General features: G+C 70.1%; 153 protein-coding genes and 2 pseudogenes (1 of these 155 cut by a window edge). 85 read left to right on the forward strand and 70 right to left on the reverse strand.

Annotated elements, in window-relative coordinates; translation table 11 throughout:
• Positions 1–72 carry the 5' portion of a hypothetical protein gene (locus tag ACWD0F_RS14245; protein ID WP_449875300.1) on the reverse strand. 54 nt of this gene lie to the left of the window's left edge, so the window shows 72 of its 126 coding nt (coding positions 1–72); it begins with the start codon at positions 70–72; its stop codon lies off the left edge, out of view.
• Between the two features lie 139 nt (positions 73–211).
• Here ACWD0F_RS14245 and ACWD0F_RS14250 point away from each other — a divergent pair, with 139 nt between their 5' ends.
• The 3 genes from ACWD0F_RS14250 to ACWD0F_RS14260 all read left to right on the forward strand — a co-directional run bounded on the left by ACWD0F_RS14250 (position 212) and on the right by ACWD0F_RS14260 (position 2,298).
• Complete coding sequence (locus ACWD0F_RS14250; RefSeq protein WP_449875302.1) at positions 212–637, forward strand: DUF6292 family protein; 426 nt, start codon at positions 212–214, stop codon at positions 635–637.
• Positions 638–973: 336 nt separating this feature from the next.
• A complete protein-coding gene (locus ACWD0F_RS14255; RefSeq protein ID WP_449875304.1) occupies positions 974–1,117 on the forward strand; it encodes a hypothetical protein in 144 nt (47 codons plus the stop codon).
• Positions 1,117–2,298: a methyltransferase domain-containing protein gene (locus ACWD0F_RS14260; RefSeq protein ID WP_449875306.1), complete on the forward strand. Its 1,182-nt coding sequence runs from the start codon at positions 1,117–1,119 to the stop codon at positions 2,296–2,298. The genes ACWD0F_RS14255 and ACWD0F_RS14260 overlap by 1 nt, the downstream gene beginning before the upstream one ends.
• Positions 2,299–2,342: 44 nt before the next feature.
• On the opposite strand, the gene ACWD0F_RS14265 is transcribed toward ACWD0F_RS14260, so the two are convergent.
• From ACWD0F_RS14265 to ACWD0F_RS14280, 4 genes are all read right to left on the reverse strand, one after another.
• Positions 2,343–2,807 carry a GNAT family N-acetyltransferase gene (locus tag ACWD0F_RS14265; RefSeq protein ID WP_449875307.1) on the reverse strand — a complete coding sequence of 155 codons (465 nt, stop codon included), beginning with the start codon at positions 2,805–2,807 and terminating at the stop codon, positions 2,343–2,345.
• Positions 2,808–2,840: 33 nt separating this feature from the next.
• Positions 2,841–4,844, reverse strand: coding sequence for a vWA domain-containing protein (locus tag ACWD0F_RS14270; RefSeq protein ID WP_449875727.1), 2,004 nt, complete (start codon positions 4,842–4,844; stop codon positions 2,841–2,843).
• Positions 4,845–4,874: 30 nt separating this feature from the next.
• The gene (locus tag ACWD0F_RS14275; protein ID WP_449875309.1) at positions 4,875–5,621 is read right to left on the reverse strand and encodes a hypothetical protein; all 747 of its coding nucleotides are present in this window, start codon (positions 5,619–5,621) and stop codon (positions 4,875–4,877) included.
• Between the two features lie 64 nt (positions 5,622–5,685).
• Complete coding sequence (locus tag ACWD0F_RS14280; RefSeq protein ID WP_449875311.1) at positions 5,686–7,077, reverse strand: sigma 54-interacting transcriptional regulator; 1,392 nt, start codon at positions 7,075–7,077, stop codon at positions 5,686–5,688.
• Between the two features lie 170 nt (positions 7,078–7,247).
• Here ACWD0F_RS14280 and ACWD0F_RS14285 point away from each other — a divergent pair, with 170 nt between their 5' ends.
• Positions 7,248–8,423 carry an FIST signal transduction protein gene (locus tag ACWD0F_RS14285; protein WP_449875729.1) on the forward strand — a complete coding sequence of 392 codons (1,176 nt, stop codon included), beginning with the start codon at positions 7,248–7,250 and terminating at the stop codon, positions 8,421–8,423.
• A 156-nt stretch (positions 8,424–8,579) separates the two neighbouring features.
• Here the strand turns inward: ACWD0F_RS14285 and ACWD0F_RS14290 are convergent, their stop codons facing one another.
• From ACWD0F_RS14290 to hppD, 5 genes are all read right to left on the reverse strand, one after another.
• Positions 8,580–9,293, reverse strand: a complete 714-nt coding sequence (locus tag ACWD0F_RS14290; RefSeq protein WP_449875313.1) for a hypothetical protein — start codon at positions 9,291–9,293, stop codon at positions 8,580–8,582.
• Positions 9,290–9,835 (reverse strand): RNA polymerase sigma factor, encoded by a 546-nt coding sequence (locus ACWD0F_RS14295; RefSeq protein WP_449875315.1) that lies wholly within the window; start codon positions 9,833–9,835, stop codon positions 9,290–9,292. The genes ACWD0F_RS14290 and ACWD0F_RS14295 overlap by 4 nt, the downstream gene beginning before the upstream one ends.
• A 73-nt stretch (positions 9,836–9,908) precedes the next feature.
• Positions 9,909–11,303, reverse strand: coding sequence for a M1 family metallopeptidase (locus ACWD0F_RS14300; RefSeq protein ID WP_449875317.1), 1,395 nt, complete (start codon positions 11,301–11,303; stop codon positions 9,909–9,911).
• 46 nt (positions 11,304–11,349) lie between these two features.
• Positions 11,350–11,790 carry an RDD family protein gene (locus ACWD0F_RS14305; protein ID WP_449875318.1) on the reverse strand — a complete coding sequence of 147 codons (441 nt, stop codon included), beginning with the start codon at positions 11,788–11,790 and terminating at the stop codon, positions 11,350–11,352.
• A gap of 34 nt (positions 11,791–11,824) precedes the next feature.
• A complete protein-coding gene (gene hppD / locus ACWD0F_RS14310) occupies positions 11,825–12,934 on the reverse strand; it encodes a 4-hydroxyphenylpyruvate dioxygenase (RefSeq protein ID WP_449875320.1) in 1,110 nt (369 codons plus the stop codon).
• Positions 12,935–13,036: 102 nt separating this feature from the next.
• Here hppD and ACWD0F_RS14315 point away from each other — a divergent pair, with 102 nt between their 5' ends.
• A complete protein-coding gene (locus ACWD0F_RS14315) occupies positions 13,037–13,522 on the forward strand; it encodes an Lrp/AsnC family transcriptional regulator (RefSeq protein ID WP_449875322.1) in 486 nt (161 codons plus the stop codon).
• Between the two features lie 176 nt (positions 13,523–13,698).
• A complete protein-coding gene (locus tag ACWD0F_RS14320) occupies positions 13,699–15,747 on the forward strand; it encodes a transglycosylase domain-containing protein (RefSeq protein WP_449875324.1) in 2,049 nt (682 codons plus the stop codon).
• Positions 15,748–15,837: 90 nt separating this feature from the next.
• On the opposite strand, the gene ACWD0F_RS14325 is transcribed toward ACWD0F_RS14320, so the two are convergent.
• On the reverse strand, positions 15,838–17,832 hold the full coding sequence (locus ACWD0F_RS14325; protein ID WP_449875326.1) for a thioredoxin domain-containing protein: 1,995 nt from the start codon (positions 17,830–17,832) through the stop codon (positions 15,838–15,840).
• Between the two features lie 88 nt (positions 17,833–17,920).
• Here ACWD0F_RS14325 and ACWD0F_RS14330 point away from each other — a divergent pair, with 88 nt between their 5' ends.
• On the forward strand, positions 17,921–19,069 hold the full coding sequence (locus tag ACWD0F_RS14330) for a hypothetical protein (RefSeq protein ID WP_449875730.1): 1,149 nt from the start codon (positions 17,921–17,923) through the stop codon (positions 19,067–19,069).
• Between the two features lie 8 nt (positions 19,070–19,077).
• Here the strand turns inward: ACWD0F_RS14330 and ACWD0F_RS14335 are convergent, their stop codons facing one another.
• Genes ACWD0F_RS14335 through mca form a run of 3 tightly spaced genes read right to left on the reverse strand, consistent with a single transcriptional unit; the run spans position 19,078 to position 20,485 of the window.
• Positions 19,078–19,374, reverse strand: a complete 297-nt coding sequence (locus tag ACWD0F_RS14335; RefSeq protein ID WP_449875328.1) for a GNAT family N-acetyltransferase — start codon at positions 19,372–19,374, stop codon at positions 19,078–19,080.
• Positions 19,375–19,566: a hypothetical protein gene (locus ACWD0F_RS14340; protein WP_449875330.1), complete on the reverse strand. Its 192-nt coding sequence runs from the start codon at positions 19,564–19,566 to the stop codon at positions 19,375–19,377.
• 34 nt (positions 19,567–19,600) lie between these two features.
• A complete protein-coding gene (mca, locus tag ACWD0F_RS14345; protein WP_449875332.1) occupies positions 19,601–20,485 on the reverse strand; it encodes a mycothiol conjugate amidase Mca in 885 nt (294 codons plus the stop codon).
• Between the two features lie 136 nt (positions 20,486–20,621).
• Here mca and ACWD0F_RS14350 point away from each other — a divergent pair, with 136 nt between their 5' ends.
• The 12 genes from ACWD0F_RS14350 (at position 20,622) to ACWD0F_RS14405 (ending at position 31,861) form a co-directional block, all read left to right on the forward strand.
• Positions 20,622–21,041 (forward strand): DUF4307 domain-containing protein, encoded by a 420-nt coding sequence (locus ACWD0F_RS14350; RefSeq protein ID WP_449875334.1) that lies wholly within the window; start codon positions 20,622–20,624, stop codon positions 21,039–21,041.
• Positions 21,042–21,149: 108 nt separating this feature from the next.
• Positions 21,150–21,650, forward strand: a complete 501-nt coding sequence (gene greA / locus ACWD0F_RS14355; protein WP_449875336.1) for a transcription elongation factor GreA — start codon at positions 21,150–21,152, stop codon at positions 21,648–21,650.
• A gap of 122 nt (positions 21,651–21,772) precedes the next feature.
• On the forward strand, positions 21,773–22,930 hold the full coding sequence (locus ACWD0F_RS14360; protein WP_449875337.1) for a C40 family peptidase: 1,158 nt from the start codon (positions 21,773–21,775) through the stop codon (positions 22,928–22,930).
• 130 nt (positions 22,931–23,060) lie between these two features.
• Complete coding sequence (locus tag ACWD0F_RS14365; protein WP_449875338.1) at positions 23,061–23,582, forward strand: hypothetical protein; 522 nt, start codon at positions 23,061–23,063, stop codon at positions 23,580–23,582.
• 249 nt (positions 23,583–23,831) lie between these two features.
• Positions 23,832–25,625, forward strand: a complete 1,794-nt coding sequence (locus tag ACWD0F_RS14370) for a phosphoenolpyruvate carboxykinase (GTP) (protein ID WP_449875340.1) — start codon at positions 23,832–23,834, stop codon at positions 25,623–25,625.
• Between the two features lie 73 nt (positions 25,626–25,698).
• Positions 25,699–26,709, forward strand: coding sequence for a TIGR04222 domain-containing membrane protein (locus ACWD0F_RS14375; protein WP_449875342.1), 1,011 nt, complete (start codon positions 25,699–25,701; stop codon positions 26,707–26,709).
• Between the two features lie 123 nt (positions 26,710–26,832).
• Positions 26,833–27,648 (forward strand): DUF692 domain-containing protein, encoded by an 816-nt coding sequence (locus ACWD0F_RS14380; protein ID WP_449875344.1) that lies wholly within the window; start codon positions 26,833–26,835, stop codon positions 27,646–27,648.
• Complete coding sequence (locus ACWD0F_RS14385) at positions 27,645–28,037, forward strand: hypothetical protein (RefSeq protein WP_449875346.1); 393 nt, start codon at positions 27,645–27,647, stop codon at positions 28,035–28,037. Before ACWD0F_RS14380 ends, ACWD0F_RS14385 begins: the two co-directional genes overlap by 4 nt.
• 15 nt (positions 28,038–28,052) lie before the next feature.
• Positions 28,053–28,928 carry a DUF7064 domain-containing protein gene (locus ACWD0F_RS14390; protein ID WP_449875348.1) on the forward strand — a complete coding sequence of 292 codons (876 nt, stop codon included), beginning with the start codon at positions 28,053–28,055 and terminating at the stop codon, positions 28,926–28,928.
• 37 nt (positions 28,929–28,965) lie between these two features.
• On the forward strand, positions 28,966–29,514 hold the full coding sequence (locus tag ACWD0F_RS14395) for a hypothetical protein (protein WP_449875350.1): 549 nt from the start codon (positions 28,966–28,968) through the stop codon (positions 29,512–29,514).
• Between the two features lie 59 nt (positions 29,515–29,573).
• Entirely contained in the window at positions 29,574–30,335 is a 762-nt protein-coding gene (locus tag ACWD0F_RS14400; protein ID WP_449875352.1) for an isoprenyl transferase, read from the forward strand.
• A 206-nt stretch (positions 30,336–30,541) separates the two neighbouring features.
• Positions 30,542–31,861 (forward strand): PhoH family protein, encoded by a 1,320-nt coding sequence (locus ACWD0F_RS14405; RefSeq protein WP_449875354.1) that lies wholly within the window; start codon positions 30,542–30,544, stop codon positions 31,859–31,861.
• On the opposite strand, the gene ACWD0F_RS14410 is transcribed toward ACWD0F_RS14405, so the two are convergent.
• From ACWD0F_RS14410 to ACWD0F_RS14420, 3 genes are read right to left on the reverse strand one after another with little or no spacing between them, the layout of a single operon-like run.
• Positions 31,862–32,359 carry a hypothetical protein gene (locus ACWD0F_RS14410; protein WP_449875356.1) on the reverse strand — a complete coding sequence of 166 codons (498 nt, stop codon included), beginning with the start codon at positions 32,357–32,359 and terminating at the stop codon, positions 31,862–31,864.
• Complete coding sequence (locus tag ACWD0F_RS14415; protein ID WP_449875358.1) at positions 32,356–33,768, reverse strand: sensor histidine kinase; 1,413 nt, start codon at positions 33,766–33,768, stop codon at positions 32,356–32,358. The genes ACWD0F_RS14410 and ACWD0F_RS14415 overlap by 4 nt, the downstream gene beginning before the upstream one ends.
• Complete coding sequence (locus ACWD0F_RS14420) at positions 33,765–34,439, reverse strand: response regulator (protein WP_449875359.1); 675 nt, start codon at positions 34,437–34,439, stop codon at positions 33,765–33,767. Before ACWD0F_RS14420 ends, ACWD0F_RS14415 begins: the two co-directional genes overlap by 4 nt.
• A gap of 267 nt (positions 34,440–34,706) precedes the next feature.
• Here ACWD0F_RS14420 and ACWD0F_RS14425 point away from each other — a divergent pair, with 267 nt between their 5' ends.
• Together ACWD0F_RS14425 and ACWD0F_RS14430 are read left to right on the forward strand one after the other, a co-directional pair.
• Complete coding sequence (locus ACWD0F_RS14425) at positions 34,707–35,423, forward strand: aggregation-promoting factor C-terminal-like domain-containing protein (RefSeq protein ID WP_449875361.1); 717 nt, start codon at positions 34,707–34,709, stop codon at positions 35,421–35,423.
• Positions 35,424–35,493: 70 nt separating this feature from the next.
• Positions 35,494–37,491: a glycosyltransferase family 2 protein gene (locus ACWD0F_RS14430; protein WP_449875363.1), complete on the forward strand. Its 1,998-nt coding sequence runs from the start codon at positions 35,494–35,496 to the stop codon at positions 37,489–37,491.
• On the opposite strand, the gene ACWD0F_RS14435 is transcribed toward ACWD0F_RS14430, so the two are convergent.
• From ACWD0F_RS14435 to ACWD0F_RS14455, 5 genes are all read right to left on the reverse strand, one after another.
• The gene (locus ACWD0F_RS14435) at positions 37,481–38,650 is read right to left on the reverse strand and encodes a tannase/feruloyl esterase family alpha/beta hydrolase (RefSeq protein WP_449875365.1); all 1,170 of its coding nucleotides are present in this window, start codon (positions 38,648–38,650) and stop codon (positions 37,481–37,483) included. The genes ACWD0F_RS14430 and ACWD0F_RS14435 overlap by 11 nt on opposite strands.
• Entirely contained in the window at positions 38,651–39,658 is a 1,008-nt protein-coding gene (locus ACWD0F_RS14440) for an alpha/beta fold hydrolase (RefSeq protein WP_449875367.1), read from the reverse strand.
• On the reverse strand, positions 39,655–40,929 hold the full coding sequence (locus ACWD0F_RS14445) for an MFS transporter (protein WP_449875369.1): 1,275 nt from the start codon (positions 40,927–40,929) through the stop codon (positions 39,655–39,657). The genes ACWD0F_RS14440 and ACWD0F_RS14445 overlap by 4 nt, the downstream gene beginning before the upstream one ends.
• Positions 40,930–40,960: 31 nt before the next feature.
• Positions 40,961–42,886, reverse strand: coding sequence for a helix-turn-helix domain-containing protein (locus tag ACWD0F_RS14450; RefSeq protein ID WP_449875371.1), 1,926 nt, complete (start codon positions 42,884–42,886; stop codon positions 40,961–40,963).
• Positions 42,887–42,997: 111 nt separating this feature from the next.
• A complete protein-coding gene (locus ACWD0F_RS14455) occupies positions 42,998–43,750 on the reverse strand; it encodes a 3-hydroxybutyrate dehydrogenase (protein WP_449875373.1) in 753 nt (250 codons plus the stop codon).
• 242 nt (positions 43,751–43,992) lie between these two features.
• On the opposite strand from ACWD0F_RS14455, the gene trpD reads away from it, so the two are divergent.
• Entirely contained in the window at positions 43,993–45,036 is a 1,044-nt protein-coding gene (gene trpD, locus ACWD0F_RS14460; protein WP_449875375.1) for an anthranilate phosphoribosyltransferase, read from the forward strand.
• Between the two features lie 48 nt (positions 45,037–45,084).
• Here trpD and ACWD0F_RS14465 read toward each other — a convergent pair whose 3' ends face one another.
• From ACWD0F_RS14465 to ACWD0F_RS14475, 3 genes are all read right to left on the reverse strand, one after another.
• The gene (locus ACWD0F_RS14465) at positions 45,085–46,470 is read right to left on the reverse strand and encodes a class II fumarate hydratase (RefSeq protein WP_449875377.1); all 1,386 of its coding nucleotides are present in this window, start codon (positions 46,468–46,470) and stop codon (positions 45,085–45,087) included.
• Between the two features lie 173 nt (positions 46,471–46,643).
• Complete coding sequence (locus ACWD0F_RS14470) at positions 46,644–48,569, reverse strand: serine/threonine-protein kinase (RefSeq protein WP_449875379.1); 1,926 nt, start codon at positions 48,567–48,569, stop codon at positions 46,644–46,646.
• Positions 48,570–48,604: 35 nt separating this feature from the next.
• Complete coding sequence (locus tag ACWD0F_RS14475; RefSeq protein ID WP_449875381.1) at positions 48,605–49,711, reverse strand: serine/threonine-protein kinase; 1,107 nt, start codon at positions 49,709–49,711, stop codon at positions 48,605–48,607.
• Between the two features lie 831 nt (positions 49,712–50,542).
• Here ACWD0F_RS14475 and ACWD0F_RS14480 point away from each other — a divergent pair.
• Positions 50,543–50,731 carry a DUF5999 family protein gene (locus ACWD0F_RS14480; RefSeq protein WP_449875383.1) on the forward strand — a complete coding sequence of 63 codons (189 nt, stop codon included), beginning with the start codon at positions 50,543–50,545 and terminating at the stop codon, positions 50,729–50,731.
• On the forward strand, positions 50,728–51,234 hold the full coding sequence (locus ACWD0F_RS14485; protein ID WP_449875385.1) for a GNAT family N-acetyltransferase: 507 nt from the start codon (positions 50,728–50,730) through the stop codon (positions 51,232–51,234). The genes ACWD0F_RS14480 and ACWD0F_RS14485 overlap by 4 nt, the downstream gene beginning before the upstream one ends.
• Before the next feature lie 62 nt (positions 51,235–51,296).
• On the opposite strand, the gene ACWD0F_RS14490 is transcribed toward ACWD0F_RS14485, so the two are convergent.
• Both ACWD0F_RS14490 and ACWD0F_RS14495 read right to left on the reverse strand, forming a co-directional pair.
• Complete coding sequence (locus ACWD0F_RS14490) at positions 51,297–52,949, reverse strand: fumarate hydratase (protein WP_449875387.1); 1,653 nt, start codon at positions 52,947–52,949, stop codon at positions 51,297–51,299.
• Between the two features lie 66 nt (positions 52,950–53,015).
• Complete coding sequence (locus ACWD0F_RS14495) at positions 53,016–53,888, reverse strand: DMT family transporter (RefSeq protein ID WP_449875389.1); 873 nt, start codon at positions 53,886–53,888, stop codon at positions 53,016–53,018.
• A gap of 68 nt (positions 53,889–53,956) precedes the next feature.
• Here ACWD0F_RS14495 and pdxR point away from each other — a divergent pair, with 68 nt between their 5' ends.
• Both pdxR and ACWD0F_RS14505 read left to right on the forward strand, forming a co-directional pair.
• Positions 53,957–55,360, forward strand: a complete 1,404-nt coding sequence (gene pdxR / locus ACWD0F_RS14500; RefSeq protein ID WP_449875391.1) for a MocR-like pyridoxine biosynthesis transcription factor PdxR — start codon at positions 53,957–53,959, stop codon at positions 55,358–55,360.
• A 48-nt stretch (positions 55,361–55,408) separates the two neighbouring features.
• On the forward strand, positions 55,409–56,356 hold the full coding sequence (locus ACWD0F_RS14505) for a Gfo/Idh/MocA family protein (protein WP_449875393.1): 948 nt from the start codon (positions 55,409–55,411) through the stop codon (positions 56,354–56,356).
• 55 nt (positions 56,357–56,411) lie between these two features.
• On the opposite strand, the gene ACWD0F_RS14510 is transcribed toward ACWD0F_RS14505, so the two are convergent.
• The 3 genes from ACWD0F_RS14510 to ACWD0F_RS14520 all read right to left on the reverse strand — a co-directional run bounded on the left by ACWD0F_RS14510 (position 56,412) and on the right by ACWD0F_RS14520 (position 59,352).
• Complete coding sequence (locus ACWD0F_RS14510) at positions 56,412–57,578, reverse strand: MFS transporter (RefSeq protein WP_449875395.1); 1,167 nt, start codon at positions 57,576–57,578, stop codon at positions 56,412–56,414.
• Between the two features lie 79 nt (positions 57,579–57,657).
• The gene (locus ACWD0F_RS14515; protein ID WP_449875397.1) at positions 57,658–58,413 is read right to left on the reverse strand and encodes a DUF998 domain-containing protein; all 756 of its coding nucleotides are present in this window, start codon (positions 58,411–58,413) and stop codon (positions 57,658–57,660) included.
• Between the two features lie 231 nt (positions 58,414–58,644).
• Positions 58,645–59,352, reverse strand: coding sequence for an SDR family oxidoreductase (locus tag ACWD0F_RS14520; RefSeq protein WP_449875399.1), 708 nt, complete (start codon positions 59,350–59,352; stop codon positions 58,645–58,647).
• A gap of 73 nt (positions 59,353–59,425) precedes the next feature.
• Here ACWD0F_RS14520 and ACWD0F_RS14525 point away from each other — a divergent pair, with 73 nt between their 5' ends.
• Positions 59,426–59,977, forward strand: a complete 552-nt coding sequence (locus ACWD0F_RS14525; RefSeq protein ID WP_449875401.1) for a TetR/AcrR family transcriptional regulator — start codon at positions 59,426–59,428, stop codon at positions 59,975–59,977.
• Between the two features lie 53 nt (positions 59,978–60,030).
• Positions 60,031–60,681, forward strand: coding sequence for a DUF1707 SHOCT-like domain-containing protein (locus ACWD0F_RS14530; protein WP_449875403.1), 651 nt, complete (start codon positions 60,031–60,033; stop codon positions 60,679–60,681).
• A 60-nt stretch (positions 60,682–60,741) separates the two neighbouring features.
• Here ACWD0F_RS14530 and glpX read toward each other — a convergent pair whose 3' ends face one another.
• Positions 60,742–61,773: a class II fructose-bisphosphatase gene (glpX, locus tag ACWD0F_RS14535; protein ID WP_449875405.1), complete on the reverse strand. Its 1,032-nt coding sequence runs from the start codon at positions 61,771–61,773 to the stop codon at positions 60,742–60,744.
• Positions 61,774–62,008: 235 nt separating this feature from the next.
• Between glpX and ACWD0F_RS14540 the strand changes: the two genes are divergently transcribed.
• The 3 genes from ACWD0F_RS14540 to ACWD0F_RS14550 are packed head-to-tail and all read left to right on the forward strand — an operon-like array spanning position 62,009 to position 63,443.
• The gene (locus tag ACWD0F_RS14540; RefSeq protein WP_449875407.1) at positions 62,009–62,617 is read left to right on the forward strand and encodes a TetR/AcrR family transcriptional regulator; all 609 of its coding nucleotides are present in this window, start codon (positions 62,009–62,011) and stop codon (positions 62,615–62,617) included.
• Between the two features lie 11 nt (positions 62,618–62,628).
• The gene (locus tag ACWD0F_RS14545; RefSeq protein WP_449875409.1) at positions 62,629–63,159 is read left to right on the forward strand and encodes a DUF4245 domain-containing protein; all 531 of its coding nucleotides are present in this window, start codon (positions 62,629–62,631) and stop codon (positions 63,157–63,159) included.
• Between the two features lie 11 nt (positions 63,160–63,170).
• Positions 63,171–63,443 (forward strand): exodeoxyribonuclease VII small subunit, encoded by a 273-nt coding sequence (locus tag ACWD0F_RS14550; RefSeq protein WP_449875411.1) that lies wholly within the window; start codon positions 63,171–63,173, stop codon positions 63,441–63,443.
• Positions 63,444–63,515: 72 nt separating this feature from the next.
• On the opposite strand, the gene ACWD0F_RS14555 is transcribed toward ACWD0F_RS14550, so the two are convergent.
• The gene (locus ACWD0F_RS14555) at positions 63,516–63,938 is read right to left on the reverse strand and encodes a nitroreductase family deazaflavin-dependent oxidoreductase (protein WP_449875413.1); all 423 of its coding nucleotides are present in this window, start codon (positions 63,936–63,938) and stop codon (positions 63,516–63,518) included.
• Between the two features lie 78 nt (positions 63,939–64,016).
• Between ACWD0F_RS14555 and ACWD0F_RS14560 the strand changes: the two genes are divergently transcribed.
• Entirely contained in the window at positions 64,017–64,625 is a 609-nt protein-coding gene (locus ACWD0F_RS14560) for a TetR/AcrR family transcriptional regulator (RefSeq protein WP_449875415.1), read from the forward strand.
• Between the two features lie 80 nt (positions 64,626–64,705).
• Here ACWD0F_RS14560 and xseA read toward each other — a convergent pair whose 3' ends face one another.
• Together xseA and ACWD0F_RS14570 are read right to left on the reverse strand one after the other, a co-directional pair.
• Positions 64,706–65,929 carry an exodeoxyribonuclease VII large subunit gene (gene xseA / locus ACWD0F_RS14565; protein ID WP_449875417.1) on the reverse strand — a complete coding sequence of 408 codons (1,224 nt, stop codon included), beginning with the start codon at positions 65,927–65,929 and terminating at the stop codon, positions 64,706–64,708.
• Positions 65,930–65,955: 26 nt separating this feature from the next.
• On the reverse strand, positions 65,956–66,990 hold the full coding sequence (locus ACWD0F_RS14570) for a hypothetical protein (protein WP_449875419.1): 1,035 nt from the start codon (positions 66,988–66,990) through the stop codon (positions 65,956–65,958).
• 100 nt (positions 66,991–67,090) lie between these two features.
• Here ACWD0F_RS14570 and ACWD0F_RS14575 point away from each other — a divergent pair, with 100 nt between their 5' ends.
• Positions 67,091–68,056 (forward strand): 4-hydroxy-3-methylbut-2-enyl diphosphate reductase, encoded by a 966-nt coding sequence (locus tag ACWD0F_RS14575; protein WP_449875421.1) that lies wholly within the window; start codon positions 67,091–67,093, stop codon positions 68,054–68,056.
• Between the two features lie 164 nt (positions 68,057–68,220).
• On the opposite strand, the gene ACWD0F_RS14580 is transcribed toward ACWD0F_RS14575, so the two are convergent.
• Both ACWD0F_RS14580 and ACWD0F_RS14585 read right to left on the reverse strand, forming a co-directional pair.
• Positions 68,221–68,730 (reverse strand): DUF6542 domain-containing protein, encoded by a 510-nt coding sequence (locus tag ACWD0F_RS14580; protein WP_449875423.1) that lies wholly within the window; start codon positions 68,728–68,730, stop codon positions 68,221–68,223.
• Positions 68,731–68,745: 15 nt separating this feature from the next.
• Positions 68,746–70,014, reverse strand: a complete 1,269-nt coding sequence (locus tag ACWD0F_RS14585) for a DNA recombination protein RmuC (protein WP_449875425.1) — start codon at positions 70,012–70,014, stop codon at positions 68,746–68,748.
• A 103-nt stretch (positions 70,015–70,117) separates the two neighbouring features.
• On the opposite strand from ACWD0F_RS14585, the gene ychF reads away from it, so the two are divergent.
• Complete coding sequence (ychF, locus tag ACWD0F_RS14590) at positions 70,118–71,194, forward strand: redox-regulated ATPase YchF (RefSeq protein WP_449875427.1); 1,077 nt, start codon at positions 70,118–70,120, stop codon at positions 71,192–71,194.
• Here the strand turns inward: ychF and ACWD0F_RS14595 are convergent.
• Positions 71,184–71,486, reverse strand: coding sequence for a hypothetical protein (locus tag ACWD0F_RS14595; RefSeq protein WP_449875429.1), 303 nt, complete (start codon positions 71,484–71,486; stop codon positions 71,184–71,186). The two genes, ychF and ACWD0F_RS14595, sit on opposite strands and share 11 nt — an antisense overlap.
• A 196-nt stretch (positions 71,487–71,682) precedes the next feature.
• Here ACWD0F_RS14595 and ACWD0F_RS14600 point away from each other — a divergent pair, with 196 nt between their 5' ends.
• The 11 genes from ACWD0F_RS14600 to ACWD0F_RS14650 all read left to right on the forward strand — a co-directional run bounded on the left by ACWD0F_RS14600 (position 71,683) and on the right by ACWD0F_RS14650 (position 86,519).
• Positions 71,683–71,982, forward strand: coding sequence for a hypothetical protein (locus tag ACWD0F_RS14600; protein WP_449875431.1), 300 nt, complete (start codon positions 71,683–71,685; stop codon positions 71,980–71,982).
• A gap of 636 nt (positions 71,983–72,618) precedes the next feature.
• A complete protein-coding gene (locus ACWD0F_RS14605; RefSeq protein WP_449875433.1) occupies positions 72,619–73,338 on the forward strand; it encodes a conjugal transfer protein in 720 nt (239 codons plus the stop codon).
• Positions 73,339–73,418: 80 nt separating this feature from the next.
• Complete coding sequence (locus ACWD0F_RS14610; protein WP_223167281.1) at positions 73,419–73,664, forward strand: hypothetical protein; 246 nt, start codon at positions 73,419–73,421, stop codon at positions 73,662–73,664.
• A 54-nt stretch (positions 73,665–73,718) separates the two neighbouring features.
• Entirely contained in the window at positions 73,719–76,508 is a 2,790-nt protein-coding gene (locus ACWD0F_RS14615; protein WP_449875436.1) for a TcpE family conjugal transfer membrane protein, read from the forward strand.
• Between the two features lie 47 nt (positions 76,509–76,555).
• Positions 76,556–79,036 (forward strand): ATP-binding protein, encoded by a 2,481-nt coding sequence (locus ACWD0F_RS14620; protein ID WP_449875438.1) that lies wholly within the window; start codon positions 76,556–76,558, stop codon positions 79,034–79,036.
• A complete protein-coding gene (locus ACWD0F_RS14625) occupies positions 79,033–81,402 on the forward strand; it encodes a type IV secretion system protein (RefSeq protein WP_449875440.1) in 2,370 nt (789 codons plus the stop codon). Before ACWD0F_RS14620 ends, ACWD0F_RS14625 begins: the two co-directional genes overlap by 4 nt.
• 2 nt (positions 81,403–81,404) lie before the next feature.
• Positions 81,405–82,028 (forward strand): hypothetical protein, encoded by a 624-nt coding sequence (locus ACWD0F_RS14630; protein WP_449875442.1) that lies wholly within the window; start codon positions 81,405–81,407, stop codon positions 82,026–82,028.
• A gap of 2 nt (positions 82,029–82,030) precedes the next feature.
• Positions 82,031–83,119, forward strand: a complete 1,089-nt coding sequence (locus ACWD0F_RS14635) for a C40 family peptidase (RefSeq protein ID WP_449875732.1) — start codon at positions 82,031–82,033, stop codon at positions 83,117–83,119.
• 13 nt (positions 83,120–83,132) lie between these two features.
• On the forward strand, positions 83,133–83,528 hold the full coding sequence (locus ACWD0F_RS14640) for a (deoxy)nucleoside triphosphate pyrophosphohydrolase (RefSeq protein ID WP_449875443.1): 396 nt from the start codon (positions 83,133–83,135) through the stop codon (positions 83,526–83,528).
• 703 nt (positions 83,529–84,231) lie between these two features.
• Positions 84,232–85,152 carry a hypothetical protein gene (locus tag ACWD0F_RS14645; RefSeq protein WP_449875445.1) on the forward strand — a complete coding sequence of 307 codons (921 nt, stop codon included), beginning with the start codon at positions 84,232–84,234 and terminating at the stop codon, positions 85,150–85,152.
• A 98-nt stretch (positions 85,153–85,250) separates the two neighbouring features.
• A complete protein-coding gene (locus tag ACWD0F_RS14650; RefSeq protein ID WP_449875447.1) occupies positions 85,251–86,519 on the forward strand; it encodes a hypothetical protein in 1,269 nt (422 codons plus the stop codon).
• A 54-nt stretch (positions 86,520–86,573) separates the two neighbouring features.
• Here the strand turns inward: ACWD0F_RS14650 and ACWD0F_RS14655 are convergent, their stop codons facing one another.
• From ACWD0F_RS14655 to ACWD0F_RS14685, 7 genes are all read right to left on the reverse strand, one after another.
• The gene (locus tag ACWD0F_RS14655) at positions 86,574–87,326 is read right to left on the reverse strand and encodes a succinate dehydrogenase/fumarate reductase iron-sulfur subunit (protein WP_449875449.1); all 753 of its coding nucleotides are present in this window, start codon (positions 87,324–87,326) and stop codon (positions 86,574–86,576) included.
• Positions 87,323–89,224, reverse strand: a complete 1,902-nt coding sequence (locus ACWD0F_RS14660) for a fumarate reductase/succinate dehydrogenase flavoprotein subunit (protein WP_449875451.1) — start codon at positions 89,222–89,224, stop codon at positions 87,323–87,325. The genes ACWD0F_RS14655 and ACWD0F_RS14660 overlap by 4 nt, the downstream gene beginning before the upstream one ends.
• Before the next feature lie 12 nt (positions 89,225–89,236).
• Positions 89,237–90,022 (reverse strand): hypothetical protein, encoded by a 786-nt coding sequence (locus ACWD0F_RS14665; protein WP_449875453.1) that lies wholly within the window; start codon positions 90,020–90,022, stop codon positions 89,237–89,239.
• Between the two features lie 193 nt (positions 90,023–90,215).
• A complete protein-coding gene (locus ACWD0F_RS14670; protein ID WP_449875455.1) occupies positions 90,216–90,665 on the reverse strand; it encodes a response regulator in 450 nt (149 codons plus the stop codon).
• Positions 90,658–91,803: a sensor histidine kinase gene (locus tag ACWD0F_RS14675; protein ID WP_449875457.1), complete on the reverse strand. Its 1,146-nt coding sequence runs from the start codon at positions 91,801–91,803 to the stop codon at positions 90,658–90,660. Before ACWD0F_RS14675 ends, ACWD0F_RS14670 begins: the two co-directional genes overlap by 8 nt.
• The gene (locus tag ACWD0F_RS14680; RefSeq protein WP_449875458.1) at positions 91,800–92,933 is read right to left on the reverse strand and encodes a PP2C family protein-serine/threonine phosphatase; all 1,134 of its coding nucleotides are present in this window, start codon (positions 92,931–92,933) and stop codon (positions 91,800–91,802) included. The genes ACWD0F_RS14675 and ACWD0F_RS14680 overlap by 4 nt, the downstream gene beginning before the upstream one ends.
• A gap of 33 nt (positions 92,934–92,966) precedes the next feature.
• Positions 92,967–93,896: a LysR family transcriptional regulator gene (locus ACWD0F_RS14685; RefSeq protein ID WP_449875460.1), complete on the reverse strand. Its 930-nt coding sequence runs from the start codon at positions 93,894–93,896 to the stop codon at positions 92,967–92,969.
• A gap of 244 nt (positions 93,897–94,140) precedes the next feature.
• Here ACWD0F_RS14685 and ACWD0F_RS14690 point away from each other — a divergent pair, with 244 nt between their 5' ends.
• From ACWD0F_RS14690 to ACWD0F_RS14715, 6 genes are all read left to right on the forward strand, one after another.
• Positions 94,141–94,773 carry a succinate dehydrogenase cytochrome b subunit gene (locus ACWD0F_RS14690; protein WP_449875462.1) on the forward strand — a complete coding sequence of 211 codons (633 nt, stop codon included), beginning with the start codon at positions 94,141–94,143 and terminating at the stop codon, positions 94,771–94,773.
• Entirely contained in the window at positions 94,770–96,695 is a 1,926-nt protein-coding gene (locus ACWD0F_RS14695) for a fumarate reductase/succinate dehydrogenase flavoprotein subunit (protein WP_449875464.1), read from the forward strand. The genes ACWD0F_RS14690 and ACWD0F_RS14695 overlap by 4 nt, the downstream gene beginning before the upstream one ends.
• The gene (locus ACWD0F_RS14700) at positions 96,692–97,432 is read left to right on the forward strand and encodes a succinate dehydrogenase/fumarate reductase iron-sulfur subunit (RefSeq protein WP_449875466.1); all 741 of its coding nucleotides are present in this window, start codon (positions 96,692–96,694) and stop codon (positions 97,430–97,432) included. The genes ACWD0F_RS14695 and ACWD0F_RS14700 overlap by 4 nt, the downstream gene beginning before the upstream one ends.
• A 184-nt stretch (positions 97,433–97,616) precedes the next feature.
• Positions 97,617–99,086 (forward strand): AAA family ATPase, encoded by a 1,470-nt coding sequence (locus ACWD0F_RS14705; protein ID WP_449875468.1) that lies wholly within the window; start codon positions 97,617–97,619, stop codon positions 99,084–99,086.
• 222 nt (positions 99,087–99,308) lie between these two features.
• Entirely contained in the window at positions 99,309–99,860 is a 552-nt protein-coding gene (locus ACWD0F_RS14710; protein WP_449875470.1) for an RNA polymerase sigma factor, read from the forward strand.
• Entirely contained in the window at positions 99,857–101,008 is a 1,152-nt protein-coding gene (locus tag ACWD0F_RS14715) for a CU044_5270 family protein (RefSeq protein ID WP_449875472.1), read from the forward strand. Before ACWD0F_RS14710 ends, ACWD0F_RS14715 begins: the two co-directional genes overlap by 4 nt.
• A gap of 24 nt (positions 101,009–101,032) precedes the next feature.
• Here the strand turns inward: ACWD0F_RS14715 and ACWD0F_RS14720 are convergent, their stop codons facing one another.
• Genes ACWD0F_RS14720 through ACWD0F_RS14730 form a run of 3 tightly spaced genes read right to left on the reverse strand, consistent with a single transcriptional unit; the run spans position 101,033 to position 102,172 of the window.
• Positions 101,033–101,440 (reverse strand): hypothetical protein, encoded by a 408-nt coding sequence (locus tag ACWD0F_RS14720; protein WP_449875474.1) that lies wholly within the window; start codon positions 101,438–101,440, stop codon positions 101,033–101,035.
• A complete protein-coding gene (locus ACWD0F_RS14725) occupies positions 101,437–101,685 on the reverse strand; it encodes a hypothetical protein (protein WP_449875476.1) in 249 nt (82 codons plus the stop codon). The genes ACWD0F_RS14720 and ACWD0F_RS14725 overlap by 4 nt, the downstream gene beginning before the upstream one ends.
• A gap of 58 nt (positions 101,686–101,743) precedes the next feature.
• Positions 101,744–102,172 (reverse strand): TetR/AcrR family transcriptional regulator C-terminal domain-containing protein, encoded by a 429-nt coding sequence (locus ACWD0F_RS14730; RefSeq protein ID WP_449875478.1) that lies wholly within the window; start codon positions 102,170–102,172, stop codon positions 101,744–101,746.
• Here ACWD0F_RS14730 and ACWD0F_RS14735 point away from each other — a divergent pair.
• Both ACWD0F_RS14735 and ACWD0F_RS14740 read left to right on the forward strand, forming a co-directional pair.
• A complete protein-coding gene (locus ACWD0F_RS14735) occupies positions 102,071–103,489 on the forward strand; it encodes a DHA2 family efflux MFS transporter permease subunit (protein WP_449875480.1) in 1,419 nt (472 codons plus the stop codon). The genes ACWD0F_RS14730 and ACWD0F_RS14735 overlap by 102 nt on opposite strands.
• Before the next feature lie 77 nt (positions 103,490–103,566).
• Positions 103,567–105,654, forward strand: a complete 2,088-nt coding sequence (locus tag ACWD0F_RS14740) for an NACHT domain-containing protein (protein ID WP_449875482.1) — start codon at positions 103,567–103,569, stop codon at positions 105,652–105,654.
• 7 nt (positions 105,655–105,661) lie between these two features.
• Here the strand turns inward: ACWD0F_RS14740 and ACWD0F_RS14745 are convergent, their stop codons facing one another.
• Positions 105,662–106,816 (reverse strand): RtcB family protein, encoded by a 1,155-nt coding sequence (locus ACWD0F_RS14745; protein ID WP_449875484.1) that lies wholly within the window; start codon positions 106,814–106,816, stop codon positions 105,662–105,664.
• A gap of 137 nt (positions 106,817–106,953) precedes the next feature.
• Between ACWD0F_RS14745 and ACWD0F_RS14750 the strand changes: the two genes are divergently transcribed.
• From ACWD0F_RS14750 to ACWD0F_RS14780, 7 genes and pseudogenes are all read left to right on the forward strand, one after another.
• The gene (locus tag ACWD0F_RS14750; RefSeq protein ID WP_449875485.1) at positions 106,954–107,148 is read left to right on the forward strand and encodes a hypothetical protein; all 195 of its coding nucleotides are present in this window, start codon (positions 106,954–106,956) and stop codon (positions 107,146–107,148) included.
• Between the two features lie 37 nt (positions 107,149–107,185).
• Positions 107,186–107,410, forward strand: a pseudogene (locus ACWD0F_RS14755) (RtcB family protein); the annotation flags it as partial.
• 184 nt (positions 107,411–107,594) lie between these two features.
• Positions 107,595–108,896 carry an AAA family ATPase gene (locus tag ACWD0F_RS14760; protein ID WP_449875487.1) on the forward strand — a complete coding sequence of 434 codons (1,302 nt, stop codon included), beginning with the start codon at positions 107,595–107,597 and terminating at the stop codon, positions 108,894–108,896.
• Positions 108,893–109,603 (forward strand): HNH endonuclease, encoded by a 711-nt coding sequence (locus ACWD0F_RS14765; protein WP_449875489.1) that lies wholly within the window; start codon positions 108,893–108,895, stop codon positions 109,601–109,603. Before ACWD0F_RS14760 ends, ACWD0F_RS14765 begins: the two co-directional genes overlap by 4 nt.
• A 388-nt stretch (positions 109,604–109,991) precedes the next feature.
• Positions 109,992–111,707 (forward strand): discoidin domain-containing protein, encoded by a 1,716-nt coding sequence (locus ACWD0F_RS14770; protein ID WP_449875491.1) that lies wholly within the window; start codon positions 109,992–109,994, stop codon positions 111,705–111,707.
• 17 nt (positions 111,708–111,724) lie between these two features.
• The gene (locus ACWD0F_RS14775) at positions 111,725–112,567 is read left to right on the forward strand and encodes a DUF1996 domain-containing protein (protein ID WP_449875493.1); all 843 of its coding nucleotides are present in this window, start codon (positions 111,725–111,727) and stop codon (positions 112,565–112,567) included.
• A 60-nt stretch (positions 112,568–112,627) separates the two neighbouring features.
• Positions 112,628–113,230, forward strand: coding sequence for a DUF305 domain-containing protein (locus ACWD0F_RS14780; protein WP_449875495.1), 603 nt, complete (start codon positions 112,628–112,630; stop codon positions 113,228–113,230).
• A gap of 28 nt (positions 113,231–113,258) precedes the next feature.
• On the opposite strand, the gene ACWD0F_RS14785 is transcribed toward ACWD0F_RS14780, so the two are convergent.
• From ACWD0F_RS14785 to ACWD0F_RS14805, 5 genes are read right to left on the reverse strand one after another with little or no spacing between them, the layout of a single operon-like run.
• Positions 113,259–113,879 carry a phosphotransferase gene (locus ACWD0F_RS14785; RefSeq protein WP_449875497.1) on the reverse strand — a complete coding sequence of 207 codons (621 nt, stop codon included), beginning with the start codon at positions 113,877–113,879 and terminating at the stop codon, positions 113,259–113,261.
• Positions 113,880–113,927: 48 nt separating this feature from the next.
• Positions 113,928–114,608: a respiratory nitrate reductase subunit gamma gene (narI, locus tag ACWD0F_RS14790; protein WP_449875499.1), complete on the reverse strand. Its 681-nt coding sequence runs from the start codon at positions 114,606–114,608 to the stop codon at positions 113,928–113,930.
• A complete protein-coding gene (narJ, locus tag ACWD0F_RS14795; RefSeq protein WP_449875501.1) occupies positions 114,605–115,162 on the reverse strand; it encodes a nitrate reductase molybdenum cofactor assembly chaperone in 558 nt (185 codons plus the stop codon). Before narJ ends, narI begins: the two co-directional genes overlap by 4 nt.
• A complete protein-coding gene (gene narH, locus ACWD0F_RS14800; protein WP_449875503.1) occupies positions 115,159–116,760 on the reverse strand; it encodes a nitrate reductase subunit beta in 1,602 nt (533 codons plus the stop codon). Before narH ends, narJ begins: the two co-directional genes overlap by 4 nt.
• Positions 116,760–120,251, reverse strand: a complete 3,492-nt coding sequence (locus ACWD0F_RS14805; RefSeq protein ID WP_449875505.1) for a nitrate reductase subunit alpha — start codon at positions 120,249–120,251, stop codon at positions 116,760–116,762. The genes narH and ACWD0F_RS14805 overlap by 1 nt, the downstream gene beginning before the upstream one ends.
• Before the next feature lie 45 nt (positions 120,252–120,296).
• Between ACWD0F_RS14805 and ACWD0F_RS14810 the strand changes: the two genes are divergently transcribed.
• From ACWD0F_RS14810 to ACWD0F_RS14830, 5 genes are all read left to right on the forward strand, one after another.
• A complete protein-coding gene (locus ACWD0F_RS14810; RefSeq protein ID WP_449875507.1) occupies positions 120,297–121,463 on the forward strand; it encodes an MFS transporter in 1,167 nt (388 codons plus the stop codon).
• 52 nt (positions 121,464–121,515) lie between these two features.
• Complete coding sequence (locus tag ACWD0F_RS14815) at positions 121,516–123,204, forward strand: ABC transporter ATP-binding protein (RefSeq protein ID WP_449875509.1); 1,689 nt, start codon at positions 121,516–121,518, stop codon at positions 123,202–123,204.
• 3 nt (positions 123,205–123,207) lie between these two features.
• Positions 123,208–123,384, forward strand: a complete 177-nt coding sequence (locus tag ACWD0F_RS14820; protein WP_449875511.1) for a hypothetical protein — start codon at positions 123,208–123,210, stop codon at positions 123,382–123,384.
• Positions 123,384–125,141, forward strand: coding sequence for an ABC transporter ATP-binding protein (locus ACWD0F_RS14825; RefSeq protein WP_449875513.1), 1,758 nt, complete (start codon positions 123,384–123,386; stop codon positions 125,139–125,141). The genes ACWD0F_RS14820 and ACWD0F_RS14825 overlap by 1 nt, the downstream gene beginning before the upstream one ends.
• A 175-nt stretch (positions 125,142–125,316) precedes the next feature.
• Complete coding sequence (locus tag ACWD0F_RS14830) at positions 125,317–126,279, forward strand: DUF5937 family protein (RefSeq protein ID WP_449875515.1); 963 nt, start codon at positions 125,317–125,319, stop codon at positions 126,277–126,279.
• 665 nt (positions 126,280–126,944) lie between these two features.
• Here ACWD0F_RS14830 and ACWD0F_RS14835 read toward each other — a convergent pair.
• Positions 126,945–127,385, reverse strand: a complete 441-nt coding sequence (locus tag ACWD0F_RS14835) for a hypothetical protein (protein WP_449875517.1) — start codon at positions 127,383–127,385, stop codon at positions 126,945–126,947.
• A 214-nt stretch (positions 127,386–127,599) separates the two neighbouring features.
• Between ACWD0F_RS14835 and ACWD0F_RS14840 the strand changes: the two genes are divergently transcribed.
• The gene (locus ACWD0F_RS14840; protein ID WP_449875519.1) at positions 127,600–129,000 is read left to right on the forward strand and encodes a sensor histidine kinase; all 1,401 of its coding nucleotides are present in this window, start codon (positions 127,600–127,602) and stop codon (positions 128,998–129,000) included.
• On the forward strand, positions 128,985–129,632 hold the full coding sequence (locus tag ACWD0F_RS14845) for a response regulator transcription factor (RefSeq protein ID WP_449875521.1): 648 nt from the start codon (positions 128,985–128,987) through the stop codon (positions 129,630–129,632). Before ACWD0F_RS14840 ends, ACWD0F_RS14845 begins: the two co-directional genes overlap by 16 nt.
• A 222-nt stretch (positions 129,633–129,854) precedes the next feature.
• Here ACWD0F_RS14845 and ACWD0F_RS14850 read toward each other — a convergent pair whose 3' ends face one another.
• Together ACWD0F_RS14850 and ACWD0F_RS14855 are read right to left on the reverse strand one after the other, a co-directional pair.
• Positions 129,855–131,234, reverse strand: coding sequence for an alpha/beta fold hydrolase (locus tag ACWD0F_RS14850; protein WP_449875523.1), 1,380 nt, complete (start codon positions 131,232–131,234; stop codon positions 129,855–129,857).
• Positions 131,235–131,427: 193 nt separating this feature from the next.
• A complete protein-coding gene (locus ACWD0F_RS14855; RefSeq protein ID WP_449875525.1) occupies positions 131,428–133,494 on the reverse strand; it encodes a prolyl oligopeptidase family serine peptidase in 2,067 nt (688 codons plus the stop codon).
• A 44-nt stretch (positions 133,495–133,538) separates the two neighbouring features.
• On the opposite strand from ACWD0F_RS14855, the gene mshB reads away from it, so the two are divergent.
• From mshB to ACWD0F_RS14870, 3 genes are read left to right on the forward strand one after another with little or no spacing between them, the layout of a single operon-like run.
• A complete protein-coding gene (gene mshB / locus ACWD0F_RS14860; RefSeq protein WP_449875527.1) occupies positions 133,539–134,444 on the forward strand; it encodes an N-acetyl-1-D-myo-inositol-2-amino-2-deoxy-alpha-D-glucopyranoside deacetylase in 906 nt (301 codons plus the stop codon).
• 11 nt (positions 134,445–134,455) lie between these two features.
• Positions 134,456–134,872 carry a DUF6113 family protein gene (locus ACWD0F_RS14865; protein WP_449875529.1) on the forward strand — a complete coding sequence of 139 codons (417 nt, stop codon included), beginning with the start codon at positions 134,456–134,458 and terminating at the stop codon, positions 134,870–134,872.
• Positions 134,873–134,889: 17 nt separating this feature from the next.
• Positions 134,890–135,384 (forward strand): flavin reductase family protein, encoded by a 495-nt coding sequence (locus tag ACWD0F_RS14870; protein WP_449875530.1) that lies wholly within the window; start codon positions 134,890–134,892, stop codon positions 135,382–135,384.
• A 101-nt stretch (positions 135,385–135,485) separates the two neighbouring features.
• Here ACWD0F_RS14870 and ACWD0F_RS14875 read toward each other — a convergent pair whose 3' ends face one another.
• The gene (locus ACWD0F_RS14875) at positions 135,486–136,151 is read right to left on the reverse strand and encodes a hypothetical protein (protein WP_449875532.1); all 666 of its coding nucleotides are present in this window, start codon (positions 136,149–136,151) and stop codon (positions 135,486–135,488) included.
• Between the two features lie 306 nt (positions 136,152–136,457).
• On the opposite strand from ACWD0F_RS14875, the gene ACWD0F_RS14880 reads away from it, so the two are divergent.
• Complete coding sequence (locus ACWD0F_RS14880) at positions 136,458–136,877, forward strand: hypothetical protein (RefSeq protein WP_449875534.1); 420 nt, start codon at positions 136,458–136,460, stop codon at positions 136,875–136,877.
• Positions 136,878–136,879: 2 nt separating this feature from the next.
• Here the strand turns inward: ACWD0F_RS14880 and ACWD0F_RS14885 are convergent, their stop codons facing one another.
• From ACWD0F_RS14885 to ACWD0F_RS14920, 8 genes are all read right to left on the reverse strand, one after another.
• Positions 136,880–139,372, reverse strand: coding sequence for a penicillin acylase family protein (locus ACWD0F_RS14885; protein ID WP_449875733.1), 2,493 nt, complete (start codon positions 139,370–139,372; stop codon positions 136,880–136,882).
• 182 nt (positions 139,373–139,554) lie between these two features.
• Positions 139,555–140,952, reverse strand: coding sequence for a cysteine--tRNA ligase (cysS, locus tag ACWD0F_RS14890; RefSeq protein ID WP_449875536.1), 1,398 nt, complete (start codon positions 140,950–140,952; stop codon positions 139,555–139,557).
• A 118-nt stretch (positions 140,953–141,070) separates the two neighbouring features.
• On the reverse strand, positions 141,071–142,915 hold the full coding sequence (locus tag ACWD0F_RS14895; protein ID WP_449875538.1) for a sigma factor-like helix-turn-helix DNA-binding protein: 1,845 nt from the start codon (positions 142,913–142,915) through the stop codon (positions 141,071–141,073).
• A 48-nt stretch (positions 142,916–142,963) separates the two neighbouring features.
• Entirely contained in the window at positions 142,964–144,796 is a 1,833-nt protein-coding gene (locus tag ACWD0F_RS14900) for a UvrD-helicase domain-containing protein (protein WP_449875540.1), read from the reverse strand.
• A 4-nt stretch (positions 144,797–144,800) separates the two neighbouring features.
• Positions 144,801–146,816 carry a hypothetical protein gene (locus ACWD0F_RS14905; protein ID WP_449875542.1) on the reverse strand — a complete coding sequence of 672 codons (2,016 nt, stop codon included), beginning with the start codon at positions 146,814–146,816 and terminating at the stop codon, positions 144,801–144,803.
• A gap of 112 nt (positions 146,817–146,928) precedes the next feature.
• Complete coding sequence (locus ACWD0F_RS14910; protein WP_449875544.1) at positions 146,929–147,705, reverse strand: class I SAM-dependent methyltransferase; 777 nt, start codon at positions 147,703–147,705, stop codon at positions 146,929–146,931.
• A gap of 101 nt (positions 147,706–147,806) precedes the next feature.
• Positions 147,807–148,877 carry an ABC transporter substrate-binding protein gene (locus tag ACWD0F_RS14915; protein ID WP_449875546.1) on the reverse strand — a complete coding sequence of 357 codons (1,071 nt, stop codon included), beginning with the start codon at positions 148,875–148,877 and terminating at the stop codon, positions 147,807–147,809.
• Positions 148,878–148,894: 17 nt separating this feature from the next.
• Positions 148,895–149,125: a putative acetyltransferase gene (locus ACWD0F_RS14920; protein WP_449875548.1), complete on the reverse strand. Its 231-nt coding sequence runs from the start codon at positions 149,123–149,125 to the stop codon at positions 148,895–148,897.
• A gap of 105 nt (positions 149,126–149,230) precedes the next feature.
• Between ACWD0F_RS14920 and fdxA the strand changes: the two genes are divergently transcribed.
• The 3 genes from fdxA (at position 149,231) to ACWD0F_RS14935 (ending at position 151,483) form a co-directional block, all read left to right on the forward strand.
• Positions 149,231–149,557, forward strand: a complete 327-nt coding sequence (gene fdxA / locus ACWD0F_RS14925) for a ferredoxin (RefSeq protein ID WP_449875550.1) — start codon at positions 149,231–149,233, stop codon at positions 149,555–149,557.
• A 103-nt stretch (positions 149,558–149,660) separates the two neighbouring features.
• On the forward strand, positions 149,661–150,731 hold the full coding sequence (gene dapC / locus ACWD0F_RS14930) for a succinyldiaminopimelate transaminase (RefSeq protein WP_449875552.1): 1,071 nt from the start codon (positions 149,661–149,663) through the stop codon (positions 150,729–150,731).
• 92 nt (positions 150,732–150,823) lie between these two features.
• On the forward strand, positions 150,824–151,483 hold the full coding sequence (locus ACWD0F_RS14935) for a DUF4178 domain-containing protein (RefSeq protein WP_449875554.1): 660 nt from the start codon (positions 150,824–150,826) through the stop codon (positions 151,481–151,483).
• A gap of 4 nt (positions 151,484–151,487) precedes the next feature.
• Here the strand turns inward: ACWD0F_RS14935 and ACWD0F_RS14940 are convergent, their stop codons facing one another.
• A complete protein-coding gene (locus ACWD0F_RS14940) occupies positions 151,488–152,306 on the reverse strand; it encodes a hypothetical protein (protein WP_449875556.1) in 819 nt (272 codons plus the stop codon).
• A 37-nt stretch (positions 152,307–152,343) separates the two neighbouring features.
• Between ACWD0F_RS14940 and ACWD0F_RS14945 the strand changes: the two genes are divergently transcribed.
• The 6 genes from ACWD0F_RS14945 (at position 152,344) to ACWD0F_RS14970 (ending at position 157,314) form a co-directional block, all read left to right on the forward strand.
• A complete protein-coding gene (locus ACWD0F_RS14945; protein ID WP_449875558.1) occupies positions 152,344–153,177 on the forward strand; it encodes a 2,3,4,5-tetrahydropyridine-2,6-dicarboxylate N-succinyltransferase in 834 nt (277 codons plus the stop codon).
• Positions 153,177–154,232 carry a succinyl-diaminopimelate desuccinylase gene (gene dapE / locus ACWD0F_RS14950; protein ID WP_449875560.1) on the forward strand — a complete coding sequence of 352 codons (1,056 nt, stop codon included), beginning with the start codon at positions 153,177–153,179 and terminating at the stop codon, positions 154,230–154,232. Before ACWD0F_RS14945 ends, dapE begins: the two co-directional genes overlap by 1 nt.
• Positions 154,233–154,460: 228 nt before the next feature.
• Positions 154,461–155,258 (forward strand): LOG family protein, encoded by a 798-nt coding sequence (locus tag ACWD0F_RS14955; RefSeq protein ID WP_449875562.1) that lies wholly within the window; start codon positions 154,461–154,463, stop codon positions 155,256–155,258.
• 11 nt (positions 155,259–155,269) lie between these two features.
• A complete protein-coding gene (locus tag ACWD0F_RS14960) occupies positions 155,270–155,854 on the forward strand; it encodes an LOG family protein (protein ID WP_449875564.1) in 585 nt (194 codons plus the stop codon).
• 114 nt (positions 155,855–155,968) lie between these two features.
• A complete protein-coding gene (locus ACWD0F_RS14965) occupies positions 155,969–156,763 on the forward strand; it encodes a hypothetical protein (RefSeq protein ID WP_449875566.1) in 795 nt (264 codons plus the stop codon).
• A gap of 32 nt (positions 156,764–156,795) precedes the next feature.
• Positions 156,796–157,314: a DNA-3-methyladenine glycosylase I gene (locus tag ACWD0F_RS14970; RefSeq protein ID WP_449875568.1), complete on the forward strand. Its 519-nt coding sequence runs from the start codon at positions 156,796–156,798 to the stop codon at positions 157,312–157,314.
• On the opposite strand, the gene ACWD0F_RS14975 is transcribed toward ACWD0F_RS14970, so the two are convergent.
• The 3 genes from ACWD0F_RS14975 to ACWD0F_RS14985 are packed head-to-tail and all read right to left on the reverse strand — an operon-like array spanning position 157,274 to position 161,145.
• A complete protein-coding gene (locus ACWD0F_RS14975; RefSeq protein WP_449875569.1) occupies positions 157,274–159,568 on the reverse strand; it encodes a polysaccharide lyase 8 family protein in 2,295 nt (764 codons plus the stop codon). The two genes, ACWD0F_RS14970 and ACWD0F_RS14975, sit on opposite strands and share 41 nt — an antisense overlap.
• Before the next feature lie 27 nt (positions 159,569–159,595).
• A complete protein-coding gene (locus tag ACWD0F_RS14980; RefSeq protein ID WP_449875571.1) occupies positions 159,596–160,372 on the reverse strand; it encodes an enoyl-CoA hydratase-related protein in 777 nt (258 codons plus the stop codon).
• Entirely contained in the window at positions 160,369–161,145 is a 777-nt protein-coding gene (locus ACWD0F_RS14985) for a PaaX family transcriptional regulator (RefSeq protein WP_449875572.1), read from the reverse strand. The genes ACWD0F_RS14980 and ACWD0F_RS14985 overlap by 4 nt, the downstream gene beginning before the upstream one ends.
• A gap of 178 nt (positions 161,146–161,323) precedes the next feature.
• Between ACWD0F_RS14985 and ACWD0F_RS14990 the strand changes: the two genes are divergently transcribed.
• On the forward strand, positions 161,324–161,491 hold the full coding sequence (locus ACWD0F_RS14990; RefSeq protein ID WP_020545024.1) for a DUF3117 domain-containing protein: 168 nt from the start codon (positions 161,324–161,326) through the stop codon (positions 161,489–161,491).
• A 79-nt stretch (positions 161,492–161,570) separates the two neighbouring features.
• Entirely contained in the window at positions 161,571–162,980 is a 1,410-nt protein-coding gene (locus tag ACWD0F_RS14995) for a leucyl aminopeptidase (RefSeq protein WP_449875574.1), read from the forward strand.
• Between the two features lie 121 nt (positions 162,981–163,101).
• Here the strand turns inward: ACWD0F_RS14995 and ACWD0F_RS15000 are convergent, their stop codons facing one another.
• Positions 163,102–163,740: an O-methyltransferase gene (locus ACWD0F_RS15000; protein WP_449875576.1), complete on the reverse strand. Its 639-nt coding sequence runs from the start codon at positions 163,738–163,740 to the stop codon at positions 163,102–163,104.
• 185 nt (positions 163,741–163,925) lie between these two features.
• On the opposite strand from ACWD0F_RS15000, the gene sigE reads away from it, so the two are divergent.
• The 3 genes and pseudogenes from sigE to ACWD0F_RS15015 all read left to right on the forward strand — a co-directional run.
• On the forward strand, positions 163,926–164,558 hold the full coding sequence (gene sigE / locus ACWD0F_RS15005; protein WP_449875578.1) for an RNA polymerase sigma factor SigE: 633 nt from the start codon (positions 163,926–163,928) through the stop codon (positions 164,556–164,558).
• Position 164,559: 1 nt separating this feature from the next.
• On the forward strand, positions 164,560–165,081 hold the full coding sequence (locus ACWD0F_RS15010; RefSeq protein WP_449875580.1) for an anti-sigma factor family protein: 522 nt from the start codon (positions 164,560–164,562) through the stop codon (positions 165,079–165,081).
• A 167-nt stretch (positions 165,082–165,248) separates the two neighbouring features.
• Positions 165,249–165,797: pseudogene (locus ACWD0F_RS15015) on the forward strand (hypothetical protein); the annotation flags it as partial.

Genomic DNA, 165,797 nt, shown 5'->3' on the forward strand with positions numbered 1-165,797 from the left:
ACAGCGCATGATCATCTCGGTGGTCGCGACGGCGACGACCATCAGGACGATGAGGAGAACCGTGGCTATCATGGCTGCCCCTCCTTCCCCGTGTCGGACGTAAATATCGTCCGTAATGAGTAGACGGTTGTGCAACGGAATAAGTTCGTCGCGGGTAAGGTTGGTAACCGTTCCAATTGCCTTACCGTTAGGGCACAAGGGGGTGCCATCCGTGGCCATCAGGCATGTCGAGCCGTATACCGACGAGTGGCTGCAGCAGCCGGTCAGCTACGTGCGCCAAGTCGTCGACCTGCTCGGAGCCGAGGTGGCGGACTGGTGGGAAGGCCCCTGCGATCCGCGCGACGCCACGCTCAAGCTGGCCGACGAGAGCGCGCTGGTGTGGGACGAGGAGAGCGGCTGGCGTTTGGGCCGGTTCGTTGCCGGCAGCCGGGGAAGTCACACGGAGCTGGCGGCCGGGGTCCGTTATCTGGGTCATGGGCTGCTGCCCCGGCCCGAGCGGGTGCCGACGGCGCTGAGCGATGCCCGGGCAGGGGTCGGAGCCAGCTCGGCCTGGCGGCCTTGCTACCGGTCACACCGCAACTGCCGCGACGGGTTCGACGTCGCCCTCGACTTCTACTCACGCTTCATCGACGCCTGACGTCTCGGCCTGACGTCTCAGCCTGACGTCTCAGCCCGACGTCTTGGCCTGGCCGCTTGGCTCGACGTCTCGGCCCGGCCTCCCGGGCTTCCTCTTACGGACACGGTCGAGCGCCTTCTTGCCGCGCCGGCCGATCAGGCATTCCCCTGCTCGATCATGGGGTGGCCGTTGATGGTGCTGTGGCGCCGGGCAGTGCCCAGGCCGGTTCTGACACGCGCTCAACGGCGAGATTCGCGTGCCTATCAGGTGATGGCCGTCGACTTACCGAATCCCTTGCAGCGCGCATTGCGTGCCCATACGGTTACCGTAAGCAACCGCCTGGCAGGAGGAGGATCCATGAGCGGTAGGCATGCCGGAAAAGGGCCGACCGACCGGCCCTACAACAGCCGTGAGGACGGCGAGCAGTCGGGGAGCACGAACGACCAGTCACCGGAGAGCCTGGGCGGCGAGCACACCAAGGACGAGGACAAGGACAAATAGTGGGGACACCCGCTGACCACATGGAGCGGCTCATCGCCGCCCTGGACCCCCACGGAGGCGGGGACATCGCCTCGTTCGTCGAGAACGCCGTGCGCGCGGTGCCCCGACATCTCTTCGTCCCGGACGTGGGTTTGATCCACCCTCGTGACAGTGAGCCGTATCTGATCGACCGCACCGCCGACCCCGGCGCCTGGTGGGACGCCGTCGGCTCGACGCAGCCCATCGTCACGCAGCTCGACGACGGCGCGACCCCGTTGACCGCGCTCGCGGGCTACTACAGCTCGTCGTCGTCCTCACCCGCCACCGTCGCCGACCTGCTCAATCACCTGCGGCCCGAACCGGGCATGCGGGTGCTGGAGATCGGCACCGGCACCGGGTGGACCGCCGGGCTGCTGTCCCACGTGGCCGGGGCGGAGAACGTCGTCTCGATCGACATCGACCAGGGTGTGTCCGACCAGGCCGCCAAGAACCTCGCCGCGGCCGGTCACCAACCCCACCTCCTGGTCGGGGACGGCGCGCTCGGCTGCCCGGACTGGGCGCCGTACGACCGCGTGCACGTCACCTGCGGCATCCGCGACATCCCGTACGCGTGGGTGGCGCAGTGCCGGCCGGGCGCGGTCATCGTCATGCCGTGGCACCCCGGCTTCGGAGCCAGCCACGCTCTGCGTCTGGAGGTGCAGGCGGACGGCACCGCGCAGGGCCGTGTCGTCGGCGACGCGGCGTACATGATGATGCGGTCCCAGCGGCTGCGGCCGAAGGTGAAGCCGCCGCGGGACGAGGACCGGCGGCGGTACTGGTCGGCGCTCGACCCCCGCGCGCTGGACGCCCTGTCCGTGGGTGCGGACCTGGCCATCTCCGCGCTGACGGGCCTTCACTCACACACTGAGCCGGATGTCGATGATGACGGCGAACGGGTGTGCATGTGGGTGTCGGACCCGGACGACGCGCGCCAGTGGGCCACCGTCGTCTGGCGGCCGGGCCTCCCCAGGCATGGCGTCCAGCAGGCCGGTGACCGGCCTGTGTGGGACGAGGTCCTCCAGGCGTACGCCCGATGGGTGGCCTGGGGTGAGCCGCACTGGAGCGATTACGGCATCACCGTCGCCCCGGAAGGGACGACCATGTGGCTGCATTCGCCCGACAACGTGATCGGACCCGGTCTGAGCGTTTCGCCCGGAGAGTGAGACGGCCTTCAGCGATCATGTGTGCTGCTGATCACTGAAGGTGGTCAGGGTGATGGGTCGTGGAGCACCAGCAGGATGTGCTCGTTGTCCCCGTGCATGATCGTCTCCTCCCGTTGGAAGCCGTGTTTTTCCAGGAGTCGCACCGAGGCCGTGTTGGCGTGGAAGGGGTCGGCATAGAGCGGGCGGGCCTTCTCCTGCGCCAGGAAGAGCTCCAGCGCCCGGGTGCCCACACCCCGGCCCCAGAAGTCACGGCCCAGCCAGTAGCCGATGAAGCGCCGCTCCTCCTCCCACCAGGCCACGAAGTTGCCCGCCAGCTCGTCGTCGACGATGACCGCCTGCACGTGGTTGGTCGGGTCGCCGAGGACGCGCGTGCGCCAGTGGTGCAGGAACGCCTCCCGCTCCCGTGGCGGGAACTTGGATCGCCGGCCGGCCTCCGGATCGTGCTCCTGCGCCAGGAACACCTCCAGATCGCTCTCCACGACATCGCGCAACCATATGTTCTCGCTCATGGGAAGGGAGTCTGCCAGCCGGCACCGACAGATTCAGCGGGCGCGGCGGAGGCGGAGGAAGTCGCTGACCACGTACTCGCCCAGCCGATCGGCACTGGGTGAGAACACCCGGCCGCCGTTCCTGCGGGCCACCTCGTCCACGAACTCCTTCAGCCGGTCGTCGCCGGCCAGCATGAAGATGTTGATCGTGGCCCGGCGCCGCGTCATCTTGTCGACCTCGGCCAGCGTGAGCTCCAGTGTCTCGTGCGACGGCGGCCACTCGAACGCCGACCTGCCGTTGCGCATGAGGTGTGCCGTGGGCTCGCCGTCCGTGACCACCAGCACCACCGGCTCGAAGTCGGGATGGCGGTCGAGGTGGCGGCCGGCGATCAGGAGGGCGTGGTGCAGGTTGGTGCCCTGGACCATGTCCCAGTCGAGGCCCGCCAGCTCGTCGGGCTGCAACACCCTGGCGTAGTTGGAGAAGCCGATGATCTGGACCGCGTCCTGCGGGAACTTGGAGGCGACCAGAGCCTGGAGGGCCAGAGCCGTCTGCTTGGCCGCCGCCCAGGTGCCGCGCAGCGCCATCGAGTAGGACAGGTCCACGAGGAGGCAGACGGCCGCGGCGGTACGGCGCTCGGTCTCGGCGACCTCGAAGTCGTCCACCGAGAGACGGACCTTGACCCGGCCCCTGGAGGCGGCCGTGGCCGGGCCGGCCCCTGGAGGTGGCGGGCGGTCCAGGGTGACGCCGCCCGCGCGTACGCCGTTGACCAGGGTGCGGACCACGTCGAGCGGCTGCTCGTCACCGAAGCGCCACGGCCGGGACGAACCCGTCAGCTCCCCGGCCGAGCCCGCGTCGTGCTGGTCGTGGTCACCGCGCCGGCCCGCGTCGAGCGAGGCGAACACCCGGCGCAGCGCCGTCTCGCCCAGCCGGCGCACCGCCTTGGGCGTGAGCTCCAGCTTGCCGCGCCGGCGCAGCAGGTAGCCCTGGTCCTCCAGCTCCCGCTCGATCCGCTTCAGCGCCTCCAGGTCGTCGACCGCCGAACGGCCGAGCGCGCGGCGGATGGCGGACTCGTCGATGTCGTCGAGCCTCGCCCCCGGATAGTCCTGCCGCAGCGCGGTCTCCAACTGGGTGAGGTCGGCCAGCTCCTCCAGGGCGGTGACGGCGTCGCCCATGCCCAGGGGCTCTTCGCCGGTGAGGCGTTCGGGGGCGTTCCAGGCCAGGTCGGGGCGGCGGGCGTGCAGGGACTCGCCGAGGCGGCGCATCTGCTCGGTCAGGCCCGCTTGGTCGAGGGTCTGGTTGATGAGGCCGGCCAGCTCCTCGCGCTGGCGCGGGGTCATCGAGGCGAGCATGCGCTGCGTGGCGGCGGCGCGGCGGGCCAGGATGTCGATGAGCTCTTCCAGGTTCCGCGGCTTTTCGGGGAAAAGATCGCCATATTTCGCCATGAAGGCGTCAAAGTCGTCCTGGGTGTGTTCGCCACGGGCGTCCCGGTCCAGCATGTCGTTCAGGTCCGACATCATCTGGCGGACGCGCTCCATCGCCTCCGGGTCCGGGTTGGCGAGCGCGTCCCGCAGACCTCTGAACTGGCTGTCGAGCACTTCCCGCCGCAGCAGGTCGCGCAGCTCCTCGAAGGTCTGGCGGGCCGCCGCGGAGCGCCACTCGTACGTGCTCAGCTCCTGGATGGCGCCGGCCGTGTCCTCGGGCAGCCCGTCGAGCTCGGTCTCCCGCAGCCGCGCGTCGTCGGACGGATCGGGGAACAACTCGGCCCGCTCCTGCCCGATGGCCTTGTCGAGCAGTGCCCGCGCCCGCTCCAGCGTGCCGTCGAGCCGCCCGCGCTCGCGCAGGTCACGGCGGCGCCGGCGGACTTCGCGGAGCATGTCGTCGAGCCCACGGCGATCCTGGGCGCCGGGCAGGCCACGCTTGAGCAGGTCGCGCAGGGCGTGGACCGGGGTGGACCCCGACAGGATGGCGTCGCCCATCTCGTCGAGAGCCGCCCGGACGTCATAGGGGGGCGCCAGGGGATCGGGGCCGTCGTGGAATTCGCCATAGCGGAAGGCCATCACGAACCCACGCTAACCCCATCGGCCCGGCTACGCGTCCCCGAAAATCTCCCACACCTCGTCCAGGGAGCCGATCCCCGGTGTGTAGCCGGCCTGCACCAGAACGGGGTGCCGCACCGTCTTGAGAGCCGCGGTGAGGTCGCTCCAGGCGCACGGCAGCTTGCCCAGGCCGTTCTGGGCCGCGTTGACCGGTTTGCCGGTCAGCCAGCCGTCCGCGCAGCGGGCCGTGGTGCGGTGGAAGACCGTGGTGTAGGCGTAGCCGAGCTTGATCTTCTTTCCGCCGGTCGTGAACAGGACCGTGGTGTCGTTGATCCGCTGGAGCGTGCCACGCGCCGTGCGCGGGTCCGGCCAGTCGGTGACCAGGAACTCGCTGACCTTGACGGCCTCGCCGCCGCGATATTCGATCCGCAGCGGCGCGGCGCCACGCCGCAGCGTGAGGTCCAGGTCGGCGGGCTTGCAGGCGGTCCGCCCGAGGCCCTTGGCGTCGATGGCGAGCCGGCCCTCGGTCTCCTTCAGGTCGCAGGCCACCGTGAGGCGCCGATAGGCCGCCTTCGTGTGGTCGAGCCGCAACTCCTTGGCGCCGGTGAGCGCTTTGAGGCGGTAACTCAGGAAATTTCGCTGCTTGACGAACGTCGCCGACCTGGGCAGGACACGCAGGTGGCCCTTGCCGTCGCTCCAGGCGTACCCATAGGCGATCTTGGTCGTCGCGGCCTCGGCGGGCGCGGCGGCGAGAGCGCCGCACAGAGCGATGGCGGCGGCACAGGCAAGCAGGCGCATGGACGGTCTCCCCCGACAGCGTGAACAGCAGCTATCCATATGACGCGAGAGACCGTCCGGATGTTCACGTCCGGTAGACGGTCACTCCGTCAAGATCTTCCTTGGACAGGCGTCGCATCAGGTAAAGCCCTTCCAGGGCGAACTCCAGCGCCGCCGCCGCGTGCCCGGGCGACTCCTCGCCCGCGCCCATGCCCAGCCTGGACATGACCTTGGCCAGCCCGGTGACGGGACCGATCCGGTGCAGCAGGTCTCCGGCGGAGACCAGATCCCCGGACTCCACCTGGTTGCCCTCGGCGAACTTGTCGGTGATCGGCGACAGGTCCATGCCCCCCAGCCGGGTCCTGAACGTCTCCGCCGTCGCCCGGCGCAGCAGGTGGGCGAGGATCTCGGTCTCCCTGCCCTCCTCGCTGACCTCGAACTCCACCTTGCCCCGCAGGCTGTGGACCACGCAGGCCAGGTCGACCACGCGCGCCACGGCCTGCTCCTCGCCCTTGAGCGCGGCCCTGCGCACCGCCGAGGCGGAGGCGGTCTCGGCGGCCGCGATCGAGAAGCGCGCCGACACGCCGGAACGGGCGTCCACGGCGGTGGATTCGCGCACGAGCCGGGTGAACCGGGCGATCACCTCGATGAGGTGCTCGGGAATGTCGGCCCCGATGTCGGGCACGGACTCCTGCCGGATGAGGATCAGCTCGTCCTCGACGGTCAGCGGGTAGTGGGTGCGGATCTCGGCGCCGAACCGGTCCTTCAGCGGCGTGATGATCCGGCCCCTGTTGGTGTAGTCCTCGGGGTTGGCGCTGGCGATGAGCAGGATGTCGAGCGGCAGCCGCAGGTTGTAGCCGCGTACCTGGATGTCGCGCTCCTCCAGCACGTTGAGCAGCGACACCTGGATGCGCTCGGCCAGGTCGGGCAGCTCGTTGACGGAGAAGACGCCGCGGTTGGTGCGCGGGACCAGGCCGAAGTGCACGGTCTCCGGGTCGCCCAGCCGCCGCCCCTCCGCGATCTTGATCGGGTCGACGTCCCCGATCAGGTCGCCCACGGAGGTGTCGGGTGTGGCGAGCTTCTCGCCGTAACGCTCGTCGCGGTGCTTCCACGCCACCGGCAGCTCGTCGCCCAGCTCCCGCGCCAGCGCCAGGCAGCGCGTGCAGACCGGCGCGTACGGATGGTCGTTGATCTCGCACCCCTCGACGACCGGGGTCCACTCGTCGAGCAGCCCGGTCACGGTGCGGATGAGCCGGGTCTTGCCCTGGCCGCGCTCACCGAGGAGGACCAGGTCGTGCCCGGCTAGTAACGCCCGCTCAAGGTGCGGCAGGACGGAGTCGTCGAAGCCGACGATGCCTGGGAAGCGGGGCTCACCCGCCCGCAGCCTGGCCAGCAAGTTTTCCCTGACCTCGGCTTTGACGGTGCGATGAACGTGGCCGCTCTCTCGCAACTCGCGGAGAATACGTGGCTGTTGCACGGGATCGAGACTACGTCCCCTGAGGGGAATGCGGCAGAGAGTTTCGCATCTGGGGGAGATTTCGGATCTTGACTATTGCGTGACGGTTCGTGCGCGTGCTTGTCCCTTTAGTGGGGAGAATCGGGCCTAGGGAACTTGGACATGTCGAGGAGGCGAGATCCGTGGCCGTGATGACAAGCCGCTTCGCCGATGGCCTCGCCGTGGGTTCCGACCTGGTGGAGACCGCGGAGAACGCCGTCGGTCAGGCACTGTCGAGGCTCAGCGGCCCAGCCGACTTGGTCTGCTTCTTCATCTGCGGCGACGATCCCGAGGACGTCGCCCGAGCCGGCCAGGCCGCGATGAAGCTCGCACCCGAGGCACGCGTGATCGGATGCAGCGCCACAGGCGTGATCGGGGACGGACAGGGGGTGGAGCTGACGCCGGCCGTGAGCGCGTGGGCGGCCACCTTGGAGGGGGCCAGGCTGACGACGTTCGCGCTGGAGACGCTGACGACCGAGGACAGGTTCGTGGTGGTGGGGGTGCCCGAGCGGGGCGGGGACGACCACGTGGCCATCCTGCTCGCCGACCCGTACACCTTTCCGACCGACGCCTTCGTCGAGCGCTCGGACGACGTGCTCGGGGACCTGCCGCTGATCGGCGGGCTGGCCAACGGGCTGCAGGGGCGGGGCTCCGTCCGGTTGTTCGCCGACGGAGAGATCTACACCGAGGGCGCGATCGGCGTCCTGCTCAGCGGCCCGATCAGGGTCAGCACCGTGGTCAGCCAGGGCTGCCGCCCGATCGGCCCCAGCATGGTGGTGACCGCTTCGGAGGAGAACCTGCTGCTGGAGCTGGCCGGCCAGCCCGCGCTGGCCCGGCTGGAGGACATCGTCAGCGAGCTCGACGAGGACGACCGCGAGCTGGTCGCCTCGGGGCTGCAGATCGGCCTGGCCATGGACGAGTACGCCGAACGCCACGAACGCGGCGACTTCCTCATCAGGGGGGTCATCGGCATCGATCCGGAACGTGAGGCCGTGGCCATCGGCGACATCGTGGAGATCGGCAGAACCGTGCGCTTCCAGGTCCGCGACGCGGCCACGGCGGACGAGGACCTGTACGACCTTCTCGACGCCCACCGGGAGGAGCTCGGCCGGGTGGACGGGGCGCTGCTGTTCTCCTGCAACGGGCGGGGCTCGGCCATGTTCGGCACGGCCGACCACGATCCGGTCGCGCTGCGTGACACGCTCGGGCCGATCGGGGTGGCCGGCTTCTTCGCGGCCGGCGAGGTCGGCCCGGTCGCCGGGCACAACCACGTGCACGGGTTCACGGCCTCGGTCCTGGTGTTCTCCAGCGCCGCGGGCGGCCCATGACCCCTGCGGGTCTGGCAGGCGAGAGCTACCGGAGCCGGCGGAGAAGGCCCGGCGGCCCCGTCTGCTCGGGAGGGCCGCCGGGCCTGGCGCGGGGGTGCGTCACTCGGTTGGACTCGACCCCTGATCCGTGCGGCCGGTCTTGGACGGCAAAGCGGGTCAGCCGTCCGTGTCGTCGGTCTTGGACGTCGAGCCGGGCCCGCCGTCCGTGTTGTCGGTCTTGGACGTCAGGCTGGGCCCGTCGTCCGTGCCGCCGGTCTTGGACGTCAGGCCGGGCCCGCTGTCCGTGCCGCCGGTGCCGGGAGCCGGCACCGTGGTCGCCTCGCAGCCGGAGACCTCTCCCTTGACGATCTCCAGAGAGGTCGCGAACGGCGCCTGGTCGTCGCCGTCCTTGCTCTTGGAGATGGCCAGGACCAGCGTCTCTCCCACGGGCACCTGTCCCTTCTCGATCGTGAACGAGATCCCGTCGCCGTCCTTTCCGACACTCGACCTGAACTGCCCGGCGCCACTGCCATGCGCACCACGCGGTCCCTTGCAGATCTGCCCCTCGGGCAGGTAGTCGACGACGGCCTTGACACCCGCGCCGGCCAGCTCGGCCTCCAGCCCCTCGGGGTCGCGGAACGTGCTGATGTGCACGCTCACCACCCCGTCGGCCGCCTTGGTCACCGCGAAAGCCGGGCTCCCGGTGATCCCGGTCAGGGCCACCACCGCGATCGTGGCCGCCGCGACCCCCGCCACCGCGGCGGACAGCCCCGCGAGGCGCCGCCCGGAGCCGCGCCGTACCGGTGTCACCGTTGTCATGTCGTCCTCCGCCGTCCTCGTCGCGATCTCTTCCTTGAGTGCGGCGAGAAGGCGCTGCTCGAACGTGCTCATGCCTTTCCCTCCACGTAAACAGCAGTCGGCGAAGCGACGGATTCGAGGGCACGCCTGGCCCGATGCAGTCGGACTCGTGCGGTCACCTGCCTGATGCCGAGGGCCTGGGCGGCTTCGGAGACGGCGAGCTGGTCGATCGCCACGAGCTCCAGCACGGCGCGCTCGCCCTCCGGCAGGCCGTTCATGGCCTCCAGGGCGCCGCGCATCTGGCGCTCGGCGTCGATCCGCTCCTCCATCCGTACGAGATCGTCGTCCTCCATCAGCCGGCGACCGGCGACGCGGCCGTTGGCCCGCGCCTCCCTGGTCGTCCTGCGATGCTGGGCCGACACGACGTTGCGCGCGACGCCGTACAGCCAGCCGATCTCGCTGCCCCTGCCCGGCACGTAGGTGTGCGCCGAGTCCAGTACCGCCATGAAGATGTCGGCTGTCAGATCGGCGGCCAGATGCGGGTCGCTCACCCGCCGGACCACGAACCTCATGACGGCATCGACATGGCGGCGATAGAAGGCCTCAAAGGCCGCAGGGTCTTCGTTGAGGCGCACGGCCTCGCTCCCTTCCTCGTTCGCCTTACATCCTTTACTTGGACCGGGCGACGAGAAGCGTTTCCGCGCGGGATCAGGCGGGGCGGCGGGGCTGGAAGAGCCAGGCGTCGAAGAGCGGGTCGAGCTCCTGGCCGGACAGCCGCTCGGCGAGGTCGACGAACTGCCGCGTCGTGACGTGGCCGTAGCGGTGCTCGGCGGTCCACGTCTTGAGCAGGTTGAAGAAGACCGGGTCGCCCACGGCCTTGCGCAGGGCGTGCAGCGTCATGCCGCCGCGCGAGTAGACGGACTCGTTGAACAGGTCGCCGGCCCTGGCCCGCCCGGGCGGATATTTCCAGATGGCGTCGGTGGCCGGGCGGTCGTGGAAGGCCTTGAAGATCTCCGCGGCGCTCCGCTTGCCCTGGTGCTCCGACCAGAGCCACTCGGCGTAGGTGGCGAAGCCCTCGTTGAGCCAGAGGTCGCGCCAGCGCTTGATGGTCAGGCTGTTGCCGAACCACTGGTGCGCCAGCTCGTGCGCGATGATGCCCTCTTGGGGGCTGAAGCCGCCGTAGAGCGGTTTCGTCTGGTTTTCCAGGGCGTAGCCGGCCGGGTAGTCGTCGACGATGCCGCCGGTCGAGGAGAACGGATAGGGGCCGAAGACTGTGGACCAGTAGTCGGTGATCTCGCCGGTGGTGGTGTAGAGCTTGCCGAGCGTGCTGTCGTACTTCGGGTCGGTGGCGGCGAGGTTGGGGATGCCGCCGGGCGTGTTGCCCCGGCGGAGCTGGAACTTGCCGAGCGTGGCCGTCGCCAGATAGGTCGCCATCGGATGGCGCTCGTGCCAGCGGTAGGTGGTCTTGCCGCCCGCGGTCGTGGGCGGCGTGGTGAGCTCGCCGTTGGCCAGGGCCGTCACCCCGGCGGGCACGGTGATCGTGAAGTCGAAGGTGGCCTTGTCGGCGGGGTGGTCGTTGCTGGGGAACCAGGTCTTGGAGCCGTTGGGCTCGGAGGCCACGAACGCGCCGTCGGCCGTCGGGATGAAGCCGTAGGAGCCCAGGTTGGCGCTGTCCTTGGCCGGCTGCGGCACGCCCGCGTAGCTCACCTTGACGGTGAACCCGTCGTGGTCGTCGATCGGCCCCGCGGGTGTCACGGTGAGCTCGCTCGCCTGGTGCTTGAACGCCGCGGCCGAGCCGTCGACGGTCACCTCGCGCACCTGCAGCCCGGTCAGGTCGAGGTTGAAGCTCGACAGCGGCTGGGTGGCCTTGGCCCGGATGGTGGCCACGCCGTCGAGCCGCTTGGTCGTAGGGGAGTAGTCGACGGCCAGGTCGTAGTGGGAGACGTCGTAGCCCCCGTTGCCGTCCTGGGGGAAGTCGGTGTCGCCGATGCCCGGCGCGCCCGCGCGATGCCGGGCCTGCGGTGGTGGCTCGTCGGCGGGCGAACAGGCGAGCACGCTGACCAGCGCCGCCAGCAGTGCCACTCCGCGCCTGTTGAAACGCATAGGCGACGAGCCCCCCTTCGGTTCGTGACCATAATATTACGCTCAGTCAGGCATTCACGACGACCGTTCTGGCGGCCTTGTCATGGAGGGCTTGTTTGCGGGGGTCGAAGAGGATCCAGGCGAGATCCACCAGGAGGCCGATGCAGCACAACCATTCGAGCACGGTCGCCACGATCTGGCGGACCGCTGCCTGCCCCACGCCGAGTTTGCCGCCGTTGTCCTGCACCACCCGCATGCCGAACAACTTCTTGCCCAGCGTCTGACCGTTCCAGAAGGCCTGCAGCAGCCAGAAGTAGAGGAAGGCCACGAGTCCGGCCAGGAAGGTGTGCTCCACCGGATAGCGGTCCCAGATGCCCCTGCTGCCGTCCCAGGCATAGTCCCAGCTCGCCCAGCTGAAGGGCACGGAGAGCATGTTGATGATGATCCAGTCGAGGACGCCGGCGAACAGTCGCCGCCAGCGTCCCGCCAGCCCCGGTGGCGATCCCATGATTTCGTCATGACCGCCACTAAGTCGGGACAAACTAAAGGTTGCCCCTGCGTTCCTGCTCCCGCTCGATCGCCTCGAACAGCGCCTTGAAGTTGCCCTTGCCGAAGCCCAGCGAGCCGTGCCGCTCGATCAGCTCGAAGAAGACCGTGGGCCGGTCCTGCACCGGCTGGGTGAAGATCTGCAGCAGGTAGCCGTCCTCGTCGCGGTCCACCAGGATCTTCCGCTTCTTCAGCTCCTCGATCGGCGCCCGCACGTCGCCGATGCGCGCCCGCAGCGCGGGGTCGTCGTAGTAGGAGTCCGGGGTCTCCAGGAACCGCACCCCGGCCGCCCGCATGTGGTCGACCGTGGTGATGATGTCGTTGGTGGCCAGCGCGATGTGCTGCACCCCGGGACCGCCGTAGAAGTCCAGATATTCGTCGATCTGCGACTTCTTGCGGCTGACGGCCGGCTCGTTGAGCGGGAACTTGACCTTGCGCGAGCCGTCGGCCACCACCTTGGACATCAGCGCGGAGTACTCGGTGGCGATGTCGTCGCCCACGAACTCCGCCATGTTCGTGAAGCCCATGACGTCGCGGTAGAACTGCACCCACTCGTCCATCTTGCCCAGCTCGACGTTGCCGACGCAGTGGTCGATCGCCTGGAAGAGCCGGCCGTTCCTGGTCGCGGGCGGCGCGACCAGCGGCTCCGCGGGCGCGTAGCCCGGCAAGTACGGGCCGCCGTAGTTGGACCTGTCGACCAGGGTGTGCCGCGTCTCGCCATAGGCGGCGATGGCCGCGAGCACCACCTTGCCGTGCTCGTCCTCCATCGTGTACGGCTCCGCCAGCCCCTCGGCCCCGTGCGCGACGGCATGGGCGTACCCCGCCTCCACGTCCGGCACCTCGATGGCCAGGTCGATCACCCCGTCACCGTGCTCGGCGACGTGCCGGGCCAGATCCGTGCCGGGCCGGGTCGGCCCCCTGAACTCGAACGTGGCGCCACCCGACCTGAGAACGTAGGCCGCCAGGTCGCGGCTGCCGTTCTCCGGCCCGCGGTAGGCCACGAGCCGCATGCCGAACGCGGTCGAGTAGTAGTGAGCCGCTTGCTTGGCGTTCCCCACGGCGAACACCACGGCGTCCATGCCGTTAACCGGAAAGACATCATTCATACCTCAACTCTCGAATTATCTAGACGACTTGCGCAACAGTTACCGCAGACAGTGCACAATCTGCCTAGCTAATCCGCCGAACGTCCGGTAAATCTGTACAGCATGACGATCGATGACCTGGACGCCCGGATCATGACCCTGCTGACGGACGAGCCACGCCTGGGCGTCCTGGAGAGCTCGCGCCGGCTCGGCGTCGCCCGTGGCACGGTCCAGGCCAGGCTCGACCGGCTGGTCGACCGGGGCGTCATCACCGGCTTCGGGCCGGAGGTGTCGCCGGCCGCGCTCGGCTACGGCGTCACCGCGTTCGTCAGCATGGAGATCAGGCAGGTGGCCGGGCACGACCCGGTGGCCGACCGGCTGGCCGCCATCCCCGAGGTGCTGGAGGTGCACACGATCACCGGCGGCAGCGACCTCCTGTGCCGCGTGGTCGCGCGGACGAACGCCGATCTGCAACGGGTCATCGATCAGATCGTGGACGTTCAGGGCGTGCTCCGGACTAATTCGATCATCGCACTGGACACCCCGGTTCCCTACCGAGTGATGCCCTTGGTCGCCGATGTTCCGCGGCGTGCGGTGTCCCCGCCGTAGTATCGCTGAGGGACGAGGCACCATTATCGAGCGTTTACCCTTGGCATTCGCCCAGCTTGCGGGGGTTGGGCGACGCTTGACGAGGGGGGTCCAGGGTGCGGATCGGTGGTGAGAACGGAATGCGGAAGCGGCGGGTGCTCCGGGTCGTTCTGATGTGTTTCGGCACAGGCGTCCTCGTGTTCGTCGGGCTTTTCGCGGTCGCGTGGGCCTTGACCCCCATTCCGGACAGCACACAGAAGCAGGCCACGGCGCAGGGTTCGGTGATCTACTACCGCGACGGCAAGAGCGTGCTGGCCCGGCAGGGCGTCGACCGCAAGAACGTCGAGCTGGCCAAGGTGCCCGACCACGTGCGCGCCGCGGTCATCGCCGCCGAGAACCGCTCGTTCTACGAGGACGGCGGCGTCTCGCTCAAGGGCACCGCGCGGGCCGTGTGGTCCACCGTCAGCGGTCAGCAGCTCCAGGGCGGCTCCACCATCACCCAGCAGCTCGTCCGCAACTACTACAGCGGCCTCAGCCAGGAACGTTCGGTCACCCGCAAGTTCAAAGAGATCCTCATCTCGATGAAGGTCGACCAGTCCAAGTCGAAGGACTGGGTGCTGGAGCAGTACCTCAACACGATCTACTTCGGCCGCGGCGCCAACGGCGTCCAGTCGGCCGCCCGCGCCTACTTCGGCAAGGACGTCGACAAGCTGAGCGTGTCCGAGGGCGCCTACCTCGCCTCCGTGATCCAGCAGCCCAGCCGCTTCGCCGACCCCAAGGGCTCCGACCTGGCGGCGGCCCAGGCCCGATGGCAGTCGGTGATCGACGCCATGCGGCAGACGGGGTCGCTGACCGCCGAGAAGGCCGCGGGCCAGAAGTTCCCCGAGCTGCGGGCGCCGAAGAAGCCGTTCGAGCTCAAGGGCCAGGCCCGCTACATGCTCGAACAGGTGACCGCCGAGCTCAACCGGCGCGGCTACACCGACGAGGACATCAACAGCGGCGGGCTCAAGATCGTCACCACGTTCGACAAGAAGCTCATGGCGGCGGCCGAGCAGGCGGTCAAGGACGTGCTGCCGGAGGGGACGCCGGCGAAGGTGCGCACGGGGCTGGCGGCCGTCGATCCCGCCACGGGTGAGGTCGTCGCCTTCTACGGCGGCCGTCCCTCGCAGTCGGCCTACTACGACAGCGCGTTCTCGGCCAAGGTGATGGCGGGGTCGACGTTCAAGCCGTACACGCTGGCGGCGGCGCTGAACAACGGCTTCGACCTGTCCACGAGAGTCGACGGCAACTCGCCGCTGCGGGTCGCGTCGGCCGCCAAGCCGATCCCCAACGACAGCGGGCGCTCCTACGGCGAGATCAACCTGGTGAGCGCCACCCAGAACTCCGTCAACACCGCCTTCGTGGACCTCGGCCAGAAGGTCGGCCTGGACAAGGTCGCCGAGACCGCCGAGGCGGCCGGCATCCCCGCCGCGCAGTTGACGCAGCATCAGAGCGCCGCCTCCTTCCCGCTCGGCGTGGCCTCGGTCAGCGCCGTGCAGAACGCCTCGGGCTTCTCCACGTTCGCCAACAAGGGCGTCCACAGCGAGGCCCACGTGGTCAAGTCGGTGACCGACGCCGACGGCGTGAAGGAGGTCGTCAAGGCCGCCACGACGCAGGTGGTCAGCGAGCAGGCCGCGGCCGACACCACGTACGCGATGCAGCAGGTCGTCAAGTACGGCACCGGCACCGCCGCCCGCCTCTACGACCGCCCGGTGGCCGGCAAGACGGGCACCACGGACGACTCGAAGTCGGTCTGGTTCAACGGCTTCACCCCGCAGCTCGCGGTGGCGGTCGACATGTTCCGCGACGACAACGCCACGGTCACCATCCCCGGGTACGGCACGCAGTTCGGCGGCCAGTTGCCCGCGCAGATCTGGCGGGCGTTCATGACCGAGGCCATGGCGGGCAAGCCGGTCGAGGAGTTCCCCGAGCCGTCCGAGTTCGGCTACTCCCCTGACGAGGACTACACCGCGCCCGACGACCAGGGCCGGGACCTGCCCGATCAGGAGTACACGCCGCCCGCGGACCCCGACGGCTGGGCCACGCCCGAGCCGGACGCCAGCGATCCGCCGCTCACCGATCCGCCCGTCACGCAGGAGCCGGACGTGATCGAGCGGCGTAACGACGAGCCCGAGCAGACCACGCCGCCGGAAACGCAGGCCCCGGCCCAGCAGACGGCCGACAGCGGCAGCGCGCCCGCCACCTAGGACCGCCCCCCGAACGGCTGACGCCCACCGAAGGCGCCGGCTCGGCCATGCCGACGCGGCCGTGCCGGCCGGCCGGCACGGCCGCGTCGGTCAGCGGGACAGCTCTTCCCGCAGTGCCTCGACCGTCGTCACCGGCATCCGGCAGGTGAAGCCCCGGCACACGTAGGCCGCGGGCGCCTCGTCGACCGGCCCGCGCCCTTCGAGCAGCGCCGGGAACACCTCGCCCCTGGGCACCAGCGGATCGCCCGACCCCCGGTCGCCGGAGTCGCCGGCTCCGAGGGCGACCACGAGCCCGGGCACGTCGGCGAGCAGCGCCGCCCGGTGCAGCGCCGCCGTCCGCGGATCGTCGGCGGGGCCGACGACGGCGACCTCGACCGGCCCGTCCAGCGCGGCGCGTGCCGTCGCCAGCCCCCACCCGGCGAACCTGGCGTGCCCGGTGGCCAGCACGGACACCGTGCCGAGCGCGGCGTGGGCGGCCTCGCGATGCCGGGTGGAGCCGGTCAGCGCCCCGTAGGAGAGCAGCGCGCCGGCGGCGGCGTACTGGCCGGAGGGGGTGGCGTTGTCGGTGGGGTCCTGCGGGCGCTGGAAGAGCCGCTCGGCGTCGTCCGCCGTGTCGTAGAAGCCGCCTGAGCCGTCGGCGAACCGGTCGAGCACGGTGTCGAGCAGCGAGCCGGCCAGCCGCAGCCATCTGGCCTCGCCGGTCGCGCCGTACAGGGAGATGAGCCCTTCCGCCAGGTTGGCGTAGTCCTCCAGGACGCCGGCGTTCGTGCCCGCCCGGCCGTCGCGTGAGGTGCGCAGCAGCCTGCCGCCGACGATGTGCGGGCCGGCCAGCAGCTCGGCCGCGTCCGTGGCGGCGGCCACGAGGCCGGGCCGCTCGAACACCATGCCGGTCTCCGCCAGCGCGGCGATGGCCAGGCCGTTCCAGGAGGCCACGACCTTGTCGTCGCGCCCGGGGCGGACGCGCCCCTCCCTGGCGGCGAGCAGCCGCTCGCGCACGCTCGCGTAGCGCGCCTGGTCCTCGGGGTCGCGCAGGAGCTGCAGCACGGACGTGCCGTGCTCGAACGTGCCGGTCACCTCGAAGAGCCCGGCCGCCCAGCGTCCGTCGTCCGCGCCGAGCACCTCGCGCAGCTCCTCGGGGGTCCAGACGTAGAACTTGCCCTCCTCGCCCTCGCTGTCGGCGTCGAGCGCCGAGGCGAAGCCGCCCTCGGGCGTGCGCAGCTCGCGCAGCAGCCAGCCGGCCGTCTCCAGCGCCACCCGCCGCGCGAGGTCGCCGCCGCCCGCCTTCCACCAGTGCGTGTAGACACGCAGCAGCAGGGCGTTGTCGTAGAGCATCTTCTCGAAGTGCGGCACCACCCACCGCGCGTCCACGCTGTAGCGCGCGAACCCGCCGCCGAGCTGGTCGTACAGGCCGCCGCGGGCCATGGCCGCCAGCGTCCTGCCGCTCATCTCGCGCTCGCCGGAGCGCAGCAGGAACTCCAGCACCATGGACGGCGGGAACTTGGGCGCCCCGCCGAACCCGCCGGTGTCCGCGTCGAACGAGGCCCGCAGGTTGGCCATGGCCCGCTCCAGCGTCTCCTCGTCCGGCAGGGGCCCGCCGGGCAGCGTGGTGCTCTCGTTGAGCGCCCGCACCACCTTCGCCCCCTGTGTCAGCACGGAGTCCCTGTCACTCGTCCACACGTTGTGGACCTCGGTGAGCAGGCGCTGGAAGTGCGGCCGGGGGAAGTAGGTGCCGCAGTAGAACGGGTGTCCCTCGGGCGTGGCGAAGACCGTCATCGGCCAGCCGCCCTGCTGGGTCATGGCCTGCGTGGCGCTCATGTAGACGGCGTCCACGTCGGGCCGCTCCTCGCGGTCGACCTTGATGTTGACGAAATGCTCGTTCATCAGCCGCGCGGTCGCGGCGTCCTCGAAGCTCTCATGGGCCATGACGTGGCACCAGTGGCAGGCGGAGTAGCCCACGCTGATGAGCAGCGGCACGTCGCGGTGGCGCGCCTGAGCGAACGCCTCCTCGCCCCACGGGTGCCAGTCCACGGGGTTGGCCGCGTGCTGCAGCAAGTAGGGGCTGGTGGCGTCTTTCAAGCGGTTCATCGGAGACCTCCCCGTTCACCCTAACCGGATCGCCGATCGCTCCGGCTGACTGGGGAGGCGGGTTCGGCGTAGGTTACGGGACGTGGATATGGACTTCGTCTGCGCTCACGCCGCACGCCCGGCCACCGCCGTCACGCGCAGGGACGTGGCCCGCGCCCTGCTCGCCGTGCCCTCGGGAGTGGCGCTGGTGGCGCTGCCGGACCTGCGGCGCGCCATGTTGTCGGCGGGCAATCCCCTCTCCCTCCCGTTCTGGGAATCCGCCAAGGCGACGCTCAGCTCGATCGAGTCCGGTGCGGCCACGGTCGGTGACGTGCAGCGCTGGGTCGAGTCGACCGGGACCGAGCCGATCCTGATGACGCCCAGCTACTTCGTCTGGCCGGAGGAGGACGAGCGCGGGCCGGTGGCCGCCGAGATGTTCGGCCGGCTGGTCGCCCATCTGGAGGCGCGGGTCGAGTCGGGGGAGATCGATCCGGACGCGCTGGCCGCCGGTGACCAGGAGGCCCGCGGGGCGTACGAGGAGTTGCAGGAGCGCTGGCTCAGCACGCCGCTGCCCGACGGCCGGGTGCCCGGCTTCGCGGTCAGCGACGAGCAGGACGAGGAGTTGTTCGCGGCCTGGGACGAGGAGGAGGCGTTCGCGCTGGCGGAGTTGCGGCGCATCGTCGGCGGGCTGGCCAAGCAGCCTGAGCTGCCCGCTGAGGCCCTGGAGACTGCCGCTGGGCGCCTGCGCGGGCTGCTCGCCCAGCCCGGCTACCCCGGCAACGTGTTGCGGGCCTGTGCGGGCTTCGACGAGCGTCCGCTGCCCGGCGACGACCAGGAGTTGTGGCTGGCGGTGGCGGCGGGCATCGCGGGGCCCGTCTCGGACCTGTCGGAGAACGGGGACGTGCTGGAGGAGTTCGCCGACATGGAGGGGGAGCTCAGCATGGAGGACGCGGCGCTGGCCAACCTCTGCGCGATCCAGCACGCCGACTGGCTGGCCGGGGTGGCGGCGCTGACCAGGATGGGGCCGGGGGTGCTGGCCTCGCCCGAGCGGATGGCGCGGCTCATCGCCGAGTCGGAGGACATCGACATCGACGACCAGGACGACGACGACCTCGACGCCACCGAGGGGTTGTTCATGTCGGTGGTCAGCCTGTGGAGCCATCTCGGCGTCGTCGACGCGGACGAGGTGCTGACCCCGCTGGGCTGGTGGGGGCTGCCGAAGGCGCTGGAGCGCGCCTGGTCACCGTCCGCCGACTGACGGCCTGGTCACTTCTCGTCGGATGAGGGGTCGACCAGGTCCTTGAACTCCGGATGGCGCTCGATGTATTTGGCCACGTAGGGGCAGCGGGGCACGACCCGCAGGCCGGTGTCGGCGCTCGCCTGGAGCCCGTATCCGACCAGCTTGCTCGCCAGCCCCTGCCCCTCATAGTCGGGCAGCACCTCGGTGTGCGTAAAGACGATCTTGGCGGCCAGCAGCCGGTAGTCGGCGAACCCGGCGACCTTGCCGTCCACGAGAACCTCGAACCGGCTCTCCGTCGTGTTGTCGACTACTTCGATCGGCATTTATTCCGCTTTCTTGTCGGTGCCGCCCGCATGCGAGTCTTTTTCGTCGGTGTCGCCCTCACGTGGCACCTTGATCTTCGTCAACTGCTTGTTCATCGACTTGATCAGCAAGTAGAGGGCGACCCCGATCAGGGCCACGACGATGAAGCCGAGCACGCCCGGACTGACATCGCCTGCTGCGAGAGCTATCACCCTTCCAGTTTGCCACCTGGGGGTGGTGCTCCGGTCAGTGGCAGGCGGGCTCGGCGTCCTCGGCGTGGATGCCGGTGAACAGGTCGTCCTCCGGCAGCCCGGTGTCCACGAGGGAGCGCGCCAGGTGGTAGTCCTCGGTGGGCCAGATCTCCTGCTGCAGCTCGCGCGGGCAGACGAACCAGAAGCCGTCGGGGTCGACCTGGGTGGCGTGCGCCAGCAGGGCCTCGTCGCGGATCTCGAAGTACTCGCCGCACGGCACGCGGGTGGTCACGGGCCACTTGGCCGGGCGGTCCTCCCAGCGCGAGATCCAGTCCGCGTACGGGGAGCCGAGGCCGCGCTCGGCCATGACCTCGTGCAGGGCCTCGAAGCGCTCCTTGGTGAAGCCCATCTGGTAGTAAAGCTTCAGCGGCTGCCACGGGTCGCCGGTGCCCGGATAGCGGTCGGGGTCGCCGGCCGCCTCGAAAGCCTCGACGGAGACCTTGTTGGTCATGATGTGGTCGGGGTGCGGGTAACCGCCGTCGTCGTCGTAGGTGATGATGACGTGCGGCTTGAACGCGCGTACGGCCGCCACCAGCGGCCTGGAGGCGTCCTCCAGCTTCTGCAGCGCGAAGCAGCCCTCGGGGAGCTCCTCCTCCTCGCTCTCCGGCAGGCCGGAGTCGATGAACCCCATGAACTCCTGGCGTACGCCCAGAATCTCGCGGGCCCGCGCCATCTCGGCCCTGCGGACCTCACCCATGTTGGCGACGATCTCGGGCAGATCCATCTTCGGATTGAGCACGGATCCCCGTTCACCGCCCGTGAGGGTACAGACCAGCACTTCCATGCCCTCACGCACGTAGCGCGCCATCGTGGCGGCACCCTTGCTCGACTCGTCGTCGGGGTGGGCATGGACGGCCATCAGCCTCAGCGGTGCACTCACGGGCTCGATGTCTCCTCAGTCACGGACGGATCAGTCGCCCAGAGAGGTTAGTTTCTGCTGGGCGGTCGCGAGGGCACGCCCCCCGCGGGCGACAATTGTCTCGGATAACGCTGAGGGAGTGCAGGGAGATTCCGCCATGGTCACCAGAGATGTCGAGAACGGACCGGTTCTCGGCACACCCGACGACTTTCCCGATCGTCCCAGACGTCGCGGGCGCCTCATCGTCCACGTGGTCATCGGCGTGCTGGTGGCCATCGTCGCCGGTGGCTGGGGCTATGTCATGTGGTCGATGACGGCGGGCGGGTCCGAGGCGCCGTCGCAGGTCGTGACGTTCGACGTGGTCGGCCCGGACCGGGCCGAGATCACCTTTGAGGTGTACAAGGCAGACGATAGGGTGGCCGTCTGCCGGATCAGGGCGCTGGACGTCAACCACGCGGAAGTGGGCAGCAAGGAAGTAAGAATCCCGGCTGGTGAGGGTAGTAAGCAGCTCAAGGAGAGCCTCGGCACGAGCGGCCAGGCCACTTCCGTCCACATCCAGTACTGCAATCTCGTATAGTGAGACATTTGGGGAAGCGTTGGAGCGGCTGACTTGTTAGCCTTTCGCAATTCAACCGTACGCGTCCTCAAGTGATCTCAGGGCCCCCTAGGCAAGCAAGGAGCACCCGTGGCCGACTCTCGCGATGAGAACGTCACCTGGCTGACGCAGGAGGCGTACGACCGCCTGAAGGCGGAGTACGAGCATCTCTCGGGTCCTGGTCGCGTCGACATCGCCAAGAAGATCGAGGCTGCCCGCGAAGAGGGTGACCTGAAGGAGAACGGTGGCTACCACGCCGCCAAGGACGAGCAGGGCAAGATGGAGGCCCGCATCTTCCACCTCCGCCAGATCATCGACAACGCCCAGGTCGGAGAGGCTCCTAAGGCCGAAGGGGTGGTGGGCCCCGGCATGACCGTGACCATCCGGTTCGTCGGCGACGACGATGAGGTGACCTTCCTGCTCGCCTCCCGCGAGGAGAGCGGCGCGCCGATCGACGTCTACTCGCCCAGGTCCCCACTCGGATCGGCGATCAACGGCAAGAAGATCGGGGAGAAGGCGACCTATTCCATGCCGAACGGGCGCCAGAACACCGTCGAGATCCTCGAGGCTGTGCCGTACATCGGCAACTGACCCCCCCGGACCACGACCGCCGGGCCCTCGTCGGCCCGGCGGCGTTTTCGCATCCGTCCGGAATTCGGCAGGACCTCAGTTTTCTGGTCAAGTCGCGTAAGCGGCGTAATACGCACAAGCTGGTGCCGTTCATCGTGGTGGCGCTGGTCGCGGTGCTGACCACCGACGTGCTGCTGCTCGTGCAGGCGAATCAGCCGGGCGGCGGCGGCGGCGCGGCGGGCGCCGCTGCCTCCCCCAGGCAGACGCCGATGGCGCAGCAGCGGGGGCGGCAGCAGGGGCAGCAGCAGCCGGTCGCGACGCTCCAGCCGGTGGCGCCGCTGAGCAAGCTGCGTAAGCCCAACCTCTTCGTGCTCACCCGCAAGCCCTTCACCAACGAGTTGTTACACAAGGTGGCCAAGCTCCGCGGGGTTCAGGCGCTGGAGCTGGCCGACGCGGCCTCCGTCATGCTCGACAACAAGCGGGTGCAGACGCTGGCGGTCAATCCGTCCACGTTCCGCGCCTACACGCCCAAGGTGACCGCTTCGTCCGATGCGCTGTGGCAGAACGTCGCGGCCGGGGACGTGGCGGTCTCGTTCGTGCTCGGCAACGACGGCGGGCTCGCGCTGCACAGCCGGGTGGTGGGGCCGACCGGGCAGTTGCGGATCGGCGCGTACGCCACCACCGGTTTCGGCGCCGTGGACGCCGTCGTGTCCAAGAACGTGGGCCGCGCGCTGGGGCTGCCGCACGACAACGCGCTCATCGTCAGCGCCCCCAAGACCAACTCCGACACGCTGCGCAAGGCCATACTCAAGGCGCTGCCCAAGGGCACGCAGGTGGCCATGGTCAATCCGGTGCTGCCCCAGCCGCAGGGCAGGGCGCGGAGCTGGCCGGCGGGCTCGTTCATGACGGGCGAGCAGCTCACCGTGGCGCTCAAGGCCGCCGTCTCCAAGCTCGGCCGGCCGTACGTGTGGGGCGCCGAGGGCCCGGAGACCTTCGACTGCTCCGGCCTGGTCCAGTGGGCCTACGGGCAGGCGGGGGTGCGGATGCCCCGGGTGACGCACCAGCAGTGGGTGACAGGCCCGCAGGTGGGACTCGCGCAGGCGCAGCCCGGCGACCTGCTCTTCTGGCGCAATGACCCGACGAATCCGGACTACATCTCGCATGTGGCGATTTATTGGGGCAACGGGAAAATGTTGCATGCCCCGCGCACCGGCGACGTGGTCAAGATCGCCCCGGTGAACACCCGCAACCTGGCCGGTGTCGTCAGGGTCAGCCCGATCGCCGCGGCGAAGGTCCGCTGACCTCGATCCGCTCTTCCCGCGTACGACCGCGCTCGTCGTCCCGCGCACCCCGCCACGCTCGTCTTTCTCACAGGCACCATCCGCTTGTCGCGTCCGTGCATTCCGCTCGCAACTATGTAATGTTGATTACATGTCAACAGATGATACGGCGGCACAGATCCATGGCTGGTTCACCGGGCGGTTGCCCGAGGGCTGGTTCACCGGCGCGCCCGAGATCGTCAGGGACCGCGAGGAGATCGCGGTGCTCGGCGCGCTGCCCGATCCTCCGGACGACGTGCCCGAGGCCGAGCGGGCGGCCCTGATCGACGGGCTGGCCCGCAGGTTCAGGGAGGAGACCCGCGAGCGGCGGATCGAGATCGCCCGCGAGGCCGAGCACAAGTTCCGCCAGAAGGTGTCCTGGGGCGTGGTCTGCGGCGGCGAGACTGTGATGTTCACCACACTGTCCGTCCCGGTGATGACGAGACTGCGCCAGTCGGAACGCCAGGTCCTCGACACCCTCGTGGCCGCGGGCGTGGCCAGAAGCAGGAGCGACGCGCTCGCCTGGTGCGTGCGCCTGGTGGGACGACACACCGACACCTGGCTCGCCGATCTCCGGGACGCTCTGCGACATGTCGACAGAGTTCGCTCCGAGGGGCCCGGCGTCAATTCCTGAGACTATGCAGCGGAAACGGCCGCGCGAATGGACTAAACCACTGCGGTAATTGGTTTAGACCAGCGTCAATGGACTGGACCACTGCCGGAAATCCATTCTTTTAAACTCGCTGAGCTTGGGTAGGCTCCCCCAATCGTCAGGGCCGCTGCCTGCGGCGACGGTCTCGCCAACAGGTCTATGCCAATTGGCTTTCGTGGCGCCTCGTCGTTAATGATGACTGGGCCCTGAGAGAGTGGAGGAGTCGCAGTCGTGTCCGTTTCCGTGGAAGTTCCCGCAGTGACCAGCAATAGCGAATTGGCCGCGTGGGTGAACGAGATCGCAGCCCTGACCCAGCCGGACCGGATCGAGTGGTGCGACGGCTCGGAGGAGGAGTGGACGCGCCTGACCAACCTTCTCGTCGAGCACGGCACGCTCACGCGCCTGGCGGCCCGGCCCAACAGCTTCTACGCCAAGTCCGACCCCAGCGACGTCGCCAGGGTCGAGGACCGCACCTTCATCTGCTCCGAGAGGGAGGAGGACGCGGGCCCCACGAACAACTGGATCGCGCCGGCGGAGATGCGCCAGACCTTCGGCACGCTGTTCAAGGGCTGCATGCGCGGCCGCACGATGTACGTCGTGCCGTTCTGCATGGGCCCGCTGGGCGGTGAGATCTCGCAGCTCGGCGTGGAGATCACCGACTCGCCGTACGTCGCCGTGTCCATGCGGATCATGACCAGGATGGGCGACAGGGCGCTGCGCCTCATCGAGGAGCGCGGCGACTTCGTCAAGGCCGTCCACTCCGTCGGGGCCCCGCTGAAGCCGGGCCAGGCGGACGTGCCCTGGCCGTGCAGCTCGACCAAGTACATCAGCCACTTCCCCGAGGACCGCGAGATCTGGTCCTACGGCTCCGGCTACGGCGGCAACGCCCTGCTGGGCAAGAAGTGCTACGCGCTGCGCATCGCCAGCGTCATGGCCCGCGACGAGGGCTGGCTGGCCGAGCACATGCTCATTCTCAAGCTCACGCCGCCGTCCGGCGAGACCCGTTACATCGCCGCCGCCTTCCCGAGCGCGTGCGGCAAGACCAACCTCGCCATGCTCCAGCCCACGATCCCCGGCTGGAAGGTCGAGACGATCGGCGACGACATCGCCTGGATGCGTTTCGGCGACGACGGCCGCCTCTACGCGATCAACCCGGAGGCCGGCTTCTTCGGCGTCGCGCCCGGCACCGGCGAGGTGACCAACGCCAACGCGGTCAAGACGCTCTGGGGCAACAGCATCTTCACCAACGTCGCGCTCACCGACGACGGCGACGTGTGGTGGGAGGGGCTCACCGACGAGCCGCCGGCGCACCTGACCGACTGGAAGGGCCGTTCCTGGACGCCGGGCGGCGACGAGCCGGCCGCCCACCCGAACGCCCGCTTCACCACTCCCGCCTCGCAGTGCCCGACCATCGCCCGCGAGTGGCAGGACCCCAAGGGCGTGCCCATCTCAGCGATCTTGTTCGGCGGTCGCCGCGCCACCGCCGTGCCTCTGGTGACGGAGTCGCTGAGCTGGGAGCACGGCGTCTTCCTCGGAGCCAACGTCGCCTCCGAGAAGACCGCCGCCGCCGAGGGCAAGGTCGGCGAGCTGCGCTACGACCCGTTCGCCATGTTGCCGTTCTGCGGCTACAACATGGGCGACTACTTCGGCCACTGGCTGAACGTCGGCCGCCGCGAGGGCGCCGAGCTGCCCCGGATCTTCTACGTCAACTGGTTCCGCAAGAACGCCGACGGCAGGTTCATCTGGCCGGGCTTCGGCGAGAACAGCCGCGTGCTCAAGTGGATCGTGGACCGGCTCAACGGCGAGGCCAAGGCCGTGCCGACCGCGATCGGCCTGCTGCCCGCCGACCTCGACACCGACGGCCTGGACCTGCCGGAAGAGGACCTGCGGACGTTGTTGTCGGTCGACCGTGACGTGTGGCGCGAGGAGGCGGCCCTGATCCCGGCCCACTTCGACACCTTCGGCGGGCACCTGCCCAAGGAGTTGTGGGACGAGTACAACGCCCTGCTCGACCGCCTCGGCTGAGCGCGAAACCCTCTTGTGCCGGTACGGCGGCGCCGTCTAGCTTGACGGACTGCCGTACCGCCAGGAGGCCGCCGTGGACTTGGTCCTGCTCATCGCCGCGATCGGCGTGATGTTGCTGGTCAAAACGGCCGAGCGGCGGATCGAACGCGCACGCCGCCGCGTCAGCGAGCCGGCGCCCGGCGACGGCGGGCACTCTCTCGACCCCTATGAGCTGGCCTACCTGTCCGGCGGGCCGCGACGGGCCGTCAACACGGCGCTGGCCGTCCTCGCGCGAGCCGGCGCCATCCGGGTGTCACGGGGCGCGCAGGTCACGCCGGTGCACGGCGCGCGGCCCTCGCCGGTGCCGATCGAGCAGGCCGTGCTCACCGTGCTGGCGGCCAGACCGGGCGGCTACCGCGCGAGCGAGCTACGCCGGGCGCTCGCGGCGCATCCGGCGCTCAGCGGCCTCGTCAGCGGCCTCGAAGGGCGTCGCCTGATCGTGCCGGAGCAGGCGTTCGGAACGGCCTGGCGGCGCATGGAGCAGCTCAAGATCGTGCTCGGTGTGGCGGCCGGCCACCTCGTCCTGCTGCTGGTGCTCGCCGGCGCGGGGCTGGCCGGCCAGGAGACCGCCTTCGCCGGCGCGCTGCTGGTCAGTGGGTTCGCCGTCATCTCCGGGATCGCCGCACTCAACCGGCAGCGGCGCGGGTTGCGCAGCGTCATCACCCGTGAGGGGCGCGAGGTCCTGAGATCCGCCCGCGACCACCATCCGAGGGGCGCCTACGCCGGCGGCTCGCCGGCCGTGGCGGTCGCGACGCCCGTCGCCCTGTACGGGCTGTCGGAGAGCGGCGATCCGGCCCTGTGCGACGAGTTGTCGGTCGGCGACCCGGGGGCCGACTGCGCCGGAGCCTGTGGCAGCCACAGCGGCGACGGCGGCACGACGTTCGGCGGCGACTCCTTCGGCCGCCTCAGCTTCGGCGGCGGTTCGTCGAGCTGCGGTGGCGGCGGGGCCTCAAGCTGCGGCGGGTCGTCAAGCTGTGGGAGCTCGTCAAGCTGTGGCAGCTCGTCGAGCTGCGGCGGCGGATCGAGTTGCGGCGGTGGCTCTTGACGGGCCGCCACCGGATCCACGCGGGCAGAACTTTCTCGATGCTCCGTTCGTCTTCCGGATACAGGTCGCGAGCCGGGGCGGGTCGCGGAGGTTGCGGGGGTCTTTGTGGGAGAGGGAGCTGAGATGTCGCACCTGGGAGTGGGCATCGGCTGGCGATCAGAGCTGGATCTGACGATCGAGCGCATGGACGGCGTCGACTTCGTGGAGGTGGTCGCCGAGAACATCCAGCCGGCCCACCTGCCCGAGTCCTTACGCCTGCTGCGCGCCAGGGGGCTGCCGGTCATCCCGCACGGGGTGTCGCTCGGCGTGGGCGGAGCCGAGCCGCCGTCCCCCGCCCGGCTGGCCCACCTGGCGGCCTGCGCCCAGACGCTGGACGCGCCGCTGGTCAGCGAGCACCTGGCGTTCGTCCGCGGCGGCGGGCTGGAGGCCGGGCACCTGCTGCCCGTCCCGCGCACCCGCGAGTCCCTCAGGATCGTCACCGAGAACGTGCGGCAGGCGCAGGACGCGCTGCCCGTCCCGCTGGCCCTGGAGAACGTCGCCGCCATCTTCGGCTGGCCCGACGACGAACTGACCGAGGGGCAGTTCCTCGCCGAGCTGGTGGAGCGGACCGGCGTCGGGCTGCTGATCGACGTCGCCAACCTCTACACCAACCAGGTCAACCTGGGTTCGCCGGCCGTGGCTGCGCTCGACGCGCTGCCGCTGGAGCACCTGTCCTACGTGCACGTGGCCGGCGGATACGAGCGCGACGGCATCTGGCACGACACGCACACCACGTCCGTGCCGGAGCCCGTGCTGGACCTGCTCGCCGAGCTGTGCGCGCGCGCCGCGCCGCCGGGCGTGCTGCTGGAGTGGGACGACCACTACCCGAGCGACGCGGCCCTGGCGGGCGAGCTGTCCAGGATCAGGTCCGCGATGTCACCGGCCAGGGAGACACGGTGACCGGTTCAAGCCCGCCGGACCCGCCGGCGGTGACCGATTCGGGCCCGCCCGGGCGGGAGCGGCTGGCCGAGGCGCAGGCCCGGGTGGTGGCGGCGCTTGTCGCGGGAGCCGAGCCGCCGGCGGGCTTCGACCAGGAGCGGATACGGGCGCAGGCGTCCAGCCTGATCGCCAAGCGGCGCGGCATCGTGGCCAGGATCCGCCCGGACGCGGCCGCCGCGGCGGGGCCCGACCTGGCCGCGGAGTTCGGGGCCTACGCGCGGGCCCGTGACACGCCCCCGCCCGGCTACCGCGCCGACGCCGACGACTTCGCCGCCTGGCTCCGCGAGCGGGGCAGACTGCCGGATGATCCGCCGCGCCGGGCCCGCTGGTGGTCGCGTCTCCTAAGCTAGCGCTTGGGAGGCGACATGCGGATCGTCAACATGGGTGGCTGGCCCCTGGGCCAGGAGGACGAGCAGGCGCACGAACCCGGCGGTGAGCCGCTGTGGAACGAGTCGTACTATTTCGACTTCGTCGCGGACGACGGCGAGCTGGGCGGCTACGTCCGGCTCGGCCTCTACCCCAACTGGAAACGCGCCTGGTACTGGGCCTGCCTGGTCACCAGGGACGGCCGCCGGGCCGCCCTGATCGACCACGAGGCCCCGCTGCCGGGCCAGGACCTGGTGGTCGGCGGCGCCGGCTACGAGGCGTCCCAGCGGGTCACCGAGCCCCTGCGCGCCGCCCGGCTGCGCCTCGACTCCGCCGAGCTGGCGCTCGACCTCGAATGGCGCACGACGGCCGGCGTCTACGGCTACGCGCTGACGCCCCGCTACGAGATCCCCTGCGAGGTCACCGGCACGGTAGACGGCGTGCCCTTCCACGGGTGGGGCGAGCGCGACCACAGCTGGGGCGTACGGGACTGGTGGTCGATCTCCTGGTTGTGGAGCAGCGGCCGGCTCCAGGACGGCACCCACCTGCACGGCATGCGGGCCAACCTGGGCCTGGACCTGCCCTGGCCCGCCTTCGTCGCGCCGCCGGGCGGCGAGCCGGCGCACGTGCCGGGCTTCTCGGCGGCCACGGAGTTCGAGGACGGCCGGCCCGCCGAGAGCCTGCTGCGCTTCCCCGGGCTCGCGACGACGGTGCGGCCGATCGCCTTCGCCCCCGTGACGCTGACGTCGCCCGAGGGGGAGGTCGCCGAGTTCCCCCGGGCGATGTGCACGTTCGAGACCGAGGACGGCCGTACGGGCCACGGCTGGACCGAGTGGCACCAGCCGCCGGGCTGGCGGGTACACGGCTGGGCATAGCCGGTTTAGCGGACGAACGGCCGGAAAAGGTGAGGAGGTGGGAGGACTACGCTGTGTCGATGGCAGCTATCTGACGGTGACGCCGATCGCGTGCACGGACAGCGTCGGCATGCCGTACGAGGTCACGCTGGAGCTGCATCGGGACGGCACGCCCTACGGCAGCGTGGGCGAGCGGTGCGGCTGGCTGCTCGCGCGCCTGTCACGCGGCGTCGACGAGGCCCGCCGGGGCAGGGGAGCGGCCAAGGAGTGGGCCGACCCCGACGACAGGTTCCCCGACCAGGAGCCGGACAGTGAGTTGTTCTCCTTCCGCTACCGCGCCAGGTCCAGTCTCGTGGGCGGCGGCGAGCTGCGCTGCCAGCTCAGGACCATCCCGCTGTGGCAGCCGGGACGCGGCGAGTGGCGGGTGACGAGGCGGGCCTATGTGGAGGCATGGGGCGCCGGGGGCGTGGGCATGCGGGCGGTGCTGACCTCGGCGGAGTTGTCGGCCTTCGTGCGCGATCTCGTGCAGGAAGCCGAGGGGTGTCTGGAAGGCAGAGACTTGGCCACGAATCCGGTGAAGGGAGCAGGCACGGGCGAATCGCGGTGATAATTGCCTGTTGGGTCATTCGACCGACCAAAGGCACAGCACCGCTGGGGAGGCACTCCGTGGGCCTGCGCGATCTGGTCTACCGGCTGTACGAGCACCGGCTGGAGGCCAAGCTGTCCAAGGACGGCGTCCCCCGGCACGTCGGGGTCATCATCGACGGCAACCGCCGCTGGGCGCGCGCCATGGGCATGCGCGACGTCGCCACCGGCCACCGCAAGGGCGCGGACAAGATCTCCGAGCTGCTGAGCTGGTGCCGCGAGACCGGCGTCGAGGTCGTCACGGTCTGGATGTTGTCCAACGACAACCTCAACCGGCCGAGGGAAGAGCTGGACCCGCTGCTGCGCATCATCGAGGACGTGACGCGGGAGCTGGTGGAGGAGGGCTGGCGGATCAGCCCGGTCGGCGCGCTCGATCTTCTTCCGGACCGAACAGCGAATGTCCTGAAAAACGCAAAAGAAGCTTCATCACACCGTCCCGGCCTGATTGTGAACGTTGCAGTTGGGTATGGAGGAAGACGTGAGATTGCCGATGCGGTGCGCTCACTGCTCCAGGAGCATGCGAGCAAGGGTGCCAGCATCGAGGACCTTGTCGAGGTCCTCGATGTCGAGCACATCGCGGAGCATCTTTACACTCGCGGCCAACCCGACCCGGATCTTCTCATCCGGACCTCGGGCGAGCAGCGCTTGTCCGGCTTCATGTTGTGGCAGAGCGCTCATTCGGAGTTCTACTTCCACGAGGCTTACTGGCCGGACTTCCGCAGGGTGGATTTCCTGCGAGCACTGCGCGATTACGCTGCGAGACACCGACGTTACGGTTCTTGACACGACATCTGGGTATCCAGGACGTAACGTTGGAAGTGTCCGGTCACAGGCCGGACACTCCGGAGAGGGCCCGCCTTTGCACCAACATCTGCCGAGGGGGCCGGAACCCGGCGCCGACGGCAGTTCGCGGTCGGGGACGCGGGTCCGGTCCAAATCCCGCCTCGTCTGCAGGGCGCCCGCACGTCGGGGCGCCCGGGGGAGAACGTGTGGCAGTGTCCTCGAGCAACCCTACTCACCAGTCGGCCAAGCGCACGTACGTGCTCGACACCTCGGTCCTGCTGGCCGACCCGGCGGCAATGACCCGCTTCGCCGAGCATGACGTCGTCCTTCCCATCGTGGTCATCACCGAGCTGGAGGGGAAGCGTCACCATCCCGAGCTCGGCTACTTCGCCAGGAAGGCCCTGCGCTACCTCGACGACCTGCGCGTACAGTACGGCAGGCTCGACGAGGCGATGCCTACGGGAGACGGCACGATCAGGGTTGAGCTCAATCACAGCGATCCGTCCATCTTGCCAGTGGGGTTCCGCCTGGGCGACAACGACACGCGCATCCTGACCGTGGCCCGCCACATGGCCGCCGAGGGTCGCGACGTCGTCCTGGTGTCCAAAGATTTGCCCATGCGGGTCAAGGCGGCCTCGATCGGTCTGACGGCCGAGGAATACCGTGCCGAGCTGGTGCACGAGTCCGGCTGGACGGGGATGGCCGAAATCCAGGTGACCGCCGAAGACGTGGAGACGCTCTTCGACAAGGGCACCGCCGAGCTGGAGGAGGCCAGAGAGCTGCCGGCGCACACGGGACTGCGGCTGTTGTCGGCCAAGGGCTCGGCGCTGGGGCGGGTGCAGCCCGACAAGTCGGTGCGGCTGGTGCGCGGCGACCGCGAGGTGTTCGGCCTGCACGGCCGCTCCGCCGAGCAGCGCATCGCGCTCGACCTGCTGATGGACCCGGAGATCGGCATCGTCTCGCTCGGTGGCCGGGCGGGCACGGGCAAGTCGGCGCTGGCGCTCTGCGCGGGCCTGGAGGCGGTCCTGGAGCGCCGGCAGCACCGCAAGGTGGTCGTCTTCCGCCCGCTGTACGCCGTCGGCGGCCAGGAGCTCGGTTACCTGCCGGGCTCCGAGGGCGAGAAGATGGGGCCGTGGGCGCAGGCGGTCTACGACACGCTGGGCGCGGTCACCTCGCCCGAGGTGATCGAGGAGGTGCTCGACAGGGGCATGCTGGAGGTGCTCCCGCTGACGCACATCCGCGGCCGGTCGCTGCACGACGCGTTCGTGATCGTGGACGAGGCCCAGTCGCTGGAGCGCGGGGTGCTGCTGACGGTGCTGAGCCGGATCGGCGCCAACTCGCGGGTCGTGCTCACCCACGACGTCGCCCAGCGCGACAACCTGCGCGTCGGCCGGCATGACGGCGTGGTGGCGGTGGTGGAGAAGCTGAAGGGCCATCCGCTCTTCGCCCACGTCACGCTGACGAGGTCCGAGCGCTCGCCGATCGCGGCCCTGGTCACGGAGATGCTCGAGGACATCACGATGTAGCTATTTCAGCTCGCCGCAGGTGAACTGCCCCTCCGACTTGGAGGGGCGGTTCTCATTCTCCCGGACTATCTTGACCTGCTCGTACGCGATCTCCTGCTGGACCGTGCACACGATCTGCGCCTTGCCGAGCTCGCTCAGCGTCCCCTCGCCGCTGATCAGGACCGACAACGTCGAGGTGCGCGGAAGCTGGATCTCATCGCGCCGTACGGGGTTGAGCGAGTCCTTGATCCCCCGGTACACGAACCCGCGCAGCCCCGTGTCCAGCTCGCCGAGCGGGTGGGTGGAGGCGTCGAAGAGGGCTCCGAGCAGGCTGTCGACCGTGTCGTCCTCGACGTCGGCCGGCTGCAGGCTGAGGTCGCCGTTCTTGACCAGGTAGATGGTCTTGGACGGCGGCGGGACCCTGATCGTGGGGGCGCTGCCCCGGTCCAGGGCGTCGGTCGGCGTGATGCCGCAGGCGGCCAGGGCGAGCAGCAGCACGAGGGCGGCGACGGCTCTCATGCGTGCGGCAGCCAGACCGTGAAGACCACGCCGGGGGTCTGGGCGCGTACGGAGACCGTGCCGCCGTGCAGGTGCACGTTGGCCCGGGTGATGGCCAGGCCGAGGCCGCTGCCCTGGCTGCGGGCGCGGCCGGTGCCCGCCTTGAAGAAGCGGTCGAAGACGTGGGGCTGCGCCTCCAGGGGGATGCCTCTGCCGTGGTCTCGCACCTTCACCTCCAGGCCGTTCTCCGTGCCTCTGGCGTTGACGTACACCGGGGGAGCCCCGTGCTTGAGCGCGTTGCCGACGAGGTTGGCCACGATGACGTCGAACCTCCTCGGATCCAGGTTGACGGTCAACCCCTGGGAGGCGGTGACCTTGACCTGGTCGCTCCAGCCGCGTACCTCCAGGCAGTCGTGGATGGCCTCGGCGACGTTCACCGGCTCCACGTTCAGGGTGGCCGTGCCGGCGTCGAAGCGGCTGATCTCGATGAGGTGCTCGACCAGCTCGCGCAGCCGTTCGATCTCCTTGAGCACCAGCCTGACGGCCTGTGCGGGCGCGTCCGGCAGCCGGCCGGCCTCCTCGGAGAGCATGTCGGCCACGGCCGTCATGGCGGTCAGCGGCGTGCGCAGCTCGTGGGAGACGTCGGCGACGAACCTGCGGGACATGGCCTCCAGCGCGCGCAGCTCCGACACGCTGAGCTCCAGCGCCGCCGCCGCGTCGTTGAACCTGGCGGTCAGCTCGGCCAGCTCGTCCTGCCCGTGCACCGGCAGCCGGGTGTCCAGCCGGCCCTGGCCGAGCGCCTGCGCCGCCGCGCTCAGCCGCCTGACGGGCAGCAGCACCTGCCTGGCCGACAGCAGCGCGACGACCAGCGCGATGAGCACGATGACCACGCCGGCCTGGGTGAGCGTGGTCCGCAGCGTGTCGAGCTGGCGCACGTCGTCGCGCATCGGGAAGAAGACGAACGCGCGCAGCCCCGTGGCCTCGGGCACGCCGTCGGCGTCGCGGTAGACCTCGGCGCCGACGATGAGCCAGAGCTCGTTACGGATGATCTTGCGCTGGCTGACGACGCTCTGCTTGGCCCGGCCGTAGAGCTCGTTGGGCACGTCGCCGGCGGTCATGGGGCCTTCGACGGCGTACAGGCCGCCGTACTCGACCAGCACGCCCCGGCCGGGACCGCTCAGCGCCTGGGACACGAGCTGCAGCTCTTTGATCGTCGGCGCGGCCTCGCCCGGCCTGAGCCTGCCGACGGGGAAGGTGATGCTGCTCAGCTCCCTGCTCACCAGGTCCAGGGAGGTGTTCTCGGCCCGGGTGACGAGCGCGGTCTTGGCCAGCTCGAAGCCGATCGTGGCGACCAGCAGCGAGGCGGCGACGGCGACGAGCGTGAACGTGATGACCAGGCGCGCCCGCAGCCCGGTGGGGAGCGGGATCACGGAGGGCTGAACCGGTAGCCGAACCCGCGCACGGTGTGGATGAACACCGGCTCGGCGGGCTTCGGCTCGATCTTGGCGCGGACCCGCTGCACGCAGGCGTCCACCAGCCGCGAGTCCGCGATGTGCGTGTGGTCCCAGACCACCCGCAGCAGGTAGCGGCGGTTGAGCACCTGGCCGGGATGGCGGACGAGCTCCAGCAGCAGCCGCAGCTCGGTCGGCGTCAGGTGGATCTCCTTGCCGGCCAGCGTGACCTTGAGCGCGCCGCGGTCGATCACGAGGTCGCCGAAGGTGATGCGGTCGGAGGCGGCGGACTCGGCCCGGCGCAGGATGGCGCGGATGCGCGCGTCCAGGACCCGGGGCTCGACCGGCTTGACCACGTAGTCGTCGGCGCCCGCCTCCAGGCCGACGACCACGTCCAGGTCGTCGCCGCGGGCGGTGAGCAGGATGACGGGGAGCTGGTCGAGCTTGCGGACCCGGCGGCACACCTCGACCCCGTCGATGCCGGGGAGCATGACGTCGAGGATCGCGATCTCGGGACGGCGGGCCCTGATGTGGTCGAGAGCCTCCTCGCCCGTCGCGTAGGACGTGACGGAGTGCCCCTGGCGGGTCAGCGCAAGCTCTAAGGCCATGCGGACCGAGGGGTCGTCTTCTACAAGGAGGATGCCTGCCACGTGGCACATTATTGTTCCATGTCACGGACACCCGCGTTGTGTCACCAAACTGAGACATGGTGGGGATGAGATCCCAAAGGACGCACGGAACCCTATAAGGGGCTTCCCTTCGGTTCGCGGGTGCTCGAAGGGGAGCCACCCATATGTGACCAATGTCACAGTATTCCGGAAATTACCCGCTAACCTGGTGATTAGCCAAGGCAGCGCCAAGCGATTACCTCGTTTCGGTTGCGGACCACCCCCCATGACAGGGCAAGCTCATGGTTCGTGAGCCGTAGCCCGCAGTTGAGTGAGCGCCGTCCGAAGGAAGATCTGCCCTCGGCGCGCCGGCCTGCGCGCTTCACGCCGAAGCGGGTCATCCTCATCGCCCTGACACTGGTGGTCGTCTTCGGGGGCGGCGGATACATCGCCAACCGCGCCATCCAGAACGCCAGTAAGCCGCCCGTCGACCCCTTCACCGCGCAGCAGCTCGGCGCGATCGCCGGCGGCGACCTGTCCGTCGAGGATCCCGAGACCGACGCGCGCAAGAACGCCGCCGAGCAGGCGTACCGGGCCGACCAGTTGAAGAAGGGCCGCACGGGAGCGGGCAAGGGCGACTTCGACGACTGGGTGGTGCCCAAGCGGGCCCCGTCCGGCGGCGGCTTCCCCGCCATCAACTTCCCGCCGGGCAGCGACCCCTCGCCCGGCAGCAACAAGGCCACCGCCAAGACCATGCTCGGCGCGCAGGGCTGGGGCGACGACCAGTGGGGCTGCCTGGAGCGGCTCTGGCAGAAGGAGAGCGGCTGGAACGAGCGGGCGATGAACCGCTACTCCGGCGCGTACGGCATCCCGCAGTCCCTGCCCGGCAGCAAGATGGCCAGCGCGGGCTCCGACTGGCAGACCAACGCGGCCACCCAGATCAAGTGGGGGCTCGGCTACATCAAGGGCCGCTACGGCACTCCGTGCGGCGCTTGGGGGCATTCTCAGTCGGTGGGCTGGTACTAACAGGTCAACTTTCCTTCTCCAATCGGCAAGCCGTCGCGCCCATAGGTGTATACGGGCGCACGCTGGCCGCATGGGTGTGAAGGTCAGTGTGATCGTCAATGTCCACAATCCAGGCGGCACCGCCGACGCGTGCATGCGCTCCACGCTGGAGCAGACGTTGCCGGCGGACGACTACGAAGTGATCTTCGTGGACGACGGGTCCACGGACGGCACCGGGGAGCGCCTCGACATCATCGCCGCGGCCCGCGGCAACGTCCGTGCGCTGCACCTGCCGCAGACCGGCTCGCCGATGCGCGGCCGCAACGTGGGCCTCGCGGCGGCGACCGGCGACTATGTCTACTTCCTCGACGAGGGCGACCGCCTGGAGAAGGACGCGCTGGCCCGCATGTACGAGCGCGCCGTGGAGACCGACGCGGACGTGCTGATCGGCCGCCTGGTGCGCGACTACGGGCCGCCGATGACCGCCTTCGAACGTGGCACGGCCCGCGCCGACATCCTGCGCGACCGCCTGCTCACGCTGCTCACCCCGCAGCAGCTCTACCGCCGCGCCTTCCTGGAGGAGCACGAGCTGGGCTTCGCGGTGCCCGGCGGCCGGATGGCCGAGCAGGCGTTCGTGATGCGGGCCTACCTGCACGCCAAGGTCATCGCCGTGCTGGCCGAGCATCTCTGCTGCCACCTGGGCGAGCCCTCCGGCACCGAGGAGGATCCGCGGGCGATCGCCAAGGACCTGCGCGCGCTGCTCGACGACGTCGACACCTACGTCGGCCCGAGCCGCCAGCGCGACCGCATGTACGCCTACTGGCTCCGCTACGCCCTCCTGCGCCCGCTGCTGACCAGCAGGTTCGCCGACTCCTCCGTCGATCGGGGCCTGCACTTCCGCGTCGTGCAGGAGCTCATGGCCGAGCGCTTCCCGCAGAGCCTGGACCGCTACCTGCCGGTCCAGCTCCGGGCCGTGGCCGCCTTCGTCCGGGCGGGCCGCCTGGACCAGATCGTGTTGTTGTCGTACTCGTCCAGGCGGGCCGGCCTGCGCGCCGACCTCACCGAGGTGCGCTGGGACGCCCACGTCCTGGTGCTCGGGCTGACCGTGGAGGTCCTGTCGGGCGACGGCACCCCCGACAGGTACCGCGTGGACGGCGACCGCCTGCACTGGGTGCCCCCGCGCTCGGTGGGCGGCCGGTCGCTGCCGGAGGGCGTCACCGACATCACCGACGCCGTCGACCGGGCCCGCGTCGATCTCTACGTGCGGCACGCGGAGACGGGCGTCGTGCACTTCCTGCCGCTCACCCAGCGCGTGGAGCGGATCAAGGACGGCCGCCGCCACGTCCGGGTGCGGATCAAGGCGGAGATCCGGCTCGACGTGACCAGCGCCGCCTTCGGCCGGCCGCTCCGGCCCGGCCAGTGGGAGCTGCACGTACGCATGTTCAGCGGCGCCAACCAGGCCAGGAGCCGCGTCGGCCGCCCTGCGGGCCCGCTCAACTGCCTGGGCGTGCTGGCCCAGCGGCCCAGGATGCGCCTGGTGGTGCCGTGCTGGAGCGACAACGGTGAGCTGGGGCTGGCCATCGAGCCGCGCTCGTTCAGCGAGTCGATCGCGCTCGTGTCGCCGGGTGTGGAGGTCAAGCAGCTCGACGGGCACGTCTACGTCGTGCTGCCGGTGCCGTACGTGCCGCCGAGCGGCGGGCCGCCGCTGGAGCTGGTGCTGCGCAGCACCGGGCGGCGCGGCCGGGAGGTGAGCGCGCCCGCGCTGGTCGAGGCCGGGGTGCCGGGCAGGCTCGCCGGCCAGCTCGTGGCCAAGGTGCCGGTCAAGCGGCTCATGCCGGGCCCCGACAGGCTCGGCCCCGGCGGCTGGTTGTCGTCGCTGCGCTCGCCGGAGGAGGAGATCGGGTTGCGGTTCGCGCTGGAGATGCGCAGGGGCCGGATCGAGTCACGTCCCGCCGCGGCGGTCGACCCCGGGCGGCGCTCGCCCATGGGCCGCGACACCGTGCTGCACCGGATCGGCCGGAGGCTGCCCGGCGCGCGGCACATGGTGCGCCTGGCGCGCGCGGGCAGGCATCGCTACCTCAGGGACTGACCCAGCCCTCCAGCTCCTCGAAGGCGCTCCTGAAGGCCGGGAGGATGGGCGTGAGCCGGTCGGGGTAGACGTCCACCAGACTGTCCAGGTGGTTGCCGCCCTCGATCCGGTGATAGCGGAAGGGCCGGTGCGGGCCGACCATCCGCGCGTAGACGTCGGAGTCGCGGGAGATCGGCAGCAGCGTGTCGAGCGTTCCGTGCAGGGTGATCAGCGGTTTGGTGATCCGGCCGGTGAGCGCGATCTTCGCCAGCGCCGCGTACGGCCTGCGCCGGTCGTAGTCGTAGTCGGCCGGGGCGCCCTCGTAGGAGGGGTCCAGCTCCTTCTGGTAGAGCTGCTGGGTGAGCTCCCAGTAATACTGCCGGTGGAACGGCCACAGGAACTCCGAGCCCGCCGCGAACCCGGCCGCGCGCACGCCCGCCTCGTCCGGGTAGGCCGTGAGCGCGGGCGGCAGGAAGTTCAGCAGGTTGTCGCCCTTGACCCGCCAGAGGGTGCCCTCCCAGTCGACGCCGCCGTCATAGAGCCAGCCACGGTTCTCCAGCTGCCACCTGACCAGGTAGCCGCCGTTGGAGATGCCGGCCGCGAACGTGCGGCGGGCCGGCCGGCCGTACCGCTGCCTGACGACGGCCTTGGCGGCCACGGTGAGCTGGGTGAGGCGGTCGTTCCACTCGGCCATGGCGTCGCCGGGGTGGCGGCCGTCCTCGTGGAAGTCCACGCCGACGTTGCCCTTGTCGGTCGAGGCGAACGCGTACCCCTTGGCCAGGACCCAGTCGGAGATCGTGTAGTCGTTGGCGTACTGCTCCCTGTTGCCGGGGGTGCCGCCGACGACCAGGCCGCCGTTCCAGTCGTCGGGGAGCCTGATCACGAACTGGGAGTCGTGGTTCCAGCCGTGGGTGGCGTTGGTGGTGGAGGTGTCGGGAAAGTAGCCGTCGATCTGGACGCCGGGCACGCCCGTCGGGTTGACCGTGGCGGCCGAGTGCAGGCCGGCCCAGTCCGCCGGGTCGGTGTGGCCGGTCTTCGCGGTGCCGGCGGTGGTGAGGTCGCCGAGCGTGGCGCTGACCGTGTGCTCGGCGCCCGGCACCGTGAGCCGTCCCGGTAACGGCGCGGGCTGTCCCGGCAACGGCGTGAGCAGGCTCGCCACCAGCGTGAGCGCGACGAACATCTAAGCCTCCCTCAGGTGATCGGCCAGCAGGCGCGCGAACGCGGCCGGGTGCTCGATGTGCGGGCTGTGGCCGCAGTCGTCCAGCACGGCCTCGCGGTAGGGGCCGTAGCGCTCCAGCACCGCCCTGGTCTGGGCGACCATGGGCTGGGCCGGGGTGCCGGGGGAGCCGGGCACGACGCCGAGCGCGCCGAGGTGGGCCAGGTCGAACAGGGAGGTGTCGGAGACGATCACGTCGTCCGCGCCCCTGATCCACAGGATGGGCGGCTTGGGGTCGATCTCGTGCAGGTCGTCCAGGCGGAAGTGGGTGGGGGCGATGGCGTTGAGCACGCCGTACTTGCCGGGGGCCACGCCCGGCCACGCGGGGGAGGTGACGGCGTCGCCCGGGTAGTGGGACTCGCCGACGCGGGTGGTGAGCATCGAGCGGACGTAGAAGTCCTCGTCGGGGACGCCGGGGTGCTTGACGTAGGCAGAGCGGAGGACGTTCCGCGGCGAGGTGGGGGACTCGTCCGACATGTCGCCCGCCTGCAGCCGGGTCACGAAGTCGGGATTGGCCGCTCCCGCGCCGGCGCCCGTGCCGTCGGGGTGCGTGAGCGTGCCGTCCACGTCGTGGGTGCCGCCGAAGCCGTACGGGGAGATGGGGTTGACCAGGGTGACGCTCCTGATCGCGGCCGGATGGTCGCGCAGGAGCCGCAGGACGACGCCGCCGCCGAGGCTCCAGCCGACCAGGTGGACACCGTCCAGGGCCAGTGCCTCGATGAGCTCGGCGAGGTCGTCGGAGTAGTCGCGCAGGCCGCGCGTGGCGTCGACGGGCGCGGGGTGGCTCTCGCCGAAGCCGCGCAGGTCGGGCGCGAGCGGGCGGTAGCCGGCCGGCAGCGCGGCCATGCTGTCGCGCCAGAACGCGCTGGAGGAGACGTTCCCGTGCACGAAGAGCACGGGTTCGCCGGTGCTCTCGCCGGTGCTCGCGCCGGTCAGGACGTGCTGGGTGAGCCGCGGGGTGGTGATCTTCATCGCGCGTGGATCCTTCCGGCCAGGTCGCGGCCCTGGGTCTCCTGTGCGGCGTAGACCGCGATGAGGGTGAGCACCGCCGCCAGACCAAGGTAGACCGAGATGGGCACGCTGCTCGAATACGCCTTCAGCAGGGAGACCGCGATGATCGGGGCCAGCGCTCCCGCCACGATCGCCGAGAGCTGCGCGCCGATCGAGACGCCGGTGTAGCGCATCCTCGTGCCGAACAACTCGGAGAAGAAGGCGGCCTGGGGGCCGTACATCATGCCGTGGAAGAGCAGGCCGACGGTGACCGCGAGGGTGATCGCCAGGAAGTTGCCCGTGTCGACGAGCGGGAAGAAGGCGAAGATCCACACCCCGATCCCGGCGGCGCCCGCCAGGTAGATCGGGCGGCGGCCGACGCGGTCGGACAGCGCGCCCCACATCGGGATCGTGGCGAAGTGGATGACCGAGGCGATCAGCACCGCGCCCAGCACGGTGGAGTTCTCGACCTCGATCTGCTTGGCGTACGTGATGACGAAGACGGTGAGCAGGTAGAAGGAGATGTTCTCCGCCAGGCGCGCGCCGATCGCGGTGATCACGTCCCTCCAGTGGTGGCGCAGCACGCCGACGATCGGCGCCCGCTCCTCCGGCTCGGCCTGCTGGAACACCGGCGACTCGGTGATCGTCAACCGGATCCAGAGACCGATCAGCACCAGGACGCCCGACAGCAGGAACGGCACCCGCCAGCCCCACGCCAGGAACGCCTCGTCCGACTGCCAGGCGGCCAGCGCCGCCAGCACGCCGGTGGCCAGCAGGTTCCCGCCGGGAGCGCCGGCCTGCGGCCACGAGGCCCAGAAGCCGCGCCGCGCGGTGTCGCCGTGCTCGGAGACGATCAGCACCGCGCCTCCCCACTCGCCGCCGAGCGCGAAGCCCTGCACCAGCCGCAGCGCGGTCAGCAGCAGCGCCGCGGACGGGCCCAGCGTCTCGTACGTCGGCAGGCAGCCGATCAGGAACGTCGCCGCGCCCATCAGCAGCAGGCTGACGACCAGCAGGGTCTTGCGGCCCAGCCGGTCGCCGAAGTGGCCGAAGATCAGGCCGCCGAGCGGGCGGGCGACGAATCCGACGGCGTAGGTGAGGAACGACAGCAGCGTGCCGGTCAGCGGATCGGAGTCGGGGAAGAAGAGCTTGTTGAACACGAGCGCGGCTGCCGAGCCGTACAGGAAGAAGTCGTACCACTCGATGGTGGTGCCGATCAGGCTCGCGGCGACGATCTTCTTGATGGAAGTGGCCATGCCGGTCACCGTAGGTTGTGACCGGCGTCACTCATATGGGGTCGGGACCCACAGTCTCCGGGGTGGATGTGTGGCCGAGCCGGTGCAAGCGGAGGGCGAGCTGGATCTCCAGCGCGCGCTCGGGGTCCATCCAGCCGTCGCCGAGCAGTTTGGCGATCCGGTCGAGCCGCTGCGTGACGGTGTTGACGTGGATGTGCATGGCCTCGGCCGTACGCGAGGGCGAGCCGCCGGCGGCGAAGTAGGCCGCCAGCGTGCCGGCCAGCGCGGTGCCCCGGCGGGCGTCATAGTCGATCACCGGGCCGAGCACCCGGCCGACGAAGCCACGCACGTCGCGGCCGTCGCCGACGAGCAGGCCCACGAAGCCCAGCTCGGCCGCGCTCGCGCCGTCACCCGCCCGCCCGAGCGCGATCAGCGCCTCGGCGCACCTGCGGGCCTCGTGATAGGCACGGGCGACGCCCTGCGCCGGGCGGGCGGCGTCTTGCGCCGGGCGGGCTTGGTGGCCGTGTGCCGGGTCGCCGTCCGGGACCGCCTTCGACGCGCCGGCCGTGGCCGGGACGTGCAGGGACGCGCTCAGCTCGGCGGCCACGCGCTGCGCGATCGCGCCCGCGTTCGTGCCGGGCAGCAGCAGCACCACCTCGTCACCGCGGCCGGCGGCCAGCCCGTGCCGGACGGCGGCCTGCGAGGAGGCCCAGAACGCGGCGCGTTCGCGCTGCCCGTCGTGCTTGACCACCACCACGACGTGCGGCGCGCCCAGATCGACCCCGAGCCGCCGCGCCCGGTCGGCCAGCCCGGGGGAGTCGGGCCGCGCGATCAGGTCGTCGAGCAGCTCACCCCTGACCCGGCCCTCGGCCTCGGCCACGCTTCTCCTGAACAGCAGCAACAGCGCGCACACCAGCGCCGCCCGCTCCAGGATCCGCTCGTCGGCGTCGTCGCTGCGCAGGATGAGCGTGCACAACGGCTCCCCGCCGACGTCCACGGAGGCGATCAGCAGGTCGCCCCGCCGCACGGTACGCCCCAGCGCCCTGGACGCCTGCGCCGCCTCGAACACCCCCGAGTCCAGCTCGCCCACGTCGCCCGTGATCGCCCGGCCCAGGTCGTCGAGCACGGCCAGCGACCCGCCGAGCACGTCGGTCACCACGGCGGCCACGTCCTCGATCCCGCCGCCCCGGAGCACCAGCGAGGTCATCCGGTCGTGGGCCAGCGCGGCCCGCTCGACGGCCTCCCCGTGCTGCCTGGCCGTCCGGTGCGCCCGGGAGAGCTCCTCCAGCGCGTCGCGGGTCTCCTGCAGGAGCCTGGCGTTGTCGATCGCGACGGCGGCGTGCGCGGCCAGGCTGGCCAGCAGCGACACCTCCTCCTGGTGGAACGGCCTGGCGCTGCGGTTGGCGGCCATGAGGACGCCGATCACCCGCTGCCCCAGCCGCAGCGGCACGCCGAGGATCGCGACCAGGCCCTCCTCGGTGACGGCGTCGTCGATGTCGGTCTTGTGGCGGAACCTGGCGTCGGCGAAGTAGTCGGCCGTCGAGTAGGGCGTCGCCGTCTGCGCCACCAGCCCGCCCAGCCCCGCGCCCATGGCCAGCCGCAACCGCCGGAACTTGGCCGAGATCGACCCGTCGGTGACCCGCATGTAGGTGTCGCCCCGCTCGGGGTCGTGCAGGGTCATGTACGCGATGTCGGTGGCGAGCAACTGCCTGGCCCGGTGCACGATGGCCTCCAGCACGGCGTCGAGGTCGCGCAGCGCGGCCAGGTCGCCGGCCGTGTCGTACAACGCCGACAGCTCGGCCTCGCGCCGGGCCCGCCGCCTGAGCAGCGCCCGCACCTTGAGCGCCTCGACCTTGGCCTGCTCCAGCTCCTCGATCGCGGCCGGATCGGCGCCGGCCGCCCTGGCCTGGATGATCGGCCCCTCGAACTCGACCGCCGACGCCTCCCTGGCCAGCAGTTCCAGGAAAGCCCTACTCATGGCCTCTGCTTCGCAGAGGCGGGCTCGGTCGCCTCGCGCCGCCGTCTTCCCCCGCTCCGGTCGCTTCGCTCCCTACGCTCCTCCAGACGACGGCACTCCCTCGCAAGCTCACTAGCGGGCCGTCCAGCCGCCGTCGACGGGCAGCGACACGCCGGTGATGAACGCGCCGGCGGGCCCGCACAGGTAGGCGACCAGCTCGGCCACCTCCTCGGGCTCGATCAGCCGCTTGATCGCGGCCGGCCGCAACATGATGTCCGCCACGACCTCGTCCGGCGCGATGCCGTGCACCTCGGCCTGGTCGGCGATCTGCGCCTCGACGAGGCCGGTCCGCACGTAGGCGGGGCACACGCACGTCGAGGTCACCCCGTGGGCCGCCCCTTCGAGCGCGACGACCTTGGAGAAGCCCTCCAGCGCGTGCTTGGCCGTCGTGTACGCCGACTTGTACGGCGAGGCGCGCAGCCCGTGCACGGAGGAGATGTTCACGAACCTGCCCCAGCCTCTGGCGTACATGCCGGGCAGCACCGCCCGCGCGACCAGGAACGGCGCCTCCACCATGACCTTGAGCATCGTGGCGAACACCTCGGGCGGGAACTCCTCGATCGGCGCGACGTGCTGGAACCCGGCGTTGTTCACCACGATGTCGATGGGTTCGTCCGGCAGGGACGCCACGAAGCCCGGGTCGCTCAGATCGGTCACCACTGCCGTGCCGCCGATCTCGGCGGCCACCTTCCCCGCGGGCCCGGCCCGCATGTCGACGACCACCACCCTGGCCCCCGCCGCGGCCAGCCGCCGGGCGCAGGCCGCTCCGATCCCGCCGCCGGCCCCGGTCACCAGCGCGGTCCGCCCCGTCAGCTCCTTCGCCATATCCCGCACCTTAGGCGCTCGCCGCGCCGCGCCGCATGGGTGCCGCCGACATAGATCGGTGTCGCGCTATGTGGAGCACCTGGTCTGATATGTTGATGAGATGATCGCGTATCCGCTCCAGTGGTGGCCCGCCTCCTAGGCGGTCCACCCAGCGCATACGCACTCCGGCCGCCTCGACGAGGTGGCCGGTGGCATGTCGCACGCGAGCCCCCGTCGAGCACTGACGAAAAAGGGGCGCCACCATGAACACGACCACCTGGCCGCAACTGCTCACCCTGCTGCTCGACGGCCGCTCGCTCACCGCGCGGCAGGCCGCCTGGGCGATGAACCAGATCATGTCGGGCATGGCGACGGACGCCCAGATCGCCGCGTTCGCCATCGCGCTGCGGGCCAAGGGCGAGAGCGTGGCGGAAGTGGCCGGGCTGGCCGACGGCATGCTCGCCCGATCGACCGCGATCAGGATCTCCGGCGACCCCGTGGACGTCGTCGGCACCGGCGGCGACCGGGCCAACACCGTCAACATCTCCACGATGGCCGCCATCGTGGCCGCCGCCGCGGGCGTGAAGGTGGTCAAGCACGGTGGCCGGGCGGCCTCGTCCATGGCGGGCGCGGCCGACGTGCTGGAAGAGCTCGGCGTCGCCGTCGACCTGTCGCCCGCCGCGGTGGTCAGGGTGGCGGACGAGGTCGGCATCACGTTCTGCTTCGCACCGGCCTTCAATCCGGCGCTGAGACGTACGTCGGGGCCGCGCCGCGAGCTGGGCGTCCCCACGGTCTTCAACTTCCTGGGCCCGCTCACCAACCCCGCCCTGCCGCCTTCCCAGGCGGTCGGCGTCTTCCATCCCGGGATGGCGCCGGTCATCGCCGGCGTGCTCGCCGAACGCGGCGGCTCCTCGCTGGTCTTCCGCGGCGACGACGGGCTCGACGAGCTCACCACCTCCGGGCCGTCCACCATCTGGGTCGTGCGCCGGGGCGTCGTGACACGCACAGCCTTCGACCCCGCCGAGTTGTCGATCCCGCGCGCCCACCCCCGTGACCTGCGGGGCGGCGACGCGCGGCACAACGCCGCCGTGGCGCGGGCGGTGCTCGCGGGTGAGCGGGGGCCGGTGCGCGACATCGTCCTGCTGAACGCGGCCGCCGCCGTGGTGGCCTGCGACGGCACGCCACCGGTGCCCGAGCTCACGGCCGCGATGGGGGCGGCGTACAAGCGGGCCGCGGACGCGGTGGACTCCGGGGCCGCCCTGTCGCTGCTCACCCGCTGGGGCCAGGCCACCCGCAAACCCGCTTAGCGGCGGTCAAGGCCCCGCTCAGGGGCGGGGTTATGGACACGACCTCGCTCAGGGGCGGGTCATGGACAACACGTCGAGCGCGGCGTCGAGCTGGTCCTCGGTCAGCGTGCCGTCGGCCACGTGGCCGCGCTCGATCACCACGTCCCTGATGGTCTTGCGCTCGGCCAGCGCCTGCTTGGCGATCTTGGCGGCCTCCTCGTAGCCGACGTACCTGTTCAGCGGCGTGACGATCGACGGGGACGACTCGGCGTACTCGCGCAGGCGCGCCACGTTCGCGGTGATGCCGGCCACGCAGCGGTCGGCGAGCAGCCGCGACACGTTGGCCAGCAGCCTGATCGACTCCAGGATGTTGCGGGCGATGATCGGGAGCTGCACGTTCAGCTCGAAAGCGCCGGACGCCCCCGCGAACGTGATCGCCGTGTCGTTGCCGATGACCTGCGCCACGACCATGGCGGTGGCCTCGGGGATCACCGGGTTCACCTTGCCCGGCATGATGGACGAGCCGGGCTGCAGATCCGGCAGGTTGATCTCGCCGAGCCCGGCGCGCGGCCCCGAGCCCATCCACCGGAGATCGTTGACGATCTTGTTCAGCGAGACCGCCACCACCTTGAGCTGCCCTGACAGCTCGACGATGGCGTCCTGCGCCCCCTGGGCCTCGAAGTGGTCCACGGCCTCGCGGAACTCGATGCTCGTGGCCTGGCGCAGCTTCTCGATGGCCTCCTGCGCGAAGCCGGGCGGGGTGTTGATGCCCGTGCCCACCGCCGTGCCGCCCAAGGGCAGCTCCAGCACGCTGTCGAGAGCCCTCGTCACGCGCAGGACCCCGTGCTCGATCTGCGTCGCGTACCCGCCGAACTCCTGGCCCAGCGTCACCGGCGTCGCGTCCATCAGGTGCGTGCGCCCGGACTTCACCACTCCGTCGAACTCGATGGCCTTCGCCCGCAACGTCTCCGCCAGATGCCTGAGCGAGGGCAGCAGGTGGTAGCTCACCTCGGTCGCCGCCGCCACGTGGATCGAGGTCGGGAAGACGTCGTTGGACGACTGGGAGGCGTTCACGTGGTCGTTCGGGTGCACGGGCCGGCCCAGTCGTTCCTCGGCCAGGGTCGCGATCACCTCGTTGGCGTTCATGTTGGAGGAGGTGCCCGAACCGGTCTGGAAGACGTCGATCGGGAAGTGGGCGTCGTGCTCGTTCTCCGCCACGTCCGCCGCCGCCTGCGCGATCGCCTCGGCCAGGTCCTTGTCGATCACGCCGAGCTCGCCGTTCACCTCGGCGGCGACCGCCTTGATCAGTCCGAGCGCGGCGATGTGGGAAGGCTCCAGCGGCCGGCCGGAAACAGGGAAGTTCTCCACCGCCCGCTGGGTCTGCGCGCGCCACTTCGCACCTGAGGGCACGCGGACTTCGCCCATCGAGTCGTGTTCGATTCTGAAGTCGCTCATATCTTCAGTCTGAACCACGGCGGGCCGATCGTACCGAAGGCCCTCCCGCTGATCGGCACGGCCCGAACCTCATCGCCCCGGCCGATCAGCGCTGCCGATCAGCGCTGCCGATCAGCGCTGCCGATCGGCCGGCCACGGCCTCGGGCGGTGGCGCGCCCGAGGCCGGATGACGATTACTTCGAGAGGAGCGCCACGATCAGCACGGCGATCACCACGGCCGCGGCGGCGGCGACCGCCATGAGGACCAGCATGCCGTTGCGGTTGCCCACCGGCGGCTTCTCCGGCTGGCCCGCGATGGCGAACAGATCCGTGCCCAGGCCGCCGCTCTGCCCCGGCACACCCTGCGGGTGTTGCTGGGGGTGCTGCGGACCACCCGGTGGCTGCTGTTGCTGGGGCATCATCTGCTGCTGCGGGGCGGGCACCGGATAGACCTGCTGGCCGGGTGAGCCGAGCTGCGGCGACTGGATGCGCGTGGTGACGATGGCGCCCTCGTCGCCTGGCTGCCGCGGGCGGCCCTGCTGCTCGGGAGCCGACGGGAAAGGACCCTTGGGCCTGGAGATGCTGACCGTCCGCTCGGGGTCGTAGTCCGGCTCGCCGGAGGGAGCCCCCGGCGCGTTCCCGCGCGGCCCGGCCGCGCCGGCCTGACGCACCGGCGCCGTGCCCGGCCCGCCCGGTCCCATCGGCCCGGTGCCCTGTCCTGGGCCGGTGTCCTGCCCCATCGGTCCGGTGCCCTGCTCTCGGCCGTTGTCCGGTCCCATCGGCCCGGTGCCCTGCCCCGAGTTGAAGGCGTTCGGCGCGCTGGGGCGTTGGGGGCCTGGCGCTTGTGAGGAGAACGCCTGGTTCTGAGGCGGCCGTGCGCTCTGCGGTACGGTCGGCGTGTTCGGCCCGCGCCCCGGCCCCTGCTGCGGCCCAGGTTGCGGACCGGAGTCGGGCTGGCCACCGGGTCGCCGGCCGCCCGGCGCACCGGGCGTCTGCCCGGCCCCGCCAGGCCCTTGCGCTCTCGGTCCGCCTGGTCCGCCTGGTCCGGCGCCCATCGGACCCCTCGCTCCTGTGGGCACCGGCGGCCCTGCGGGCACCGGCGCACCAGGCCGCTGGCGCCCGGCGCCTTGACCGCCAACCCCTGGACCGCCAACCCCTGGACCACCCGCCCCTGGACCGCCGGGTCCTTGACCGGTCGGTCCTTGGCCGGCGGGTGTCTTAGGTCGGGCGAACGGGTCGGGCAAAGCGGCCTCCTGCGCCATAAGAGCCTCGGCCGTGAGCACCGGCATCTCGCTCGTGGGGGTGTCGGCGACCATACGAAGCAGGGTCTCCGCCTTGGCAGCACTGAGCCGCTGCCGATAGTCCTTGCTCAGCAGCCCGTTCAGCACCGGTCGCAACTGCCCCGCCTGCGTGGGCGGATCAGCACTCTCGGTGAGCAGGGCCGCCAGCGTCTCGGCGATGGTGGAGCGCTCGTAGGCCGGCCGTCCCTCGACGGCGTAGTACAGGGTGGCTCCGAGGGACCAGATGTCCGACTCCGGCCCGGTGTACTCGCCCCTGGCACGTTCCGGGGCCGTGTAGCCGGGCGATCCGATCACCATGCCCGTCTTCGTGAGCCGCGAGTCTCCCTCGGCCTTGGCGATGCCGAAGTCGGTCAGCACCACCCGGCCGCTCTCGGTGATGAGTACGTTGCCCGGCTTGACGTCGCGGTGCGTGATGCCCTGGGCGTGCGCGGCCCGCAGCGCCCCGAGCAGGTCCACGCCGATCTCCGCCACGAGCCGTGGCGGAAGCGGCCCCTCTTCCTCGATCACCTGCTCCAGCGAGCGGGCTTCGATGAGCTCCATGATGATCCACGGACTGTTGTCCTGGATCAGCACGTCGTGGATGGAGGCGACGGACGGGTGGTTGATACGCGCGGCGATGCGGCCCTCGCGTACCATGCGTTCGCGCAGCTCGGACCGCTGTTCCTCGGTGAGTCCCGGGTCCTGGCGGATTTCCTTGACCGCCACCTCGCGCCCGAGCGCGCGGTCGCGGGCACGCCACACGGTGCCCATGGTCCCCCGACCGAGCGGTGCTATGAGCTCGTAGCGCTCCGCGAGCAGGCGTGTCTGCTGTTCCGGCATGAGAAGAAGATATCGATTCTCGCTTGGGAAGTGCTTTACCCTCGCTTGCGAAGTTCTCTTGGCCAGAACCGCCGAGGAAGGCACAACTTTATCATCGTAGCTTTGAAACGGGCATAAGCGGACGGAGCTGGTCGTGGTTCGACTCGCTTCCGATGAACCCCCTCACCTGGTTTGCGTTCCTGTCTGGGTGCGGGCACGGTGACGGGCGCGGGCGGCGGCTCCACCCGGTGCAGCCCGCGGTGTGCGGGCCTGCGCGAGAAGGAGGGCGAGCTCGCCGGCCCTGAGCGTACGGACCTGCGCGCGGCCAGCGGGTCCTCGGCCGAGCCGCCCGCGGCCACCCTGGCCAGCATCAGCGAGGCGCGCACGGAGTCGAGCCTGGTCGCCGGATCGATCCTGAGCAGCGCGTCCAGGATGGGGGCCAGCGGGCCCGCCTTCGTCATCGGGATCGGCTCGCCGCTGGTCAGGGCCGCGAGCGCGGCGGCCGCCGTACGCCGGCCGTGCAGGCCCCGGCCCTCGACGGCGGTGTAGAGGGTCGCGCCGAGCGACCACAGATCGCCGGCGGGGCTGGCCTTCGAGCCGAGCACCCGCTCGGGAGCGATGTAACCGGCGGACCCCAGAACGATGCCCGCCTGGGTGATGGAAACGTCACCTTCGAGCGCGGCCAGGCCGAAGTCGGTGAGCACGGCGCGGTCCTCGGTCACCAGCACGTTGCTCGGCTTGACGTCGCGATGCAGGATGCCCTTGGCGTGCACGGCGCGGAGCGCCCCGAGGATCTGCCGGCCGATCTCGGCGGCCCTGCGGGGGTGGAGCGGTCCGTGCTCCTGGATGAGCTGCTCAAGAGACTTGGCCCGAAGCAACTCCATGACGATCCACGGCCGGTCGTCCTCGGTGACGACGTCGAAGACGGTGATGACGGAGGGATGCGCGACCATCGCGGTGGCCCGGCCCTCGCGCTCGGTGCGCGCGCACAGTTCGGCACGCAGCTCCTCGTCGAGCACGGTGGGCAGGCGCACTTCCTTGACCGCCACGTCGCGGTCGAGCAACTCGTCATGCGCCCGCCAAACGGTGCCCATGCCGCCCCGACCGACCGGCTCCACGAGCCGATAGCGCGCGGCGAGTAGGTAACCGGAGGGCGCACGCATGCCTGGCAGCTTACCTATTTGTGTAAACCGACCAGTAGAGGCGGGGCCGATAATTTGTTGCGAACTTAAGTCAACCCGCCTGACTCGTCACGTCAGCGAACCTCCTGAGCGCATCCGTACCGGTTGAGGTGGCTTCGGCGCGGTGACGGGCCCGCACCCGGGCGACCTCGGGCCGGCCGCCCGAACCCGGAGCCCGGCGGGCGCGCCGAGCCTTCCGAGCCTACGCGAGCCCTGCGAGGCCGCCGGCCCGGCGGGCGTCCGGAGCCCTTCGAAGGCTTGCAAGCCAGAGAATCCGGGCGCAAGCGCGCCGCAAGTCGCCGGGCACGCGCTTTCTCGATCCGGCGGCGAGGGCCGGTTCGTCCCGCCGTGCGAACCGCCTTGCCGCCGCCCGGGCCACGTTTTCCCTCCCGGCTTTTTGCCGGATGTTTGCCCAGCTCGCGAGGGGTGTGTGCCGTCCGGCACACCCACGTCTCGAATAAATGTGCATGATGCCAAGTAGGGGACTTTCCGGGGATGCGGCAGGCCGCCTGACAGGAACGTCAGCGAGTTGTAAGGGTGCCGTAAGGGGACGGGGGCATGGTTACTCATGAGAGAAGACAAGCGCTCAGCGAGACGGCTGAAACTGTCGGTGCCGGTCGTCAGACTGAGGGTGTACGCCGAGGTCCAACCGCTAATGAGAGACCATTGAGGGACGTGATGAAGATGCGCCAGACCCAGATTCGCCGGCGGCCGAAGAGGCCGGCCAGATCCGCGCTGGACCTTCGCACGCCGTCGGGGCGACCGCTGCCCTTTTGAGATCACGAAACAGGAGCGCTATCTGAGAGGTGCGCCATGTGCAGTCACTACCCCGCTTGCCCGAGTGCCGATTCGCCCGACCGTGAGGCGTCACACGTGATCTCGGCCCACCCTGACCAGGGCTGGAGCCTGCTCTGCAACGGCGTCGTGCTGTTCGATGACACCGGTCTCCTGCTGCCCGACGGCAGGGTCGTGGCCCCGCACCGAGCCCCTGTCGCCGCGTGAAGCTCTCTTGGGTCGCCAGGCCGGAGGAGGAGCGGGACGTGCCGGCGGTCCGCGAGGTCAACCTCGCGGCGTTCGCCACCTCGCTCGAAGCCGACCTGGTCGACGCGCTCCGCAAGGATCCCGCCTGGGTGCCGGGCCTGTCCATCGTGGCCGAGCACGACGGGGTCGTGGCCGGGCACGCACTGCTCACCCGCTGCCACGTCGGCGGAGTGCCCGCCCTGGCTCTCGCCCCCTGCGCCGCGCTCCCCGCCTACCAGCGGCAGGGCGCCTGCTCGGCCGCCATCGCCGCCGGGCTGGCCAGGGCCCGCGAGCGGGGTGAGCATCTGGCGCTCGTGCTGGGGCACCCCAGTTACTATCCGCGCTTCGGCTTCGTGCGAGCCTCCGCCTATGGCATCCGAGCGCCCTTCGACGTTCCCGACGAGGCGATGATGGCGTTGGTGCTCGACAAGGCCAGGCCGGTGCCGAGCGGCACGATCACCTACCCGGCACCCTTCACCGCCTGACCGGCCGGCCAAACTGCCCGGCCACACTGCCCGGCCGGGGCCGGCCGGGCCGGCCGGATCGGTCAGCGGCGGCCGATGCTCAGGACGGGGCCGGTGCGATCGGTGAAGAAGTCGTCTCCCTTGTCATCGACCACGATGAACGCGGGAAAGTCCACCACCTCGATCTTCCACACCGCCTCCATCCCCAGCTCGGGATATTCGAGCACTTCCACCTTCTTGATGCAGTCCTGCGCCAGCCGGGCCGCCGGGCCGCCGATGGAGCCCAGGTAGAAGCCGCCGTGTTCCTGGCAGGCCTCCGTCACCTGCGCGGACCTGTTGCCCTTGGCCAGCATCACCATCGACCCGCCGGCCGCCTGGAAGCGCCCCACGTAGGAGTCCATCCGCCCGGCGGTCGTCGGCCCGAACGAGCCGGAGGCGTATCCCTCGGGGGTCTTGGCCGGTCCGGCGTAGTAGACGGCGTGGTCCTTGAGGTACTGCGGCATCTCGCCGCCGTTGTCGAGCAGCTCGGCGATCTTCGCGTGCGCGATGTCGCGGGCGACCACGAGCGGGCCGCTGAGGGAAAGCCGCGTTTTGACGGGATATTTCGTCAGCTGGGCGAGGATTTCCGGCATCGGCAGGTTGAGGTCTACTTCGACGACGTCCTCCGAGAGGTGCTCGTCGGTCGTCTCCGGCAGGAAACGGGCCGGATCGGTCTCCAGCTTCTCCAGGAACACGCCCTCCGGCGTGATCTTCGCCAGCGCCTGGCGGTCGGCCGAGCAGGAGACCGCGATGGCCACGGGGCAGGAGGCGCCGTGCCGGGGCAGGCGGATGACGCGTACGTCGTGGCAGAAGTACTTGCCGCCGAACTGCGCCCCGATGCCCAGCTTCTGCGTCAGCTCGAAGACCTTGGCCTCCAGCTCCACGTCCCGGAACCCGTGCCCCGACGCGGAGCCTTCGGTGGGGATCGAGTCGAGATAGCGCGCGCTGGCGTACTTGGCGGTCTTGAGCGCGAACTCGGCGGAGGTGCCGCCGACGACGATCGCCAGATGGTACGGAGGGCAGGCCGCGGTGCCCAGCGAGCGGATCTTCTCCTCCAGGAAGGCCAGCATGCGCTTCTCGTTGAGCACGGCCTTGGTCTCCTGGTACAGGAACGACTTGTTGGCCGAGCCGCCGCCCTTGGCCATGAAGAGCAGCTTGTACTCGTCGGCGTGGCCGTGCGGGTCCTCGGCGTAGAGCTCAATCTGGGCGGGCAGGTTGCTGCCGGTGTTCTTCTCCTCCCACATGGTCAGCGGGGCCATCTGGGAGTAACGCAGGTTGAGGCGCGTGTAGGCGTCGTACACGCCCCGCGAGATGTGCTCGGCGTCGAGCCCGTCGGTCAGCACGTGCCGGCCGCGCTTGCCCATCACGATCGCGGTGCCGGTGTCCTGGCACATGGGCAGCACGCCGCCGGCCGAGATCGAGGCGTTCTTCAGCAGGTCGAGGGCGACGAACCGGTCGTTGCCGCTGGACTCGGGATCGTCGACGATCTTCCTGAGCTGGGTGAGGTGCGAGGCGCGCAGGAAGTGGGAGATGTCGTGGATCGCCGCCTCGGTCAGCAGCCGCAACGCCTCGGGCTCGACCTCCAGGAACGTACGCCCAGCCGCCTCGACCTTCCGCACCCCCTCCGTCGTGATCAGCCGATATTCGGTCTCATCGGCTCCCAGCGGCAGCAGGTCGGTGTAGTCGAACTCGCCCATGTCCATCCCTTCGCTCTTCCTGAAGAGGTTAGTCCCTCCGTCGTGGAGCGCATTCCGGGGGCAAGTTCAGGCTTCGTTGGGGGCGACGGCGGGCGCCTGGGAGCGCTGGGCGGTGAGGCCGAGCAGGATGCCGGCGATCACGAGCCCGGCGCCCAGCAGGTCGTACGCCGTCGGCATCGCGATCCCGAGCACCGCCCCCGTGACGATCGCCCCCACCGGGATGAGCCCCGCGAACAGCCCCGCGAGGCCGGGGCCCAGCTTGGGCAGCGAGGTGTACCAGAGGAAGAACGCCACCACCGTCACCACGATCGCCAGGTAGGCGAAGCCGAGGAGCTCGGCGGTCGTCGGCACGCGGAGCATCCCGGCGCCCTTGTCGGCGAATCCGATCAGGGCGAGCAGGGGGACGGCCAGCGTCGTGGAGTAGGCCGACACCCGGATCGCCCCCAGCTTCGGCAACAAGGGGATGGCCAGCATGGAGAAGCACACCTCGCCGACGAGCGCGCCGAGGGCCCACAGGAGGCTTTCGAGGGTGCCGCTGCCGAGCCCGGTGGCGAGCGTCGCCCCGGCGACCACCACGGTCGCACCGATGATCAGGCGGGGCGCGGGGCGGCCGCCGGCCAGGGCGAGGGCCAGTGGCACGGTGCCGAGCACGGTGCCGACCAGGGCGGGGCCGGAGGCGCGGGCGGACTCGATCACGCAGACGTTGAAGAACACGAGCCCCAGCAGCGTGAGCCCGAGGAGGCACAGGACCTCGCGCCGGGACAGCCGCACGAACCGCAGGCCGAGCAGTCTCGTTATGACAAGCAGAATGACCGCTCCCACGAGATACCGCACAGCCTGGCCGCCGTATAGGGGGTAGTCGGCGATCAGTCCCGAGACCCCGGCCAGGGTCCCGACCAGGAACATGGCCGAGGCGGCGCCGACGATTCCGTTTCTCATGCGAAGGATGCTAGAGAGACAATGGTTCTCGAAAACAGTCCAATGTCCCGGCGAAAGACAGGACCAATATGGCCGACCTCCACATAGGGATAAATCGAGATAAGGGGGGAATCGCCGGGCAGATCGCCGCCGAGCTGCGCGACTCCATCCGCTGCGGCCGGCTCACCCCGGGCACCCGCCTGCCCGCCACCCGCGACCTGGCCACCGATCTCCAGGTGTCGAGGGGCGTGGTGGTGGAGGCGTACGAGCAGCTCGTCGCCGAAGGCTTCCTGGTCTCCAAGGTGGGCGTGGGCACTCAGGTGACGCCCAAGACGGCCGCCCGGGCCGTGCCCCGGCAGCCGCAGGCGCCCGCGCGCCCCAGGCCGGTGCGTCCCGACCCCCCCGTGTGCGCGCCGTTCTACGGACATCGCCCCACCTCCCCAGACCTCAGCCACTTCCCGCGCGAACGCTGGCTCGCAGCCGTCAGGCACGTCCTGACCACCGTACCTTCGGACGCCTTCGATTACGGGGACCCTGGCGGCGTGCCTGAGCTGCGCGAAGAGCTGGCCGGCTACCTGCGCAGGGTGCGGGCGGCGGACGTGCGCCCGGAGAACCTCGTCATCGTGGGCGGCGTGGCCCAGGGGCTGAGCCTCGTGCTGCACGTCCTGACCCAGCAGCGCCCGCTCAGGCTGGCGGTGGAGGATCCGACCAGCCATCGCCAGATTCCGCTGCTGCGGCGGGCCGGCGCGCACCTGGTGCCGGTCCCCGTGGACGAGGAGGGCCTGGACGTGCGGAAACTGAGCGGCGACGCGGTGCTGGTCACGCCCGCCCACCAGTACCCGACGGGTGTGGTGCTCTCGCCGTCCCGCCGGGCGGCCCTGATGGCGTGGGTCTACGCGGGCAACCGGGTGATCCTGGAGGACGACTACGACGCCGAGTTCCGCTTCGACCGCGATCCCGTCGGCTGCCTCCAGGGCCTGGCGCCCGACCGGGTGATCCTCTCGGGCAGCGTGAGCAAGGCGCTCGCCCCCGGGTTGCGGCTGGGCTGGGTGGCCGCGCCGGCCGAGATGGCCGAGGCGGTACGCCGGGCGCGGGGCGAGCTGGACCTGGGCTCGCCGGTCATCGAGCAGTACGCGCTGGCCCACTTCCTGCGGACCGGCGGCTACGACAAACACCTGCGCCGGATGCGCAGGGAATACCGCGTCCGCAGGGACGCCCTGGTCAGGGCGCTGGCCGAGGAGCTGCCCGAGATCCGGGTGCGGGGCATCGACGCGGGGCTGCACGTGTACCTGGAGTTGCCGGAGGACTGGGACGAGGCGCGGGTGGTGCGGCTCGGGCAGGAGCTCGGGCTGTCCATCGAGCCGGTGGGGCAGATGCGCGGGTCGCTGGGGCCGCCGGCCGTGGTCGTGGGGTTCGCGCGGTTGCCGGAGCACAAGGCGGCTGAGATCGTCCGAGGCTTAAAGGTCAGAATGTCAGGACAAAATGTTGACTGAGGGAGAAATCCTCGCTTAGAAAGAAATCATCACCCTGAGGGGGACGCCATGCGTGTCGGACTACTGGGCCTGGGCCGGATCGGAGCCTTCCACGCCGCCACCCTGGCCGCGCATCCGCTGGTGGACGAGCTGATCGTGGCCGACCCCGTACGCACGTCGCCGCACGGCCGGCCAGGAGACCCGTTCGCGTCGGACGCCGTGGTGATCGCCACCCCGACCGGCACCCACGCCGAGCTCATCGTCAAGGCCTGCGAGCGCGGCCTGCCCGTCTTCTGCGAGAAGCCCGTCGCGGGCACGGTGGCCGAGACCGTCAAGGTGCTGGAGGCGAGCGCGGGCAGCCGGGTGCAGATCGGGTTCCAGCGCAGGTTCGACCCGGGCTACCTGGCCGCGGCCGGCGCGCTGCGCCGCGGTGAGCTGGGCGAGTTGCACCGCGTCCACCTGGTCACCGCCGACCCGGCGCCTCCGCCCGCCGCCTACATCGCCACCTCCGGCGGCGTCTTCCGCGACTGCCACATCCACGACTTCGACATCCTGCGCTGGGCGACCGGCCGGGAGGTGGTCTCGGTCTACGCGACGGGGGCCAACCGCGGCGCGGCCTTCTTCGCGGAGGCGGGCGACGTGGACAACAGCGCCGCGCTGCTCACCCTGGACGACGGCACGCTGGCCACCCTGCAGGGCTCCCGCTACAACGGCGGCGGGTACGACGTGCGCATGGAGCTGGCCGGCACCCGGCGCACCCAGGTGGCGGGCCTCGGCCCGCGCGCGCCCCTGCACACGGACGACGGCGGGCCGGCCGATCCCTGGCCGGACTTCGTCACCCGCTTCGAGAACGCCTACCGCGGCGAGATCGACGCCTTCCTGACGGGCGCCTTCGTGACCGGCGACCCGAGCCCGTGCACGATCGAGGACGCGCTGGAGGCGCTCTACGTGGCCGAGGCCGCGGACCTGTCACTGCGCGAGCGCCGGCCGGTCGAGGTCGCGGAGGTACGGCCGTGAGGGCGGCCGTCGATCGGCGCCGCTGTCTTCTCCCGGACGTCTTCTCCCGGACTGATCAGGCCGCGGTGGTGGGTGCCTCTTTGGGCTGGAAGCCCGGCGCCAGGGCGATGATCACGGCGGCCAGTACGAGCGGCGCCACGAACGCCACCCGCATGTCCGCGGCGTCCGCGATCCCGCCCACCAGGGCCGCGCCCACGATGAAGCCGACGTAGTTGAAGAGGTTCACCCGGGCGATGGCCACGCCGGTGCCCGCCGGGTCCAGCCGGCCCGCCGCCGAGAACGACTGCGGCGCCACCACCGACAGCCCCACCCCGGTCAGCCCGAACGCGACGATGGCCAGCGGCTGGTTCGGGGCCAGGACCACGCCCAGGAATCCCAGCGTGGCGATCACGCCGCCGATCCGGACGATGGCGGCGGGACCGTACCGGCGGACGGCGAAGTCGCCGGCGAGGCGGACGGCCAGCGTGGTGGCCTGGTAGGCGACGTAGGCCAGCGGGATGACCTTCGGTCCCGCGGCGAGCACGTCCTTCATGAAGACGGTGTTGAAGTTGGAGACGGCGGCGTCGCCGATGTACAGGAAGCCCATGGCCAGGCAGAGCGGCATGATCGGGCGCCACGGGAGCCTGCCGGTCGGAGCGGTCGCGGCGGTGAGCTCGACCTTCTCCTCCTCGGGCGTGCACAGGTCGCGCCCCATGGCGAGCGAGCCGAGCACCGCGAACACCATCGGGATGCCCATGATGACCGGCAGTGGCAGGTCGGCGGCGCCCGCCGCCCACAGCGCGCCCACCATGCTGAACACGCTCCACACGCAGTGGAACCCGTTCAGCACCGGGATGCCGTACCGGCGCTCGACGGCCACGCCCTGCATGTTCATGCCCGCGTCCACGGCGCCGACGGCGACGCCGAAGACCAGCAGCACCGGCACCAGCGTCGGCACGCTGGGCGCGAGCCCGGCGAGCACCACGGCGACGGCCACCACCGGCTGGGCGACACGCAGCAGGAGCTTGCTGCCCAGCCTGGCCGCGAACGAGCCGGCGGCCACGCTCCCGACGCCCGCGAACACGGGGACGATCAGCAGCAACAACGTCAGTGTGCCCTCGTCCAGCCCGTGCTTGGCCTGGAGGTTCGCGACCTGGATGAGCAGGGACGCGAAGGACAGGCCCTGCACGGCGTAGACGACGTACGTGGCGAGGCGGGCACGGCGATCACGCGGGGACGGCACGACGGCCTCCTGATCGGGGGGTATCAAACGTGAGGCTGGGTCAGGTTAGCGGCTCGCCGCGCCACAGCGCCAGACGCTGCTACCGGACCTCTTCCACGACCGGCTCAACCGTCCCCGCCCCATCGAGCCGCACCGGTCCCGTCCCATCGAGCCGCACCGGCTCAGGCCCATCGAGCCGCGCCTGTCCTGGCTCGCCGAGCCGCACCGGCTCCGGCCCGCCGAGTTGTCCGGCCGCGGCCCAGACGCCCAGGGCGAGCAGCGCCGCCACCTCGGTGACCGCGAGGCCCCGCTCCACCAGCCCGAGCGGCATCACCCGCCACCACGCCAGCCCGTTGCCCGCGCCGATCAGCATCGCCGCGCCGATGCCCGCCACCCACACCACCGAGCAGATCCCGAACCCGAACGCCAGCACCGTGGCCCGCGACCGCTCGCCCTGCCGCCACGGCCTGGCGATGATCACGGCCGCCAGCGGCAAGCAGAGGAAGGCCACGAAACTGCCCGCCCGGTGCAGGCTCCCGCTCATGCTGGGCCCCACCGACCAGTCGTGCTTGTCGAACCAGGCCGTCACGAACAGCCCCGCGCTCCAGCCCATGAGCGCGATGGTGCCGAAGATCCCGGCCAGCCGCCTGCGCGCCAGCGACACTCCGATGGCCGCCGATCCGGCCGCCAGCAGGCCCACCCCGAGCGCGAAGATCCAGCCCTCAGGACGGAGGCCGTGCTCGCTGATGGTCCGCCTGAACATGTTCATGTCGTCGAGACTCGCCACCTCCAGGCCCACGATCAACGCCACGCCCGTGCCTGCCGCGGCAAGACCCCATCGCGCCGGTTGATGCACGCGCACCCCTCCCTTTGCCGGGATCAACGGCGGAAAGCGGCGGCAGATTCCGGGAACAGCCGTATTTCACGGCAGTGCGCGCCGGATGAGGCCGCCGCTCAGCTCGCGGACCCCGGTGACAGGCACGTCGTCACGGCTCTCGGTGATCAGGATCGTCCCCGCACCTTCAACCGGCCCCGGTGATCAGGATCGTCCTCACACCATCAACCGCCCCGGTGATCAGGACTGGCCTCACGCCTTCAACCGGCCCCCGCCGTCCACGGTCAGCACCGTGCCGGTCACGAACGCGTTGCCCACCACGAACGCGATCGTGGCCGCCACGTCGTCCGGCGTGCCGACGCGCCCGCCCGGCAGCCCCGCCGCGGTGCCTTCGAGGAAGGCGGACCGCGCCTCGCCGCCCAGCACCGACCACCATTCGGTGTCGATCACGCCGGGGGAGACCGCGTTGACCCGGATGGGCGCCAGCTCCACCGCCAGTCCGGGCACCGTGGCCTCGATCGCGCCGTTCACCGCCGCCAGCAGGGACGTGCCGGGGTAGGCCGCGCCCGCCGACGCCGCCGTCACGAAGGTGATCGAGCCCTGCGGGCTCAGCACCCCGAGCGCGGCCTGCGCGTTCAGCAGGTGGGGGATCAGCTTGCCCTCCGTCGCGGCGGCGATCCCCTCGCGGGTGTGCCCGCTCAGAGGTCCCGCGCCGCCGCGGCCGGTCACGGTGACGATCAGATGGTCGATCGTCCCGAGGCCCTCGAACGCCGCCCGCATCGCCTCGGTGTCGCGCGCGTCGACTGCCTGGCCGGTCGCCTGGTCGCCGAGCTGCTTCAACGCCGCCCGCAGGCGCTCCTCGGAACGCCCGGTGACGAAGACCTCCGCGCCGCCTTCGGCCAGCTTCTTGGCGGTGGCCAGACCGATGCCCGACGTGCCGCCCACGATCACAACTCGCATCTCTGCGTTCCTCCAATACGAGACATTGTGCCTCGAATATAAACGAGGCACAATGTCTTGTAAAGTGAGCGGCATGACCGGCAGACCCCGCAGCGAGGTGGCCAGGCAGGCGATCCTCCAGGCCGCGCTCGATCTGTGCGCCCGCGACGGTTATCAGGGCGTCACCATGAAGGGCATCGCCGAGGAGGCCGGCACCGGCAGGCAGACCGTCTACCGCTGGTGGCAGACCAAGGCGCAGGTCCTGATGGAGGGCATGACCGGGGTCATGGTCAGGGACCTGCCGCCGACGCCGGACAGCGGGGACGCGCAGGCCGATCTCGTGGCGTTCCTGGAGCAGACCTTCGAGCTGGCGCAGGGGGTGGCCGGGCAGGTCGTCATGGGGCTGATGGCCGACGCGCAGTCCGATCCCGAGCTGGCCGCCGCGCTGCGCGCGAAAATCATCGAGCCGCGACGCAGCTCCCTGCGCGCCGTGCTGGCCCGCGGCGCCGTGCCCGCCGACGTGGACCTGGAGCTCGCCGCCGACCTCATCTTCGGGGTGATGTGGTACCGCCTGCTGAACCGCCACGCCGAGGTGAACGCGGAACTGGCCGAGGACATCACCGCGCTTCTCGCACGTATCGGTTGATGGGAGTCATCTGGCACGAGCGAATCCGGCGAGCGCCAGATATCGTCAGAAGTGTGAACGAACGCGCGGGATCGTGGTTGCCGAAGCTGCAGCAGGTCGGAGAGCGGCTGGCCGAGGAGTTCGTCTCCGCGCGCCGTCCGCCGGCGTCGGGAGACGTGCCGCAGCCGCACGAGCTCCGCGCGTCCGACGCCGATCGCGAGCGGGTCGCCCAGGTCCTCCAGGACGCGCACGCCGACGGCCGGCTCGCCCTCGACGAGCTGGAGGAGCGGCTCGGCGTGCTCTACTCCGCCCGTACGCTCGGCGACCTGGCCGGGCTCACCACCGACCTGCTGCCCGCCGACGAGCAACCGCTCAACCTCGACGGCCGGCCGGTGTCGGCCATCTTCAAGAAGACGCAGCGGGGCGGGCGCTGGGTCGTGCCGGCCGAGCTGGAGGTCACCGCCATGTTCGGCACCACCAAGCTGGACTTCCGCGACGCCATCCTGCAGAACCGGCAGATCATCATCAACGCCACGCTCGTCTTCGGCGGCCTGGAGATCCACGTGCCGGAGGGCCTCGAAGTCGTCAGGGTCGCCAAGGACAAGACCGTCCGCCTCACCAAGCAGCCGACCGAGCCCGGCGGGCCCGTAGTCGAGGTCCGCACCACCAACTTCGCCGGCGAGGTCAAGGTCAAGGAGCCGCCCCGCCGCAAGCGCCGCCGCTGACGCGAGCGGCCCCTGGACGTCCGGCGCACTTTTCCGGCGCTGTCGAAATGTCCGGCGCGCTTATCCGGCGCTGTCGAAGTTGATCGCGCTGTACGCCCGCAACTTCCAGAGCTGGTGCTCACTCTCGATCTTGCGGATGGTGCCGGAACGGCCGCGCATCACCAGTGACTCGGTCACCGCCGAGCCGGAGCGGAACCGTACACCCTGCATGAGCTCCCCGTGCGTGATGCCGGAAGCGGCGAAGAACACGTCGTCGGAGCGGACGAGATCGTTCGTCGTGAGCACCTGGCCGAGGTCGTGACCCGCGTCGAGAGCCTTACGGCGCTCGGCGTCGTCGCGCGGCCAGAGTTTGCCCTGGATCACGCCGCCCAGGCACTTGAGCGCGCACGCGGCCACGATGCCCTCCGGCGTGCCGCCGATGCCCAGCATCAGGTCGATGCCGGTGCCCGAACGCGCGGCCATGATCGCGCCGGCCACGTCGCCGTCGGTGATGAACTTGATGCGCGCGCCCGTCTCCCTGATTTCCTGGACCAGCCGCTCGTGCCGGGGCCGGTCCAGCACGACCACCGTCACGTCGTGCGGCGAGCAGTGCTTGGCCTTGGCCACCGCCTGGATGTTCGCGGCCACGGGGGCCTCGATGTCCACCGCATCGGCCGCCTCGGGGCCCGTCACCAGCTTCTCCATGTAGAACACGGCCGACGGGTCGTACATCGAGCCGCGCTCGCTCACCGCGATCACCGAGACCGCGTCGGGCATGCCCAGCGCGGCCAGCCTGGTGCCGTCGATGGGGTCGACGGCCACGTCGCAGTCGGCGCCGCTGCCGTCGCCGACCTGCTCGCCGTTGAACAGCATGGGCGCGTGGTCCTTCTCGCCCTCGCCGATGACCACCACGCCGTTCATGGAGACGGTGTTGATGAGCTGGCGCATGGCGTTCACCGCCGCGCCGTCGGCGCCGTTCTTGTCGCCGCGGCCGACCCAGCGGGCCGCCGCCATGGCCGCCGCCTCCGTGACGCGGACGAGCTCCATGGCCAGGTTGCGATCGGGGGCGTGCTCGCCCGTGGCGAGTGCCGGCGGGACCGACGTGTCCGACATGATGAGTGGCCTCCTCGTGGGGTAACTATGTCGATCGTAGTTGCCCTCCTATTCCCGGTCGGAGGGGGATAATCTGCGGCGGGCCTCGGTACGGGCCGGACGAAGGCGGCACTTGTAAGCTTCGACATGGTTGCCCTGCAAACCGGAGAACGGGATTTTGCGCCATACGGTGTGCGCAACACGGATCTTGCCTCCACCATGGAGCATGGCTGCCCCCGCCGTGGAGGAGAACCGAATGAGCGATGTGGACCCCGTGGTGACCCAGCCGCGCACGTCCGAGCGTGGCGCCGCCACCCGGAGTTCGCTTCTCGCGGCGGCGAGGGAGGTCTTCGTCTCCAAGGGTTTCGCCGACGCGGGCGTGACCGACGTGGTGGCCAGGGCCGACGCCAGCGTGGGCAGCCTCTACCACCACTTCGCCGGCAAGGCCGACCTCTACCTCACGCTGTTCGAGGACTTCCAGGCCAGGCAGACGCAGCGCACCAAGAAGGCCGCGCGGCTGGCTCGCGGGGCCGGCGAGAGCGACCCGATGCGGGTGTTCATCAGCGCCGCCCGCGCCTACCTCGACGGCTGCCTGGAGGAGCGCGAGCTCGCCGCGCTGTTCCTGCGGGGTGACGGGCCGCCCGGGTTCGAGGTGGTCATGCGCGACCGGCTGCGCAAATGGGCGCAGCGCAACGCGGCGCTCTTCGAGGACGAGGGGGCACTCGTCGTGGTGATCACCGGCGCGCTGGCCGCGGGCCAGTCCGAGGTCGTCCGTACGGGTGACCGCGCCCTGGCCGAGGAAGTCCTCGCCATCATCGGCCGGATCCGCCCGGTCACTTCGGCGACCGCCTCCTCCAGCGGGTAACCTCGCCAAGTGTGCGACGGTTCACCCAAGGTTTCTACGGCTACGCGGTAGCCCTCTTCGTCTGCCTCGCGGGGGCTGGGCTCTTCCTGCTCATCACCCCGCAGAGCCGGGAGGAGCACATCCCGCGACTCGAATACTCCATCACCGTCGCCAACTTCGGCCACGCGGTGCCCTACGGCGTGTGGGCGCCGCAGAAGGACCCGGCGGGCTGGGTGCCCAACAGCAACAGGATCGCCAAGGGCGAGAACGGCGCGCAGGCCCTCTACCTCGGGTATGCCACGGCCAAGCGCGAGCACGCGATGTTCGTGCAGAGCAACGAGCAGCCGGCGGCCGCCTTCGCCAGCCGCATGGCCAACACCGCCACGCCCGCCGGCACGCGGCAGATCGGCGGGGTCGCCTGGGAGCAGCGCTTCCGCGAGGACAAGAAGCAGCGCTCGCTGATCCGCGTCCTGCCGGAGACCACCCTGGTCGTCACCGGCACGGCCGACTGGCCTGAGCTGGCCGAGCTGGCCGGGCTCCTCCAGCAACGCGCCCAGGGCTAGCCGGTCCCCGGATGTCGGTCACCACGTCTAGGGTGGTCACCGTGGCAGCAGCAGACGACAAGACGCCCTCGTACGAGCACGCCCGCGAGGAGCTGACCGAGGTGGTGCGCCGCCTGGAGACGGGTGGGCTCACGCTCGAGCAGTCGATCGAGCTCTGGGAGCGGGGGGAGAAGCTGGCGGCCGTCTGCGAGGAGTGGCTGCAGGGGGCGAGGGTCAAGCTCGCGGCGGCCATGGCGCGCCGTTCCGACCCCACTGCGGGGCAGTCCGACGACGCGCCCTTCTGACCGCCCGGCAAGGGTCATCCCGCCGGCGTTCCAGCCCGTCGAGCGTTCTCAAGGGCCGGGCGGCGCTGCGGCTCAGGCGGCGGCGGTCGTGCGGTTGAGGGCGATCACGGGGATACGCCGGCTGGTCTTGGCCGCGTACTCCGCGAAGCCGGGCGCCTGCGCCACCATCCGGGCGTAGAGCTGGTCGCGCTCCTCGCCCTCCACGAACTCCGCCTGCACCACGAACGCCTCCGTCCCGACCTCGGCCGTCGCCTCGGGGGTGGCGCGCAGGTTGTGATACCACGCCGGGTGGTGGTCCGCGCCGCCGTTGGAGGCGATGACGACGTAGCGGTCGCCGTCCGGCACGTACATGACCGGCGACGTCGTCTGCTTGCCGCTCCTGGCTCCGGTGGTGGTGAGCAGCACCAGCGGTGAGCCCTCGAACATGCCGCCGACGCGGCCCTCGTTGGCGCGGAACTCCTCGATGATCTGCTGGTTGAAGTCGTTGGGCATCATCAGCTCCTCTAATCGGAGGAATCTCCGCTTCGGAGACTAATCGGAGGGCTCTCCGTTTGCAAGCTGTATGCTCCACACGTGCGCGGACGTCCTCTTCTGCCCGTCATCGGGCAGCCTCAGCAGGAACGGGCCGATGCCGCGCGAAACCGGCAGAAGATCATCGAGGTCGCCGCCAGAATGATCGCCGAGCACGGCGCCGACGACCTTTCGCTGGACGAGGTGGCCCGCGCGGCGGGTGTCGGCGTGGGCACCGTCTACCGGCGCTTCGGCGACCGGGCCGGGCTGATCTACGCGTTGATCGACGAGCGGGAGCGGCAGTTCCAGGCCGGCTTCTTCGGCGGGCCGCCGCCACTCGGTCCGGGGGCCCCGGCGGCCGACCGGATCACGGCGTTCCTGTACGCGCTGGTCGATCGCATCGTGGCGCAGCAGGGGCTGTTCCTGCTGCTGGAGAAGGGCGGGAAGGGCGACAAGTACAACGGGCCGTACAAGGTGCATCACATCCACCTCGCCACACTGCTCGCGCAGGCCTGCCCGCGGGCGGACGCCGCGTATCTGGCCGACGCCCTCCTCGCACCGGTCAACGCCTGCCTGATCGCCTTCCAGCGGGAACAGCGCGGCATGACGGTCGACGACATCAAGTCCGGCTTGGCCCACCTCGCCGCGGGCGTCATCACGTCCGCAGCCTGAACGCGGAGCCCGACTTCGCTACGCGCCCGCCGTTTTCGGCCGGGCCCTCCACGGCAGCCTGAACGTAGAGGCCGATTCCGCTACGCGCCCGCCGTTTCGGCCGCGCCCTCCACGCGGACGCCGAGGCGGTCGTCGCTGAGGCGGATCGTCAGCTCGGCGCCGGGGGCGACGTCCTTGGCCAGCCGCACCACGTCGCCGGACGGGTGCTGGACGATGGCGTAGCCGCGCTCCAGGGTGGCCGCGGGGGACAGGGCGACCAGGCGCGCGCGCAGGTGGGTGAGGTCGTCGGTGGCCCGGTCGAGTGAGCCCGACAACGACCGCCTGGTCCGGTCGCGCAGCGCCTCGACCTGCTCGGCCCGGCGCTCCAGCTCGCGCACCGGATCGGCCAGCGAAGGGCGGGACCGGACCGACGTCAGCCAGGACATCTCCCGGTCGAGCCAGCCGCTCACCACCCTGCGGCCCCGGTCGCGGAGCTGGCGGACCAGCGTGAGCTGCTCGCCGACGTCGGGCACGATCTTCTTGGCGGCGTCGGTGGGCGTGGACGCCCGCACGTCGGCCACCAGGTCGAGCAGCGGGCTGTCCTGCTCGTGGCCGATCGCGCTCACCACGGGAGTGCGGCAGGCGGCCACGGAGCGCACGAGCGTCTCGTCGGAGAACGGCAGCAGATCCTCCAGGGAGCCGCCGCCCCGGGCGATGACGATCACGTCGACGTCGCCGTCGGCGTCGAGCTTGCGCAGCGCCTCGGTCACCTCGCCCACCGCGTAGGGCCCCTGGACGGCCACCGCCTCCACCTTGAACCGCACGGCGGGCCAGCGCCTGCGGGAGTTTTCCAGCACGTCGCGCTCGGCCGCTGAGTCACGGCCGCAGATGAGCCCGACCGTGCCGGGGAGGAACGGCAGCCGCCGCTTACGGTCCGCGTTGAACAGCCCCTCGGTGGCCAGCAGTTGCCTGAGCCGCTCCAGACGGGCCAGCAGCTCGCCCACGCCCACGGGGCGGATCTCCATCGCGGTGAAGGCGAACGAGCCCCTGTTGACCCAGAAGTCCGGCTTGACGTGCACCACGACCCTGGCGCCGTCGGCCGGCCGGGGCACGGCCGCCTCATAGACGCCACGCGGGGCGGTGACCCTGGCTGACACGTTGGCGACCGGGTCGCGCAGGGTCAGGAACACCGTGCCGCCACGAGCGCTCAGATCCGTGATCTGGCCTTCGACCCAGATCGTGCCGAGTCTGCCGATCCAGCCGCCCACCATCTGCAGGACCGTGCGGATCGGCAGGGGAGACTCGGGCGTGGTCTTCTCGGTCATGGCGGAAGACTACGGGCTCGGTGTGACTATTCCCCCGCCTGCAGCTTGGCCAGGCGGTTCTCGAACATGCGGATGACCTCCGCCCGGTCCGTCGTCGTCCGCTCGTAGGCGAGGAAGTCCGTGATCTGCTCGGCGGTCTTGCCCCGCATCCTGGCGCGCAGGGAGGCGACCGTGAGCTGGGAGTAGCCGGGGAGCGGCTCGATCAGGTTCACGGGGGTGCTCGCGACCGGCTCGGGCGCTGCCTTGGGCTCGGGCGCCTTCACGGGCTCGGGGGCGGGCTCGGGCTCGGGGGCGGCGACGGGCTCCTTCGCGACCGCGGGCTCGTCGGCCTTGGGGGCGGCGACGGGCTTCTCGGCGACGACGGGCTCGGCTGTGGCCTTGGCGGTCTTCTTGGGCGCGGCCTTGGCCCTGGCCTTCGGCGCCGCCTTCGGTACGGCCTTCGGCTCAGCGGTGGCCTCCGGCTCAACCACGACCGGCTCGGCGACGACCGGCTCAGCGGCCTTCGACTCGGCCACGACCGGCTCAGCGGCGACCGGCTGAGTGGCCTTCGGCTCGACGACGGTGGGCTCGGCGGCGGAAGGTCCGGCCGTGGCGGGCTTCTGCGCGGCGGGCTTGGTCTCCGGCTCGACTGCGGCCGGGGCTTCAGGCTCGGTGGTGGTGGTGGCGGCGGTCGCCGAGTCGGTCTTGCTCGCGGGAGTGAAGATGACCGGGTCCGGCTTGGACTTGGCGACGCCGTTAGGCTCGGCCGTACCGGGGCGCGGAGCGAAGATCACCGGCTCCTTGCGAGCGGGCTTCTCCTCCTCGTCCTTCTTCTCCGCAGCCGGCGGGACGGCCACCTGATCGGCGGCCGAGGGCCGCGAATCGTAGTCCTCTTCGCGCTCCTCCTTGGTGCCCATCCCCTTGATCGAGTTCTTCACCCGGTCCACGACGAGCAGCGCCTGTCCTGCGGCGTTGAGCGTGGTCTGGATGACGAAGAGCGGAAGGTCTTTGGCCTTCTCCTTCATCTCGTCCTTGTTGGTAACAGTTTTAGCGATGTTGCGTATCACGTCGCTAAGGGACATGACGTCTCCCTGGGAGGTCAGTATTGGACGGCCAGTCTGGCAAACCGCGGGCTACCACGCACGCGCGGGCCTGACGGCCGCTCCACGTAGCATAGAAAGTATGGAGCCCCAGACCCCCACTTCCCGCCGAGTCCTCGTAGCCAAGCCACGGGGCTACTGTGCCGGAGTCGATCGAGCCGTGGTAGCGGTCGAGAAGGCTCTGGAGCAGTACGGTGCGCCGATCTACGTACGAAAGCAGATCGTCCACAACACGCACGTCGTCAAGACACTCGAAGCCAGGGGCGCCATCTTCGTCGAGGAGACCGAGGAGGTGCCCGAGGGGGAGATCGTGGTGTTCTCCGCCCACGGAGTCTCTCCCGCCGTCCACGACGAGGCCCGTCAGCGCGGGTTGCGCACGATCGACGCTACCTGCCCGCTGGTCACCAAGGTGCACAATGAGGCGAAGAGGTTCGCCGGTCAAGACTACGACATCCTCCTGATCGGCCATGAAGGCCATGAGGAGGTCGAGGGCACCTCCGGTGAGGCGCCCGAGCACATCCAGCTCGTCGACGGGCTCGACTCGGTCGACAAGGTGGTGGTGAAGGACTCGGGCAAGCTGGTGTGGTTGTCGCAGACCACGCTCTCGGTCGACGAGACCACCGAGACGGTCGCCCGGCTCAAGGAACGTTTTCCCACGCTGATCGACCCGCCGAGCGACGACATCTGCTACGCCACCCAGAACCGGCAGGTGGCGGTCAAGGAGATCGCCGCCGAGTCCCAGCTCGTCATCGTGGTCGGCTCCGAGAACTCCTCCAACTCCAAGCGGCTGGTCGAGGTCGCCAAGGACTACGGCGCCCAGGCCTCCTACCTGGTCGACAGCGCCGACCACATCCAGGACGAGTGGCTGGAGGGCGTCACCACGGTGGGCTTGACCAGCGGCGCGTCGGTCCCGGAGGAGCTCGTCGAGGAGGTGCTGGCGCGGCTGGCCGGACACGGGTTCGGCGACGTGACGGAGGTCGAGTCGGTGCAGGAGAGCATGCGCTTCGCCCTGCCCCACGAGCTGCGCAAGAACCTGCGGGTGGTTTAGTCCGCGCCCTACGGGCTGCGCAAGAACCTGCGGGTGGTTTAGTCCGCGCCCTACGGGCTGCGCAAGAAGTTGCGGGCGGGTCAGTCCCCGCCCTACGGGCTGCGCAAGAAGTTGCGGGCGGGTCAGTGCCCGCCCCACGGGCTGCGCGAGCACCTGCGGGCGGGTCAGTCCTCGCTGCGCGGGGTGCCGTAGACCTTGGGCTCGAAGTAGCCCTCGGGCTCGGGCGCGAACGGCTGGCGCGGGCGCGGCACCTCCGCGCCCGCCTTCAGCTCCATCCGGAGCTCGCGTACGTTGTCGCGCAGCCCGCGCCGCCACGCCACCCCCAGCACGATGGCCGAGCCCGCGAACAACCACGGTGCCCCCTGCGTCAGCGACGTGTAGAGCCCCAGCGCCAGTGACTGCACGATCGACACCGAGCCGAACGCCCGCCCGAGCTCCACGAAGAGCGTGGCGCAGAAGAACACCAGCGGCGGCGTCACCACCAGCGACAGCAGCTCGCGCCGGTTGACCAGGAGCGCGCCGAGCAGGCTGGAGAGCACGAAGGCGGCCCCCACGACGAGCTGGACGTCGAGCAGGGCCGTCAGCACGTAGCCGGCCAGGGTGGCCACCAGGGCGAGCGCGATGGCGCCGCGAGCGGTCAGCCTGACGGCCGAGCGCCTGCCTTTCTCACCCACTGACCAACCCCCCGTTTACTGTGACCCGTTGGCCAACTTACCGTTCGCGTGCGAAATGAGAGATGTGGTTTCGAGGAGTTCAGGCGAGGCCAGGGGCCTGGGCAGCGTTTCGAGCATCTCCGGCGCGTCGAGCTCGCCGTCGACAACACCCAGATCGTTAAGTTTGCGTGCGGTGACCAGAACGCGGCTTTCGAGCGATCCGACCGACTTGTTGTACGCCTCCACCGACCGCGTCAGCGCCTTGCCCAGCGACTCGACGTTCCGGCCCAGGGACGACAGCCGCTCGTACAGCTCCTTGCCCAGCTCGAACACGGCCTGCGCGTTCTCGCTCAGCGCGGCCTGCTGCCAGGCGTAGTGCGCGGTGCGCAACATCGTGATCAGCGTCGTCGGCGTGGCGATGTGCACCCGCCGCGTCATGGCGTACTCCAGCATGCCCGGATCGCGTTCGAGGGCCGGCGCCAGGAACGCCTCACCGGGGATGAACAGCACCACGAACTCCGGCGACGGGTTGAACCCCTGCCAGTAGGCCTTGGCCGCGAGCCGGTCGACGTGCTCGCGCACGTGCCTGGCGTGCGCGTCGAGCCGGACCGTGGCCAGCGACTCGTCGGACGCCTCCGCGGCCTCCAGGTAGGCCGCCAGCGAGACCTTGGAGTCGACCACGATGTTCTTGCCGCCGGCCAGCCGCACCACCATGTCGGGGCGCATGGCGCCCTCGGTGACCTGCTCGTCGAAGTCGCAGTGACGCTGCATGCCGGCGATCTCGGCGACCCTGCGCAGTTGCAGCTCGCCCCACCGGCCGCGCGCCTCCGGCCGTTGCAGGGCCCGGACGAGGGCGGTGGTCTGGGCGCGGAGCTCCTGGTGGCTCTGCCGGACGAAGTCCATCTGCTGGGCCAGCTCCGCCCGCGCCGCGCGCTGGCCCGACTCGGTGTCGCGTAGTTGCGTCTCGACCCGCGTCAGCGCGTCCTTCAGCGGCTCCACCAGGTGCTCGACGGCCTGTCTGCGCTGGTCGAGATCTCCGGTGGCCTCCGCGCGGCTGGCCGCCAGCCTGGTCTCGGCCAGCTCCAGGAAACGCACGTTGTTGACGTCGAGCGCGCGGGTGGACAGCGCCTGGAAGCGCTCGGTGAGCTGCCCTTCGACGTAGACCAGCTTCTCGGCGGCCGATCTGGCCCTGGCGTCGGACTCGGCCACCCGCACCGCCGCCCGGGTCCTGGCCACCAGGAACCCGATGAGCAGCCCGATGGCGAGACCGATGAGAAGCGAGACGACGTCCACTCCATCGATCATTGCAGGACACCGGGCGCGCTTTCTCTCCGACACGCCTGGGTTCGCCGCCTGGGGCCCACACCGTGACCGGTCCGGACGTCCTCAGCAAGTAAACTCACTGTCCGTGAGTCTCTCCATTGGCATCGTCGGCCTGCCCAACGTCGGTAAGTCCACGCTTTTCAACGCGCTGACCAAGACGGGCAACGCGCTCGCGGCGAATTACCCGTTCGCCACCATCGAGCCCAACGTGGGCATCGTCGGCGTGCCGGACGACCGCCTGCCCAAGCTGGCCGAGATCTTCGACTCGGCCCGCATCCTGCCCGCCAAGGTCGAGTTCGTCGACATCGCCGGCCTGGTCAAGGGGGCGTCGGAGGGACAGGGCCGGGGCAACCAGTTCCTCGCCAACATCCGCGACACCGACGCGATCTGCCAGGTGATCCGGGTCTTCAACGACCCCGACGTCACGCACGTGGACGGCGAGATCTCGCCCAAGCGCGACATCGAGACCATCAACACCGAGTTGATCATGGCCGACCTGCAGACGGTCGAGAAGGCCGTGCCGCGCCTGCAGAAGGAGGCGCGCAACAACAAGGACAAGAAGGCCACCCTGGAGGCCGCGGAGGCCGCCCTGGCCGTCCTGGAGACCGGCAAGACGGTCTTCGAGAGCGGCCTCGACCGCGAGGGGCTGCGCGAGCTGCACCTGCTGACGGCCAAGCCGTTCCTGTACGTCTTCAACCTCGACTCCGACGAGCTGACCGACACCGCGCTCAGGGAGCAGCTCTCCGCGCTGGTCGCCCCCGCCGAGGCCGTCTTCCTCGACGCCAAGATCGAGTCCGAGCTCGTCGAGCTCGACGAGGAGGAGGCGCTGGAGCTGCTGCAGTCGGTCGGCCAGGAGGAGTCGGGCCTGCGTCAGCTCGCCAGGGTCGGTTTCGAGACGCTCGGCCTGCAGACCTACCTGACGGCCGGGCCGAAGGAGACCAGGGCCTGGACGATCCCCAAGGGCGCCACCGCGCCCGAGGCGGCCGGCGTGATCCACACCGACTTCCAGCGCGGCTTCATCAAGGCCGAGGTCGTCTCCTTCGAGGAGCTGGTCGAGATCGGCTCCATCGCCAAGGCGCGCTCGGTGGGCAAGGCCCGCATCGAGGGCAAGGACTACGTCATGCGCGACGGCGACGTGGTCGAGTTCCGCTTCAACGTGTGAGCTGCTCTATCAGTCCGCCGAACAACGACGTGGCGGGCGCCTGGCCGGCGGGTCGAGCCGGAGCATGAGTGAAGTGGATCAGCTTGCTGTCCCACGTGCCGCCCTCGCAGATCGCCTTCCCGTTGCCCACCGGGACGACCTTCCCGCCGTCTTCGGTGCATTCGTCGTCGGTGACCCAGGCGGGGACGGCGGCGGCGGGGACGGCGGCGGGGACGGCGGGCGCGGCGGCGGCCGGCTGGGTGCCGGCGAGCGTCCAGGCGGTGAGCAGGGCGGCCGACGCTAGTTGTCGCATGTCATAGATCCCATCACATAGAGCCAACTATGGTTACGCTAGGTTACCGATGGTGGACGGGGGCTTAGCCCGCTCGAAGCGCCGCAGGCCCCGGAATCGGTCGGACGTCTGATGCCGGGACAACTGATGCGTCAACCACTTTGGGCCCCCGCGCGTCGAATCGTCACGGCGTTCACGCTGACTCGGGAGGCCCCTCATGATCCGCCGCATCATCCGGAAACGACGCCCGGCGCCCACGCTCACGGGCATCAGCCTGGAGGAGGAGCTGGCTCTGATCAGGGTCGAGCTCATGTACGGCCTGCGCGTCAACCGCGAGGCGTACCTCCGCAGGAAGGTCGACGAGCGCGACGAGATGACGACGCGCATGGGGTCGAGAGAGCCCGCCGACATGCTGGCCGATCTGCGCGGGTCCCTGGAGCGCGCGGTGGAGCCGACGGTCGTGGATCTGCACAGCCGCCGCAAGGCGCGCACCGTCCAGGATCCGGAGCCCGCCTGACGAGACCCGCCGCCGCGCGCGACCCATGCCGAATGCGCAGGTCACGGGGGAGTCCATGCCTATTTTGGACAGGAATCCGTGGCCGCCACGCTATGCGATTTTAGGCGTTTGTCCTGGTCAAAAGGGTATTCCAACGGGCAATGACAAGAATCGGCACTGTCGCCAGTCATGCGCCCCCGGTTTGCCGTGGGGAACCGTCATGCCGCAGCATGGGCGTGGCTTTCCTAGAAGAATGGCGGAGACCGGATAGGGTGACTACTTCACCGCGGATGATGGGGATCGGGATCGGCAACGGACGACACCGCGCCGGCCGGGGGGATCGGCGCGAGCGGAGGCGTGATGGCTCGTAGGTCTACCGTCCAGCACGATCCTCGGATCACTGGCGAGCCCGAGCTTTCCGCACGCTTCGACACAGCGGACTTCGACGCGCCGCCGCCTCGCAGGCCCCGGCGCGGTGGCTGGTCGGGCGGCGGCGGACGGTGGCTGGTGTGGACCGGCCGCATCATTCTCTGGGCGCTTATTCTGGTTATCGTGGTGAATGGGGTTCGTGCGCCATTTGAGCGGTTTACCCAGCAAGATGCGGTTGTGCCCAACAGTGTCGCGCAGGTGAACAGCGGATTCCCGACTGAGCGGGGCATGGCTTTCGCCGCCCAGTTCGCCGGGGTCTATCTCAACTTCAACCCGCAGGACGCGGCCAGCAGGTCACGCAAGCTGGCCGCCTTCCTGCCCGACGACACCGACCCGCAGTGGGGCTGGGACGGCTACGGCCAACTGGCGGCGGTCGCCATCCAGCCGTACGACCTTCAGGCGGCCGACGCGCACAACGCGGTGATCAGCGTGGCCTTCCAGTCCGGCCCGCGCAGGCTGATGTTGTCGGTGCCGATCTACTACTCCGGCGACGACGCCGGCGGGAGGTTCGCCGTGGCGGGCCGTCCCGCGGTGCTGCCCGCCCCGGCGCCGGCCGAGCTGCCCCAGGTGGCCGGACCCGAGACCGACGACGTGGCGGCCGCCGAGCTCAAGTCCCAGCTGAAGGGGTTCTTCCAGGATTACGCGTCCGGCAACGCCTCCGGCCTCCAGCGCTACGTCGCCGCCGGCAAGAGCCTGCCGAGTTTCGGCGACGCCTTCACCTTTTCGGAGCTGAAAGATGTCGTGGTGCCTGTGGGGGGTACCACTCGAGAGATCCAGGCGGTCGTGGTGTGGTCCGTGCCCAACGGCGACGCCCCGCCCACTCCCAACGCCACCGATCCGGCGGCGGTGGGGGGAAAACTGGAACAGGCCTATCGCCTGACCGTCGAGAAGCAGGGCGACAAGTGGTTCGTCGCTGACATCCGCGGCGCCGGCCGGGTCGTTGGATAGACGCGCGGCCGCGCTGCTGATCGGACCCCCCGGGAGGACAAACAGTGACCTTGAAGACCGTAGTGCTCACCTTGATCGAAATGACGCCGACACCGACGTCCACCGGGATTGACACCGGAGGACTCGCGGACTTCCTGCGAGCCTTCTTCGCCCCGTTGTTCCTCGTTGTCGTCTCCGTGGTCGCGCTCTTCTTCCTCTTCACCCGGGAGATCACGCGATTCGTGCAGTTCCTGATCCTGGCCGTGGCCATCGGAGTGATCTTCTACGTTCCCAACATCATCGAGGTGACGGCGAAGGCGATCGCGGGCGCACTGGGCATCAAGTAAGGGTTGAGACCGTCGCGTGGCGGTGATGTACGAGCGGGTGGAGAGGAGGACCGCGTGGACCTGCCCACGTATACGAACATCTGGCGCATCGAGAAACGGCTCTACAAGCTGTACGACCTACGACTGCCGATGCCGCTGCCCATCGTCTGGATCGGCGTCTTCGTCGGGGTGTTCGTGCCGTGGTCACTCCTGCTGGTCCTGGTGGGCGTGCCGGTGGAGATGCCGTGGCACGTGCTGTTCCTGGTGCCGCCGGGCATCGTGACGTGGCTGTCGACCCGCCCCGTCATCGAGGGCAAGCGGCTCACCGAGCTACTGGAGTCACATCTTCGTTACCTGGGTCAGCCGAGAGCCTGGTATCGCCTCTCGCCGACGGCCGAGTCCGAGACGATCACGTTCTCCGGCCGTGTCTGGCGCACCACTCCTGCCCGGGCCAAGTCGAAGGCCCCGCGCAAGAGCCGCGAGCCGCAACGACGTCGCGAGGGCCAGCGGATCGCCGGGCCCCGGCAGGTGCGCCCCGCCGTGGCCGCCGCCGCGGCAGCCGCAGCGCAGGCTCCCGTCGCCGAGCCGGCGCCCGCGCGCTGGGGCACCCGCCGCGGCGCTGCGCCCGCTCTCAGGGCTCAGGTCCGCCAAGGAGCCCCCGTAGCCGGGGGTGGGCCTGTGCAGCGCGAGGAGACGCCCTCAGGCGGCTCAGGACGGCGTACGGGTGCGCCGGGAGCGCCTCTGACCCGCACGCCGCCGACAGAGCCTGCTGAGCCCGTCGCGCACGAGCAGAGCACGCCACAAGCCGCCACGCCACGAGCGGGTGGTGCCGCACGAGCGGGAAGCGCCCGTGTGCCCGCTGCTGCGGAATCCGCCACCCATGAGCCCGCCGAGATGCCGGGCCGGGGAGCCGCGGCCGTGGCGCCGGGTCGCGAGGCGGGGGAGCAGCCCGGCCGGAAGGATGCCGGACGGGTGCGAGACCGCGAGGTCGCCAGGTGGGCGCAGGACGTACCGGCGCCGGAGGGTGAACGCGAGGCGGCCGGTGGGGTCAAGCGTGAGCGCGAGGCGGCCGGTGGGGTCGCGGATGAGCGTGAGGCGGCCGGTGAGGCGGAGGCCGGGCGGGGCACGGTCGTGCCGATCAGGGCGGCGGAGGGTCGCAGGGCCGCCGCCGGCAAGCCGATCGACACCGAGGCGCTGCGGCGGCTGAGGAGGCTCGCGGCCAGTGCCGACGGGCCCGCTGACGCGCGAGACGACATGCCCGCGGACTCCACGACGGGCGCGGAAGCGGAAGGTCCGCGGCGGGAGGACGAGGTCGCCAGGAATCAGCACCGGAAGGGGCAGCCGCCGAGGCTGGGTCCCGCGCTGGTGCTGTCCGGCACACAACGGGTCTGGCCGCCGATCAACCCGGACGGCAAGCCCCTGCCCCGGGCCAGCGCCTCCAGCACCGACCGCCACGAGGCCGCGCGCCCCGACCGGCGCGGCGCCGCCGGCAACGATCGCCACGGCGCCTCCGGTGCCGACCGGCGTGGCGCGGCCGGGGTCGATCGGCACGGCGTGTCCGGTGCTGATCAGCGTGGCGCCGACGGTGTCGATCGGCATGACGCTGCCGGTGCTGAGCGGCAGGGTGTCGATGCCGCCGAACAGGCGGGCGCCGGTGGTGGCCGGAAGGGCGTTGCGGGTGCCGACCGGCACGACGCCGCGCCGGCCGCGCACAACACGACCGCGGACCCCGGTGACGCCGGCACACAGCCGCCCGCTCCGGCGGGCGACGTGCCCGGCAGGTCGCCCGCCGCGACTGACACACCAGACCGGCAAGGCGCGGCCGGCGGTGGTGCCCGGGTGGAGCCGGGTGAGGCCGGTGGGATGGTCACTCCCGTGCCCGTCCCCAGACCGGGCGAGGGCCGGGTACGCAGGGTCGAGTCCGTGGTCGGCCGGGACTCCGGCGGTTGGCGGCGGATCGCCCAGGTGGTGGTCGGCGGAGGCGGCGTCCGTACGGACGGGTCCGAGATCGACGAGGCCAGGGCGCGGGGCGTGTTCGGCGGCAGCCGCCGGATCGTCGTCCTCGGCTGCACCGGCGGCGCCGGTCAGAGCACCACCGCCCTCATGCTCGGCCACACCTTCGCCCAATACCGCGACGACAGGGTCGTGGCCGTCGACGCCAACAGCGGCGGCAGCACCCTGACGAGCAAGATCCAGCCGGAGACGCCCGAAACTCTCACCTCGCTGCTGTCCGGGCTGGACCGCGTCAGTGGGTACCTCACCATGCGTGGCTACACCACCCGCACGGCCTCGGGGCTGGAGGTGATCAGCGCGGACACGGACGCGGGCGCGGAGCAGCGGCTGGCGGACCGGTCGTTCTTCTCCGACCATCGCCTGGGCGAGTCCATGAGGCTGCTCGACCGCCACTACAAGCTGGCCGTCATCGACCCGGCCGCCGCGCTGGCCGCGCGGATCCTGCCGTACGCGGACCAGCTCGTGCTGGTGGTGCCGGCGAGTGAGGAGGCGTCAGAGGCGGTGGCGATGACGTACGAGTGGCTCGACGGGCACGGCTGCGCGGAGCTGCGCAGGCGGGCGGTCATGGTGGTCAACGGCGTGAGCAGGCGCTCGATGGCCGACGTCGAGCAGGCGGAGTCGGTGGCCAGCGGCAGGTGCCGGGCCATCGTCAGGGTCCCCTGGGAGGACGATCTGGCGCCCGACGGCGCGGAGGTCGTCGATCCGGGGCAGTTGCGCGCGGCCGGGCGGCGGGCCTATCTCGCCCTCGCCGGCGTCGTGGTCGCGGGTTTCGCGGCACAGGCACGGACCGTCCGACCGAGCGAAGAGGAGTTGGCGAGTGACCCCCCGGGCACGAGAATCGGTGAGCGCTAAGTGAGCAAGCGAGCAGGTCTGGCCCGTTCATGCGCCGAGGGGGCGGCATGAGCAGGGCGTCCCGAGCGCACCAGCGTCTCGCGGTCCGCTATTTCGACGACCGCATCCTGCTCACCGACACCTGCGCATGGGCGTACTTCCGCCTTCCGACGGTCAGCTACGAGTTCGTCACGCCTGAGGAACGCGAGGCGCTGGCCACCAACATCACGATCGCGCTGGCCGCGATCAGGATGCCCGACGCCGAGGTCCACCTGCGGGTCGCCCATCGCACCTACCCCGCAGCCGAGTGGGCCATGGCGCTGAACGCCACGTCCGACGAGGGGTCTGGCTGGCGCGACTACCTGGAGGAGATGTACCGCCACGTCTGGGCCAAGGACTTCTGGTCCAAGGAGGTCTACCTCGGCGTGCGGCTCGGCCCGCGCGGCAAGCAGCTCGGCAGCGGCGTGCTCGCCCAGCTCCTCGGCTTCTACCAGAAGACCGAGAAGGCGCTCGGGATGGACGACGACCACGTTCAGGACAGCGAGATCGGGCGGTGGACCGAGCAGGCCGAACGCCTGGGCCGGGCGCTCGCGTCGAGCGCCCTCTACGCCCGTCACGCCACCTCCGTCGAGGTGGCGTGGCTGTTCCAGCACGCGACCTCGGGCGCGCTCGGCGACCCGCCGCGCTCGGCCAGCTCCAAGCGGCGCTGGGGCAGGGGCGAGATCGAGTCGCTGGTCGAGGGGGAGATCCACAACGGCAGGTCGCTGTTGCGCATCGTGCAGCCGCAGGGTGACAGCTACGTCGCCCATCTGTCGTTCGCCCGTTTCCCGGACCTGATGCCGTTCCCCGACGGCGAGCCGTGGCTGCACTTCTCCGACCAGCTCCCGTTCCCGGTGGAGGTCTCCTCGCGCATGCGGCTGATCCCGCCGGTCAAGGCCTCCAAGGACGTCGCGCGCAAGCTGGCGCACGCCCGCGACATGGACCACCACATCCGCGAGGCCGGCGCGGAGGCGCCGCTGGCGCTGGCCGAGCAGATCGACGCGGCCCGGATGCTGGAGCACGGCATCACCAAGGAGCGGCTGCCCTTCGTGTACGGCTGGCACCGCCTCATCGTGTCGGCCCCCACCGAGGAGATCTGCGTGCAGCGTGTCGAGGCGGTCGTCGAGCACTACCGCGACATGGGCATCGACGTGGTCAACTCGACCGGCGACCAGTTCTCGTTGTTCTGCGAGGCGCTGCCGGGCGAGAAGGTACGCGTCAAGGCCTACGCCCAGCGCCAGCCGCTGCGGACGATCGCGGGCGGCATGGCCACGGCCACCGTCGACCTCGGTGACCGGCTGGACGACGGCAGCGAGGGCTGGCTCGGCCCGTACATCGGCGAGACCGTCGGCAGGGCCCGCAGCATCGTGCACTTCGACCCGCTGCTCGCGGCCTCCCGCAACCGGCCGACCGCCATCGCGATCACCGGCGAGCCCGGCGGGGGCAAGACCACGCTGGCGCTGCTGATGATCTATCAGATGGCGCTGCGCGGGGTGACGGTCGCGGTGATCGACCCGAAGGGCGACGCCGAGTCGCTCGTGCAGCTCCTGGAGAAGCGCGGGCGCAAGGCCAGGATCATCCCGCTCGGTTCGGCGGCGCCGGGGCTGCTGGACCCGTTCTCGTTCGGCGACGACATCGCCGCCAAGAAGACCATGGCCACCGAGACGCTGCGGTTGTTGCTGCCCCGCATGTCGGAGGAGCGCGAGTCGGCGATGATCCAGGCCGTCGCCGCGGTGTCCAACGCCTCCGACCCCTCGCTCGGCAAGGTCGTCGACTTCCTGGAGCGGGCCGACGACGCCGCCTCGAAGAACCTCGGCGCGGTGCTGCGCTCCATGTCGGAGATGCACCTGGCCACGCTCTGCTTCGACCCCTCGGGCGGCGACCAGATCGACAGCGAGGGCTGGACGACCGTGTTCACGCTGGGCGGGCTGACGCTGCCCGACGTGGCGACGACCAGGGACGACTACTCCTACGAGCAGCGGTTGTCGGTGGCGCTGCTCTACCTGGTCTCCCAGTTCGCGCGCAGGCTGATGAACGGCCTCGACCGGCGCGCGCCCAAGGCGATCTTCCTGGACGAGGCGTGGGCGATCACCTCCACGCCCGAGGGGGCCAAGCTGGTGCCTGAGGTCAGCAGGATGGGCCGCTCCCGCAACACCGCCCTCGTGCTGGTCTCGCAGAACGCGGGCGACCTCCTGAACGAGCAGGTGACCAACTGTTTGTCGTCGGTCTTCGCGTTCAGGTCCACCGAACGGGTGGAGGTGGACCACGTCATGTCGCTGCTCGGGGTGGAGCCGTCCGAAGAGCACAAGGCCGTGCTGCGCTCGCTGGGAAACGGCGAATGCGTATTCCGAGATCTGGATGGCAGAGCCGGGCGTATCGGAGTAGACCTGATCTCCGAGGAACTTCTCCGGTGGCTCGACACGAATCCGACACACGACAAACCGGATGGCGCCGGGCATGATGATCTTCAAGGGGGCGTGGGCCGAGCGCAGCAGGAGGTACGGTCATGAAGATCCGGCTATCTCGACGACTCGCGCTGTCTCTCGCGCTCGTCACCGGCATGCTCGTGGTGCCCATCGTGGTGGGCGGGTTGTCCACCCCGGTCGCCGCGGCCCCCTGTGACCTGTCGGGCGCCCTCGCGCCCGAGGTGATCGGCGGCGGCACCGACGGCATGATCCAGCCGCCGATCCCCGAGGGCGGCCCGCAGACCCCGAGCACCAACTACGGCCAGTTCGGCATGAGCGGCCAGTTCTGGCACACCCACGAGCTGGGCTGCTCCGACTACGTCGCCGTGCTCGGCAACATGTGGGCCAACGGCATCTTCACCGCGGCCAAGGCCGTCGACAGGCTGACGATCACCACCTACCAGGCCGCGGCGACCGAAGGACCGCTCCAGTCGATCAAAGACGTGGTCGACGACATCATCACGAACCTGTCCAACGCCATGTACTGGCCCTACCTGCGCCCGATCGTGATCCTCGGCGCGATCTGGCTGGCCTGGTACGGGCTGATCCGCAAGCGCGCCACCACGACCGCCGAAGGCGTCATCTGGATGGTCCTCGCGGTCACCGTGGCGGTGTGGTTCTTCAGCCGGCCGGGCGACTTCACCGGGCTGGGCAAGGTCGTGACGGACAAGACCGGCGAGGTCGTCAACTCCGCCTTCTCCGGCCTGCCCGGCGCCGGCGGCGCGTCCTGCCTGCCACCGCCGGGCGAGGCGAGCCCGCAGCTCAAGGCCGGCGGCTATGGCCAGGTCGGCACGCCGGGAGTCGAGCAGAACGCCGACGCGCTGTGGTCCACGCTGGTCTGCAAGCCGTGGCTGGTGGGCATGTTCGGCACCGCCGACCCGCAGCAGCCCATCGTGCGCGACTTCGGCCGCAAGATGCTGGAGATCCAGTCGATCCAACCGGCCGTGGCGGGGCAGCCGGCGCCCGACATCGGCGCCCACCAGTCGGAGTACGCCTCGCTGGCCGACAAGCTCAGGAACGACCCCCGCTACACCGTCTTCTCCGGCCGCGACTGGTCCAACCGGCTCGGCGTGGCGGTCGGCGCGTTCATCGCGGCCCTGGTGGCGGGCACGCTCATCTTCCTGGTGGCGGTCTCGCTGCTGGTGCTGAAGGTGGGCTTCCTGCTGCTGCTCATCCTCGGCCCGATCTTCCTGCTGATCGGCGTGCATCCGGGCAGCGGGCGGATCGTCGCCATGCGCTGGGTGGAGATGCTCATCGGCACCCTGCTCAGACAGGCCGTGCTGACGATCGTGCTCAGCGTTCTCGTGTACGGCTACGCGCTGATCATCTCCACGGCCATGCCATGGGGGCTGCAGGTGCTGTTCATGGCCCTGCTGACGATCGCGGTGTTCTTCTACCGCAGGCCGTTCCAGCATCTGTTCGCCTCGATGAGCGGCCACACGGTCGCCACCCGCATGCTGGGCGAGGCCGCGAGCTCGTCCGTGCTCGAACGGTCGGCGGGCGCGCTGCCGCCGGTCGCCTCGGCCCGGATCGGCCGGTGGGGCCTGCGCAAGGCCGAGCCGCTCATCAGGGCGGCCGGCGTGGCCAACCCGGCGGGCGCGGCGGCGACCGCGGCGGCCACCGGGCAGGCCCGGGTACGCGCCGAGGAAGGCGAGACCGGCTCGGCCGGCACCCGGGTCCCGGCCACGGCGGCACCCCTCGACACCGACCAGCAGGGCGGCAGGACCGGAAGCCGGGCGCCGCTCGAACCGCGCCGGGGCACCGCGCCGCCGCTCAACCTGAGCGGCGCGCCCACCCGCACGCGTGGCGCCGCGGGCGGCGCCAGGACCGCGGGCGCGGCGGGTGCTGCGGGCGCGGCCGGGGCGGCCGCGGCCGCAGCCGGTTCGTCCGGTTCCTCCGGTTCCTCCGGTGGGTCCGGTGGGTCCGGTGGCTGGTTCGGCGGCCGGTCCGGCGGTGGCTGGGCCTCGCGCGGCGGCACGCGGAGCGCCTCGGCCGGGCCGCGCGGATCGAGGTTCGGCGGCTCCCGATCGGGTGGCTCGCAGGCGCGCGGCTCCGGTGGCGGGCTGTTCGGCGGTGGCTCAGGCGGCTCGGGCGGTGGCTCGGGTGGCTCCGGCGGTGGGCTGTTCGGCGGCTCGGGCGGCGGGTCCAGATCCGGCTCGGGCTCCAGGTCCGGCGGCGGGTCGCGGTCGGGCGGCGGATCCGGTGGAAGGTCCGGCGGGTCCGGCGGCGGGTCGAGGCCCTCCGGCGGCGGCTCGTCGGGCCCCCGGATCTTCGGCTCCGACGACTCCTCCTCCCGCACCTCGGAGGCGCCACCGCTCTGGCTGCGCAGCAGCGGCAACGGCGGCGGCTCCGGAGGTGACAGCCCCTCTGTGCCGTTCTGGCTCAAGCCGAACAACCCCGACAAGGACTGAACATGGCCCAGCCAGGTGACAGGCGTGGGGTGGCGTTCGCCGCCATCGTCGTGGTCATCGCCGCGGTCGGCATCTACCTGACGATGTGGCCGGACTCCGAGGATCAGGCCGAGCCCCGGCCGGCGGTGACCCGGGCCGGCGGCGTGCCCGTGTCGAGCACGCCGCTGGCGACCGCGAGCGCCGCGCCGTTCGACGTCTACTCCTATCTGCCGATGAAGAAGGAGCAGCTCGCCGCGGCGGCCGACCTGGCCGAGCGCTTCACCTCCGTGTACGGCACGTTCCGGTTCGACGAGGATCCGGCGGTGTACGCGGGCCGGGTGAAGGCGTACACGACGGCGGACTTCGGCAACGTGCTGACCAGGACGCTCACCTCGGCGGGCACCGTCGAGCAGAACCGCAACGACGAGATCGTCTCCACGGCCACGGCCCGGCTGAAGGAGATCAGGCAGATCGAGAGGACCTCCATCGTCTTCGTGGTCACCGCGACCAGACAGGTCACCGCCAAGAGCGGTGCCAAGCAGCTCAGCGAGGAGTTGGCGGTCACGGTGAGCCAGTCGGGGGCCGATTGGCGGATCTTCGACGTCATGCCGGCGACCGAGGGCCAGGATGGGGACCCTCCCGGGTGAAGATGTCACGAGCGCGGCTCGCTCTGGTGATCGGCCTCGCGGGAGCGCTGCTCCTGGTGGCGGTCGTCGTGTCGCCGATGTTGCTGATCTCGATGCCGTCCTTCCTCAACGACGGCGGCTTCACCGCCGACTGCGAGGACACCACGCAGGTGGAGGAGGTGTCGGACTCCGGCGTCTCCGACATTCCGGTCGAGTACCTGGACCTGTACAAGGACTACGGCAAGAAGATCGGCGTCCAGTGGAACATCCTGGCCGCCGTGGGCAAGCGCGAGACCGACCACGGCCGCTCCGACCTGCCCGGCGTCAAGAGCGGCACCAACTCGGCCGGCGCGGCCGGGCCGATGCAGTTCCTGATCTCGACGTGGGGCGGCCAGGCCAGGGTGCCGGTGTCGTCGGCGGTCAACGGGTACGCCTCCGACGGCGACGGTGACGGCGTCGGCGACGTCTACAACCCGGCCGACGCGATCCTGGGCGCCGCGAAGATGCTCAAGCGCAACGGCGCGCCCGAGAACGTGCGGCAGGCGCTGTTCGTCTACAACCGCGCCTGGTGGTACGTCGACCAGGTCGAGGAGATCGCCAGGAAGTACGCCAAGTCGGGCGAGGTCGAGCTGCCCCCGCAGGCTTCGGAGGAGTGCGACGAGCCGCTGGTGGAGGCCGCGCCGAACGACCTCGTGGCCAAGATCCTGCAGTACGCGCTGGCGCAGCGCGGCAAGCCGTACCTGTGGGGCGGCACGGGGCCGGACGCGTTCGACTGCTCGGGGGTCATCTACGCGGCCTACCGGGCGGCGGGGTTGTCGATTCCGCGTACGACGTTCACGCAGTGGCCTTTCGGGGTGAAGGTGTTAGAGGGCGACGAGCAGCCGGGGGACCTGGTGTTCTTCAACGCGGGGCCGGGCACCTCCAGTGACAGCCCCGGGCACGTGGGGCTGGTCGTGTCGAAGGGCAAGATGCTGGAGGCGCGGTGCCGGCTGTGCGGGCCGATCAAGGTCACCAGCTACCAGGCCCGCACCACCCGGGTGGGCTTCACCCGTCCCCTGCAGAACCCCGATGTCCTCGAACAGCTCAAAAAGCTGCAGAATCCAGTCCTATGAGGAAATTCACCATATGAGCACGATCGTGGTCGTCGCCGCGGTGATCGTCGCCCCCGGCGGCCTGGTCCTCGCCGCCCAGCGCGCGGAGCCGCCCGCCCTGGCCGGCGGCTGGGAGTTCCCCGGCGGGAAGGTGGATCCCGGGGAAAGCGAGGCCGAGGCCCTGATCCGGGAGTGCCGCGAGGAGCTCGGCGTGGAGATCGCGGTGGGCAAGCAGGTGGGCGGCGACTGGCCGCTGTCCGAGGGGTACGTGATGCGCGTCTACCTGGCCACACTGGCCTCGGGCACGCCGGAGGCGAGAGAGCACCTGGCACTGCGGTGGCTCGAACCCTCCGCCTACTACGACGTGGAGTGGCTGGGGGCCGACCTGCCCATCATGAAGACCGTGGAGAATCTGCTGCTCCGTGATTGAAGCATTCCTCTCTGTGACAGAATGACTACTAGATGTTATTTGTCGCGGCGGGGGAGTGGGAGCGATGCGGCGTGGCTGGGTCATCGCCGGCGCACTGATCCTGGCGGCAGTTCCCTCCGTGCCGGTGGCGGCGGCTGGGGTGTCGCTGGTGCTGGAGCGGGTCAACGGTGGGTCCGGCGGGGCCGGGAAGTGGGTCAGGGCCGGGGACGTGCAACGGTTCAGGGTGCGGCTCAACGGGGTGGCCGAAGGCGTCAGGGTGGCGGTGGCGGCGAGCCCTGCGGCGGCGCTCTCCGGCGTGGTGTGCGCACCGACACCCGCGCCGGCTGCGCGACAGGCCGCCGCGTCTGCGGGCTACGCCGCAGCGGCTCTCAAGGGCGTCTCAGCGGCTGGAGAGGTGGCTCTGGCGGGTGCCCGGGGTTCGGCGAGCCGTGACGGCTCGGAGAGCGCCGGCGCTGTCGCGGCGGGAGCACTCGCAGTGCGGGCGCTAGGCGTCGCCCGGCTCTCCGGTAATTCGGGGTCCACCGGAGTGGCTGGCGGTGCGGGGTCCGCTGGTCTGGCTGGTGGTGCGGGGTCCGATGGAGTAGCTGGTGGTGTCGGGTCCGCTGGGGTGACCAGGGGGGTCGGGTCCGCTGGAAGTGCCGGTGGTGCGGTCCTGCCGGGAGTGCGGGTGTGTGTGCTGGGGGCGGTGTCCGGGGAGCGGATCATGGAGGCGACGCTCACCGTGCCGGCCGGGGTGAAGGAGGTGGCCCTCGCGGCGGTGGCCGGCCTGGGGTCCGCCACGGGCGACGGCCAGGCGGACGGCCGGGTGACCAAGGGCCTGGCGTCGGACGGGCTGATCACGATGAGCAAGACCGCCACTTTGCGGGTGGCGAGCACGATCACGGGTGGCGCGGCGACGTTCAGCGGTCAGGCGAAACGTGTGCGGCCGAAGAGGCAGCACGGCAAGGGGCGGCAGACCGGAAAAGGCGGCTACCCGGCCGGGGCCCAGCCGGGCACCCGCGCAGGGGCGGGGGCTGGCCCGGTGGCGGGCGATGCCGCGCGAAACCCAGCGAAGGATGTCGCCGCCCGAAGCCCGGTGAAGGACATCGCCGCGCGGAGTCCCGCGAAGGAGGTCGCCGAGCTGAGCTTTCCGCAGGTGGTGCCCCAGCAGGGCGCGCCCGCACCAGCGCGGGCACCCGTGGTCGTGCCCGGCCACGGGCAGACACCCGCGCCCGCAGTCGTGCCTGTTCCCGGGCAGGGAGCCGCGCCCGCGGCTGTGCCCGTCCCCGGACAGGCTGCCGCGCCTGCGCAGGCGGTCGTGCCTGGGCACGGGCAGGCCGCCGCGCCCGAGCAGGTGGTCGTGCCCGGCGGGATCGTGCCGTCGGTGTCTCCTCAAGCCCTGTCCGGCGCCCCGGCTGCCGGCGTTCAGCCGTCGCCGGCGAGCGGGCCCGACGAGTGGGGAGCGGCGCCGTTGCCGTGGGAGCTGGCCGCGCCGAAGAGGCGGATCGAGTCGGCCGGAGCGGCCGGCGGACTGGGCGGCCCCAAGGGAGTCCTGCTCGTCGTGGGGGGCATCGGCACCTTGATGGGAGCCCTGTGGCTCATTGGCACGGTACAACGGGGCAGCAAACGGAGAAAGGTGTTGTAATACCGTCTTTACTGTTACTTTTACCCGGCTAGTATTCCCTTGACCATGGTTCCGGGACCAGGCGGAGGACACAGGTGGCACGCACCAGAGCGACAGCCGTGTCCGCTATCGTGCTGGCGCTCGGCCTGGCCGGCGTCGGAGCGACCCCGTTCATCGTGCAGAGCGCGAGCGCCTCCGTGGCGGCGTACGACCCACCGGTCGAGCCCTGCGACGTGGGCGAGGTGTGCGATGCCACGCCCGAGACCACCGTCACGGTGACCACGACGCTGGACACGCCGACTCCCGAGGAGACTCCGGAGACGACGATCACCAAGACCGTCACCGCCAGTCCGTCGACGAAGAGCAAGAGCCCGACCCCGGCGAAGAGCACCACGGCGCCGGCGAGCAGCCCGGCGAGCGCTCCGGCCGAGAACCCGCAGCCGCTGACGTCCCAGAGCATCGAGGTGCCTCCGACCAGCGCCGCGCCCACGGTCGAGCCGTCCGTGGAGATGCCGGCCATCGCCCCGTCCGACACGGCGACCCCGCCGCCGGCGGCGAGCGAGACCCCGGCCGCCTCCACGGAGGAGATCCCGGTGGAGTTGCGCGGCGCGGCGCCGGAGTTCGACCAGCGGACGCTGACGCAGAAGCTCAGCATCCCGGCGCTGGTGCTGGTCCTGCTGGCGCTCTTCGCCGTGCTGATCTTCGAAGGCCGGCTGCGCCGCATGGCGCACGCGGCGGCGGTACGCAAGGCCGGCCCGCCGATGGGTCACCCCGAGGGCCCGCCGGGCGGCGGCTATCCCGCCGGTCCCGGTTACGCCACGGCCGGCTTCACGGCCCCCGGCTATCCGGGCGGCACGGCGTACGCGCCGATCATCAGCTTCGTGCCCGTGCAGACGTATCCGAGCGGCCAGGTCCAGTACGGCGCCGTCTACCAGGACCCGAACCACCCGTACCCGCCCCAGGGCTACACGCAGGAGCCGCCCGCGGCGGAGCCGATGGTGCTGCACCCGGACGAGTTCGACTCCTTCAGCCACGAGCCGCCCAGGACCAAGGAGTTCCGCGACCCGTTCGAGCCGCTGGTGGCCCCGGAGCCCGTGCCGGCGGACATCCCGCCGGGCGGCGCGAGCCCGTACGAGGACGACGCTCCTGAGCGCCCGCTGGGCGCGACCTCGTTCGCTGAGTCGGGTGACGCGGAGCCCTGGCAGGGGGAGGCCGGCGGGCTGTTCCAGCCGGCCAGGCCCTACGAGCCGCCGCCCTACCTCGCGCCCGACGAGGACGTGACCGCGGTACAGCCCCTGCCGCCGCAGCCGCAGGAGGAAGAAGCGCAGCCGGAGCCGACCAAGGAGATGCCGGACTCCAAGCGCAAGCGCTTCCGCCGCGCCAAGTAGACAACGAGACAGCACGAAGGGGGCCGGTCGCATGGCGACCGGCCCCCTTCGGCGTTACTTGGCGCGCTTGAAGATCTTGTTGCCCAGCCACACCAGCGGGTCGTACTTCCGGTCGGCCACGCGCTCCTTCATCGGGATCAGCGCGTTGTCAGTGATCTTGATGTGCTCGGGGCAGACCTCGGTACAACACTTGGTGATGTTGCAGTAGCCGAGCCCGTGCTCCTCCTGGGCCGCCTCCTGCCGGTCCGCCACGTCATACGGGTGCATGTCCAGCTCCGCGATCCGCATGAGGAAGCGGGGACCGGAGAAGGTGGCCTTGTTCTCCTCGTGGTCGCGGACGACGTGGCAGACGTTGTTGCACATGAAGCACTCGATGCACTTGCGGAACTCCTGGGACCGCTCGACGTCGACCTGCTTCATGCGGTATTCGCCGGGCCGCACCTCCGCCGGAGGCGTGAACGACGGGATTTCCCGGGCCTTCTGGTAGTTGTAGGACACGTCGGTGACGAGGTCCTTGATGACCGGGAACGTCCGCATCGGCGTGACCGTGATGGTCTCGTCCTCCTCGAAGGTGGACATGCGGGTCATGCAGCCCAGCCGCGGCTTGCCGTTGATCTCCATGCTGCACGAGCCGCACTTGCCGGCCTTGCAGTTCCAGCGCACGGCCAGGTCGGGGGCCTGGGTGGCCTGGAGCCTGTGGATGATGTCGAGGACGACCTCGCCCTCGTTCACCTCGACGGTGAAGTCCTCAAGACCTCCCTCGCCGCCCTCACCGCGCCAGACCTTGAACTTTGCCTTGTAGCTCATGACTTCGCTATCCCGTCGAACTCGGCCATCTCTTCGTCGGTGAGGTATTTCTGCAGCTCGTCCCGGTCGAACAGCTTGATCAGGTCCGCGCGCATGGACGGCTGCCTCTTCTCCTCGACCGTGACGCCGGAGCCGTCCTCGGTGCGGCAGACGAGCAACTTGCGGCGCCATTCCGGGTTCATGCCGGGGAAGTCGTCGCGGGTGTGCCCGCCACGGCTCTCCTGGCGCAGCAGCGCGGCCTTGGCCACGCACTGCGACACGAGCACCATGTTGCGCAGGTCGATCGCCAGGTGCCAGCCGGGGTTGTAGATGCGCGAGCCGGCCGCGCCGACGAGCTGGACCCGCTCGTTGAGCTTCTCCACGGCCTGCAGCGCCTCGGAGACCTCTTCGGCCTTGCGGATGATGCCGACCAGCTCGTTCATCGTGCGCTGCAGCTCGCTGTGCACCTCGTACGGGTTCTCGCCGCTGCGGCCCAGGGGCGCCAGCGCCTCCGCCCGCGCCTCCTCGACCTGCTCCGGCGACACCTTGGGCCTGGTGGCGAGCCCGTCGATGTAGGCCGCCGCGCCCGCGCCCGCCCGGCGCCCGAAGACCAGCAGGTCGGACAGCGAGTTGCCGCCCAGCCGGTTGGAGCCGTGCATGCCGCCCGAGACCTCGCCGGCCGCGAACAGACCGGGCACGTCCGCCGCGCCGGTGTCGGCGTCCACCTCGACGCCGCCCATGATGTAGTGGCAGGTCGGGCCCACCTGCATGGGCTCGGCGGTGATGTCGACGTCGGCCAGCTCCTTGAACTGGTGGTGCATCGACGGCAGCCGCTTCTTGATCTCCTCGGCGGGGAGCCGGGTGGAGACGTCGAGGAAGACACCGCCCTGGGGTGAGCCGCGGCCGGCCTTCACCTCGGCGTTGATGGCGCGGGCCACCTCGTCACGCGGCAGCAGCTCCGGCGGGCGCCGGTTGTTGGCCTGGTCGGTGTACCAGCGGTCGCCCTCCTCCTCGGTGGTGGCGTACTTGTCCTTGAACACCTCGGGGATGTAGTCGAACATGAAGCGCTTGCCCGCGGAGTTGCGCAACACGCCGCCGTCGCCGCGGACGGACTCGGTGACGAGGATGCCGCGCACCGACGGCGGCCAGACCATCCCGGTGGGATGGAACTGGATGAACTCCATGTTGATCAGCTTCGCGCCGGCGAGCAGGGCCAGGGCGTGGCCGTCGCCGGTGTACTCCCAGGAGTTGGAGGTGACGACGTACGACTTGCCGATGCCGCCGGTGGCGAGGACCACGGTGGGGGCGTCGAAGAGCACGAAGTTGCCGGTCTCGCGCCAGTAGCCGAACGCGCCGGAGATCGCGTCCCCGTCCTTCAGCAGCTGGGTGACGGTGCACTCGGCGAAGACCTTGATGTAGGCCTCGTAGTCGCCGTGCGTCTCGTAGTCCTCCTGCTGGAGCGCGACGACGCGCTGCTGCAGCGTGCGGATCAGCTCCAGTCCGGTACGGTCGCCCACGTGTGCGAGCCGTGGGTACTCGTGCCCGCCGAAGTTCCGCTGGCTGATCTTGCCGTCCTTGGTGCGGTCGAACAGCGCGCCCCAGGCCTCAAGCTCCCAGACGCGGTCCGGCGCCTCTTTGGCGTGCAGCTCCGCCATGCGCCAGTTGTTGAGGAACTTGCCGCCCCGCATGGTGTCACGGAAGTGCACCATCCAGTTGTCGTCGGAGTTGACGTTGCCCATCGCGGCGGCGGCGCCGCCCTCGGCCATGACCGTGTGCGCCTTGCCGAACAGCGACTTGCAGACGATCGCCGTCTTCTTGCCCTGCTGACGGGCCTCGATCGCGGCGCGAAGACCGGCGCCGCCGGCGCCGATGACGACGACGTCGTACTCGTGGCGCTCTGTGTTAAGGGAGTTTTCCACTGAAGCTGGTCCTTACGCGTACGGGAAGGCGATGATGCCCTTGGCCACCAGGCGGACATAGAGGTCGGCGCCCATGACCGAGAACATCGAGGCCCACGCGAGGGGCTGGTGCTTGGCGTTGAGCTTGGAGACGAACGTCCAGGCCCGGTAGCGCAGCGGGTGACGGGAGAAGTGGTTGAGCCTGCCCGCGGTGATGTGCCTGCAGGAGTGGCACGACAGCGTGTAGGCGTTGATCAGGACGGCGTTGAGTATCAGGATCCAGGTGCCCAGGCCGTTCGGCTTGTGGATGAGCGCCAGGACGGCGTCGTAGGCCAGGATGAGCCCGATCAGGATGGCCGCGTAGAAGAAGTAGCGGTGGACGTTCTGCAGGATGAGCGGGAAGCGGCGCTCACCGGTGTACTTGCCGTGCGGCTCCTGGACCGCGCACGCCGGGGGCGACAGCCAGAAGGAGCGATAGTACGACTTGCGGTAGTAATAGCAGGTCAGCCGGAATCCGCCGGGCAGGCCGAGGATCAGCAGGCCGGGCGGCAGGGTGTACCAGTCGCCGATCGGGGCCCACCCGAAGAGCCGCGCGCCCTCGGCACACGTCTCGGTCAGGCAGGGCGAGGAGAACGGCGCGATGTAGGGATCGACGAAGTAGCTGTTGTCGATGATCGCCCATACACCGTAGACGAGAAACGAGCTGAGCCCGAGGAACGTCAGGAGCGGGGCCAACCACCATCTGTCTGTGCGCAGGGTGCGCACCTTGATCTGCGCACGCTGCCTTCTGACCGGAGCGTCGGGCGTCGTCTGGGTCATCAGGGACCTCTCCACCTCCAGCGGATCCTTCGCGCAGGGGATCCGTGGTTCGTTTCGCTGGGCGCGCGTACACGGGCGGTATCCGCTCAGGCGCGCGTTGGTGGGGGATACGTTACGACGACAGCATCGACATTTGTGAGCGGGGTCACTCACTTTTTCGAGGACCAGATGTGATTCCTGTCACGTACGCCCGTCAGAGGCGTTGTTCCGGGGCCGGGAGCTTCACTACCGTCACGAAAAAATCATCTATTTGCTGGACAACACGGATAAATGCCGCGAAATCTACCGGTTTGGAGACATAAGCGTTGGCGTGCAGCCGGTAGCTGTGCAGGATGTCCTCCTCCGCCTCCGACGTCGTCAGGACCACCACCGGGATCGTCCGCAACGCCGGGTCGGCCTTGACCTCCTCCAGCACCTCCAGGCCGCTCATCCGGGGCAGATTGAGATCGAGCAGGATGAGGTCCGGGCGTGTCGCGCCGGCGTAGGAGTCAGTCCTGCGCAGGTACGCCATCGCCTGCTCGCCGTCGTTGACCACGTTGAGCGTGTTGCGCACCTTGTTGAGGTCGAACGCCTCCCGGGTGAGCAGGATGTCCCCTTGGTCGTCCTCCACCAGGAGCACGTCGATCGAACGCCAGTCAGCCATCGTCGTCTCCAGTCGCGGGCAACGTCCAGCGGAAGGTCGCGCCGGGGCCCTCGGCGTCGCCGTCGAGCCACAACTGTCCGCCGTGGTACTCGACGATCTTGCGGCACAGGGCCAGTCCGATGCCAGTCCCCGGATAGACGTCACGGGGGTGGAGGCGCTGGAAAATGAGGAAGATCCGGTCGGCGTACTTGGGCTCGACCCCGATGCCGTTGTCGGAGCAGGTGAACTCCCACAGGTCGCCGTCCCTGCGCACCCCGATGTGGACGCGCGGAGGCTCCTCGGAGCGGAACTTGACGGCGTTCTCGATCAGGTTCTGGAAGAGCTGGGTGAGCTGCAGCCGGTTGCCGGTGACCTCGGGCAGGTCGTCCCTGGTGACGGTGGCCCCGGTGTCCTCGATCGTGGCCGAGAGGTTGTCCAGGGCCCTGCTCAGCGCCGCGCCCGAGTCGACCACGGACTTCTCGCCGGTGACCCGGCCCACTCTGGAGAAGTCGAGCAGGTCGTTGATCAGGAGCTGCATGCGCTTGGCGCCGTCGACCGCGTAGTGGATGTACTGCCTGGCCCGGTCGTCGAGCTGCGGGCCGTAGCGCTGCTCCAGCATCTGGGTGAAGCTGGCGACCTTGCGCAGCGGCTCCTGCAGGTCGTGGCTGGCGACGTAGGCGAACTGCTCCAGGTCGCCGTTGGACCTGCGCAGCTCGCCGGCCTGGTCGTCGGCCGTGCGCCAGGCCGAGACGATCCTGGCGCGCATGGAGTCGATGTGGCTGGACAACTCGGCCAGCTCCGCCGGGCGGTCGACGTGCAGGGTGTGGTCGAAGTCGCCGGCGGCGACCGCACGGACCTGCTCGGCGAGCTGGTCGATGGGCTTCAGGACGGCGAAGCGGACGACGAAGCCCAGGCCGACGGCGCAGCCGAGCAGCACCGCGAACACCACGATCAGCGCCGCGTCCAGGCGTTCGAGCTGCGCGGTCACCTCGGGACGGGGGTTCAGCGCGAGCGCCTGCGACAGCAGCACCATGGGGACCAGGACCCCGGTCGCGAACGCGACGCCTGCCACCGCCCCGATGATCAGGAACCAGCGGGCGACGGGCAGCCGGCCGAGGCCGGTCGGCTTCCTGGCCGGCGGCAGCGGATGGATGGTCATGCTCTCCTCCTGCTCACCAGGACCACGGCGAGGTCGTCGCTCAGCGTTCCCACGTGCGTGAGAAGCCGGTCGAGGTCGATGGAGCCGTGCTCGCGGACGAGGTCGACCAGGCCGTCCACGCCGAGCAGCTCCGCGCGCTCGCCCGCCGCCGCCTCGATCAGGCCGTCGGTGTAGAGCATCATGGACCACTGCTCACCGAGCGGCACGTCGATCGGCGACCACTCGGCGTCGGGGAAGATGCCGAGCGGCGGGCCCGACGGCGCCTCACGGACCACCGCGACCTCGCCGTCGCGCACCAGCACCGGCGGCGGGTGGCCGACCACGTGCATCCTGGCATGCCGCAGGTCGGGGCTGATCGTGGCCGTGCAGAGCGTCGTGAAGATCTCGGGGGCCTTGCGCTCGGCCCGCAGCAGGGCGTCCATCGTGCGCAGCAGCGTGTCGTCGGCCTGTCCGGCCAGCACCAGCGTGCGCCAGGCGATGCGCAGCGCCACGCCGAGCGCGGCCTCGTCGGGGCCGTGCCCGCAGACGTCGCCGACCACCACGTGCACCGAGCCGTCGGGCGTCTGCACCGTGTCGAGGAAGTCGCCGGCCAGCGTCCCGCCGCTGCCGGGCAGGTAACGCGTCGTGTGCTCGATGGCGTTGGTGTGCAGCAGCTTGACGGGCAGCAGCCCGCTCTGCAGCCGGCTGTTCTCCTTGGCCGACAGCTCCGCCTGCACCAGTCTGAGCTGGGCCAGGTCGGCCCGTTTGCGTTCCATGGCGTATCTGATGGCCCTGGCCAGCAGCCGCGCGTCGGTGTCCTGCTTGACGAGGTAGTCCTGCGCCCCCGCCTGGACGGCGGCGACCCCGACGTGCACGTCTCTGAGCCCGGTGAGCACCAGGACGGCCGCGTGCGGCGCCAGAGCCAGCACCTCCTCCAGGGCCTCCAGCCGGCTGGCGTCGGGCAGCGACAGGTCGACGAGCACGCACTGGATCTTGGTCGTCAGCTTGCCCTTGGCCTCTTTCAGGCTCCGCGCCCGGAGGATGTGCGGCGGCGCGAGGGCCTGCTCCAGTAACTCCTCGACGAGGAAGGCGTCACCGTCGTCATCCTCGATGAGGAGCAGCGTCAGCGTTTCGGAGAGGTTGGCCGTCACACACGCCTCACGGGAGAGTCGGACTGTTCATGCTCATTCTGCGATGAGTTCAACCCCTTGCGGAAGCGTGCCCTCGTGCCCGGCTTCCGCGACGAAGGACAGCAGGGTCTCCCTGAACGCCTGCGCGGCCGTGGTCGGCTCGACGTCCTTGCGGTGGGCCAGCGCGATCGTCCGGTTGAGGCCCGGCGGCGCCAGCGGAGTCCCGGACAGACCCGGCCGCCCGTCGAGCACCATCGACGGCACCACGGCCACGCCCAGCCCCGCCTCCACGAACCGGAGCACCGCGTCCATCTCCCCGCCCTGCACCGCGAACCTCGGCTCGAACCCGGCCTGCCGGCACGCCGTCAGCGTCGCCTCCCGCAGGTCGTAGCCGCGCCTGAACATCACCATCTGCCGCCCCCGCAGGTCCTCGATCTCCAGGTACGGGCCTTTGGCGCGCTCGTGGGAGGGCGAGACCACCACGAGGTTCTCCCGCAGGATCTCCTGGGTCACCAGCGAGGGATCGTCGCTCTGCAGCGGCATGATGATCAGTGACAGGTCGAGCTGCCCCCGGGCCAGCGCCCTGACCAGGTCGCGCGAGCCGCCCTCCTCGACCAGCAACTCGATGCCCGGGTAGGCCCGGTGGAAGCGGGCCAGCGCGTCGGCCAGCAGCCCCGCGCAGAGCGAGGGCGTGGCCCCGAGCCGCACCCGGCCCCGGCGCAGCCCGGCGAGCTGGGCCACCTCCTGGCGCGCGTTGTCGGCGTCGGCCAGGATCCGGCGGGCGAGGGGCAGCAGCGCCTCGCCGGCCGCGGTCAGCGTGACGTTGCCGCGCGCCCGGGAGAAGAGCGGCGCGCCGAGATCGTGCTCCAGGGCCTTGATCTGCTTGCTGAGCGAGGGCTGGGCGACCCGCATGCGCTCGGCCGCCTGGGTGAAGTGCCTGGCCTCCGCCACCGCGACGAAGTAGGCGAGCTGCTGAAGTTGCATGTGACATTCCTCGCACCGGCCTGTCGGAAATCCGGGAAAAGGCCCCACACACCTGCATCATAGCCTGAAGCTATGGAAACCAGGCATGTGATGACTTGGACGGATCATCGCTGCGTACCTAGCCTCCGAAGACGTGACTGCCACGATAGAGCGCGGCGCCGCCACAGCGCCTGTTACCCCACCTTCCCGGACGCCCCGGAAGCCCGGCGGCTTCCTGGGCTCGTCTCACGGTAAGAAAGTCGTCATGGCCGTCACGGGCGCCGTGATGGTGCTCTTCCTTCTCGGCCACATGCTCGGGAACCTCAAGATCTTCCTTGGCCGGGAGTCGTTCAACGACTACGCCCACGCGCTGCGTACGCTCCTGGAGCCTCTCGCGCCGTACCGGACGCTGCTCACGCTCGTCGAGATCGTCCTCGTCGCCTCGGTCGTCCTGCACATGTGGGCCGCGATCTCGCTGGCGCGCCGCGCGCACAAGGCCAGGCCCGTGAAGTACGTGGCCAAGAAGTCGCAGGCCAACGGCTACGCCACGCACATCATGCGGTTCGGCGGCCTGACGATCCTGCTCTTCGTGATCTGGCACCTGCTCGACCTGACCTTCGGCGTCGTGAACCCCAAGGGCTTCGACGCCGCCCCCGCGGACCGGATGGTCGCCGGCTTCGAGCCGTCCAGGTGGTGGGTGACGCTGATCTACATCGTCGCCGTCGTCATGGTCGGCCTGCACCTGCGGCACGGCATCTGGAGCGCCTTCCAGACGCTCGGCTGGGCCAACCAGGCCCGCAACCAGGTCCTCCGCGTGTCGGCCGGCCTGGTCTCCGCGGTCCTGGTCATCGGCTTCCTCGCGCCGCCCCTCGCGATCACGTTCGGAGTTGTGAAGTGAATTACACCGAAGGCCCCGAGATCCGGGACGCCAAGGCGCCCGAGGGCCCCATCGAGGAGCGCTGGGAGAAGCGGAAGTTCGGCGCCAAGCTGGTCAACCCGGCCAACAAGCGCAAGCTCAACGTGATCGTGGTCGGCACCGGCCTCGCGGGCGGCTCGGCCGCGGCGACGCTGGGCGAGCTGGGCTACAACGTCACGTCGTTCTGCTACCAGGACACGCCGCGCCGCGCCCACTCCATCGCCGCCCAGGGCGGCATCAACGCCGCGAAGAACTACCGCGGCGACGGCGACTCGATCTACCGTCTCTTCTACGACACGGTCAAGGGCGGCGACTTCCGCGCCCGCGAGTCGAACGTCTACCGCCTCGCCCAGGTCTCGCTGAACATCATCGACCAGGCCGTGGCGCAGGGTGTGCCGTTCGCCCGCGAGTACGGCGGCCTGCTGGACACCCGCTCGTTCGGCGGCGCCCAGGTCTCCAGGACCTTCTACGCCAGGGGCCAGACGGGCCAGCAGCTGCTGCTGGGGGCGTACCAGGCGCTGGAGCGGCAGATCGCGGCCGGGACCGTGACCATGCACACCCGGCACGAGATGCTCGACGTGATCGTCGCCGACGGCCGGGCGCGCGGCGTCATCGTGCGCGACATGGTGACCGGCGAGATCGAGCGGCACCTGGCCGACGCCGTGGTGCTGGCCACGGGCGGCTACGGGAACGTGTTCTTCCTGTCCACGAACGCCAAGGGCTGCAACACCACGGCGATCTGGCGGGCGCACCAGCGGGGGGCGTACTTCGCCAACCCCTGCTACACGCAGATCCACCCGACCTGCATCCCCGTCTCCGGCGAGTACCAGTCGAAGCTCACGCTGATGTCGGAGTCGCTGCGCAACGACGGGCGCGTCTGGGTGCCGCTGCGCAAGAACGACACGCGGGCTCCCGGTGACATTCCGGACGAGGAGCGCGACTACTACCTGGAGCGGATTTATCCCGCTTTCGGGAACCTTGTCCCCCGGGACATCGCCTCCCGCGCCGCCAAGAACGTCTGCGACGAGGGCCGCGGTGTCGGCCCCGGCGGCCTGGGCGTCTACCTCGACTTCCGCGACGCCATCAACCGGCTCGGCCGCGACGCCGTGGAGAAGAAGTACGGCAACCTCTTCGAGATGTACGAGCGCATCACGGGCGAGAACCCGTACGACGTGCCGATGCGCATCTACCCGGCCGTCCACTACACGATGGGCGGGTTGTGGGTGGACTACGACCTGCAGTCGACCGTCCCCGGGCTCTTCGTCATCGGTGAGGCGAACTTCTCCGACCACGGCGCGAACCGCCTCGGCGCCTCGGCGCTGATGCAGGGCCTGGCCGACGGATATTTCGTCCTTCCGACCACCATCGGCGACTACCTGGCGAACGGCCCCTACGGCGAGGTCGACGAGGAGGCCGTGGCCGAGGCCGAGATCAAGGTGCGTGGCAAGATCGACCGGCTGCTGGCCGTCAACGGCACCCGCACGCCCGACTCCTTCCACCGCGAGCTCGGCAAGCTCATGTGGGAGTACTGCGGCATGGAGCGCACCGAGGAGTCGCTGCGCAAGGCGCTGGAGCGCATCCCCGAGCTGCGCGAGGAGTTCTGGCAGAACGTGAAGGTGTCCGGCGCCGCCGAGGAGCTGAACCAGACCCTGGAGAAGGCCGGGCGCGTCGCGGACTTCTTCGACCTGGCCGAGCTCATGTGCCTGGACGCGCTCGTCCGCACCGAGTCCTGCGGCGGCCACTTCCGGGCCGAGTCGCAGGACGCCGACGGTGAGGCGCTGCGCGACGACGAGCAGTTCGCGCACGTCTCGGCGTGGGAGTACACGCCGTCCGGCGAGCCGGTCCTGCACAAGGAAGCTCTTGAGTACGACTACGTCAAGATGACCCAGCGGAGCTACAAGTGAACCTGACCCTTAAGGTCTGGCGTCAGAGCGGTCCTGCCGATGGCGGACGCATGGTGACGTACCGGGTGGAGGACGTCTCTCCGGACATGTCCTTCCTGGAGATGCTGGACGTCCTGAACGAGCGTCTCATCCTGGAGGGCGACGACCCGATCGCCTTCGACCACGACTGCCGCGAGGGCATCTGTGGCATGTGCGGCATGGTCATCAACGGCGTCGCGCACGGCGAGCAGCGCGCGACGACGACCTGTCAGCTCCACATGCGCCACTTCGAGGACAACGCCGTCATCACCATCGAGCCGTGGCGCGCGGCGCCGTTCCCGGTGGTCAAGGACCTGGTGGTGGACCGCAGCGCGTTCGACCGGATCATCCAGGCGGGCGGCTTCGTCTCGGTCCCGGCCGGCTCGGCCCCCGACGCCCACAGCCTGCCCGTGCGCAAGGAGGACGCCGACGACGCCTTCGACGCGGCGACCTGCATCGGCTGCGGCGCCTGCGTGGCGGCCTGCCCGAACGGGTCGGCCTCCCTCTTCACCGCCGCCAAGATCACCCACCTGAGCCTCCTGCCCCAGGGCCAGCCGGAGCGGCTGACGCGGGCCAAGGCGATGGTGGACCAGATGGACGCCGAGGGCTTCGGCGGCTGCACGAACACCGGCGAGTGCACGGCCGTGTGCCCGAAGGGCATCCCGCTGGACACGATCGCGCAGATGAACAGCGACTACCTGAAGGCGAACGCCAAGTAGTCCCTTTTCCGGCAGCCTCCACTCGCGACGGGGTGAACCCGTCGAAGCGGGAGTCGCTGGAAGCGGTCGAGAAGTAGGCCCCGCACCTGCTGGCCGATCACTGAGGGCATGAGCCGCTACAACTATGATAGCTGCAGCTATCATAGTTGTAGCTATCATTCTCGTCGGACCTGCAGGGGGCGGCATGCTCGCCAAGCCGAAGCGTCTGTTCGGACGTGACACCGAATGGGAAGAGCTGGCCGACTTCGCCGCCTCTCCCGTCATGGGTGCGACCCTGGGGCTGGTGTACGGGCGTCGCCGCCAAGGCAAGACACTCATGCTCGAACTGCTGGCCCAGGAGACCGGCGGCATGCTCTTCGCGGCCACCCAGCAGAGCGAGGCGCAGAACCTCGCCGATCTGGGCGCTGCCTACGCGGCCCATCGAGGATTGCGGCAGGCGGTCTCGTTCGGCGACTGGCGGGAGGGGCTCGACGAGCTGCTCCGGCTGGGCGAAGAGCGGGCGACTCCAGTGATCATCGATGAGTTCCCGTATCTCGTTTCATCGACGCCGGCGCTGCCGTCCTACCTGCAGCATGCGCTCAGTCCGATGAGCCATGCGAAGGAGAGCACCCGTACCCGCATGATCCTCTGCGGGAGTGCCTTGACGACGATGGCCCAGTTGCTCGGCGGGGGAGCTCCGCTTCGGGGGCGGGCGGTGCTCGAACTGATCGTGCGTCCCTTCGGGTTCCGCGACGCCGCCGCCTTCTGGGGTTTGACCGAGGACCCGGAACTGGCTTTCCGGGTACACGCTCTCGTCGGTGGCACTCCTGCCTACCTGGAGATGTGCGGCGGCTCTGGGCCCGCGGACCTGGACGGGTTCGATCGATGGGTGCAGCGGCGGCTGCTGAATCCCGCTTCGGCGATGTTCCGCGAAGGAGGGTTGCTCCTCCGGGAGGAGCCGTCGATCTCCGATCCCACCTCGTACGCCGCCACGCTGACCGCGCTGAGCGCGGGCAACCACCGTCGTTCCGAGATCGCCGCTGCTCTGGGCCGTCCCACCAGTGGGATCGCTCACCTGCTCAGCGGGTTGCAGAGTATCGGGCTCGTCGAGCAGGTCGACGACGCGCTGCGTGACAAGCGGAGCGTATTCAAGATTGCTGAGCCGATCGTCCGGTTGCACCAGCTCATCACGCAGCGACGCGAGCCCGAGTTGGTCAGCGGGCAGGCGGCCCGGGTGTGGCGCACCACCGCCGACACCGTCGCGTCCAAGATCTACGGGCCCCATTTCGAGGATCTGGCGCGGGAGTGGTGCTTCCTGCACGCCTCCAGCGACACGCTCGGCGGGATCGCGAGTGCGGTGCGTCCGAGCGACGTCTCGTGCCGCGCGCACCGTCAGGGGCACGAACTGGACATCGTCGTGACGGAGACGAGCCCGTTCGCCACCGATCGGATCATCGCGATCGGCGAGGCCAAGGGCACCCTCGCGCCCATCGACGTTCCTCAGCTCCAGCGGTTGGAGCATCTGCGCGCGTTGCTGCCGGACGCCCGGCTCGATGGGCAGCCCAAGCTGCTGCTGTTCGCGCGCTCGGGATTCACCGATGACCTGGTGGAGCTGGCGCGTGGGCGCGCGGACGTGGAGCTGGTCGACCTGGCGCGGATGTATTCCGGCGATTGACGCTGACCGGTGCACCGAACGAGCCTGTCTCCTCATTTGCATGCTCAGCGACATACTAATCAGGTCATCTGAGGGCACTGCGGCCGCTGGTAGACCTGCCCGCGCTGCTCGGCGCCGAATGACCCGGTGGTCGTGCCCCGCTAGAACACGGGTGTAACAACGGGCGGCCCCGGACCACTACCTCGTGACAGAAGAAACACATCCGGAACGAAGGGCTGGACGGTGACGGATGATGCGCACCGGTTCACCGGCATGTACGACGAATGCCGGCAACGTGTGTGGGCCTACGTGGTCAGCCGGGCGGGCCGGCAGGTGGCGGACGAGGTGGTGAGTGAGACCTTCGCGATCGCCTGGCGGCGGCTGGACGATGTGCCGGAGCCGGCGCTGCCGTGGTTGCTCGGCGTCGCCAGGAACGTCCTGCGCGACAACGTGCGGGCGGAGGTGCGCAGGGAGGCGATGGCCGCGGAGTTGCGGGCCTGGACCGAGGGGGACGTGGCCGATGAGGTGACCGAGCGGATGGGGGTGCTGCGGGCGCTGGCCGCGCTGCCGGAGGACGATCGGGAGATCCTCGTCCTGGTCGCCTGGCACGGGCTGTCTCCCAAGGAGGCCGCGCGGGTCATCGGCTGCTCGTCGGCGGCTTACCGCGTACGGCTGCATCGTGCTCGTAAGCGGCTCAAGCAGGCCATGGACGCCGGCGAGACGCACGCCGCCGAGCGGTCCCATCCGTCACGGACCTCGCCCCACGTCCGGAACCTCAGCGAGGAGTGGTCATGAATCCCATGGACGAGCTTCGGGCGGCCCGGCCCGCGCACCTCGGCGACCGGCCGGTGGATGAGCGCACCAGGGCGGTGGAGATGTCCCGCGCCATGGCCGGCCCGCGCCGGGGGGAGCGCAGGAAGCGGCGCACGGTGGTGCGGCCGGCTTGGAGCCTGGGGCTGCTCGGAGCGGCCGCGGCCGTGACCGCGGCGGTGATCGTGGTGACCGGCGGGACCGGCGGGACGCCGACCCCACCGCTCGCCTCTGACGGCGGCTCGCTCGCGGTGCGTACGACGGCCGCGCCGAAGGTGCGGTTGTCCGCGCGCGACGTGCTGCTGGCCGCCGCCGAGAAGGCGGATCGCCAGGAGGAGAAGAGCGGCGGCTACTGGCACACCGTGTCGGTGAGCCGGATGTTGTTCACTGCGGCCAAGGGCGGCTACCAGGTCCTCAACCAGCAGCGGGAGGAGGGCTGGACGCCCAGCGCCACCGGTGGCGACCAGTGGAGCCGCAGCCGCACCCTCGGCGCGCGGCCCGCCACCGAGGCGGACCGCCAGGCGTGGGAGGCGGCCGGCTCTCCGGCGAAGATCTCCGTCGTGGTCCCGGGCAAGAAGGGGACGATAGAGCTGTCCACCTCTCCGGGCCGGGCGCAGACCGGTCATGCTCCGCTGGTGGACGGGGACAAGGTGTTCTGGCTGGGGCGCAACGTCTCCATGAAGGACCTGCGCGACCTGCCGGGCGAGCCGGGCGAGCTCAAGCAGTGGCTGCTGAAGTCCTATGAAGGCCACGGCACCGAGGGCGACAGTGAGCAGATGTCGGCCGACACCTGGTTGTTCAAGGTCAGCGCGGGACTCATCACCGACATGCCGGTGACGCCGCAGGTGCGCGGTGCCGCGTTCCGCATGCTGGCCGAGCTCGACACCGTCAAGGCCGCCGAGGGCGTCACGGACGCCGAGGGCCGTCAGGGCGCGGCCGTGAGCGTCGAGGAGACCGTGCGGGGCGGCACCGTCCTGGAGAACAGGCTGATCATCGACGAGGGGACCGGCCAGGCGCTGGCCAACGAGAACATCGTGGTGAAGGGGGCGGGCCCGCAGGCCGGACTTGAGCCGGGCGCGGTCTACAGCTCCAGCGCGGTGATCGAGGCGGGCTGGACCGACACCAAGCCCTGACCTCATCATGGGGGCCCGCCGGACCTATCCGGTCTGGCGGGCCTCGTCGTTGGCGTTGGAGCGGATCTGCTGGATGCGCTGCTTGGTGAGGCCGAGCAGCTCGCCGATGTCGCCGTCGGACAGGCCGACCTCGTTCATGTGCTTGACCCGCTTCTTGAGCGTGCGCGTGTAGTCCTCGGCGATGGCGGCGGCCTGGCGCTGGAGTGCGGCGAAGTCGTCGAGGTCCTGCTCGGACAGGCCGGGCAGCGTGTAGTGGAAGACGGGCACGGGGGGCTGGGCGCGGTCGGCGAACAGGAACGGGAAGCCCTCGGCGACGTCTCCGTGCAGTTCCTTCAGCGTACGGGCCGACATGCCGCCGGCCACGCCCTCCACCTGGGCCAGCCACAGGCTGCCGGCCATGGTGACGTGGACGTCAACGCGGTCTGCGGTCATCGATCCTCCAGCCAGTCGTCGCCGAACAGGTGCGCGAGCCCCCGTTCGAGGGAGTCCACCAGGTGTGGGGTCTCCTTCGGGTACAGCGGGACGATCGCGCGGGCGACGACTCGGCCCTCGGCATCCCATAGCAGGAGGAATCGCTGGCGTTTGGTCGTCTCCGACCAGTCGCAGCGCAAGCCACGGGTGTGGGAGAGCCCGACGATCCTGTCGCGGATGGCCGCGTAGTCCTCTCGTTCCACCACACGCGGCAGACTATATCCCTTGCCTATCATCGACAAGAGGTCTTGTCGCCACTTTTGGCTAGGGTGTGTCCGGCATGCCCCAGGCGATCAGGAACGTCCGCACGGCGGCGTGGGCCAGGTCGCGCAGCTCAGGGTCGCCGATGGGCCGGGTGCCCAGCTGGGTGCGGGCCTCCAGCGGGCCGACGAGCAGGGCCATGAGCTGCTCGGCCGCCAGGTAGGGCTCGGTGGCGCGCAGCCGCCCCGCGAGCGTGAGCCGCGCCAGACGGTCGGCCAGCGCCTGGTTGAGTCGTTGCGGGCCGCTGTCCTTGACGATGTCCAGGGCGTCGGGGAAGTTCGTGATCTCGGTGTAGAGCAGGCGGCGCAGCGCGCACGGACGCTCGTCGGTGTGCGCTCGCAGCAGGGCGAACGCGACGTCCGTCAGCGTGGCCGTCAGGTCCGCGCCGGGCTCGACCAGGGGCTCCAGGGTGGCCAGGCGTTCGTCGAGCACGGTCTGGGCGGTGCCGCCGTCGCCGCCGGCACCTTCGCGGCCGCCTTCGACGCCTCGCTGAGCACGATCGGCTGGACGTCCACCGGCTTCCTGCTGGCCGTGACGGCCACCATCCCCTTCACGACCTGGGCCGTCGACCGGGTCGGCGGCAAGAGGTTGTGGCTGGCCGGACTGCTGATCTTCCTCGCCGGGTCGCTGGGAGCGGGCCTGGCCTGGGACGTCGGCAGCCTCGTCGTCTTCCGCGTGCTGCAGGGCTTCGGCGCGGGGCTGCTCGATCCGCTCGTGCTGATCCTGCTGGCCCGTGCCGCCGGGCCGCGCCGGGCCGGGCGGGTGATGGGACTGATGGGGGTGGTCCTGTCCCTCGGGCCGGTGCTCGGGCCGATCGCGGGCGGGGCCGTGCTGGCCCACCTGCCGTGGCGGTGGATGTTCCTGCTCGGCCTGCCGCTGGGGCTGGCCGCGTTCCTGCTGGCGCTCCGCGTGGTCCCCGCCGACGAGAAGCCGGGCACGGCGGCGACGCGGCTCGACGTCATGGGGCTCGCGCTGCTCGGGCCCGGGTTCGCGGCCGTCGTGCTGGCCCTGTCGCAGTCGGCGGAGCAGCGCGCGTTCGCCGCCTGGCAGGTGCTGATCCCCCTGGTCGCGGGCCTCGTGCTACTGGCCGGCTACGGCCTGCGGCGGCGCCCCGCACCGCTGATCGACCTGCGGCTGTTCGCCAACCGGGGGTTCAGCGCGAGTGTCGCGATCATGGGGCTCAGCGGCCTGCTGCTCTTCGCCACGCTGTTCGTCCTGCCGCTGTACTACCAGCAGGTCCACGGGGCCGGTGTGCTCGCGGCCGGCCTGCTGATGGCCCCGTTCGGGCTGGGCGGCGCGGTCGCGATGCCGCTGGCCGGGCGGCTGTCGGATCGTATCGGCGCGCGTGGCCTGGCCACCGGCGGCGCGATCGTGGCCGCACTCACCCTGCTGGCCCTCACCCGGATCGGCCCGGACACGCCCGAGGTCTGGCCGGCGCTGGGGGCGTTCGCGGTCGGGCTGGGCAGCGGCTGCTTCAGCGCGCCGACGATGGGCTCGCTCTACCGGACGCTGCCGCCGCCCATGGTGGCGCAGGGCAGCTCGGTCCTCTACATGCTCAACCAGCTCGGCGCGGCGCTCGGGGTCGCGCTGGTGACGCTCATCCTGCAGATCGCCGGTGACGATGCGATCAGCGGGGTACGCGGCGTCTTCTGGTTCGCCTTCGGCGTGACCGTGGTCGTACTGGCCGCCATCCCGCTCCTGCCCGGCAAACCGCTCGTTTCCGCCGAACTCATACAGACTCCATTGTGATGGGCGAGGCCCGGCTCACCCGCCTAAGCTGCGCAGAGTGATATCCCTGTGGCACGTAAAGCGGTAGAAATAGTCCTATGCTCCGTCGCGCCCAGGTGGTGCTGTCCGTTGTCTTCATCGCCTTGCTCGGCGTCGCGACGAATGTGGCGACCGGAGTTCTGCCGTCGTCGTGGCAGGGCCACTTATGGGTGGCGTGGCCGTTGATGCTCGTCATCCTCATTGGTGCGGCGGTACTGGAGGTCTCCCAGAAGGATGAGAGGCCGGCCGAATTCCCTTCGGCGCAGGCCCGTAGTGAGCTCATACGCCGGGTACGGCGGTTCTGGGTGACTGGTGTTCTGGAGAAGTCGCTGTACAACGAGGCGCGGATTCAACTTGATCTGGTGGTCCACGAGTCGGCCGACCGGCCCTGGGACATTGCGGTCACCTGGGCGAACGGCGCCCAGGAGCGGCTGCCACCAGGTACGGGAATGGCCGAGGTGTTCGCCCGGATGGATCAGCGGATCGTCATCCTGGGTGCGCCCGGAGCGGGCAAGACGACCATGCTGCTGGAGCTCGCCAAAAGCCTTCTGGTGCTGGCGGAGGACGAGAACAGGCCTGTCCCGGTCGTCCTGCCTCTCGCGTCATGGGCCCGTAACCGGCGGACGATCGCCGAGTGGATCGTCGACGAACTCGTGGAGAGCTACGGCATGCCCCGGCGGGTCTCCGGTGAATGGCTGCGCACGCACAAGATTCTCGTGCTCTTCGACGGCCTTGACGAGGTCGCGGCGGAGTACCGCTCGGAGTGCGTCACTCAGTTGAACGGATATCTGAGTGCCAACCCGACCAGCAGTGCCGTCTGTTGTCGCGAGGCCGAATACGCGCTGCTCCGGGAACAGGTCAAGGCTTACGGCATCGTCATGATCCAGCCGCTGACGGCGGAGCAGACCCAACACTTCCTCGTCGACGCGGGATCCGGACTGGACGGGTTGCGGGCGGCACTCGCAGCAGACCCCGAGTTATGGCAACTGGCCTCGTCGCCCTTGTTGCTCAGCATCATGGCACTCGCCTATCGGGAGGGTCCGGAGCGGCTCCCGTCGACCCAGCGGGCGGGCCCGCGCCGTCGCCTGTACGCGCAGTACGTCAGGACAATGCTGCGCTGGCGTAAGAACTCGAAGTATTCGGCGGAGGCGTCTCACCGCTACCTCCAGCTTCTTGCCAGCCGGCTCCGCACCGACCGTCAGACCGTTTTCACGATCGATCTGTTAGGCGCCGAATGGCTCCCGGGCGGCTATCATCTGAGCAACTCCCATTACATTATGCTGCTGGCGACCGTGCCGTCCTGCGCGCTCATGTTCGTGGTGGCCTGGCTGATGGTCGGTTATCCGATCGCCGTTTTCGCGACAATCATCGTCGGCACCGGGCTTACCACGCAGCTACTCAGCCAGGATTACGAGAATATCTCACTCATATCCTGGCAGAGTCGAGAGAACGCGAGGCAGATCTGGCCGCCCCGGCAGCCGCCGCGGCGTGGCGACATAACCGCCAACTCGGTGATGAAATCTTTTCTCATGTCCATTGTGGGGTTCTTCGACCGCGGACTCGGGGACAAAGCCGTCGCGCTGGTGATCACCGTGGTCGTCGCCGTGGTCCTGAGCCTGCAGGAGTTCGCCCTCACCGGACCCGTTTACGCGATCGTGCTATTCGTCTCCTACCTTCTGGTGTCCGGGCTGATAGACGGCTTCGTGGATGAGCTGACCACCTCCGGCCGCCTGATCTTCCGGACGCGAGAAGTGCCGAGCCCGGCACTGCGCCCCCGCGTCCGGCTCGCCTTACGTGTCGGCTTCGCCTGGAGCATGATCACCGGCTTCGTCGCCTCGTACGTCGCCAGGGCGGCCCCGGCGGAGTCGTTGCCTCCCCACAGTTATGGCGTTCTCACCGGCCTGGCCGCCTTCCTCTTGATATTCGCCTCGATAGGCGGCGCGCCGCTTCTGGAACAGGTGATACTCCGCTATGAACTGGAGAGATCACGTTGTGTCCCATGGCCGTGCATGCCATTTCTTGACTTCATGACGGAATGCCTGATACTCCGCAAGGTCGGACACGGCTATATCTTCGTCCATCGCGAGCTGCTTGATTTCCTGGCCGACCCCGAAGCCAACGCCGAGCTGCAGGCCGACGTCACATAGCGCGGAGTCAGCCCTTGTAGTTGAAGATCTGGCGCAGCGTGTGCTGCACCTCGACCAGGTCCTTCTGGTCGGCCATCACCTGATCGATCGGCTTGTACGCCGCAGGGTGCTCGTCCACCAAGGCGGCCGCGCGATCACTGTTCCAGGTCCGGCCCCTCATGGCCTCGCTCAAGGACGTAGCCGAAAGCTCCCGCTTCGCCTTCGTACGGGACATGCGGCGGCCCGCACCGTGGGCGCAGGAATTGTACGACTCAGGGTTTCCGCGACCGCGCACGATGTACGAGCGGGTGCCCATCGAGCCCGGGATCACGCCTTCGTCGCCCGTGTCGGCCTTGATGGCGCCCTTGCGGGTGATCCAGAGGGACTTGCCGTAGTGGGTCTCCTGCTGGGTGAAGTTGTGGTGGCAGTTGATCGTGCGGACCCGCCGGCCCGTGCCGACGACCCGGAACAAGGCGTTGATCAGGACCTGGTCCATGCGGGCGCGCGAGGCCATGGCGTAGTGCTGGGCCCACAACATGTCCTCGATGTACGCGGTGAACTCCGGCGTGCTCTGCACGAAGTACGCGAGGTTCGGATCCTCCAGGCCCATCTCCTGCTTCTTCATCAGCTTCTTGGCGCCCGTGATGTGCATCTGGGCGAGCTGGTTGCCGATGCCGCGGGAACCCGAGTGCAGGACCGTCCAGACGCGGTCACGTTCGTCGAGGCAGACCTCGACGAAGTGGTTGCCGGAGCCGAGGGTGCCGAACTGATCGGCCACCTTCTTGGTCTGCTTCGGGTTGAGGTCGGTGTAGGGCAGGCCGAGGTCGTCGAGGGCACGGTCGATCGACGCGTCGTCGTGGCCCTTGCCGACGCCGGCGGGGATGCGCCGCTCCACCATCGGCATCAGGGCCGCGAGGGTGTCGGGCAGGTCCGCGGCCGTGAGCGTCGTCTCGGTGGCCACCATGCCGCAGCCGATGTCCACACCGACAGCGGCGGGAATGATGGCGTTCTCGGTGGGGATCACCGAGCCGACCGTCGCACCGATGCCGATGTGTGCGTCGGGCATGAGAGCGACGTGACCGGACACGAACGGCAGGCGGGCGGTGCGTGCGGCCTGCAGGATCGCGCCTTCGTCGATCTCGCTGGCCCACGACAGCAGGTTCGGTGCGGGCTGGTTCGGCATGAAAGAAATCTCCTCACTGGGTCATGATCAGTTTGGCGTGACCATGGAGGGATTCCCACTCATTTTATCGAATGTGGGTTATGCCGATCGTGTGGGTTCGTCGTTCGAATGCGGGCGGGCATGCCCTTGTAGCGTAGGTGCCGGTCCGGGCGTCCACCCAGGGAGCAGTCCGCGCTGACAGCGCCCAGCACATCGGGCCGCCCACCGAAGCATGGGAGGCTGAGCGCATCGAGTGGGTCCCCATTGCGGACATCCGCCGCCTGATCGACAAGCGCGACATCGTGGGCGGCACCAGCATGAACGCTCTGCTCTACATCCTCACAGAGGTGTAGTTGCTCGCGGCTGTGAGCTGCGGCCCTCACTGCCACTAACAGCCTGGCCTCCAACTCGGCCCCGCACGGGGCCGGCCGGAAGGTGAGCCGGACCAGGGCGAAGAAGACGTTCACCGCCATGGATTTGGAGAGCAGACCCGGGGGGTGGAGTGTCGTAAGGATTCCGGGGCGGTGGATGAGATTCCGGAGGCTTACAAGGACCTGGAGTCGGTCATGGCCGCTCAGACCGGATCTGGTGCAGGTGGTCGCGCACCTCTGGCAGCGGGGCGGTGTAGCGATGGGCTTCGACGTCGTAGAGCCGATCTCCGCGCGGTCATCCGGCGCTCCCTTTTTGGTTCCTGTGGACGCAAAGATGGATCCAAGCCAAGATGTAGCTCTTAGCAGCTCATCGGCTCGATTCCCGTAGAGTGCGTGGATGACGTGCAGGTCCGGGAAGAGGGATCAACATGTATATATCAAAACTTGTCGTCCAAGGGATTCGTGGTTTTTCCGGACCGCGAGCGGTGGCGCTCGACTTCGACAGGCCAGATGGATCGTATGCGGGATGGACGGTTTTGGCCGGTCGGAACGGGTCTGGAAAGACAACGATTCTTCAGGCGGTCGCGCTGGGGATCATCGGGCCTTACTTCATACGGGGCTGGGACGTATGGAGTGGTAGACGGAAAGGCGAGCAGGCGCGTATTGGTGTCACGGTCGTCCAGGATTCTGAGTTCGACGGTGGATTGAATTTCGGGGCGCAGGTCTTTGAAGTGCGATGGGATGACGACGGCGAGCCTTATGTCCCGCAACGCTCCGCCGGCTCGCCCGGGAGAAGGCAGGGGGTGAAGGCTCTCCGCTTCGGTCCGGGTGAAGGATGGTTCTTTGCGGGCTACGGGCCGTTCCGCAGACTCTCGTCCGCCGCGTTCGGCCACGGAGAATCGTCACGTTCGGCTATGTACGCCGGCTTGCGCACCCTCTTCGACGAGGACGTCAGCCTCGTGGAGGGAGTCGGTTGGCTGATCGAGCAGCATCTATATCGGCTGGAGGGGCGCGCCGGTGCGGCCGAACTTCTGGATGTCGTCCTGTCACTGCTGACCGATGGCATGCTTCCTGACGGCCATACGGTCGTTCGTGTCGACTCTGATGGGTTGTGGCTGCAGCGGGACGATGGTGCGGAGACCCCGCTCCGGCAGATGAGCGAGGGGTACCGAACGGTCACGGCTGTCGTTGTCGACGTCATCCGGCAGATGCATCTGGCATACGGCAGTCTGCGGGTCACCTATCGGGGAGAGACGCCGACGCTTTCGTATCCAGGTGTGATCCTGATCGATGAGATTGAGAACCATCTCCATGTCGGCTGGCAGAAGAGGATCGGCGAGTGGCTGACGAGTCACTTTCCGCTCGTGCAGTTCATCGTGACCACGCACAGCCCGTACGTGTGTCAGACGGCCGATCCGAACGGCCTGATCGCACTTCCCGGCCCGAACGAGCCGAAGCCGGCACACGTGGTCGATCATGATCTCTATGAGCGGGTCGTGTTCGGGTCCGGCGACGATGCGATCCTGACGGAGCTCTTCGGTGTCGACAGTCCATATTCAACGCGGGCAGAAGATGTTCGGCGGCATCTCGGAGATCTCGAAGACAAGGTCCTGGGCGGGTCTGCTTCGGAAGCGGAGATCGAGGACTACAGAAAGCTCAGCAAAATGCTGGAGAGCTCACTTTCGGCTCGTGTGGACGAGGTGTCGGCACGTCTGGGGAGACAGGGTTGATCCATATCCGGCGGACGAGCCTGGACGCCGAGTTGACGCTGAAGCTGTTCGCCCGAACGGAACAACTCAAGATCGCGGGCGCCTGTTCACATGCTGCCCGTCAGTCCTGGCGGGGTGCTTCTTCGGAAAAAGAGCAGCTTCGAGCGGCGCTACGTCGGATGTCGAGAGCCGTAGAGCGGTGTATGTACTGTGGCGACAGCCGAGGGACCGATATTGACCACTTCGAGCCAATCATGCTATCGCCGTTCCGTACGTTCGACTGGATGAACCATTTGCTGGCGTGCTCATCCTGTAACAGCAATGCCAAGCGGGAGCTTTATCCGGTCGACCGGGCCGGGACGCCTTTACTCATTGATCCGACCGTGGACGACCCTTTTGAGCACCTCAGGTTGATTCTGTCCACTGGCACGTATCGCTGGAATACGCCCAAAGGGCGGGCGACGATCGACGTCTTTCAGCTCAACCGTGCGGATCTGCGCAGAGGCAGGGAGCTTGCCTTCCCGCGGTGCCAGGCGATGCTCAGGGACTATCTCCGTCTCCAGGGCGCTGGTAGGAGGCGGGACGCGGTCAAGATGCTGAACGCCCTCCACGAGCAGCCTTTCGCTGATGTGCTGCACGCGATGTATCGGACCATGGCCACCCCTGGCGCTGACATCGTCTTGGGCGGTCCGGAGGTTCTGGAGGCTCTCCACGCATCGCGACCGTGATCCGTGTCAGGCAGAGGCGCTTGATCGGTCACCTGGCCGAAGCGCACCTGATACCGCAACGGCAGCAGGTATGCCGAGGCGATGAGCGCGACCGCCGGCACGACTGCAAGGCGACGACGACGGCTGCCTGAGAGAGCGCTCCCTCGATGGGGCGACGAAAGGTTGTCAAAGCCGGTTGTTTCTTCGTAGGGGAGTGGCGGGGGAGCGCCTTCTGGTGGGTTGGCGGAGTTGGCGCTGGCTGTGGCTGGTACGGCGGCTGTTCTCGGCACTCAGGAGCGCTCTGCCGGAAGTCGGGGAGGTTTCGGGGGAGTTAACCAGGGCCTTGACAGGAGTGGGTGCCGCGCGCAGTCTGCTCAGTGAGAGAGCGCTCCCTTGAACAGGAGACGTCGTGAGTTCACCCCCCACCCCAGCACTCCGGCGCCTGGGGACACTCGTCGTCCTCATGCTCACCCTGTCCCTCATGACCGCCCCGCCCGCCGCCGCGGCCGACCCCCTGCTGTCCCAGGGCAGACCCGTGACCGCCTCCTCCTCGGAGAACGTCGCCTTCCCCGCCTCGGTGGCCGTCGACGGCGACGCGGGCACCCGCTGGTCCAGCGGGTTCGCCGATCCGCAGTGGATCCAGGTGGACCTGGGCGCCGCCGCGCAGATCAGCCAGGTGGACCTGAGCTGGGAGGCCGCGTACGCCACGGCCTTCCAGGTGCAGGTCTCCGCGAACGGCACCGCCTGGACCACCGTGCACTCCACGACCACCGGCACCGGCGGCAACCAGACGCTGGGCGTGTCGGGCAGCGGCCGGTACGTCCGCGTCCACGGCACCCAGCGCGCCACCCAGTACGGCTACAGCCTCTGGGAGTTCAAGGTGTACGGGTCCGGCGGCGGCGGCGGTGAGCGGCTGCTGTCGTACAACAGGCCCGGTGTCGCCTCCACCTCCCAGAGTGACGGCAACTGCTGGGAGTGCACCCCGGCCAGGGCGTTCGACCTCGACCCGGCCAGCCGGTGGGCGACCAGCTCCACGAGCGGCTGGGTCGACCCCGGCTGGATCTACGTGGACCTTGGCGCGACCGCGCAGATCAGCAAGGTCGTGCTGCAGTGGGACCCGGCGTACGCCAGGTCGTACCAGCTCCAGGTGTCGCCCGACGCGGGCACCTGGACGACGATCTACAGCACCACCGCCGGCGCCGGGTTCAAACAGACGCTCAACGTCACCGGCACCGGCCGGTACGTCCGGATGTACGGCACCCAGCGCGCCACCGCCTACGGCTACAGCCTGTGGGAGTTCCAGGTGTACGGCACCGGCGGCAACCCGGCCGACCCGCCCGCCCCGCCGAAGGACCCGGCCAGCCCGCCGGCCCTGGTGTGGAGCGACGAGTTCAACGGCACGGCCGGGACCAGGCCCGACGCCGCCAAGTGGCGGGCCGACCCGGGCACCGGGCCGAACAACGAGCTGGAGTACTACACCAACCACGACAACGCCGCCATGGACGGCCAGGGCAGCCTGGTCATGGAGGCCCGCAAGCAGGCCACGCCGGGCTCCGCCTGCCCGGTGGACCCGCTGACCGGCAGCGGCACCTGCCAGTACACCTCGGCCAGGATGAACACCGGCACCAAGTTCCACTTCACCTACGGCCGGGTCGAGGCCCGGATCAAGGTGCCCAAGGGCAACGGGTTCTGGCCGGCGTTCTGGATGATGGGGGCCGACTTCCTGACCGGGCGGCCGTGGCCGTACAACGGCGAGGTCGACATCATGGAGGTGCTCGGCAAGGACGTGAAGACGTCCTACTCGACCGTGCACGCGCCCGCGTACAACGGCGGGGGCGGCATCGGGGCGCCGTACACGCTGCCGAACGGGGCCGACTTCTCCGACGACTTCCACGTCTGGGCCGCGAGCTGGGACAGCAAGGGCATCGTCTACTCACTCGACGGGCGCACGGTGGTCACGCTCAGCAAGGAGCAGGTGGAGCAGACACGCGGCCCCTGGATCTTCGACCACCCGTTCTACCTCATCCTCAACCTCGCGGTCGGCGGCGACTGGCCCGGACCGCCCAACGCGGCCACGCCGTTCCCGAGCCGGATGCTCGTCGACTACGTACGGGTCTACCAATGATCGCCAAGGGAGCCGCCATGTTCGCCTCACGACTGCTCGCCCTGCTGTCCGTGCTGCTCGGCATGTTCGCCGTCGCCCCGAGCACGGCGCAGGCCCGGATCGTCCGGGTGGCGGAGTTCCTCGCCGACTGCCCGTTCAGCCACCGGCTGCCCGACGACCCGATCATCTTCCCCGGGCTGCCCGGCGCCTCGCACATGCACAGCTTCTTCGGCAGCCGCGTCACGAACGCCTACACCAACCTCGGCGCCCTGCAGAGCGGCGCCACCAACTGCAACCCGGCCGTCGACAAGTCGGCGTACTGGGTGCCGACCCTCTACCGGGACGGCACGCCGGTGGAGCCGGCCATCGTCACGTTCTACTACCTCGGCGAGGGCGTGCGGGACGACATCATCGCCACGACCCGGTCGTTGCCGCTGGGCCTGCGGATCGTGGCGGGCAACGCCAAGGCGACCGCGCCCGACAGCACGACGATCTCCCGGTGGTCGTGCCTGCACGCCGGCCACGTGGGCGCCTCCAAGGACTTCGTGAACTGCCCGTCGGGGACGATGCTGGAGTCCTACCTGGACTTCCCGCAGTGCTGGAACGGGCGGGACCTGGACTCCGCCGACCACAAGAGCCACATGACCTACCCGGTGGCCGGGGCGTGCCCGAGCTCGCATCCCGTGGCGGTGCCGAAGTTGCGGCAGGTCATCCGGTATCCGGTGAGCGGTGACCCGTCGCACTTCCGGCTGGCGTCGGGAGGCGGGTTCACCATGCACGGCGACTTCTTCAACGCCTGGCCGGCGGCGGAGATGGACCGGCGGGTGCGCGACTGCATCCGGCCGATCATCAAGTGCGGCGCCGACGGGCGTCCGTCGTAAACGTCGTCCCGGCGGGCGGTCCGCGCCGCCCGCCGGGGCCTGAGCAGCGGGAGCCTGCCGGTGTTGCGGATCTTCGTGTTGGTGCTGGTGACCGTGCTGCTCGCCGGATGCTCGCCGGAGCGGCCCGAACCGGCCGCCGAGGCCGGACGGCCCGAGCCGGCTGCCGAGGCCGGACGGCCGACCGAACCGGCCACCGGGACCGGAACGGGGTTCAACGCCACCGACGTGGCCTGGCTGCAACTGGCGGAGGCGCTGCACACCCGCGCGCTGCCGCTGCTGGAGCTCGCGCCCGGCCGCTCGGCCAGCGGGCCGCTCGCCGACCTGGCCGCCCGGCTGGGCAAGGAGCACGACACCGAACGCGGCCGGCTCCGCGCCCTGCTCGCCACGGCCCGCGTCACCGGTGAGAATCCGCACGCGGCGCACGACATGCCGGGCATGCCCACCGCCGACGATCTGCGGAAATTGCGCGGGCTGCGGGACGAGACCTTCGACGGGCGGTTCGCCGCGCTGCTGCGCGCGTACCTGGATCAGCTCGTGCTGGTCGCCCGAGGAGAGCAGAGCGCCGGCGCCGCGCCACAGGCGCGGGAGCTGGCGGCGGCGATGGAGCGGGCGCACGCCGCCGACCTGACCGAGCTCGACGGGATCGGGATCGCGGCTCGGTAGATTGTCCGCCTGGAGAGGGTGGCGGTGCCTACTCCGTCCAGGCGGCGGTGGCGTCGAGGCGTTCGTGCCAGAGCCGCTCGCCGCCTCCGCCCGGCTCCCAGCGGGCGCAGAAGCCGATCAGGTCGCGGCAACGGGCCACCATCGCGGCCTGGCGCTCGGCCCACCCGGGGACGGGACCGTCGTAGGCGGCGAAGAAGTGCGGCAGCAGGGGCACGTGCTCGGGATGATGGCTGCGGATGATCCACTCGCACCAGGCCAGGTCCTCGACGGGACGGCCGGGGTGGGCCCACTCCCAGTCGAGGATCGCGGTGGCCTCGAACGTGGCCGGGTCGAACAACATGTTCTGCGGGCCGTAGTCGCCGTGCACGATGCCGAGCCGGTGGATGCCGGACAGGACCCGGCCGCACTCGGTGAGCACCTCCACGGCGCGGCCCTCGTCGAGCAGCTCCTGGCCGTGCGCGCCGGCCACGAAGCGGGTGGTCAGGCTGGTCGAGGTGACCTGATGGACGCGGGGCACCGGCAGGCGGCCACGCAACCGGCGCAGGTAGCGGCTCTCCGTGCGCAGCCGGAACGCCGCCTCCGGACCCTCGTAACATTTCACTACCAGGGCGCCGTCGCCGAACGTGCTGTTGGTGTACCCGTGCTTCACAAGGGTCGATTCTGGCGTACCCGGACCCCTGCCGGGTCCCTCGGCGCGCTATCGGGAACGGCTCCGATACACGATGTAAGGACGGAACAAATACCCCACAGGGGCGGATAGCGCGTGCACGAGGCGGCTGAACGGGAACAGGACGATCAGCACCATCCCGATCAGCGTATGCACCTTGTAAAGGATGCTCGCGCGGGCCATCGCCTCGACGTCCGGATGGAAGATGAAGACGTCCCGGAACCAGGGGGCGACCGTGGTCCGGTAGCTCACCTCGGTGGGCACGATCCCGCCGATCGTCGTCGCCACGCCCGCGACGATCGAGGCGGCCAGCACCGCGTACATCACCTTGTCGTTGACCGTGGTCGCCATGAACACGGGGCCGTTGGTGCGGCGGCGGTAGATCAGCAGGGCCAGCGCCACCAGGGTGGCGATGCCCGCGAGCCCGCCCCAGAGGAGCGCGTTCACGTGGTAGGTCTTGTTGGAGACGCCGACGGCGTCGGTCCAGCCGATGGGGATGATCAGGCCGGTCACGTGGCCGACGATCACGAAGATCAGGGCGTAGTGGAACAGCGGGCTGGCCACGCGCAGCAGCGGGCTCTCGTAGAGCTGGGAGGAGCGGGTGGTCCAGCCGAACTGGTCGTACTTGTAGCGCCAGATCAGGCCGCCGAAGAAGATCACCAGGACGACGTAGGGGACGACCGTCCAGAGCATGCTCTCGCCCCAGCTCACAGGTAGCCCCCGACGGACTCGGCGGGCGGCCCGCCGGCGGCCAGCCGCAGCGCGGCCGCCCGGTCGGCGGCCGAGATGGGCGGCAGGGCCGCGCAGACCGTGTCGATCACGTGGGCGTAGGGGGAGTCGCGCTCGGACAGGGCGCCGCGCAGCAACTCCAGGGCGATCCCGTGCTCCTGGAGCAGGGCCGCGCCGGACGGGTCCAGCGCGGCGAACTCCAGCATCACCGGCAGGAAGTCGGGCAGTTCGTCGTCCATCAGCTCCCAGCCGGCCGTCCGGTAGCGCTGCTTCAGCGCGGCCAGCGACTGGCCACGCCGGCGGGTGTCGCCGTCGGTGTAGTAGGTCACGTAGAGGCAGCAGCGGCGGTGCAGGTCGAAGGTGTCCACGTAGTGCGCGGCCAGCTCTCCCTGGCCCAGGCCGGCGACGAGGCGCAGGAACGTCCCGAAGTGCGGCTCGGCGGCCTCCTCGATGAGCGGCAGGCGGCGCCAGAACCGTTCGTCGGGGTAGGCGAGCAGGTGGGCGGCGGCTTGCCAGATGACGGCCTTGTTCTTCATGATTTTCCTCTTCTGGGCGGGAACAGTCCTGCGGGGGCGCCGCGGCCGTCCCAGTTGAGGAGGTTCACCCGGTCGTGGCTGACCTCGTCGCCGGTCTGGCGCTGTTTGAGGCTGTGGAAGTTCTCGATCGAGACCGGGACCGGCTTGCCGGACGCCTCGCCGAACGGGCCCTGCATGCCCGGTCCTCCGTCGTAGTCCAGGCTGCAGCCGCCCTCCTCCACCGCGCCGGGGACGTTGCCGTAGGCGGTGGGGATCACGTAGCGCTCGTCGTACTTGGCCAGGGCCAGCAGGCGGTAGAGGGCGCTGACGTCCTCTTCCGACAGGCCCACGTCGGCCAGGACCGGCTCCTCGCCCAGGTTGACGGCGCGCATGTACGAGCGCATCGCGGCCAGGCGGCGCAGCGCGGCCGACACGGGCGCCGGATCGCCCGCGGTGAACAGCTCGGCCAGGTACTCGATGGGGATGCGCAACGACTCGATGGCGGCGAACAGGTTGCCCGCGTCCTCGCCGTCGTTCCCGGTGGCGGACAGGGCGTCCACGACGGGGGAGAGCGGCGGGACGTACCAGACCATCGGCAGCGTGCGGTACTCCGGGTGCAGGGGGAGGGCTATGCGATATTTCTTGATCAGGGCGTAGATGGGTGATCTGCGGGCCGCCTCGACCCAGTCGCCCGGCAGCCCGGCCGTCTCGACCACCGGATCGTCCGGATCGATGAAGAGGTCCAGCTGGGCCTCGTAGAGGTCGCGTTCGTCGGCGACCGAGGCTGCCTCCGTGACGCGGTCCGCGTCGTAGAGGAGCACGCCGAGATAGCGGAGCCGGCCGACGCACGTCTCCGAGCAGACCGTGGGCAGGCCCACCTCGATGCGCGGATAACAGAACGTGCACTTCTCGGCCTTGCCGGTCTTGTGGTTGAAATACACCTTCTTGTACGGGCAGCCGGTCACGCACATGCGCCAGCCACGGCAACGATCCTGGTCCACCAGCACGATGCCGTCCTCGGCCCGCTTGTACATCGCGCCCGAGGGGCAGGAGGCCACGCACGACGGGTTGATGCAGTGCTCGCAGATGCGCGGCAGGTAGAACATGTACGCCTGCTCGAAGGCCAGCTTGACGTCGCCGGCCACCTTGGCGAGCACGGGATCCGGCGCGGGGTCGCCGCCGAGGTTGTCGTCCCAGTTGGCGCTCCAGCGGATCTTCATGCGCTCGCCGCTGATCAGGGACCTGGGCGGCGCGACGGGGACGTCCTCGGTGAGCGGGCTCCTGGTGAGGTTCTCGTAGTCGTAGGTCCAGGGCTCGTAGTAGTCCTGGATGGAGGGCATGAGCGGGTTGGCGAAAATGGTGGCCAGCTTGCGGAACCGGCCGCCCGCGCGGGGCTTCAGCCGGCCGTTCTTGCTCAGGACCCAGCCGCCGCGCCAGCGCTCCTGGTCCTCATAGCGTCGCGGATAGCCCTGGCCGGGGCGGGTCTCGACGTTGTTGAACCAGACGTACTCGACGCCCGGCCGGTTGGTCCACGTCTGCTTGCAGGTCACCGAGCAGGTGTGGCAGCCGATGCACTTGTCCAGATTCATCACCATGGCGATCTGAGCCATGATCCGCATCAGTACGTCACCTCCTGCGAGCGGCGGCGGATCGTGGTGATCTCGTCGCGCTGGTTTCCGGTGGGGCCGAGGTAGTTGAAGCCGTACGAGAGCTGGGCGTGCGCGCCGATCATGTGGGTCGGCTTGATGAGCACCCTGGTCAGGGCGTTGTGGATGCCGCCACGGCGGCCGGTCGCCTCCGACTTCGGCACGTCGATCAGGCGGTCCTGGGCGTGGTGCATGTAGACGGTGCCGACCGGCATGCGCAGCGAGACGACGGCCCTGGCCACGACCACGCCGTTGCGGTTGACCGCCTCGACCCAGTCGTTGTCCGCCACCCCGATGCGCTCGGCGTCCTCGACCGACATCCAGATCGTGGGGCCGCCGCGCGACAGCGACAACATGAGCAGGTTGTCCTGGTACTCGGAGTGGATCGACCACTTGTTGTGCGGGGTCAGGTAGCGCAGGGTGTCGCCGCTCTCGCCGTACAGCGCGGCGATGTCCAGCGGCGGGCGGTAGATCGGCAGCGCCTCGCCGTACTCGTGCATCCAGTCGTGGTCGAGGAAGAAGTGCATGCGGCCGGTGAGCGTGTGCCACGGCTTGCCGTTCTCGACGTTGATCGTGAACGGGGCGTAGCGGCGGTTGTGCGACTCCTTGCCCGACCACTCGGGGCTGGCGGCGACCTGGACCGGCCTGGCCTGGGTGTCGGAGAAGACGATCCGGTGCCCCTCGTGCGCCAGGCCGTCGAAGCTCATGCCCGTGCGCTCGGCCAGTTGCCGGAAGCCCTGGGCGGCCAGCCGGCCGTTGCTGACGCCCGACAGGGCGAGGATGGTCTCGCACGCCTTGGCTTCGGTGTCGAGCTCGGGCCGGCCCTTGGCCATGCCGCGCGGCACCAGGCCGCAGCGCTGGCCCAGCCAGGCGACCTCCTCGTCGGGCATGAACGTGACGCCCTTGACCGGGAGCCCGAGCTGCTCGGTGAGCGGACCGAGCGCGGCGAGTTGCTCGGCGACCGCGCCGTAGTCGCGCTCGACCACCTTGAGGCCGGGCCCGGTGGCCGGGGCGATCTCGCCCGGGGTGTCGTGCTGGTGCGCCGTCGCCACCACGTCCTTGCGGACGCCGAGGTGGTCCTTGGCCAGGGCGCTGAAGGCGCGGGCGATGGCGTGGAAGGCGGCGAAGTCGGTCCTGGTCTCCCAGGGCGAGGTGATCGCCGGGTTGAAGGCGTGGACGAACGGATGCATGTCCGTGGAGGACAGATCGTGCTTCTCGTACCAGGTGGCGGCCGGGAGCACGATGTCGGAGAACTCCGTCGATGAGGTCATCCGGAAGTCGAGGGTGAGCAGGAGGTCCAGCTTGCCCTTCGGCGCCTCGGGGTCGATGTCCGTCAGGTTGGAGGCGGCCCCCAGGAGGTGATGCAGGAAATACTCGTTGCCCTTGGCCGAGGAGCCCAGCAGGTTGGAGCGCCACAGGGTCAGGACGCGGGGCCAGTTGCGCGGGTCGTCCGGGTCCTCCGCCGCGTGCTTGAGCCGCCCGGAGCGGAGCTCCTCGCGGGTGTGGGCGATGGGGTCGTCCGCCTCGCCCAGCTCCAGCGGATTGCGGTCGAACGCCGGGGACATCGGCATCCAGCCGTTGCGGACGGCCTCCGTGACGAGGTCGGCGGTGTGCTTGCCGCGGAAGACCCCGGGCCCGATGGGCGAGGCCAGCTCACCGGCGTCGAAACGGTCGTAGCGCCACTGGTCGGTGTGCAGATACCAGTACGGCGTGCCGGGCGTCTGCCGCGGCGGCCTGGCCCAGTCGAGGGCGCCGGCCAGCAGCGCCCAGCCGGTCTGGGGCCGGCACTTCTCCTGGCCGACGTAGTGGGCCCAGCCGCCGCCGTTGCGGCCCTGGCAGCCGGTCAGCAGGAGGAGCGTGAGGAAGGCGCGGTAGATCGTGTCGCCGTGGAACCACTGCGTGGTGCCCGCGCCGAGGATGAGCATGCAGCGGCCCTGGGTGGCCTCCGCCGTCCTGGCGAACTCTCTGACGATCTTGACGGCCCGCTGCGCGGGCACGCCGGTGATCGGCTCCTGCCAGGCCGGTGTGTACGGCTCCGCCGCGTCGTCGTAGTCCGCGGGCCAGTCGCCGGGCAGTCCGGGCCTGGGCACCCCGTACTGGGCCAGGAGCAGGTCGAACACCGTGGTGACCAGGTGACCGGCGACACGTCTGACCGGGACGCCGCGGCGGGCCGAGTGGCCGCCGTCGAAGCGGGGCAGCAGGACCTCCGCCGGCTCGCCCCCGTACAGCGTGAGCTCGGGGTCGGTGTCGAGGCTCAGGTTCCAGCGGCCCTTGCCGGACTCGCTCCACCGGAAGCCGACCGAGCCGTTCGGCACCACCGGCTCGCCCGCCGCGAGGAAGACCGTCTTCCACTCGGCGGCCTCCTCATCCGAGCCCAGGTCCTGGGCCGTGAGGAACCGGCCGGGCACGTAGGCGCCCTCGCGCTCCTCAAGCCGGACGAGGAAGGGCAGGTCGGTGAAGCGTTTGACGTAGTCGGTGAAGAAGGGGGTGTCGCGCTCGACGAAGAACTCCTTCAGCAGCACGTGCCCCATGGCCATGGCCAGCGCGCCGTCCGTGCCCGGCCGCACGCTCAGGAACTCGTCGGCGAACTTGGCCGCGTCGTTGTAGTCGGGGGAGATCACGACGACCTTCTGGCCCCGGTAGCGGGCCTCGGCCATCCAGTGGGCGTCCGGGGTGCGGGTGACGGGGACGTTCGAGCCCCACATCATCAGGTACGCGGCGTCCCACCAGTCCGCCGACTCCGGCACGTCCGTCTGGTCGCCGAACACCTGAGGCGAGGCCACCGGCAGGTCGGCGTACCAGTCGTAGAAGGAGAGCATGGTGCCGCCGATCAGCGACACGAACCGGGCGCCGACGGCCTGGGAGACCATCGACATGGCGGGGATGGGGGAGAATCCGGCGATCCGGTCGGGGCCGTAGGTCTTGATGGTGTGGACGTGGGCGGCGGCGATCATCTCGGTGGCCAGGTCCCAGGGGACGCGGACGAGGCCGCCGCGGCCACGGGCGCTCTGGTACCTCTCCCGCTTGTCCGGATTTGTCGTGATTTCGGCCCAGGCGGCGACCGGGTCGCCCAGCCGCTGCTTCGCTTCGGCGTACATGTCGACCAGGAGGCCCCGGACGTACGGGTAGCGGATCCGGGTCGGCGAGTAGGTGTACCAGGAGAAGGCGGCGCCGCGCGGGCAGCCGCGCGGCTCGTACTCGGGGCGGTCGGGGCCGACGCTCGGATAGTCGGTCTCCTGCGCCTCCCACGTGATGATGCCGTCCTTGACGAACACCTTCCATGAGCACGAACCCGTGCAGTTCACGCCATGCGTGGAGCGGACCACCTTGTCGTGACTCCACCGGTCACGGTAGAAGGCGTCGCCCTCGGTGCCACCCTTCAGGAAGATGGAGTGCAGGTCAGGACTGGTGGCCGACCTGCGAAGGAAGCGGCCGGTCTGCAGTAGGACGTCCTCGGCGCTCATACCCCCACTCCATCACAGAAAGTGACTCTCTGTTACACAGGGTGTATGTCTGAGCTTCGTAAAGGTCAGGTGCAGAACCTGGTTCTTGCCACGGCGGCGTTCGCGGTGACGTTCTGGGCATGGAACCTGATCGGGCCGCTTTCGGCCGGTTACAGCAGGCAGCTCGGCCTGTCGCCGACGCAGACCTCGTTGCTGGTGGCCATTCCGGTGGTGGTCGGCTCGCTGGGACGGATCCCGGTCGGGATCCTGGCCGACAGGCTCGGCGGCCGGCGGATGTTCGCGATCATCTGCTTCGTGTCGATCGTGCCGGTGATCTTCGTGGGCCTGTCCGCTTCCTACGGGTGGTTGCTGGTCTGGGGGTTCCTGCTCGGCATCCCCGGCACCTCGTTCGCCATCGGCATCCCCTTCGTGAACGCCTGGTACGAGCCCGCGCGCAGGGGATTCGCCACCGGCGTGTTCGGGGCGGGCATGGGGGGCACGGCGCTGTCGGCGTTCTGCACGCCCCGGCTGGTGGAGGAGTTCGGGCGGTTCTCCACCCACCTGCTGATGGCCGCGGTGCTGGCGCTGATGGGCCTGATCATGCTGGGCGCGAGCCGGAACTCGCCCGCCTGGACACCGGCGACCGCCCCCGCGCTGCCCCGGATGCGGGAGGCCATGAAGATCAAGGCCACCTGGCAGTGCGCGTTCCTGTACGCGGTGACGTTCGGGGGGTTCGTGGCGTTCTCCACGTACCTGCCGACCCTGCTGCAGTACGTCTACCACTTCGCGCAGACCGAGGCCGGGCTGCGCACGGCCGGGTTCTCGATCGCGGCCGTGGTGTCCAGGCCGCTCGGCGGCACGCTCTCCGACCGGGTCGGGCCGGTCAAGGTGCTGCTCGTCTCGCTCGGGGGCACCGCGCTGCTGGCTCTGGTGCTGATGCTGAACCCGCCGCTGGAGGTGCCCGCCGGGGTGAGCTACGTGCTCATGGCGTTCTTCCTCGGGCTCGGGACGGGCGGCGTGTTCGCGCTGGTCGCCAAGCTGGTCGACGCGTCGAGGGTGGGGACGGTGACGGGGCTCGTCGGCGCGGCCGGCGGGCTCGGCGGATACTTCCCGCCGCTCGTGATGGGCGCGGTCTACACCGTCACCGGGGCCTACACGATCGGCTACGTCCTGCTCGCCGTCACCGCCCTGCTCGCCCTGGCGTACACTTTGCGGGCATTTCGGACAATGTAAGGGGCGAAAATGGTTTGCGGGCCAGGCCGGAGCTTGTCAACCTTGTCAGGCTATGCGCTCCCTACCTGAGGCCGATCCCGGCGTGCCCGACCTCCGCAGCCCGCTCCGCTTCCTGTGGTGGACCGCGCGGCGGCAGGCGCCATCCCTGCTCGCGGGCATCACCTTCGCCACCCTGTGGTGGCTGATGCAGGCGCTGATGCCCGCCGTGCTCGGCAAGGGCATCGACGCCGTCACCGCCAAGGACTCCGGCGGGCTGGTGCTCTGGGCGTCGGTGCTCTTCGGGCTCGGGCTGCTGCAGGCGTTCACCGGGATCATGCGGCACCGGATGGCCGTCTACAACTGGCTGGCCGCCGCGTACCGCACCGTGCAGCTCACCACCCGCCAGGCCGCCAGACTCGGCGCCACCCTCCCCAAACACCTCTCGACCGGCGAGGTCGTCAGCGTGGGCAACTCCGACATCGCCCACATCGGCAGCTCCATGGACATCCTGCTGCGCGGCAGCGGCTCCATCGTGGCGATCGGCACCGTCACCGTGATCCTCATCTCGACCTCGCTGCCGCTGGGGCTGCTCGTGCTGTTCGGCGTGCCGCTCATGGCCCTCGCCGTCGGGCCCCTGCTCAAGCCCCTGCACAAACGCCAGGCGGCGCATCGCGAGCTGAGCGGTCACCTGGCGACCCGGGCCGCCGACATCGTCACCGGGCTCCGGGTGTTGCGGGGCATCGGCGGCGAGCAGGTGTTCGCCCAGCGCTACCGGGAGGAGTCGCAGGGAGTGCGGCACGCCGGCGTCCGGGTGGCCGGGATCGAGTCGGTGCTCGAAGGCGCCCAGATCGTGCTGCCCGGCCTGCTGATCGCCATCGTCACCGGCGTCGGCGCCTCCTACGCCGTCGCCGGCGAGATCCCCACCGGCCAGCTCGTCTCCTTCTACCTGTACGCGGTGTTCCTGATCGGGCCCATGCGCACCCTCACCGAGGCGGCCGACAAACTCACCAAGGGACACGTGGCCGCCGGTCGCGTCATCCGCATCCTGTCGATCGAGCCCGAGGTCACCGGCGGCACCGGCACCAGCGAGGGCGGCGTGCTGCGCGACTCCTACAGCGGCGTCACCGTCCAGCCCGGCACCCTCACCGCCGTCGCCGCCGGCGCGCCCGAGGACGCCATCGCCATCGCCGACCGGCTCGGCCGCTACACCGGCGGCGACGTCACCTTCGGCCCCGCCGAGCTGGCCACGCTGCCCATCGCCGAGGTCCGCTCCCGCATCCTGGTCGCCGACAACGGCGCCCGGCTGTTCACCGGCCGCCTGCGCGACGAGCTCGACGTCCGAGGGGACGCCTCCGACGAGCAGATCCGCCAGGCCCTGCACGCGGCCTGCGCCACCGACATCGTCGAAGCCCTGCCCGACGGGCTCTCCGCCCAGGTGGCCGAGGCGGGACGGGAGTTCTCCGGCGGGCAGCAACAACGGCTGCGCCTGGTCCGGGCGCTGCTGGCCGATCCCGAGGTGCTCATCCTCGTCGAGCCCACCAGCGCGGTCGACGCGCACAGCGAGGCCCGCATCGCCGAGCGGCTGGCCAAGGCGCGGGCCGGCAGGACCACGCTCATCTGCACGACCAGCCCGCTGGTGCTCGACCGCACCGATCACGTGATCTACGTGGCGGACGGCCGGGTGCTGGCCGAGGGCGCGCACCGGCAACTTCTGGACAGCTCACCGGAATACGCCGCGACCGTCACGCGCGGAGAGGACTGACCCATGCCGCCGACCGACGGCACCGGCCACACCCCTGTGCCGGGCCATGCGAACGGCACCGGCCACACCCTTGTGCCGGGCGATCCGAACGGCACCGGCCACATCCCTGTGCCGGGCGATCCGAACCGCATCGGCCACATCCCTGTGCCGGGCGATGCGATCCGTGGGAGGACCGACTGATGGCCAGAGAGATCCTCCCGGTCGCCGACCGGAGACAGGTGCGCGCCTACGCCAGGCGGCTCACCCTCAAATACCCGCGCCAGCTCACCGTCGCCCTCCTCCTGCACGGCCTGGCCGCCGTCGCGGGGCTCGTCGTGCCGTGGCAGCTCGGCGGCCTGGTGCAGGACCTCCAGTACGGCGTCCCCGTCAACGTCGCCGTCGTGGCCACCGCCATCGGCGCCTTCCTGCTGCTCCAGGGCCTCCTCATGCGGTACGCGGTGCTCGCCTCCGCCAGGCTCGGCGAGAAGGTGCTGGCCGAGCTGCGCGAGGAGTTCGTGGACCGGGTGCTCGGCCTGCCCCTGTCCACCGTCGAGCGGGCCGGCGCCGGTGACCTGATCACCCGCACGTCCCGTGACGTGGACTCGTTGTCGCGCACCGTGCGCCACGCCGTGCCGGAGACGCTGATCGCCCTGGTCACGTTCGTGATCACCATAGGGGCGTTGCTGCTGGTCAGCCCGCTGCTCATGCTGCCGATGCTGATCGCCGGCCCGGTGATCTGGGTCTCCACCCAGTGGTACCTGAAGCGGGCGCGCGACGGCTACCTCCGCGAGAACGCCGCCTATGCCGACATGACCGAAGGGCTGGCCGAAACCGTCGAAGGCGCCCGGGCCGTGGAGGCGCTCGGGCTGCAGGAGCGCCGGCGGGCGCGGGTCGACACGGACATCACGCGCTCGTACGCGGCCGAGCGATACACGCTGCGCCTCCGTACGTTGTGGTTCCCCGCGGTCGAGCTCGGCTACGTGATCCCGGTGGTGGCCACCCTCCTGGTCGGCGGCCTGTTCTACACCAACGGCTGGGTGACACTCGCCCAGGTCGCCACCGCCACCCTCTACGCGCAGCAGCTCATCGACCCGCTCGACAGGTTCCTCATGTGGATCGACGAGCTCCAGGTGGGCGGGGCGGCCATGGCCCGGCTGCTCGGCGTGGCGAACGTGCCCGACGACCGCACGCCCTCCTCCGCCCGTCCGTCCGGCGAGCTGATCCAAGCCTCGGACGTCCGGTACGCCTACCGCGAAGGGCGCGACGTGCTGCACGGCGTGTCGCTGACCGTCCAGCCCGGCGAGCGGCTGGCCATGGTGGGGCCCTCCGGGGCGGGGAAGTCCACGCTGGGGCGGCTGCTGGCCGGCATCCACGGGCCGCGTACCGGCTCGGTGTCCGTGGGCGGGGTGCCGCTCGTGGACCTGCCCCTGGAGGACCTGCGAGGGCACGTCGCGCTGGTCACGCAGGAGCACCACGTGTTCAAGGGCACCCTGCGCGACAACCTGCTGATCGCCCGTCCCGACGCCGACGACGCCGCCGTGCGCAAGGCGCTGGAGGCCGTGGACGCGCTGGACTGGGTGCTGGAGCTGCCGTCCGGCCTGGACACCCCGGTGGGCTCCGGCGAGTCGGCGGTGTCGCCCGCGCACGCCCAGCAACTGGCGCTGGCCCGGCTGGTGCTCGCCGACCCGCACACCCTGGTGCTCGACGAGGCCACCTCCCTCATCGACCCCCGCGCCGCCAGACACCTGGAGCGGTCGCTCGCGGCCGTGCTCGACGGACGCACGGTGATCGCCATCGCCCACCGGCTCTACACGGCCCACGACGCCGACCGGGTGGCCGTGGTGGAGGACGGGCGGATCAGCGAGCTGGGCCCGCATGAGGAACTGGTGGCCGAGGGCGGCTCGTACGCGGCGCTCTGGGCGAGCTGGCACGGCACCCCGACCGCCACCCGCACCTGATTTCGGGCTCCAGGCTTCATCGAATCGCTAACGAACATCAATCCTCGAACGCGACAGTAAGCGGAGTCCGGCACCCATTCACCATGGACGGCCGCTCATGCTAAGGATCTATTTCTCAGCTGACGACATTGCGCGAACCAGGATCGCCCCTGGACCAGATCCGCTCTGGGAGCTCGTGCTCAGCCTGCAGATGCTCCGGCCCCAGCGCGGCGACCTGCTGTTCACCGGCTGGCGCCGGGAGGCACGCGAAGCGGTGCGAGGGGCCTGCCCGAGCGCGGTCCTGCGCCTGCTGCTGACCCTGACTCCGAACGTGGGCTACTTCCCCGACTTCCTCAACCCGGCGACGCCGACCCTGGAGGACGGCCTTGAGGCGATCCGCACCACCCCGGCCACCATCCTCGATCGGGACCTGTCCCGCCTGGCAGCGCGGCGCCGCCTGCCGAGCAGCGCACGACGCCTGGCCGCCGGCGAGCCCGCCGTGCTGGCGGACCTGACCGACGTCATGAGCATCTGCTACGACGTGATCGTCGCGCCGTACCGGCGCAGCATCGACACCGCGCTGGAGCGAGACCGCCGGATCCGCACCGCCGCCCTGGCGCGGGGCGGCGTGGAAGGGTTGCTGACCAGCTTGAGCCCGATGGTGACCTGGTCAGCCGGCGAACTCCGCGTCCCCGGCCACCGTCGCCAGGAACTGCATCTGCACGGGCGGGGACTGATGCTCATCCCGACGTACTTCTGCGTCAGCGGACCGCTGACCATGCTCGACCCTGACCTGCCGCCCGTGCTGGTCTATCCCGTCGAGCGCGGCTCGGACGCCCTGCCGGTCAGCACGTCGGGGGCGCTCACCGCCCTGGGAGCGCTGATCGGCCCGACGCGAGCCGCAGTCCTGAACGCGATCCGCACCCAAGACGCCACGAACACCACGGCCCTGGCCCGCCATCTGGGCATCTCCCCGGCGTCGGCCAGCGAGCACACCACCGTCCTGCGGCAGGCAGGTCTGGTCACGAGCCACCGTGACCGCAACCGGATGCTGCACCAGCCCACCGACCTCGGCCTCGCCCTGCTGAACGGCCTCCTGCCCGAGCCTGCCCCGCGCCCCGGCAACACCCGGACACCCGCGAACAGCGGGACCGCGTGACCAGACAAGCAGAACGAACGCGAGAGTGCCGGGTCAGCCGGCGACGCTGCCGAGCGCTGGGTAGGGTCGCGCTCATGTATCCGGTGACGATCACAGGCCGGCGCGTCACTCTGCGCGAGTTCCGCGCGGTCACCTGCGCCTGGCTGACGGCCAGTGGCGGGACTCCGTGGTGCACTTCATCCTCAGCCCCGAGTGGGCGGTGCGGGCCGAAGCGTGACCGTCTGCCCTGGTGCCGGCGGCCTTACTCGTCGTCGCCGTACCTCCTGCCGTACTGTTCGGCGGCCTCCGCGTGCAACCTCACGCGGCCATCGTCCTGAGACGCATGCTGGACCGCCTGCCCCAGACCATGGGGATCTCACGTCTGTGAGCCGGGCACGCAGTTGTCGGCGTTCTCCCTGTTGGGGAAGGAAGGGGGCGCGCGAGGACCTCAGGTTCAACTTGGCGCGTGGCAGCTGGAAAGCACGGGTTCTAGAACCCTGAGCGGGTCTGCCTGCCGTTCGTTGTGGCGTCATCGCGGGCAGAGGTCTGCGGTTACCCGCAACAGTGAGGTGCGCTCGCTCACACGGAACGTCGATCTTCTTCCCGAAGGTGCTGCCCGGACGGCAGGAGTCATGGGCTCGTACCGTCGCGCAGTTCTTCTGAGGAGATCAGCTCTTCTGAGGCGGTCAGCGTGTCTTGGGGAAGGCGGCACGCAGGAGGGAGCCGTTGATGATGAATGCGGCGGCGGCGATGGCGAGGGCGCACGTGGCCTGCATCATGACGAACCATGCCGTGGTGACACCGGGGATCAGGTCGACGGCGATGATCGCGAACGGCATGACGATCGAGATGATCCGCACGCGGGTGTAAGCCCATCGTGCTCCTCGTGCGGCCAGGATGGTCAGCCAGTAGGTCACCGCGGCGCTCGCGAGCACTCCGGCTGATCGGCCCCACATGAACGAGGTCACTGTGTGCGCGGTGACCGCGAGGATGACGACCGTGATGAAGACCGCGGCGCTGAGGGCGCCGTAAGCCGCAATGAGGACCTTCGTCCTGCCGAAGGCTCGTCGGGTGCGTGGCTGGTTGAGGCGGGCGGCGGCGGGCGTGGTGTGGTCGGTGGTTTCCATGTCTCTCTCCTCATGTCATCTGGGGTGTTGACGACAGTAGGGAGCGCGTGGATGGGTGCGGTATGCGCCTGGACGCACGGGTGGGTGGGTCCAGGCCCACTTCACCGCCGATCTGGCGACAACAGGGCTATGGGAGGTGCACAGTGGATACGCCACCCCAAACCGGCTATAACGGCACATCACGGCAAGGGTTATGACATGAGAGAGAAGGATCATGCGACAACCGGTGTCCTGGCCGGCACGTTCCTGCGTGGGGTTCGTGCGAGCGTGCGTCGTGGTGGGCGTCAGCATGCTGGTCCCGGCCGTGTGGGCGGGCGCCGTGGCGCTGTGGCTGTGGTGGGGCGGGAACCCATGGTCGTGGATGGCACCGTTCTTCTGGGCGGGTTTTGCAACTTTCGCCCTCTCTCGTCCGGTCTGCGGGATGGTGCGCTCCCTGGTTGCGAAGTGGACGAACACCGTCATTCCCGCCGGATATCGGCAGGCCGAACCGGTGACACAGATGTCGACCGGCTACTGGTGGAACGGGCACTCCTACGAGCGCACCAGCCGGGACGCCCGCATGGACCAGCACTGGCGAACCAGATGGCGCGACCCCGCCACCTGGCGTGACCTGCGGTTCATGGTGATCGCACCGATCACCATGGGCGTGATCGCGGCCATTCCGCCGGCCGGAGTCGTGGCGGCGGTCCTCGGGTTGTCCCAGCCGACGCTCTCCGCGCGCCTTGCGGGCGTGCTCGGCCTGGTCGCGGCCATCGCCGGAGCGCCGTACGCGTGGCGGGCCGTCGAGCCGGTAGCCGTCCGCTTCCTGCGCGCGTCGCCTGCGATGACCATGGTCGACCGGGTCGACGAACTGACGGCCCAGCGCGCGGACACCACCGTCGCGCAGGCCGCCGAGATCCGCCGGATCGAGCGGGACCTGCACGACGGAGCGCAGGCTCGCCTGGTCGCGCTCGGGCTGTCTCTGGCGACCGCGGAGAAGCTGATGGAAACCGACCCTGACCAGGCCAAGGCCCTGATGCGGGAAGCACGGGCCGGCGCCACCACGTCGCTGACCGAGCTGCGCGAACTGGTCAAGGGAATCAGCCCGCCGGTGCTGAGCGAGCGGGGGCTCGTGGACGCCGTTCGCGCTCTCGCGCTGGACAGCCCGCTCGAAGTGGTTGTCAGCGCCGACGTACGGCTAAGCCTGGACCCGCCGATCGAGTCCGCCGTGTACTTCGGAATCGCCGAACTGCTGACCAACGCGGCCAAGCACGCCCAGGCAACCCACGCACGAATCACCATCGCCATGGCCACGAACGACACCGCCAGGAACGCTCGGAACGCCCTGGCTGGGGACGTCGCCGCCAGGGACGTCATGGCCGGAGACAGCACCGCCAGGAGCGTTGTGGCCAGGGACGCCAAGGCCAGAGACTTCATGGCCAGGGACACCAAAGCGGGGTACGCCACCGTCGTCGATGTCGAAGACAACGGCCGGGGTGGGGTTGCCATGCGTGCTGACGGTGGCCTTGCGGGGCTGGTCCGACGCCTCGCGGTCTTCGACGGCACCCTGGAGATCGACAGTCCGTCAGGCGGTCCCACCCATGTGAGGATGGTGGTGCCATGCGAATCGTTGTAGCCGAAGACCTCTACCTCCTCCGCGACGGGATGGTCCGCCTCATCGAGGCATATGGACACCAGGTGGTGGCGACGGCTACCACGGGGCCCGAGACACTCGATGCGCTGCTGAGGTGGCGGCCGGATGTTTCCGTCGTCGACGTCCGCATGCCGCCGACCCAGTCGGATGAGGGCCTGCGAGCGGCTCTCGCCGCCCGCAAGGAACTGCCCGGACTGCCGATCCTGATCCTTTCTCAGCACGTCGAACAGCTCTATGCCCGCGAACTCCTGGCCGACGGTGCCGGTGGTGTCGGCTATCTCCTCAAGGAGAGCGTGTTCGACGCCGATCAGTTCATCGACGCTCTGGAACGTGTCGCCGGTGGCGGGACCGCCATGGATTCAGCGGTCATCGCCAAACTGCTGTCCAGCGGATCCTCCAGCCGACGGCTCGGACAGCTCACCGAACGTGAGCACTCGGTGCTCAGTCTCATGGCCGAGGGGTTGTCCAATCAGGCCATCGGCCAACGGCTCTTCCTCAGCGAGAGCGCCATCAGTAAGTACACCACCTCCCTGTTCGGCAAGCTCGGCATCACCGATGACGACAGCAACAACCGCCGCGTCCTCGCCGTCCTCACCTATCTGAACGCGCCCTGACCTGCCAGGCATGGTGTCCTTCAGAGGAGCTTGTCACTTCAAGGGGTTATAGATCGTTCCTGTGGTTGGAGAGCGAGGTTTTCACTTCAGGTGAGTAAAGATCGTTTCTGATAACCAGTGAGCCGCCTTCACCTGATTCGTCCTGGGTAGGTGATGTCGAGTGCGCGCCACCTGGTGACATTTCTTGCTGGAGTGCGACGGTTTCGGCTCACGCGTGGGTGGTCAGCACTGGGTCTTCTTGGGTGGCAGGGTGCGGTCCGTCAGGTAGCGGTTGATGTGGTCGCGGGCGCAGGGGTTGGTGGCGTACAGAGTGTGGCCTGGGCCGTCGTGGCTGACGACGGCGCTGCCGGGCACCTGGGACAGGACGCGGGCCACCGCGTCCGACTCGCCCCATGTGCCTGCCCCGAGCATCGGCGGCAGGCCCTTGGGCAGCGGCGCCGGTGGGTTGGTCACCGTCACGGGCCAGCCGATGCAGCCGAGCGTGGCCGAGGCCATGGTGTTGGCGGTGCCGGCGTTGGGGGCCGTCTTGCGCAGGTGGGCGGTGACGGCGGTCATCTCCTTGACGCTGGAGAAGCGGGGCCAGTCGGTGCACTCGGTGACCCCGGTGGCCTGGTCGGGATAGCGGCCACCGCGTGACGGCACGAAGTCGGAGGCGTCGCCCTTGGCCGCCTTGCGGATCGCCTGGGCCAGCGCGGGCCAGGCCGTGGCGCCCTGGCGGGCCCGGCTCACGGCGAAGGACTGCAGGTCGAGGGCTTTGTAGGCGACATTGGGCGTCTTGGTGGCGATGGGGGTGCGGTCGGCTCGGACGATCAGGGTGCGCCAGAGCGCGGGGACGTCTGCGCAGTCGTTCGTGGCGCACCAGGTGAAGAAGCGCCGCAGGAACTGCTCGTTGGCCTTGGCCATCTCCCGCAGCTCGGCTTGCCAGTCGGCGGGGCTGTGGCTCCAGGTGCCGTCGAGGACCATCGTGCGGATCCGGTCGGGGAAGAGGCGGGCGTAGTCCTGGCCGTAGAAGCCCGCGTAGGAGGCGCCGTAGTAGTTGAGCTTGTCGTCGCCCAGAGCCTTTCTGATCGCCTCCATGTCCCTGGCGTGGTCTGCCGAGCTCATGTTGGCGAACAACTCGGGGTCCTTGAGGCGGCAGGCTTCGGCGTAGCCACGGTTGGTGTCGGACAGCCGGCCGAAGTCGGCGTCGTTGCGGGGCGGGTCGGGGATGGGGACGCGGGTCCAGGCGCAGGGCAGGCCCGTGCTGAGGCCCTGGAACTGGTCGCCGTAGCCGCGGGTGTCCCACGTGACGAAGTCCAGGCGTTCGCGCAGCGTGGCCCATATGCCGGGGTTGGCCTGGGTGATGGCGATGCCGGGGCCGCCGGGACCGCCGTAGGCCACCAGGGCCGAGCCCTCCGACCTGGTGGTGGCTTTGAGGCGGCCGAGCTTGAGAGTGATCTGGCGGCCGTCGGGTTTGTCCCAGGCGACGGGGACTGGGAGATCGGCGCACTCCATGCCGATCTTGTCGTTGGGGCAGGGGGACCACTGCACGGTGGGGGTGGCGGCGGGGAGCTGGAGGGTGGTGCTCAACAGCGTCAGGGTGAGGGTGAGGGAGGTGAACATGGTGATCAGGATTGCGGAGGGGAGGGGGGAAGGGCGTCGGACCAGGGGTTGATCTTGGGGGAGGGGAAGTCGTACCAGGGGTTGTCAGACTGTGGCCTGATGCGGGGACTGCGCCGTTGATGATCTTGGGGGGTGTGGTGTTGATCTGCGGCACGGCGGTGGCGCGGTCGCTTGGAGCCGCGCCGGGCGGTGGTCAGCCCAGGGACTTCTTCAGGAAGTCGACCTGGAGCAGCATGAGGTTCTCGGCCACGACCTCCTGTGGCGTCATGTGGGTCACGCCGGAGAGCGGGAGCACGCTGTGCTGGCGGCCGGCGGCGAGCAGGGCCGAGGACAGCCTGAGCGTGTGGGCGGCCACCACGTTGTCGTCGGCCAGGCCGTGGATCAGCAGCAGCGGGCGTTCGAGCTTGGAGGCGTCGCCGAACAGTGAGGAGCGCGCGTAGGCGTCGGGCCGCTCGTCCGGATGGCCCAGGTAACGTTCGGTGTAGCACGTGTCGTACAGCCGCCAGTCCGTCACCGGCGCGCCCGCGACCGCCGCGTGGAAGACGTCCGGCCTGCGCAGCACCGCGAGCGCGGCCAGGAAGCCGCCGAACGACCAGCCGCGGATGGCCACCCTCGTCAGGTCGAGGTCGTCGGGATATTGCTCGGCGACGCCTTGCAGGGCGTCGATCTGGTCTTCGAGCGCCGGGGTCGCCAGGTCGTTGAGCACGGTTCGTTCCCAGTCGGTGCCTCTGCCGGGCGTGCCACGGCCGTCGGCCACGATGACGGCGAAGCCCTGCTCGGCGAACCACTGGCTCTCCAGGTAGGCGCCGCGCCGGTTGAGCACGCGCTGGGCGTGCGGACCGCCGTACGGGTCCATGAGGACGGGCAGCCGGCGGGAGCCCGGCTCGTGCCAGGACGGCAGCACCACGGCGGTGGCGAGCTCCCGGCGGCCGGAACGGCCGATCGAGACCCGCAGTTCCAGGCCGGGACGCTCGGCGAACGACGGGATCGGCACCGCCATGCCGTCGCGCTTCACGACGGTGGTGGAGACGCCCTCGGCGTCGATGCTCTGCTCGCTCAGCACGCCGACCCCGCCCGACATCCGCCCCGAGAATACCCCGGACCGGGTCGAGACGGGCAGCAGTGAATGCCCGTCCCAGGTCCAGAGCTGGATCTCGGTCGGATCGCCGCTCGCGCTGAACAGCACGCTGTCGTGATCGACGTCGAGCACCGCCCGCACCTGCAGCGTGGGCGGCGTGACCGCGCGGTCGCCCACGAACAGCCGGTGCCCGCCCTCGGAGCCGGCCACCCAGACCAGCGAACCGTCGTCGAGGTGCGCGGGCACGCCGGTCACGATGTCGACCCAGGCCGGGTCGGTGTCCTCGCGGACGAGCGTGGAGCCGCCGGTGGCCGGATCGACCTCGAACAGCCGCATCGTCCGCTGGTCGCGCGTCATGGTCACGATCGACAGCGCGTGGGAGTCCCAGGAGGCGGTCGTGAGGTATTCCTCGTCGTACGGCACCGCGACCCGCGACCCGTCGAGCCCCAGCACGTAGAGCTGGGTGACGGCGTTGGGCGTCCCGGCGGCCGGATAGCGCTGGGCCGTCGCGTGCCGGTCGGGGTTGGCCGGGTCGGCGATGTGCCAGACCTGGACGGGAGCCTCGTCGGCGCGCTCGACCAGCAGGGCGTCGCTCGACGGCGCCCACCAGTGGCCGCGCAGCCGGTCCATCTCCTCCGCCGCGATGAACTCGGCCAGCCCGTAGGTCACCGTCTCCGACTCGGGCGCGGCCAGTGCGCGGTCCTCGCCGGACACGAGATCCTGGACGCGAAGCGCCCCACCGGTGACATAGGCGACATGTCGCCCGTCGGGGGAAATGCGGGGATCGATGACCGCGCCCGGGGTGTCCAGCCGCTGCGCCCGCCCGCTCGGCAGGTCCACGGCATAGAGCCCGCCGGACAGCGCGAACACCGCCCTCGTCACCGTCGTGTCGGTGGCGTAGGCCACCACGCCGCCCGCCCCCTCACGGCTGCGCTCGCGCCTGGCCCGCTCCTCGGGCGGAAGGTTCTCCTCCTCTTCGCCGTGGAGCGTGCGCGGGTCGACGACCAGGCGCTCGACGTGGGTCTCCGTGTCGAGCTCCCACAGGCAGGTCACCGGATCGGTCCCCGACCGCGTCCGCAGGAAGACGACCCGCCCGCCGTCGGGAGAGATCGTGAACCCCCTCGGCACCCCGAGGGTGAATCGGCGGGTCCTGGCAGACAGGCGCGGGAAGCTCTCACTCATGGGGCCAATCCTGCCAGGAACGAGCCGTTGTTACGCTCTTGGATATGACTGATCGACGCCTCCTGCTCGTGCACGCCCATCCGGACGACGAGTCGATCGGCACCGGCGCGACCATGGCCAAATATGTCGCCGAGGGTGCCCATGTCACGCTGGTGACCTGCACGCTGGGTGAGGAGGGGGAGGTCATCCCCAAGGACCTCGCCCACCTGGCCGCCGACCAGGACGACGCGCTCGGGCCGTATCGGATCGGCGAGCTCGCCGCCGCCTGCGAGGCGCTCGGCGTCGAGGACCACCGCTTCCTGGGCGGCCCTGGGCGCTGGCGGGACTCCGGGATGATGGGCGTGGCCTCCAACGACCACCCGAAGGCGTTCTGGCGCGCCGACCTCGACGAGGCCGCCGCCGAGCTGGTCAAGGTCATCCGCGAGGTGCGCCCCCAGGTCCTGGTGACGTACGACGACAACGGCTTCTATGGTCACCCGGACCACATCCAGGCGCATCGCGTTTCGCGCAGAGCGTTCGAGCTGGCCGCGCAGGCGGACACCGGCGAGGGCGAGCCGTGGCAGATCGCGAAGTTCTACCACACGGCGGTCGCCAGGTCCGTCATGCGCCGCACGGAGGAGGCGCTGCGCGCGGCCGAGATCGACTTCATCACCGAGAGCGTCGACGACATGGAGTTCGGCAGCGCGGACGGGGACATCACCACCGAGATCGACGCGCGGCCGTGGTTCGGCAACAAGATCGAGGCCATGCGCGCGCACGTCACGCAGATCAGCGTGGACGACCCGTGGTTCGCCCTGTCCAACAACATCGGGCAGGAGGTCCTGGGCGTCGAGCACTACATCCTCGCCGCCGGTGTGCCGGGCCCGCCGGTGCCAGGGCCGCCTGCCGAGACCGGCGGCCTCGGTGCGCCGCAGCACCGCGAGAACGATCTTTTCGCGGGCATCCACTAATCTCGATGGTCATGGAGCATCGCAGCCAGGCCGAGTCGGCGCTGGGCGGGGCGGCGTACGGCATGCTGTTCGTCCTGGGCGTCGTCATGGGGATCGTGGGCGGGTTCACCCATGCGGTGCTGCGGGTCGGCCCGATGCCGGTCTCGGCGGCCGTCTGGGTGCTGGCGCTGTTCGGGGTGTGCCTGGCGGCGGGCAAGCTCATGCGCGCGCGGCTCGGGGCGCTCGCGACGGCGTTCGGGTGGCTGCTGGTGACCATGCCGTTCACGCTGGAGCTGGGGGCGGGCGACCTCGTCATCGCGGAGGGCCCGTCCGGCTACGTCTACCTGTACGGCGGGATGGCGGCCCTCCTGGTGGCTTTCCTGCTTTCCCCCTCGTCGGGTGGGGGTTCGTGGCTTATGCATGGGTACCCTCCGAAGAACCCGACGTAGAGGCATAAAGTAACTTCGTGCATTCCATCGAGCGGCCCGTGGACCCCGGTACATACCGCAAGGTCGTCGGCCGCTTCGCCACCGGAGTCGCGATCGTGACGACCCGGCTCGGCGATACCGACCATGCGATGACGGTCAACTCCTTCACCTCCGTCTCCCTCGAACCGCTGCTCGTGCTCTTCTGCGCGGAGAAGGTGGCGCGCTTCCACGACGCGGTGCTGGAGGCCGGGGTGTGGGGAGTGTCGGTGCTGCCTGCTTCGATGGAGGACACGTCGCGCTTCTTCGCCCACCGGGGGCGGGCGTTGAACGGGCAGCTCGCCCGGTGGCCGCATCATCGGGGGGAGTCGGGGGCGGCGCTGTTCGACGGGGCGATCGCCACCGTGGAGTGCGCCACGACGGCCGTGCACGATGCCGGGGACCATTCGATCGTGGTGGGCGAGGTCACGGGGCTGGGCCTGCCGTCCGACGGGCCGCCGCTGCTGTACTACGAGGGCCGGTACAAGACCCTTTGAGGTGACCTCCGCACGCCCCCGGCCTGTCTCCGGGCAGGGGCGCATGAGTCTTCGGGCATGAAGCGGGCCAGGCGCGTGGCCTGGCCCGATCAAACGGCGGCCTATTGGGCCGGAGCGCTGGGCGTTTCCGACGGTGTGGTGGTCGCGGTGTCCGTCGGGACGCTGGTGTCGGTCGGCGTCACCGTGTCGGTGGGCGCCGCCGTGGCCGTCGAGGTCTCCGTGGGGATCTCAGCCGGCGGCTCCGACGGCGGTGGGCACGTGGGGATCTCCGTGGGATCCTCCGTCGGCGTCACGGTGCTCGTCGGGATGGTCGGAAGGTCGGTCGGGGGTTCGACCGGCGTTTCCGTCGGGGTATCGGTCGGAGTGTCAGTGGGGGTTTCGGTGGGGGATTCGGTCGGGGTGGCGGTCGGGGTTTCCGTCGGGGTGGTCGTCGGCGTGCCCGTGGGTGTCGGGTCCGTCGTGGGCGTCGACTCCGAGGGGACCTCGCTGGGCTCGACGCCCGGCTGACAGGTGAACGTCACCGTCGGCCCGGGCTCCGTCACCGTGACCGTGACCTGCTCGGTCACCGTCACCGTCGGGAGGGGCGTCACCGCGACGGACGCCTCGCCCCGTTTCTTGTACGTGCCCCGGCCAAGCCGCTGCGTGACCACCAGCGAGCCCGTGGTCACCGGAAGATCGAAGCCGGCCGTCTTGCAGGATCTCCGTTTGCAGACCCGCTGTTTGAACGAGAAGAAGGCCGGTTCGGCGTTCGTGAGCGAGACGTCCAAATAAGAGACGCCTTTTCGCTTGACTACCTCTGCTGTCGCGGTGTATTCCCCGACCGAGGGGCTTTCCGTTGGACTGGTGGTCGGGTCGGTGGTCAACGCCACTCGCGCGCCCGCGGCATTCAGGGAGGTGGATCGTTGGGGACCGGTCGCTGACGTCTGGGTGATCGCGAATCCGCCGGCTCCTGCGAGTACAACGGTGCCTAGCAGCGCGCCCAGAATGGAGAATCTCATAATCCTGCTCTTGTAGGAGATTTCAGGACCCTGATCATTTTTCCGACTTGTCAAGATTGGTCAAGACTGAGACGCATGGACAGGCGCTTCCGGTTCCGGCGTACGGCGAATTACATCAATCTCGCCACTCCGCTCGGTTTACTGATCTCGCTCATCGGCGGCACGACCCGGCAAAACGGCCCCAACGGGCTCATCCTTGCCTTCGGCTACCGCTACCGTTTCCCCATCGCGGGAGCCTTCACGGTCGGGAACGTCGTCCTGACGAAGCGTGACTCACTGGACGATCGGCTCATCCTGCATGAGGGGCGCCACGCCACGCAGTGGGCCTGGTGCGTGGGGTTGCCCATGTTGCCGCTCTACGTCCTCGCCATGCTCGTCTCGGTGGTCGTCTGCGGTCATCAGGCTTCGTACAACGTCTTCGAGCGCCTGGCCGACCTGGACGACGGCGGCTATCCCCGCGCGCCGCTGCGGTGGCGACGGCGCGCAGCCGGGTGACCTCAGGGATCGGGGGTCAGCCTGAGCGTGTGCACGGCGGCCTTCTTGACCGACTCCGGCTTGGCGTACATCGGCAGCAACCCACCCTTCGCCCACGTCTCGGCCTGGTCCCAGTAGTTGTCGTGGAAGGCGTGCCCGGAGGCGCCCGTCAGGTTGATCCATTGGGACTTGTCCAGGTCCGACAGGTCGACGATCATCCGCATCGACGGCACGGCGCTGACCGCGTACCCCTTCGGAGCGCTCCAGCCCGTGGCGTTGACCGCGTCCTTGCTCCCGGGCACGGCGAACGGCCCGCGGTTGAACAGCGCCTCGATCGGTGCGATGCCCGACGTCCCCAGCGAGCCGTTGACCAGCTCCAGCTGGTGCAGGTCTCCCCACCGCCATGACGTGGGGTCGTTCCCGAGCCGTTCCGTCAGCTCCTGGTGGGCCGACGCCATGGCCTGCCGGAGGATGTCGTCGCGGGTCTCCTTGCGGCCCTTCGTGGTCACGTCATCCCAGAAGGGGTCGTCCGGAAGGCCGAGAAGGCCCCTGACGACCTCGTACCAGCGGTCGCCGCCGCTGGGCCAGGCCGCCTCGGGGAGGTCGTCGTGGAACGTCAGCGCGAGCACCTGCCGCCACACCGCGTTGAAGTAGGCGGCCGGGGCGGAGCCGAGCCCCTGCGTACCGTCCCACGTCTTGAGCAGCTCCCTGGCCCGGCCGCTCGGCCCCGCCAGATCCACCTGCAGCAGCGCCGGGACCAGCGTGTCCGCGAATCCGTTGTGCGTGTCCTGCTGGATCTTCGCCATGGCCGCCGCGTCGATCGGGCCCTTCTTGATCGCCTCCTTGACGAGGTCGCGGATGCGCTCGGAGCGGTAGCCGTGCGCCCAGTCCTCGGTCAGCAGCGGCCGGTAGCGCTTGGGGTCGATGACGGCGTTGTTCGCCGTGACGATGAACCCGTCGGCCGGGTTCTCGATCGAGGGCAACTGGTCGTACGGGATGGGCGCCGTCTTCCACTCGTACTCGCCCGTCCAGCCCGGGACCGGCAGGGTGCCGTCGCCGCTCGTGCGGACGGGGATGCGCCCGGGCGCCTGGTAGCCGATCTTGCCGGATGTGTCGGCATAAATCAGGTTCTGGGATGGTACGTCGAACAGCGCCGCCGCCGCCTTGAACTCCTCCCAGTCGCCCGCCTTGTTCAGCGCGAAGACGGCGTCGGCGGTCTTGCCCGGCGTGAGCGCCGTCCACTGCAGCGCCACCGCGTTGGCCTCGCCGCCGGGCTTGGCGTCCGGCATCACGTCGTTGATCAGCGGGCCGTGCCGCGTGCCGCGCACGGTGATCGTGACCGGAGCGCCGCCGGCCACCTTGATCTGCTCCTGCCTGCTCTCCAGCTTCACCTGCTCGCCCTGATACAGGTACGTGTCCCCCGTCACCTTCTCCAGGAAGAGGTCGGACACGTCGGGCCCCAGGTTCGTGAACCCCCACGAGATCTTGTCCGTGTGCCCGATGACCACGCCGGGAAAGCCGGAGAAGGTGAACCCGGTCACGTCGTAGGGGCACTCCTCCGTGATCTTCCGGCAGTGCAGCCCCGCCTGGTACCAGACGGACGGCATCTGCGGCCCCAGGTGCGGATCGTTGGCCAGCAGCGGCTTGCCGCCCGCGGTGTGCTCGCCGGAGATCACCCACGAGTTCGACCCGAGGCCGTCGCGGTCGCCGGTGCTCATGGTGCCGGGCACGTTCTCCAGCGTCTGGGCGGCCTGGGTGAGCACCCGGCCGGCGCCCGGCTTCGGCACGGCCCGCTGGTCGAAGCGGTTCTGGTCGATCGTGCCCTCGGTGACGATCGGGGAGTGGCGGTCGTAGGGGTAGCCGGGATAGAGCTGTTCGACCCGCTCCTTGGGCAGCTTGGTGAGCGCGAGGGCGCGGTCGATCTCGTCCTCCATGTTGGAGCGGAGGTCCCACGCCATCGCCTTCAGCCACGCCAGGGAGTCGACCGCGGTCCACGGCTCGACCGGCTGGTCGCCGTTCTGCAGCTTGAGCACGGAGTATTCGAGGCTGCGGCCGGAGGCGTTCGGGTGGGCGCCGAGCCAGGCGTTCACGCCCTTCGCGTACGCGTTCAGGTAGTCCTGGGTCTGCTGGGCCAGCTCAGGGAGCTCCTGCTCGGCGACCTTGCGCCAGCCCATGGTCCGCAGCGCCTTGTCGTTGTCCAGCGTGGCCTTGCCGAACAGCTCCGAGAGGCGGCCCGCGGTCGTGTGACGGCGGAAGTCCATCTCGTAGAAGCGGTCCTGGGCGTGGACGAAGCCCTGCGCCATGAAGAGGTCCGCGGCGGTGTCAGCATAGATGTGCGGAATTCCTGATTTATCGCGATAAATCTCCACACTTCCGGTTAAACCCGGCAGCCGCAACGATCCATCCACCTGCGGGAACGACTGCCGCACCGTGTAGACGAGCACCCCCGCCAGCACGAGGGCCAACAACAGGAGAACGGTCAGCACCCGAGCGAACCACCGCAACGGCCACGGCATCCACGCATAGGGCCTCACCGAACCTCCATCTCGCCGAACTGGCATCAAGTCTGACAGCCCGCGATCACTGCTACGGCCGCCCGCACAAGCTTGTCAGCGGACTCGGAGGATGGCGGTCGCCCGCGAGAACGACGAGCTCACCTGCCGCGCCCGGGCCGAGGCGCCACACGGGCGGCCGGTCCTCAGTCCCAGACCTGGCCCTCAGCCGTGTCCGACACCCGGACCCCCATCTCACCCAGCTCATCCCGGAGCTGATCCGCCATCACCCACTCCCTGGCGTCCCGAGCCCGCGCCCGGGCCTCCAGCAACTCGCCGGCCCCCGGCGGCAACACCCGCGCCTTCCCGATCTCCGTGGAAAGGTCCAGCCCCAGCACCTGATCCACATGCAGGAACGCCTCGAACTTCGCCCCCGGCGCCACCCCGTCGTCCCGTTCGAGCTCCCGCAGGACGCGCAGCGCGGCAGGCGTGTCGAGGTCGTCGTCGAAGGCCGACTCCACCCGCTCCACATACGCCACGGCCATGGGCGCGCTGGGCGACTCCGACCACTCGGCCACCCGGGCCCGCCAGCGCCGCAGGGTGCGGTCGGCGGCCCGCAGGGTGTCCCACGTCAGGTTGACCTGCTGCCGATAACGGTGCTCAAGGAAGGCCATCCGCACGGCGAGCGGATCGAGCCCCGCCGACACCACGTCGGACAGCAACACCACGTTGCCCGTGGACTTGGCCATCTTGCGCCCGTCGAACAGCAGATGCTCGCCATGCACCCAGTGCCGCACCACCTCGTGCCCGGCGGCCGAGTCGGACTGGGCCCGCTCGTCCTCGTGGTGCGGGAAACGCAGGTCGATCCCGCCGACGTGGATGTCGAAGCGCTCTCCGAGGTAGCGCAGCGACATGGCCGAGCACTCCACGTGCCAGCCGGGGAAGCCGGTGCCCCAGGGCGTGTCCCAGCTCAGCTCGCCCGTGGCGGGCTTCCACAGGGCCCAGTCGGCGTGGAAGCGCTTGCGCGGGTCGACGGCGTCGATGCGGTGCGCGGGTTTGAGCGAGTCCAGGCGATTTCCGGAAATTTCGCCGTACGTCGGGAAGGTGCGTACGTCGAAGAACACCGACCCGTCCGGCACCGTGTACGCGTGCCCCTGCTCCACCAGCTTGGCGATGAGCTCGATCATCGGCTCGATGTTCTCGCTCGCCCGCGGCAGATGCTCCGGCGGACGCAGGTTGAGGGTGTTGGTGTCGGCCTTGAAGGCGTCCTCGTAGAAGCGGGCCAGCTCCCGCGCCGACCGCCCCTCCGCCCGCGCCTGCGCGAGGACCTTGTCCTCCCCGCCGCCGTCCCCACTGCCGTCCCCACTGCCGTCCTCGGCGCCGTCGTCGGCGAGGTGGCCGACGTCGGTGATGTTCTGGCAGGCCAGCACGCGCACCCGCCGCCGCTCCAGGACACGCCTGATCAGGTCGGACAGCAGGTAGGTGCGCAGATTGCCCACGTGCGCGTGGCGATAGACCGTCGGCCCGCACGTGTACATCCGCACGGCCCGCCCGGCGGCGATCTCCTCGACCTGCCGGGCGCGCGTGTCGTAGATCCGCAACATCTCCTGAGCTTAGCCCGGGGTCACGCGCCCGGGGAACCGAGGCTGTCCCGGGTCACGCGCCCAGAAGACCGAGGGACGTCCCGAGGTCACGCGCCCGGGAAACCGAGGTCGTCCCGGGTCACGCACCCAGGAAACCGAGGATGTCCCGGTCGCCGCGCTCGCGCAGCCGGGCCACGACCTCCTCGCGCGTGGACATGTCGGACAGTCCGATCCTGGCTCCGATCAGCCGCAGGCCCTCCAGCTCCGAGCTGACGGGCGCGGTGTAGCCGAGCAGGTAGAGCGCCCGGTTCACGGGGGGCATCCCGACGGGAGCGGCGGGCAGGTAGCGGGTCAGCAACTCGCCCCCGTCCGACACGGTCAGGAACACGTGGTCGCCCTCGCTCGCCTTGAAGTCGGCCAGCACGTTCCTGATCGACCCCATGGTGGGCTGGTTGTGCCAGCTGATCACCACGTCACCCGACGGCGTGGAGGCCGTGAGCTGCCCGCCCGGAGCCATCCCCAGATGCGCCGCGAACCCCGTCGGCAGCGGCGACCCGGAGCCGCGCAGGTGCTCGGCGTTGACGTCGACCCGGTGCCACCAGCGCCCGTCGCGGGAGCGGAAGCTGCGCCGGGTCTCCGACACGTCCTTACGCGGCTGGTACGGCTCCACCTCCCCGCTCGGCGAGGTGCCCGCCACCCGGATCCACCCCCGCTGGGTCCGCTCGAACCCGGGACCGCCGGAGTAGGCCCGCACCGAGCTCTCGCTCACGTCGTAGCGGGCGGTCAGGTTCGTCACGATCGTGCTCACCGAGGCCTCGCCGCCGGACCGCTCGATCTCCCTGGCGATCATCTCCCTGATCCCGAGGTATTCGTCGCCGCCCCACCTGGTCAGGCCGTACTTGTTCCGGTCGATCCGGCGGAAGCGGTCGTCGGCCGTGAGCTGGTTGCGGATCCCGACCAGGCTGTAGTCCTCGCCGATGCGCTCCTGGATCTCCTCGGGCGTCAGCGGCGAACCCGCCACCGCCAGCACCGCCTCGGCCTTGTCGTTGATGTTGCGCGGCCACGGCACCACGTGCCGGCCCAGCACGCGCAGTTGCGGCACGGCCAGGATCCACCGCTCGGCCACGTCCTCGCGCACGCCGAGCTGGGCCACCATGGCCACCGCCTCGCCGAGCGGGCGCGGCCCGTCGGTGAAGAGCTGGCGCGTCTTCTCCCTCAGCTCGTCGGCCCCGCCGGACACGAGCCACCCGTCGGCCTGCTCGTAGCCGGTCAGCAGCGTGCGGACGAACCGCCACACCGGGATCCCCAGCGAGCGCAGCTCGGCGCCGTGCCACGGCACGGCGGCCTGCAGGTCGTCGGCCGGCACCGCGGAGCCCAGCCGGCCGCGCAACCAGGAGACGTGCGCGACCAGGGCGGCGGCCTCCCGCTTGCCGAGCCAGGCCTCGACGTGGTCGCGCAGGTCGCGCTCGATCTGCCTGATCCGCTCGCGGGTCACGGAGAAACGTTGCGCCAGCTCGTCCAGCGTGGCCCGCTGCGCCGCGTACAGCCGGTCGCGCGCGATGGCCCGCTGCCGGTCGTCCATCGCCCCGAACAGCTCGTCGATCAGCTCGGGCAGCGGCCGGTCCGGCCGGGACGGCACGGGCACGGCCTCCGGCGCGGGTTCGAGCAGCCGCTCGAACACACCGATGAACAGCTTCTGCACCACGTCCCTGCCGAGCGTCTCCGGCGTCCGCTCCGCTTCGGCGGGGTCGGAGAATCGCAGCAGCGGCAGCACGTCGCCCAGTGTCAGATGGCCCCAGCAGGCCACGGCGAGGTCGGCGAGGAGGCCCGCCACCGTCTGCGTGCCCACGATGGCACACGCGCGGTCGAGGGGGATCGCCTGCCACCAGGCCTCGGGCAGCAGGGGCTCCTCCACGATCGGCGCGATCTGACCAGGGGAGGTCCAGCGCAGAGGTGGCGTGAGGTCGCTCAGGCTGAGGTTCATTGAGGTCCAACCGGCAAAGGGAAGATATCCGCAGTTCAGACTATGTGATCAGAGTGGTAAAAACGGGCTGCCTCTTCCGGAATGGGAGATATAGAGCATCGCACGCGCGCGGGTGCAGGCGACGAACAGTATGCTCCGTTCGCGTTGCAGCGCACGAGCTCGAATGTCGAGATCTTCCGAGGGCTCGTCCGGCGAAAGCTCGGGCACCACGCCCTCCGCCACGCCGATGAGCGCCACCCGCTCGAACTCATGGCCCTTCAGATGCTGGAACGTCGAGGTCCGCACGTCCAGGCCGATCAAGGTCTGGCGGGCCGCGCGGACGAGCCGCGGATGGCGGGCGCCGACGGCGATCTCGGCGGCCGGCACGCCGTCCGCCAGCCACGACTCGATCGTGCCGCGCAGCCCGGCCAGCTCCGCCTCCGGGCTGTCGTACGCCCGGATCATCGGCCGCTCACCGTTGCGTGTGGCGTGGAAGCCGGACATCTCGGTCGAGCCCCTGACGAGGCCGGGCGCCGGGCCGCCGCCGCGCAGCCGTACCGTGAAGGACAGCAACTCCTGGGGCAGGCGGTAGGAGAGCTTGAGCGTGTGCTGGGAGGCGGGGATGCCGACGGCGCCCAGCGCCACCCGCGTGTCCGTGACCCGCTGGTGCGGATCGCCGACGACGAACAGATCGTCGTGCGCGCGCGGCGCCGCCGCCCGCAACAACCGCCACTGCGCGGAACTCACGTCCTGCGCCTCGTCCACCACGATATGACGGTACGGCTTGTGCCCCGGCTCCACGTCGTCGAGCAGACCACCTGTCGCGATGGAGAGCAACCTGAGCGCGTCGTCGGTCACCTGGGCCAGCGACCGCGCCCCCTCGCCCACCAGCGCGGGCCGGCCGCCCTCGGCGTCGGTCACGATCCGCATGGCCAGGCGCTCGGGGTTGTCCACCTCGATCCGCTTGCGGACCACCTCGTCCTCGATCAGGACGTCCAGCCGCGCCCCCAGCTCCTCGGCCAGGCTCTGCGAGAACGTCACGAGCAGCACGGGGCCGGCGCCGTGCGCGGCCAGGTGGGCGGCGCGGTGCAGGGCCGTGACCGTCTTGCCGGTGCCGGCCCCGCCCACGACCAGCACCGGCTGCTCGTAGCGGGCGGCCCTGGCCAGCCGGTGTTGCGGCGGGTACGGGAACGTGCACCAGGCCGGCGCCCCCAGCACCCGGTCGAGCTCGATCTTGTCGGCCACGAAGGCCGCGCGGTCGGGGCTGCGCCGCAGCGCCGCGTGCAGATCGTCCGGGTCGATCGGCCCGGTCTCCTCGCCGGAGGCGCGCCAGGCGTCCAGCTCGCGCCACGCCTCCGCCAGCGATCCGCCCCTGGCCAGCACGGCGAGCGGGACGTGCTGGGTGGGCGGCAGCAGGGGTTCGAGCGCGGCCACGTCGGCCTCGGTCGTGATCAGCCGGAACAGCGGCAGCGCGTGCCCGTCCAGGCCGAGCGCCAGCAGGTCGCCGTCGCAGATCGCGTCGAACAGGCCCGCCGACCTGACCGACCTGCGCAGCGCGGGCTCGACGCGCTCCAGGGACTCGGCGTCCCACTCCTCGACGACGCCGATCACGGAGTTGACGCCGAACCTGTGCCGCCGGGCGTACGACCAGGCGTCGGGGTCGGGCAGCACCGTACGCAGCCAGTAGAGGTCGCGCTGCCGCACCACCACCCCCCGGTGCCCGTCGGCCAGGCGCAGCGTCCCGACCCGGGGGTCCCGGCCGCCCCGGACCCGTTCCGGGTGCGGGGCGCCGGACACGTGCAGCAGGAACCGGCGCAGCGCGACCACGGCGTCCCTGCGCACCGGCTGAGCCAGTGCGCTGAGCTCCCTGGGGAACTCGGGGCCGATCGCGAGCCGGGGCACTTGCTCAGTCCAGAAGTTCGAGGAGGTCGCGGTCCCCGCGTTCGCGGAGCCTGGCGAGCAGATCGGGCAGCCGGACCGGTCCAGTCAGGCCGATCCTGGTGGCGATCACCCTGGCGGCCTGATCTCGGGTGCCTCCCGGCGCCGTGTAGCCCACCAGGCGCAGCGCCTTGGTGATCTGCTCGGCTCCCTGGGCGGCGACCGGGAGGTGCCTGGCGCGCAGCACGCCCTCATCCGACAGCGTCAGGAACAGATGCCCGCCCTCGCGGGCGCCGACGTCCATGAGCAGGCGCTCGACGGACTCCAGCACCGGCCTGCCGTGCCAGGTCATGGTCAGCTCCCCGGCCGCGCTCCTGACCGTGCGGCTCTCACCGGGGGACAGGCCCAGGTACGAGGCGAACCCCGTCGGCAGCGCGCACTCCCCGCCGGCCAGTTGCTCGGCGGTCACGTCGATGCGCAGCCACCACCTGCCGTCCGGCTGCCGGAAGCAGCGCCTGGTCTGGGAGACGTCCTTGAGCGGCTGGTAGCCCTTCGGCTGCTCGCCCGAACCCCCGTTCCCCTCGTGCGCCGGTGCGGCGACGGGGGTGAACGCCTGGAACTGCGGGGGACCCGGGGGAGGGGCTTGCCGCACCTCACCGAAGGCCGAATGCGGCTCGGGGTGCGCCTGGGGCGGCAGGGTCGCGAGCACGAACTGCCAGGCGGGCACCTCCAGCGCGCGGATCTCCACGTTGTGCCAGGCGGCCGCGCCGATGAGCTGCTCCCTGGGGGCCGTGGGGCCCAGCGTCCTGCGCAGCTCGTCCAGGTGGGCGCGGTACGGGGCCGCCTCCTCGCTGGCCAGCCAGTGGTCCAGGCGGGCACGCAGCTCGTCCTCGGTGGCGGCGATCTCGGCCGGGGGGACGGCGAAGAGCTTGGCGAGCTGGTCGACGGCGGAGGGCTGGTCGGTGAAGATCCGGTTCTGGGCCACGGCCCAGCTCTTGTCGTCCAGCCCGGCGAACGCGGCCTCGATGAGCTCGGGAAGCCGCTGCGCCTCCCCGGCGACCTCGACCGGCTCGTCGTCGACCGGCTCGTCGTCATCGGTGTCGAACTCGGCCTCGGCGGCCTCTTCGATGTACTCGCCGACGGGCTCCTCGCCGGGCTCCTCTTCGTGTTCCTCTTCTGGGGAGGTGACCTCGAAGGGCTCCGGTTCGGCGGGCTCGCCTACGCCCTCGGCCTTCAGAGCGGCTGCTTCCAGCGCGGCCGCCTCCTCGGCGGCCGGCTCGGGAGCGGCGTCCTCGGCGGCGTCCAGCACGGGCACGGGCACGGGCTCGGGGGCCTCCTCCGAGACGGGCTCGGCGTCGGCGTCCAGGACCGGCTCGGCGCTCTCGGCCTCGAACTCCTCATCGACCTCAGATGCGTGCGCCTCGGACGCCTCCTCGGCGACCTCAGGAGCATGGGCCTCAGGCGCCTCCTCGGCGACCACAGGAGCATGCGCCTCGGACGCGTGCTCGCCGGCCTCAGACGCGTGCGCCTCAGGCGCCTTCTCGGCGGCTTCGGGAGCGTGCGCCTCGGGAGCGTCCACGTACAACGCCGCGGCCTCCTGAGGCGCGATTGCGGCGCTCTCGCCGGGCGTCTCGGCACGCGGCAGCGCGAGCCGCACCAGGACCGCCGAGAACAGCGTGTTGAGCACCGGCCGAGCCTGGATGAAGGGCTGGTCGACCAGCTCCCTGCTGGTCAGCGCCAGCAGCCCGGCCCACGATCCGGCCCGGTCGAGCGCGATCGCGACGGCGGGCTCGTCGGCCTCGTCGGGATCGAGCACGTGCAGCGCCGGCAGGATGTCGCCGACGGCCGCGGCGGACCAGTGTTCCAGGGCGATCTCCGTCAGCAGCTCACCCAGCGACTCGGGGCCGATGGCGGTCAGGACCCGCGGCATGGGCAGGCTGCGCCACCATGCCTCCGGCAGGTCCGGCTGCCCGGTGAGTAGCGTGATCGTCGACGCGTCGCTCCACCTCAACGGTGGTACGAGGTCGCTCAGGCAGAAGTTCATCCCGTTCCGTTCACCAGCCCCTCACGCCGCCGCAGCGGTGCAGCCATAATCTCGCCGCCCACGGAACAGACCATAGTCCGGCAAAACAGCCCTACGCATCCCGCACGACCCATCAACGTCGAACAGCGGCAAAGCGTAGACGCACGTAGTCGGCCATCCAGCCAGTCTCCCTGCGAAGTGCGGGCGCGGCCAACTCGTTTACCCGACGGAGCAGGGGCTCCACGATCTCCGGTGGCAACCCGTCGAGGGCCGGGGCGGCGAACATGCGCACCCAGTCGGCGGCCCCGCCGGGGCACTCGTCGAGCGAGGTCGGCCGGTCGAAGTATTCGAGCAGCCTGACCACGAAGCCCTCCCGCTCCAGGCGGCTCGCGTACTCGGCGGGCGTGGGAAAATACCAGGGCAGGTCGGGCTCACGCAGGCCATACTCCCGCCAGGCGGTCAGCATCGCGGCGGTCAGCTCGGCGCAGTTGCCCGCCCCGCCCATCTCGGCGACGAAGCGCCCGCCGGGCTTGAGCGCCTCCCGCACGCTGGCGATCACGGCGGCCGGATCGCGGATCATCCAGTGCAGCGCGGCGTTGGAGAAGACCGCGTCGTACGGGTCCACCACGGTGAAGTCGTGCCCGTCGCCGACGATGAAGTCGATCCCGGGATACTGCGCCAGCGCCTTCTCGATCATCGCGGCCGAGCCGTCGATGCCGAGGACGTCCGCGCCTCGGAAGGCGAGCTGGGCGGTCAGCACCCCGGTGCCGCACCCCAGGTCCAGCACGCGGTCTCCGGGGTGCGGATCCAGCAGGTCGACCAGTGGCGCGCCCTGCGTGGAGACGTAGCCGAAGCTGCTGTCGTAGGCGCGACTGTTCCACCGATCCAAACTCGGTGCGTCATATCGCAAGACGATCAGCTCTCATTCGTCAGACATCGGGCCCCCGTGGCCGTGCTGTCCGATTACTTTAGAGCCTCAACGTCCCTGCGACATATCAAGTCACAAGGGACTCATCCCACGCTCTTGGTCCACTCCTTCCTCAGGTACGCCTTCGCCGCGTCTGCCTGCGGAATCGTCATGAGGACCGGCGGACCGGGCGCCTTGGGCAGTTTGGCGGCCTGCTCGGTGTCGAGCGTGCCCTTCATGAGCATCGCCTCGCCGCGGGCCGGCCGGGCGTACCCCTTCTGGAGCAGGTTCTGGCCCTCGTCGGAGAGCAGGAACTCCTGCCACAGCCGGGCCGCGGCCGGATGCGGCGCGTCCTTGTTGATCGCCTGCGCGTGGTAGCCGCCGAGCGCGGCCTCCCGCGGGATCGTCACCTTCCAGGCGTCGGACTGCCGGGCGCCGCGGGCCGCGTTCAGGTGGTCCCAGGCGACGATCACGTTGGCCTTGGCCGGCTCCGTGAGCCGCCCCGCCTGCTTGAGCTTGGCGAACAGGTCGACGCCCTGCTCCGGCCTGGGCACGCCGCCGCGCATGGAGGCGGCCATCACGCCGTCGAACGCCGCCGCCGAGCGCAGCGGGTCGCCGTCGAGCGCGACGCGGAATTCGGGCTTGAGCAGGTCGGCGAAGGAGGCGGGCGGCTTGACCTCGCGCGGGTCGTACCCGATGGACATGTAGCCGCCGTAGGCGGCGTACCAGGCTCCTGAGGGGTCCTTGACGTCGTCGGGCAGGTCCTGCCAGCCCTGCACCTTGTACGGCGCGAACCGGTCGGCCCCGTAGACCGCCATGTCCATGGTCAGGTCGAACACGTCGGGCTTGAGCCGGGCGGCGACGTCGAGCTCCCGTTTGCTGCTGGCGCCGGGCTCCAGCTCGTTGACCTTGAGCCCGTACTTGTCGGCGAAGGCGTCGATGACCTCGCCGTAGTTGACCCATTCGCGGGGCAGGGCGATGACGTTGAGCTCGCCCTCCTGCTTGGCGGTCTCGGCGAGCCGGTCCATCGTGCCGAACCCCGCCTTCATCGACGTGGCCTTGGCGTTGATCGGCGGCAGGTTCTTGGCCCCCGGGGTGGTGGACTCCGTGGATGACGCGCCGCATCCGGCGCTGGCGAGGATGGCTGCTGCGGCGGCGCAGGTGCGTACAGTCACAGAACGAATACTTACTGCTACGTCCGCCCAGGTCGAGGAGGCGCGGCCGGAACGACCTTGGCGGCCACGAGTGTCTCTTCCGGGATCTCCACCAGCACGCCGTCCCTTTTGCGGACTTTGAGCAGTCCGTCCTGCCACGACACGAGAACCCCGACGGCGTCGCGGAACCCTTCCGGCACGCGTCTCCTGGTGGTGACACGGGAGCCGATATCGTGAACAGTGATGCTGACGACGAGGCGTGCGGACACGAGTTTGCCACCCTCCGTTTCGGCCAGCAGGCAAGCACGGCAATACTAGGGCGTAGCAAACCGCGGTCAGAGTCATGCCATGGTGCGGAGAAGAAGGAGCTCGAGGTGACCTACGTCATCGCGCAGCCTTGCGTGGACGTCCTGGACAAGGCGTGCATCGAGGAGTGCCCCGTCGATTGCATCTACGAGGGCGAGCGCATGCTTTACATCCACCCCGACGAGTGTGTGGACTGCGGCGCGTGTGAGCCTGTATGCCCCGTCGAGGCCATTTTCTATGAGGACGACCTTCCCGAGCAGTGGAAGGACTTCTACAAGGCGAACGTCGACTTCTTCGAGGACCTCGGCTCGCCCGGTGGCGCCTCGAAGGTCGGAAAGATAGCGAAGGACCACCCGGTGGTCTCCGCGCTGCCACCGCAGGCCGAGGAGCAGTAGCGCGTCCTGCCACGCCGGACACGGGAGCATCAAGCCGGATGCGCCCGGTCCGCCGGCGTGCCCACCGCGCCTTCAGTACGGCCCCGCGACATCCTGGAGCACCGTGAACAACCTGCCCGACTTTCCCTGGGATCGGCTGGAGCCGTACAAAGAGCGTGCGCTGGCACACCCCGGCGGCATCGTCGACCTCTCGGTCGGCACGCCCGTCGACCCGGTGCCGCAGATCGTCCAGGACGCGCTCGCGGGGGCGGCCAACAGCCCCGGCTACCCCCAGACCCACGGCACCCAGGCGCTGCGCGAGGCGGCGGCGGGGTGGCTGCGGCGCAGGCACGGCGTCACCGTCGATCAGCGGGACGTGCTCCCGCTGATCGGTTCCAAGGAGTTCGTCGCCTGGCTGCCCACCTACCTGGGCGCGGGGCGGGTGGTCTTCCCCGAGCTGGCCTACCCCACCTACGACGTGGGCGCCAGGCTGGCGGGCGCGGTGGCCACGGCCTCGGACAGCACGCTGTCCGCCGGTCCCGAGCACGTGGATCTCATCTGGGTCAACTCGCCCGGCAACCCGACGGGCCGGGTGCTGCCCGCCGAGCACCTGCGCAAGGTGGTCTCCTGGGCTCGTGAGCGCGGCACCGTGGTCGCATCCGACGAGTGCTACATCGAGCTCGGCTGGGAAGAGCAGCCGATCTCGATCCTGCATCCCGACGTCTGCGGCGGCTCCCACGAGGGGCTGCTCGCGGTCCACTCCCTCTCCAAGCGGTCCAACCTGGCGGGCTACCGCGCCGGGTTCGTGACGGGCGACCCCGCCCTGGTCAAGCGGCTGCTGGAGACGCGCAAGCACGCGGGCATGATCATGCCCAAGCCCACGCAGGACGCGATGGCGGCCGCGCTCGGCGACGACGAGCACGCCGACGTGCAGCGCGAGCGCTACGCCGGCCGCCGCGCCCTGCTGCGTCCCGCGCTGGAGCGGGCGGGGTGGAGCATCGACCACTCGACGGCGGGTCTCTACTTCTGGGCGTCGAACGGGCAGAACGCCTGGGACCAGGTGGCGAAGCTTTCCGAAATCGGGATTTTGGTCGCGCCGGGTGAGTTTTATGGAGCGGCAGGTGAGCGGCACATCCGCATCGCCGTCACCGCCACTGATGAGCGGATCGGTGCGGCGGTGGCGCGCCTCCAGTAGGATCGCCCGTCATAGCCAGCCGAACAGGCTTGAAACGCATAAATAGATAAGGGCTTTTGCCGAGGCAGACCGCGAGTGGAGCGAGCTGATCGATGAGCATGACCTCCATGGTCGTACTCGGGCTGAGCATCGCCACCGTCCTGTTACTGCTGGGTGCCTTCCTGGCCACCTTGCGGTCGGACAGGAAGGGCCGCACGATCGCGCCGCCGGTTGAGGTAGCTCCCGTCGAGATGCCGTTGCCCGCGCCGGTGAGCAGCCCGCCGGGACATCCGGGCACCGACTACACCGACCCCCGCACGATCCGGGTCGGTGACCGGATCGAGGTGCACGGATCGCCCGCCCGTGTGCTCGGCGCCATGTACGTCTCCTGGCAGGGCCAGCAGTGGACCGAGTTCCTGCTCCGTGACGCCGTCCGCCGGCTCCAGTGGCTCTCCGTCGAGGTGCACGCGGGCGAGCCGCCGCACCTGGAGGTCCAGCTCTGGACCGACGTGCCGACCCAGGGCATGGTGCCGGCCAAGAGCATGCTGATCATGGAGGGCGTGGAGTTCTTCCCCGTCGAGCGGGGGACGGCCGCGTTCAGGAGCGAGGGCGACACCGGCACTCCGGACCGGGGGCTGCTCGACTACGCCGACTACCGCGCCGCCGACGGCCGGCTGCTGTCCTTCGAACGCATCCAGGGCAACGCCTGGACGGCCAGTTACGCCCAGCCGCTCCCGCCCGGCTCGATCGCCATCGTCCGCCGCGCCTCGTGACCCGTCAGGAGAGCTCGACGCGGGTGGTGCCCGACGTGCCGCCCGCCTGCCAGCCGTCGAGCTTGACGTCGTTGGACCAGGTGGCTCCGGCGTAGCCGACGCGGCGCAGGGCGTACTTCTCGGCGTGGGCGACCGACCACGCGGCGACCAGCCATCCGCGCTTCTTGGTGGTGATGGCCGAGCTCCCGAGCGCCCTGGCGAGCTGCTTGCGCGCCTCGGTCGCCCTGGGTTGCGGCGCCGGGGTCGCCTCGCCCGGCGGATACCAGCAGTGGACGGCCTGGGGCTCGCGGCCGGTGAAGGCGGCGGCCAGGATCTTGGCCTCCTCCTCGTGCGGGGCGTAGGCGTAGCCGCCCGCCGAGCGCTGCACGGCCTGGGCCGCCTCCGCCAGCGGGATCTTGCGGTAGTTCTTCACCTTGACCAGGGCGGCGAAGAACTTGTTGGTGGCGTAGACGGGATCCATGAGCTGTTTCTTCTTGCCCCAGCCCTGCGACTCGCGCTGCTGGAACACGCCGACCGAGTCGCGGTCGCCGTAGTCGAGGTTGGAGAGCTTGGACTCCTGGATCGCGGTGGCGTAGGCGATCACCACGGCCCGTTCGGGCAGCCCGCGCCGCGCCGCCACGGCGGCGATGGTGGCCGAGATCTGCGCCTGCTCGGGATCGAGGTCGCGGACGCCGCCGGTGGTGCGCACGGTGCAGTGCGCCTCCGGGACGACCAGCGGGGTGGCCCGCGTCAGCAGGTGGTAGAGGCCCACGGAGATGCCCACGGCGAGCACGATGACGATGATCGCGATGGTGATGACTCCACGGGAGAAGCGCAGGCGCACCCTGAAAAACCTACCCGGCCGGATAGGCTCCGTGGCCATGAGTCACGTGAGCACCTCCTCACCGATATCCCCGGTGGTGGACGAGCTGTGGGAGCGCCGCGCCGAATTGTCGCCGGCCGACGTCGATGCGCGGCATCTGGTCGTGACCGCGGTCGACCTGATCGACACGGGCGAGGCGAGGGCCGCACGCCTGGTCGGCGGCGAGGTGGTCGTGGACGAGCGCGCCAAACGGGCGATCCTGCTCAGCTTCAAGGTGCTCGGCATGGCGCGCTCGCAGGTGGGCGATTTCCACCAGCACGACCGGATTCCGCTGAAGAGCTCCCTGGACGGGGTGCGGGTGGTGCCGGGGGCGATCGCCCGCTGGGGCTCCTACCTCGCGCCGGGCGTGGTGCTGATGCCGTCGTTCACCAACATCGGCGCGTACGTCGACTCCGGCACGATGGTGGACACCTGGGCCACCGTCGGTTCCTGCGCCCAGATCGGGAAGAACGTGCACCTGTCCGGCGGGGTGGGCATCGGTGGCGTCCTGGAGCCGCCCAACGCCGTGCCGGTCGTCGTGGAGGACGAGGCGCTGATCGGCAGCCGGGCGATGATCGTCGAAGGCGCCAGGGTCGGCCGTGGCGCGGTCGTCGGCGCTGGAACGATCCTTTCCGCGTCGATCCCGGTGATCGACGTGCGGACGGGCGAGGAGCTGGCGCGCGGCCGGATCCCCGACTGGTGCGTGGCCGTCGGGGGCACCCGGCAGAAGGAGTTCCCCGGAGGCACGTTCGGCCTGCCGTGCGTGCTGGTGCTCAAATATCTTGAGCCGGGGCAGCGGCACGACAAGGCGGCGCTCAACGAGGTGCTGCGCGAACATGGAGTGAATGCCTGATGGTTGACCTGACACAGGACGTACGCGCGCTGACCGCCGCGATCGTGGACATCGAGTCGGTGAGCGGCGCCGAGCGGGCGCTGGCCGACGAGGTCGAACGGGCGCTGTCCGCGCTGCCGCACCTGAAGGTGGACAGATCCGGCGAGACGATCGTCGCCCGCACCGATCTGGGCCGGCCCGAGCGCGTGCTGATCGCCGGGCACCTCGACACCGTTCCCCTCGCGGGCAACCTGCCCAGCAGGGTCGAGGGCGACCTGCTGTACGGCTGCGGCACCTCCGACATGAAGGCCGGCGTGGCGGTGGCGCTCAAGCTGGCGGCCACCGTGCCCGCGCCCACCAAGGACGTGACGTACGTCTTCTACGACTGCGAGGAGATCGAGGCCGAGCGCAACGGCCTCACCCGCGTCGCCCGGGATCACCCCGGCCGGCTGGCCGCCGACTTCGCGGTGCTGATGGAGCCCACCGACGGCGTGATCGAGGGCGGCTGCCAGGGCACGCTGCGCGCCGAGGTGACCGTGCTGGGCAAGCGGGCCCACAGCGCGCGCTCGTGGTTCGGGGCCAACGCCATCCACGGGATCGAGCCGGTGCTGGCCAGGCTCAACGCCTATGAGGCGCGGCGGCCGGTGGTCGACGGGCTCGAATACCACGAAGGGCTCAACGCGGTCGGCGTGCGCGGCGGGGTGGCCGGCAACGTCATCCCCGACCTGTGCGTGGTGACCGTCAACTACCGGTTCGCGCCCGACCTGACGATCGAGGGGGCGCAGGAGCACGTACGCGAGGTGTTCGACGGCTTCAAGGTGGCCTTCGTCGACGCGGCCCCCGGGGCCAGGCCGGGACTGACGCATCCGGTGGCGGCGGCGTTCACCGAGGCCGTCGGCGGCACCCCGCGTGCCAAGCTGGGCTGGACGGACGTCGCCCGCTTCGCCGCGCTGGGAGTGCCGGCCGTGAACTACGGCCCGGGAGATCCGAATCTGGCGCACCAGCAGGGGGAGTACGTGTCGCTGACGAAGATCGTCGAGAGCGAGCGGGCGATGCTGGACTGGCTCACCACATGAAAGTGGCTTTCCGCGCCGGCCATTTGGCGGGGAAAGCCACTTTCAGTCCCGAGCAGCACCCTCGGCAGTTAGACGTAGGGGGGTCGAAATTCGGTTCCCTGCTTCTTTCAAGATTTTTGAGAACCTCGATCTGCCCGGCTGACCAGGGATTTCGCGCCCCGGGACCAGCGATCTCCGCCTGCGGCGGAAAGCACGCGACCGCCGGAGAAGAGGACTAGCGTGATCCCCATGGAACAGTCACGTCGAGAACGCCGCCAGGGACAGGCCGTCGTGCGCGGGCGCTTCGTGCCCACCTCCACCCACGATCAGCGCCTGCTGGAGCGTCAGGGGTCGGCCGACTGGGTCCACACGGACCCGTGGCGGGTGCTGCGCATCCAGTCCGAGTTCGTGGAGGGCTTCGGCCAGCTCGCCGAGCTGCCCCCGGCGGTGACGGTCTTCGGCTCGGCCCGCACCACGCAGGACTCACCCGACTACGCGCTGGGCCGCGCGCTGGGCCGGTCACTGGCCGAGGCGGGCTACGCCGTGATCACGGGTGGCGGGCCGGGCGTCATGGAGGCCGCCAACCGGGGCGCGCGCGACGTGGAGGGCGCGGTGTCGGTCGGGCTCGGCATCGAGCTGCCGTTCGAGCAGCGCATGAACGACTACGTCGACCTCGGCATCGAGTTCCGCTACTTCTTCGTCCGCAAGACGATGTTCGTCAAATACTCGTGCGGCTTCATCGCGCTGCCCGGCGGCTTCGGCACGCTCGACGAGCTCTTCGAGGCGCTCACGCTGGTCCAGACCCGCAAGGTCACCTCCTTCCCCGTCGTGCTGGTGGGCTCGGACTTCTGGGGCGGCCTGCTCGACTGGATCAAGAGCCGGCTGCTCGACCAGGGCAAGATCGCGCCCCAGGACCTCGGACTCATCACCGTCACCGACGACGTCGACGAGGCCGTGCGCATCATCGTCGACGCCGACTGGGCCCGTTCGCAGCAGGAGCAGGAAGAGGAGGCGGCCGTCGCCGCCCAGCCCGCGGAGCCCCAATAGGCTTGTCCACCGTGAACATCTGCGTCTTCTGCTCCTCAAGCCAGAACATCGACCAGAAATACCTCGACCTGGCCACGGAGGTGGGGTCCGAGCTCGCCAAGCGTGGTCACACCCTGGTGAGCGGCGGCGCCACCGTCTCCTGCATGGGAGCCGTGACCGCGGCCACCCGCGCGGCCGGTGGGCGCACGATCGGGGTGATCCCGCAGGTCCTGGTGGACATCGAGATCGCGGACGAGGAGTCGGACGAGCTGGTCGTCACCGACGGCATGCGCGAGCGCAAGGCCGTCATGGACGCCCGTTCCGACGCGTTCCTGGTGCTGCCCGGCGGCATCGGCACCCTGGAGGAGCTCTTCGAGATCTGGACGGCCCGGGTGCTCGGCATCCACGACCGCCCGTTGGTGATCCTCGACCCCTGGGGGCTGTACGAGCCGCTGAAGACGCTCGTCACCTCCATGTACGACCAGGGCTTCACCCGGGCCGGCGTCTTCGACGCGATCTCGTGGAGCACGGGCGTGGCGGAGGCGTTCACCTATCTCGAAGCGCGCGCCCAGCCGGTCAAGCCCAGCGTCGCCGAACTCGGCGAGGCCGTCGGCTGAGGTCGCCCGCGTGCCCTGTGACCAGCACGATCGTCCCCTCCGCGAAGCCCGGTGGCGCACTGGCCGGGGCAAGTGCGGCACCTCGTGCCTCGATGGTATGAGTACGATGCCAATGTGCTGGTCATACTCGCCATCGCCGCCATCGCCATCTTGGCCTGCGTGGTGTTGGTCTCTCTCGGTAGGGGCGGTGAGCTGACCGAGTTCCCGCCCGATGTGCCGCCTCTCGACCTTCCGGAGGCCGGGCAGCTCTCGGCGGTCGACTTCATGGCGCTGCAGCTGCCGGTCAATCTCGTGGGTTATCACACGCAGAGCGTGGACGAGACCCTGCGCAGGGCCGCCAACGCGATCAGTGCGCGTGACACCCGGATCGCGGTGCTGGAGCAGCGGCTCTCCGAGCTGCTGTCGAGCCGGCTGCACGCGCGCCAGGAGGTCTACGCCGCCCCGGGCGCCGGGCTGCGCACCGACCACGAGCCCGAGGCGCCGGCCGCGCCCCGGGAGCTGCCGGAGTCGGGCGACCCCATGACGTCGAGCGGGGCCTCGGTGGCCTGGGACGGCGACGTGGCCCCGCTGCGGCATCGGCCGGAGGAGCCGGACTGGCGCGTGCCGTCGGAGGACGGCCTGGCAGCCGCCGCGCAGGACGGCCACGAAGCGCCCGAGCTCGACGCCGACCCGGAAGTCGCGTCTGGAGACGGGCCTGGGGTTGAGCTCCGCGACGGCGAGCACGCCGAGGAGCCCAAGCCGGACGACGAGCCTCAGGCGGAGCTCAGGGACGACGGGCTCAAGGACGACGGGCTCAAGGACGACGGGCTCAAGGACGACGGGGCCGAGCCGGGCGAGCCGCAGGACACGAACATCGCCGAGGAGCCCGTGCGGGCCTCGCTCGGCAAGGACGGAAAAGAACGCACGTGACCGAACCGCCGATCCGCTGCACCTGGGCCGGCATGACAGACCCGACATACGTGGCTTATCACGACGACGAATGGGGCCGCCCGCTCAAAGGCGACGACGAGGTCTTCGAACGCGTGGCGCTGGAGGCGTTCCAGTCGGGCCTGTCCTGGCTGACGATCCTGCGCAAGCGGGAGAACTTCCGCGCCGCCTTCGACGGCTTCTCGATCCCCAAGGTGGCCGCCTACACCGAGCACGACGTGGAGCGCCTGCTCGGCGACGCGGGCATCGTCCGCAACCGGGCCAAGATCGAGGCGGCCATCGGCAACGCCAAGGCCGCCCAGGAGCTCCCGGACGGCCTGTCAGAGCTGGTGTGGCGCTACGCCGAGCCGGACGCGCCCGTGCCGGGCACGATGGCCGACGTGCCCGCGATCACCCCGGGCTCCAAGGCGCTGGCCAAGGAGCTGAAGAAGCGCGGCTTCAAGTTCGTCGGCCCGACCACGGCCTACGCGCTGATGCAGGCGATCGGGCTGGTCAACGACCATATTGAGGGCTGCGTGGCTCGTACACGCTGAGCTCGGCCGCATGGGTGCGCCCGAGTGAGCCGCCGAGCCGGACGGTGACGGCGGGCTGCCGGCCCGGCCGCAGGGTCACGGTGTCGTCGGCCCTGATGATCCCGCGGGCCTGCCGGTCCAGCGTGAGCGTCACGGTCTCCACCGTCCTGCTGGGGTCGGCGACGGCGAGCAGGATCCCCTGGCGGGCCCGGCGGAGCAGCACCACGCACGGCGCGTCCGCGCGCACGCCCCCGGCCTCGCCCGCCGCCCAGAACGTGGCCGCGAACAGGCTGCGCGCCTGCACGGCGTGCACCCTCGGCGTGTTGGCCAGCACCCGCACGGGACGCGACCCGCGAAAGGCCCGCGCGCGCTCGCGGGTGGCGCCCGGCAACACCACGTAGGCGTAGGAGGAGTCCACGGGATTGACGCCGTGGTCGATCCAGAGCGTCACGTAGCGGCGCGTGACGGGCTCGGTCGCGCCGGCGGTGTCGTCGCCCGCGTTGACGTCCCGCCAGCGGCCCGTACGCGTCTCCACGGCGCAGCGCAGCCCCTCCACCACGTAGGCGCCGACCCCCGGCAGATGCGCCCAGCCGTCCCCCAGGTACGGCTCCGCCTCCGTGGCACGGCTCTCCACCACGGTCCTGACCCCGTAGCCGTCGAAGGCGCCCACGCCGCTGCCCAGCGCCACCACGGCCGAGTCCAGGCAGAACCACGACTTGCGGGCCCGCAGGCTGCCGCCGTCGCCGATCAGCTCCATGGCGGCGGCGCCGTAGCGCCCCTCCAGCACCGCGCCGCCGGCCAGCGCGTTCGCGGGACGGTAGGCGCGGAAGGACAGGTCGTCGCGCCTCCTGGTGTCGGCGGTGATCCCGGGCAGCCGGTAGGGGTCCACCGTGGGCCAGAAGTCCTCGCCGAACTGGCCCAGGTCGTCCGTGTAGAGATAGGTCATTCCGTCACCGGTGTACCAGCCGTGCAGGTTCTCCCCGTTGATGGCCTCGTAGGCGGCGACCCGCCGTGACGAGAGGCTGATGGCGAAGGACCAGGAGGGCCGCCGGTGCACCGTCCGGTCCATCGAGGGGAACACGAAGTGCCCGACGGGCCCGGCCGCGGCCTCGACCGTCTTGTCGTCGAGGACGGCGATCGCCCGCCGCGTCTCGGGCACGTCCGCGTGATCGAGGTAGGGGCGGGCCGTGCCACGCTCGATCCACCCCTTGGCCAGCTCCTCGAACCGGCTCGCGTACGGCTCGGGCGCCCCCCGCGCGAGCAGCAGCACCGCGCCGATCAGTCCGTGCCCGGCCACGCTGTCGGAGAACGTCTGCCGGGTGGCCGCCCGCCCCCGGACCGTGTCCATCAGCAGCCCGTCGTGGACGAACGGGGCGAAGGAGCCCTCGACCGCGTCGAGGATCACCCGCCCGGAGTCGCGCACCGCCCAGGGTGACCCGCTGAGCAGGGCGATCGTGCCGGCGACCGCGGTGATCAGCGACAACCCGTACGAGCCCGTGTAGGCCACGTCGCCGTGCTGGATGAACGACCCGTCGCGGTAGAAGCCGTCGCCCGAGTCGGCGTAGCCGAACACGCTGTGCCGTCCGCCGTCGCGCACGTCCGACAACCCGTCGCGGGCCAGCGCCAGCTTCTCCGCGCTGCGTCCCGCCACGCCGCGGTAGGCCACGATGGCGGCCTTGTCGGCCCGGTTCGCCCCGCTCTCTGATGCCTCGGGATGGCCCGTCCGCCGGTCGGCGTCCGGGCAGAACCGGTCGATCGCCGCGAGATGGGCCGCCAGTCGCCCGTCGTCGAGCCGGTCGCCGAGCAGCACGCAGGTGCGCGACAACTCGGCGGGCGTGCCGATCTCCCAGAACCACCAGTTGCCCGTCTCCGCGAGCCGTTCGTTGTAGTGCCGCTCGTGGAGCAGGTCGAGCGCCGACACCACCGTCGCCGCCACGGCGTCGTCGCCGTGCTGCGCGGCGCCCGGCGTGGCCCAGGCCGTGGCGATCAGCCGCAGGCGGCCGTAACTGCCCGTGACGTTGCCCGGCCGCCCCGGCAGCGGCAGATCGGGCCAGAGCGCGGCCGGCGAGAGCTCGGCCCCGGCCAGCCAGGCGGCGGCCGTGTCGCTCAGCCGGGCCAGCGGCCTGGCGTAGACGGGGTCGGAGACGTCGATCGCGCCCCCGGTGAGCAGGTCGGCGGCGGTGGCGCGCAGGGCGTCGAAGTCGTGCGCGGCGCTCGCGGGAGGGGCGTCGCAGCCGGGCGCGGCCGGCCCGCGGGAGGCGTCGGAGTGGTGCATGACGCTAGGAGTACCCCGCCGCCGTCATTACTCTGCGTTGAACGTCGGTCGTTCTTTGGCCAGGAAGGCGGCGGTGGCGCCGAGGTGGTCGCGGGTGGCGACGCATTCGTCCTGAAGGTCGGCCTCCATGGCCAGCGAGTCGGGCAGCGAATGCGTCGCGGCGTAGGCCAGCGCCCGCTTGGTGGCGGCGTAGGCGAGGGTCGGGCCGTGCGCCAGACGTACGGCGAGCTCCTGGGCGGTCTTGAGCACGTCGTCGGCGGGGACCACCCGCGTGACCAGGCCCAGCTCCAGCGCGCGGGCCGCGTCGAGCGGCTCGCCGAGCAGCATCAGCTCGGTGGCCCGGCCACGCCCGACGAGGCGCTGCAGCGTCCACGACGCGCCCGAGTCGGGCGCCAGCCCGATGCCCGCGAACGCCAGCGCGAACTTCGCCTTCTCCGAGGCGATCCGCAGGTCGCAGGCGAACGCCAGGGACGCGCCCGCGCCCGCCGCGACGCCGTTGACCGCGGCCACCACCGGCTTGGGCATGGTCGTGATCAGCTCCACGATGGGGTTGTAGTGCGTGCGCACGGTGTCGGCCAGGCCGCGGCCCGCCTCCAGGTTGTCGGCGTGCTGGCGCAGGTCCTGGCCCGCGCAGAAGGCCCGCCCCGAGCCGGTGAGCAGGACGGCCCTGATCCCCGGGTCGCCGGCCGCCCGGCGCAGCGCGTCGAGGAGGGCCGGCTTGAGCTCGGCGGTCAATGAGTTCATCGCGTCGGGGCGGTCGAGCGTGATGGTGGCGACGGCGTCGGCCACGTCATAGCGGATCAAGGCAACTCCCTGTCGACGAACGCGGCGGCTGCGGGCAGCAGCCGGGTGGCCTCCTGCTCGAAGTAGGCCCTGGCCTTCTCGCCCGGCCAGCCCGCGGGCAGCAGCTCAGGCGGCAGGCCCGGGTCGCGGAACAGGAAGTTGCGCCAGCCGTGCACGAGCCGGCTCCTGGTGGCGAAGACCTGGTCGGCCGGCGCCGCCTCGGGCAGCGTGCTGATCAGCGTGACAGCCTCGGCGTGCCAGTGCTCGTACGCCTCGCCGATGGCCGACAGATCCCACGCCCGCGCGACGAGCTCCCTCGGGTCGCCCTCCAGCGCGGAGTCGAACCTGTCCGCCCGCACCCCTTCGCCCTCGAGCAGGTTGTCCAGCTCGATCGAGGAGCGGGGGCCGAGCCAGGTGGTCTCGGAGAGCGACGCGTAGCCGAGAAAGGTCAGATCGGCGCGCAGCCGCTCCCTGCGCGGACGCTCCTTGACCGGCTCGAAGACGATCAGGTGCCATCGGCCGTGCCAGGTCAGCGTTCCGGCTCGGTAAATTCTCAGCGCGGCCTCGTCCAGTCGCCTGACGCACTTCGGGGTGACCCCGTAGCCGGCGCCCTGAGGCAGCCTGAGCGGCCGCAGCCACCCTTGCCGCACCATTCTGGAGACCGCGGTCCGCACGGCGGGAGCGGCTATTTCCAGGGGTTTCATGAGGCGTACGAGCGCGGCGACGGACGCCTGCCCACTGCGCGAGCGCAGGTGGTCCCCATAGAGGTCGAACAGAGCGGCGCGAGCGTGCACACAGCCAGTTTGGCCGCCATCGCCTGCATGGACAACGCATTCTGGGAGGAGATCGTTACCCATGAGGGCTCTCGATGCGGGAGAATGGGACATCACAGAAGACGTGAATGCGCCGACCACCCCGACGGAGGTCGGAAATCGCGGGCCGCGGGAGCCCAAGGCAGGAAGGGATGCACGCATGGCGGCGATGAAGCCGCGGACCGGCGATGGTCCGCTCGAGGTCACCAAGGAAGGGCGCGGCATTGTCATGCGGGTCCCCCTGGAGGGTGGCGGCCGGCTCGTCGTGGAGATCTCCGCCGACGAGGCAAAGGCGCTCGGCGAGGCGTTGAAGAACGTCGTCGGCTGAGGCCCCCGAGACAACTTGATCTACGACCCTGGCGTAGTCCGGCGCCAGGGTCGCTGACGTTTCTGAGGAGAGATTCGCCGTGCCGATAGAGACCACTGCTTCGGTGGTCGCCGAGGTTCCCGACGACACCGAGTTGCTGGCCGTCCCCTACACCTCCGGCCTCAGCCCCGCACACGCGGTCGAGCTGCACCTGCCGGTCTCCGATCTGCTGGCCCACTACGAGGCCAAGGGAGCGGCGGGGGAGATCGTCGAGGTTCCCGTGGCACGGGCCGGTGGCGTGGGGCGGGTGTTGCTGTACGGCGTGGGCGACGGTTCGCCGCGGGCCCTGCGCAAGGCAGCCGCCGCGCTGACCCGCAAGGTCAAGGGCCGCGACACGCTGACCGTGGTGATGCCGGAGGGCGACCAGGCGGCGTTCGCCGAGGCGGCGCTGCTGGCGGCCTACTCGTTCAGGATCGGCGACGCGGGGCGCAAGCCCGTACGGGCGCTGGTGTTCGCCGGCGGCGACGAGGAGCGGGTGCGTTACGCGCAGACCCTGGCGCAGGCGGTGGCGCTGGCCCGCGACCTGGCCAACACGCCCTCCTCGGTCAAGAACCCCGCCTGGCTGGCCGAGCGGGCCGCCGAACGCGGCCTGCCCGTGCGCGTGTGGGACGAGGAGCAGCTCCAGGCAGGCGGGTTCGGCGGCATCCTCGCGGTCGGGCGCGGCTCGGCCAGCCCGCCCAGGCTCATCCAGCTCTCCTACACGCCCGCCGAGCCCACCGACCGGCACGTCGTGCTGGTGGGCAAGGGCATCACGTTCGACTCGGGCGGCCTGTCGCTCAAGCCGACCGAGAACATGAAGACGCAGAAGACCGACATGGCGGGCGGCGCCGTCGTGATCGCCGTCCTCGGCGCGCTGGCCGAGCTGGGCGCGCCCGTACGCGTCACCGGCCTCATCGCCGCGGCCGAGAACATGCCGTCCGGCACCGCGCAGCGGCCCAGCGACGTCATCGTGCACTACGGCGGGCGCACGGTCGAGGTGCTCAACACCGACGCCGAGGGGCGGCTCGTGCTGGCCGACGCCCTCGCCTACGCCGACGCCGAGCTCGACCCCGACGCGGTGGTGGACATCGCCACCCTGACCGGGGCGATCAGCGTGGCCCTCGGCCGCAACGTGGGCGCCGTCTACGCCTCCGACGACGCGCTGGCCAAGCAGCTCGTGGACGCCGGGCGGGACAGTGACGACCGGCTGTGGCGGATGCCGCTGATCGAGGACTACACGCCCGCCCTGGAGTCGTCGATCGCCGACCTGGCCAACGTCGAGTCCGGGTCCCGCTTCGGGGCGGGCTCGATCACGGCGGCGCTGTTCCTGCGGGAGTTCACGGGCGGGCGGCCATGGGCGCACCTCGACATCGCCGGGGTCGGGCGCAGCACGGTCGACGAGGGCACCCTCAGCAAGGGTGCCACCGGGTTCGGCGTGCGGGTGCTGCTGGAGTGGCTCACCCGCGCGTAGCCGTGGGAATGCCGCCGGAGTGGGTCACCCGCGCGTAGTTGTGCGGGTGCCGCCGGAGTGAGCCACCCGCGCGTAGCCGTGCGGGTGCCGCCGGACGTAGGTCAGCCGCGCGCAGGAGCCGCTAGTCGGCGGTCTTGACGGCGGCGAGCATCCCGTCGCCCAGCGGCATGAGCACCGAGCGCAGCCGATCGTCCGACTGCACCAGCTTGCCCACCTCGCGCAGCGTCACCGTGTCGGTGTCGCGCTGCGCGGGGTCGGCGACGCGGTTGTGCCACAACATGTTGTCGAAGGCCACGATGCCGCCGACCCGCAGCAGGCGTACGGCCTCGGCCAGATAGTCGGCGTACTCGTGCTTCGCGCCGTCGGCGAAGACCATGTCGTAGCCGCCGTCGGACAGCCGCGGCAGCACGTCGAGCGCGCGGCCCGAGATGAGCCGCACCCGCCCGCCGGAGAAGCCGGCCTCCGCGAACGCCTGCCTGGCCAGCCGCTGATGCTCCGGCTCGACGTCGACGCTGGTCAGTGTGCCGTCGGCGCGCATGCCGCGCAGCAGCCACAGCCCGGAGACGCCGCACCCCGTGCCGACCTCCACCACGGACTTGGCGTTGATCGCGGTGGCGAGGAAGCACAAGGCCGCCCCGCCGCCGGGAAGGATGGGCGTGGCCCCCATCTCCAGCCCGCGCTGACGCGCCGCGTGCAGAGTCTCATCCTCGTGATGGAACTGCTCCGCATAGGCCAGAGTGGCCTCCACCGGACTGGTCATCGGCCTCCTCCCCCCACTTCCGTGCGATTGTCGCAGAAGGTCATACACGTGATTGGCACCGATCGCAGCCTAGGGGAGACACGCCGGGACGGGAACTCAGGCGGGCCCCAAGGCGTTGCAGGTTTAAACGGGCTTTGCCGGTCCGGAAGGCAGGCAGTGCGCACGAAGGGACAAAACCAGGCACTATGACGGTAGCTGTGGTCCCAGAGAGAGGAGTTCTGGTGGACGAAAGTGACCACCAGGCAGATACTCCCGTGTCGTCTGACTGGACGCCTCCCACATGGGAGGAAGTGGTGCGGACTCACTCCGCACGCGTGTATCGGCTGGCGTACCGGCTGACCGGCAATGTCCACGATGCCGAGGACCTCACGCAGGAGGTCTTCGTCCGGGTTTTCAGGTCACTGTCCAGCTACACCCCGGGCACGTTCGAGGGGTGGCTGCACCGGATCACCACCAACCTGTTCCTCGACATGGCGCGGCGCAAGCAGCGCATCAGGTTCGAGGGGCTGGCCGACGACGCCGCGGAGCGCCTGCGCGGTCGTGAGCCGTCGCCGGCGCAGGCGTTCGACGACGCTCATCTGGAGCCCGACATCCAGGCCGCCCTCGACGCGCTCGCCCCCGAGTTCCGGGCCGCGATCGTGCTGTGCGACATCGAGGGCCTGTCTTACGAGGAGATCGCGGCCACGCTCGGCGTCAAGCTGGGGACGGTCCGAAGCCGTATTCACCGTGGCCGGGCGCAGTTGCGAGAGGCGCTCGACCATCGGGCCCCCCGTAATCTTCAATCCCCCCCGACCGTAATTCGTGGGGAGGAAGTCTGATATGGCCCATCTTGGAGAACGCGTTTCCGCGCTCGTCGACGGTGAGCTCAACCACACCGAACGTGAGCGCGCGCTGGCTCATCTGACCTTTTGCGCTGACTGCAGGCGCGAAGTCGAGTCGATGCGGGCGCTGAAGTCGCGCCTGCGCTCGCTCGAAGGTCCCGTGATGCCCGCCGACCTGACCATGTCCCTGCTCCGGATGGCGGAGCCGGGCGGGCCGCTGCCGCCGAGGGAGCGCCCTTTCCCGTCGCGCACGTTCGGGGGAGTGCCCATACCTGGGCCCCACAGCATCGCGCCTCTGGACAACCGCCCGCGCCGGGACGCCACCGGAGTCTCGGGCCCTGGCCGCGGGGGTAGGCGGCGCTCCGCCTACGTCGCCGTCGGCATGGTGTCCGCGGCCGTCGCGCTCGGCACCTTCTTCGCGGCCACCGGCGCCGGGCAGAACAACCCGGCGCCTCCTGTGGAGTTGTTCCAGCAGGCTCGGACCTCGCCCACACCTGCTCCTTCCACGGCCACACCCTGACATCCCGATATGCCGGGCTTGGCCGGGTTGGCGTAGTCGTCGGCGCGTGGGGCATACGATCTGGGTTCGGGCTTTGTCACGGGGATTTCGTGACCAAGGCTTTATAGCCCTCGTATACCGCACGAGCCAAGATTGCGGTGGCCGAGCCAAGGAGTGGTGAGAATTAGATGACCGACGAGCGCCCCACCGAAGGACGCACGCCGTCGGACTACCCCGAGCCACAGGGGCGGCCGGACTTCCTGCCCGCTGATGACTCGCCTGATCAGCCAGGCCGGCGACCGGAGCCGCCGGCCGCGTTCGGCTCCTCGTGGGGCGACCCGTCAGGGCGTTCCGCGGGTCCGGGCGCGTCGCCGTACGAGAGCGGCCCTTCGTACGGCGTGCCGGGCGGCCCGGTACAGACGGGTCCCCAGTACGGCCTCCCCTCCTTCGGCGCTCCCGACCCGGGCGCTCGCGCGTACGAGACCGGGTCCGGCCCCCGGCCCTACGAGATCGGGTCCGGCCCCCGGCCCTACGAGACCGCCTCAGGCGCGCGTCCCTACGATGCGCTCGGTGCCCCCGAGAGCGGCGCGCGGCCTTATGACGGCCCGTCGTTCGGTGCCCCCGAGTCCGGCGCGCGGTCCTATGACGGCCCGTCGTTCGGTGCCCCCGAGTCCGGCGCGCGGTCCTATGACGGCCCGTCGTTCGGTGCCCCCGAGTCCGGCGCGCGGTCCTATGAC

This window comes from Nonomuraea sp. NPDC002799 (genome assembly GCF_053592075.1).

Excerpts from the sequence above, each read along its gene's own strand:
- ACWD0F_RS14255 (WP_449875304.1), top strand. The coding sequence starts at position 974 with ATGAGCGGTAGGCATGCCGGAAAAGGGCCGACCGACCGGCCCTACAAC.
- ACWD0F_RS14265 (WP_449875307.1), bottom strand. The coding sequence starts at position 2,807 with ATGAGCGAGAACATATGGTTGCGCGATGTCGTGGAGAGCGATCTGGAG.
- ACWD0F_RS14270 (WP_449875727.1), bottom strand. The coding sequence starts at position 4,844 with ATGGCCTTCCGCTATGGCGAATTCCACGACGGCCCCGATCCCCTGGCG.
- ACWD0F_RS14275 (WP_449875309.1), bottom strand. The coding sequence starts at position 5,621 with ATGCGCCTGCTTGCCTGTGCCGCCGCCATCGCTCTGTGCGGCGCTCTC.
- ACWD0F_RS14285 (WP_449875729.1), top strand. The coding sequence starts at position 7,248 with ATGACAAGCCGCTTCGCCGATGGCCTCGCCGTGGGTTCCGACCTGGTG.
- ACWD0F_RS14290 (WP_449875313.1), bottom strand. The coding sequence starts at position 9,293 with ATGAGCACGTTCGAGCAGCGCCTTCTCGCCGCACTCAAGGAAGAGATC.
- ACWD0F_RS14300 (WP_449875317.1), bottom strand. The coding sequence starts at position 11,303 with ATGCGTTTCAACAGGCGCGGAGTGGCACTGCTGGCGGCGCTGGTCAGC.
- ACWD0F_RS14305 (WP_449875318.1), bottom strand. The coding sequence starts at position 11,790 with ATGGGATCGCCACCGGGGCTGGCGGGACGCTGGCGGCGACTGTTCGCC.
- hppD (WP_449875320.1), bottom strand. The coding sequence starts at position 12,934 with ATGAATGATGTCTTTCCGGTTAACGGCATGGACGCCGTGGTGTTCGCC.
- ACWD0F_RS14315 (WP_449875322.1), top strand. The coding sequence starts at position 13,037 with ATGACGATCGATGACCTGGACGCCCGGATCATGACCCTGCTGACGGAC.
- ACWD0F_RS14325 (WP_449875326.1), bottom strand. The coding sequence starts at position 17,832 with ATGAACCGCTTGAAAGACGCCACCAGCCCCTACTTGCTGCAGCACGCG.
- ACWD0F_RS14330 (WP_449875730.1), top strand. The coding sequence starts at position 17,921 with ATGGACTTCGTCTGCGCTCACGCCGCACGCCCGGCCACCGCCGTCACG.
- ACWD0F_RS14335 (WP_449875328.1), bottom strand. The coding sequence starts at position 19,374 with ATGCCGATCGAAGTAGTCGACAACACGACGGAGAGCCGGTTCGAGGTT.
- ACWD0F_RS14350 (WP_449875334.1), top strand. The coding sequence starts at position 20,622 with ATGGTCACCAGAGATGTCGAGAACGGACCGGTTCTCGGCACACCCGAC.
- ACWD0F_RS14365 (WP_449875338.1), top strand. The coding sequence starts at position 23,061 with ATGTCAACAGATGATACGGCGGCACAGATCCATGGCTGGTTCACCGGG.
- ACWD0F_RS14380 (WP_449875344.1), top strand. The coding sequence starts at position 26,833 with ATGTCGCACCTGGGAGTGGGCATCGGCTGGCGATCAGAGCTGGATCTG.
- ACWD0F_RS14390 (WP_449875348.1), top strand. The coding sequence starts at position 28,053 with ATGCGGATCGTCAACATGGGTGGCTGGCCCCTGGGCCAGGAGGACGAG.
- ACWD0F_RS14410 (WP_449875356.1), bottom strand. The coding sequence starts at position 32,359 with ATGAGAGCCGTCGCCGCCCTCGTGCTGCTGCTCGCCCTGGCCGCCTGC.
- ACWD0F_RS14430 (WP_449875363.1), top strand. The coding sequence starts at position 35,494 with ATGGGTGTGAAGGTCAGTGTGATCGTCAATGTCCACAATCCAGGCGGC.
- ACWD0F_RS14435 (WP_449875365.1), bottom strand. The coding sequence starts at position 38,650 with ATGTTCGTCGCGCTCACGCTGGTGGCGAGCCTGCTCACGCCGTTGCCG.
- ACWD0F_RS14440 (WP_449875367.1), bottom strand. The coding sequence starts at position 39,658 with ATGAAGATCACCACCCCGCGGCTCACCCAGCACGTCCTGACCGGCGCG.
- ACWD0F_RS14445 (WP_449875369.1), bottom strand. The coding sequence starts at position 40,929 with ATGGCCACTTCCATCAAGAAGATCGTCGCCGCGAGCCTGATCGGCACC.
- ACWD0F_RS14450 (WP_449875371.1), bottom strand. The coding sequence starts at position 42,886 with ATGAGTAGGGCTTTCCTGGAACTGCTGGCCAGGGAGGCGTCGGCGGTC.
- ACWD0F_RS14455 (WP_449875373.1), bottom strand. The coding sequence starts at position 43,750 with ATGGCGAAGGAGCTGACGGGGCGGACCGCGCTGGTGACCGGGGCCGGC.
- trpD (WP_449875375.1), top strand. The coding sequence starts at position 43,993 with ATGAACACGACCACCTGGCCGCAACTGCTCACCCTGCTGCTCGACGGC.
- ACWD0F_RS14465 (WP_449875377.1), bottom strand. The coding sequence starts at position 46,470 with ATGAGCGACTTCAGAATCGAACACGACTCGATGGGCGAAGTCCGCGTG.
- ACWD0F_RS14470 (WP_449875379.1), bottom strand. The coding sequence starts at position 48,569 with ATGCCGGAACAGCAGACACGCCTGCTCGCGGAGCGCTACGAGCTCATA.
- ACWD0F_RS14475 (WP_449875381.1), bottom strand. The coding sequence starts at position 49,711 with ATGCGTGCGCCCTCCGGTTACCTACTCGCCGCGCGCTATCGGCTCGTG.
- ACWD0F_RS14480 (WP_449875383.1), top strand. The coding sequence starts at position 50,543 with ATGTGCAGTCACTACCCCGCTTGCCCGAGTGCCGATTCGCCCGACCGT.
- ACWD0F_RS14490 (WP_449875387.1), bottom strand. The coding sequence starts at position 52,949 with ATGGGCGAGTTCGACTACACCGACCTGCTGCCGCTGGGAGCCGATGAG.
- ACWD0F_RS14495 (WP_449875389.1), bottom strand. The coding sequence starts at position 53,888 with ATGAGAAACGGAATCGTCGGCGCCGCCTCGGCCATGTTCCTGGTCGGG.
- pdxR (WP_449875391.1), top strand. The coding sequence starts at position 53,957 with ATGGCCGACCTCCACATAGGGATAAATCGAGATAAGGGGGGAATCGCC.
- ACWD0F_RS14505 (WP_449875393.1), top strand. The coding sequence starts at position 55,409 with ATGCGTGTCGGACTACTGGGCCTGGGCCGGATCGGAGCCTTCCACGCC.
- ACWD0F_RS14520 (WP_449875399.1), bottom strand. The coding sequence starts at position 59,352 with ATGCGAGTTGTGATCGTGGGCGGCACGTCGGGCATCGGTCTGGCCACC.
- ACWD0F_RS14525 (WP_449875401.1), top strand. The coding sequence starts at position 59,426 with ATGACCGGCAGACCCCGCAGCGAGGTGGCCAGGCAGGCGATCCTCCAG.
- glpX (WP_449875405.1), bottom strand. The coding sequence starts at position 61,773 with ATGTCGGACACGTCGGTCCCGCCGGCACTCGCCACGGGCGAGCACGCC.
- ACWD0F_RS14540 (WP_449875407.1), top strand. The coding sequence starts at position 62,009 with ATGAGCGATGTGGACCCCGTGGTGACCCAGCCGCGCACGTCCGAGCGT.
- ACWD0F_RS14550 (WP_449875411.1), top strand. The coding sequence starts at position 63,171 with ATGTCGGTCACCACGTCTAGGGTGGTCACCGTGGCAGCAGCAGACGAC.
- ACWD0F_RS14555 (WP_449875413.1), bottom strand. The coding sequence starts at position 63,938 with ATGATGCCCAACGACTTCAACCAGCAGATCATCGAGGAGTTCCGCGCC.
- xseA (WP_449875417.1), bottom strand. The coding sequence starts at position 65,929 with ATGACCGAGAAGACCACGCCCGAGTCTCCCCTGCCGATCCGCACGGTC.
- ACWD0F_RS14570 (WP_449875419.1), bottom strand. The coding sequence starts at position 66,990 with ATGTCCCTTAGCGACGTGATACGCAACATCGCTAAAACTGTTACCAAC.
- ACWD0F_RS14575 (WP_449875421.1), top strand. The coding sequence starts at position 67,091 with ATGGAGCCCCAGACCCCCACTTCCCGCCGAGTCCTCGTAGCCAAGCCA.
- ACWD0F_RS14585 (WP_449875425.1), bottom strand. The coding sequence starts at position 70,014 with ATGATCGATGGAGTGGACGTCGTCTCGCTTCTCATCGGTCTCGCCATC.
- ACWD0F_RS14595 (WP_449875429.1), bottom strand. The coding sequence starts at position 71,486 with ATGCGACAACTAGCGTCGGCCGCCCTGCTCACCGCCTGGACGCTCGCC.
- ACWD0F_RS14600 (WP_449875431.1), top strand. The coding sequence starts at position 71,683 with ATGATCCGCCGCATCATCCGGAAACGACGCCCGGCGCCCACGCTCACG.
- ACWD0F_RS14605 (WP_449875433.1), top strand. The coding sequence starts at position 72,619 with ATGGCTTTCGCCGCCCAGTTCGCCGGGGTCTATCTCAACTTCAACCCG.
- ACWD0F_RS14610 (WP_223167281.1), top strand. The coding sequence starts at position 73,419 with ATGACGCCGACACCGACGTCCACCGGGATTGACACCGGAGGACTCGCG.
- ACWD0F_RS14620 (WP_449875438.1), top strand. The coding sequence starts at position 76,556 with ATGAGCAGGGCGTCCCGAGCGCACCAGCGTCTCGCGGTCCGCTATTTC.
- ACWD0F_RS14625 (WP_449875440.1), top strand. The coding sequence starts at position 79,033 with ATGAAGATCCGGCTATCTCGACGACTCGCGCTGTCTCTCGCGCTCGTC.
- ACWD0F_RS14630 (WP_449875442.1), top strand. The coding sequence starts at position 81,405 with ATGGCCCAGCCAGGTGACAGGCGTGGGGTGGCGTTCGCCGCCATCGTC.
- ACWD0F_RS14635 (WP_449875732.1), top strand. The coding sequence starts at position 82,031 with ATGTCACGAGCGCGGCTCGCTCTGGTGATCGGCCTCGCGGGAGCGCTG.
- ACWD0F_RS14640 (WP_449875443.1), top strand. The coding sequence starts at position 83,133 with ATGAGCACGATCGTGGTCGTCGCCGCGGTGATCGTCGCCCCCGGCGGC.
- ACWD0F_RS14645 (WP_449875445.1), top strand. The coding sequence starts at position 84,232 with ATGGAGGCGACGCTCACCGTGCCGGCCGGGGTGAAGGAGGTGGCCCTC.
- ACWD0F_RS14655 (WP_449875449.1), bottom strand. The coding sequence starts at position 87,326 with ATGAGCTACAAGGCAAAGTTCAAGGTCTGGCGCGGTGAGGGCGGCGAG.
- ACWD0F_RS14665 (WP_449875453.1), bottom strand. The coding sequence starts at position 90,022 with ATGACCCAGACGACGCCCGACGCTCCGGTCAGAAGGCAGCGTGCGCAG.
- ACWD0F_RS14670 (WP_449875455.1), bottom strand. The coding sequence starts at position 90,665 with ATGGCTGACTGGCGTTCGATCGACGTGCTCCTGGTGGAGGACGACCAA.
- ACWD0F_RS14675 (WP_449875457.1), bottom strand. The coding sequence starts at position 91,803 with ATGACCATCCATCCGCTGCCGCCGGCCAGGAAGCCGACCGGCCTCGGC.
- ACWD0F_RS14685 (WP_449875460.1), bottom strand. The coding sequence starts at position 93,896 with ATGCAACTTCAGCAGCTCGCCTACTTCGTCGCGGTGGCGGAGGCCAGG.
- ACWD0F_RS14690 (WP_449875462.1), top strand. The coding sequence starts at position 94,141 with ATGGCCGTCACGGGCGCCGTGATGGTGCTCTTCCTTCTCGGCCACATG.
- ACWD0F_RS14705 (WP_449875468.1), top strand. The coding sequence starts at position 97,617 with ATGCTCGCCAAGCCGAAGCGTCTGTTCGGACGTGACACCGAATGGGAA.
- ACWD0F_RS14715 (WP_449875472.1), top strand. The coding sequence starts at position 99,857 with ATGAATCCCATGGACGAGCTTCGGGCGGCCCGGCCCGCGCACCTCGGC.
- ACWD0F_RS14720 (WP_449875474.1), bottom strand. The coding sequence starts at position 101,440 with ATGACCGCAGACCGCGTTGACGTCCACGTCACCATGGCCGGCAGCCTG.
- ACWD0F_RS14740 (WP_449875482.1), top strand. The coding sequence starts at position 103,567 with ATGCTCCGTCGCGCCCAGGTGGTGCTGTCCGTTGTCTTCATCGCCTTG.
- ACWD0F_RS14745 (WP_449875484.1), bottom strand. The coding sequence starts at position 106,816 with ATGCCGAACCAGCCCGCACCGAACCTGCTGTCGTGGGCCAGCGAGATC.
- ACWD0F_RS14760 (WP_449875487.1), top strand. The coding sequence starts at position 107,595 with ATGTATATATCAAAACTTGTCGTCCAAGGGATTCGTGGTTTTTCCGGA.
- ACWD0F_RS14775 (WP_449875493.1), top strand. The coding sequence starts at position 111,725 with ATGTTCGCCTCACGACTGCTCGCCCTGCTGTCCGTGCTGCTCGGCATG.
- narJ (WP_449875501.1), bottom strand. The coding sequence starts at position 115,162 with ATGAAGAACAAGGCCGTCATCTGGCAAGCCGCCGCCCACCTGCTCGCC.
- narH (WP_449875503.1), bottom strand. The coding sequence starts at position 116,760 with ATGCGGATCATGGCTCAGATCGCCATGGTGATGAATCTGGACAAGTGC.
- ACWD0F_RS14805 (WP_449875505.1), bottom strand. The coding sequence starts at position 120,251 with ATGAGCGCCGAGGACGTCCTACTGCAGACCGGCCGCTTCCTTCGCAGG.
- ACWD0F_RS14810 (WP_449875507.1), top strand. The coding sequence starts at position 120,297 with ATGTCTGAGCTTCGTAAAGGTCAGGTGCAGAACCTGGTTCTTGCCACG.
- ACWD0F_RS14815 (WP_449875509.1), top strand. The coding sequence starts at position 121,516 with ATGCGCTCCCTACCTGAGGCCGATCCCGGCGTGCCCGACCTCCGCAGC.
- ACWD0F_RS14820 (WP_449875511.1), top strand. The coding sequence starts at position 123,208 with ATGCCGCCGACCGACGGCACCGGCCACACCCCTGTGCCGGGCCATGCG.
- ACWD0F_RS14825 (WP_449875513.1), top strand. The coding sequence starts at position 123,384 with ATGGCCAGAGAGATCCTCCCGGTCGCCGACCGGAGACAGGTGCGCGCC.
- ACWD0F_RS14835 (WP_449875517.1), bottom strand. The coding sequence starts at position 127,385 with ATGGAAACCACCGACCACACCACGCCCGCCGCCGCCCGCCTCAACCAG.
- ACWD0F_RS14840 (WP_449875519.1), top strand. The coding sequence starts at position 127,600 with ATGCGACAACCGGTGTCCTGGCCGGCACGTTCCTGCGTGGGGTTCGTG.
- ACWD0F_RS14845 (WP_449875521.1), top strand. The coding sequence starts at position 128,985 with ATGCGAATCGTTGTAGCCGAAGACCTCTACCTCCTCCGCGACGGGATG.
- ACWD0F_RS14850 (WP_449875523.1), bottom strand. The coding sequence starts at position 131,234 with ATGTTCACCTCCCTCACCCTCACCCTGACGCTGTTGAGCACCACCCTC.
- ACWD0F_RS14855 (WP_449875525.1), bottom strand. The coding sequence starts at position 133,494 with ATGAGTGAGAGCTTCCCGCGCCTGTCTGCCAGGACCCGCCGATTCACC.
- mshB (WP_449875527.1), top strand. The coding sequence starts at position 133,539 with ATGACTGATCGACGCCTCCTGCTCGTGCACGCCCATCCGGACGACGAG.
- ACWD0F_RS14865 (WP_449875529.1), top strand. The coding sequence starts at position 134,456 with ATGGAGCATCGCAGCCAGGCCGAGTCGGCGCTGGGCGGGGCGGCGTAC.
- ACWD0F_RS14880 (WP_449875534.1), top strand. The coding sequence starts at position 136,458 with ATGGACAGGCGCTTCCGGTTCCGGCGTACGGCGAATTACATCAATCTC.
- ACWD0F_RS14885 (WP_449875733.1), bottom strand. The coding sequence starts at position 139,372 with ATGCCGTGGCCGTTGCGGTGGTTCGCTCGGGTGCTGACCGTTCTCCTG.
- cysS (WP_449875536.1), bottom strand. The coding sequence starts at position 140,952 with ATGTTGCGGATCTACGACACGCGCGCCCGGCAGGTCGAGGAGATCGCC.
- ACWD0F_RS14895 (WP_449875538.1), bottom strand. The coding sequence starts at position 142,915 with ATGAACCTCAGCCTGAGCGACCTCACGCCACCTCTGCGCTGGACCTCC.
- ACWD0F_RS14905 (WP_449875542.1), bottom strand. The coding sequence starts at position 146,816 with ATGAACTTCTGCCTGAGCGACCTCGTACCACCGTTGAGGTGGAGCGAC.
- ACWD0F_RS14935 (WP_449875554.1), top strand. The coding sequence starts at position 150,824 with ATGAGCATGACCTCCATGGTCGTACTCGGGCTGAGCATCGCCACCGTC.
- ACWD0F_RS14945 (WP_449875558.1), top strand. The coding sequence starts at position 152,344 with ATGAGTCACGTGAGCACCTCCTCACCGATATCCCCGGTGGTGGACGAG.
- dapE (WP_449875560.1), top strand. The coding sequence starts at position 153,177 with ATGGTTGACCTGACACAGGACGTACGCGCGCTGACCGCCGCGATCGTG.
- ACWD0F_RS14955 (WP_449875562.1), top strand. The coding sequence starts at position 154,461 with ATGGAACAGTCACGTCGAGAACGCCGCCAGGGACAGGCCGTCGTGCGC.
- ACWD0F_RS14970 (WP_449875568.1), top strand. The coding sequence starts at position 156,796 with ATGACAGACCCGACATACGTGGCTTATCACGACGACGAATGGGGCCGC.
- ACWD0F_RS14975 (WP_449875569.1), bottom strand. The coding sequence starts at position 159,568 with ATGCACCACTCCGACGCCTCCCGCGGGCCGGCCGCGCCCGGCTGCGAC.
- ACWD0F_RS14990 (WP_020545024.1), top strand. The coding sequence starts at position 161,324 with ATGGCGGCGATGAAGCCGCGGACCGGCGATGGTCCGCTCGAGGTCACC.
- ACWD0F_RS15000 (WP_449875576.1), bottom strand. The coding sequence starts at position 163,740 with ATGACCAGTCCGGTGGAGGCCACTCTGGCCTATGCGGAGCAGTTCCAT.
- sigE (WP_449875578.1), top strand. The coding sequence starts at position 163,926 with ATGACGGTAGCTGTGGTCCCAGAGAGAGGAGTTCTGGTGGACGAAAGT.
- ACWD0F_RS15010 (WP_449875580.1), top strand. The coding sequence starts at position 164,560 with ATGGCCCATCTTGGAGAACGCGTTTCCGCGCTCGTCGACGGTGAGCTC.